Annotated in this window: 197 protein-coding genes, 3 tRNA genes and 1 other RNA gene (1 of these 201 cut by a window edge); 83 read left to right on the top strand and 118 right to left on the bottom strand. The window is 61.0% G+C overall.

The genetic code is table 11. The annotated features are described in order from the left end of the window. Window positions 1–42: 42 nt before the first annotated feature. The 3 genes from ACTZWY_RS01240 to ACTZWY_RS01230 are packed head-to-tail and all read right to left on the bottom strand — an operon-like array spanning window position 43 to window position 2,801. Window positions 43–933, bottom strand: coding sequence for an NAD-dependent epimerase/dehydratase family protein (locus tag ACTZWY_RS01240; RefSeq protein ID WP_444788842.1), 891 nt, complete (start codon window positions 931–933; stop codon window positions 43–45). A gap of 24 nt (window positions 934–957) precedes the next feature. Next, window positions 958–2,052 carry a Gfo/Idh/MocA family protein gene (locus ACTZWY_RS01235; protein ID WP_444788854.1) on the bottom strand — a complete coding sequence of 365 codons (1,095 nt, stop codon included), beginning with the start codon at window positions 2,050–2,052 and terminating at the stop codon, window positions 958–960. A gap of 47 nt (window positions 2,053–2,099) precedes the next feature. Further along, window positions 2,100–2,801: a GntR family transcriptional regulator gene (locus ACTZWY_RS01230; protein ID WP_444788841.1), complete on the bottom strand. Its 702-nt coding sequence runs from the start codon at window positions 2,799–2,801 to the stop codon at window positions 2,100–2,102. Window positions 2,802–2,899: 98 nt separating this feature from the next. Between ACTZWY_RS01230 and ACTZWY_RS01225 the strand changes: the two genes are divergently transcribed. The 7 genes from ACTZWY_RS01225 (at window position 2,900) to ACTZWY_RS01195 (ending at window position 9,634) form a co-directional block, all read left to right on the top strand. After that, on the top strand, window positions 2,900–4,057 hold the full coding sequence (locus ACTZWY_RS01225; RefSeq protein ID WP_444788840.1) for an LLM class flavin-dependent oxidoreductase: 1,158 nt from the start codon (window positions 2,900–2,902) through the stop codon (window positions 4,055–4,057). Further along, complete coding sequence (locus tag ACTZWY_RS01220; protein ID WP_444788839.1) at window positions 4,057–4,950, top strand: aldo/keto reductase; 894 nt, start codon at window positions 4,057–4,059, stop codon at window positions 4,948–4,950. The genes ACTZWY_RS01225 and ACTZWY_RS01220 overlap by 1 nt, the downstream gene beginning before the upstream one ends. Further along, window positions 4,950–5,468 (top strand): flavin reductase family protein, encoded by a 519-nt coding sequence (locus ACTZWY_RS01215; RefSeq protein WP_444788838.1) that lies wholly within the window; start codon window positions 4,950–4,952, stop codon window positions 5,466–5,468. Before ACTZWY_RS01220 ends, ACTZWY_RS01215 begins: the two co-directional genes overlap by 1 nt. Before the next feature lie 53 nt (window positions 5,469–5,521). After that, on the top strand, window positions 5,522–6,112 hold the full coding sequence (locus ACTZWY_RS01210) for a TRAP transporter small permease (RefSeq protein WP_444788837.1): 591 nt from the start codon (window positions 5,522–5,524) through the stop codon (window positions 6,110–6,112). Window position 6,113: 1 nt separating this feature from the next. Then, window positions 6,114–7,403, top strand: a complete 1,290-nt coding sequence (locus ACTZWY_RS01205; protein ID WP_444788836.1) for a TRAP transporter large permease — start codon at window positions 6,114–6,116, stop codon at window positions 7,401–7,403. A gap of 29 nt (window positions 7,404–7,432) precedes the next feature. Then, on the top strand, window positions 7,433–8,491 hold the full coding sequence (locus ACTZWY_RS01200; RefSeq protein WP_444788835.1) for a TRAP transporter substrate-binding protein: 1,059 nt from the start codon (window positions 7,433–7,435) through the stop codon (window positions 8,489–8,491). A gap of 120 nt (window positions 8,492–8,611) precedes the next feature. Then, window positions 8,612–9,634, top strand: coding sequence for a YeiH family protein (locus ACTZWY_RS01195; protein ID WP_444788834.1), 1,023 nt, complete (start codon window positions 8,612–8,614; stop codon window positions 9,632–9,634). Window positions 9,635–9,809: 175 nt separating this feature from the next. On the opposite strand, the gene ACTZWY_RS01190 is transcribed toward ACTZWY_RS01195, so the two are convergent. Both ACTZWY_RS01190 and ACTZWY_RS01185 read right to left on the bottom strand, forming a co-directional pair. Continuing rightward, entirely contained in the window at window positions 9,810–10,562 is a 753-nt protein-coding gene (locus ACTZWY_RS01190) for an SDR family NAD(P)-dependent oxidoreductase (RefSeq protein ID WP_444788833.1), read from the bottom strand. After that, complete coding sequence (locus tag ACTZWY_RS01185) at window positions 10,559–11,272, bottom strand: SDR family NAD(P)-dependent oxidoreductase (RefSeq protein ID WP_444788832.1); 714 nt, start codon at window positions 11,270–11,272, stop codon at window positions 10,559–10,561. Before ACTZWY_RS01185 ends, ACTZWY_RS01190 begins: the two co-directional genes overlap by 4 nt. A 193-nt stretch (window positions 11,273–11,465) precedes the next feature. Here ACTZWY_RS01185 and ACTZWY_RS01180 point away from each other — a divergent pair, with 193 nt between their 5' ends. Together ACTZWY_RS01180 and ACTZWY_RS01175 are read left to right on the top strand one after the other, a co-directional pair. Further along, on the top strand, window positions 11,466–12,137 hold the full coding sequence (locus ACTZWY_RS01180) for a DUF3047 domain-containing protein (protein WP_444788831.1): 672 nt from the start codon (window positions 11,466–11,468) through the stop codon (window positions 12,135–12,137). A gap of 139 nt (window positions 12,138–12,276) precedes the next feature. Then, on the top strand, window positions 12,277–14,277 hold the full coding sequence (locus ACTZWY_RS01175; protein WP_444788830.1) for a TonB-dependent receptor domain-containing protein: 2,001 nt from the start codon (window positions 12,277–12,279) through the stop codon (window positions 14,275–14,277). Window positions 14,278–14,397: 120 nt separating this feature from the next. On the opposite strand, the gene rpmG is transcribed toward ACTZWY_RS01175, so the two are convergent. Beyond that, on the bottom strand, window positions 14,398–14,565 hold the full coding sequence (gene rpmG / locus ACTZWY_RS01170) for a 50S ribosomal protein L33 (RefSeq protein ID WP_274350835.1): 168 nt from the start codon (window positions 14,563–14,565) through the stop codon (window positions 14,398–14,400). A gap of 153 nt (window positions 14,566–14,718) precedes the next feature. Continuing rightward, window positions 14,719–15,116, bottom strand: an RNA gene (rnpB, locus tag ACTZWY_RS01165) — RNase P RNA component class A. A gap of 135 nt (window positions 15,117–15,251) precedes the next feature. Here rnpB and surE point away from each other — a divergent pair. The 3 genes from surE to ACTZWY_RS01150 all read left to right on the top strand — a co-directional run bounded on the left by surE (window position 15,252) and on the right by ACTZWY_RS01150 (window position 17,941). After that, the gene (gene surE / locus ACTZWY_RS01160; RefSeq protein ID WP_444788829.1) at window positions 15,252–16,037 is read left to right on the top strand and encodes a 5'/3'-nucleotidase SurE; all 786 of its coding nucleotides are present in this window, start codon (window positions 15,252–15,254) and stop codon (window positions 16,035–16,037) included. Next, on the top strand, window positions 16,034–16,681 hold the full coding sequence (locus tag ACTZWY_RS01155; protein WP_444788828.1) for a protein-L-isoaspartate(D-aspartate) O-methyltransferase: 648 nt from the start codon (window positions 16,034–16,036) through the stop codon (window positions 16,679–16,681). The genes surE and ACTZWY_RS01155 overlap by 4 nt, the downstream gene beginning before the upstream one ends. A gap of 75 nt (window positions 16,682–16,756) precedes the next feature. Beyond that, the gene (locus tag ACTZWY_RS01150) at window positions 16,757–17,941 is read left to right on the top strand and encodes a peptidoglycan DD-metalloendopeptidase family protein (RefSeq protein ID WP_444788827.1); all 1,185 of its coding nucleotides are present in this window, start codon (window positions 16,757–16,759) and stop codon (window positions 17,939–17,941) included. A 58-nt stretch (window positions 17,942–17,999) separates the two neighbouring features. Here the strand turns inward: ACTZWY_RS01150 and ACTZWY_RS01145 are convergent, their stop codons facing one another. Continuing rightward, window positions 18,000–19,124, bottom strand: a complete 1,125-nt coding sequence (locus ACTZWY_RS01145) for an FAD-dependent oxidoreductase (protein ID WP_444788826.1) — start codon at window positions 19,122–19,124, stop codon at window positions 18,000–18,002. Window positions 19,125–19,423: 299 nt separating this feature from the next. Between ACTZWY_RS01145 and ACTZWY_RS01140 the strand changes: the two genes are divergently transcribed. Then, window positions 19,424–19,831 carry a recombinase zinc beta ribbon domain-containing protein gene (locus ACTZWY_RS01140; protein ID WP_444788825.1) on the top strand — a complete coding sequence of 136 codons (408 nt, stop codon included), beginning with the start codon at window positions 19,424–19,426 and terminating at the stop codon, window positions 19,829–19,831. Window positions 19,832–19,906: 75 nt separating this feature from the next. Continuing rightward, on the top strand, window positions 19,907–20,311 hold the full coding sequence (locus ACTZWY_RS01135; RefSeq protein ID WP_444788824.1) for a hypothetical protein: 405 nt from the start codon (window positions 19,907–19,909) through the stop codon (window positions 20,309–20,311). Here the strand turns inward: ACTZWY_RS01135 and ACTZWY_RS01130 are convergent. Then, a tRNA-Met gene (locus ACTZWY_RS01130) sits at window positions 20,290–20,366 on the bottom strand. The two genes, ACTZWY_RS01135 and ACTZWY_RS01130, sit on opposite strands and share 22 nt — an antisense overlap. Before the next feature lie 895 nt (window positions 20,367–21,261). On the opposite strand from ACTZWY_RS01130, the gene urtA reads away from it, so the two are divergent. The 6 genes from urtA to ACTZWY_RS01100 all read left to right on the top strand — a co-directional run bounded on the left by urtA (window position 21,262) and on the right by ACTZWY_RS01100 (window position 27,871). Then, a complete protein-coding gene (urtA, locus tag ACTZWY_RS01125; RefSeq protein WP_444788823.1) occupies window positions 21,262–22,545 on the top strand; it encodes an urea ABC transporter substrate-binding protein in 1,284 nt (427 codons plus the stop codon). Between the two features lie 82 nt (window positions 22,546–22,627). Continuing rightward, window positions 22,628–24,607 (top strand): urea ABC transporter permease subunit UrtB, encoded by a 1,980-nt coding sequence (urtB, locus tag ACTZWY_RS01120; RefSeq protein ID WP_444788822.1) that lies wholly within the window; start codon window positions 22,628–22,630, stop codon window positions 24,605–24,607. A gap of 4 nt (window positions 24,608–24,611) precedes the next feature. Next, window positions 24,612–25,814 carry an urea ABC transporter permease subunit UrtC gene (gene urtC / locus ACTZWY_RS01115; protein ID WP_444788821.1) on the top strand — a complete coding sequence of 401 codons (1,203 nt, stop codon included), beginning with the start codon at window positions 24,612–24,614 and terminating at the stop codon, window positions 25,812–25,814. After that, a complete protein-coding gene (urtD, locus tag ACTZWY_RS01110; protein WP_444788820.1) occupies window positions 25,811–26,551 on the top strand; it encodes an urea ABC transporter ATP-binding protein UrtD in 741 nt (246 codons plus the stop codon). Before urtC ends, urtD begins: the two co-directional genes overlap by 4 nt. Before the next feature lie 3 nt (window positions 26,552–26,554). Further along, complete coding sequence (gene urtE / locus ACTZWY_RS01105) at window positions 26,555–27,250, top strand: urea ABC transporter ATP-binding subunit UrtE (protein WP_444788819.1); 696 nt, start codon at window positions 26,555–26,557, stop codon at window positions 27,248–27,250. Between the two features lie 186 nt (window positions 27,251–27,436). After that, complete coding sequence (locus ACTZWY_RS01100; RefSeq protein ID WP_444788818.1) at window positions 27,437–27,871, top strand: c-type cytochrome; 435 nt, start codon at window positions 27,437–27,439, stop codon at window positions 27,869–27,871. Window positions 27,872–27,930: 59 nt separating this feature from the next. Here the strand turns inward: ACTZWY_RS01100 and ACTZWY_RS01095 are convergent, their stop codons facing one another. From ACTZWY_RS01095 to ACTZWY_RS01085, 3 genes are read right to left on the bottom strand one after another with little or no spacing between them, the layout of a single operon-like run. Next, window positions 27,931–29,202 (bottom strand): bifunctional folylpolyglutamate synthase/dihydrofolate synthase, encoded by a 1,272-nt coding sequence (locus ACTZWY_RS01095; protein ID WP_444788817.1) that lies wholly within the window; start codon window positions 29,200–29,202, stop codon window positions 27,931–27,933. A gap of 3 nt (window positions 29,203–29,205) precedes the next feature. Then, window positions 29,206–30,132 (bottom strand): acetyl-CoA carboxylase, carboxyltransferase subunit beta, encoded by a 927-nt coding sequence (accD, locus tag ACTZWY_RS01090; protein ID WP_444788816.1) that lies wholly within the window; start codon window positions 30,130–30,132, stop codon window positions 29,206–29,208. A 56-nt stretch (window positions 30,133–30,188) separates the two neighbouring features. After that, on the bottom strand, window positions 30,189–31,079 hold the full coding sequence (locus ACTZWY_RS01085) for a lysostaphin resistance A-like protein (protein WP_444788815.1): 891 nt from the start codon (window positions 31,077–31,079) through the stop codon (window positions 30,189–30,191). Window positions 31,080–31,336: 257 nt separating this feature from the next. On the opposite strand from ACTZWY_RS01085, the gene cls reads away from it, so the two are divergent. The 9 genes from cls to ACTZWY_RS01040 all read left to right on the top strand — a co-directional run bounded on the left by cls (window position 31,337) and on the right by ACTZWY_RS01040 (window position 43,526). Then, window positions 31,337–32,764: a cardiolipin synthase gene (gene cls, locus ACTZWY_RS01080; protein ID WP_444788814.1), complete on the top strand. Its 1,428-nt coding sequence runs from the start codon at window positions 31,337–31,339 to the stop codon at window positions 32,762–32,764. A gap of 144 nt (window positions 32,765–32,908) precedes the next feature. Beyond that, window positions 32,909–33,709 carry a S49 family peptidase gene (locus ACTZWY_RS01075; protein ID WP_444788813.1) on the top strand — a complete coding sequence of 267 codons (801 nt, stop codon included), beginning with the start codon at window positions 32,909–32,911 and terminating at the stop codon, window positions 33,707–33,709. Between the two features lie 6 nt (window positions 33,710–33,715). Further along, the gene (locus ACTZWY_RS01070; RefSeq protein ID WP_444788812.1) at window positions 33,716–33,904 is read left to right on the top strand and encodes a hypothetical protein; all 189 of its coding nucleotides are present in this window, start codon (window positions 33,716–33,718) and stop codon (window positions 33,902–33,904) included. A gap of 19 nt (window positions 33,905–33,923) precedes the next feature. Beyond that, entirely contained in the window at window positions 33,924–34,865 is a 942-nt protein-coding gene (locus ACTZWY_RS01065; RefSeq protein ID WP_444788811.1) for a calcium/sodium antiporter, read from the top strand. Between the two features lie 3 nt (window positions 34,866–34,868). Next, window positions 34,869–35,648 carry an SDR family oxidoreductase gene (locus ACTZWY_RS01060; RefSeq protein WP_444788810.1) on the top strand — a complete coding sequence of 260 codons (780 nt, stop codon included), beginning with the start codon at window positions 34,869–34,871 and terminating at the stop codon, window positions 35,646–35,648. Window positions 35,649–35,951: 303 nt separating this feature from the next. Beyond that, window positions 35,952–37,832 carry an excinuclease ABC subunit UvrC gene (gene uvrC, locus ACTZWY_RS01055; protein ID WP_444788809.1) on the top strand — a complete coding sequence of 627 codons (1,881 nt, stop codon included), beginning with the start codon at window positions 35,952–35,954 and terminating at the stop codon, window positions 37,830–37,832. Window positions 37,833–37,838: 6 nt separating this feature from the next. Continuing rightward, window positions 37,839–38,552: an NAD-dependent deacylase gene (locus ACTZWY_RS01050; RefSeq protein WP_444788808.1), complete on the top strand. Its 714-nt coding sequence runs from the start codon at window positions 37,839–37,841 to the stop codon at window positions 38,550–38,552. A gap of 313 nt (window positions 38,553–38,865) precedes the next feature. Next, complete coding sequence (locus ACTZWY_RS01045; protein ID WP_444788807.1) at window positions 38,866–40,086, top strand: metallophosphoesterase family protein; 1,221 nt, start codon at window positions 38,866–38,868, stop codon at window positions 40,084–40,086. Next, window positions 40,086–43,526 carry an AAA family ATPase gene (locus ACTZWY_RS01040; RefSeq protein WP_444788806.1) on the top strand — a complete coding sequence of 1,147 codons (3,441 nt, stop codon included), beginning with the start codon at window positions 40,086–40,088 and terminating at the stop codon, window positions 43,524–43,526. Before ACTZWY_RS01045 ends, ACTZWY_RS01040 begins: the two co-directional genes overlap by 1 nt. Here ACTZWY_RS01040 and ACTZWY_RS01035 read toward each other — a convergent pair. Next, on the bottom strand, window positions 43,521–44,699 hold the full coding sequence (locus tag ACTZWY_RS01035) for a DUF1501 domain-containing protein (protein WP_444788805.1): 1,179 nt from the start codon (window positions 44,697–44,699) through the stop codon (window positions 43,521–43,523). The genes ACTZWY_RS01040 and ACTZWY_RS01035 overlap by 6 nt on opposite strands. A 16-nt stretch (window positions 44,700–44,715) precedes the next feature. Next, complete coding sequence (locus ACTZWY_RS01030) at window positions 44,716–46,077, bottom strand: DUF1800 domain-containing protein (RefSeq protein ID WP_444788804.1); 1,362 nt, start codon at window positions 46,075–46,077, stop codon at window positions 44,716–44,718. Between the two features lie 210 nt (window positions 46,078–46,287). Here ACTZWY_RS01030 and ACTZWY_RS01025 point away from each other — a divergent pair, with 210 nt between their 5' ends. Beyond that, window positions 46,288–47,280, top strand: a complete 993-nt coding sequence (locus tag ACTZWY_RS01025; protein ID WP_444788803.1) for an MDR family oxidoreductase — start codon at window positions 46,288–46,290, stop codon at window positions 47,278–47,280. A 29-nt stretch (window positions 47,281–47,309) separates the two neighbouring features. Here the strand turns inward: ACTZWY_RS01025 and ACTZWY_RS01020 are convergent, their stop codons facing one another. From ACTZWY_RS01020 to ACTZWY_RS01005, 4 genes are all read right to left on the bottom strand, one after another. After that, window positions 47,310–48,269 (bottom strand): acetyl-CoA carboxylase carboxyltransferase subunit alpha, encoded by a 960-nt coding sequence (locus ACTZWY_RS01020; RefSeq protein WP_444788802.1) that lies wholly within the window; start codon window positions 48,267–48,269, stop codon window positions 47,310–47,312. Between the two features lie 98 nt (window positions 48,270–48,367). Continuing rightward, window positions 48,368–50,155 (bottom strand): ABC transporter ATP-binding protein, encoded by a 1,788-nt coding sequence (locus tag ACTZWY_RS01015; RefSeq protein ID WP_444788801.1) that lies wholly within the window; start codon window positions 50,153–50,155, stop codon window positions 48,368–48,370. A gap of 128 nt (window positions 50,156–50,283) precedes the next feature. Then, window positions 50,284–51,003 (bottom strand): response regulator, encoded by a 720-nt coding sequence (locus ACTZWY_RS01010; protein WP_444788800.1) that lies wholly within the window; start codon window positions 51,001–51,003, stop codon window positions 50,284–50,286. Continuing rightward, window positions 51,000–51,509, bottom strand: a complete 510-nt coding sequence (locus tag ACTZWY_RS01005; protein WP_444788799.1) for a MarR family winged helix-turn-helix transcriptional regulator — start codon at window positions 51,507–51,509, stop codon at window positions 51,000–51,002. Before ACTZWY_RS01005 ends, ACTZWY_RS01010 begins: the two co-directional genes overlap by 4 nt. 171 nt (window positions 51,510–51,680) lie before the next feature. Between ACTZWY_RS01005 and ACTZWY_RS01000 the strand changes: the two genes are divergently transcribed. Together ACTZWY_RS01000 and ACTZWY_RS00995 are read left to right on the top strand one after the other, a co-directional pair. Further along, window positions 51,681–52,550 (top strand): branched-chain amino acid aminotransferase, encoded by an 870-nt coding sequence (locus tag ACTZWY_RS01000; protein WP_444788798.1) that lies wholly within the window; start codon window positions 51,681–51,683, stop codon window positions 52,548–52,550. 294 nt (window positions 52,551–52,844) lie between these two features. After that, window positions 52,845–54,476, top strand: a complete 1,632-nt coding sequence (locus tag ACTZWY_RS00995) for an alpha-D-glucose phosphate-specific phosphoglucomutase (protein WP_444788797.1) — start codon at window positions 52,845–52,847, stop codon at window positions 54,474–54,476. A 168-nt stretch (window positions 54,477–54,644) separates the two neighbouring features. Here ACTZWY_RS00995 and ACTZWY_RS00990 read toward each other — a convergent pair whose 3' ends face one another. Together ACTZWY_RS00990 and ACTZWY_RS00985 are read right to left on the bottom strand one after the other, a co-directional pair. Then, complete coding sequence (locus tag ACTZWY_RS00990) at window positions 54,645–55,118, bottom strand: CoA-binding protein (protein ID WP_444788796.1); 474 nt, start codon at window positions 55,116–55,118, stop codon at window positions 54,645–54,647. 197 nt (window positions 55,119–55,315) lie between these two features. Then, the gene (locus ACTZWY_RS00985) at window positions 55,316–56,539 is read right to left on the bottom strand and encodes an MFS transporter (RefSeq protein ID WP_444788795.1); all 1,224 of its coding nucleotides are present in this window, start codon (window positions 56,537–56,539) and stop codon (window positions 55,316–55,318) included. A 231-nt stretch (window positions 56,540–56,770) separates the two neighbouring features. Here ACTZWY_RS00985 and ACTZWY_RS00980 point away from each other — a divergent pair, with 231 nt between their 5' ends. The 5 genes from ACTZWY_RS00980 to ACTZWY_RS00960 all read left to right on the top strand — a co-directional run bounded on the left by ACTZWY_RS00980 (window position 56,771) and on the right by ACTZWY_RS00960 (window position 63,925). Further along, window positions 56,771–59,035: an adenosylcobalamin-dependent ribonucleoside-diphosphate reductase gene (locus ACTZWY_RS00980; RefSeq protein ID WP_444788794.1), complete on the top strand. Its 2,265-nt coding sequence runs from the start codon at window positions 56,771–56,773 to the stop codon at window positions 59,033–59,035. Window positions 59,036–59,183: 148 nt separating this feature from the next. Beyond that, window positions 59,184–60,713, top strand: coding sequence for an IS21 family transposase (gene istA / locus ACTZWY_RS00975; RefSeq protein ID WP_444788793.1), 1,530 nt, complete (start codon window positions 59,184–59,186; stop codon window positions 60,711–60,713). Further along, the gene (istB, locus tag ACTZWY_RS00970) at window positions 60,703–61,494 is read left to right on the top strand and encodes an IS21-like element helper ATPase IstB (RefSeq protein WP_444788792.1); all 792 of its coding nucleotides are present in this window, start codon (window positions 60,703–60,705) and stop codon (window positions 61,492–61,494) included. Before istA ends, istB begins: the two co-directional genes overlap by 11 nt. Before the next feature lie 316 nt (window positions 61,495–61,810). Next, a complete protein-coding gene (locus ACTZWY_RS00965; RefSeq protein WP_444788791.1) occupies window positions 61,811–62,362 on the top strand; it encodes a hypothetical protein in 552 nt (183 codons plus the stop codon). 216 nt (window positions 62,363–62,578) lie between these two features. Beyond that, on the top strand, window positions 62,579–63,925 hold the full coding sequence (locus tag ACTZWY_RS00960) for a DUF4041 domain-containing protein (RefSeq protein WP_444788790.1): 1,347 nt from the start codon (window positions 62,579–62,581) through the stop codon (window positions 63,923–63,925). Between the two features lie 234 nt (window positions 63,926–64,159). Here the strand turns inward: ACTZWY_RS00960 and ACTZWY_RS00955 are convergent. The 3 genes from ACTZWY_RS00955 to meaB form a co-directional block, all read right to left on the bottom strand. After that, window positions 64,160–64,236 (bottom strand) — tRNA-Arg (locus ACTZWY_RS00955). Between the two features lie 109 nt (window positions 64,237–64,345). Beyond that, entirely contained in the window at window positions 64,346–64,633 is a 288-nt protein-coding gene (gene rpmB, locus ACTZWY_RS00950) for a 50S ribosomal protein L28 (RefSeq protein ID WP_277805650.1), read from the bottom strand. Window positions 64,634–64,733: 100 nt separating this feature from the next. Continuing rightward, window positions 64,734–65,762: a methylmalonyl Co-A mutase-associated GTPase MeaB gene (meaB, locus tag ACTZWY_RS00945; RefSeq protein ID WP_444788789.1), complete on the bottom strand. Its 1,029-nt coding sequence runs from the start codon at window positions 65,760–65,762 to the stop codon at window positions 64,734–64,736. A 127-nt stretch (window positions 65,763–65,889) separates the two neighbouring features. On the opposite strand from meaB, the gene hrpB reads away from it, so the two are divergent. Both hrpB and ACTZWY_RS00935 read left to right on the top strand, forming a co-directional pair. Next, the gene (gene hrpB, locus ACTZWY_RS00940; RefSeq protein ID WP_444788788.1) at window positions 65,890–68,331 is read left to right on the top strand and encodes an ATP-dependent helicase HrpB; all 2,442 of its coding nucleotides are present in this window, start codon (window positions 65,890–65,892) and stop codon (window positions 68,329–68,331) included. Between the two features lie 133 nt (window positions 68,332–68,464). Next, window positions 68,465–68,629 (top strand): hypothetical protein, encoded by a 165-nt coding sequence (locus ACTZWY_RS00935; protein WP_444788787.1) that lies wholly within the window; start codon window positions 68,465–68,467, stop codon window positions 68,627–68,629. A 110-nt stretch (window positions 68,630–68,739) separates the two neighbouring features. On the opposite strand, the gene coaD is transcribed toward ACTZWY_RS00935, so the two are convergent. The 3 genes from coaD to ACTZWY_RS00920 form a co-directional block, all read right to left on the bottom strand. Continuing rightward, a complete protein-coding gene (gene coaD / locus ACTZWY_RS00930; protein WP_444788786.1) occupies window positions 68,740–69,234 on the bottom strand; it encodes a pantetheine-phosphate adenylyltransferase in 495 nt (164 codons plus the stop codon). An 80-nt stretch (window positions 69,235–69,314) separates the two neighbouring features. After that, window positions 69,315–69,749, bottom strand: a complete 435-nt coding sequence (locus ACTZWY_RS00925) for a CBS domain-containing protein (protein ID WP_444788785.1) — start codon at window positions 69,747–69,749, stop codon at window positions 69,315–69,317. A 224-nt stretch (window positions 69,750–69,973) separates the two neighbouring features. Next, a complete protein-coding gene (locus tag ACTZWY_RS00920; RefSeq protein ID WP_444788784.1) occupies window positions 69,974–71,167 on the bottom strand; it encodes a deoxyguanosinetriphosphate triphosphohydrolase in 1,194 nt (397 codons plus the stop codon). Between the two features lie 94 nt (window positions 71,168–71,261). On the opposite strand from ACTZWY_RS00920, the gene ACTZWY_RS00915 reads away from it, so the two are divergent. From ACTZWY_RS00915 to ACTZWY_RS00905, 3 genes are all read left to right on the top strand, one after another. Next, a complete protein-coding gene (locus ACTZWY_RS00915) occupies window positions 71,262–71,588 on the top strand; it encodes a HesB/IscA family protein (RefSeq protein ID WP_444788853.1) in 327 nt (108 codons plus the stop codon). Window positions 71,589–71,727: 139 nt separating this feature from the next. Then, a complete protein-coding gene (locus ACTZWY_RS00910; RefSeq protein WP_444788783.1) occupies window positions 71,728–72,345 on the top strand; it encodes a class I SAM-dependent methyltransferase in 618 nt (205 codons plus the stop codon). A gap of 161 nt (window positions 72,346–72,506) precedes the next feature. Further along, window positions 72,507–74,294 (top strand): ABC transporter transmembrane domain-containing protein, encoded by a 1,788-nt coding sequence (locus ACTZWY_RS00905; RefSeq protein WP_444788782.1) that lies wholly within the window; start codon window positions 72,507–72,509, stop codon window positions 74,292–74,294. Window positions 74,295–74,484: 190 nt separating this feature from the next. Here the strand turns inward: ACTZWY_RS00905 and ACTZWY_RS00900 are convergent, their stop codons facing one another. The 4 genes from ACTZWY_RS00900 to ACTZWY_RS00885 all read right to left on the bottom strand — a co-directional run bounded on the left by ACTZWY_RS00900 (window position 74,485) and on the right by ACTZWY_RS00885 (window position 79,846). Beyond that, window positions 74,485–75,768, bottom strand: a complete 1,284-nt coding sequence (locus tag ACTZWY_RS00900) for a DUF3422 family protein (RefSeq protein ID WP_444788781.1) — start codon at window positions 75,766–75,768, stop codon at window positions 74,485–74,487. 190 nt (window positions 75,769–75,958) lie between these two features. Continuing rightward, the gene (locus tag ACTZWY_RS00895; protein WP_444788780.1) at window positions 75,959–76,408 is read right to left on the bottom strand and encodes a GNAT family N-acetyltransferase; all 450 of its coding nucleotides are present in this window, start codon (window positions 76,406–76,408) and stop codon (window positions 75,959–75,961) included. A gap of 347 nt (window positions 76,409–76,755) precedes the next feature. Beyond that, the gene (locus ACTZWY_RS00890) at window positions 76,756–78,258 is read right to left on the bottom strand and encodes an NAD(P)(+) transhydrogenase (Re/Si-specific) subunit beta (RefSeq protein WP_444788779.1); all 1,503 of its coding nucleotides are present in this window, start codon (window positions 78,256–78,258) and stop codon (window positions 76,756–76,758) included. Between the two features lie 19 nt (window positions 78,259–78,277). Next, the gene (locus ACTZWY_RS00885; protein WP_444788778.1) at window positions 78,278–79,846 is read right to left on the bottom strand and encodes a Re/Si-specific NAD(P)(+) transhydrogenase subunit alpha; all 1,569 of its coding nucleotides are present in this window, start codon (window positions 79,844–79,846) and stop codon (window positions 78,278–78,280) included. Between the two features lie 452 nt (window positions 79,847–80,298). On the opposite strand from ACTZWY_RS00885, the gene kynU reads away from it, so the two are divergent. The 7 genes from kynU to ACTZWY_RS00850 all read left to right on the top strand — a co-directional run bounded on the left by kynU (window position 80,299) and on the right by ACTZWY_RS00850 (window position 88,092). After that, window positions 80,299–81,492 (top strand): kynureninase, encoded by a 1,194-nt coding sequence (gene kynU, locus ACTZWY_RS00880; protein ID WP_444788777.1) that lies wholly within the window; start codon window positions 80,299–80,301, stop codon window positions 81,490–81,492. Between the two features lie 108 nt (window positions 81,493–81,600). Beyond that, window positions 81,601–82,935: an oligosaccharide flippase family protein gene (locus ACTZWY_RS00875; protein WP_444788776.1), complete on the top strand. Its 1,335-nt coding sequence runs from the start codon at window positions 81,601–81,603 to the stop codon at window positions 82,933–82,935. A gap of 106 nt (window positions 82,936–83,041) precedes the next feature. Then, entirely contained in the window at window positions 83,042–83,788 is a 747-nt protein-coding gene (locus ACTZWY_RS00870; protein ID WP_444788775.1) for a transglycosylase SLT domain-containing protein, read from the top strand. Next, window positions 83,785–85,872, top strand: a complete 2,088-nt coding sequence (gene flhA, locus ACTZWY_RS00865; protein ID WP_444788774.1) for a flagellar biosynthesis protein FlhA — start codon at window positions 83,785–83,787, stop codon at window positions 85,870–85,872. Before ACTZWY_RS00870 ends, flhA begins: the two co-directional genes overlap by 4 nt. Continuing rightward, window positions 85,869–86,660, top strand: coding sequence for a flagellar biosynthetic protein FliR (locus ACTZWY_RS00860; protein WP_444788773.1), 792 nt, complete (start codon window positions 85,869–85,871; stop codon window positions 86,658–86,660). Before flhA ends, ACTZWY_RS00860 begins: the two co-directional genes overlap by 4 nt. Further along, window positions 86,657–87,745 carry an EscU/YscU/HrcU family type III secretion system export apparatus switch protein gene (locus ACTZWY_RS00855; protein WP_444788772.1) on the top strand — a complete coding sequence of 363 codons (1,089 nt, stop codon included), beginning with the start codon at window positions 86,657–86,659 and terminating at the stop codon, window positions 87,743–87,745. Before ACTZWY_RS00860 ends, ACTZWY_RS00855 begins: the two co-directional genes overlap by 4 nt. Beyond that, the gene (locus ACTZWY_RS00850; protein ID WP_444788771.1) at window positions 87,742–88,092 is read left to right on the top strand and encodes a hypothetical protein; all 351 of its coding nucleotides are present in this window, start codon (window positions 87,742–87,744) and stop codon (window positions 88,090–88,092) included. Before ACTZWY_RS00855 ends, ACTZWY_RS00850 begins: the two co-directional genes overlap by 4 nt. A 20-nt stretch (window positions 88,093–88,112) precedes the next feature. On the opposite strand, the gene ACTZWY_RS00845 is transcribed toward ACTZWY_RS00850, so the two are convergent. The 10 genes from ACTZWY_RS00845 to ACTZWY_RS00800 form a co-directional block, all read right to left on the bottom strand. Next, complete coding sequence (locus ACTZWY_RS00845) at window positions 88,113–89,393, bottom strand: aminopeptidase (RefSeq protein ID WP_444788770.1); 1,281 nt, start codon at window positions 89,391–89,393, stop codon at window positions 88,113–88,115. Window positions 89,394–89,471: 78 nt separating this feature from the next. Next, on the bottom strand, window positions 89,472–89,936 hold the full coding sequence (locus tag ACTZWY_RS00840) for a flagellar basal body-associated FliL family protein (protein ID WP_444788769.1): 465 nt from the start codon (window positions 89,934–89,936) through the stop codon (window positions 89,472–89,474). Between the two features lie 23 nt (window positions 89,937–89,959). Then, the gene (gene flgH / locus ACTZWY_RS00835) at window positions 89,960–90,703 is read right to left on the bottom strand and encodes a flagellar basal body L-ring protein FlgH (RefSeq protein WP_444788768.1); all 744 of its coding nucleotides are present in this window, start codon (window positions 90,701–90,703) and stop codon (window positions 89,960–89,962) included. Between the two features lie 24 nt (window positions 90,704–90,727). Then, entirely contained in the window at window positions 90,728–91,162 is a 435-nt protein-coding gene (gene flgA, locus ACTZWY_RS00830) for a flagellar basal body P-ring formation chaperone FlgA (RefSeq protein ID WP_444788767.1), read from the bottom strand. Further along, window positions 91,162–91,947 (bottom strand): flagellar basal-body rod protein FlgG, encoded by a 786-nt coding sequence (flgG, locus tag ACTZWY_RS00825; protein WP_444788766.1) that lies wholly within the window; start codon window positions 91,945–91,947, stop codon window positions 91,162–91,164. Before flgG ends, flgA begins: the two co-directional genes overlap by 1 nt. 19 nt (window positions 91,948–91,966) lie before the next feature. Then, on the bottom strand, window positions 91,967–92,683 hold the full coding sequence (locus tag ACTZWY_RS00820) for a flagellar hook-basal body complex protein (RefSeq protein ID WP_444788765.1): 717 nt from the start codon (window positions 92,681–92,683) through the stop codon (window positions 91,967–91,969). Then, entirely contained in the window at window positions 92,683–92,952 is a 270-nt protein-coding gene (locus tag ACTZWY_RS00815; RefSeq protein ID WP_444788764.1) for a flagellar biosynthetic protein FliQ, read from the bottom strand. Before ACTZWY_RS00815 ends, ACTZWY_RS00820 begins: the two co-directional genes overlap by 1 nt. A gap of 3 nt (window positions 92,953–92,955) precedes the next feature. Then, entirely contained in the window at window positions 92,956–93,255 is a 300-nt protein-coding gene (gene fliE / locus ACTZWY_RS00810; protein WP_444788763.1) for a flagellar hook-basal body complex protein FliE, read from the bottom strand. Window positions 93,256–93,270: 15 nt separating this feature from the next. After that, window positions 93,271–93,663 (bottom strand): flagellar basal body rod protein FlgC, encoded by a 393-nt coding sequence (gene flgC / locus ACTZWY_RS00805; protein WP_444788762.1) that lies wholly within the window; start codon window positions 93,661–93,663, stop codon window positions 93,271–93,273. Between the two features lie 11 nt (window positions 93,664–93,674). Next, the gene (locus ACTZWY_RS00800; protein WP_444788761.1) at window positions 93,675–94,055 is read right to left on the bottom strand and encodes a FlgB family protein; all 381 of its coding nucleotides are present in this window, start codon (window positions 94,053–94,055) and stop codon (window positions 93,675–93,677) included. 104 nt (window positions 94,056–94,159) lie between these two features. On the opposite strand from ACTZWY_RS00800, the gene ACTZWY_RS00795 reads away from it, so the two are divergent. The 5 genes from ACTZWY_RS00795 to ACTZWY_RS00775 all read left to right on the top strand — a co-directional run bounded on the left by ACTZWY_RS00795 (window position 94,160) and on the right by ACTZWY_RS00775 (window position 100,408). Continuing rightward, window positions 94,160–95,509 carry a FliI/YscN family ATPase gene (locus tag ACTZWY_RS00795; RefSeq protein WP_444788760.1) on the top strand — a complete coding sequence of 450 codons (1,350 nt, stop codon included), beginning with the start codon at window positions 94,160–94,162 and terminating at the stop codon, window positions 95,507–95,509. Window positions 95,510–95,574: 65 nt separating this feature from the next. After that, complete coding sequence (gene metG, locus ACTZWY_RS00790; RefSeq protein WP_444788759.1) at window positions 95,575–97,290, top strand: methionine--tRNA ligase; 1,716 nt, start codon at window positions 95,575–95,577, stop codon at window positions 97,288–97,290. Between the two features lie 49 nt (window positions 97,291–97,339). Beyond that, window positions 97,340–97,594: a hypothetical protein gene (locus tag ACTZWY_RS00785; RefSeq protein ID WP_444788758.1), complete on the top strand. Its 255-nt coding sequence runs from the start codon at window positions 97,340–97,342 to the stop codon at window positions 97,592–97,594. Between the two features lie 178 nt (window positions 97,595–97,772). Then, window positions 97,773–99,149 (top strand): aminotransferase, encoded by a 1,377-nt coding sequence (locus ACTZWY_RS00780; RefSeq protein WP_444788757.1) that lies wholly within the window; start codon window positions 97,773–97,775, stop codon window positions 99,147–99,149. A 77-nt stretch (window positions 99,150–99,226) separates the two neighbouring features. Then, window positions 99,227–100,408 (top strand): M24 family metallopeptidase, encoded by a 1,182-nt coding sequence (locus ACTZWY_RS00775; protein WP_444788756.1) that lies wholly within the window; start codon window positions 99,227–99,229, stop codon window positions 100,406–100,408. A gap of 111 nt (window positions 100,409–100,519) precedes the next feature. On the opposite strand, the gene ACTZWY_RS00770 is transcribed toward ACTZWY_RS00775, so the two are convergent. The 28 genes from ACTZWY_RS00770 to thrS form a co-directional block, all read right to left on the bottom strand. Next, window positions 100,520–102,193: a ribonuclease J gene (locus ACTZWY_RS00770; RefSeq protein WP_444788755.1), complete on the bottom strand. Its 1,674-nt coding sequence runs from the start codon at window positions 102,191–102,193 to the stop codon at window positions 100,520–100,522. After that, window positions 102,190–102,981, bottom strand: a complete 792-nt coding sequence (locus ACTZWY_RS00765) for a type III pantothenate kinase (RefSeq protein ID WP_444788754.1) — start codon at window positions 102,979–102,981, stop codon at window positions 102,190–102,192. The genes ACTZWY_RS00770 and ACTZWY_RS00765 overlap by 4 nt, the downstream gene beginning before the upstream one ends. An 18-nt stretch (window positions 102,982–102,999) precedes the next feature. Continuing rightward, entirely contained in the window at window positions 103,000–103,743 is a 744-nt protein-coding gene (locus ACTZWY_RS00760; RefSeq protein ID WP_444788753.1) for a biotin--[acetyl-CoA-carboxylase] ligase, read from the bottom strand. Further along, window positions 103,733–105,172 carry an NADH-quinone oxidoreductase subunit NuoN gene (gene nuoN / locus ACTZWY_RS00755; protein ID WP_444788752.1) on the bottom strand — a complete coding sequence of 480 codons (1,440 nt, stop codon included), beginning with the start codon at window positions 105,170–105,172 and terminating at the stop codon, window positions 103,733–103,735. Before nuoN ends, ACTZWY_RS00760 begins: the two co-directional genes overlap by 11 nt. A gap of 11 nt (window positions 105,173–105,183) precedes the next feature. After that, window positions 105,184–106,725, bottom strand: a complete 1,542-nt coding sequence (locus tag ACTZWY_RS00750; protein WP_444788751.1) for an NADH-quinone oxidoreductase subunit M — start codon at window positions 106,723–106,725, stop codon at window positions 105,184–105,186. Continuing rightward, window positions 106,725–108,689, bottom strand: a complete 1,965-nt coding sequence (gene nuoL / locus ACTZWY_RS00745) for an NADH-quinone oxidoreductase subunit L (protein ID WP_444788750.1) — start codon at window positions 108,687–108,689, stop codon at window positions 106,725–106,727. The genes ACTZWY_RS00750 and nuoL overlap by 1 nt, the downstream gene beginning before the upstream one ends. Window positions 108,690–108,693: 4 nt before the next feature. After that, window positions 108,694–108,999: an NADH-quinone oxidoreductase subunit NuoK gene (gene nuoK / locus ACTZWY_RS00740; protein WP_277804705.1), complete on the bottom strand. Its 306-nt coding sequence runs from the start codon at window positions 108,997–108,999 to the stop codon at window positions 108,694–108,696. Window positions 109,000–109,068: 69 nt separating this feature from the next. Beyond that, entirely contained in the window at window positions 109,069–109,686 is a 618-nt protein-coding gene (locus ACTZWY_RS00735; protein WP_444788749.1) for an NADH-quinone oxidoreductase subunit J, read from the bottom strand. Window positions 109,687–109,782: 96 nt separating this feature from the next. Then, the gene (gene nuoI, locus ACTZWY_RS00730) at window positions 109,783–110,274 is read right to left on the bottom strand and encodes an NADH-quinone oxidoreductase subunit NuoI (RefSeq protein ID WP_444788748.1); all 492 of its coding nucleotides are present in this window, start codon (window positions 110,272–110,274) and stop codon (window positions 109,783–109,785) included. Between the two features lie 2 nt (window positions 110,275–110,276). Beyond that, window positions 110,277–111,314, bottom strand: coding sequence for an NADH-quinone oxidoreductase subunit NuoH (nuoH, locus tag ACTZWY_RS00725; protein ID WP_444788747.1), 1,038 nt, complete (start codon window positions 111,312–111,314; stop codon window positions 110,277–110,279). Between the two features lie 15 nt (window positions 111,315–111,329). Continuing rightward, window positions 111,330–111,725, bottom strand: a complete 396-nt coding sequence (locus ACTZWY_RS00720; protein ID WP_444788852.1) for a hypothetical protein — start codon at window positions 111,723–111,725, stop codon at window positions 111,330–111,332. A 23-nt stretch (window positions 111,726–111,748) separates the two neighbouring features. Continuing rightward, a complete protein-coding gene (gene nuoG / locus ACTZWY_RS00715; RefSeq protein ID WP_444788746.1) occupies window positions 111,749–113,761 on the bottom strand; it encodes an NADH-quinone oxidoreductase subunit NuoG in 2,013 nt (670 codons plus the stop codon). Between the two features lie 3 nt (window positions 113,762–113,764). Next, a complete protein-coding gene (locus ACTZWY_RS00710; protein WP_444788745.1) occupies window positions 113,765–114,223 on the bottom strand; it encodes a DUF5333 family protein in 459 nt (152 codons plus the stop codon). Between the two features lie 4 nt (window positions 114,224–114,227). Further along, complete coding sequence (gene nuoF / locus ACTZWY_RS00705; protein WP_444788744.1) at window positions 114,228–115,526, bottom strand: NADH-quinone oxidoreductase subunit NuoF; 1,299 nt, start codon at window positions 115,524–115,526, stop codon at window positions 114,228–114,230. 22 nt (window positions 115,527–115,548) lie between these two features. Beyond that, window positions 115,549–115,776, bottom strand: a complete 228-nt coding sequence (locus ACTZWY_RS00700; protein WP_444788743.1) for a DUF5337 domain-containing protein — start codon at window positions 115,774–115,776, stop codon at window positions 115,549–115,551. A gap of 19 nt (window positions 115,777–115,795) precedes the next feature. Continuing rightward, window positions 115,796–116,923 carry an NADH-quinone oxidoreductase subunit E gene (locus tag ACTZWY_RS00695; protein WP_444788742.1) on the bottom strand — a complete coding sequence of 376 codons (1,128 nt, stop codon included), beginning with the start codon at window positions 116,921–116,923 and terminating at the stop codon, window positions 115,796–115,798. Further along, window positions 116,923–118,140, bottom strand: coding sequence for an NADH-quinone oxidoreductase subunit D (locus ACTZWY_RS00690; protein WP_444788851.1), 1,218 nt, complete (start codon window positions 118,138–118,140; stop codon window positions 116,923–116,925). Before ACTZWY_RS00690 ends, ACTZWY_RS00695 begins: the two co-directional genes overlap by 1 nt. Then, window positions 118,140–118,748 carry an NADH-quinone oxidoreductase subunit C gene (locus tag ACTZWY_RS00685; RefSeq protein WP_444788741.1) on the bottom strand — a complete coding sequence of 203 codons (609 nt, stop codon included), beginning with the start codon at window positions 118,746–118,748 and terminating at the stop codon, window positions 118,140–118,142. Before ACTZWY_RS00685 ends, ACTZWY_RS00690 begins: the two co-directional genes overlap by 1 nt. Before the next feature lie 11 nt (window positions 118,749–118,759). Beyond that, window positions 118,760–119,293 (bottom strand): NuoB/complex I 20 kDa subunit family protein, encoded by a 534-nt coding sequence (locus ACTZWY_RS00680; protein WP_444788740.1) that lies wholly within the window; start codon window positions 119,291–119,293, stop codon window positions 118,760–118,762. Continuing rightward, window positions 119,284–119,685: an NADH-quinone oxidoreductase subunit A gene (locus ACTZWY_RS00675; RefSeq protein WP_444788739.1), complete on the bottom strand. Its 402-nt coding sequence runs from the start codon at window positions 119,683–119,685 to the stop codon at window positions 119,284–119,286. Before ACTZWY_RS00675 ends, ACTZWY_RS00680 begins: the two co-directional genes overlap by 10 nt. Window positions 119,686–119,921: 236 nt before the next feature. Continuing rightward, complete coding sequence (locus ACTZWY_RS00670) at window positions 119,922–120,704, bottom strand: crotonase/enoyl-CoA hydratase family protein (RefSeq protein ID WP_444788850.1); 783 nt, start codon at window positions 120,702–120,704, stop codon at window positions 119,922–119,924. Beyond that, window positions 120,704–121,561, bottom strand: coding sequence for a hydroxymethylglutaryl-CoA lyase (locus tag ACTZWY_RS00665; RefSeq protein ID WP_444788738.1), 858 nt, complete (start codon window positions 121,559–121,561; stop codon window positions 120,704–120,706). Before ACTZWY_RS00665 ends, ACTZWY_RS00670 begins: the two co-directional genes overlap by 1 nt. Before the next feature lie 2 nt (window positions 121,562–121,563). Then, window positions 121,564–122,196: a glutathione S-transferase family protein gene (locus tag ACTZWY_RS00660; protein WP_444788737.1), complete on the bottom strand. Its 633-nt coding sequence runs from the start codon at window positions 122,194–122,196 to the stop codon at window positions 121,564–121,566. Then, complete coding sequence (locus tag ACTZWY_RS00655) at window positions 122,193–124,127, bottom strand: ATP-binding protein (RefSeq protein WP_444788736.1); 1,935 nt, start codon at window positions 124,125–124,127, stop codon at window positions 122,193–122,195. The genes ACTZWY_RS00660 and ACTZWY_RS00655 overlap by 4 nt, the downstream gene beginning before the upstream one ends. 138 nt (window positions 124,128–124,265) lie before the next feature. Next, a complete protein-coding gene (locus ACTZWY_RS00650) occupies window positions 124,266–125,870 on the bottom strand; it encodes a carboxyl transferase domain-containing protein (RefSeq protein WP_444788735.1) in 1,605 nt (534 codons plus the stop codon). Between the two features lie 88 nt (window positions 125,871–125,958). Beyond that, a complete protein-coding gene (locus ACTZWY_RS00645) occupies window positions 125,959–126,447 on the bottom strand; it encodes a lysozyme inhibitor LprI family protein (RefSeq protein ID WP_444788734.1) in 489 nt (162 codons plus the stop codon). Between the two features lie 34 nt (window positions 126,448–126,481). Then, window positions 126,482–127,645, bottom strand: a complete 1,164-nt coding sequence (locus tag ACTZWY_RS00640) for an isovaleryl-CoA dehydrogenase (protein ID WP_444788733.1) — start codon at window positions 127,643–127,645, stop codon at window positions 126,482–126,484. Between the two features lie 143 nt (window positions 127,646–127,788). Beyond that, the gene (gene thrS, locus ACTZWY_RS00635; RefSeq protein ID WP_444788732.1) at window positions 127,789–129,735 is read right to left on the bottom strand and encodes a threonine--tRNA ligase; all 1,947 of its coding nucleotides are present in this window, start codon (window positions 129,733–129,735) and stop codon (window positions 127,789–127,791) included. 179 nt (window positions 129,736–129,914) lie between these two features. Between thrS and ACTZWY_RS00630 the strand changes: the two genes are divergently transcribed. Further along, entirely contained in the window at window positions 129,915–131,180 is a 1,266-nt protein-coding gene (locus ACTZWY_RS00630; protein ID WP_444788731.1) for an MFS transporter, read from the top strand. 5 nt (window positions 131,181–131,185) lie between these two features. On the opposite strand, the gene ACTZWY_RS00625 is transcribed toward ACTZWY_RS00630, so the two are convergent. Then, on the bottom strand, window positions 131,186–133,189 hold the full coding sequence (locus tag ACTZWY_RS00625) for an AsmA family protein (RefSeq protein WP_444788730.1): 2,004 nt from the start codon (window positions 133,187–133,189) through the stop codon (window positions 131,186–131,188). A gap of 117 nt (window positions 133,190–133,306) precedes the next feature. Continuing rightward, window positions 133,307–134,635 (bottom strand): glutamate--tRNA ligase, encoded by a 1,329-nt coding sequence (gene gltX, locus ACTZWY_RS00620; protein WP_444788729.1) that lies wholly within the window; start codon window positions 134,633–134,635, stop codon window positions 133,307–133,309. A 93-nt stretch (window positions 134,636–134,728) separates the two neighbouring features. Between gltX and ACTZWY_RS00615 the strand changes: the two genes are divergently transcribed. Continuing rightward, window positions 134,729–135,148 carry a metallopeptidase family protein gene (locus tag ACTZWY_RS00615; protein WP_444788728.1) on the top strand — a complete coding sequence of 140 codons (420 nt, stop codon included), beginning with the start codon at window positions 134,729–134,731 and terminating at the stop codon, window positions 135,146–135,148. A gap of 329 nt (window positions 135,149–135,477) precedes the next feature. Here the strand turns inward: ACTZWY_RS00615 and aroB are convergent, their stop codons facing one another. Together aroB and ACTZWY_RS00605 are read right to left on the bottom strand one after the other, a co-directional pair. Then, entirely contained in the window at window positions 135,478–136,596 is a 1,119-nt protein-coding gene (gene aroB / locus ACTZWY_RS00610) for a 3-dehydroquinate synthase (protein WP_444788727.1), read from the bottom strand. After that, entirely contained in the window at window positions 136,586–137,206 is a 621-nt protein-coding gene (locus tag ACTZWY_RS00605; protein WP_444788849.1) for a shikimate kinase, read from the bottom strand. The genes aroB and ACTZWY_RS00605 overlap by 11 nt, the downstream gene beginning before the upstream one ends. A 77-nt stretch (window positions 137,207–137,283) precedes the next feature. Between ACTZWY_RS00605 and ACTZWY_RS00600 the strand changes: the two genes are divergently transcribed. Genes ACTZWY_RS00600 through ACTZWY_RS00590 form a run of 3 tightly spaced genes read left to right on the top strand, consistent with a single transcriptional unit; the run spans window position 137,284 to window position 139,967 of the window. Next, window positions 137,284–137,418 (top strand): hypothetical protein, encoded by a 135-nt coding sequence (locus ACTZWY_RS00600; protein ID WP_444788726.1) that lies wholly within the window; start codon window positions 137,284–137,286, stop codon window positions 137,416–137,418. Continuing rightward, window positions 137,415–139,028 carry a hypothetical protein gene (locus tag ACTZWY_RS00595; protein WP_444788725.1) on the top strand — a complete coding sequence of 538 codons (1,614 nt, stop codon included), beginning with the start codon at window positions 137,415–137,417 and terminating at the stop codon, window positions 139,026–139,028. The genes ACTZWY_RS00600 and ACTZWY_RS00595 overlap by 4 nt, the downstream gene beginning before the upstream one ends. Before the next feature lie 3 nt (window positions 139,029–139,031). Next, entirely contained in the window at window positions 139,032–139,967 is a 936-nt protein-coding gene (locus ACTZWY_RS00590; RefSeq protein WP_444788724.1) for a site-specific tyrosine recombinase XerD, read from the top strand. On the opposite strand, the gene lpxB is transcribed toward ACTZWY_RS00590, so the two are convergent. From lpxB to pyrH, 13 genes are all read right to left on the bottom strand, one after another. Further along, window positions 139,924–141,084 (bottom strand): lipid-A-disaccharide synthase, encoded by a 1,161-nt coding sequence (gene lpxB, locus ACTZWY_RS00585; RefSeq protein ID WP_444788723.1) that lies wholly within the window; start codon window positions 141,082–141,084, stop codon window positions 139,924–139,926. The two genes, ACTZWY_RS00590 and lpxB, sit on opposite strands and share 44 nt — an antisense overlap. After that, the gene (locus ACTZWY_RS00580; RefSeq protein WP_444788722.1) at window positions 141,081–141,908 is read right to left on the bottom strand and encodes an LpxI family protein; all 828 of its coding nucleotides are present in this window, start codon (window positions 141,906–141,908) and stop codon (window positions 141,081–141,083) included. Before ACTZWY_RS00580 ends, lpxB begins: the two co-directional genes overlap by 4 nt. Next, window positions 141,905–142,699, bottom strand: coding sequence for an acyl-ACP--UDP-N-acetylglucosamine O-acyltransferase (lpxA, locus tag ACTZWY_RS00575; RefSeq protein WP_444788721.1), 795 nt, complete (start codon window positions 142,697–142,699; stop codon window positions 141,905–141,907). Before lpxA ends, ACTZWY_RS00580 begins: the two co-directional genes overlap by 4 nt. An 8-nt stretch (window positions 142,700–142,707) precedes the next feature. Next, window positions 142,708–143,199 carry a 3-hydroxyacyl-ACP dehydratase FabZ gene (gene fabZ / locus ACTZWY_RS00570; protein ID WP_444788720.1) on the bottom strand — a complete coding sequence of 164 codons (492 nt, stop codon included), beginning with the start codon at window positions 143,197–143,199 and terminating at the stop codon, window positions 142,708–142,710. 122 nt (window positions 143,200–143,321) lie between these two features. Then, window positions 143,322–143,924, bottom strand: a complete 603-nt coding sequence (locus ACTZWY_RS00565) for an OmpH family outer membrane protein (protein WP_444788719.1) — start codon at window positions 143,922–143,924, stop codon at window positions 143,322–143,324. Continuing rightward, on the bottom strand, window positions 143,924–146,212 hold the full coding sequence (gene bamA, locus ACTZWY_RS00560) for an outer membrane protein assembly factor BamA (RefSeq protein ID WP_444788718.1): 2,289 nt from the start codon (window positions 146,210–146,212) through the stop codon (window positions 143,924–143,926). The genes ACTZWY_RS00565 and bamA overlap by 1 nt, the downstream gene beginning before the upstream one ends. Window positions 146,213–146,497: 285 nt before the next feature. Then, entirely contained in the window at window positions 146,498–146,659 is a 162-nt protein-coding gene (locus tag ACTZWY_RS00555; protein WP_444788717.1) for a hypothetical protein, read from the bottom strand. 109 nt (window positions 146,660–146,768) lie between these two features. After that, on the bottom strand, window positions 146,769–148,103 hold the full coding sequence (gene rseP / locus ACTZWY_RS00550) for an RIP metalloprotease RseP (protein WP_444788716.1): 1,335 nt from the start codon (window positions 148,101–148,103) through the stop codon (window positions 146,769–146,771). A gap of 44 nt (window positions 148,104–148,147) precedes the next feature. Next, entirely contained in the window at window positions 148,148–149,317 is a 1,170-nt protein-coding gene (gene dxr, locus ACTZWY_RS00545) for a 1-deoxy-D-xylulose-5-phosphate reductoisomerase (protein WP_444788715.1), read from the bottom strand. Between the two features lies 1 nt (window position 149,318). Continuing rightward, window positions 149,319–150,128, bottom strand: a complete 810-nt coding sequence (locus tag ACTZWY_RS00540) for a phosphatidate cytidylyltransferase (protein WP_444788714.1) — start codon at window positions 150,126–150,128, stop codon at window positions 149,319–149,321. After that, complete coding sequence (gene uppS, locus ACTZWY_RS00535) at window positions 150,125–150,871, bottom strand: polyprenyl diphosphate synthase (protein WP_444788848.1); 747 nt, start codon at window positions 150,869–150,871, stop codon at window positions 150,125–150,127. The genes ACTZWY_RS00540 and uppS overlap by 4 nt, the downstream gene beginning before the upstream one ends. A 49-nt stretch (window positions 150,872–150,920) precedes the next feature. Continuing rightward, window positions 150,921–151,484, bottom strand: coding sequence for a ribosome recycling factor (gene frr, locus ACTZWY_RS00530; protein WP_444788713.1), 564 nt, complete (start codon window positions 151,482–151,484; stop codon window positions 150,921–150,923). 101 nt (window positions 151,485–151,585) lie between these two features. Then, on the bottom strand, window positions 151,586–152,317 hold the full coding sequence (gene pyrH, locus ACTZWY_RS00525; RefSeq protein ID WP_444788712.1) for a UMP kinase: 732 nt from the start codon (window positions 152,315–152,317) through the stop codon (window positions 151,586–151,588). Between the two features lie 118 nt (window positions 152,318–152,435). On the opposite strand from pyrH, the gene miaA reads away from it, so the two are divergent. Both miaA and ACTZWY_RS00515 read left to right on the top strand, forming a co-directional pair. After that, window positions 152,436–153,335 carry a tRNA (adenosine(37)-N6)-dimethylallyltransferase MiaA gene (gene miaA, locus ACTZWY_RS00520; RefSeq protein ID WP_444788711.1) on the top strand — a complete coding sequence of 300 codons (900 nt, stop codon included), beginning with the start codon at window positions 152,436–152,438 and terminating at the stop codon, window positions 153,333–153,335. 150 nt (window positions 153,336–153,485) lie between these two features. Next, window positions 153,486–154,310 carry a helix-turn-helix domain-containing protein gene (locus ACTZWY_RS00515; RefSeq protein ID WP_444788710.1) on the top strand — a complete coding sequence of 275 codons (825 nt, stop codon included), beginning with the start codon at window positions 153,486–153,488 and terminating at the stop codon, window positions 154,308–154,310. Here the strand turns inward: ACTZWY_RS00515 and ACTZWY_RS00510 are convergent. Both ACTZWY_RS00510 and ACTZWY_RS00505 read right to left on the bottom strand, forming a co-directional pair. Further along, window positions 154,304–154,459 carry a DUF2256 domain-containing protein gene (locus tag ACTZWY_RS00510; RefSeq protein ID WP_444788847.1) on the bottom strand — a complete coding sequence of 52 codons (156 nt, stop codon included), beginning with the start codon at window positions 154,457–154,459 and terminating at the stop codon, window positions 154,304–154,306. The two genes, ACTZWY_RS00515 and ACTZWY_RS00510, sit on opposite strands and share 7 nt — an antisense overlap. 10 nt (window positions 154,460–154,469) lie before the next feature. Next, complete coding sequence (locus tag ACTZWY_RS00505; RefSeq protein WP_444788709.1) at window positions 154,470–156,008, bottom strand: FAD-binding domain-containing protein; 1,539 nt, start codon at window positions 156,006–156,008, stop codon at window positions 154,470–154,472. A gap of 223 nt (window positions 156,009–156,231) precedes the next feature. Between ACTZWY_RS00505 and ACTZWY_RS00500 the strand changes: the two genes are divergently transcribed. Next, complete coding sequence (locus tag ACTZWY_RS00500; protein WP_444788708.1) at window positions 156,232–156,579, top strand: CAP domain-containing protein; 348 nt, start codon at window positions 156,232–156,234, stop codon at window positions 156,577–156,579. 96 nt (window positions 156,580–156,675) lie between these two features. Next, window positions 156,676–159,243: an aminopeptidase N gene (gene pepN / locus ACTZWY_RS00495; protein WP_444788707.1), complete on the top strand. Its 2,568-nt coding sequence runs from the start codon at window positions 156,676–156,678 to the stop codon at window positions 159,241–159,243. A 27-nt stretch (window positions 159,244–159,270) separates the two neighbouring features. Here pepN and ACTZWY_RS00490 read toward each other — a convergent pair whose 3' ends face one another. The 4 genes from ACTZWY_RS00490 to ACTZWY_RS00475 all read right to left on the bottom strand — a co-directional run bounded on the left by ACTZWY_RS00490 (window position 159,271) and on the right by ACTZWY_RS00475 (window position 164,207). Then, on the bottom strand, window positions 159,271–161,994 hold the full coding sequence (locus tag ACTZWY_RS00490; protein ID WP_444788706.1) for an ATP-binding protein: 2,724 nt from the start codon (window positions 161,992–161,994) through the stop codon (window positions 159,271–159,273). A 2-nt stretch (window positions 161,995–161,996) separates the two neighbouring features. After that, window positions 161,997–162,323, bottom strand: coding sequence for a hypothetical protein (locus ACTZWY_RS00485; protein WP_444788705.1), 327 nt, complete (start codon window positions 162,321–162,323; stop codon window positions 161,997–161,999). Continuing rightward, window positions 162,320–162,688, bottom strand: coding sequence for a response regulator transcription factor (locus ACTZWY_RS00480; RefSeq protein WP_444788704.1), 369 nt, complete (start codon window positions 162,686–162,688; stop codon window positions 162,320–162,322). Before ACTZWY_RS00480 ends, ACTZWY_RS00485 begins: the two co-directional genes overlap by 4 nt. Window positions 162,689–162,881: 193 nt before the next feature. Next, window positions 162,882–164,207, bottom strand: coding sequence for a helix-turn-helix domain-containing protein (locus tag ACTZWY_RS00475; protein WP_444788703.1), 1,326 nt, complete (start codon window positions 164,205–164,207; stop codon window positions 162,882–162,884). Window positions 164,208–164,408: 201 nt separating this feature from the next. On the opposite strand from ACTZWY_RS00475, the gene accB reads away from it, so the two are divergent. Together accB and accC are read left to right on the top strand one after the other, a co-directional pair. Then, complete coding sequence (gene accB, locus ACTZWY_RS00470; RefSeq protein WP_444788702.1) at window positions 164,409–164,906, top strand: acetyl-CoA carboxylase biotin carboxyl carrier protein; 498 nt, start codon at window positions 164,409–164,411, stop codon at window positions 164,904–164,906. A 10-nt stretch (window positions 164,907–164,916) separates the two neighbouring features. After that, window positions 164,917–166,269 (top strand): acetyl-CoA carboxylase biotin carboxylase subunit, encoded by a 1,353-nt coding sequence (gene accC / locus ACTZWY_RS00465; protein WP_444788701.1) that lies wholly within the window; start codon window positions 164,917–164,919, stop codon window positions 166,267–166,269. 28 nt (window positions 166,270–166,297) lie between these two features. On the opposite strand, the gene dacB is transcribed toward accC, so the two are convergent. The 3 genes from dacB to ACTZWY_RS00450 form a co-directional block, all read right to left on the bottom strand. Further along, complete coding sequence (gene dacB / locus ACTZWY_RS00460; protein ID WP_444788700.1) at window positions 166,298–167,788, bottom strand: D-alanyl-D-alanine carboxypeptidase/D-alanyl-D-alanine endopeptidase; 1,491 nt, start codon at window positions 167,786–167,788, stop codon at window positions 166,298–166,300. Window positions 167,789–167,949: 161 nt separating this feature from the next. Beyond that, on the bottom strand, window positions 167,950–168,582 hold the full coding sequence (locus ACTZWY_RS00455; protein WP_444788699.1) for a nicotinate-nucleotide adenylyltransferase: 633 nt from the start codon (window positions 168,580–168,582) through the stop codon (window positions 167,950–167,952). A gap of 96 nt (window positions 168,583–168,678) precedes the next feature. Then, a tRNA-His gene (locus ACTZWY_RS00450) sits at window positions 168,679–168,755 on the bottom strand. A 202-nt stretch (window positions 168,756–168,957) separates the two neighbouring features. Here ACTZWY_RS00450 and ACTZWY_RS00445 point away from each other — a divergent pair. Then, entirely contained in the window at window positions 168,958–169,167 is a 210-nt protein-coding gene (locus tag ACTZWY_RS00445) for a DUF6324 family protein (protein ID WP_277804762.1), read from the top strand. A gap of 84 nt (window positions 169,168–169,251) precedes the next feature. On the opposite strand, the gene ACTZWY_RS00440 is transcribed toward ACTZWY_RS00445, so the two are convergent. From ACTZWY_RS00440 to dapB, 11 genes are all read right to left on the bottom strand, one after another. Beyond that, the gene (locus tag ACTZWY_RS00440) at window positions 169,252–169,614 is read right to left on the bottom strand and encodes a hypothetical protein (RefSeq protein ID WP_444788698.1); all 363 of its coding nucleotides are present in this window, start codon (window positions 169,612–169,614) and stop codon (window positions 169,252–169,254) included. A gap of 19 nt (window positions 169,615–169,633) precedes the next feature. After that, complete coding sequence (gene recN / locus ACTZWY_RS00435; RefSeq protein WP_444788697.1) at window positions 169,634–171,289, bottom strand: DNA repair protein RecN; 1,656 nt, start codon at window positions 171,287–171,289, stop codon at window positions 169,634–169,636. 136 nt (window positions 171,290–171,425) lie between these two features. Continuing rightward, window positions 171,426–172,289, bottom strand: a complete 864-nt coding sequence (locus ACTZWY_RS00430; RefSeq protein ID WP_444788696.1) for an outer membrane protein assembly factor BamD — start codon at window positions 172,287–172,289, stop codon at window positions 171,426–171,428. A gap of 88 nt (window positions 172,290–172,377) precedes the next feature. Further along, window positions 172,378–173,298 carry a UDP-3-O-acyl-N-acetylglucosamine deacetylase gene (lpxC, locus tag ACTZWY_RS00425; RefSeq protein ID WP_444788695.1) on the bottom strand — a complete coding sequence of 307 codons (921 nt, stop codon included), beginning with the start codon at window positions 173,296–173,298 and terminating at the stop codon, window positions 172,378–172,380. 234 nt (window positions 173,299–173,532) lie between these two features. Then, the gene (gene ftsZ, locus ACTZWY_RS00420) at window positions 173,533–175,278 is read right to left on the bottom strand and encodes a cell division protein FtsZ (protein ID WP_444788694.1); all 1,746 of its coding nucleotides are present in this window, start codon (window positions 175,276–175,278) and stop codon (window positions 173,533–173,535) included. A 182-nt stretch (window positions 175,279–175,460) separates the two neighbouring features. Continuing rightward, the gene (gene ftsA / locus ACTZWY_RS00415; RefSeq protein ID WP_444788693.1) at window positions 175,461–176,795 is read right to left on the bottom strand and encodes a cell division protein FtsA; all 1,335 of its coding nucleotides are present in this window, start codon (window positions 176,793–176,795) and stop codon (window positions 175,461–175,463) included. Then, entirely contained in the window at window positions 176,795–178,117 is a 1,323-nt protein-coding gene (locus tag ACTZWY_RS00410) for a cell division protein FtsQ/DivIB (RefSeq protein WP_444788692.1), read from the bottom strand. Before ACTZWY_RS00410 ends, ftsA begins: the two co-directional genes overlap by 1 nt. Beyond that, window positions 178,105–179,025 carry a D-alanine--D-alanine ligase gene (locus ACTZWY_RS00405; RefSeq protein ID WP_444788691.1) on the bottom strand — a complete coding sequence of 307 codons (921 nt, stop codon included), beginning with the start codon at window positions 179,023–179,025 and terminating at the stop codon, window positions 178,105–178,107. The genes ACTZWY_RS00410 and ACTZWY_RS00405 overlap by 13 nt, the downstream gene beginning before the upstream one ends. 51 nt (window positions 179,026–179,076) lie before the next feature. Beyond that, entirely contained in the window at window positions 179,077–180,039 is a 963-nt protein-coding gene (murB, locus tag ACTZWY_RS00400; RefSeq protein ID WP_444788690.1) for a UDP-N-acetylmuramate dehydrogenase, read from the bottom strand. 344 nt (window positions 180,040–180,383) lie between these two features. Further along, window positions 180,384–180,740 carry a dihydrodipicolinate reductase gene (locus ACTZWY_RS00395; protein ID WP_444788689.1) on the bottom strand — a complete coding sequence of 119 codons (357 nt, stop codon included), beginning with the start codon at window positions 180,738–180,740 and terminating at the stop codon, window positions 180,384–180,386. 126 nt (window positions 180,741–180,866) lie between these two features. After that, window positions 180,867–181,667, bottom strand: a complete 801-nt coding sequence (dapB, locus tag ACTZWY_RS00390) for a 4-hydroxy-tetrahydrodipicolinate reductase (protein ID WP_444788688.1) — start codon at window positions 181,665–181,667, stop codon at window positions 180,867–180,869. Between the two features lie 106 nt (window positions 181,668–181,773). Here dapB and rbfA point away from each other — a divergent pair, with 106 nt between their 5' ends. The 4 genes from rbfA to ACTZWY_RS00370 are packed head-to-tail and all read left to right on the top strand — an operon-like array spanning window position 181,774 to window position 184,427. After that, a complete protein-coding gene (gene rbfA, locus ACTZWY_RS00385) occupies window positions 181,774–182,199 on the top strand; it encodes a 30S ribosome-binding factor RbfA (protein ID WP_444788846.1) in 426 nt (141 codons plus the stop codon). Further along, a complete protein-coding gene (locus ACTZWY_RS00380) occupies window positions 182,177–182,941 on the top strand; it encodes a phosphodiester glycosidase family protein (protein WP_444788845.1) in 765 nt (254 codons plus the stop codon). The genes rbfA and ACTZWY_RS00380 overlap by 23 nt, the downstream gene beginning before the upstream one ends. A 30-nt stretch (window positions 182,942–182,971) precedes the next feature. Next, window positions 182,972–183,880, top strand: a complete 909-nt coding sequence (gene truB / locus ACTZWY_RS00375) for a tRNA pseudouridine(55) synthase TruB (protein ID WP_444788687.1) — start codon at window positions 182,972–182,974, stop codon at window positions 183,878–183,880. Between the two features lie 13 nt (window positions 183,881–183,893). Further along, a complete protein-coding gene (locus ACTZWY_RS00370; RefSeq protein WP_444788686.1) occupies window positions 183,894–184,427 on the top strand; it encodes a DUF1643 domain-containing protein in 534 nt (177 codons plus the stop codon). Window positions 184,428–184,502: 75 nt separating this feature from the next. On the opposite strand, the gene ACTZWY_RS00365 is transcribed toward ACTZWY_RS00370, so the two are convergent. Both ACTZWY_RS00365 and irr read right to left on the bottom strand, forming a co-directional pair. Further along, complete coding sequence (locus tag ACTZWY_RS00365; protein ID WP_444788685.1) at window positions 184,503–184,973, bottom strand: hypothetical protein; 471 nt, start codon at window positions 184,971–184,973, stop codon at window positions 184,503–184,505. Window positions 184,974–185,055: 82 nt separating this feature from the next. Then, window positions 185,056–185,493 carry a Fur family transcriptional regulator Irr gene (irr, locus tag ACTZWY_RS00360; RefSeq protein WP_444788684.1) on the bottom strand — a complete coding sequence of 146 codons (438 nt, stop codon included), beginning with the start codon at window positions 185,491–185,493 and terminating at the stop codon, window positions 185,056–185,058. A 136-nt stretch (window positions 185,494–185,629) separates the two neighbouring features. On the opposite strand from irr, the gene fabA reads away from it, so the two are divergent. Genes fabA through ACTZWY_RS00345 form a run of 3 tightly spaced genes read left to right on the top strand, consistent with a single transcriptional unit; the run spans window position 185,630 to window position 188,201 of the window. Continuing rightward, window positions 185,630–186,139, top strand: a complete 510-nt coding sequence (fabA, locus tag ACTZWY_RS00355; protein ID WP_444788683.1) for a bifunctional 3-hydroxydecanoyl-ACP dehydratase/trans-2-decenoyl-ACP isomerase — start codon at window positions 185,630–185,632, stop codon at window positions 186,137–186,139. Between the two features lie 33 nt (window positions 186,140–186,172). Further along, window positions 186,173–187,402 carry a beta-ketoacyl-ACP synthase I gene (gene fabB / locus ACTZWY_RS00350; RefSeq protein WP_444788682.1) on the top strand — a complete coding sequence of 410 codons (1,230 nt, stop codon included), beginning with the start codon at window positions 186,173–186,175 and terminating at the stop codon, window positions 187,400–187,402. 10 nt (window positions 187,403–187,412) lie between these two features. Next, the gene (locus ACTZWY_RS00345; protein ID WP_444788681.1) at window positions 187,413–188,201 is read left to right on the top strand and encodes an enoyl-ACP reductase FabI; all 789 of its coding nucleotides are present in this window, start codon (window positions 187,413–187,415) and stop codon (window positions 188,199–188,201) included. Between the two features lie 51 nt (window positions 188,202–188,252). Here ACTZWY_RS00345 and ACTZWY_RS00340 read toward each other — a convergent pair whose 3' ends face one another. Genes ACTZWY_RS00340 through ACTZWY_RS00325 form a run of 4 tightly spaced genes read right to left on the bottom strand, consistent with a single transcriptional unit; the run spans window position 188,253 to window position 192,323 of the window. Then, window positions 188,253–188,621: a fluoride efflux transporter FluC gene (locus tag ACTZWY_RS00340; RefSeq protein WP_444788680.1), complete on the bottom strand. Its 369-nt coding sequence runs from the start codon at window positions 188,619–188,621 to the stop codon at window positions 188,253–188,255. A gap of 2 nt (window positions 188,622–188,623) precedes the next feature. Further along, window positions 188,624–189,037 carry a fluoride efflux transporter FluC gene (locus ACTZWY_RS00335; protein WP_444788679.1) on the bottom strand — a complete coding sequence of 138 codons (414 nt, stop codon included), beginning with the start codon at window positions 189,035–189,037 and terminating at the stop codon, window positions 188,624–188,626. A 56-nt stretch (window positions 189,038–189,093) separates the two neighbouring features. Continuing rightward, the gene (locus ACTZWY_RS00330) at window positions 189,094–191,622 is read right to left on the bottom strand and encodes an ABC transporter permease (protein WP_444788844.1); all 2,529 of its coding nucleotides are present in this window, start codon (window positions 191,620–191,622) and stop codon (window positions 189,094–189,096) included. Then, window positions 191,622–192,323, bottom strand: coding sequence for an ABC transporter ATP-binding protein (locus ACTZWY_RS00325; RefSeq protein ID WP_444788678.1), 702 nt, complete (start codon window positions 192,321–192,323; stop codon window positions 191,622–191,624). Before ACTZWY_RS00325 ends, ACTZWY_RS00330 begins: the two co-directional genes overlap by 1 nt. Between ACTZWY_RS00325 and ACTZWY_RS00320 the strand changes: the two genes are divergently transcribed. Both ACTZWY_RS00320 and metK read left to right on the top strand, forming a co-directional pair. Beyond that, window positions 192,313–193,041: an arylesterase gene (locus ACTZWY_RS00320; protein ID WP_444788677.1), complete on the top strand. Its 729-nt coding sequence runs from the start codon at window positions 192,313–192,315 to the stop codon at window positions 193,039–193,041. The genes ACTZWY_RS00325 and ACTZWY_RS00320 overlap by 11 nt on opposite strands. A gap of 124 nt (window positions 193,042–193,165) precedes the next feature. After that, the gene (gene metK, locus ACTZWY_RS00315; RefSeq protein WP_444788676.1) at window positions 193,166–194,332 is read left to right on the top strand and encodes a methionine adenosyltransferase; all 1,167 of its coding nucleotides are present in this window, start codon (window positions 193,166–193,168) and stop codon (window positions 194,330–194,332) included. Between the two features lie 625 nt (window positions 194,333–194,957). Here the strand turns inward: metK and ACTZWY_RS00310 are convergent. Beyond that, the gene (locus tag ACTZWY_RS00310) at window positions 194,958–195,983 is read right to left on the bottom strand and encodes an NAD(P)/FAD-dependent oxidoreductase (protein WP_444788675.1); all 1,026 of its coding nucleotides are present in this window, start codon (window positions 195,981–195,983) and stop codon (window positions 194,958–194,960) included. 56 nt (window positions 195,984–196,039) lie between these two features. Between ACTZWY_RS00310 and mnmD the strand changes: the two genes are divergently transcribed. Beyond that, window positions 196,040–196,699, top strand: coding sequence for a tRNA (5-methylaminomethyl-2-thiouridine)(34)-methyltransferase MnmD (gene mnmD, locus ACTZWY_RS00305; protein WP_444788674.1), 660 nt, complete (start codon window positions 196,040–196,042; stop codon window positions 196,697–196,699). Continuing rightward, window positions 196,696–197,568, top strand: a complete 873-nt coding sequence (locus ACTZWY_RS00300; protein WP_444788673.1) for a DMT family transporter — start codon at window positions 196,696–196,698, stop codon at window positions 197,566–197,568. The genes mnmD and ACTZWY_RS00300 overlap by 4 nt, the downstream gene beginning before the upstream one ends. A 100-nt stretch (window positions 197,569–197,668) precedes the next feature. On the opposite strand, the gene argF is transcribed toward ACTZWY_RS00300, so the two are convergent. After that, window positions 197,669–198,595: an ornithine carbamoyltransferase gene (gene argF / locus ACTZWY_RS00295; RefSeq protein ID WP_444788672.1), complete on the bottom strand. Its 927-nt coding sequence runs from the start codon at window positions 198,593–198,595 to the stop codon at window positions 197,669–197,671. 77 nt (window positions 198,596–198,672) lie between these two features. Beyond that, entirely contained in the window at window positions 198,673–199,848 is a 1,176-nt protein-coding gene (locus tag ACTZWY_RS00290; protein WP_444788671.1) for an aspartate aminotransferase family protein, read from the bottom strand. On the opposite strand from ACTZWY_RS00290, the gene ACTZWY_RS00285 reads away from it, so the two are divergent. After that, on the top strand, window positions 199,847–200,026 hold the full coding sequence (locus ACTZWY_RS00285; RefSeq protein ID WP_444788670.1) for a hypothetical protein: 180 nt from the start codon (window positions 199,847–199,849) through the stop codon (window positions 200,024–200,026). The two genes, ACTZWY_RS00290 and ACTZWY_RS00285, sit on opposite strands and share 2 nt — an antisense overlap. A 36-nt stretch (window positions 200,027–200,062) precedes the next feature. Here the strand turns inward: ACTZWY_RS00285 and ACTZWY_RS00280 are convergent, their stop codons facing one another. Further along, window positions 200,063–200,398, bottom strand: a complete 336-nt coding sequence (locus tag ACTZWY_RS00280; RefSeq protein ID WP_444788669.1) for a DUF2794 domain-containing protein — start codon at window positions 200,396–200,398, stop codon at window positions 200,063–200,065. A 148-nt stretch (window positions 200,399–200,546) separates the two neighbouring features. Here ACTZWY_RS00280 and ACTZWY_RS00275 point away from each other — a divergent pair, with 148 nt between their 5' ends. The 4 genes from ACTZWY_RS00275 to smpB all read left to right on the top strand — a co-directional run bounded on the left by ACTZWY_RS00275 (window position 200,547) and on the right by smpB (window position 203,458). Then, a complete protein-coding gene (locus ACTZWY_RS00275; RefSeq protein ID WP_444788668.1) occupies window positions 200,547–201,674 on the top strand; it encodes an S-(hydroxymethyl)glutathione dehydrogenase/class III alcohol dehydrogenase in 1,128 nt (375 codons plus the stop codon). Continuing rightward, a complete protein-coding gene (locus ACTZWY_RS00270; RefSeq protein ID WP_444788667.1) occupies window positions 201,671–202,177 on the top strand; it encodes a GNAT family N-acetyltransferase in 507 nt (168 codons plus the stop codon). Before ACTZWY_RS00275 ends, ACTZWY_RS00270 begins: the two co-directional genes overlap by 4 nt. Window positions 202,178–202,246: 69 nt before the next feature. After that, the gene (locus ACTZWY_RS00265) at window positions 202,247–202,951 is read left to right on the top strand and encodes an NYN domain-containing protein (RefSeq protein ID WP_444788666.1); all 705 of its coding nucleotides are present in this window, start codon (window positions 202,247–202,249) and stop codon (window positions 202,949–202,951) included. A 33-nt stretch (window positions 202,952–202,984) separates the two neighbouring features. Then, a complete protein-coding gene (gene smpB / locus ACTZWY_RS00260; RefSeq protein WP_444788665.1) occupies window positions 202,985–203,458 on the top strand; it encodes an SsrA-binding protein SmpB in 474 nt (157 codons plus the stop codon). Between the two features lie 2 nt (window positions 203,459–203,460). Here the strand turns inward: smpB and ACTZWY_RS00255 are convergent, their stop codons facing one another. From ACTZWY_RS00255 to ACTZWY_RS00245, 3 genes are all read right to left on the bottom strand, one after another. Beyond that, window positions 203,461–204,177, bottom strand: a complete 717-nt coding sequence (locus ACTZWY_RS00255; protein WP_444788664.1) for an LrgB family protein — start codon at window positions 204,175–204,177, stop codon at window positions 203,461–203,463. Beyond that, the gene (locus ACTZWY_RS00250; RefSeq protein WP_444788663.1) at window positions 204,170–204,532 is read right to left on the bottom strand and encodes a CidA/LrgA family protein; all 363 of its coding nucleotides are present in this window, start codon (window positions 204,530–204,532) and stop codon (window positions 204,170–204,172) included. The genes ACTZWY_RS00255 and ACTZWY_RS00250 overlap by 8 nt, the downstream gene beginning before the upstream one ends. Window positions 204,533–204,629: 97 nt before the next feature. Then, window positions 204,630–205,841: a TsoY family (seleno)protein gene (locus ACTZWY_RS00245; RefSeq protein WP_444788662.1), complete on the bottom strand. Its 1,212-nt coding sequence runs from the start codon at window positions 205,839–205,841 to the stop codon at window positions 204,630–204,632. A 200-nt stretch (window positions 205,842–206,041) separates the two neighbouring features. Between ACTZWY_RS00245 and ACTZWY_RS00240 the strand changes: the two genes are divergently transcribed. Further along, window positions 206,042–208,938, top strand: the 5' portion of a protein-coding gene (locus ACTZWY_RS00240; RefSeq protein WP_444788661.1) for a chromosome segregation SMC family protein. It continues 553 nt past the right edge of the window; 2,897 of the gene's 3,450 nt are visible here — the first part of the coding sequence; its start codon is at window positions 206,042–206,044; its stop codon lies off the right edge, out of view.

Below are 208,938 nucleotides of genomic sequence, written 5' to 3'. Positions count from 1 at the left end.
CCCATACCCCCCTCAAAAGCTTCACCCCAGCCGGATCAGGCCCTAGCGCCCCAGAATATCGCGCCAGTCATGCTGCGGATTGAACCCCAAAAGCGCCTTCGCCTTGGCGTTGGAATAGAATGTCTCCTGCTGGCCCATGTCGCGCGTCAGGGGCACGTCTGCATAATATTCGGCAATCAGGTCCGATGTGCTGGTGGCCACAGAATGGGTGTCATTTGACACGTTGAACACCTGATATCCCAGCCCGTCAACCTGCAGGCACCGCGCCACCATATGCCCCAGATCGCGCGCATCGATATAGGCGAAGAAATTGCGCCGCCGCAGCGACGGGTTTTGCAGGTATTCAGGAAATTGCGCAGCGTAATCCTGCGGTTCGATCACGTTGTTGATGCGCAGCCCGTAAATATCTGCGCCGCTTCTGCGCTGGAAACATTGCGCTGTCGCCTCGTTGACCACCTTGGACATGGCATAGCTGTCTTCAGGCACTGTGGGATGATCTTCGTCAAGCGGCAAGTAGTCGGGCTTGCGTTCGCCATCCGCGAAGCACACGCCATAGGTCGTTTCCGAGGATGCGAAGACAATCTTGCGCACGCCAAATTTCAACGCGGCATCAAGGACGTTATAGGTGCCCAGCGTGTTGACGCGGAAACACTCATTATCGCTTTTCAGCAAAATACGCGGGACAGCCGCGAAATGCACGACAGCATCAAAACGGGGAACACCAGTGCCCGCGTCCAGTTCGTCAAACCCCGCATAGCTGGACATGACATCGAACATCTGCCCTGCATCGGCAATGTCGGCCACGCGGTTCTCCACCCCCGGCAGTTCCAGCGGCGCCAGGTCTACATTCAGCACGCGGTGGCCCTGCTGCAGCAAATGGGCTATGGCATGGCGCCCCGCCTTGCCAGCCCCCCCGGTGAACAGAATACGCATGGCTGTTTCCTTCTTGCAAGAATGTCACGCAGTGTCATTTGCAGGGGCGCAAGTGTCAATGCGTCCGTCAGCATTCAGGCGCACCGCCTGCCCCGTCCGTGCGGAATGCTGCGCAGCCAGCCCCATCTGAACCGCCCACAGACCATCCGACAAGGACACATCGACCTTGCCGCGCCCGCGCACCACATCAGCGAAGCGGGCATGCTGGTAGAAGGTTGAGCCGTTATGGTCCCCCGCATCCAGCAGCGCGGGATCAACAGGCACCTCCATCTGGCGCGGCCCTTTGGGGTTGCGTGGGCTGACAATCAATTGTGGGATCGGCGGCGCCCCCAGATGGGCAGGCCAGAACCGCCCCGGACCGGGCACAAGGCATTCGATGCGCGCATCAGGACCGACGGCGGTAATCTCCTCCTGATACCGCGCCCCTTCGGCGAACATGCACAATTCCAACATTGCCCGCGCGCCGCGGGCGAAATCCACAATCACATAGGCATTGTCCCAGATATCTGGCTGCGCCCCGTCATAGCGTTCGTCCAGATGGTTGGCGTCCTGCCCGCCCGACGCCATGATACGAACAGGATTATCTTTCATAATCAGGCGCATAAGGTCAAAAAAATGGCAGCATTTTTCAACCAGTGTGCCGCCCGTATTGCGGTTGAAGCGGTTCCAGTCGCCAATTTTCGGCAAGAAGGGGAAGCGGTGTTCGCGGATGCTGAGCATCTTGATCCCGCCGGTCACCTGTTGGGCTTGTTGCACAAATGCGGCAACAGGGGGCATGTAGCGGTATTCCATCGCCACCCAAAGCGGCGCGCCATAGTCCAGCGCACGCAGGGTGTCAAAATGCGCAGGATCGGTGAAAACAGGCTTTTCCACCAGCAGCGGCAGCGGGCGGCTTGCCGCGATACGGGCAATCTGGTCGACATGCAAATAGTTGGGGCTGGCGATCAGCAGCGCGTCCAGCTTGTCCGTGGCAAGCAAGCTGTCGAGTGTGTCGTGAAACTGCGCCATGGGGGCCAGCGCCTGCGCCTGGGCCCGCATGCCCGCGTCAGGTTCAAAAATCGCGGCAACCTGTGCCCCCTCGATCAGGGCGATATTGCGCAAATGTTCCTGCCCCATCATGCCACAGCCGATGATGCCGTATCGTATTTGTTCCAAGCGAGATGTCCTTATTTCAGTCTGACAGTGTAGCGCACGCGCAAGGGATCATACCATGTCCATGACGCTTCCACCGGCGCGCCTTCGTGGCTGTGGCTGATGCGGGTGATCATAGGCAGGGCCGCGCCCGGCGGGTGGGGGAATTCTGCAGGCGCCCAGTCCGGAACCGGCCCCTGCCCCACGCTGTCCACCGCGCGGGCAATACGCAGGTTCAACCGCGTGCGGTAGAAGTAATACAGCGATTCCGACAATTCCGGCGCCGACAGCGTGGCGGCCTGAGATGCATCAAGCCAGATTTCCTCAACCGCGGCGACGACACCGGACAGGAAGCGCAACCGCCGGATGCGGTGGCCATGGCTGTGGGGGCCGAAATCGGGCAATGCGGGGTCCTTGGGCAAGCGGTCAACAGACAGCACGCGCGCTTTGGGCAAGCCGCCCCCATTGGCCAGCTCCAGCCGCAAGAACGCATAGACCGACTCCGTCTCGGCCCGCGCGCGAATGTAATTGCCGGACCCTTGCACGCGTTCCAGCAAGTGTTTTTCCTGCAGGGCCGCAAGCGCCTTGCGCAATGTCCCCACCGAAATACCATGTGCGGCGGCCATCTGGCGTTCAGGGGGCAGACGCTCGCCATCGACCAGACGGCCCGCCGCAATATCGCGGATCAGCAGTTCTGCTATCTGCATGTGAAGCGGTAGTGATCCGGTGTCTGACATAACCCCCTATGGCCCCTGAAAATAAAATTGATACTCTATTGATTTACTATTTTCGACCTGCTAGCAAGTGAAAAGATACATGAGGGATGGAGATTTTCATGAGCATCGTGCCCGTCACATCGGCCGATCTGGAGGGTGCCGAAGTCAGCTGGTTTGCGGCGCTGTGTTCGGATGATTACGAATTTCTGGGCGTGCCGGACGGGCGCTTGCGGTCCAGCTGGGCGCATTGCTCCAGCATTGTCAAAACGGCCGAGGCGAACGGGTTTCGCAACATTCTGTGCCCGTCCAGTTTTCAGGTCGGACAGGACACGCTGTCTTTCGTGGCGGGCTGCGCACCCATTACGGAGCGCATCAATTTTCTGGCCGCAATCCGCTGCGGGGAAATGCAGCCTGTCATGCTGGCACGCACAGTTGCGACACTGGATCATATGCTGCAGGGGCGTTTGACGCTGAATGTCATTTCATCAGACTTCCCCGGCGAGGTTGCCGCAAGCGCCTATCGCTACAAGCGCAGCCATGAAGTTGTCGAAATCCTGCGGCAGGCCTGGACCCGCGACGAGATTGAATATTCCGGCGAGATTTACCAGATCAGCAAGCTCAACGCCGATCCCGCGCGCCCCTATCAGCAAAATGGCGGCCCGCTTTTGTATTTCGGCGGCTATTCCCCCGATGCGCTGGAATTATGCGGGGCGCAATGCGATGTCTACCTGATGTGGCCCGAACCCAGAGAGGTGCTGGCCCAGCGCATGCGCGATGTGCATGCCCGCGCACAGGCCCATGGCAGAACGCTGGATTACGGGCTGCGCGTGCATGTCATCGTGCGCGACACCGAGGCAGAGGCGCGCGAGTATGCCGACCATATCGCCAGCAAGCTGGATGACGAATACGGCAAACTGATCCGCGAGCGCGCGCATGACAGCATCAGTCTGGGGGTCGCACATCAGGCCCGCGCGCGCGAACTGGCCGACAAATTCGGCTATGCTGAACCCAACCTGTGGACAGGTGTTGGACGCGCGCGCTCGGGCTGCGGGGCGGCGCTGGTGGGGTCGGTGGATCAGGTCCTGAGCAAGCTGGAAGACTACCGCGCCATGGGCATTCGCGCCTTTATCCTGTCGGGCTATCCCCATCATGACGAAGCCGATATTTTCGGCCAGAAGGTCATGCCGCATCTGCAAACCGTATCGCTGCCGCATGAATATGGCCGCGTGCCCGCCCAGACCCCTGCAACCCCCCTTGGAACCGGAGAGCGCCGCTGATGGAAAAAATTGCGCTGACCCCCGATCTGGCCCTGTCGCGGCTGGTCTATGGAATGTGGCGTCTGGGTGACGACGCCGACACCAGCCCCGCCCATGTGCAGGCCAAGGTTGAAGCCTGCCTGCAGCAGGGTATCACCACGATGGATCAGGCCGATATTTACGGCGGCTACACCGCTGAAGCGATTTTTGGTGCCGCGCTGCGCCAGGCCCCACATTTGCGCGACCAGATCCAGATTGTCACCAAATGCGACATCATCGCCCCTGCGGGCCGGCATTCCGGCGCACGGGTAAAACATTATGACACCAGTGCCGCGCATATTTCCGCATCACTCGAGGCCAGCTTGCGCGACATGGCCACGGACCATATCGATGTGCTGTTGATCCATCGTCCTGATCCGCTGATCAACCCTGACGAAACTGGCGCCGAACTGGACCGGCTGGTGGCCAGTGGCAAGGTCCGCGCCGTCGGTGTGTCGAATTTCCGGCCCTTCGACATGGATTTGCTGCAATCGCGCATGTCCACCCGATTGGTCACCAACCAGATTGAAATCAGCCTGATGGCCCATGACGCGCTGACAAACGGGGATCTGGCCTATCTGCACCAGCACCGGATCGCGCCCATGGCCTGGAGTCCCCTTGCAGGGGGGGCGCTGGCGAATGCGGCACCGCAGGGGCTGCGCGCGCGGCTGGATGAATTGGGCGCAGCGGCAAACGCCGATTGGAGCGCGGCGGCCATTGCATGGCTGCTGCACCACCCGGCAGGCATTTTGCCGGTTCTGGGAACCAACAGTCTGGCGCGTATTGCGCGAATTTCGGACGCGCTGCGCGTTCCGATGGACCGTCAGACATGGTTCGAACTGTATACGCTGGCGCGCGGGCAAGAGGTGGCGTGATGGCGGATGGCGCAATGATGCCCCCTGACGAATTCGTTCCCGGACGCGATGAAACGCGCCGTTTCCGCGATGCATTGGGGTGTTTTGCCACCGGCGTTACACTTGTCACCATTGCAGGCAAGGACGGCCCCATGGGATTTGCGGCCAACAGTTTTGCCGCCCTGTCACTGGACCCGCCACTGGTGCTGTGGTCGCCCGCGAAATCATCGCGCCGCTTCGCGCATTATGTGGGCGCGCGCCATTACGCAATTCACGTCCTGCCCCATGACGCGCAGGATTTGCTGGCGCGGTTTGCCCGCGACGGCGCGGGGTTTGACGGGCTGGCACACAGGCACAATGCCGAGGATGTGCCAGTGCTGGACACAGCATTGGCGCGGTTCGACTGCGTTCAATACGCCACCCATGACGGCGGGGACCATGTCATCATCGTGGGCCGGGTGCTGCGCGCGGCGCGTCGGGGGGGCGCGCCGCTTGTCTTCAGTCAGGGGGGCTACGGAACTGTCAGCCCGTTAGACTGATATCGTTAAAGATGGCCTGATTTGGACAGGCCAGACAAGGGAGGGGGGCTAAAATGCGCATGCTAATCGCGCTGTCAGAACTGCTGGCAGTGGTAAATTCGGCTACCCTGACCGTGGGGCGCTGGTTGGGGGCCGCGTGCATCCTGCTGATGGTGTGTTTCATCCTGACACAGGTGTTTTGCCGCTATGTGCTGGGCAGCGCCCTTCCATGGCCGGAAGAAGCGTCGCGGTTCCTGATGCTGTGGTCTGCAGGGCTGATGATCGGCACGGCCTATCGGCGCGGCGGGTTCGTGGCCATTGAACTTCTGACAGTGCTGTTGCCGCGCCTGCTGCGCCATGTGCTGACGCTGGCGTTGTTATCCTTGGCAATGATCATTCTGTGGAAAGCGTGGCAGATTGGCCTGCGAGAGGTCACGGGGCTGGCGGGCCGGTTTGGCACCGACAGCCTGAATGTGCCCACAAGCCTTGATCTGTCCACATGGCGCAAGGTGCCCAAGGGCTGGCAGATGATGTCCATGCTGGTGGGAATTGGCGCGCTGATGGCCGTGTCCGTAGAACTGATGCTGCGCGAATTCGTAGCCCTTCTGGGGCGCGCTGACGATTTGCCGGAAATCACAGATCAAGTCACTTTGGGGGCAGAATGACATGCTAAGCTTTTTTCTGCCGGTATTCCTTGTTTTCCTGTTCTTGGGCCTGCCTGTGTTCTTCGCGCTTCTGGCCGCGCCGGGGCTGCTGTTATGGGCAGCGGGAATGGAACGCGACATCACGCTGCTGTATCGCAATGTTTATACGGGCATCGACAGTTTCCCGCTGATGGCGATTCCGTTTTTCATGCTGGCGGGGGAATTGATGAACCGTTCCGGCATCACGCTTCGGCTGGTGGAATTTTCACAGGCGCTGGTGGGGCATCTGCGCGGCGGGCTGGCACATGTGAATGTGCTGTCCTCCATGCTGTTTGCCGGGCTGTCAGGGTCTGCGGTGGCGGATGTGTCGGCGCTGGGGTCCATGCTGATACCCGCCATGGAAAAGAACGGCTACAAGAAGCGTTTTGCAGCGGCCATCACAGCGGCCAGTTCCATCATCGGGCCGATCATCCCGCCATCGGGGATCATGATCATCTATGCCTATGTCATGGGCGAAAGCGTGGCGGCACTGTTTCTGGCGGGGATTGTGCCGGGTATCCTGATGGCAGGCGGGTTGATGGTGGCGGTCTGGCTGATGGCCGACAAATACGAATTGCCTGCCGCCACCAAACGCGCCAGCTGGGGCGAACGCGGCACGGCCTCGCTCAGGGCGTTCTGGCCGCTGATGACGCCCGTAATCATTCTGGGCGGTATCCTTGGCGGTGTCATGACCCCGACCGAGGCCGCGGCGGTCGCTGTCGGATATGCCTTCGTGGTGGCATTGTTCATCATGCGGACCCTGAAACTGCGCGATATCCCCGATATCCTGACGCGCGCGGGCATTACATCGGCGGTGGTGCTGCTGCTGGTGGGGGCTGCAATGGCCTTCAAGACCGTGGCGGCACTGGCGCGCACGCCCGAACAGATGGCGGGCATTCTGCTGGCGCTGTCTGACAACCCGCTGGTGTTGCTGTTCCTGATCAACCTGCTTTTGTTCCTTGTTGGCATGTTTCTGGATGCCGGTCCCGCGATCATCATTCTGGGGCCGATCCTTGGGCCGATCTTCGTGGAGCTGGGCGTTGATCCGGTGCATTTCGCCATCATCATGGCCGTGAACCTGACTGTGGGGTTGCTGACCCCGCCCATGGGGCTGGTGTTGTTTGTCACCTCCTCTGTGTCGGGGTTGCGGGTGGAAACCCTGTCAAAAGCCATCCTGCCGTTTCTGGCGGTTCAGGTCACGGTGATATTCCTACTGACCTATATTCCCGCGCTGACGCTGACAGTGCCGCGTCTGTTCGGGTTTGTTCAATGATCTTCAAACATCCAAGGGAGGATACCATTATGTTGAAGACGACACTGAAATCCCTGTTGCTGGCCACCCTGCTGACGGCCCCCGTCGGCGCGGCCTTTGCGCAGGACATCACCTTGCGGGCCACCGCCACCTCGAACGAAGATGATGAGGATTATGACGGTCTGGTGGTGTTCAAAAACTTCGTGGAAACCGCGTCAAACGGGGAAATCGCCGTTGATCTGTTCATCGGCACCCAGTTGTGCACGCGCGGGGATGAATGCCTTGCCGGGGTGGCGGAAGGGTCGATTGACATTTTCGTATCCACATCAGGCGGGGCGGCAGGGCTGTTTCCCTATATTCAGGTGCTGGACCTGCCCTATCTGATGAGTGATGACCGCGTGGCCGAACATGTGCTGTCAGGCGATTTCGTGCGCGAATTGCGCGATCTGGCGCTGGCCGACAGTGACGGGCTGATCCGCCTTATGTCTGTGGGCAACACCGGCGGCTGGCGCAGCTATGCCAACACCCAAAAGCGCATTGAAACCCCGGCTGATCTGGCGGGAATGAAAATGCGCACTGTGCCCGCCGACCTGCCGCAGACATTGGCAACTGCGCTTGGCGCGTCCCCCACACCCATTGCATGGCCGGAACTGTTCACCTCGTTGCAGACAGGGGTTGTGGAAGGCACGGCCAACGGGATTACCGACATCATGAACATGCGCTTCACCGATGCTGGTCTGAAATACCTGACGCTGGACAATCACAGCTATATGGGCGCGTTCTGGTGGATGACGAATGACCGCTTCATGTCCATGTCGGATGAACACAAGCGCATCGTGCTGGACGGGTTTGCAGCCCTGCAACAAGCAACATTCGCCAGCCCCAAACGCAAGGAAATCGCCGCATACGAGGCATTCCGCGCAGCTGGCGGGGAAATCTACGTTCCCACCGACGACCAGCGCGCCGCCTTCCGCGAAGCGGCCGACCCCGCATTTGACTGGTTCCGTGCCAATGTGCCACATGGGCCAGAAGTGCTGGACAGCTTCATGGCGCATGCCGCCGCTGCAGAAGAGGCCATTGAAACCGCGCGTCAGGCAGATATGAACTGACCAGCGGGCAACGTCGCACGAAACAAGATGCCCGGCACCCTGCCGGGCATTTTTCTGGGGATATGATCGCGCGCGCGCCTGTGCGACATCGCCCCCCCCAAAGCCGGGCCAAGAGGGACCATGACCAAATTTTTCACTACATGTGGCCATGCTGGCACTCTGGCGCCGGGCGTGCTGCTTAGCGCGACAATTGCAGCGGCTGCGGCATTTCTTGGCGCGCATTACGCGGCACCCGTCATGTTGTTTGCGCTGCTTTTGGGGATGGCGTTCAATTTCCTTCACGAACAGGGACCCTGCCGCGCAGGGGTGGACTTCGCGGCAAAGGGGCTGCTGCGGTTGGGCGTGGGGCTGCTGGGCATTCGTATCGTGCTGGAGGATCTGGCCCAGATCGGGCTGGTGGGCGCGGGGCTTCTGGTCGGGTTGATTGTCACCACCATCGGGGTGGGGTTCGTGGCCGCGCCCCTGCTGCGCTGCCGGTGGCGGTTTGCGCTGCTGACAGGGGGGGCTGTGGCCATTTGCGGGGCCTCTGCGGCGCTGGCCATTGCGGCAGTTCTGCCCGCTGATGACAGGATGGAACGCGACACGCTGTTCACAGTCATGGCGGTTACGGCGCTGTCGACATTTGCAATGGTGGCCTATCCGGTGCTGTTCGGATATCTGGGGTTTTCAGACATTCAACAAGGGTTCCTGATCGGGGCCACCATTCATGACGTGGCGCAAGTTGTCGGCGCAGGGTTTTCCGTGTCGGATGCAGCGGGCAACACGGCCACGATTGTCAAACTGTTTCGCGTGGCCATGCTGCCGGTTGTCCTGATTGCCATCGTCCTTGCCCTGCGTTTGGCGCGGGGCGGGCAACCGGGGGGGCATGGGGGCGGGAAAATCCCGCTTTTGCCGTGGTTCATGCTGCTGTTTCTGGCGCTGGTGTTGCTGGGGTCGGTGGTTGAGTTGCCGCCCATTCTGGTGGCGAAGGTCGATCTGATATCGCGCATCTGCCTGATCACGGCGATTGCCGCGCTTGGCATCAAGACATCGCTGCGGGCCTTGTCGGCTGTGGGGGGCGGGCATATGGCGATTGTCGTGCTGGAAACCATGGCGCTTCTGGGCCTTGCGACAGTCGCGCTTTATCTCCTGCAGCCTGTCTAGAGTGTGTTGCGGTCATTAGCATTCACGCAATCCACTCTAACTCTTTGTGGTCGCGTGATTTTTCACGCAAAACCGGTTCCCACTTTTGCGCAACACGCTATAGGGTGCCTGACGGGTATCCGGCATTCCGGCACATGCTTGTCAGGTGGCCGCCCGCACCCCGCCGGGGGCGCGCCTATTTCAGGCGGGCGAACAGCACCTTGCCCATGATGCGCGTCATCATATGCGGGAAAAGCGTCCCTGCCACAGCGGCCAGTTTTGCGCCAAGGCCGGGCAACAGCACAAACCGCCCCTGCGGCAGCTCAAGGATCTGGCGGGCCACACGGGCGGGGTCACTGCGCCGGTCGGCACGCGCGCCTTCGGGCGCATGGCGCGCGGCATGGGGGGTGTCCATTGGGCCGGGGCAGACCAGCTGCACGCTTATGTTGCCAGCCTTGCGCAAGGGTTTGCGCAAGGCGCGCGCAAGGCTGGCCAACCCGTCCTTGCTGGCGGCGTAGCTGGCCGCCCCCGGATACCCCGTATAAACCGACAACGAGGAGATGAACACCACCCGCCCCCCCTGTGCCAGAAGCCCTGCATGCAACAGCATATGCACCAACCGCATTGGACCAAGCAGATTGACGCGCGCCACAGCCAGATGCGTGGCAAGGGGAATCCCCTCAAAGCGGCCGGTCGCGCTGATCCCGGCATTCAGGATAACAAGGTCAAACGGCCCTTGTTCCTGCAGCGTTTCGGCCAATGCCGACCAGCTTTGCGCCCGCGTGTCCGCCATGTCGTGCAAAACCCAGTCCAGTTTTCCCCCCGCAGCGTCAGGTGCGGGGGCAACATCCAGCACAGACACCGGCCCAAGGCCGCGGTCATGGCAAGCTGCAACCAAGGCCTTGCCCAGCCCGCTGCTGCCCCCCGTTATCAGAACGCGCCCCATCATGTGCCCCCCCTGCGCAGCAACCGGGCCGGATGGAACAACACCCGACCATAGGAAATAACCTGCCTGTCAGCGCCCTTGCGGGCCAGCGCCGCATCCAGAACGCAATGCGCCATGGCGCGCGGTGACAGAAACACCCTGTCGGCAAAATCGGGCTTGCGCCCTGCGCGCGCGGACATGCCGGTGGCTGTCGGGCCGGGGTGCAGGACACGCACGCGCACGCGCCCGCGCCATTCTTCGGCCAAGGCCCTGCCAAACCCGTCCAGTGCACCCTTGCTTGAGGCATAGACCGGCATCCCCGCCGCCCCTTTGCGCGCAACCGATCCGATCAGCGCAAGCGTGCCACCGTCAAGGGCAGGCGCAAGCCGGTGCGTCAGAATCATGTTCGCTTCCAGATTCAACGCCATAACATCCGTGATCGACGCGGCAGTTTCAGCCACCAGCGGGCGGAAATACCCCGCAGCGGCATTCAACAAAGCGCAATCAATGCGCCCCCCCGATTGCGCCAGCGCCCAGTCTGCGGCCTGCTGCGCCCCGTGTTGCGATGACATGTCGCAACAAAGATAGGGGATATCAGGGAAATCGTCGGGCAGGTCCTGCGCGCCCCGGCGGCCCGTGCAGATGACACGATACCCCCTGCCCCACGCCAGCCGCACCAGTTCCAGCCCCAGACCGGACCCGCCGCCCGTCACGAATATCAGCTTGTCCTTCAAGACCCTCGCCCCTGTTATGTAGTGTTGTGATGCTGATATAGCGTATTGCCCCGACACCAAAAGGAAAGCTACCGCCCCACAGGGCTTTTGCCAAACCCCGCGTTGAGCTCGCAATACTGTGAACATGGCTGTGTCACTTCTGCCCTGTATCCTGCGTAAGACATGTATGTTGGTCCAGATACGGAGGAACCCCATGACCCTTTCCCGCCGAGGCTTTCTTGTCGCCGCAACTGCAGGTGTTGCACTGCATGGGGCCCACCGGGCTGTTGCACAAAGCTCAACCGTCAGTTTCGATGGCGACTGGGACCACCTGACCTTCCGGCGGCTTCGCCCCAACCGCTTTGAATTGCGCCCCGAGCGTTTGACCGTCATATCTGATGGCACTTCGTCCATCCTGTATCGCATTCTGCCCCCGGATATGCGCGATGCCACGCAGGCGCGCTGGACATGGCAGGTTGACGCGTCCGCGCCCGCGTCGGACCTGTCGCAAATTGGCAATGATGACCGCAACCTGGGCGTGTTCTTTGCCAGCATGCCCGCCGATCAGGCCGCGCGCCTGCGCGCGGGCACCAGCATTGCCAGCTTGCTGCGCAACCGTTCGGTTTATGTTGTCATGTATACCTGGGGCGGCGACCAGCCCCCTGGCACGGTGGTTCCAAGCCCGCATGCGCCAGACCGGCTGCGCAATCTGATCACACGCAGGCCCGCGACGGGCCAGTTCACGGAAAACGTCGATCTTGCGCGCGATTTTCCGCGCGTGTTCAACCGCCCGCTGGAACAGGTGGTTGCGGTGGCTGTCTCCTCCAACAGTGAAAACACGCCCACGCGCGTTGTCGCACATGTCAGCGATTTCACCCTGAGCTAGCGCGCCCGCACCATGCGGGCGGGGTGCGCACTGGACAGCCAACCCAAAACATGCACTTGCATGTTATTATCATCTTTCATAAAACCCGCCACAAGCCAGGTCCAAGCCCCAGCCATCCCCCACACAGTTGGAGCTTGCTATGACCCCCTTGCCACAAACCGGCCATAACCGGCCAAAACCCTGTCTTGCCGTTTTCTTGTGCACCTCGGCGCTGGCCATTGCTTGCGCGCACACCGCCCATGCGCAGCAATCGGGCGAATTGCATCTGGGCCAGCTTGTGCTGGACCCTGCCTTTATGCGCGCGCAGGACCCTGACGGCAACGCCGCCGACCGCACGAACAGCCACTATGTGGCAGATGCCGAACTGGACCGCGCGCGCATGGGCACCCTGCGTGACCTGTTTTCGGGAATTGCGTCTGTGTCGGTGGGCGGCGGTATTCCCGTGGCGCAAAAGATATTTGTAAACGGGGTGGATATGCTGAACCTTGGCGTAACGCTGGACGGCGTGTCGCAAAACAACCGCATCTTTCACCACACATCGGCGAATGCCTTTGATCCCGGTCTGATGAAATCCGTGCGCGTAGATGCTGGTGCCGCCGCTGCGGATGCCGGACCCCATGCGATGGCGGGCGCGGTTGTGATGGAAACCGTCGATGCGGCGGATGTGCTGCTTGCGGGCCGCGCTGTCGGCGGCAATGCGCGCCTGTCCTATGCCAGCAATGGCCGCACGCCCAGCGGTTCGGTCACACTGGCGGCACGCCACGGCGGGTTTGAAGGGTTGGGCTATCTGAAACGCGCCAAGGGCCGCGATTACCGCACAGGCGCGGGGGACACAGTGGCAGGCAGCGCAGCGGACCTGACATCGGGCCTGCTGAAAGTCGCGTATCAAACCCCTGATGGGCACCGGTTTGAACTGTCCGGCCTGCGCATGATGGATGACGCGCTGCGCCCGTTTCGCGCCAATATGATCGGCGCAGGCGCCCCGAGAGAGCCGCGCCGTTATAACACAACCCGCGACACATTCTCGCTGTCTTATGAAAACACTGCAGCAGACGGGTTCTGGGACCCGCGCATTGTGCTGGGCCGTTCGCGCGTGCGTGTCGGCGTCGATCAACCGCTGTCGCCGGCCTTGGGCACCAGTTGGGGGGACAGTTCCACCCTGTCGGCCAAGGTCGAGAATCGCTTCAATCTGGGGGAACTGGGGACAGTTACAGCAGGTGTGGATTATTATGACCGCGCCAGCACTTACCATGATAACGCCACCGCGCGGCTGCGCGAATCCGCGCGCAATACCGGTGCCTATGCCCAAGCGCGCCTGGACCCGACTGCGGCCCTGTCGCTGTCCTTTGGGCTGCGCTTCGATCATCAGGACTTCACCGGCGTGAACGGATGGCACAGCAGTTTCAGCGGGTTCAGCGGCAACCTGTCGGCGGCCTATGCCGTAAGCGACGCATTCAGCTTGCGGGCCGGGGTATCGTCGGTATTTGGGGGCCTGTCACTGGAGGACAACTTCATCTTCAACCCCGCCTGGGATTACAGCGCCATGCGCGCGGCACGGTCCACCAGTTACACCATCGGTTTTGACTATGAGGCCGACCAGTTCCGCCTTGATGGCGAAGTGTTCCTGACGCGCATAGATAACGCCCGAGTCAGTGTTTATGCGCGAAATGCGGTGGGGGACGCGGAAAGTCGCGGGTTCAATCTGGGTCTGGGCTATGGCTGGGACGGGGGGTATTTGCGCGCCAGCTATTCCCAAAGCAAGCTGAAAGTTGATGGTCAGGTTTCCGACAGCTATTCCGCGCTTGATCTGGGCGCGCCGCTTGGGGGTGTCATGGCCCTGGAGGCACAGCACCAGCCGCGCAACAGCGATTTTGCCTTCGGGGGCAGTGTGCAGGCCGCGAAAGCCTACCAGACCGTTGCAGCAGGATCGGACCGCGCCATCCCCGGCTATGCCGTGGCCAACCTGTTTGCCGAATATCATGCCCCCAACATCAAGGGGCTTGTCATTCGTGCCGAGGTGAACAATCTGTTTGACAAGCTGTATGCCGATCGCGCGACCTATGGTGCGGATTTCAACAGCGTGACGCCGTTTTATGAACCGGGGCGCAGTTTTTCGCTGACCACCGCGTTGCGGTTCTGACCCGCCCCCCCCTTGGAGCAGGTGACAGGGGGGGGCAGGCCATGCGCGGGTGCCAGTTCGGCGCCTAAACAAAAACCGCGCCCAAGGGCGCGGTTTTTAGTCGACGTAAAGCGGGCAGGATTATTTGATCTTGCCTTCTTTGTATTCAACATGCTTGCGCACAACGGGGTCGTATTTGCGCGTTGTCATCTTCTCGGTCATGGTGCGGGCGTTTTTCTTGGTCACATAGAAATGCCCGGTCCCCGCGGTCGAGTTCAGACGGATCTTGATGGTGGTCGGCTTCGCCATTTTATACTCTCCTGAACCGGGACACGCGCCATAACGGCCCATCGCCCGTGAATTCTGAACCTGCCTTCTACAAGGCTTGCGCCCCGTGTCAACCGGATTCCCGCAATATTCCGGCACATGCCCCACCGTTTTCAAGGGCTGGTTGGAAAATTATTGTGCGGATGGTCTGTAAGCCGGGTTCTGTTCAGGGGGCATATGCCCCCCTTGATGACCATTCATCTGCCCCTGCCCTTGCGGACAGGATCTAGCTGCCAACCCGGACTTCAGGCTGAAGCGGCCCTGCGGAGATATCCTGTCGGATCATACCCGCGCGAAGTCCCTATTCGGCATTGCTCCCGGTGGGGCTTGCCGTGCCGGTCCGGTTGCCCGTCCCGCGGTGGGCTTTTACCCCACCGTTTCACCCGTGCCATGCATGCATGGCGGTCTGTTCTCTGTGGCGCTTTCCCTCGGGTTACCCCGGCCGGGCGTTACCCGGCACCGTTGCTTCATGGAGCCCGGACTTTCCTCGAACAGCGATTTGCACCCCTGCACGCGGCCATCCGACCATCCGCACATCTGCCACATAAGGAATATGGAACTGCGCCGCAACTGCTACAATCACGAAGGTATATAAATGGTTCAAGCTTCGCCCCTTGTCGCCTGCGCTGCCCTGTTCTAAGCAAGACAAATGCAAGCAAGGGGATCTTATGCGCATTCTGGTAACCAATGATGACGGGATCAATGCACCGGGATTGCAGGTTCTGGAACGGATCGCGCAAAACATCGCGGGCCCTGATGGCGAAGTCTGGGTTGTGGCGCCTGCGTTCGAGCAATCCGGCGTGGGCCATTGCATCAGCTACACCCACCCGATGATGATCGCAAAACTGGACAAGCGCCGCTACGCTGCCGAGGGGTCACCTGCGGATTGCGTGCTGGCGGGCCTGTATGACGTGCTGCAGGGGGCGCGCCCTGATCTGGTGCTGTCGGGCATCAACCGTGGCAATAATGCCGCTGAAAATGTCATGTATTCCGGCACTGTGGGCGGCGCAATGGAAGCCGCGCTTCAGGGCCTGCCCGCGATTGCGCTTTCGCAATATATGGGGCCGCTGTCCGAAGACCTGCCAAGCTTGTTCGACAGCGCTGTGGGGCATGGACAGGCCGTCATTGAACGCCTGATCAAGGACGCGCCCTGGGATCAGGGGGATTACCGGCTGTTTTACAACGTAAACTTCCCCCCTGTGGCAAGTGCTGATGTAAAGGGCCTGCGCGTCACGCCCCAAGGCTATCGTCGTGACACGTTTTTCGGCGTGAAGCCGCATATTTCCCCCTCGGGGCGGAAATTCCTGTGGGTGACCGGCGGGCCACAGCACCAGCCCACAGCGCCCGGCACAGATGCGGCTGTCAACCTTGAAGGGTATATTTCCGTAACCCCGATGCGCGCCGACCTGACAGCGCATGACGCCCTGAGTGATGTGAAAAAGGCACTTGAATGACGCAAGGTGACGATCTGGCCGAACAGCGCATGCGCTTCATCTATACCATCCGCTCACGCGGGGTGACGGATGCGCGCGTGCTGTCGGCCATGGAACGCATTGACCGGCGCGCGTTCGTCACTGGCATTTTCAGCGACCGCGCCTATGAAGATATGCCCTTGCCCATTGCCTGCGGTCAAACCATCAGCCAACCGTCAGTGGTGGCGCTGATGACCGAAGCCTTGCAGGTCAGCCCCCGCGACAAGGTGCTGGAAGTGGGCACCGGATCGGGCTATCAAGCGGCGATCTTGTCACAACTGGCGCGGCGGGTGTATACAGTCGAACGCCACCGCACCCTTGCCAAGGCGGCACAGAACGTGTTCGACCAGCTGGGATTGCCCAATATTACCAGCATGGTGTCTGACGGGTCTTATGGTTTGCCCGAACAGGCCCCGTTTGATCGCATCATCGTGACCGCGGCAGCAGAAGACCCGCCCGGCCCGCTCTTGGCGCAGTTGAAGATCGGGGGTATCATGGTTGTGCCAGTGGGCCAGTCGGACACCGTGCAAAGCCTGATACGGGTGGTCCGGCATGAAGACGGCCTTGAATATGAAGAAATGCGCGCAGTGCGTTTTGTACCCCTTCTGGAAGGTTTGGGTCACTAGTTGGAAACAGGACAGCGGCAGCCGTGGCGCAGAACCACGCACGCCATTGCGCGACATAACAGAGGTGACAGGAAAATGCATCTGAAACGCCAGATGACACTACTGAGCAGTGCAGCCCTTCTGGCACTTGCCGCATGCGAAAGTTTTGACGCGGACCTGCGCAGCCCCACAAGCGGGTTCACCACATCTGATGCGGCGCGGCAGGCAACCCCGCAGCGCCCGCGACCGGATGCGCGCGGTGTCATCTCCTATCCTGACTATCAGGTGGCCGTCGCGCGCAGTGGCGACACAGTTGCCACAGTCGCAAACCGTATCGGCATGTCCGACAGCGAACTTGCGCGGTTCAATGCGCTGACGCCTGAAACCCGACTGCGCGCGGGCGAAGTTCTGGCCCTGCCACGGGGGGCCGCCACGTCAGGAAGCGCCCCGCGCGCGGGTGACATAGAAATATCCACATTGGCCGACACCGCCATCAGCCGTGCGGAAACCGGCACGGCCCAACCCGCGCCCGCCGCCCCGCGCCCTGCCGCCACCACCCAACCTGCCGAGGCGCAGCCCACCCGCCATGTGGTGCAGCGCGGCGAAACCGCCTTCACCATTGCGCGGCTGTATAATGTCACCCCGCGCGCGCTGGCGGACTGGAACGGCCTTGACCCCGAAATGCGCGTGCGCGAAGGCCAGACATTGCTGGTTCCGGTGGGGCAACAGGCGCAGCAGGCTGCGGCCACGCCAACGCCCGCGCCTGTCACCACAACAACCCCACCGGGCAGCGCCAGCCCCGCGCCGCCACCGCCGAGCGCATCCACGCCCTTGCCCGCCGCCGTCCCTTCGGCCGAGCAGGCACAGGCCGCCGCCACAGCCGCAACCCCGCCCGCGCCCGACCTGTCGCAGGAACGCACCGAAGCATCGCGCACAACCTTTGTGATGCCGGTTGACGGGCGCATCATCCGGGCCTATGCGCCCGGCCGCAATGAAGGTATCGGCATTGCCGCAAGCGCGGGAACCAATGTTCGTGCTGCTGCTGCCGGAACAGTCGCAGCGATCACGCGCACCACGGGCAATGTCAATATCATGGTGCTTCGCCATAATGACGGGTTGCTGACGGTCTATGCAAATATTGACAACCTGAGTGTTGCAAAGGACGCGCGCGTGTCCCAAGGCCAGACCATCGGCAAAGTGGCAGCAGGCGATCCCAGCTTCTTGCATTTTGAGGTGCGACGCGGTCAGGAAAGCGTGGATCCGATGCGTTTCTTGCAGTAACCGGGGACATGCCCGAAGCGGTGCGGGAAAATACTGTGCCCCGTTGCGCACTATGCGCTTACGCCAGTCCCTTGAATTGCTGCATGAATTTTGCATCTATGCCGTCCTTCAGGCGCCACAGCCACCGCCCTTCAAGGGGAAGCCCCCATTTATCCGCCAGCGCGGTCTTGTCACCAAGCGATACCAGCTTCAGGTAATCGCGCTGCGGCTGATAGGCGCGCCACGCCCCCCCGCCTGTTGCGGCATGCAGATTGGCCAACAGGAAAGGCGCCTGACGCACAGCGAAAACACCCGCTTTCGGCCGCGGCGCATGGGTCATATGGGCACAATCCCCCACTGCGAATACCCGCGGATCGGACAGGGCGCGCAAATGAGCATCCACCTTGATGAACCCGCGCTCAAGCTCAAGGCCGGTCCCCTGCAGCCAGTCCTGCGGGCGCGTTCCCGCAACCCCCACCACGAAGGACGCGGGTATGGTGCGCCCGTCCGCGCAATGCAAGTGATCTGCATCTAGGGCTGTCACTTGGGTATGTTCCAAAATCTCGACCCCGAAACGCGCAAGATGCGACAGCAGGCGTCTGCGGGCAAAGCGCCCGATATTTGGCAAGGCCCGCCCGCGATCGATAAGGCGCAACACCGGCGCATGCGCCCGCAGCCTGAAAGCCATCGCCAAGGCCAGCTCCACCCCCGCGACCCCAGCCCCCAGCACCGCCACTTCAGGGCGCAACGCGCCGCCCTCAACCTTGGTCAGCCAATCCTGCCAGCGCCGGGCATAGGCCCCCAACGGTTTGGCCGATACCGCATGTTCGGCATAGCCCGGCAACGCGGGCAGGTCCGAGGTGATGCCGATATCCACCGAAACGAAATCAAAGCGCAGGTCCTCAAATCCCGCCCCCCCCACAATGCCCGCGCCCCGCGCCAGCCTGTCCGCCTTGCCCAGCACCAGCCGCCCGCCGGCCCGCGCGATCAGGCGTTCCAGATCAATATCCAGATCCTCGCGCGTATAATGACCCGCAATAAAGCCCGGCAGCATTCCGGTATAGGGCGCCTTGGGTGAGGGTGTGATCAAGGTGACAGCGGTGTTCCGCAGGGGCCGTTGCGCCAGGTGATGCAACAGCAGCGCATGGGTATGTCCACCGCCAATCAAGACAAGCTCTTTGGGTTTGGGGTCAGTGTTGGTCATCACGCTCCGCCTGTCCAAGGTGTCGGACCACCAATATTCCCCCTGTCCACCAGACTCGAGGCCAAAGAGAACGATTTGCACACCGCCCCGATCACGTTTCGTCCAACACCTGCCTGTGGAACAGGCTTTGGTATGACGGCGAAGCATAAGGTGATCAAGAAGCGCGGCGGTCATTTTCGCGTCACCAAAGACGGTTGCCCATTCGCTGACGCTCTGATCGGTGGACCTGATGACGCTGGTGCCCGGATGGGGCTTCCTGAGAAAATGAACCTGAACCGTCCCCCGTCAAACCGGGTGAGATGCGGATTCTGGATCACGAATCGGACGTCATCTGTCGAATCTTCAAGGCACATCTCGCAGGAAGGACCGCTCGGGAAATTGCCAACGGCTTGAATGAGGACGGAGTCATTGCACCACGCGGTGGCTCTTGGGACGCCTCAACGATCAACGGGAACAAGGCACACAGCCACGGAAGGCGCGGCCGCACCCCAAAACGCCCGTTTTCCGGTCTGCTTCGTTGCGGCAAGTGTGGCGGTGGCATGTCTATCCATGACCGTTCGGGGTCCGCGATCCGGATCAGGTGCTCCACTGCCCGCGAAAGCGGGTCATGCGACAATGACAAGCGGTATCGGTTGGACAAGATCGAGCATGCCGTCCTGGCAAAGCTGAAGGCGGAACTGGCTGATCCGATCTATGTGAAGGAATAGCTCAAAGCCTATTATGACGAGCGCAGCGCCCTGATCCGAGCAACACAGCGCAATCGATCCAGCATCGAGAAGGAGTTGACCGAGACACAGGGGCGCCTCGCACGGCTTGTTGACCTTTACACACGTGGGGTGATCGACGGCCCTTCCGCAAAAAAGGACATCGCGGAGGCAACTGCCAAAAGAAAAGCTCTCGAAGCCCGACTCGCGGCACAGGAAGAGCCCGAAGTGGTCGAACTTCACCCCGCCACTTTGGAGCGGTATTTCGAGACGATCGACACCCTTATTTGGAAGCTAACCGACTTGAACCCCCAATTTGACCGCGAGCTGGTCGAAACGCTTCACAAGATCATCGCGAGGATCACTGTTTTTCCTGCGACAGATCATGGGGTTACCATCGAGGTGACAGGGTGGCTACAGTCCCTGATCGGGGTCGTGCCGGGCCATGCGGGGGGGAGTGATGGTAGCGGAGGAGGGACTTGAACCCCCGACACGCGGATTATGATTCCGCTGCTCTAACCAACTGAGCTACTCCGCCAAACTGCGCTTGCGTTTAGAACAGTGCGGAATCAGCGTCAAGGGCTTGATGACATCCTCGGGATGGATATTTCACTAATCTTGCCTGTTTCAAAACCATGGGCGCATTTTCATGTCCACGCAAGACGATCTGCGGCGCGTCGAGGGCGCGCGATCAGCGCTCATAAAGTGGCCCTGCCGGTGAATTCCTTCGCATCTTGGCCAGAACATGTCGCGTTCATTCGCATTTGCGCCATACAATCTAACCTATTGATTTCGCGTGTTCTAGAAGCTCAAAACCGACTTCCAGTTTTGTGCGACATGCTTTAAATCTCCCTGCTGCGCGCAGCACAGCAAAGGCACACTCAACGGCCCTTTTGCTGCCCGACACGCATCAGAAAAATCGCGCGCCAATCCTTTGCCAACCCGGACATAGGGGCAGCGGGTGGCGCTTGCTGTGGCGTGCTTGCGGCACTGTGGCTTCATCTTGCAAAAAATACTCAAAAATACATCGATCACGGCCTGACAAGCGCGGGCGCGCCGAATCCTGAACATGTTGCCTATTTTACGGGCGCCGGGGCCTTGGCTTTCGACCCGGTTTTGACAGCGTTGCGCTGCAATGCAGCATAATTTTTAACCACTACCGCCCAAAGCTGCCCATTTTCAAGGCACATATACAGACCAAGGGCAGATGCGCCCCTAACCAGGTGCCCCGAAATTGCATCAGGCCCATGTGCGTTCCAGAACATACAGGCTGGTTTGCCAATCAGCGTCAAACATGTCCAACGGCCTGATCCTGGCAGACCTTACCGTTGGACATGGCAACAAGAATGCTGCTCTGACGGATATGGGATCTTGATGAAAATATACAAGCCAATCCGCCAGTCGCATAAGATCATCAAAGGAGAATGTGTCTTATGACAACCAAAACCCTGCTCGCTTCTGCTGCCGCATCCGCGCTGATTGTCGCGTCCGGTCCGGCACTGGCCGACTGCCCGATCAAGGTCGGTGTGCTGCATTCATTGTCTGGCAGCATGGCGATTTCAGAAACCACGCTGCGCGATGTCATGCTGATGCTGGTTGAACAGCAAAACGCCGCCGGCGGCCTGCTGGGCTGCGAAATTGAAGCCATCGTGGTTGACCCCGCATCGGATTGGCCGCTTTTTGCGGAACGCGCCCGCGAATTGCTTACTGTCAACGAAGTTGACGTGATGTTCGGCGCATGGACATCTGTTAGCCGCAAGGCCGTGTTGCCGGTTCTGGAAGAACTCAATGGGCTGATGTTCTATCCCGTCCAGTATGAAGGGCAGGAAAGTTCGCGCAACGTGTTCTACACAGGTGCGGCCCCCAACCAGCAAGCTATTCCGGCAGTTGATTATTTCCTTGAAGAACTTGGTGTTGAAAGCTTCGCGCTGCTGGGCACCGATTATGTCTATCCCCGCACCACCAACGCCATTCTTGAATCCTATCTGTTGTCCAAGGGTATTGCCGCAGAAGATATCTTTGTGAACTACACGCCCTTTGGTCATTCTGACTGGTCCACAATCGTGTCCGATGTCGTGGCCCTTGGTGCAGGTGGCAAACAGGTCGGCGTGATTTCCACCATCAACGGCGATGCGAATATCGGCTTTTACACCGAACTGGCCGCGCAGGGCGTCAGCGCTGATGACATTCCCGTGGTTGCCTTTTCCGTAGGCGAGGAAGAGCTTTCCGGCCTGGACACATCGCGCCTTGTGGGCCATCTGGCCGCGTGGAACTACTTCATGTCCGCAGACACGCCCGAAAATGAAGCCTTCATTGCCGCCTGGCATGAGTTTATCGGCGACACCAACCGCGTGACCAATGACCCGATGGAAGCGCATTACATCGGCTTCAACATGTGGGTGAACGCGGTCGAGGCGGCTGGCACCACGGATGTGGACGCTGTGCGCGAAGCCATGTGGGGGCAGGAATTTCCAAACCTGACCGGCGGCACGGCCGTCATGCTGCCCAACCACCATCTGGCCAAGCCCGTGCTGATCGGCGAAATTCGTGCCGACGGGCAGTTTGACATCATCAGCCAGACAGGCGAAGTCGAGGGCGCTGCCTGGACCCCCTATCTGGACGAAAGCGCAACCCTTGTCAGTGACTGGCAGGAATTGGGCTGCGGTATGTTCGATACGGCCACAGAAACCTGTGTTCAGTTGACCTCGAACTACTAAGACGATGGCGGGATGCAGGCTTGCGCGCCTGCATCCCGTTCCCCTGTTTCACGCCCTGCCCGAAGATATGAAAGCCCCTGCCATGTTGCGACGTCTTCGCCGCGTGCCTTTATGCGCGTGTCTGATCGCCCTTTGCCTGTTCATTCCCCAAATGGCCGCCCAAGCCCAAACCGCCACCGCAACGCCCTTGCAGGATGTGCTGCAAACGGTTCAGTCGCAGGTGGCCAACCCATCGCGTGGGACTGTGCCGGATGTGCTGTCAGCGCTGCTGGCGCGCGATGCGCCGGGCACGGTGGAATTTCTGCTGGCATGGCAGGATCGCGGCGTGGTGGAACGCCCCGAAGACGGGTTGTTCTTCTTCGCCAATGACACTGACGGCATGGTGGAACTGGTCGATATTGATACAGGCGCGGTCATCGCGCAGGTGGGCACCCGCGATGTGAACCAGATCCGGCCCAATGCGGGCGTGCGGCGTGAAATCAACGCAGCCCTAGTGCAGTTCGAATTGATGAACCCCGATCCCGCCCGGCGTATCGCGGCACTGGAATCGGCCACCAGAAGCCCCGATCCTGAACAGATACCGGCGCTGGAACTGGCGCTTGCGTCGGAAACCGACGCGGGCATTGCCGCGCGTATGGAACGCCTGCTGGACCTGCTGAATGCGCGTTTTGCCACGGACACCGCGACCCGCGTTGATGCCATTGACGGGCTGCGCGGCGACATCAGCACCGAAGCGCGGCGCGTCCTGAACCAGCTTTTGCAAACCCGCAGCGATTTCGCCCCATCCCTGCCCGAGGACGCCAATATCGCGCGCATCCGCACGCCGGGCGAAGATATGGACCTGCATGCCGCCTATGCCACGCTGTCTGATGCGGGGTTATTCCCGCCACGACCGGGGCGCAACGCCATCCGCGATGCGCTGCGCGCCAATGTGGTGAATGGCAGCGTGGGCGGCGTGCCGGTTCACCAACTTGACACGGATGAGGCCCGCCGCATCGCCTACCGCGCCTTGCAGGATGCGGGCACTGTGCCGCCCTTGGTCACACAGGCCGATATGGAAGCGGCTGTGGCGCAATATGTCTTTTTTGACGCCTATCTGGAACCGGATGCCGCAGTGACAGATGCCGCGCGCGCAGCGCTGGACAGCACACGCACACGCATCGGGGCGTTTCAGGCGCTTAGCCTGTCGCTGGATGCGCTGTCGCTGGCGTCAATCTTCTTTCTGGCGGCCATCGGGCTGGCCATCACCTTCGGGGTGATGCGCGTCATCAACATGGCGCATGGCGAGTTTATCATGATGGGGGCCTATACCGGCTATGTGGTGCAAACCCTGATCCCTGACTACACTGTGTCGCTGGTGGTGGCCTTGCCGCTGGCATTTGGCGTGACATTCGCGGCAGGGGTGGCGATGGAACGTCTGGTCATTCGCCATCTGTATACCCGCCCGCTGGAAACGCTGCTGGCCACATTCGGCATTTCCATCGCGCTGCAACAACTGGCCAAGAACATCTTTGGCACCCAAGCCCGCCCCCTGACCGCGCCCGACTGGCTGGCGGGCTCGCTGGCGCTGAATGACCTTGTCAGCATCAGCACGCTTCGGGTGGGCATATTCTTCATGGCGCTGGCGTTTTTGCTGCTGTTGCTGTTCATCCTGAACCGCACAAGGCTGGGTCTGGAAGTGCGCGCCGTGACACAAAACCCCGGCATGGCGGCCAGCATGGGCATCAACCCTGACCGCATCAATATGCTGACCTTCGGCCTTGGGTCGGGGATTGCCGGTGTCGCGGGCGTGGCAATCGGCATGTATGCGCAGGTCACATCGGAGATGGGCGCAAATTACATCGTGCAAAGCTTCATGACCGTGGTTGTGGGCGGTGTGGGGTCAGTGTTTGGCACCCTGGCGGGCGCGGGCCTGATTGGCGCACTGCAAAAGGGGATTGAATGGTTCAACCCCACCAACACGCTGGCCGCACAGACCTATATGGTGCTGTTCATCATCTTGTTTATTCAATTCCGGCCAAAGGGCATTGTCGCCCTGAAGGGCCGCGCGGCAGGGGATTAAGGCCATGGTTTCCACCACTCAACCCGATACCGCCCGCCCGGCCCGCCGCGGCCTGCTGCGCGACAACCCCTCTGTGCTGTGGTTCATGGGGCTTTTGGGGCTGTTCACCCTTGGCGTCAGCATCCTGTCCGAGGGGATGGGAATTGGCCTGCTGTCCACATCCATGGTCAAGATTTTGGGCATGACGCTGTGCCTGTGCCTGATTGCCATCTGCATGGATGTGGTCTGGGGCTATTGCGGGATTCTAAGCCTTGGGCATTTCGCCTTTTTCGGGCTTGGGGGCTATGCCATCGGCATGTGGCTGATGTATGCGCGCACTGAAATCGTCATTCGTGACAGTCTGGCAGGCGGCACCATCCCGCCCACAGAACTGGAGGTGACAGACGCCGTGACCGCCCAGATTTTCGGGGTGGTCGGCAGTTCCGAATTGCCCCTGATCTGGACATTCGCCGGATCGCTGCCCATTCAGCTGGCCATGGTGGTTCTGGTGCCGGGGATGCTGGCGCTGGTGTTTGGCTGGCTGGCGTTTCGCAGCCGTGTGACGGGGGTTTACCTGTCGATCCTGACCCAGGCCATGACACTGGCGCTGTCACTGTATCTGTTTCAGAATGACACGGGCCTGCGCGGCAATAACGGGCTGTCGGGGCTGCAAAACATTCCCGGTGCGCTGGATGTGCCGCAATCGGTGCTGTCGGTGTGGTTTTTCTGGGCGTCGGCCTTTGCGCTGGGGGCGGGATATGTGCTGTTTGCCTGGGTCGTGTCGGGCAAGTTCGGGTCTGTAATCAAGGCCATCCGCGACAATGAAACCCGCGTGCGCTTTCTTGGCTATAATGTCGAAGGGTATAAGCTGTTCGTCTTTACCCTGACCGCCGTGGTGTCGGGAATTGCGGGGGCGCTGTATTACCCGCAGGCGGGCATCATCAACCCCGCTGAAATCGCGCCCATTGCGTCCATCTATCTGGCGGTGTGGGTGGCGATTGGCGGGCGGGGGCGGCTTTATGGGGCCGTGATCGGGGCGGCCACTGTGTCGCTGATGTCAAGCTGGCTGACAGGGGGCGGCGCGCCCAACATCAATTTTGGCAGTTACAGGTTCTTGTGGACGGATTGGTGGCTTGTGGTTCTGGGCCTGGGGTTTGTGGCGGTCACGCTGTTCTTTCCCAAAGGTATCGGCGGGTTGTTCGACTATCTGGTAAGGAAAAAGCCATGACAACGCTTCTGGAAGTGTCGGGCGTGTCGGTCACATTTGACGGGTTCCGCGCCATCAACAACCTGTCCATCGCTATTGGAGAGCCGGAATTGCGCGCCGTGATCGGCCCCAATGGCGCCGGTAAAACCACCTTCATGGATATTGTCACTGGCAAGACCCGCCCCGATAGCGGGTCAGTGCGCTGGGGTGAACGGCAGGTCGATTTACTGAAACTGTCCGAAAGCCAGATTGCAAAAGCCGGGATCGGGCGCAAGTTTCAGAAACCCACCGTGTTTGAAGAACAAAGCGTGCGCGACAATCTGGCCATGGCGCTGGCCAACAAGCGCGGGCCGTTTTCTGTGCTGGTGTGGCAGGTCACCGCACCGGACGCCGCGCGCATTCTGGAACTGGCAACGGAAATCGGCCTGCAAGACCGGCTGGACGACCGCGCCGGTGACCTGAGCCATGGGCAGAAGCAATGGCTGGAAATCGGCATGTTGCTGGCACAGGACCCGCGCCTGTTGCTGGTAGATGAACCTGCCGCTGGCATGACGCCTGCGGAACGCGAACACACAACCGACCTGTTGAAACGCGCGGCAACAACGCGCGCAGTGATGGTTATTGAACATGATATGGAGTTCATCCGCAGGCTGGAATGCCGTGTCACCGTCCTGCACGAAGGGTCGGTTCTGGCCGAAGGCAGTCTGGACCATGTAACCAAGAACCAGCAGGTGATCGATGTCTATCTGGGGCGCTAGAGCATGTTGAACGTTGACAATCTGACCCTGCATTACGGGGCGTCGCAAATCCTGTGGGGGGTGTCGCTGGCCGCGCGTGTGGGGGCTGTCACTGCCGTGATGGGCACCAATGGCGTGGGCAAAACCAGCCTGTTGCGCGCGATTGCAGGGCGTCACCCCTATTCGGGGGGCACCCTTACGCTGGACGGGCAGGACCTGCAGCACCCGACAGCAGCGCAGGCGGCGCAGGCGGGCATCGCCTATGTGCCCCAGGGAAGGGAGATTTTCCCCCTGCTTAGTGTGACGGAAAACCTGCAAACCGGGTTCGCCTGTCTGCCGAAATCCCAGCACCGTATCCCGGACCGGATTTATGAGCTGTTTCCCGTATTGCAGCAGATGAAGGACCGCCGCGGCGGCGACCTGTCAGGGGGCCAGCAACAACAACTGGCCATCGCGCGCGCCCTGATTGCGCAGCCCAAGGTATTGTTGCTGGACGAACCCACCGAAGGCATCCAGCCCAATATCATCAAGCAGATCGGCAAGGTCATCGAATTGCTGCGCGATGAGGGGGAAATTGCCATTGTGCTGGTCGAACAGTATTTCGATTTCGCCTATGGTCTGGCAGATGAATTCTGCGTTCTGAACCGTGGCGAAGTGGTCCTGTCGCGCCCGGCAAATCAGGTCACGAAGGACGAAATTCTTGAACGCGTCTCCATATAGGCCCGACGCAGCCCTGCCCCAACGGGGGTAGGTAAAATCGTCGCAGGGGCCAGAATGGCGCGCAACCTGTCTGTAAGTTGACTTGCGCCAGCGGTTTGTGCCGCTACACTGCACCTATTCCCGCGAGTCAGCGGGGTTTAAGTATGCTGTCAGGCAGCGGGTCCCCCGCACCCAAAGGAGAGAAACATGTTGAAGCTGAAAATTGCCGCCTTCGCGGCGCTGTTCGCCCTACCAGTCGCCGCGCAGGCCGAACCCACAGGGGACGCCGCCGCAGGCGAGCAGAACTTCCGCCAATGCGCAAGCTGCCACGGGATCGCGTCGCCGGATGGCGAAGTTATCCAGCGCCTTGCGCCGACTGGCCCCAACCTGTGGGGTGTGGCAGGGCGTCAGGCCGGCTCTTATGAAGGGTATGAACGGTTTTCCAGCGCCATGCAGGCGGCAGGGTCGGAACATGGCGTCGTCTGGGACGAGGCAAGCTTCGTGGCCTATGTCAATGATCCCATCGGCTATTTGCGCGGAGTCACAGGTGATGCGCGCGCGCGCGGCAACATGAACCACCGCCTGCGCGGGTCTGCCGAAGATATCTATGCCTATCTGGCGCAATTTGGCGCGGACGAATAAATCTGACTGGTTTTCAGGTATCGGGGGCCAGCGATGGCCCCCGTTTTCATTTGTGCCGGTCAGCCATTCTCGCGCAGAATATGCCCCGCCAGATACAGTGACCCGCAGATCAGCACCTGCGCCTGTGGGTCCTGTGCTGCGATATCGGCCAGCGCAGCCGCCACGCTTGGGGCCTGTTGCGCCTCAATACCGGCCTGTTGCGCGGCATTGGCGGTGTCTTGTGCGGACAGGGTCGCGGCCTCTCCGGGGATGGACACCGCATACAGGCGCTGTGTCACCCCCGCCAGCGGCTGCATGAACCCGCCCACATCCTTGGTGTTCAGCATGCCGCAAATCATCCACAGCTTGCCCAGTTTCATTTGCGCCAGTGTGGCCGCAATCGCGTGACCTGCGGCCGGATTATGCCCGCCATCCAGCCATAGCCGCCCCTGCGGCAGCGCATCCACCAACGGACCATGGCGCAGGCGCTGCATGCGCGCGGGCCATTGCGCGCGGGTGACTGCCGCTTCGGCCCCTGCCCCATGCCCCAGCGCGCGCAGCGCGGCCAGCGCCACGCCCGCATTCTGCACCTGATGCGGCCCGGCCAGATTGGGCAAGGGCAGGTCCAGCAGGCCCGTATCATCCTGATAGACCAGACGCCCGCCTTCGGTGGTGACATGCCAGTGCTGGCCCTGCACCAGCAAGGGCGCGCCAAGGCGCACGGCGCGCGCTTCAATCACGTCCAGCGCAGCATCTTCCTGCGCGGCCACCACGCACGGCACACCGCGCTTGATGATGCCCGCCTTCTCGCCTGCGATTTCGGCCAGCGTTTCGCCCAGGTATTGCTGATGATCCAGACTGACAGGGGTAATCACTGTCAGGGCGGGGCGGTCCACAACATTGGTCGCATCCAACCGCCCGCCAAGCCCCACTTCCAGCAGCGTATAATCCGCAGGCGCACGCGCGAAGGCCAGAAGCGCGGCACAGGTGGTAATTTCAAAGTAAGTGATTGCATCCGTGCCATTGGCGCGCAGGCATTCATCCAGCAGGTCTGACAGCGCGGGTTCGGAAATCAATTCCCCCGACAGCCGGATACGTTCATGAAACCGCGCCAGATGCGGGCTGGTATAGGCATGTACGCGGCACCCTGCCCCTTCCAGTCCGGCGCGGATCATGGCTTGGGTGCTGCCCTTGCCATTGGTGCCCGCAATATGGATAACGGGCGGCAAGCGGCTTTCAGGATGGTCCAGCGCCGCCAGCAGACGCCAGACACGGTCCAGCGTCAGATCAATGATTTTTGGGTGAAACGCCATCATGCGCGCCAAAAGCACGTCAGACCCTGCGCCTGCCATGGATCAGCGCCCCTGGTCTTCGGGCAAGGCGGGGGCACCCGCTACAGGGTCAGGCGCGGGCAGATCGCCATATACAACAGGGGTTTGCCCTGTCAGCATACGCAGCACTGTCGCAATCTCGGATCGCAAGTCCTTGCGCGGGGTCACGCGGTCCAGCATGCCATGGTCGCGCAAATACTCCGCGCGCTGGAACCCTTCGGGCAGGGTTTCGCGGATGGTCTGTTCAATCACCCGCGGCCCGGCAAAGCAGATCAGCGCATTGGGTTCGGCAAACTGCACATCCCCCAACATGGCATAACTGGCCGTCACGCCCCCTGTGGTGGGATGGGTCAGCACCACGATATAAGGCAGGCCCGCTTCGCGCAGCATATCCACCGCCACTGTCGTGCGGGGCATTTGCATCAGCGACAGGATACCTTCTTGCATTCGCGCGCCACCTGCGGCCGAAAACAGCACCAGCGGCAATTTATGCGCAATCGCATGTTCCGCGCCTGCAATGATGGAATTGCCCACATACATGCCCATGGACCCGCCCATGAAGCCGAAATCCTGCGCCACAGCCACCAGACGGGTGCGCAGCACCTGCCCTTCGGCCACCAGCATGGCTTCTTTTTCGCCAGTGGTTTTCTGCGCAGCCTTCATGCGGTCGGGGTATTTTTTCTGGTCGCGGAAATGCAGCGGGTCCGCAATGGGCTGGGGCACGGCAATTTCGCTAAACAACCCGCCATCGAAAAAATTGCTGAACCGTTCGCGCGGCGAAATCGGCATATGATGGTCGCAAGCAGTGCAAACCTGTTGGTTCAGCGTCAGTTCCCGATGAAACAGCATGGTGCCGCATTCGGGGCATTTGACCCATAAGTTTTCCGGCATCTCTCGGCGTGAGAACAGCGAGTTGATGGTGGGGCGAACGTAATTTGTAATCCAGTTCATCGAAGCATCCTGCAGGGCGTCTGGCCTGAGATAATCGCCACGCGCGGGAATTGCAATCAGCGAGCGCGCAGCCACCAGCGGCACACAGCCCAGACCAGCACCATACCCGCCACATCCAGCCCCACCATATACGCAATGACATCGCTATCCTTCAGGCCAAAGGGCAAACGATACAGCGCCAGCCCGTCCAATGCCTCGCCGGTGGTGAACACGAACATTGCCAGCAGGTTATTGGCGAAATGCAATCCCCACGCCAGACCAATGCTCCCGCTGCGCGCCGTCAGGTCCGCCAGCAACAGCCCGAAAAACCCGGTGGCAAAGACAATCATCCACACGGCGCCACCCATCTCATCGGGGGCGTAGTGCATAAGGCCAAACAGCACCGAAGGCAGCACCATCCACGCCCAACGCGACACAAACCGCGCCGCAAGCTGTTGCTGCAGATACCCGCGAAACACCACTTCTTCGGCACCTGTCTGAATCAGCAGGCCCACCAGTGCCACCGGCAACCACGCCAACCAGACTGTCCACGCCACACCGCGCCCCAGATCGACAGACAGCACGACATACACCACCCCCGGCACCGAAAGCGCCAGAAAGATGCCCAAGCCGACACCGAAATCCCGCCAGACTACCTGCCAGGGGCCAAACAGGCTGGCGATACTGCGATGATGCACCAGCCGGGCCGCAGCAAAAGCGCCCAGCGCCAAGCCGGTGAAGGTGAACAATATTGCAACCAGCGATGCCGGGGTGGACCCAAGGCCCATGACATCCAGACGGGACGCGCCCTGTAGCCATATCGAAGCGCCCATGACCGCTGCGCCCATCAATGCCATCCAGCCCAGATACACTGCGGTCAGGACCACCAGACCAAGACATAAACGCCAGATTTGCGGGCGCAAACGCGCGGGGGCAACAAAGCGGTCAAAACTCAATGCATGCAACATGGCAGATCATATCCCCGAAAATCAAATCACCTGATGGCAAACTGGCGCATCTGTGTATCGCTTCAAGCAGATCAGGCGCAGGGTGACAATGACGCGACGACATGACACTGTGACACCTTATCGTATGGAAGGGGTGCTGCGCGGAACCATATCAGCAAAGCACCGTTTTAGTATGTTTTGTCAAATGTTCTGTGCGAAGTTGCGGGTCCCGCTTTTTCGCAAGATCGTCCGGGAACAAGATCGTCAGGAAACAGGCCATGGCTGGCGCAACAGTTGTTCTTGTTGTGATATTGCAAGTGGGTTTCATCATCCGCGCGTTGCTGCGCGCGGGGCTGTCCCCGTCGGCGCGGCTGGCATGGGTGACGGTCATTTCGGCACTGCCGGGGGCGGGAATCGCGGCCTATTTCCTGTTTGGCGAAATCCGGCTGGCGCGCGCGGGGCGCGAACGCATGCGCGAGGTGCGCAACAAACTGCGCGCGGCGCAACTGGCGGCGCCCGAAAACATGATCTTGCGCACAGGTGCGGCGCGCCCCGCTTTTGCGGCGGGCCATGCCACAAGCCAGTTCCCCCCCCTATGGGGCAATCACATGACCCTTCTGGCCGAGGGCGACGCCATGATGCACGATATTTTTGACGCAATTGCGCAGGCGCGCGAGCATGTGCATGTGCTGTTCTATATCTGGCTGCCCGATGACACCGGAACCCGCATGGCACAGGCATTGATGGATGCCGCGCGCCGGGGCGTCACCTGCAGGGTGCTGGTCGATGATCACGGCGCGCGCCGTCTGATCCGGTCCAACCTGTGGCAGTTGATGGGCGCGGCGGGTGTGTCGCTGGAACGCGCGGCCCCTGTCGGCAATCCGTTCATCAGCTTGTTGTTCCAGCGCATTGATCTGCGCAACCACCGCAAGATCATCGTTGTGGACAACACCCTCAGTTGGGTGGGCAGCCGCAACTGCGCCGATGCGGCTTTTGCGATAAAGCGCCGCTTCGCCCCGTGGGTGGATATTCTGGTTCGGCTGGAAGGGCCGGTGGTGCAGCAACAGCAGGCCGTGTTCTTGCATGACTGGATGACACATCACGCCGAAGACCTTAGCCATATGCTGCGCACCCCCGCGCGGCCCGCGCCGCATGGCAAGGTCACAGCGCAGGTCATCGCTTCCGGCCCGGACGACATTTATACCACCCCGTCAGACGCGCTGCGCGCCATGATCTATGCGGCCACCGAACAGCTTATGCTGACAACGCCCTATTATGTGCCCGACCCCGCCTTGCACACGGCCATCTGTTCGGCAGCCGAACGCGGGGTGCAGACCGACCTTATTTTGCCAGCCCGCAATGACAGCGTGATCGTGGGGGCGGCCAGCGAAAGCCTGTATCCGGACCTGTTGCGCGCAGGGGTGCGCATCCACCTGTTTGGCCCCGGCCTGATCCATTCCAAGATTGTCACGGTGGACGGCCAATTCGGCATGATCGGAACCGCAAATCTGGATCATCGCAGTTTTGACCTGAATTATGAAAATTCGCTACTGTTTCAATGCGCGGATTTTACGGCCTGCCTTGATGCGCGCCAGCGCAGCTATATTGCGCGCGCCCGCCGGATTGACCGCGCCGATGTGGCCAACTGGTCCTTCATCCGCCAGTTGCGCAACAACACGCTGGCACTGGCCAGTCCGTTATTGTGACCCCCCACGCGCGGCGGGGTTTCATGCCACGCGATGTCCCCATGGCGTGGCGGGCACAGTCGCACAGAAGAAATCGCAGGCAATGCCATAATCTTGGGGGCAGTAGTCTTGTTGCCCCCCCCGCCGCACCTTACATGCAGGCTTATGTTCATGAATTTACCCTTCCTTCCCAAAAAACCGTCCGTGGCCATTATCCGGCTGCAGGGCATGATTGCGGCCAGCACCAGTCCGGGGCGGTTGAATGATGCCAGCCTTGCCCCCCTGATAGAAGCGGCATTCCGGCGCGGCAAACCCGCCGCAGTGGCGCTGGTCATCAATTCGCCCGGCGGCAGCCCGGTCCAAAGCGCGCTGATTGCCGCGCGCATCCGCCGTTTGGCGCAGGAGGTGAAGATACCCGTTCATGCCTTTGTCGAGGATCTGGCGGCGTCGGGCGGGTATTGGCTGGCAACAGCGGGCGATGATATCCATGTGGACGCGAATTCAATTGTCGGGTCCATCGGTGTCATCTCGGCGGGGTTTGGCCTGCACGACTTGATGGCCCGTCATGGTATTGAACGGCGCGTCTACACGTCGGGCACATCCAAGTCACAGCTTGACCCCTTCCAACCCGAAAACCCCCAGGACGTGGCCCGCCTGCGCCAGTTGCAAGATCAGGTGCATCAGAATTTCATTGCGCAGGTCAAGGACCGGCGCGGCACAAAACTGGTGCAGGATGACAGCCTGTTCACCGGCGAATTCTGGGTGGGCACGCGCGCGGTTGATCTGGGTCTGGCGGACGGGCTGGGCCACATGGTGCCCATGATGCAGGCCCGCTATGGCCGGAAGGTTCGTTTCCGCCATTACGGCATTCGCCGCCCGCTTCTGTCGCGGCTGGGTCTGGGCCTGATGTCAGACGCGCTGGAATTGTCGCAAGAACGCAGCCTTTATGCGCAATACGGGATGTAGCCGCCCATGCTGATTAAAATTGTGGCGGGTTTTCTGGTGTTTATCATCATTATGGGCGCGGTTCAGAAATTCCTGAACCCCGCGCACAAGACCCCGCTGGACCGCTTGCGGCAGGCAAAATTGCCGCGCCCGCGCAAATGCAAGACCTGTGGCAAGTTCCTGCTGAACGGCGATTCCTGCCAGTGCAAGGGCTGATAATCTTGAAAGGTGTTGAATGCTGATTGACCTTGCGCAAATTGCGGCGGGGCTTGTCGTGCTGCTGGTGGCAGGGGATTTTCTGGTTCGGGGCGCGGTCAATCTGGCGCTGCGGCTGGGGATTCCCGCGCTGATGGTCGGCATGACCATCGTGGCCTTTGGCACGTCTGCACCTGAATTGCTGGTTTCGGTCCGCGCGGTGCTGCAAGATGCGGGCGGGTTGGCGCTGGGCAATGTCGTGGGGTCCAACATTGCCAATATCTTGCTGGTTCTGGGCGCACCGGCCCTGATTTCGGCGCTGGCGATCACCCGCGAAGTGCAGCGCGATTACCTGATGATGCTGGCGGTGACGCTTTTGTTCACCGGGCTGGCGTTGACCGGCGTCATTGGTCGCTGGCAAGCGCTGGTGCTGCTGGGCGCGTTTGCGCTGTTTATGGCCGACAGCATACGCCGCGGCCGCAAGGCGCGCACCACCCCTGAGGAGTTGGAAGGCGCCGACCTGTCGATGAGTGGCGCAAAGATTGCACTGTTCACGGTGCTGGGCGTTGCGGGCCTGCCGCTGGGGGCAAGCCTGCTGGTCGATGGTGCCGTGGATATTGCCCAGGTGCTGGGCGTATCCGACCTGATGATCGGGCTGACGATTGTTGCCATTGGAACATCCCTGCCGGAACTGGCCACCACGCTGATGGCCGCCATCCGGCGTGAAGGGGGCGTGGCGCTGGGCAATATCATCGGGTCAAACCTGTTCAATCTGGCGCTTATTCTGGGGGTTGCAGGGTTGTTCGGGGCCATGCCCATACCCGCGCAGATGGTGCAGCTTGATCTTTGGGTCATGCTGGCCGCAACGCTGGTTCTGGTGCCGTTCATATGGGCAGAAAAACCCATATCGCGCATGTGGGGCGTGGCCTTGCTTCTGGGATATGCGGGCTACATCTGGGCACTGACACAATTCGGAGTGTGACCCATGCCCAACGCCCTTGTCACCGGAGCAGCCCGCCGCCTTGGGCGCGAAATGGCGCTGTATCTTGCGCGGCGCGGCTATGATGTGGCGATCCATTATGCCAGTTCGCACAACGCCGCGCGCAGTGTTGCGGACGATATTCGGGCGATGGGCCGCAAGGCCGTCTGTGTGCAAGCCGATTTGCTGGATGAGGACGCCTTGCACAGGATCGTCCCGGACGCTGTGCAGGCGCTTGGAACCGGCGCGCTGAGCGTGCTGGTCAACAATGCCTCGATTTTCGAAGAAGACAGCATTGCCAATGCCACGCGCGCCAGCTGGGACAGGCACATGATGTCAAACCTGCGTGCGCCTTTTGTGCTGACACAGGCCTTTGCCGCGCAATGCCCCCCCGCCCTGCCCGATGCGCAGGGCGAACCCGTGGCGCAAGGACTGGTCGTCAATATGATTGACCAGAAAGTGCGCAGGCTGACACCGCAACACATGACCTATTCCATCGCCAAAATGGGGCTTTGGGCCTTCACGCGCATGGCCGCACAAGAACTGGGGCCACATATCCGGGTGAATGCCATAGGCCCCGGCCCGACATTGCAAGCGGCAGATCAGCCCGAAGACGCCTATCTGCACAGCCGCCGCAGCACGGTTCTGGAACGCGGCGCGAACCTGTCGGACATTACTGCGGCGCTGGGTTTTTTCGTGGATGCACCGGCAGTTACAGGCCAGCTTTTATGTGTTGATGGCGGCCAGCATCTGGGCTGGAAAACCGCTGATATGCTGGACATCTAGCCCTTTGGCATGCGGCACTTAACCAAGTTGTGCACTGTTCACCGCGCAGTCACAAAACCGTAACCATTTATTAAGAAGATTCAGTAGCTTGCCCGATATTAATATAATTTACATTTAAAAACAAAGGGTTAATTTTTTGCCTATTTTTTAGGCAACGCTTGAAACTGGCAGAGATTCAAGGGAAAATCGTTCAGTTACAGTTTTCGCCCACAGACTTATCCACAGATTCAGTGGACAGGATTCCGGTTGCAGGATCGCCCCGGACATTGCAGACAAAGGCAGAATCACCAAGGACGACGCGCAATGCCTGACAGCCCCCCGCCAACGGAATTTTCCGACACCTCGCCGCGCGGTCATGCCTGCATTCAGTCTTATCTGAAATCGCTGGACAATTCCCCCGGCGTCTACCGCATGTTGAACGAAAAATCCGAAGTGCTGTATGTCGGCAAGGCCAGAAGCCTGCGCCAGCGCGTATCGAACTATGCCCGCCCCTCCGGGCATTCGGCGCGCATTGCGCGGATGATCTCGGAAACTGCCAGCATGATGTTTCTGACCACGCGCACGGAAACCGAAGCGCTGTTGCTGGAACAGAACCTGATCAAGCAGTTGAAGCCGCGCTATAACGTGCTGCTGCGCGACGACAAAAGCTTTCCCTATATCCTGCTGCCCAAGGACCACGCATTCCCGCAATTGCGCAAGCATCGCGGGCGCCGCTCGGTCAAAGGCAGCTATTTCGGCCCCTTTGCCAGTGCAGGGGCGGTCAACCGCACGCTGAACCAGTTGCAGCGCGTGTTCCTGCTGCGCAACTGCACCGATTCCGTGTTTCACAGCCGCACGCGGCCCTGTCTGTTGTATCAGATCAAGCGCTGCAGCGCGCCTTGTGTGGGCTATGTCACCGAAGATGACTATGCCGGGCTGGTGGCCGATGCAGAACGCTTTTTGTCGGGCAAAAGCACGCGCATTCAGGCGCAACTGGCGCAGGATATGCAAGCCGCATCTGACAATATGGAATTTGAACGCGCCGCAGCCCTGCGCGACCGCATTCGCGCGCTGACCAATGTGCAGCAATCCCAGGGCGTAAACCCGCGCGGCGTGACCGAAGCCGATGTCATCGCCCTGCATCTGGAAAAGGGGCAAGCCTGTGTGCAGGTGTTTTTCATTCGCGCCAATCAAAGCTGGGGCAACCGCGATTTCTACCCCGCCACCGGTGCCGGCGCAGAAGAGCCCGAAATTCTGGAAGCCTTCCTGACGCAGTTTTATGATGGCAAGGAACCCCCGCGATTGCTGCTTTTGTCGCATGAGTTGGAAAACGCCGATCTGGTGGCCGCCGCCCTTGGCGAACGCGCGGGCCGCAAGGTGGAACTGGCCGTGCCCCAGCGTGGCGAGAAGGCGGAACTGGTGGAAAACGCGCTGCGCAACGCGCGCGAAAGTCTGGCCATGCGCATGGCATCTACTGCCGCGCAGGGCCGCTTGCTGGACGGGCTGGCGGAAGCCTTCGGGCTGGATGGCCCGCCCGACCGGGTCGAGGTGTATGACAACAGCCATATTCAGGGCACTGACGCCGTGGGCGCCATGATTGTGGCCGGGCGTGACGGGTTCATCAAAAGCCAGTATCGCAAGTTCAATATTCGCGGCGACAGCCTGACACCGGGCGATGATTTCGGCATGATGAAGGAAGTTCTGACCCGCCGCTTCCAGCGCCTGCTGAAGGAAGACCCTGACCGCCAGGGCGACACATGGCCTGATCTGCTGCTGATCGACGGCGGCGCAGGTCAGGTCAGCGTGGTGGCTGAAATCATGGCCGATCTGGGGGTAGATGACATTCCGGTGGTCGGTGTGGCCAAGGGCATTGACCGCGACGCAGGAAAGGAAGAATTCCACCGCCCCGGCACCCGCCCCTTCGCGCTGCGCCATAATGACCCGGTGCTGTATTTCGTCCAGCGCCTGCGCGATGAAGCGCACCGTTTCGCCATTGGCACGCACCGCGCGAAACGCGCAAAAGCCGTCAGCGCATCACCGCTGGATGATATTCCGGGCGTGGGCGCGGGGCGCAAGCGCGCGCTGCTGGCGCATTTCGGGTCGGCCAAGGCAGTGGCGCGGGCGGGCCTGTCGGATTTGCAGGCAGTGGGCGGCATTTCGGAAACACTGGCGCAGGTCATCCATGACCATCTGAACGCAAGGTAGGCCGCCATGCAGAATATCGTCATTTTAACCGGCGCGGGCCTGTCTGCCGAAAGCGGGCTGGGCACATTCCGCGACAAGGACGGGTTATGGACCAAATATGACCTGAATGATGTGGCCACCCCCGAAGGGTTCGCGCGCAACCCCGCGCTGGTGCACGACTTCTATAATGCGCGGCGCGCGAATTGTCTGGCGGCCAGTCCCAACGCGGCGCATTCTGCGCTGGCTCGCCTGCAACGCGCCGCGCCCGAGTGCGTGTGTCTGGTCACACAGAATGTCGATGACCTGCTGGAACGCGCGGGCGCGCGGGATGTGGTGCATATGCACGGGCAGTTGAACCGCGCGCTATGTGCCGGTTGCGGCCACAGATGGGACGCGCCGCAGGTGATGGCCCCGTCCGCCCCCTGCCCCGCCTGTGCGCAGGCTGCCACGCGCCCGGACATCGTGTGGTTCGGGGAATACCCCTATCATATGGACCGGATCGACCGCGCCCTGATGCGCGCGGACCTGTTTGTGGCGATCGGCACATCGGGCAATGTCTATCCGGCGGCGGGGTTTGTGCAGCAAGCTGCGGCTGCGGGGGCCGCCACGCTGGAGCTGAACCTTGACCCCTCGGCCACGGCGGGGCTGTTCGGAGAGGCGCGTCTTGGCCCCGCAAGCCGGATCGTGCCCGCTTGGGTGGATGAGGTGCTGGCGGACCATTCAGGGCAGGAACGCGCGTAATCCCCATGCGTTTGGCCTTAAGGGGACATTGGAGAGTATTCCAAAGCGCGGAATCAAGGGCGCAGCCCGCCGCGCACTCGGCGGGCCGTCCCGCGGCCTGCCGATGACCTGAAGGCACGCCAAGCGATTGAAGTCAGGAATATGCCGCCTGCATTAAGTGCTACCAATGTCGGATCGGCAGACCCCGGCCCACCGAGTGCGCGGGCTTCATCCAAGTGCGAATGCCCCTTTCGGACCAGCTTCCCGCTGCCCAGCCCCCCTACGCAATCTTCCCGCCCTTGCGAACTTGCACGAACCAAGGCACTGTCACAGCATGGCGTTTCGTTTCATTCATACCGCTGACCTGCATCTGGACAGCCCGCTGCGGTCGCTGGCCCTGCGCGATCCTGACCTTGCCAGTCTGGTCGGCGGGGCCACGCGCATGGCGCTGCGCAATATCATTGATCTGTGCCTGTCCGAGCGCGTGGACGCCCTGCTGATATCGGGTGATCTGTATGACGGGTCGCAAACCAGCATGAAAACCGCACGGTTTCTGGCATCCGAACTGGCGCGGCTGAATGAGGCGGGCATTCGCGCCTTCCTTATCCGGGGCAATCATGACGCCGAAAGCCGCATTACCCGCGAACTGACCCTGCCGCCCTGTGTGCATCTGTTTGACGGGCGCGCGGGCTTGGAACTGCTGGAGCATGGACCACAGCGCATTGCCGTTCATGGCCTGAGTTTTCGTGAACCCAAAGCGCCTGAAAGCCTGCTGCCCAAATACCGCCCCCCGGTTGGCGATGCGGTCAACATTGGGCTGATGCACACGTCGTTGAACGGGGCGGCAGGGCATGACCCCTATGCCCCCTGCGCGCTGTCCGACCTGCAGGCAAGCGGGTTTGATTACTGGGCCTTGGGGCATATCCACAAACGCGCCGTGTATCCCGGCGCGGCCTGTGTGGTCATGCCCGGCATCCCCCAAGGGCGCGACATTGGCGAAGTTGACGGCGGGTCTGTCACGCTGGTGACCGTCGATGATGGCGGCGCGCTGAATCTGGAAGAACGCAGCGTCGCGCTGGCGGCCTTTTGCATTGTGCCTGTGGATGTCACGGGGATGAATGACTGGAACGACCTGCTGGCCAGCATGCGCACCGCGCTGGAACGCGCCGACCGCCGCGCCCCCCATCTGGTGGCCCGCCTGCGCCTGACGGGGGCTACACCGCTTGCCCAGCGCCTGTTGCGCGATCAGGATCTTGCCCTTGCGGAAGCGCAGGAACTGGCGCGCGGCATGGGCCAGACATGGGTGGAAAAACTGGTGCTGGATCTGGGCAACACACCATCTGTTACAGGCGAACTTGCACAGCTTGCCGCCCTGATTAACGATGATTTTCGCCATTCCGACAGCTTCACCGCCACACTGGAGGAGATGCGCGCCACACTGCAAGCCGCACTGCCCCCCGACCCCGCCCTGCGCGCGCAGTTCGACCAGCTGGACCCTGCCATCATCGATGACGGGCTGGCGCAGGTTCTGGCCCGTCTGGGGGGCACGCGCTGATGCGGCTGGACGCACTGGGCCTGACGGCATATGGCCATTTCACCAATGCAACCCTGTCGCTGCCAGAAGCGGCGCAGGGCGCGCCCGATCTGCATATCATCTTTGGCCCGAACGAGGCGGGAAAGTCCACCCTGCTGGCGGCTTGGCTGGACCTGCTGTTCGGGTTTCCCAACCAGACACCGTTTGATTTCCTGCATGAAAAGCGCGCCCTGCGCGTGCAGGCCAGTTTGCGCGACCCGTCAGGAACGCCCCATGCGCTGGCGCGCATCAAGGGCAATGTGAACACATTGCTGAATGCGAGCACTGACCAGCCAGTTGCAGAATCCGTTCTTGCAGCGCTTCTGGGGGGGCTGGACCGCGCCAGTTACACAACCATGTTTTCACTGGACGATACTACACTGGTCAAAGGGGGCGACAGCATTCTGGCCAGCGAAGGGGATCTGGGACAGTTGCTGTTTCAGGCCACAGCAGGGCTGGCCGAGTTGGGCGCGCGGTTGCGCGACTTGCGCGCGCAAAATGACAGTTGGTTCCGCCCCCGTGCCCGCACAACCCAGCTTCACGCCCATAAGGACCGCCTGAAACACCTTACCGAGGCGCGCAAGGCCGTCGATCTGCAGGTCGGCGCGTGGCGCAAGTTATGTGATGATGTGCAGACTGCCGAACTGGCCTATCAACGCGCCCTGACCGCGCGGGCGCAGACACAAACGCGGCACGATGCGCTAGACCACGACCTGAACGCGCTGCCCATTCTGGCGCGACTGCAGCGCGAGGAACAGATACTGGCCCAACTGCCGCCCCCCGCGCCCCTGCCTGCGGATTGGGCAGCCAACCTGCCGCACTGGCAGCACGAACGCACCAGTCTTGCGGCCCTGACACCGCAAGCGCAGGCCGTGGCGGAAGAGGCGCACCAAAAGCTTGAAGCGCTTGCCCCTGATTTGGCCGCCCTGCGCCATGTCCCTGATCTGGACAATCTGCAGGCCCGTTTCGGCGCGATTGTGAAACAACAAGATGATCTGCCCAAACGCATCGCGCAGTATGACACCCTGCAGGCCCGGATTGCGCAGATCATTGCTGATCTGGGGCTGGATATCCAGCCACAGGACGCAACGCCCCTTTCTGTGCCCGCTCTGGACACGCTGGACACGCTTATCGAACAGGATGCCGACCTGACCCGCCGCGCGCGCAACGCCGCGCAGGAACTGGCGCAGGCCCGCGACACCCTTGCCGAGCTTGCAGGCGATGACGAAGCGGCCCCGCCCGCGGCGGACCTGGCGCAGGCACAGGCGCATTTGCACGCATTTTTGCCCGACCTGCGCGCAACCGCACCGCAGCGTGCCCATGCCGATGCGCAAAGCGCATGGCATAGCGCGCGCGTGGCCTGTGAACAGGCCATATGCGCCTTGTTACCATGGCAAGGCACAATCGATGCGCTGCGCAGCCTTGAGCTGCCATCCGCGGGGCACCTGCGCGCCCTGGACGCACAGATTGCCCAAGCCGAAAGCACAGCACGCCTGGCTGATGCGGAAACCAACCGCCTGCGCAGCCTTGTGGCACGCGCACAAGGGGGCTTGGGCGATGACCGCGCACCAACGGCCAGCGCGTTGGCAGATGCACGCGCCGCGCGCGACCGGCTGTGGGCCGCGCATCGTGGCCGGATGGACGACACCTCTGCCGCTGAATTCGCGGACGCGATGGCCGCGCATGACGCGCTCTGCGCCCAGATGATTGACGCCGCGCGCATGGCGGAACGTCTGGAACAGCTGCGCAGCGCGCAGGCCGAACTGGTGCAGGCGCAAAACCATAAGGCCAGTGCCGACGGGGTGTTGGCGGACCTGAAGGAACAGATTGCGACGCTCTGGGGCCGCGTTCTGCCTTCGGGCATTGCCGCGGGGCGGTCCCTTGCGGACCTGCTGGCATGGCTGGACCTGCGCCAGACAGCATTGCAAGCCGGCGCTGCGCAAGCGCAGGCCCGCGCACTGCTGGATGAACACACAGCCCGACGCGCGCATGCCTGCGACCTGTTGGCCGGGGCCCTGCGCGCCTTGGGCCAGACACCGGTCAGCGACAGCGATTACACAGCGCTGTTCGCACAGGCCGAGGCCCTGAACGCCGATGCCGCACGTCTGGCAGAACGGCGCGCGACACTGGCACGCGCAAGGGCAGATGTGACGCGCCGACACAGCGCGCTGGAACAGGTGCACCAGGCCCGCGCCGACTGGAAAACGCGCTGGACAGCCGCACTGGCGCAAACATGGATCACGCCCACCCTGCCAGTTGGGCAGGTGCGCGCCATTTTGAAAACGCTGGAAACACTGGCCCCCTTGCGCAGCGAAATACGCGACCTGTCCCACCGCATTGACGCCATCCGCAAGGACGAACGCGCCTTTTGCGACCAGTTGGCATTGCTCGCACGCGATCTGGACATGCCCGCCGAAGCAGACCCGCGCGTGCTATGGCCCCGGTTGCGTGACAGGTTGCGCAGCGCACAGGACATGGCCGCCCAGCGCGCGCACCTGATGGCAACCCGCGACAAGGCCCAAAGCGAACTGGAGGCGCTGATGCGGCGCAGTCAGGCCCTTGATCAGGCAACCGAGCCGCTGCGCGCGCAGTTCGCGCCCCTGTCGCTGGATGATATAGCCGCCGAGATCGCCAGAATTACCCGCGCGAATGACGCAAGCGCCCGACTGGCCGACACCCGCGATGAGTTGACGCGCCATCTGCACAGCGACGATCTGGCGGCGGAAACCACGCGCCTGAGCACCCTTGACGTGCAGGCGGCCACAGTCGAACGCGACACCCTTGCGGCAACGCTGAAGGCACAAGATCAGGTGTTGCGCGAAACCTATGCCCAACTGGCCAGCGCCCAAAAGGACCTGGACAGCGTAGGGCTGGATGATGCCGCCGCCCGGTTGGAAGAAGAACGCCAGACCCTGATTTTGCAAATTCAGGACGAAGCGCGCGCCTATCTGGGCCGGCAGGCCGGTATTGTGGCCGTGGAACAGGCGCTGCGCCACTACCGCGACACGCACCGTTCCAGCATGATGGACCGCGCGGGCCATGCTTTCACGACGCTGACATGCGGCGCCTATACGGGCCTGAGCACCCGCCCGGACGGGGCACGCGAACTGCTGATTGCCCAGGATGCGCGCGGCGCGTCCAAACCTGTGGACACCTTGTCCAAGGGCACCAGTTTCCAGCTATATCTGGCGCTGCGGATTGCAGGCTATCTGGAACTTGCCGACCAACGCCCGATGGTGCCGTTCATCGCCGATGACATCATGGAAAGCTTCGATGACGACCGGTCCCACGCCACCTTCGGGCTGTTGGGCCAGATGGCGCGCAAAGGGCAGGTCATCTACCTGACCCATCATGCACATTTATGCGACATCGCGCGGCGCGCCTGCCCGGACGCGCAGATACATGACCTGCGCAGCCTATAGAAACAGGCGCGGGCTGTCACCCATGTCCAGACGTGCGAACACATGCCGCTCGATGCTGGACACCGGCAGGCCGAACAGGTCATGCATGGCCCATGCAGGATAGGCGCGGATATCTGACAGCGGCATCAGGTCGCGCCCTGCATACAGGTCTTGATCCGACAGCCCCGGCCACCCCCCGATGGCGCGCCCCCCCCGCAAGGCACCGCCGGCCAGCAGCAATGCGCCCCCTGTCCCGTGGTCCGTGCCGCGCGCGCCGTTTTCGCGCGCTGTGCGCCCGAATTCGGTCATCGCCATGACAATGGTCTCCCCCCATGCGCGGCCCAAGCCATCGCGCAGCGCCACAATGGCGTCCTGCAACCGCCCCAGGGCGGGCAGAAGCGCGCGGTGCTGGTCGCGGTGGGTGTCCCAGCCTGTCAGCGAAAAGCTGGCGATGCGCGCATCGTCCAGCAACTGGCGCGCAACATATGCGCCCAGCCCCGTGGCGTCACCTGCTGCGGGCATGTCGTCGTCATCGTCCAGACCAGAGGCGGTCATGTCCAGCGCAATCTGGCCCGCTTCGGCAAATAGCGGGTCATTCTGGAACAGATAGGACAGAAGCAACCGGTTTTGCGGGCCAAGGTCCAGATCGGTGCCCGGTGACCATTGGGTGATGGCCGCCTGCCCTTCCAGAATCAGCATGCGTTCACGCCCCAGCGCGAAAGCCGTGCGCGCCTGCGCACCGGGCAGTTGCGCGACCAGCCGGTTCAGCCAGCCATCGCGCTGCAGCGTGGGGGGCAATATGCCTGCGGTCCCGGCTTCCAGATGGTCCTGTCCGTCAAAATGGCTGCGCTGGTCACGATACAGGGTGGAGGTTGCAGGCACGAAGGCCATTTCGCCCGCCTGCCACAGCGGCATAAGCCCCGACAGCGCCGGATGCAGCGCAAAGAAATTGTCCAGCGCCAGCGGCGGGTTTTCCTGCGCCAGATACGGGCGCAGCCTGGCCAGATGGCGGTCCCCCACGGGGCGGAACACGTCCAGCCCGTCCATGGCGCCGCGCAAAACGATAACCACCAACCGCCGGTCACCGGGCAATGCGGCAAAACTCATCGGTGTGACCAACGGGCTTGCCGCCGCAGAGCAGCCCAGCGCCAATGCGCGGGTCAGAAGCTGGCGGCGGTTCATGCGATAGGCCATGGCGTGTCCCTTGCTGTCATCTGCGGTTGAACGCAGGCGAGGCCAGAATGACCGCAAGCCCCTGTGCGCGGGTTTCGGCCCCTTGGGCGGCACGGCGCAGCGCGTCTGACGCCGCATCCCCCAGCGCCACATCCACAAATGCGCGCGGGTCCGGCCCGTCCGGCCAGCGCTGCACCAGCGCCATGGCCCAGCCAATGCGCGCCGCAAGCGCCTGCGGGGTTACCCAATAAGCGGCGCTGTCGTCATAGCCCGCCGGGCTGGGCACAGTTTCGAACGCTTCGCCCATATTCTGCAGCGGATCTGCCAGGTCTAGCCGTGTGCGCCGTGATGGCAGCGCCAGAAACCCGTCGCGCGGGACATTCAGCGCGCGCAAGGCGGCTGCCATGAATTCCACGGGCGCGCGGGTCTTGGCCAAGGGGCTTGCCCATGCGGCGGGGTGTTCCAGCAGCGCGCGGTAGCACACCATCAGATCGCCCCCACTTTGGCTGAACGCCGCCGCAATATGGGCGACCAGTTGCGCGTCAGGGTCATCGGCTATGAAATGGCGGGCCAGTTTGCGCGCGATATGAAGGGCCGTTTCGGGGCGGCGGGCCAGATCGTCCAGCGCATGGGTAATATGCTCCAGCCCGGCGCGGCGCGCGCCGTAGCCTGTGCCCAAAACCCTCAGGATGCCCGGTTCGGCAATGCGCGGGTCAAACAGGAAGTCATGTTGCGGGGTGACGGTAAGCCCCGTCAACAACAGGGCGAACTGGCTGACATCCCCTTGGGTGAAATGGCGCGTATCGCCCAGCGTGTGCAGTTCAAGAATTTCGCGTGCAAGGTTTTCATTCACCCCCCGCCCTTGCCGCCGGCCCACGGGACTGTTCGGCCCGACGGACCGGAACTGGTCCAGATACACCAGCATCACCGGATGCAGCACCGCCGCGCGCAGCATATCGGAAAAACGGGCTGTGACATGGGGCCTGATGGCGGCATCAATATAGGCGCTGCGCGTGCGCGCCAGCGCCCCGCCCAGCCCCATGGCCGCGAAGTGATTGGCCCAGAACCGCGTCAGGCGTTCATGAAAGCCGGTGCGCGCATAGGCCAATTCCGCAATGCTGGCGCGCAGATCGGCGAAACTGGCGTCGCGCAGGGCCTGATGCGCGCGCTCGAATTCGGCGCGGCGGGCGGGCGTTGTGTCCGCAGCGCGGCTGGCCTGCAACAAGGTGGTGCGCGTTTGCAGGCGCGTCAGGCGGTCGGCGAAGGGTTCGGGCGGAAATTGCGCGCGCGCTTCGGCCATCAGGCTGTCATACAAGATGCCCGCATGGCCGGGCGCAGGCAAATGCTGCGCCAGACCCGCGCCAAACCGGATTGCCGCTATGGTGGGAACCGATACCATTCCTGCCCAATCTGCCGGGCTGCCCCCGGCGGTGTGTCCTGCGCGCACCATCAAGATATGCCACGCCTGCGCATCAAACGCCCCTGCACAAACGGTATTCCCGATATTGAAGGTTTGTCACAGATACGCCAGTTTGCTATGCCAAGCATAGAAGATGCGGGGCCGCTGTCCAAGGCGGAAGGCGCAGCGCGGAACCTGAAAGGACCAATCATGAGCTTCAAGGCACTTGTCGTCGATAAGAATGCGGATGGAAAACCCCATGCCAGCATCCAGACCCTGACAGAAGACGCGCTGCCCGCAGGGGATGTAACTGTCGCGGTGGAATATTCGACGCTGAACTACAAGGACGGGCTGTGTGTTGGTCCCGGTGGCGGCTTGGTGCGCAGCTATCCGCATGTGCCGGGCATTGATTTCGCGGGCACTGTCGCTGCCAGTGACGACCCGCGCTATGCCCCCGGCGACAAGGTGGTTCTGACCGGCTGGCGTGTGGGGGAAACCCATTGGGGCGGCTATGCACAAAAGGCGCGTGTGCGCGCGGACTGGCTGGTGCCGCTGCCTGCGGGCCTGACCACCCGTCAGGCAATGGCCATTGGCACTGCGGGGTTTACCGCCATGCTGGCGGTCATGGCGCTGGAAGATCACGGCCTGACCACGGCCAAGGCCCCTGTTCTGGTGACGGGCGCGGCGGGCGGTGTTGGGTCTGTTGCCATAGCCTTGCTGGCCGCGCTGGGCCATGAGGTTGCCGCCGTGACCGGCAGGCCAGACGCGGAACCCTATTTGCGCGATCTTGGGGCCAGCCAGATCGTTGCGCGCGAAACGCTGAACGAAACCGTGAAACGCCCGCTGGAATCGGAAAACTGGGCGGGCTGTGTGGACACGGTCGGCGGCGCGATGCTGGCGCGCGTGCTGGGGCAAATACACTATGGCGGTTCTGTCGCAGCGGTCGGGCTGGCGGGCGGCGCAAACCTGCCTGCAACAGTCATTCCCTTCTTGCTGCGCGGGGTCAATCTGTTGGGCATTGATTCCGTGATGCAGCCCTATGACAACCGCCTGCGGGCGTGGGAACGGCTTGCCCGCGACCTGCCCATAAACAAGCTGGACATGATGATCCAGCCTGCAACATTGTCCGACCTGCCAGCGCTGGCCGCCGATATTCTGAAAGGGGGCGTCAGGGGGCGTGTTGTGGTGGATGTGAACGCCTGATCATCATCGGCAGATGGAAAAGGGGGGTGTCAGGCTGACAGCCCCTTTGCGCCCATGTTCAGGAATTTCTTGCGCCGGTCCTGTTTCAGCGCCGCCGCATCCTTGCCGTCCAACTCGCCCAGCATGGCGTCCAATGCAGCCCCCACGCCCTTGATCATGGCGTCCCGGTCGCGCTGTGCACCGCCCAGCGGTTCGGGGATAATCCGGTCAATGACATCCAGCTTCTTCAGGTCCTGCGCTGTCAATCGCAGCGCTTCGGCCGCTTCGCGCATTTTGTCGGAATCCTTCCAAAGGATGGACGCGCAGCCTTCGGGGCTGATCACCGAATAGACGGAATGTTCCAGCATGGCGATGCGGTTTGCAGTGGCAAAGGCCACAGCCCCGCCAGACCCGCCTTCGCCGATGATGACAGACACCAGCGGCACACCAAGGCTTAGGCATTTCTGGGTGCAGCGCGCAATCGCTTCGGCCTGACCGCGTTCTTCCGCCCCCTTGCCCGGATAGGCACCGGGCGTGTCCACAAGGGTAATGACCGGCAGGCCAAAACGCTGGGCGATGTCCATCAGGCGTATGGCCTTGCGGTAGCCTTCGGGGCGGGCCATGCCGAAATTGCGCCGCAAGCGGCTTTGGGTATCATGGCCTTTTTCCTGACCGATCACCACGACTGCACGCCCCTTCAGGCGTGCAAGTCCCCCGATGACTGCTTCATCTTCGGCGAAGCCGCGATCCCCGGCAAGGGATGTGAATTCATCAAACAAGGCATCGACATAATCCTTGCAATGCGGCCTGTCAGGATGGCGGGCAACCTGACATTTCCGCCATGGCGTCAGGTTCTTATACAGGTCCACCAGCAGCTTTTGCGCCTTCTGGTCCAGCGCGGCCGCTTCTTTGGCAAGATCAGTTTCGGGGTTGGCCGCAGCCATGGCCCGCAATTCGGTTGCCTTGCCTTCAATCTCGGCCAGCGGTTTTTCGAATTCCAGATAATTCATCAAACATTCCACTCGCAGTTTGGGGGGTTATGCGTCAGCAGGGCGCGATTTGCAATCTGGAAGCGCAGCACTCCGGGCGCAGGGACCGCGACACTGGCTTATTCGGGCTGATCCCCGAACTGGATTGCATATAGCCGCGCATAGGCCCCGCCAAGGGCCAGCAATTCGGCATGGCTGCCCTGCTCGACCACGCGGCCACGGTCCATGACCACAATCTTGTCGGCATTGCGCACAGTGGACAGCCTGTGGGCAATCACGATTGTCGTGCGCCCTGCCGCAAGCTTGTTCAGCGCTTCCTGCACGAACGCTTCGGATTTCGCGTCCAGTGCGCTTGTCGCTTCGTCCAGCAGCAACACCGGCGCATCGCGCAGCAGCGCGCGCGCAATCGCCACCCGCTGGCGCTGCCCACCCGACAGCGACGACCCGCGCGGACCAGCGGAGGTATCGACACCTTGCGGCATAAGCGACAGAAAATCATCAACATGGGCGGCGCGCAAGGCCGCCTTCAATGCCGCATCGGACACATTTTCGGCGCCCATGGTCACATTGTCACGGATTGATTCGTCAAACAGCGCCGTATCCTGACTGACCACCGCGAAGCACTGGCGCAATTGCACCAGATCCATGGTCCGGATGTCCTGACCGCCCAGCAACACCTGGCCGGATGTGACATCTGCAAGGCGCGTCAGCAAGGAAAACACAGTGGATTTCCCGGCCCCTGACGGCCCCACAATAGCCGTCGTCTTGCCTGCCGCCGCCGCGAAGGACAGCCCGCGCAAGACGGGTTCGGCATCATACGAAAATTCCACATCCTGAAACGTGACATCGGCCTGCGCGCGGGGCGGCACAGCGGCGCGCGGCGCGGGTGGGTTCGTGACCTTGGCCTGAACCTGCAACAAGCCATGCGTGCGTTCCAGTGACGCAAGCAAGGTCTGCCATTCTGCACTTAGCGCGGAAAAGCGGCGCATCGGGTCAAACAGCAACCCAAGCGCAGTGAAGAATGACATGAACTGCCCGACAGTGCGCGTGCCGTCAATAATCTGCATCCCGCCATAGATCAGCACCATGGCAAAACCGATGGCCGCGCCGAAATCCATGACCGTGGGCACCGCCGCATGGCCAATTGCGGCGCGCACGGCCTTGCGCACATATTCGCGCATGACCGACTGAAACCGCGACAATTCGCGGGTTTCGGTTCCGGTCAGCTGGATGGTGGAAATCCCGTGAAACGCCTCATCCAGACGGTTGGAGCAATTGGCGGCGGCCACGCGCGATTCCTTGCTGCGCCGGCGGATAAGGCGCTGCAGCCATAGCAACGGCAGCACAAGAAGCGGAATGGCCACAAGCGCAACCAGTGTCCATTGCCAGTCTGTCCACAGCGCGACCCCAAACAGCACAATCACGGCCGCCCCGTCGCGGCCAAACCCGGTGATCAGCCCCTGAAACAGCCCCCCCACGGCATAGGAATCCCCGCGCACACGTTCAATCAGGATGCCCGGCGCATGCAGCTTGAAGAAACTTTGGTCCAGCCGCATCAGATGGCCCAGAAGCATGGTCTGCAATTCGGCAACGGCGCCTTCGGCCTGAATGACCATCACGGATTTATGCGCCAGCCGCGCCAGACCGCGCCCGAAAAACACCGCCGCCATCCCCATGGCGACCCAATACAGGCTGCCCCGGTCGCCCGCGATCATCACATCATCGAACATGGGCTGGATAAGATAGCTCAGCGCGCCCAGCATCAGCGCCTCGATGACCATGAACGCAACAGCCACCCCGATGAATTTCAGGCGGTGACGCACGAAGTTGCGCCATAACCAATGGGCAATGACCCAATCATTGCGGCGTTGGGTTTCACGTCTGCTGGGGTTGGACAGGCTGGACACGGTTCTGGGCTTCCGTCTGATTTTGGGCAGCTTTACCTGCTTTCAACGGGCTTAGAAACCCCGCTTTTGCCCTGCCCTGCCGCTGGGGGGCTGCGCAAAGCGCCCCATGGGCGGCGCGATTGCGGCGTTCAATCCGCGACCAGCATATACCCTGCGCCCCGGACAGTTTGCAGGTGTCGGGGGGTTTTGGGGTCATGTTCAATCTTGCGGCGCAGGCGTGTAATCTGCACATCCACCGCGCGATCCTGCCCGACTACCGCGCTGTGCCCGGCCCGGTCGCGGCCCAGATGGTCGACCAAGGCCTCGCGGCGGATCACCTCGCCGGGACGTTCGCAGAAAAAGCGCATGATGGTGGCTTCGGTCTGGGTCAGCCGGATAACAGTGTCCCCGCGTTTCAATTCACCGCGTTCCAGATCATAGCGCAGCGGTCCCATGATCAGCACCTGGGGCAGCACCTCGGTTGCGGCGGGTTGCGGGCGGCGGCGCAGAATGGCGTTGATGCGCAGCAACAATTCACGCGGTTCAAACGGTTTGGGCAAATAGTCATCGGCCCCCGCTTCGAACCCTGAAATCCTGTCCTCGGCCTCGCCCTTGGCGGTCAGCAGTAAAACCGGCATCGCGGTATCGGTGCATATATGGCGTGTCAGGCTTATGCCATCTTCGCCCGGCATCATCACATCCAGCACCACAAGGTCGAAACTAAGCCCGGCAAGAAGCCTGCGGGCATGTGCCGCGTCGCGCGCGGCGGTCACCATGAATCCGTTGCGGATAAGGTATTTCTGCAACAAGCTGCGGATGCGCGCGTCATCATCCACAATCAACAGATGCGCGGCGGTTTCTGCGCTCATGTGCGACGCTCCTTCAGGGCGATATATTGACGAAAAATCTCGTCATCCATCATGGCCTCCAGTACCTGGCGGAACCCTGCCACAGCTTGCGGCCCGGCAGCGCGATAGGCGGCACGCATGCGGTCACGCTGCGCTTCGGATAACTTGCGTTCAAGGGTCCTGCCGCTTTCGGTCAGATACAGATTGCGTTCGCGCCGGTCGGTGCGGCCGATGCGGCTGTCCACAAGCCCGTCTTCGATCAGGGTGCGCAACACGCGGTTCAACGATTGCTTGGTCACGCCCAGCACAGTCAGCAGGTTGTTTACCGTGGTGCCATGGGTGCGGTTGATGAAATGCAACGCGCGATGATGTGCCCGGCCATAGCCATGCTCGGCCAGAATGCGGTCAGGGTCCGCCGTGAAGCCACGATAGGCAAAGAACATCGCTTCAATGCCTTTGCGCAACTGTTCATCCGTCAGGAAAAGCAGATTTTCGCCGCCAAGTGTTCCAGATCCACCTTGTCCCATGCTTTCCCCGCCCTGAATGCCCGTCTGATTAATCTTTGCGCCATTTTATGTCAGCCTTGTTGACATTCCAAGATCGAATTGCTAGCGATTCATCAGTTTTCGCGCAACATTATGACCGATGTGGACCTAAATTGCGTAACTATTGAAAATCTGCCAAATGAGGAGGCATGCATGGCCGGGGCATATGACGACAGAGAAGGCTTGATCTGGATGGATGGAACCATGGTGCCCTGGCGGGATGCCAATGTGCATATCCTGACGCATGCCATGCATTATGCCTCGTCGGTATTTGAAGGGGAGCGGTGCTATAACGGCAAGATTTTCAAAAGCCGCGAACATTCCGAACGCCTGCTGGAATCGGGGCGGTTGCTGGACATGCAGATCCCCTACAGCGTGGACCAATTGGAAGAAGCCAAGGCCGAAGTGCTGCGCGCAAACAACCTGACAAATGCCTATGTGCGTGCGCTGGCCTGGCGCGGTGTGGGCGAGGATATGGGCGTAGCCGCACGGCGCAACCCGGTGCGCGTGGCCATCGCGGCATGGGAATGGGGGGCGTATTATGGGGACGCCAAAATGCAGGGCGCGAAGCTGGACATCGCCAAATGGCGCCGCCCCTCGCCCGAAACCATCCCGACAGCGGCCAAGGCCGCAGGGCTGTATATGATCTGCACAATGTCGAAACACGCAGCCGAGGAAAAGGGCTGTTCGGACGCGCTGTTTTATGACTATCGCGGCTATGTGGCCGAAGCGACAGGCGCGAACGTGTTTTTCGTCAAGGATGGCGAAGTGCACACACCAATTCCCGATGCCATTCTGAACGGCATTACCCGCCAGACGGTTATTGCCATGCTGCGCGACATGGGAATCACAGTGCATGAACGCCATATCATGCCCGAAGAACTGGCCGATTTTTCCGAATGCTGGTTGACCGGCACCGCCGCCGAAATCACCCCTGTGGGCCAGATTGGCCCGCATGATTTTCAGGTGGGCCAGATGACGCGCAAGGTTGCCGAAACCTATGAGGCGCTGGTGCGCGCCTGACAGGGCGAATATGTTGCGACAGCTTGACACGCGGCAGGGTCCGGCCCTGCCGCGTGTTTGCGTTTGGCCCTTTTGCCACGCCATTTTCCGCGCCATTTGAATGCCGGTTTCATGCCATTATTTTGGCATTCCGTCATGAAATTGAAGCCGAATTAACCATATTCGACACCCAGACTGAAATTGCCCATGGCCCTGCCCTTGACCTTCAAGCTTGCCGAAGCCTACCAATCGCATGGCACGAATGGCATTTTCAGGACCGGCAGGCCAAGAATACCACAAAAGGACCGCGCTATCATGACCGTCAAGACCATCGCCACCACCCCTATTGAGGGGCAGAAACCCGGCACATCGGGCCTGCGCAAGAAAACCCCGGTTTTCATGGCCAGCCCCTATCTGGAAAACTATGTTCAGGCCATTTTTGACGGGGTTGGCGGGGTTGCGGGCCAGACGCTGGTTGTGGGCGGGGACGGGCGGTATTTCAATGACCGTGCGATTGATGTGATCTTGCGCATGGCGGCGGCAAACGGGGCGGCGGCGTGCATTGTGGGGCAAGGGGGTCTGCTGTCCACGCCCGCCGCGTCGCATATCATCCGCAAATACAAGGCCGATGGCGGCTTGATCCTGTCGGCCAGCCACAACCCCGGTGGCCCTGATGCGGATTTTGGCCTGAAATACAACGGTCCCAATGGCGGCCCCGCAACCGAATCTGTCACCGAGAAGATTTTTAGCTGCACCCGGACCCTTCAGGAATACCGCATCCTTGAAGGGGACGGCGTGCCGATCGATGTGCAGGGACGCCATGATCTGGCAGGTATGCGCGTGGATGTCATTGACCCGATCCGCGACTATGCCGACCTGATGGAAACGTTGTTCGACTTTGACGCCATCCGCGCGCTGTTTGGCCGTGGGTTTGCCGTGCGGTTTGACGCGATGCATGCGGTGACTGGCCCCTATGCGCGCGAAATCCTTGAACACCGTCTGGGTGCGCGTGCGGGCAGTGTGGTCAACGGCACACCATCGCCGGATTTCGGCGGCGGCCACCCAGACCCCAACCCCATCTGGGCCAAGGACCTGATGACCGCCATGTATGGGCCAGATGCACCCGATTTCGGTGCCGCGTCAGACGGGGACGGGGACCGCAACATGATTGTGGGGCGCGGGTGCTATGTCAGCCCGTCCGACTCGCTTGCGGTGCTGGCTGATCTGGCGCATCTGGCGCCGGGCTATGCTGGCGGGCTGGCGGGGGTTGCGCGGTCCATGCCGACCTCCTGCGCAGTGGACCGTGTGGCCAAGGCCAAGGGCATCGCGTGTTTTGAAACGCCCACGGGCTGGAAATTCTTTGGTAACCTGCTGGATGCAGGCAAAGTCACCCTGTGCGGCGAGGAATCGGCGGGCACCGGATCAAGCCATGTGCGCGAAAAGGACGGGCTGTGGGCGGTGCTGCTATGGCTGAACATTCTGGCACAAACCGGCAAATCCGTGGCCGCGCTGATGGCTGATCATTGGGCGCGCTACGGGCGGAATTACTATTCCCGACATGATTATGAAGAAGTGGACGCAGACGCCGCACAGGCCCTGATGGACCAGCTGCGCGCGGCCCTGCCCGCCCTGCCGGGGCAGGATTTCGCGGGTCTGACTGTGGAACGCGCCGACGAATTTTCCTATGATGACCCGGTGGACGGCAGTTGCGCCACGCAGCAGGGCCTGCGCATTTTCCTGACCAATGGCGCGCGGATTGTCCTGCGCCTGTCGGGCACCGGCACGGCAGGGGCCACATTGCGCGTCTATCTGGAACGGCTGGAAACCGCACCCGATGCGCTGGCACAGGATGCACAAACCGCGCTGTCAGACGTGATTGCCGCCGCAGACCAGATTGCGGGCATTCGCGCCCATACCGGACGCGACGCACCTGATGTGATCACCTAAAGCATGTCGCGCAAAAGTGGGAACCGGTTTTGCGCAAAACGACACGCGACAACATAAAGTTAGGGCGGGCCGCGTGAATGCGCATGAACGCGACCCCCTCTGACGGCTGGGATCATATGGCCCAACGAAACAATGGGGGGAAGCACCCAAGGCGCGCCCCCCGTAGCGCTAGGTCAGCCGCGATGAAATTACGCCGGTATTGATACCACCCATGCGCAATTCCCCGAACAGGCGCTGATATTCCATCTTCGGGCACAGGTTTTGCACCACATCCACACCGCGCGCCTGCGCCTTGGCGGCAGCGCCTTCGTGCTGGACACCAATCTGCATCCAGATCGTGCGCAGGTTCGGCAAGTTTTTCAGCGCGTCATCAACAATTTCGGGCACATGTTCGGACCGGCGGAAAATATCAACCATATCCACCTGTGGCGGGCAGTCCGCCACCGTGCCAAGGATGGTTTCCCCAAACAGCATTTGCCCCGCCAGCCCCGGATTGACCGGAATGATGCGGTAACCCTTCAGCTTCAGATAACGCGCCACAAAATAGCTGGGACGCACCGGATTGGCGGAAACCCCCACAACGGCAATAACCTTCGTGCGGTGCAAAATGTGCTTCAACCGGGCGCTGTCAGGCTGTGTCATGGCGCAAGTTTGGGGCGTTGCCACCTGATATGCAAGCAGAAAAAGGCCCGACCAACAGGCCGGGCCAAGTGCGGAACGAGGGACAGTAACAGATACAGACGCGGAGTTCCGATCCATCGTCATGCCATACAGATATGAGGGGGGGCGGGGATTTCCAGTGCCAATCTCAGATTTGTGAGGACACGCGCAAGGCCGCGCTAAACCGCGTCCCACCTGCGCTGTGCGCGCAGTCCCGCGCGCAACCAGATCAACGCGGCCACCCCCGCTACGCCCAGCGCAATGGACACCCATAATGTTGCCTGTGGCCCCAGCCGCACAAAGGCAACCGAAAACAGGAACGGGGCTGCCGCCGCCATCACGCTGCGCAGCCCCGCCAGACGGCCCAGCCGCGCCCCGATGCCCACCGCCCCGAACAACACCAGCGGCACCGATCCGCGCACAATACTGGCCAGCCCCTGCCCTGCGCCAAACAACAGCGCAAACACCACGGCCAGCCCAACCCCCTGCCCCGCCAGCAACAACACAAAAAACGACAGCGGCACTGCCGCGCTGGAAATGATGGCCACATTCAACGGGTGGAAATTGCGCCAGAACCCGGCCTCGACCAGTCGGACCAACACTTGCGCAGGCCCCATCAGCATGGCCACCAGAAATGCGGCCTGCCCCAACCCCTGTTCCATCAGCACCGGCACCATATGCACCCCCATCGCGGCGATCACCATGCCCGTAATCGCAAACCCAAGCGCCACCAGCACAAAAGCGCGGCGCAACTGGTCGGGTGCGACAACCGGAAAGACCGGGCGCGCGGCACGGGCGGGCGCGACGTCGGGCGTGCGCGCCACCGCTGCCTTGCGCGCGATCCAGAAGTGCAGCGGCATGGCCACGCCCAGATGCAACACGGCGAATACCCCACAGGTGCCGCGCCAGCCCAGCATTTCAACCCCGAACCCCGTCAGCGGCCAGAACACAGTTGACGCAAACCCGCCAATCAATGTCAGCCGCGTAATAGCGCTGCGCGTGTCCGCCGGTTCCTTTAACGACAGGGTTGCGAATGCGGCATCATACAGCACTGCAAAGCTGATGGCTTGCAACAAGATGACCAGCACCGCGAAGCTTGCGAAATTGGGCGCGACGGCGATCAGCGCGGTCAGGATAGCCGCAAGGGCGCTGCCAATGCCCATAACCTGCGGCGCGCCCAACTGGTCCAGCAACCGCCCCAAGCGCGGCGACACCAGCCCACCCAGCAACAACCCCACCGAAAACACCCCAAACAGCACCGGACCAGACACCCCCAATTCGGCGGCGATGGCGGGAACCATGATTGGATAGGCATAAAAAATTGTCCCATAGCCGATGGTCTGTGTCACGCCCAAGGCCAGCACAAACGGCCCCCAATCGGCCAGCGGGGTCTTGATTGCCATGTCGGATAGTCCGCCTTTATTGCTCTGACTGACAGCTACGATGCCAACAGGCCACAGCATGTGCAACCAGACATCGCGCCCCTGGGCCCTTCGGGCTGTGTGATACACAAGACTTCATGCAGGTTTCATGACAACGCCCGTGGGGCCGGCGGGGTATGTGCGTTGACCGCCACCGCGCCCGCGCCTATCTTGTCGGACCACGCTGCCCCCCCAACCAAAGGAATCCCCGCCATGAGCCGCTTTACCGCCCCGATTGCAGAACAGATCTGGGACATGAAATACCGGCTGAAACAGGCGGATGGCACCCCCCTTGACCAAAGCGTTGACGACACATGGCGCCGCATTGCCCGCGCGCTGGCGGCGGTGGAAAACGACCCTGCCCTGTGGGAAGACCGTTTTTTTACCGCATTGGAGGATTTCAGGTTCCTGCCCGCCGGGCGCATTACCGCAGGCGCAGGCACGGCGCGCAGCGTCACTTTGTTCAATTGTTTTGTCATGGGCACGATTCCCGACAGCATGGGCGGCATTTTCGACATGCTGCGCGAAGCGGCGCTGACCATGCAACAAGGCGGCGGCATAGGCTATGATTTCAGCACCATCCGCCCCAAGGGCGCGCCCGTAAAAGGGGTGGCCGCTGATGCGTCAGGCCCGCTGTCGTTTATGGATGTGTGGGACGCGATGTGCCGCACCATCATGTCGGCGGGGTCGCGCCGCGGGGCAATGATGGCCACCATGCGCTGTGACCACCCCGATATCGAGGATTTCATCACCGCAAAACAAGATGCCGCCCGCCTGCGCATGTTCAACCTGTCGGTTCTGGTGACCGATGCCTTCATGGATGCCGTCAAGGCTGACGGGGCATGGGAGTTGCAGTTTGACGGGCGTATTTACCACACGGTGCAGGCGCGTGATCTTTGGAACCGGATCATGCAGGCAACCTATGACTATGCCGAACCGGGTGTCATTTTCATTGACCGCATCAATGCCGCCAATAACCTGTCATATTGCGAAACGATTGCGGCCACGAACCCATGCGGCGAACAACCCCTGCCGCCCTATGGGGCGTGCCTGCTGGGGTCTGTCAATCTGGCGCGGCTGGTGGCCGACCCGTTCACCCCGCAGGCCCGTCTGGATGAGGCGCAACTTGATGAACTGGTGCGGCTGGCGGTGCGGATGATGGATAATGTCGTTGATGCCAGCCGCTTTCCGCTGGATGCGCAGGCACAAGAAGCGCGCGCCAAACGCCGTATTGGGCTGGGTGTTACGGGGCTGGCCGATGCGCTTATCCTGACGGGTCTGCGCTACGGGTCCGATGCCGCAGTGGCGCAGACAGAAGCATGGATGCGCGCCATTGCGCGCGCGGCCTATCTGGCCAGTGTGGACCTGGCCCGCGAGAAAGGCGCGTTCCCGCTGTTTGATGCAGATGCCTATCTGGCGTCGGGCAATATGCAGGCCATGGATGACGACGTGCGCGAGGCCGTGCGCACGCATGGCATTCGCAACGCGCTGCTGACCTCCATCGCGCCCACGGGCACCATCAGCCTGTATGCTGGCAATGTCAGTTCCGGGATTGAGCCTGTTTTCGCGCATAGCTACACCCGCAAGGTGCTGCAAAAAGACGGGTCCAAAACCGATGAAAAGGTCGAGGATTACGCCGTTCAGATGTGGCGCAGCCTGCATGGCGACGCGCCCATGCCCGAATATTTCGTCGATGCACAGGTGCTGGCCCCCATGGACCATGTGCGCATGCAGGCGGCGGCCCAGAAATGGGTGGACAGCTCAATCTCCAAAACCATCAACTGCCCCAAGGATATCAGCTTTGACGCATTCAAGGATGTCTATATGGCCGCGTGGGATATGGGCTGCAAGGGCTGCACCACTTACCGCCCCAATGATGTGACAGGCTCGGTCCTGTCGGTTGCCGAAGATACGGACACGGCACCACAAGCCGATCAGGGCGCCGATGTCGTGTATCTGTCCACGCCCTTCGACCGCCCCGATGCCCTTGAAGGGCATACTTATAAGCTGAAATGGCCCGGATCGGAACACGCCATCTACGTCACCATCAATGACACGGTCATCAATGGCCATCGCCGCCCGTTTGAAATTTTCATCAATTCCAAGAACATGGAGCATTTCGCCTGGACCGTGGCGCTGACACGGATGATTTCGGCAGTGTTCCGGCGCGGCGGCAACGTATCTTTCGTCGTCGAGGAATTGAAAGCCGTGTTCGATCCGCGCGGCGGGGCATGGGTGCAAGGCAAATACATCCCGTCCATTCTGGCAGCCATCGGCGGGGTCATTGAAGAACACCTGATCCGGATAGGGTTCATCGCGGGCGAAGGTCTGGGTTTGAAATATGATCCTGAAATGAAAACCCAGCCCAATCGCACCCCCCCACCCAACCGCGCCTGCCCCGCCTGCGGGTCATTCGAAATGATCATGATAGAGGGGTGTATGACCTGCCGCGCCTGCGGCCACAGCAAATGCGGCTGACGGGGCGAGAGTATGAAAACCCAGATGTAAAGACATGTTGATTGTCACTGAGAACTGACCCGGCAACAGTGGAAATTGTCATTGAGAATTGACCCATGTGCAACCTTGCCCCTGCGCAAAGCAGTCGGGGGCGTTAGGAGTGATAGACATGGGATTTTTGAGGATTATTCGGAAATGGGCATTGCGGGACAAGATGCCCATTCGCGAGATCGCACGGCGGACGGGCGTATCGCGAAACACGATCAAGAGGTATCTGCGGGAGGGGATCGTCGAGCCCCAGTTTCAGACACCTGATCGCCCGAGCAAGATCGATCCATACGCGGCGCGGCTGACAAACTGGCTTGTGGCCAACCAGCGCAAGGCGCGTAAGGACCGCCGCACTGCGAAGGACATGTTTGAGGAGCTCGTCAAGGCAGGATATGATGGCTCCTACGAGCGCGTCGCGGCCTTTGTGCGCCAATGGAAAGGTGAACGTCAGCGGGCGCAAAACACAACGGACCGGGGCACCTTCGTGCCGCTGGTGTTTGCGCCAGGTGAGGCGTTCCAGTTCGACTGGAGCGAAGACTGGGCCTTTGTGGGAGGCGAGCGCATCAAACTGCAGGTGGCGCACATCAAGCTGTCGCACAGCCGCGCATTTCTGGTTCGGGCGTATCTGCTGCAGACACATGAGATGCTGTTTGACGCCCATTGGCACGCCTTCCGCGTTTTTGAAGGCATCCCGAGCCGCGGCATCTACGACAATATGAAGACCGCTGTTGACCGGGTGGGCGTCGGCAAACAGCGTGATGTAAATGCGCGGTTCACGGCGATGACCAGCCACTATGTTTTTGATCCTGAGTTCTGCAACCCGGCTGCAGGATGGGAGAAAGGTCAGGTTGAGAAGAACGTGCGCGATGCCCGTCATCGCCTATGGCAAGTTGCTCCAGTCTTCCCGGACCTTGCTGCGCTGAATGACTGGCTGGAAGAGCGCTGCAAGCAACTTTGGGCTGAGACGGCCCATGGCATGTTGCTCGGCAGCATTGCGGATGTCTGGGAAGCCGAGAAGCCTTCGCTGATGCAACTCCCAACGATGTTTGACGGCTTTGTCGAAGCGCGAAAGCGTGTCTCCCCCACCTGCCTGATCACCTTTGATCGCAACCGCTATTCCGTGCCCGCCAGCTTTGCGAACAGGCCGGTGAGCCTGCGCATCTACCCCGAACGGTTGGTCGTTGTAGCAGAGGGCCATGTGGTTTGCACCCATGAGCGTATTATCGACCGATCACACCGTAAACCTGGGCGCTTCATCTACGACTGGCGCCATTATCTCGCAGTGGTTCAGCGCAAGCCCGGGGCGCTGCGCAACGGTGCCCCCTTCCTCGAGATGCCGGAACCTTTCCGAAAGCTTCAGGCGCAAATGTTGCGTAAACCGGGGGGAGATCGTGAGATGGTCGATATCCTGTCCTTGGTGCTGCACCATGATGAACAGGCGGTGCTCCGTGCCGTGGAACTAGCCCTACAAGCGGGCCTGCCAACCAAAACCCATGTGCTGAACCTGCTCCACAGGCTGCTGGATGGCACGCCGACTGAACAGCCGGATGTAACGCCGCCTGCAGCACTTTCGCTGAGCAAAGAGCCCGAGGCCAACGTCGCACGTTATGATGGGCTGCGCCCCCAGAAGGGAACACGCCATGCGTCATGACCCCGCTGGAGCCGCCATCGTCATCATGTTGCGCAGCCTGAAGATGCCGGGCATGGCGCAGGCCGTGCAGGACCTACATGAGCAAGGGTCACCAGCATTTGAGGCCGCCATGCCAATGCTGTCACAGCTGCTAAAAGCTGAAATGGCCGAGCGAGAGGTGCGATCGACCGCGTATCATATGAAAGCTGCCCGCTTTCCGGCTTACAAGGACCTCTCGGGATTCGATTTTACCGCCAGCGAAATCCGTGAATCCTTGGTCCGCCAGCTCCATCGCTGCGAGTTTCTGGATGGGGCTGAGAATGTGGTGTTGATCGGGGGGCCGGGAACAGGGAAATCCCATGTTGCCACGGCCCTCGGCATCCAGGCAATCGAGCATCACCGCAAGCGCGTGCGCTTCTTCTCGACGGTCGAACTGGTCAACGCGCTGGAGCAGGAAAAAGCTCAGGGTAAGGCTGGGAAGATCGCCGAAGCGCTGGTGAAAACTGATCTCGTGATCTTGGACGAGCTGGGATACTTGCCATTCAGTGCCTCCGGCGGCGCCTTGCTCTTCCACCTGCTCAGCAAGTTATACGAACGCACCAGCGTCATCATCACCACGAACCTGAGCTTCAGCGAATGGGCAACCGTCTTCGGCGACGCCAAAATGACCACCGCGCTGCTCGATCGCCTCACCCACCGCTGCCACATTCTGGAGACCGGCAATGACAGCTATCGCTTCAAGGCCAGCTCCGAAACGGCGAAAAAGAAGAGGAAGGAAACACCAGCATTGACCCCAACATGACACGCAGAACATAACAACCGGGTGGGTCAGTTCTCGGTGACAATGCCGGGTCAGTTCTCAGTGACAATCAACAAACGGGGCTTTCGCAATGCCGACATAGAACTCTTGATAGGATTGGGCGAACCCTTTGGCTCTGATGGTTTCCGGATTTCACGCAAATCCGCACTCTATGAAATAAGCCTGCTGAAAGATCGGATTCAGCGGCTTGAACGTCTGGCTGGTAGCATTGCAGTCGTATCTGACGGATACTTGGTCACAGTCCATCATGGGGAAAATGCCAAATCAAATCGCCGCCGCAAGAGTGGGAGGAGACGTCATGAGCACTGAAAAGGACGTCGTTTGTGTCACCGTCGAACTGCCGCTGCCATTTGTTCACGGCCTGCTTGCGATCACGCATCTCATGGATAATGGTGTCGTCGGCGCCTTGCAGGCTGCCATCGATGAAAATGATAAGGCCTACCGAATTCAAAAAATCAAGCCGCTTTTTCCGGCGGATTCAATGCGAGCGCAGCCACTTCCTCAGCATGACAGTCTTAAATCGGAGATTCTTGGTCAGCAGGTTCAGGGAGTCACCCTAGCGGACCTATTCGCTCGGTGTGTGGATATGATACACGACCTCGATCCTTCTGCTATTGAGCGGCTCTCGGAGAAGAAAACCCATGCAAGGCGGTATGTGGCCCGTCGATCTGTCGACATTCATCTTAAAAGTCCGCATCTCGACACAATACAAACAAGGTCAGGATGGTGGATCAGCGCCAATGTCAGCGAACAGCAGGTAACGACTGCCATGCGCCTACTGGCAGAAGCTTCGGACTTGGCGTTTGGTAAAGACGTTTTGTTCCCGATAAATGCGCCACGCCGCTCCTGAAAAATGCAAGATCAACGGTCTGGCCCGCGGCAACAAAACACTGGCTGCGACAGAAAAAGTTGCCGATTGAGTGCCGAATTACAGTTCGGGCAATTTATGTACTTGCATTGCCCGATCAGCGGCAGTGGTACCGCGAAGGCTACCCGCTACAGTTGAAATCCTAAGTCAACCAGAGCATGGTTTGCCCATGAATTTCAACATTCAAACAGGTGTTTAATGGATCCTATCACGATTGTTCTGATACTTTGGCTGCTGCTTCCTTTCGTCTTCCTTTTTCTTTGGCTCCGCGAACGGTCAAAAGGGAAAAAGGTCGAGGCGGCGAAAACCGAAGCCGTTTCTGCACAGCAGGCCCTGGAAACACGTTATGCACAGATCATTTCGGTCGAGGATGAGGTGGCAAAACTGCGCACCAAAGCAACCGATGTGCAAGCCGACCTTGCTGAACTGCGCCAGACCTATACCGCAAAGCGAGCAATCCTTCAGAAATTGGAGGCACAGGTCGCAATCTATGACGAGCGCCTGTCATTTGCTGAACTCGGCGTCTATGAGCCCCATTTCGATTTCTCCGACAGCGAGGCCTACAAGGCCGCAATTACGGCGGTGCGGGAACGTCAGAAGGATATGGTCAGTTCGAAGACAGCCACAATCTGCCCTGCTGATTGGACCGTTGACGGCAGCAAGTCGAAAGGACAGGCCATGGTCAACCGCCAAACCCGTTTGACCATGAGAGCCTTCAACAATGAATGCGAGGCGGCCATTGCGAATACCCGTTGGAACAATGTGAACGCCATGGAAAAGCGGATCCAGACCGCGGCGAAGCAGATCAACAGCGCCAATGAATCCATGCGCCTGACCATAAACGACACTTATGTCGCCCTCAAACTGGAGGAGCTTTATCTGACCCACGAATACCGGGAACGCCTGAAAGCCGAGAAGGAAGAACGTGCCGAATTGGCCCGGGCGGAACGGGATGAGAAAAAACTTCTTGCCGAAGCCGAGGCCGCTGAGCGTGAGGAGCTTCGCTTTCAACAGCTTTTGGAAAAAGCCCGTTCTGAAGCCGGTGTCGACGAGGCAAAGATCGCAGAACTTCAGGCAGCCTTGGATGAGGCCCATGCAAAAACAGAGCGGGCTCGGGCGATGGCCGAAATGACCAAGTCGGGGTATGTCTATGTGATTTCGAACATCGGGTCATTCGGGGAAGACGTGGTCAAGATCGGGCTTACCCGTCGCCTTGATCCTGACGACAGGGTGCGAGAGCTGGGAGATGCAAGTGTGCCGTTCAGCTTTGATACGCATGCAATGATCTATTCCGAAGAAGCTCCGGCCCTAGAGGCTGCATTGCATCGTGAGTTCGCAGATCGTCGGGTGAATGACGCGAACTTGAGAAAGGAATTCTTCCGGGTCAGTCTCGATGAAGTTGAGGCCGCGGTGGAGCGGCTCGCCCCGGATGCATCGTTCTTCAAAGATCGACAGGCACAGGAATGGCATGAAACACTGGCCCGTCGGAATCAGGTTCTTACCGATATGATCAAGGCCTCTGACGAGTTTCCCGCCGAACTCTAGCGAGAAGATCCTCCGAACAGTCTCGTCGGGGATGCTTGAATCGACGGAAATTGATTTGGAAGCGAAAAGCCGGCTTCACGAGTTGGAGGCGGCAGTCTTCCGGAAATATTGTTTGATATCAGAAATTTATTGAAAAGTTCGTCAGATTTCAAAAATAACGCTTGACACGGTGCGCAGCAAAAACCGCCCTGTTGCGCATTCATATGCCTCCTTTACAAAGGCATAAGGAAGCCTTGGCGATCCCGGGAGGACTCGAACCCCCAACATCCTGATTAGAAGTCAGGTGCTCTATCCAGTTGAGCTACGGGACCGCAGGCTTGATACGGACGCATCGGGCAGCAAGACGCAACATGTCAGCCCTATGCGCCATACAACAAGGCCCCCAGCAGCGCCGGAGGCCTTGTTGAAACTACATCAGCTTTAGGCTGCTGTCTGCGCCTTCGCAACGTCGCGCTTGATTTTCTGTGCGTTTGACGACAGTTCTTCATCCTTGGCGCGGGCAAGATAGGCGTCAAGGCCACCGCGGTGGTCCACTGAGCGCAACGCAGCAGAGGACACGCGCAGTTTGAAGCTGCGGCCCAGTACTTCTGACTGAAGCGACACATCCTGCAGGTTCGGCAGGAAGCGGCGGCGCGTTTTGTTGTTGGCGTGGCTTACATTGTTGCCCGACATCGGGCCTTTTCCAGTGAGTTCGCAGCGGCGCGACATGGCTTATCCTCGTCTGTTTATAAGGGCAGGACATGAATGCCCGGGTGCCACATAACAAAGGGCACTGCTGCGCAGCGCCGTGAATTTCGTTCCCGCGCTATTAGGGTGTATCGGGGACGGCGTCAAGCGATTCCGGCGGTTTCGTGCTGTCCATTTCCGGCCAGATGCGGGAAAAGAATTCATCAGCGGCCCGGCTGGCGGTGATCTGGCCCTCGGAAACCTGCGCGGAAAGCGCCTGCATCAGGGTGCGCGCGCGGGGCTCGGTCAGGCGCGCCAGAAGTGTCTGGCGCACTTCTTCTTCGAACCAGTGGCGGGCCTGGGCGGCGCGACTGGCCTGCCAATGACCCTGCGCGCGGCGCCACTCGACCAGATGGCATATCTCGGCCCAGGCCGTGTCAAGGCCCGACACGTCCAGCGCGGACACTGTCATTGCCTTCGGGAATCCTTCGGGGTCCTGTGGGCGGCGGCGCAGCAAGCGCAGGGCGCCTGCGTAATCGGCGCAGGTGCGCTGTGCTGCGGGCTTCAGATCGCCATCTGCCTTGTTGACCAGAATGATGTCCGCCGCTTCCATGATGCCGCGCTTGACCCCTTGCAACTCATCCCCGCCCGCAGGGGCCAGCAGCAGCAAAAACACATCCGACAGGTCCGCAACCACAGTTTCGGATTGGCCGACGCCCACAGTTTCGATCAAGATGACATCAAATGCCGCCGCTTCGCATAGGGCCACGGCGTCGCGCGTGCGCCGCGCGACCCCCCCCAGATGGGTCCGGCTGGGGCTAGGGCGAATAAACGCCAGGGGGCTGCGCGACAGCTGCTCCATGCGTGTCTTGTCCCCCAGAATGGACCCGCCTGTGCGCTTGCTGGACGGGTCAACCGCCAGCACCGCCACTTTCAGGCCCTGCGCGACCAGCATCAGGCCAAAACTTTCGATTAAGGTCGATTTGCCCACCCCGGGCGTGCCCGACAACCCGATGCGGATTGATTCCCGGCCCGCGCGGGCCAGCCTGTCCAACAACTCGGCCGCCTGCGCGCGGTGTTCAGGGCGCGTGCTTTCCACCAGTGTGATTGCGCGCGCCAGCGCCCTGCGTTCGCCCCGCTGCACTGCATCGGCCAAGATTGCGACATCCATCTGCGCCCCCCGTTTCCTTGTTGCCGCCCCAGATGGCCCGCATGCACCCTGTTTGTCCAGCCCTGCCGCCAGCGCCCGCGCGCGTGGGGCGTTGCATGAGGGGCATGAATGACGGCATAACGCCCCTATGCGACTGCCGATAGATGACATCCTGCCCACGCTGACCACGACCCTTGCCAAAGCGGGGCGCGTCGTGCTGCAAGCCCCGCCCGGCGCGGGAAAGACAACGCGTGTCCCCCTTGCGCTGCGCGATCAGGTCAAGGGGCGCATTGTCATGCTGGAACCGCGCAGGCTGGCGGCGCGTGCGGCCGCCGAACATATGGCCCAACTGCTGGGGGAACCTGTGGGCCAACAGGTGGGGTACCGCATTCGCGGCGAGTCGGTTGTCACCCGCGACACCCGCATAGAAGTGGTGACCGAAGGCATCCTGACGCGCATGTTGCAAAACGACCCTGAACTCGCGGGCGTCGGTGCGGTTATTTTTGACGAATTCCATGAACGCTCCGTCAATGCCGATCTGGGGTTGGCGCTGACATGGGAAATGCGCGACGCGCTGCGCCCTGACCTGAATGTGGTTGTCATGTCCGCCACGCTGGATGCCGCACCTGTGGCGGCAATGCTGGATGATGCGCCGGTGCTGACCGCGCAGGGGCGCGCCTATCCCGTTGAAACCCGCTGGCTGGACAGGCCCCTTGCCAAAGGCGTGCGGTTTGAACGTGCCGCCGCCGACCTGATTGCCCATGCCCTGCACACTGAAACCGGATCAGTGCTGGTATTCTTGCCGGGTGAAGGGGAAATCCGGCGCGTGGCCACAGCCCTTGCCCCCGATCTGCCCGCTGATACCAGCCTGCACCCGCTCTACGGGGCATTGCCGTTTTCGCAACAGCGCGCTGCGCTATTGCCCGCCAGAACAGGGCGCAAACTGGTATTGGCCACGGCAATTGCCGAAACATCGCTGACCATCGAAGGGGTGCGCGTGGTGGTCGATTGCGGCTTGGCACGGCGCGCGCGGTTTGATCCCGGCAGCGGCATGTCGCGGCTGGTGACCGAACGCGTCACCCGCGCCGAAGCCGACCAGCGGCGCGGGCGCGCGGGGCGCATGGAAGCAGGCGTGTGCTTTCGCATGTGGGCGCGCGCCGAAGAAGGGGCGCTGCACGCCTTCGCCCCGCCTGAAATCGAACGCGCGGATCTGGCGGCGCTGGCGCTTGATCTGGCCCTTTGGGGCAGTGATGCGGGCTTGCGGTTCCTGACCCCGCCGCCAGCGGGCGCATTGGCCGAAGCGCGCGCGCTGCTGGCGGGGCTTGGCGCACTGGACACGGCGCAACGCATTACGGCCCATGGGCGCGACATGGCCGCCCTGCCCCTGCACCCCCGTCTGGCGCATATGCTGCTGCGCGCGGGCCGCGATGCCGCGCCCATGGCTGCGCTGATGTCGGAACGCGATATTCTGCACTCCGCCCCCGCAGATCTGGCCCTGCGGCTGGAGGCACTTCAGAACCCGCGCCGCTTTGCAGATACACGGCCCTATGCCATCCACCACGCCACCCTTGCGCGCGTCAAGGAAGAAGCCCGGCGACTGGCGCGGCTGGTCCCCGACAGTGCGGGGGGGTATTCCAGCGCGGATATGGCCGCGCTTGCCTATCCCGACCGTATCGGGTTGCGGCGCAAGGGCAGTGATCCGCGCTATGTGCTGGCCGGGGGCAAGGGCGCTGTGCTGGACGCCAGCGACGGGCTGGCGCAATCGCGGCTTCTGGTCGTCACCGACACCGACGGCAACCCCCGCGAAGCCCGGATCAGGCAGGCCATTCCATGGACGCAAAGCGCGCTGCGCCAGCTTTTTGCGGACAGCATGTCTTGGCGACAGGTTTGCGAATGGTCCCGGCGCCATCAGCGCATTGAAGCGCGCGAACAGGAATGCTTCGGGGCGCTGGTGCTGGCGGACCGCCACTGGCACACTGTGCCCCCTGAAGCTGTGGTATCTGCCGCTTGCACGGGGCTGCGCGATATCGGCTTGGCGCTGTCAGACGGCGCAAGGCGGTTCATCGCGCGTGTCGAATTGCTGCGCGCACAGGGGCTGGACCTGCCCGACATGTCGGACGCGGCGCTGCTGATGGGCTTGGAGCACTGGCTTGGCCCCTACCTGACACAGTGCCGCACAGCCGATGACCTGCGCAGTCTGGACCCCCTGCCCGCGCTGCGCGCCATGCTGGACTGGGGCCAGATGCAACAGCTTGACACCTTGGCGCCCGCGCATTTCACAACACCTTTGGGCAACAAGGTCGCCATTGATTACAGCGGCGATGCGCCGGAAATTCAGGTCCGGTTGCAGGAAATGTTCGGCCTTGCCGACCATCCCGCGATTGGCCCCAAACGCGCGCCGCTGCGTGTGGTGTTGCTGTCGCCTGCCCGCAGGCCCGTGCAAGTGACCATGGACCTGCCCGGCTTCTGGGCCAACAGCTACGGGGATGTGCGCAAGGACATGCGCGGCCAGTATCCCAGACACCCCTGGCCAGAAGACCCGCTGGCCGCCAGCCCCACCTTGCGCGCCAGCCCCCGCCGCCAAGGGTGACCGGCAGGACCGCCCCACCAACATATGCACCTTGCGCAAGCCGGGCTTGCATGCAGACGGCTTGTTCTGCGCTGCAGCATGCCCCATCTTCGTATCAAGACACCCGTATGACCCGCCAAAAAAGGAGCATATCATGCAAACGCTGCTTACCCGTATCCAGACCCGCTTGCGCAAACGCGCGGCCTATGCCCGCACAGTCAGCGAAATTCGCAATATGCCGCTGAATGTCGCAATCGATCTGGACATCTACAAACCCGATGCGCGCAAGATTGCCGCGCAGGCGGTCTACGGCCAATAAGCCCCCTTGGCGCATGTCGCGTTCATTCGCTATCGCGCTACATACCCCAACTTATTGATGTCGCAGGTTCGAGAAGCACAAAACCGGTTCCCACTTTTGCACAACCTGCTTTAGCGCGGGTATTTGGCCGCCAGCGCAGCCGTAATGGCAGGGGACACGAAATTCGACACATCCCCCCCCAAACGCGCGATTTCCTTGACCAGCTTGGACGCAATGGCCTGATGGCGGGCCTCTGCCATCAGAAACACTGTTTCAATGCTGGCATCCATCGCGCGGTTCATGCCAACCATCTGGAATTCGTATTCAAAATCCGTGACGGCGCGCAAACCGCGAATGATGATCTGCGCGCCCACATCGCGGGCGCAGTCAATCAGCAGGTTTTCAAACGGATGGGCCACAATCTCGACGCCGCTTTGGGCGCTAAGGGTCCGAACCTCCGCCTCGATCATGGCGACGCGCTCATCCAGTGTGAATAACGGGCCTTTGTCCCGGTTTATCGCAACACCGATCACCAGCCTGTCAACAAGCTGCGTCGCGCGCGTGATAATGTCGATATGTCCCTTGGTCAAAGGATCGAAAGTGCCAGGATAAAGACCGATCCGCATTGCGCGCCCCCTTCACATCTTCAAGGGAACGCAACAATATTGCGCAGGAATATGCAACCCTTGGCGGCCCGAAAAAGGCGCTAGTATCCCATGATCATGCCAGTCAGGGCGTCTTTTTCCAGTTCCAGCTCCGACATGCGCGCAGCAACCACATCGCCAATGGAAATCAGGCCCAGCATCTGATCGCCGTCCATCACCGGAATGTGGCGAAAACGCTTCGCGGTCATGGTCTGCAACACCAGATCGGCGCTGTCCTCGGCCTTGCACCCATAGACATTGCGGGTCATCACATCATCAACCTTGTCCGACAGGCACCCTGCCCCGCGTTTGCCCAACTCGCGCACGATGTCGCGTTCCGACACAATGCCCGCAACCGTCTTGCCATCGGGCGACACGACAAGCGCACCAATGCGGTTTTCACTCAGGACGCGGGCAACCTCGGACAGGGACGCCCCCAAGCCTATTGTCATAACCGATTGGCTTTCCTTGTTTCTCAGAATTTGACTTACCAGCATGCGCACACCCTCCCCTTGGCTGAAGCAGGGGTGCCAGAACAACTTTCAGCCCCCTGTTGAAGGGTCCGACATTGCAGGGCCATCTGTCAAGTCGCCTGATCACTGCGGCGCGGCAAAAACGCAGGCGCACCCCGCGCTGCCATCCGCGGCGCTGTCCGGGCAGCCGACAGGCCTGCCCCGCCATGAGTGCCCCCTCGATGGGGGCCGAATGGCGCCCCCCCCCCTCACAGATACCGCACGGGACCGGCATCCTCGCCACGCACCAGCCGCGCGTGTTCCTGAATCGCGAAACGGTCGGTCATGCCAGACACATAATCGGCAACGATGCGCGCAAGCTCCGTTTCGGACTGCGCCGCATCCACATCGCGGCGCCACTCCGTGGGCAGGTGGCGGGGCTGTTCCATGAACAGCGGAAACAGGTCGCGCACAACGCCTGTAACCTGCATGCGCATCGCCACGACGGACGGCGCGCGATACATGCGCGTGAACAGAAACTGCCGGATCACCTTCAATTCCCGAAACAGCCGGTCCGAAAACCGGATGATCGTCAGGTTCAGGTCGCGTATGTCCTGTGCGGACTGCAAATCTGCCGGTCCCAGCCGCGTGCCCGCCACCAGCAGCACATCTTCCACCATCACCCCGAACACACGGCGCAAGGCTTCATGTCTGCGCCGCATCGGTTCCAGTCCGGGATACAACCTGTCCACGTCCCTGAAGGCCGGGCCGGTTATGGGCAATTCCATCAGATCGTTTTCCGTAAACAGCCCCGAGCGCAACCCGTCATGCAAATCATGGTGGTTATAGGCAATATCATCGGCAATCGCGGCCACCTGCGCTTCGGCACTGGCATAGCCGTGTAGCTCCAGATCGAACAGGGCGTTACATTCCACCAACGCATAGGGCAGCGCATCGCCCTTCAGGGGGGCGCCGCGCGCGTCAGCTACAGGGCCGTTATGCTTGGCAATGCCTTCCAGTGTTTCCCATGTCAGGTTCAGCCCGTCGAAATCTGCGTAATGCCGCTCCAGCCGGGTGACAATGCGCAGGGCTTGGGCATTGTGGTCGAACCCGCCATAGGGCGCCATCAGATCGCACAGCGCATCTTCGCCGGTATGGCCAAAGGGCGGATGGCCCAGATCATGGGCCAGGGCAATCGCCTCGGCCAGTTCGGTATTCAGCCCCAACGCCCCGGCAAGGGTGCGCGCGACTTGCGCCACCTCAATGGAATGGGTCAGGCGGGTGCGGTAGTAATCGCCCTCATGCTCGATGAACACTTGCGTCTTGTGTTTCAGCCGCCGGAACGCGCTGGAATGGATAATCCTGTCGCGGTCGCGCTGGAACGGGGACCGGAAGGTGCTCATCGCCTCGCAGAAGCGCCGCCCGCGCGACTGGTCGGGTTGTGTCGCATATGGTTTCAGCATCTGTTATCCTCGCCACCTTGTCGGGACTGCTGGCAATGGCTATATCTAACCAAAGTCATCGGAATTATGACATCACCAAAGGACGCCCATGACCCTGACCCTGCCCCCCCGCGTAAGTGACCGCGCCTTTGCCCGTCTGGCCGAAATCGCGCAAGACACAGGCGAGGTCAAGGCCCTGCGTGTCGCCGTCGACGGTGGCGGCTGTTCGGGCTTTCAATATGACATCCGCTTTGATGACCCCGCCGAAGATGACCTTGTGCTGGAAAAAAGCGGTCACAAAGTTCTGATTGACCCGGTGTCGCTGCCCTTTCTGGAAAACGCCGTCATCGACTTCTCCGAGGAATTGATCGGGGCGCGGTTTGTTATCAACAACCCCAATGCCTCGTCCAGCTGCGGCTGCGGGATCAGCTTTTCCATGTAACAGGGCGCAACACGGGCGCGTGCCGCCTTGCGCAACAGCATAACACGAAGTTTAACGCCCCAAATGTCGGCCAATGGTTGACCATACCCCCCCACTGCCCCAAAGCTTGCACCAAGAAGTTAATGCGTGGGAGGCATTTTTGAAACCTGAAGCCATAACAGCCAGCTATCGTCGCTGGGCACCGATCTATGATATGACGTTCGGGCGCATCACCAACACTGGGCGCAGACATGCCACCAAGGTTGCCAACAAAACCGGCGGCAAGGTTCTGGAGGTGGGCGTAGGCACCGGACTTGCCCTTCCGTTCTATGATCCATCGCTGGATGTCACCGGCATTGATTTTTCCGAAGACATGCTGACCCGCGCCCGCGCCAAGGTTGCAGAAGAAAACCTGAACCATGTCCGCGAACTGCGCCAGATGGACGCACGCAAACTGGATTTCCCAGATGCCAGCTTCGATATCATTGTTGCGATGCACCTGATTTCAGTTGTGCCAGACCCCGAGAAGGTGATGGCCGAAATGGCCCGCGTGTGCAAACCCGGCGGCCAAATCCTGCTGGTCAACCATTTCGCCCGCGACGATGGCTGGCTGGCATGGCTGGAACGCAAATTCGCCCCGTTTGCGGACTATATGGGCTGGCATTCAAACTTCCCCAAGGATCGCGTGATGGGTGAACAAGCCCTGAATCTGGTCGAAGAAACACCTCTCACACGGTTGGGCGTCTTCACCTTCCTGCGTATGGAAAAAACCGCCTGAGCACAGGCGCGACAGCCCGCATCGCCCCGCGCAGCGCCTCCCGCGCCTTGGGCGCGCGCCGCCCGACAAGGCGCGCCAATGGTCGCGCGGGCAGCTTGCGGGCTTGCCCCGCCCCCCTGTTCTGACCTAAACCCATGCCCAACACAAAGGGCCGGATCAGAATGAGCGATATAACACAATCCAGCGACACCCGCGCGAAGTCCAGAAACATTGGGGCATTGCACGGCCTGTGGCCTTTCATGCGCCCCTATCGCGGCTTGCTTGCGGCGGCGCTGCTGGCGCTGGTTGCAACCGCAACAATCATGCTGATGCTGCCACTGGCCGTGCGGCGCGTGGTGGACGGGTTCGAAGCGCGCGAAATGGAATTGCTGAACCAGTATTTCGGCGCCGCGCTGGGGCTGGCGGTGCTGCTCGCCATCGGAACGGGCCTGCGCTACTATCTGGTCACCCGGTTGGGCGAACGCATTGTGGCGGATATCCGCAAGGCGCTGTTTGCCCGCGTCATTGACCGCAGCCCGGCATTTTACGAACGCATCATGACCGGCGAGGTGCTCTCTCGGCTGACCACGGACACCACGCTTATTCAGTCGGTCATTGGCTCCTCCGTGTCGATCGCGCTGCGCAATGCCCTGATGTTGCTGGGCGGGTTGGTCCTGCTGGGGCTGACATCTGCCAAACTGACGGGGTTCGTGCTGCTGATGGTGCCCGCCATCATTGTGCCCATTGTCGTCATGGGGCGCAAACTGCGCAGCCTCAGCCGCGAGAATCAGGACTGGATTGCCGCCAGTTCCGGCAATGCCTCGGAAGCGTTGCTGTCCGTGCAGACAGTTCAGGCCAACACCCATGAAGCGGCCAGCCGTGCCGCCTTCGACCGCGTGACCGAAATCAGCTTCGATGTGGCGCGCAAACGCATCCTGACCCGTGCCGTGCTGACAGTCATCGTTATCTTTCTGGTCTTCGCTGGCATTCTGGGCACGCTTTGGGTCGGCGCGCGTGATGTATCGGCAGGCGTCATGACGCCGGGTGAACTGGCGCAATTCGTAATCTACGCGGTCATCGTCGCGGGGTCTGTTGGGGCATTGTCGGAAATCTGGTCGGAATTGCAGCGCGCCGCAGGGGCCACAGAACGCCTTGTCGAACTGCTCACGGCCATCGACACCATTCAGGACCCTGCCACCCCTGTGCCCCTGCCCCGCCCCACCCGTGGCGAGGTGCGCTTTGAAAACGTCACGTTCCACTACCCCACGCGTCCGGGCCAACAGGCGCTGCAAAATGTCTCTCTGACCATCGCCGCCGGTGAAACTGTGGCACTGGTCGGCCCGTCTGGTGCGGGAAAAACCACCATCTTGCAGCTGCTTTTGCGCTTCTATGATCCCGCCAGCGGGAAAATCCGCATCGATGGCCAGAACCTGCGCGACATGGCCCGCGCGGATTTCCGCCGCGCGCTGGCATTGGTGCCTCAGGACCCGGTCATTTTCGCCACCTCCGCGATGGACAATATCCGCTTCGGTCGTCCCGGTGCGTCCGACAGCGAAGTGATTGCTGCCGCCAAAGCCGCGAATGCCGATGACTTCCTCAACCGCCTGCCCGACGGCTACCTGACCGAACTTGGCGAACGCGGCGTCATGCTGTCGGGGGGGCAAAAACAGCGCATCGCCATCGCCCGCGCCATCCTGCGCGACGCCCCCATCTTGCTGCTGGACGAAGCCACCAGCGCCCTTGACGCCGAATCCGAAGCCGCAGTGCAACGCGCGGTAGATCACCTGTCACGCGACCGCACCACCATCGTCATTGCCCACCGGCTGGCCACAGTCAAACAGGCCAACCGCATCATCGTCTTTGACGAAGGGCGCATCGCAGCAACCGGCACGCATGATGAACTGGTGGCTGAAGGCGGGCTGTATGCACGTCTGGCGCGGCTGCAATTCACCGCCGAACGCGCCGCCTAAGCAGCGCGCGGCCCGCACCCCGCCCTGCCCGCCCAAAGCGTGTTGCGCAAAGGTGGAACCCGGTTTTGCGCAAAAATACATGCGCCAACATAAGGTTCAAGCGTGTCGCGTGCCGCCTGCGCACCCACCACACCCCCGCTTTTCATTCTGGCAAAAATATCCAAAAAACCTGTGTGTCAGGCGCAAAGCCCTATTCAAACTTGCGCCGTATCGCACGCACCATCGCCCATACACCCAGCACGACAACCGGCACCAGCGCGGCCATTGTCCAGGGCTTTGACAGGCCCAAAGGCTCTGTCACCGGCAAGGCCAGATACGCCACCAGATTGACCGCGTAATAGCTTATCGCCACCACCGACAACCCCTCCACTGTGTGTTGCAGGCGCAATTGCATATCGGCGCGCCGGTCCATGCTTTCCAGCAAGCGCTGGTTCTGGGCGGACCTCTCCACATCCACGCGTGAGCGCAGCAATTGCCCCGCGCGCATGGCCCGCTCGGCCAGCCGTGTCAGCCGCGCTTCCGTCGATTTGACAGTGCGCATGGCGGGGTCATAACGGCGGGTCATGAATTCGCGCAGCGACTGGCGCCCCTCAAAACGCTCTTCGCGCAGCACCTCGATGCGCTGGTGCACCAGCGCCTCATAGGCCCCTGTCGCGGCAAAGCGAAACGCGCTTTCCACCATCATATTTTCCAATTCGCTGGAAATACGCAACAGCGCCTCCAGCGTTTCATCCGATCCGGTGCCGGGCGTGTTCATCGCGCGTGACAACTGCGTCAACTGGTCATCCAGCCCCCCCATTTGCGACGACAGCGACCGCGCCCGCAGCAGGCCCAGCATGGATATGGTCTTATAGGTCTCGATCTCGCACAGGCGTTGCAAAATGCGCCCTACACGCCGCCCGCCGGTGCCGGGTTTGACAAACACCGCCATGCGGATATGGCCTGCGCGGTCAATGCGGAAATCACTGGCAATCACGGCGGTTCCATCCAGCACACAGGCCGCAGCAAGGCTTTCTGGCACGAACCAGTCCTGCAGCTTTGCCGTCATTTCGGCGCGGTCTTCGGGCATGGTTTCAATCTGGAACAGGATTGATGTCAGCCGCGCCCCCGGGGCCTGTTCCAGCCAGTCCTCGGCGAAAACATCAAAACTGGCGGGGTCGAAGGGGCGTTTGGGCAGGCCCTGCTCGAACGCGGTATAGGTTACGAATTCCGTATGGCTTTCCCATTTCAGATGGTGGCGGCCAATATCGGCGGAATGATGCGTGGCTTCGGGCGCAGGATGGCCCGCGCCGTGCCGGTCCAGCAGCGCCAGCAAATGCGCGCGGTCCTTGTCGCGGTCGCGCTTGGCCGCGCCGGTATCGGGCTTGACGGCCAGAAACACCGCGACACCGGGCGGCACAACCTTGGTTGCAGGGCGCGCATGCAGTTCATTGACAAGCGCATAGCGGTGCAGGTGGTCGGCAATGGGGGGCATAGGGACCTCGGGAAGCGCGCGCGGGTTGGGGTGGATGAGAGGTCAGGATAAGCCACTGGCGCAAAATGAAAACGCCCCAATTCAGCACACCATTGCACACTTGTATTTTCGCCACAAAGGGGGGGCAGGTCAGAAACAATGCTTGAGGCGCGCAAGGCAGAGGAGTCCGCTTTGCGGACAAAACTGCCTGTCACCCGATAAGAGTTTTCTCGAAATAAACGCGGTTGAAGCCACCTTCAGCTCGGCGATCCACCTCGACATATCCGAGTTTTAGGTAGATCATCAGGTTCTCTGTCATTTTCTCGTTTGTATAAAGGTGAACGGCACGCTTGCCGCTTGCCAGTGCCTTGTTCTCGCAAAAATCAATAAGCGACTTACCCACCCCGCAGCCTGCTGCGCTTGGCAGCACGGCAACGTTCTCCAGAAGAATATGTTCGTTCTCGGCATAAAACACTATGAATCCCTGAAAATCGCCTTCGCTATTCGTGGACACGTAAACCTGACCGGCTCTGATCTGAATTGCGAAATCAGCGATCATAGGCGCGGGTTTGCGCCCAATCAAAGGCACATAGCGGGCGTATGCTAGTTCGGCGCATTCTTGGATTTCTTGTTCATCGCTGGCGATGGCTTGGCGGATCATGGCACACCCCTTGCGTCGACGTGGTGTTATTATGCGCCGAAACATCCGCTGTCGCAATGACCGCAAAGGGCTCTTTCTCCCCGTCCCTCCCTCCCCCACGCGCAGCGCCCGTCCGCAGGGGGGGCGCTCCGGACGGTTTGGCTTGGCAGTTTATGCTGCGGCCTACTCCGACAGTTCCAAAATGTGCAGCGGGGAATAGCGCCCGCCCTTGGGGGCGGACGGGCGCTGCGCGGCGGCCTGCGGCCTTGGTTCCGCGCGAAGGGGGCGGGGGCAACCCTCCGCCCCTACGCCCATGAAAAAACCCCGGCCTTGCAGCCGGGGTTTTCCATGCCTCAGCACGCCATAGATCAGTCAATCATCGGCAGCAGGCTGTCCACCGACGCTTTCGCATCGCCATAGAACATCCGTGTATTGTCCTTGTAGAATAACGGGTTTTCAATGCCCGAATAGCCGGTCCCCTGCCCGCGTTTGGACACGAAGACCTGTTTGGCCTTCCAGACTTCCAGAACCGGCATGCCGGCAATGGGGCTGTTGGGGTCTTCCTGGGCGGCGGGGTTCACAATGTCATTGGACCCGATAACAATCACCACATCCGTGGATGGGAAGTCGTCATTGATCTCATCCATCTCCAGCACGATGTCATAGGGCACCTTGGCTTCTGCCAGCAGCACGTTCATATGCCCCGGCAAACGCCCCGCAACAGGGTGAATGGCGAAGCGGACATTCTTGCCCTTGGCGCGCAGTTTGCGGGTCAGTTCCGACACGCTTTGCTGGGCCTGCGCCACGGCCATGCCGTAACCCGGAACAATCACCACGCTGTCGGCTTCATTCAGGGCTGCTGCCACGCCGCCTGCGTCAATGGCCACCTGCTCGCCCTCAACCTCCATCTGCGGGCCGGACACGCCGCCGAAGCCGCCAAGGATAACGCTCACGAAGCTGCGGTTCATGGCCTTGCACATGATGTAGGACAGGATTGCCCCCGAGGAGCCCACAAGCGCGCCCACCACGATCAGCAATTCATTGCCAAGGCTGAAGCCAATAGCCGCCGCCGCCCAGCCCGAATAGCTGTTAAGCATGGACACCACCACTGGCATATCGGCCCCGCCAATGCCCATGATCAGATGATAGCCAATGAACAGCGCCAGCGCTGTCAACACCATCAGCATCAGGATCGACGCGCCCGCACTGTCGGCAAAGGCCAGATACAGCCCTGCAAACACAACCGACAGAATGGCCGCGCCCGCATTCAGCATATGACCGCCGGGCAATTGCTTGGCTGCCGTGTCCACTTTGCCCGCCAGCTTGCCATAGGCGATGATCGACCCGGTAAAGGTGACCGCACCAATCCAGATGCCCAGCATCACTTCAACCCGCAGAATGGTGATCTCGACTGCGGTTTTCTTGCCGATGATGGCCGCAAAATTGCTCAGGCCCTTCCACAGATCATAGGCGGCAACCGACATCAGCCCCTCGGGCTGCGGGAAGGGCAGATTTGCCGTGGCAAACACTTCGGCCACCCGCCCGATTTCCAGATGCGCGTTCAATCCCACCAGAACCGCCGCCAGACCGACCAGCGAATGCATGAAGGCCACAAGTTCGGGCATTTGGGTCATTTGAACGCGCGTGGCCAGCTGCCAGCCAACCAGACCACCGATTGCGATCAGAACGACTGTAAGCCCCCACATGCCCGAACCGGGACCAACCAGCATGGCCAGCACGGCCACGGTCATACCTGCGATGCCATACCAGATGGCGCGTTTCGCGCTTTCCTGCCCTGACAAACCGCCCAGCGACAAGACAAAGAGAACTGTCGCAACCGCATAGGCCGCAACTGTAAATCCGAAATCCATCTCTTATTTCCTCCTGCCGTCAGGACTTCTGGAACATGGCAAGCATGCGCCGTGTTACCATGAACCCACCAAAGATATTCACCGCCGCCATCAAAAGCGCCAGCGCCGCCAGAACCGTAATCAACCCCGAGGATGACCCGATCTGCAACAATGCCCCCACGATGATGATACTGGAAATCGCATTGGTCACCGCCATCAGGGGCGTGTGCAGCGAATGCGACACTTTCCAGATAACCTGAAAGCCCACGAAAACGGCCAGCACGAAAATGATGAAATTGCGCATGAAGGATTCGGGCGCGACCAACCCTACCGCCAGCACAAATGCAGCGCCGCCTGCCAGAAGCGCGACCTGCGTTTTGGTCTGCGATTTGAACGCCGCGATTTCATTCGCGCGCTTTTCCTCAGGCGTCAGTTCCTTGACCTTTTCCTTGGGTTTGGCGGCAATCGCCTTCACCTTGGGGGGCGGCGGCGGGAAGGTGATTTCCCCTGCATGGGTGACTGTGGCCCCGCGAATGACATCATCTTCCATGTTGTGGTTGATGACGCCGTCCTTGGCCGGTGTCAGGTCATGCAGCATGTGGCGAATATTCGTCGCATAAAGGGTCGATGATTGCGTGGCCATGCGCGACGGGAAATCCGTATACCCCACAATGATGACGCCATTTTCGGTCACAAGGCGTTCATCCGGCACTGTCAGGTCGCAATTGCCGCCCTTTTCGGCCGCAAGGTCGATGATGACGGAACCGGGCTTCATCATCTGGACCATATCTTCGGTCCACAATTTCGGCGCAGGGCGGCCCGGAATCAGCGCTGTGGTGATAACAATGTCCACATCGGGGGCCAGTTCGCGGAATTTTTCCAGCTGCTTTTCGCGGAATTCGGGGCTGGACGGGGCTGCATAGCCGCCTGTCGCCGCGCCATCCTGTGTTTCCTCGAAGTCAAGGAATACGAATTCCGCACCCATGGACTCGATCTGCTCGGCAACTTCGGGGCGCACGTCAAACGCCATGGTGATGGCCCCAAGGCTGGTCGATGTGCCAATGGCCGCAAGGCCCGCAACCCCCGCGCCCACGATCAGCACGCGCGCGGGCGGCACCTTGCCTGCCGCTGTCACCTGACCGGTGAAGAAACGGCCGAAATTGTTGCCCGCTTCAATAACCGCGCGGTAGCCTGCGATATTGGCCATGGAGGACAGCGCGTCCATTTTCTGCGCGCGTGAAATCCTGGGCACCATGTCCATGGCAATGGCTGTTGCGCCCTGATCCTTGGCTGCGGCCAGCAATTCCGCATTCTGGGCGGGCCAGAAGAAGGAAATCAGGGTCTGGCCCTGTTTCAGCCGCGTGATTTCATCCAGTTCAGGTTCGCGCACCTTGATGACGATGTCCACAGCATCTGTCAGGGCGGCAGCGTCCTTGACGACTGTCACACCGGCCTTTTCATAGACATCATCATTAAAGCCCGCCGCCACACCGGCACCGGATTGAACGAAGCATTCATGCCCCAGTTTCTGGATCTGCGCTGCGCTGTCTGGTGTCAGCGCGACACGCGCTTCACCTGATTTGATTTCCTTTAAGGCCCCGACTTTCACGCGCCGTCCCCCTTTCTTCAGGTTAACCGAATTATATGACCGCAAAATGCGTTCTTTTTGGCATCGCGCTTGCATACCCTGCGCAAGATTGTTTCACAAGCGGGCAATAATATTTGCCTAGTGCATACAAAAGCATACCAAACGAAAACACCCAAACGATCGCGCGCTTTTAAATTTTCATAAGATATTTCAATTTGTTAAGTCTATACCTTCAGGAACTTCGATCAGGCGCGACCAGTTGCCGCGACCGGCCTGCAGCGCCAATGGCGCCGGTTCGCGGGCATATATGCCGCGTCGCGGGACCTTTTGCCGCCCCGGACGAGGCTGCGCAGATGCTTGCGAAATGAATCGCAGGGATTGGCAACACCGCATCAAAGCAGGGTGTCAGGGGCAAAACTGCCTTGACCTTGGGGGGCGCAAACGGCACCCATACCCCACAACCGGAGGGACAGATGACAGATTTCACCGCGACCCGCGCCATGTTCGACCTGCCCGAAGGGGTGATCTATCTTGATGGCAATTCGCTTGGCCCCCTGCCGCGCGCCGTGTCCGAACGCGTGGCGCGCGCCATCACGGATGAATGGGGCCAGATGGTCATTACCGGCTGGAACCGCGCGGGCTGGATGGACCTGCCTGCGCGCGTGGGCGACCGCGTGGGCCGGTTGATCGGGGCACCTGCGGGCAGTGTCATCATGGGCGACACGCTATCGATCAAGGTGTATCAGGCGCTGGCCTCGGGGCTGGAATTGCGCGCTGATCGCCGCGTCATCCTGTCTGATACGGGAAATTTCCCGTCCGACCTGTATATGGCCGACGGGCTGTGCCGCACACTTGGGCCTGACTATCAGCTTAAAACCGTGGCACCGGAACTGGTCGAAAGCGCCATAGATGACACTGTTGCGGTGCTGATGGTCACCGAAGTGGATTACCGCACAGGGCGCAAGCATGACATGGCCCGCCTGATTGCGAAAGCGCATGCGCATGGCGCGCTGGTGGTCTGGGATCTGGCCCATTCGGCGGGCGCGATTCCCGTAGATGTGACTGCAGCAGATGCCGATTTCGCCGTGGGGTGCAGCTACAAATACCTGAATTCCGGTCCCGGCGGCCCTGCCTTCATCTATGTCGCGCCGCGTCTGACAGACAAGGTGCGCCCGGCCCTGTCGGGCTGGCTGGGCCATGAAGCGCCCTTTGCCTTCGATCTGGACTATCGCCCCGGCGCGGGCATTGAACGCATGCGGGTGGGCACGCCGCCCATTTTGCAACTGGTCGCCCTTGATGCGGCGCTGGACGTTTGGGACAGCGTCGATATGCAAGACCTGCGCGCACGGTCGCTGGAGTTGCAGCAGATATTCATTGACCATGTGGCGCATGGCTGTCCTGACCTGCCCTTGGCCTCGCCGGTGGACGGGGCGGCGCGCGGCTCTCAGGTCAGTTTTCACCATGCCGAAGGCTATGCCATTATTCAGGCCCTGATTGCCGAAGGCGTTATCGGGGATTTCCGCGCCCCTGATATTTTGCGCTTCGGGTTCACGCCGCTGTATCTGACCCCCGAAGATGTGGCCCGCGCTGCAGATATCCTGTGTACCATCATGCAAAACCGGACATGGGACAGGCCGGAATTCAAGACCCGCGCAAAAGTGACCTAAGCGGCAATACCCCGCGCGGGTTCCCATTGTTCTGCCGCATTTTGACAGTAAGGTGCCCCAAGCCGAACCCCAGACCACCACGACAGCCTTTCGCAAATGGACAGCAAAGTGCACGCGCCCCCTTCCCTTGTTTCCAGACTGATGCGCGGTGCGGCCCTGACAGGGGGCAGCTTCGTTCTGGCGCAGGGCATGCGCTTTGCCTCGAACCTGATCCTTGCGCGGCTGTTGTTTCCCGACGCGTTCGGGCTGATGGCGCTGGTCACCATGATCCTGTTTGGCCTGACCATGCTGTCAGATGCGGGGGTCCAGCAATCCATCATGCAAAACGCGCGCGGCGATGACCGGGACTTTCTGGACACAGCCTTCACGCTGAATGCGGCACGCGGGGGTATCTTGTGGGGGCTGACCTTCGTTTTGGCATGGCCGGTGGCGCTGGTCTATGATGCGCCGGAACTGGCCTATGTGCTGCCAGTGTGCGGGGTTTCACTGCTATTGGCAGGGCTGGCACCCACGCGCGTCTTCACGGCCGAACGACATATAAGGCTGGGCCGCGTCATGGTGGTGCAGCTCGCCTCTCAGGCGGCGGGTATTCTGGTGATGGTCGCGTTTGCGTGGGCGACCGGCAGCTACTGGGCCATGGTCTGGGGCACAGTCAGCGCGGCGGTGGTGAAACTGACGCTGGAATGGAGCGTCATCCCCGGCCCGCCCAACCGCCTGCGTTGGGAAAGGGGCGCCGCAAGCGACTTGTTGCGGTTTGGCGGCTGGATCATGATGTCCTCGGGCTTCGGGTTTTTGCTGGCGCAGGGGGACCGCGCCATTCTGGGCTATTTCTTTTCGCTGGCGGAACTGGGGTTATACAACATCGCGTGGTTTCTGGCGGCATTCCCAGTGCTGTTGATGCAGGCCCTGACCGAGAAGATGATAATTCCCGCCTATCGTGAAAGCTTCGCGGCAGGCAATGACCAAAACAGCGCGAAATTGCGGCGCATCCGCTACATGCTGACCGCTGGTGTGATGTCGATGCTGGCCGTGATGGCGCTGTTGGGACCAAAGCTGATAGGCCTGCTGTATGATGACCGCTATCAGATGGCTGGCGCGATGATTGTGCTGATAAGTTGCGCCCAACTGCTGCCGCTGATTAGCGCAACCTACCAGCACGCGGCCCTTGCGCGGGGTGAATCGCGGCGGTTTTTCATGCTGACCGCCTTTCGGGCCGTGACACAAAGTGCGCTGTTTCTGACGGGTTTTTTGTATTTCGGCCTGCCCGGTGCCTTGGCCGGTCAGGCGCTTTCGGCGGTTCTGGTCTATCCTGCGGTGGTGCGACTGGCCAGACATACCGGCGTCTGGGACCGGACCCATGACCTGGTCTTCATGGGTGTGGCGCTGTGCCTGATCACGCTGTCACTGTGGGTGCATCAGGACATTGTGATCACGCTGCATTAACCCGCCACCGCGGCGCTGATCTGCCGGGCAGGTTACGGAAAATAAACCTTCTTCATGCTTTGGTGTCCCGTAGATCAGCAAGAAGCGGTCGATTCGGAGCAGCGAAATGCGCAACCCCAGCAAGAATAAAGTGGCCCGGTGGCTGCAACGGCTGTCTGTGGGGCTGGCCCTTGGCATTTTTGGCAGCCTCCAGCCCACACAAACCATGGCGCGCGGCACTGCGCCGGCAGACCCGTCGCAACTGTGCATTGCTGCGGCACTTCAGGCCGCGCGAAACCATGATGTTCCTTTCGATGTGCTGCACAAAATCAGCCTTGTGGAAACCGGACGCCAGACCGCTGCAGGCATGACCCCGTGGCCATGGGCCGTGCATGCGACCGGGCGCGGCCATTGGCCCGCCACGCGCGACGGGGCGCGCGCGCTCATTCGCGCAGCGCTGGACGCCGGGCACAGCAATATCGACATCGGGTGTTTTCAGATCAATTACCATTGGCATGGCCAGAACTTCGCCGCGCTGGATATGATGCTGGACCCCACCCAGAACGCAAATTACGCAGCACAACTGTTGCAAGGCCACTTCCAGCGGCTTGGTTCCTGGACGGATGCGGTCGGCGCCTATCATTCCACCACGCCAGAACTTGCACAGCGCTATATCGCGCGGTTCAACAGCTTCGCCCCCGACAGCGCGGCCATTGCCAGCGCGTCCGGAACGCCCCAAAGGCCGCAAAGCCAGCAAACCACATATGCGCTTTTGCAATCGGGCGATGGCGGCGGGGCGATGGGGTCGCTTGTCTCCGGGTCCTTGCTACAAAGCACCCGCCCCTTCGTGGAAACAGGAAGACAACGTCCATGATCAACCTTGATGCGAAGGCCCTGTTCAGCCCGACAGTGTTGCTGGCCCTGGCGCTGATGGCGGTTATCGTCATGATGATCCTGCCTGTGCCCGCCTGGCTGCTGGACCTTGGGCTGGCAACATCATTTGCGCTGGCAATCCTGATGTTCACAGTCACGCTGTTCATCCAGCGCCCGCTTGATTTTTCAATCTTTCCAACAGTTCTTCTGGCCTCGCTCATGTTGCGGCTATCGCTGAACGTGTCCTCTACCAAACTTATCATCGGCGAGGGGCATACGGGCACCGGGGCTGCGGGCGGGGTCATTCAGGGCTTTGCCAGCTTCGTGATGGGCGGGTCTGTGTTCCTTGGGGTTGTCATCTTCCTGGTGCTGCTGATCGTGAACTTCATCGTCATCACCAAGGGCGCGGGCCGCATGGCCGAGGTGGGCGCGCGGTTCGCACTGGACGGGATGCCGGGCAAACAGCTGGCCATCGACAGCGACATGTCCGCAGGTGCCATCGACCACCAGGAAGCGAAACGCAGGCGCGAAACCGAACAGGCCGAAACAAACTTCTACGGGTCGCTGGACGGGGCGTCAAAATTCGTCAAAGGGGATGCTGTCGCGGGCTTGTTGATCACGCTTTTGAATATCGTCATGGGGCTGATCAACGGAACCATGATGCATGGCATGAGCCTGGGGTCCGCCTTTGAAACCTATGCCATCCTGACCGTGGGCGACGGGCTGGTGTCGCAAATCCCTGCTGTCATTATCTCGATCGCGGCCGCCCTTTTGCTGGCGCGTGGCGGGGCGAACGGGGCCACCGATAGTGCACTTTTCGAACAATTGGGCCGCTACCCTTCGGCTTTGGCGACAGTGGGCATGCTGATGGCACTGTTCGCCTTTGTTCCCGGCCTGCCCTTTGTGCCCTTTGTCCTTGGAGCAACAGCGCTGCTTGGGCTTGCATGGATGGCCCAACAGGCGCAGGCGCGCGCGCGCGAAGACGCGGCCCGCCCCGCCACCCTGTCCGAACCCACGCCCGAACGCATGCTGGGCGATGATCTGGATGTGGACGAAATTCATGTCCAGTTCGCCCCCGATCTGGTGCCCATGGTGCTGGACCCCGGCATTGGTCTGGATGCGCGCATTTCGTCCATCCGGTCGCATATTGCCCGCAATTTCGGGCTGATCCTGCCTGAAATCCGCCTGACCGATGACGCCACCCTGCCCGCTGGCAGCTATGCAATCTTGATCCACGGTGTCGAACAGGCCCGCGACCGGTTGCGCCCGGGCAAAGTGCTGGCCCTCGTGCAGGACGGAACCACGTTCGAGTTGCAGGGCGAGGATGTGCGCGAACCCGTCTACAAGGCCCCTGCCCGCTGGATCGATGCCAGCCATCAGGAAGATGCGGCCCTTGGCGGCACCACTGTCGTCAACCCGACCGAGGTTCTGGCCACCCATTTGCTGGAAGTCCTGAAGGCCAATTTTGGCCGTTTGCTGAATTTCAAAAGCCTGAATCGTATTCTGGATGAAATGACGCGCCTGTCAGATGCATCGCGCGCAGAAGCCAACAAGCGCCTGCTCAATGACCTGATCCCGGACAAGGTGCCTGTGGAATTGCTGCTGGCGGTGCTGCGGCTGCTGCTGGAAGAGCGCGTCTCCATCCGCAACCTGCCCCTGATTCTGGAAGCCATAGCCGAAGTGCGCGGCGCGCTTCACGGGCCGGAATCGGTGTGCGAACATGTCCGCCAACGCCTTGGGTTCCAGCTTGTCGCCCCACTTAAACGCGGGGATGGCACGCTGCCCCTGATCCAGCTTGCCCCGGATTGGGAAGACATCTTCACCACCTATCAACTGATCGGCGATCATGGCGCATCCGATGTCGCCCTCCCCCCCGAGGATTTTGCACGCCTGACCGACCGCGTGGCCGAAAAACTGGGCATTCTGGCACAAAACGGCGAAAGCCCCGCGCTTGTCACATCTGCGCACCGGCGGCGTTTCCTGCGCACTGTCCTGACTGCAAAAGGGCTGGTCACGCCCGTTCTGTCCTATGAGGAAATCGGACTGGAAGCGCGCCCTGCCCTTCTGGGGACAATCACCGCATGACGCCTGACATCTTCGACACGCTTTCCGCCACATTTGAAACGCTGATGCCGCAGTTCCTGATCGGGTTTGGCGTTTTTTTGCGGGTGGGGGCAATGATGGCGCTGATGCCAGCTTTTGGCGAAACGGTCATTCCCATGCGCGTGCGGCTGGTGGCGGCCATGGCCTTTACGCTGATCATCACGCCTGCTGTGGGTACCGACCTGCCGCAACTGCGTGGCGGCCCTGTTCCCTTGGTCACCCTTATCGCGGCAGAGGGGCTGGCGGGGCTCGCGCTTGGTGTCGGGCTGCGCATGTTTGTCATCGCATTGCAAACCGCTGGCACCATCGCAGGGCAGGCCACATCCCTGTCGCAATTTTTCGGCGGCGCGGGCGTGGACCCCCAGCCTGCCATGTCGCAAATCCTTGTCATGGCGGGGCTGACGCTGGCAGTCATCAACGGGTTGCATGTGCGGCTGGCGGAATTTCTGATCCTGTCCTACAGCTTCTTTCCGCCGGGCCGGTTTCCGGATGCGGGCAGTCTAGGCGAGTGGGGCACAACGCAAGTCGCGCGCGCCTTCACGCTGGCCTTCACATTGTCGATGCCCTTTGTCATTTTGTCAGTGCTGTATAATGTGGCGCTTGGGGCCATCAACAAGGCGATGCCGCAATTGATGGTCGCCTTTGTGGGTGCGCCGGCAATCACCTTTGCGGGCCTTGCGCTGCTGTTTTTATCGGCGCCCATGTTGCTTCCGGTCTGGCAGGCGGGGTTTGAAAGCTACCTTCGTGACCCCACAGGCCCCCCCCCATGAGCGAAGAAGACGAAAGCGGCGAAAAGGAATTCGAGGCCACCGAACAGAAGCTGGCCGAACAACGCCGCAAGGGCGAAGTGCCCCGTTCGACCGATCTGAACACCGCTGCGGCGTTTTTTGGCCTGCTGCTGGGCGCCTTGGCGTTTGGTCAGGTGTCAATGACGCGCTTTGGTGAAATTGGCGTGGTCCTGCTGGAACAGTCCGACCGGATGTCAGGACTGTTGGTGCAGCAGTCGCGCGCTTTGGTGGGCGGGCTGATTGGCCATGTGGCCCTTGCGGCGCTGCCCTTGCTGGCGGTCCCGTTCCTTATTGTCTGGGCCATGCTGTTTGCCCAGCGCGTCGTCATCTTCGCCCCTGAAAAGCTGACACCCAAAGCATCGCGCATATCCCTGATCGCAAATGCGAAAAACAAGTTCGGCCGCAGCGGGCTGTTCGAATTCGCCAAAAGCGCTGTGAAACTGGCCGTGATTTCAACTGTCTTGTGGTTTTTCCTGATGCATAACCTGCCGCTTATTCTGGGCAGCATCTACCTGACACCAGCCTTGGCGACAGTCGAACTTCTGGGGTTGGTCGTGCGGTTCCTGACGCTGGTTTTCGTGGTCAAACTTTTGATCGGTGGGGTCGACTTCTTCTGGCAGCGCGCCGAACATCTGCGCCGCAACCGGATGTCGCACAAGGAAATGTTTGATGAGATGAAACAATCCGAAGGGGACCCCTACGCCAAGGGCGAACGGCGCAGGCGCGGGCGCGAAATTGCCAGCAGCCATATGCTCGATGCCGTCCCCGACGCCAGTGTGGTGATTGTCAACCCCACGCATTACGCAGTTGCACTGAAATGGTCGCCACAATCACCGGGGGCGCCGGTTTGCGTGGCAAAAGGGGTGGATGAAATCGCGCTGCGCATTCGTGAACGCGCGACTGAAGCGGGTGTTCCCATCCATTCGGACCCTGTAACCGCACGCGCCCTGTTCGCCAGCATCGAGATTGACCAAGAAGTGCAGGCCGAACATTATGCAGCCGTCGCCGCCGCCATCCGGTTTGCCGACACCATGCGCGCGAAAGCACGCAAAGGGCGCTGGTCATGACCCGCGACACCCGTTTGACACGCCTTCAGGCCCTTGCGCAAATGATCCGCGACAGGGATCTGGCGCGCTTGCAAAAGTTGGCAATGGCGCGAAACGACACCCGCGACCGGGTGCAGGCCCTGTCAAAACCCGTTCCCGTTGTGGAAGATCCCGCGCTTTTCACGGCCCGCCAGTTGCACGCGAAATGGGCCGTGGAGCAGCGCATGCAACTGAACCGCACCTTGGCCCACCAAACCGCGCGCCTGATCGAACAGCGCGACAAAGCTGCCCGAAGCCTTGGGCGGGCAGATGCCCTTGCGCAATTGTGCAAGGGCAAAACAGGCAGTGGCACAGCGCGCAAACCCTGAGTGCAGATCTGCATCCCGTGTCAGGGCGTAACCCATTCGCCAGCGCGCATCAGCGCGACAGCGCTGCCATCAGTATGCAGCCCGTCAACATCCATCTGGCCAGACCCGATCATCCAGTCCACATGGATCAGGCTTTCATTGCCGCCACGTGCTGAAATTTCGTCCTTGCTCAGCCCGTCCCCCCCCTCAAAACAAGAGGCGTAGCATTGTCCCATCGCAATATGCGATGCCGCATTCTCATCAAACAAGGTGTTGAAAAACAAATGCCCGCTTTGGGACACGGGCGAGCTGTGGGGAACCAGCGCCACCTCCCCCAACCTCGCGGCGCCGTCATCCGTGCCCAGCATGTCGCGCAGCACATCACCCCCACGCGCGGCGCGGGCTTCAACTGCGCGCCCTGCCTCAAATCGCATTTCAATCCCGTCGATCAGGCTGCCGTGATGCGACAAGGGTTTTGTGGCGCGCACATATCCGTCCACGCGCGCGGCATGGGGGGTTGTGAACACTTCTTCGGTGGGAATATTGGGGTTGCAGCGCACCCCGTTGCGCGCCAGGGACGCCCCGCCCTGCCAGAAATGCCCCTGCGCCAACCCCACGCGCAGGTCGGTTCCTGGCGCCGTGAAATGCAGGCTGTCGAACCGGGCGGAATTCAGCATCTGGCACCGCCGCGCCAGATTTTCGTTATGGGCAGCCCAGGCCGCCACCGGGTCAGGCTGGTCAAGCCGCGCGGTCAAGCGGATTGCCTGCGCCAGCAGGTCGAACGCTGCTTCAGGCGCGTGGTCAGGAAACATGCGCTGTGCCCAATCCAGCGTTGGGCAGGGGATAATTGACCAGTTAATGTGAAACCCCGCAATCGGGGCCAGCGCGGGACGGTATGCAGCGGCATTCGCGCGGTTTGCGCGCCCCACTTTTGACGCATCTTCCTGCGCCAGCAAAAACGGGTCCTCGCCCACCAGTGCCAGACGTGCCGCCCCGTTTTCATAGGCCGTGGCCATGCCCTTATACAACCACTCCGGCGCGGCGTCGAAACTGGCATCATGACCGTGCTGAAACCGCGCCAGTGTCATGTCACGGTCACTTATCAGCGCCGTCACCAGCCCCGCCCCCGCACGATAGGCTTCTGCGGTGATGGCGCGCGCCAGTGGAAGCGCGGATGTGGGGGTCGTCATCACCAGGTCTTGTCCGGGCTGCAGGTTCAACCCCACATGCACCGCCAGTCGGGCTAGGCCGTCCAGCAAGGCCGGATCGGCCCCCATATGGGGGTGGGTCGATGAATGGAGGGATGGGGCGTCATGCATCATGATCTGGACCTTCGCGTGATAGCAGTTCGCCACCAAGCTGGGCCAGCCCCCCGCCAAGGTCAAGGGCGCAAGGGGAAATCACGCACCGCTGCGTAAAATATCAGTAATCAACACGCCGGTAACAGCTTCCCTGCCAAGCAGGTTTTGCGCAGTTTCCAGCAACGCCTGCCGCAACAGTGTCATATTGTTGTTGGACGTGAACATTCCGTCAAACCCGCCGCTATTGGCGTGATCGAACATGACTTGCAAAAAACGGTCGCGCAGCCTGGGTTCATTGCGCGCAACCGCATCCTGTTCCGCGCTGGCCACTTCCAGTGTCAGCGACATGACAATCACCGACACAATCCTGTCCCCTTCCAGCAGGGGCACCATGAACTGGTTTTGCATGTCATGCAGCGTGATATCCAGATGGGACAGTTCGGGCATCGGCAAATCTTCAGTTGCGATATCCTCTGGCTCGGGCACAGGGCGCAACCATAGCCCGGCACCAATGCCGCCCCCAAGCCCCAGCAGGATAAGTAGAATCGGTATCAGCTTTGCCATGGTGCCCCCTTGCGCCCGAACCTTCAGAACGGTGCCAGAATATCGATGATCTGTTCGCCATAGCGCGGTTGTTGCATTGTAGAAATCACACCGCGCCCCCCATAGGAAATGCGCGCACCCGCAATTTTGTCATAGGTGATTTCATTCTGGCGCGAAATATCAGTAGGCCGGACATACCCGGTCACCAGCAATTCGCGCAATTCGTGATTCACCCGCACTTCCTGACGCCCTTCGATGCGCAAGACACCGTTGGGCAGCACCTCCACAACTGTTGAGGCCACACGCAGGGTCAGCTTTTCGTTGCGCCGCACGGACCCGTTGCCGGAAAAACTGCTGCCGCTGTTGGTTTCGATCCCTGCGCCAATGCTTAACCCGCCTTCATTCTTGCGGTCAAACGCCTGTGGCAACCCAAAGAGCTGTGGAATGGCCATGCTGCTGGACCCTGTGCGCCCGCGCGAGGTGTTGTTCGAAATTTCGGCACTGTCATTTATCTCGATCACAACAGTCATGATGTCGCCCTGCCGACCAGCCCGCCGGTCCCCCAGAAGCGAGCGTTGACTGACCGACCAAAGCGAGGACTGTGCCGCAGCGGGGCGCGGTTCATTGGTTTCAGGCAGGGGCACGCGGTACAGCGCGGCATGTTCAATGCTTTGATCAGGGGCACTGAAGGCCGGCGCGCGGCCCACCTCGTTCAGCGGCTGACAGGCGGCCAGCGCGACCCCGCACAACAACAGCGCAAGCCTGCGTCGGGAAGATGTGTTGTTCATGATACCCTCATGGTAATGTGTCTTCTAACGCAGGGACACGCGCTGCGCGCCAACTTCTACAACGCCGTCATACAGGACCGTTCCCTGCACAGACTGGCGCGACGACAGGTTCATCACACTGACCTGATCCCCGATGGCCCCGCGCGCCAGCGCGCGCCCTTCGGTCAGAATGGTCAGTGGCCCGCGCCGATAGACAATTTGCACCACGTCGTTGCGTTCCACCACAGCGGCAGGGCCAAGTTCGGACAGGCGCACCGGACGGCCCGGATAGATGGCAACCCGCGTTTCCAGCCCGATCACCTGATCTGCCGTGGTCGCCGCGCCCACGATTGTGCCATCTTGCAAAATGACATCGCCCACGCCAATAACTTCGGCTGCGCGGATCAGACGGGTGGCAACCAATGTCTGGCCCAGCGCCATGTCGGGAAGGAAAAACAGAAGGATCAGGACAAACCGCATCAGCGCACCTGCGTCGTTGCGCCCATCATCTGGTCAACAGCCGTGATCACCTTGGAATTCAACTCATAGCCGCGCTGCGCCTTGATAAGTTCGGTCATCTCGCGCACCGGATCAACGGAGCTTTCTTCCAGATAGCCCTGGCGCACTGTGCCCAGCCCGTCTGTGCCGGGCGCGGCCTCGAACCCGGGGCCAGACGCTTCAGTTTCCAGAAACAGGTTCGACCCCATCGCTTCCAGTCCCTTTTCATTGGCAAAACCCGTCAATGTCAGTTGGCCCAGAAGCTGGGGCTGCACCTGCCCGATGAAATAGGCATACACCTCACCATCGGCATTGATGGAAATCGACCGCGCATCGTTGGGAATGACAATGCCGGGGGCCACTTCGAACCCTTCGGAATTGACGATCAGCCCGTCGCCAGTGCGTTTGAGCGCACCATCGCGCGTATAGGCCGCCTGACCGTCGGGCAAGGTCACCGAAATAAAGCCCTTCCCCTCAATGGCGATGTCCAGATCGCCGTTGGTCTGGGCCAGCGCGCCTTGTTGTATATGCATGCTGACAGCAGCCGGGCGCACCCCAAGCCCAAGCTGAATACCTGTGGGCAGCACTGTTCCATCTGCCGCATTGATGGACCCCGCGCGCGCAAATTGCTGATAATGCAGATCCGCAAATTCAGCGCGGCGCGCATTATAGCCAGATGTGCTCATATTGGCGAGGTTGTTGGAAATCGTATCAACGCGCATCTGTTGCGCGCTCATTCCCGTGGCGGCGATATGAAGCGCTTTCATCACTTGTTCCTTTTCATAACTATCGGCCCAGTGTCTGGATTACATTCTTGATGCGTTCATCTTCGCGTTCCAGCAGGCGCTGGCCCTGTTCATAGGCGCGCTGAACCTCGATCATCCGGGCCATTTCAGGCATCGGGTCCACATTCGACCCTTCCAGAAAGCCCTGGCGCACGCGCGCATCCAGCACAGGTTCCACATCGCCATCCACCTCGAACACAGTTCCGGCGCCGCGCGTCATGGCGTTGGGGTCCACCGGGCGCACCAGACCAACCTGTGCAAAGGGCTGGCCATCGGCGGAAAACGTGCCGTCATCGGACATGGCAATGGTGCGCGCATCAGGGGGCACGAAAATCGGCGCGCCGCCCGCATCCAGCAGAAAATGCCCATCCATATTGACCAATTCCCCCGCTTCATTCGGGGTAAACATGCCCGCGCGCGTCAGGCGTGGGCCTTGTGGGGTTTCCAGTTGAAAGAACCCCTCGCCTTGGATGGCAAGGTCGAAATTGCCATTGGTCTGCACCAGTTCGCCCTGGGTCTGGAAGGTCTGGCGCGTATTGCCCAGCGCCATGGACATGGACGTATCCTGCCCCTGCCCACCCACGACAAATTCAGAAAACACCATGCCTTCGCGGCGATATCCGGTTGTGGCGGCGTTGGCGATGTTATGCGCGATGACCTGCATTTCACGCTTCAGCCCCGCAAGGCGCGTCAGCGTCACATAGGCAGCATTATCCATTATATGCCCCCTGCAATTAGCGGGATGATCTCTTCGTGGAAAAAATTGACCAGAGTTGCGGTCATGAAGCTCATCGATACCCAGAAGATCACGACAATTGCCGCCAGTTTCGGCACAAAAGTCAGCGTCATTTCCTGAATGGATGTCAGCGCCTGAAACAACCCGACAGTAATGCCCGCGACAAGCGCAGCACTCAGAATAGGAATTGAAATCAGCGTGGCGACCCACAGGCCGTGACGCAAGGTATCGAAGAAGACCGCTTCATTCATGGCTTAGACCGGCATCCGCAGGATTTCGAGATACGCCTCGACAACCTTGTTGCGCACGGCAACTGCGGTTTCCACCGCCAGTTCGGTGGCGGCCACAGCCTCGACCAGGGCGTGGGGGTTTGCGCCCGACACCATGGAACTGGTAGCCGCCGTGTCCGCCTGACGCAAAGTTTCGGTAAAGCTGGCCATCTGGGCGCCGAACACGGCCTCGGCGCGCGGTGTGGTCGCTTCCTTGGGGGCTGGCGCGGCGGCGTTGCGCGCCAGATCGTAGCTTTGCATCGCAATACTTGCTGGAATGGTCATATCCTGAATCCTTCTTTAACGGCGCAGCAGGTCAAGCAGGCTTTGCGACATCTGCCGCGCCTGATCGAACATGCGTAAATTGGCCTCATAGCTGCGCCCCGCTTCGCGCGCGTCGGCAGTTTCAATCATCCGGTCGACAGATGACCCTTCATAATATCCCGCCTCATCCGCAAGGGCATGGTCGGGGTCATAAATCTTTGGCAAATCGCCACGGTGAAGTTCCACAGGACCCACAGAAACACGCGAAAGCCCTGTCGCGCGGTCCAGTGTGGCGTGGAAATCAATTGTTTTGCGCCGGTAGCCGGGGGTATCGGCATTGGCAATATTTTCCGACACATGCCGGATGCGGCGCGACTGCGCCTCCATCCCCGATGCCGCGACAGAAAAAATTCCGAACAGATCAGCCATTTTGCGCCCCCCTAATTTCCAAGTGCCTTGCGCAGGATATTGCGCGCCGAAGCATAGACCGACAGCGCCATGTCATGGCTTTGCCGGGTTTCAGCAGCGCGCATCATCTGCTGTTCAAGGGACACAGTGTTGCCGTTGGGGGAACGCGATGTGGCGGTGGTGTCAACGCGTGCCGACACTTCCGGACCGGCCGCACCAAACCCGAAATGGCCCGCCCGCGTTGAACGCATGGACAGGCCATTGCCGATAACATCACCAAAGCTGGGCAAATCGCGCGCCTGATAGCCGGGCGTGTCGGCATGGGCGACATTTTCGGATATCACCACCTGCCGTGCGGCAGCGTGGCGTGCCATTTGCTGCGCCATGCGCATGACATCAGGTAATTCGAACATGAGGGCTTCTCCCGTCATTTGGATACACTCATCCTTAAGACTGATTCGCTTAAGGATCGGTAACCAGACCACGCAAAAGCGGCAGAAGCCGCGAAAGGAATGTAATGAATCACCTGGATTCACTTCGTGCAGAAGTCATGAACCTGCGTATTGTCCGCATTTCCGGCCGGATCACGCGGATTGACGGGCAGTCCCTTGGCATAGCAGGTTTGGTTGGCGAGGCGCGAATCGGGGATTGGCTGAAAGTCACCACCCAAGCAGGGACGCAGGTTTACGCGGAAATCCTGCGGATGACGGAAACCGACGTGATTGCCCTGCCCGACGGGCCGTGCGACGGGCTGGCCATCGGGGACCGGGCGGAACTGATTGGCCCGCGCGGGCTGGCCCCCGATGACAGCTGGCTGGGCCGCATCATTGACCCCTATGGCCAACCGCTGGACGGCCGCCCCCTGTTGCAAGGCCCCGCCGCGCGCGCACTGCGCCAGACCCCGCCGGACCCTGCCAGACGTGGCCGGCTGGGGGCGCGGCTGGACACCGGAATGGCAGTTTTCAACACCCTTCTGCCACTGGTCGAGGGGCAGCGCATCGGCCTTTTTGCGGGCTCGGGCGTTGGCAAATCCATGTTGCTGGGCAATTTCGCGCGCAACATGCAAGCGGATGTCGTGGTTATCGCGCTGATCGGGGAACGCGGGCGCGAATTGCGCGACTTCATCGAAGATGTGCTTGGCCCCGAAGGGTTGGCGCGTTCGGTCGTCGTCACCGCAACATCGGACCAGCCGCCGCTGACGCGCAGGCGCTGCGCCGCCGCGGCCATGTGCGTGGCCGAACATTTCCGCGATCAAGGCAAACAGGTGTTGTATCTGGCCGACAGTATTACACGCCTGGCCGAAGCCCACCGCGAGGTCGCCCTGTCGGGTGGCGAAGATGCCAGCCTGCGCGGGTTTCCCCCGTCAACAGCACATCAGATCATGTCCTTGGCCGAACGCGCAGGCCCCGGTCTGGACGGGGTGGGCGCAATTACCGGAATCTTTACGGTTCTGGTGGCAGGGTCCGATATGGAAGAACCCGTGGCCGACATTCTGCGCGGCGTGCTGGACGGGCATGTAATCATGGACCGCGCCATTGCCGAACGCGGGCGTTTTCCGGCCATTGACGTGCTGCGGTCGGTCAGCCGCGCCTTGCCAAAGGCCGCGACACCAGAAGAAAACGCCCGCATTTCCGAAGCGCGGCGTATTCTGGGCGCCTATGACCGCGCGGAAATGATGATTCAGGCGGGCCTCTATGAAGCGGGGTCTGACCCGCTGGTGGACCGCGCCATCAAGGTCTGGCCGGGACTGGATGCGTTTGTCGGCGAAGCCGCACCCGGCGGAATACGCCAGGCCTTTGCCAAACTGGCGGCATGTCTGGATCAACCCGCACAATCCCAGCCCGCTGCGAAGAAAGGTAAAAAATAAAACCCGTTTCCCCTTGGCGCGGAATTGCACTAAACGGGGGCAAATTTGCATGAACGGGGACCATCATGGCGCGAATTCTGATCACCTCGGCCCTGCCATATATCAATGGCATCAAACATCTGGGCAATCTTGTCGGCAGCCAGCTTCCGGCGGACCTGTATGCGCGCTATTGCCGCGCGCGCGGGCATGAAGTGATGTTCATTTGCGCCACCGACGAACACGGCACCCCCGCGGAACTGGCCGCCGCCAAGGTGGGCAAACCCGTCGCAGAGTATTGCGCCGAAATGCATGATGTGCAGGCCGAACTGGCGCGCGGGTTCCGCCTGTCCTTTGACCATTACGGGCGGTCCTCCAGTCAGCGCAACCACATGCTGACGCAGCATCTGGCAGGCAAACTGGCCGATGCGGGCCTGATTTCGGAAGTATCGGAAAAACAGGTTTATTCCAATGCCGATGGCCGCTTCCTGCCCGACCGCTATATTGAGGGCACCTGCCCCAATTGCGGCTATGACCGCGCGCGCGGTGATCAATGCGAAAACTGCACCAAACAACTGGACCCGACCGACCTGATTGCCCCGCGTTCCGCCATTTCCGGCTCCACCGATCTGGAAGTGCGCGAAACCAAGCATCTGTTCCTGCGGCAATCGAACATGCGTGACCAGCTGGACACCTGGATCGACAGCCAGCGCGGCTGGCCGGTGCTGACCACCTCGATTGCGAAAAAATGGCTGCATGACGGAAACGGCTTGCAAGACCGTGGCATAACCCGCGATCTGGATTGGGGAATTCCCGTCAAGCGCGGCACGCAGGACTGGCCGGGCATGGAAGGCAAGGTGTTCTATGTGTGGTTTGACGCCCCCATTGAATATATTGCCGCCACGGCAGAATGGGCCGATGCGCAGGGCCTTGATGATGCCGCGTGGCAGCGCTGGTGGCGCACGGACCTTGGCGCGGATGATGTTCGATATGTGCAATTCATGGGCAAGGACAATGTGCCGTTCCACACCCTTAGCTTCCCTGCAACGCTGATGGGTTCGGGCGAGCCGTGGAAACTGGTAAATTACATCAAGTCCTTCAATTATCTGAATTATGATGGTGGGCAATTTTCCACATCGCAAGGGCGCGGCGTGTTCATGGATCAGGCGTTGGGCATTCTGCCCGCTGATTACTGGCGCTGGTGGCTGTTGTCCCATGCCCCCGAAAGTTCGGATTCTGAATTCACATGGGAAAATTTCCAAGCGAGCGTCAACAAGGATCTGGCAGATGTGCTGGGCAATCTGGTCAGCCGCGTGACAAAATTCTGCCGGTCCAAATTTGGCGAAACCGTGCCTGCGGGCGGCAGTTTCGGCACGCGCGAAACCGCGCTTATGGATGCGCTGACAACGCGCCTGCGCGCCTATGAAACGCATATGGAAGCGATGGAAATTCGCAAATCCGCCGCAGAGTTGCGCGCGCTTTGGGTTTTGGGAAATGAATATCTGCAGGATGCAGCGCCGTGGTCAACCTTCAAATCCGACCCTGAACAGGCAGCTGCGCAAATCCGGTTGGCGCTGAACCTGATCCGGTTCTACGCCATCATTTCGCGCCCCTTCATCCCTGATGCGGCCGCCAGCATGATGACCGGTATGCACTGTAATGACTGGTCCTGGCCCGACAGCCTGGCCGATGCACTGGCCCATCTTGACGCGGGCCATGCCTTCAGCGTGCCCGAAGTCTTGTTTACCAAAATCACCGATGAAAACCGCGCGGATTGGGAAGAACGGTTTTCAGGCCAGCGCTAGGCGCGGTTTTCATCTTTTCATGCGCCAAACCCTGCATTAGGCTTGGCGCATGTTTACGATTGAACACGATTTTGACGCCACAATAGTCACCCTTGTGGACGAAGGCGCCCCGCGCGAGGAAGAATTGCGCGAGGATATCATTATAACAGCCTTTGAAGATTGCGTGACCTTGCGCCAGTTTGACCCGCAGCGCGATGATGATGTGGTGATCACGCTGTCCATCACGCAATTGCGGGATCTGGGCGCGGCGCTGGACCTGCCCGAAGGCAGCTACCGCCTGACGCCTAAGGGGCAGAAACGCTAGCGCAAGCCGCCCAAGGCTGCATCGGCGTGGCGCGGTTCTGCGCTGCGGCGTCAACATTGTTTGACAATACCCCGCCCCCTCCGGCAGGTTGGGGTCAAGACGGGGACGAATCACCTTCCCGCACCCCCGACAGCGACACAGGAATGCGCCCCATGCGGGGCAGAGGAAAGGAAGTGCCATGCTTACCAATGATCAACTCAGCCAGTGGGACCGCGAGAATTTTCTGCACCCTTCAACGGCGTTTGGCCAGCATGCGCGCGGGGAAAGCGCGAACCGCATTGTCAAAACCGGCAGCGGCGTCTTCATTGAGGACCGCGACGGAAACCGCCTGCTGGACGCTTTCGCAGGGCTGTATTGCGTCAATGTAGGGTATGGGCGCACGGAAATTGCCGAAGCGATTTCCAAACAGGCGCATGAGCTGTCCTATTACCACGCCTATGTGGGCCACGGCACCGAAGCGTCCATCACGCTGGCCAAAATGGTGGCAGACCGCGCGCCCGCGCATATGAACAAGGTCTATTTCGGCCTTGGCGGGTCGGATGCCAATGAAACCAACGTGAAACTTGTCTGGTATATCCAGAACGTGCTGGGCCGCCCCGAAAAGCGCAAGATCATCTCGCGCTGGCGCGGCTATCACGGGTCGGGCCTGATTACGGGGTCGCTGACGGGGCTGACGCCGTTTCACAACAAATTCGGCCTGCCCCTGTCCGAGGTCGTCCATACCGAAGCGCCCTATTACTTCCGCCGCCCGCGCAAGGACATGTCCGAAGCAGACTTCACCGCCCATTGCGCTGCCGAACTGGAAGCGCTGATAGACCGCGAAGGCGCGGACACAATCGGGGCCTTTATCGGGGAACCGATCCTGGGCACAGGCGGCATTGTCCCCCCGCCCGCCGGGTATTGGGACGCCATCCAGACCATCCTGAAAAAGCATGACATCTTGCTCATCGCGGATGAGGTCGTCACGGGATTTGGCCGGTTGGGCACCATGATGGGGTCCACACATTACGGCATCACGCCTGACATCATTACCATCGCCAAGGGGCTGACATCCGCCTATGCGCCCTTGTCAGGGTCCATCGTCAGTGATGATCTGTTCAAGGTGCTGGAAGAGGGCACAGACAAATTCGGGCCATTCGGGCATGGCTGGACCTATTCGGCGCATCCCATCGGCGCGGCTGCGGGGGTTGCCAACCTGAAACTGGTGGATGATCTGGGGCTGGTGCAAAATGCCCGCGACACGGGCGCGTATGTCCAGCAGGCGCTGAAAACCGCGCTTGCGTCCCACCGTTTCGTGGGCGATGTGCGCGGTGAAGGGTTGATGGCCGCTGTCGAATTGCAGCATGACCCCGCAACCGGCACCGATTTTGACGCCACCGACAAGGTGACCGCGCGCGTCGTGGGTGAAATGGCCAAGCGCAATGTCATCGCCCGCGCCATGCCCCAAGGCGAAATTATCGGCTTCGCCCCGCCACTATGCATCACCCGCGCTGAAATTGATCAGGTGGTGGATGTCACGGTTGACGCCCTTAACGCTGTCACCGGGCCATTGTAACACGTTCTCCCCCTTTTTCCGTCGGGTAAACCCCCGGAAAAGGGGCGTTTTCCGCCCTGTCCAAGGTTCGCGCGCCCATGACCACCACCAACCCCAATTTCACCGATGCCGAATACGAAGCCCGCGTTGCCCAGACACGCGCCGACATGTCCAAACGCGGGATTGACCTGCTTATCATCTCGGACCCGTCCAACATGAACTGGATATCGGGCTATGACGGCTGGTCTTTCTATGTGCATCAGGCTGTGCTTTTGCCGATGGAGGGCGAACCTGTCTGGTGGGGGCGCGGCATTGATGAACCCGGCGCCCGCCGCACTGTGTTCATGAAAGATAGCGCAAATATCGTTCCCTATGATGACAGCTATGTTCAGAACCCCCAAAAACATACAATGGAAGCGCTGTCCGCGCTGATCATCGATCGGGGCTGGAATACCGGCTGGATCGGGGTCGAGATGGACAATTACTATTATTCCGCCGCCGCGCACCAAACCCTCGTCAACCATCTGGGCGACGCGCGGTTTGTCGATGCCACAGGGCTGGTCAACTGGCAAAGGCTTATCAAATCAGAGTCGGAATTGCTGTATATGCGCCGTGCGGCGCGCATCGTGGAACGCATGCATCAGGTTATTCTGGACGTGGCCGAACCGGGCATGCCCAAGAATATGCTGGTGGCCGAAATCACCCGCGCGGGCATTCAGGGCGCAGACGGGCAATGGGGGGATTATCCCGCGATTGTGCCCATGGCCCCGTCAGGGCTGGATGCCACAGCGGCACATCTGACATGGGATGACCGGCCCATGCGCGCGGGCGAAGCGACATTCTTCGAAATCGCCGGGGTGCACCGGCGCTACCATTGCCCGCAATCGCGCACCTTGTTTTTCGGCACAGTGCCAGACATGTATCGCCGCGCCGAAGACGCCGTTCTTGAAGCCACCGAAGCGGGGCTTGCCTATTGCCGGGCCGGTGCGCGCGCCGAAGATGTGGCCATCGCCTTCAATGTCACACTGAACAAAAAGGGCTTTGCCAAGGACAACCGCTGCGGATATTCTATTGGGCTCAGCTATCCGCCCGATTGGGGCGAACGCACCTTGTCCTTGCGCAGCGGGGCCATGACGGAACTGAAACCGGGCATGGTGCTTCATTTCATGCCCGCACTTTGGCTGGACGATGGGGGGCTGGAAATTACCGAACCTGTCCTTATCACTGAAAACGGGCCAGAATTGCTGTGCAACACCCCAAGAGAGATCTTTGTGAAATAATGTTGTGCGATCATACGCATCCCGCACAACCTGTTTTTCATTCTGGTTCAAATATCCAAAAAAATCTGGCACCGCGCGGTGGGGGGCTTTGCCCCCCATCCGCCCTGCGCATCAGTCGTTCATCAGGCGGCTGACAACAATGGTGACTTCGGGTTTCTTGCCGATTTCTTCCATCGTGACCTGACGCACCACGCGGCGCAACCCGTCATTGAGTTTGTCATCATCGGCCATCGTCTTGGCCCCCGCGCGTTCCAGATACTGCGCCAGTTCTTCTTCAATGATTTCATTCAACGGCGCACCGCCCTTGCCCGTCGGGCGAAGCCCGACAATCTCGGCCCATGGGTCGCCCAGAAGATCGTCTTCTTCATCCAGGATCAGCGTCACAAACACATGCCCGCCAATCGCCATGCGGATACGGTCGCGCACAACCCCGTCCATCGCCCCGATCATGCGGCTGCCATCCAGATAGACACGGCCGGTTTCCACCTCATCCACCAGAACCGGCGCGTCGCCGCTCAGGTCCACAACGGACCCGTTCGGCACCACCATGGATTGCATGCCCCGCGCGATGGCCAGTTTCGCGTGTTCATGCAACATGCGGTGTTCGCCATGGATGGGGATCAGAATCTGCGGTTGGATCAGGTCATGCATCGCTTCCAGATCGGGGCGGTTGGCATGGCCTGACACATGATACAGGCGTTCGGAATTATCCAGCACATCAACGCCCATCTGCGACAGCGCATTGACCACACGCCCCACTTCGCGTTCATTGCCCGGAATTGTCATGGACGAAAACAGAAACGTATCGCCTTCTTTCATGTTCAGGCCCATATAAGTGCCGCGCGCCAGTTGCGCCGATGCCGCACGCCGTTCGCCCTGACTGCCCGTGACAATCAGCAACAGGTTTTCGCGCGGCACATCTTTGGCAGCTTCGGGGCTTATGGTGGGTGGAAAATCCTTCAGGATACCGGCTTCCGTCGCCACTTGCGTCATGCGCAACATGGCCCGCCCCATCAGACACACAGACCGCCCCGCTTCATGCGCGGCAACAGCCAGCGTTTTCAACCGCGCCACATTTGATGCAAATGTCGTGGCCACAACCATGCCGCGCGCGTCGCGCATCAGTTGGGCAATGGGGTCTGTCAAGCTGGCCTCGGACCGGCCCGCGTGCTTGTTCATGACATTCGTACTGTCACATAGCAGCGCCTTGACGCCGCTGCGCCCGATCTGCGCAAGCAATTCGGGGTCATGCGGCTCGCCCACGCCGGGGGTGCGGTCGGCCTTGAAATCGCCGGAATGCACGACGCGCCCCGCAGGCGTGTCAATCACCACCCCAGATGCCTCGGGCAGGGAATGCGCCACCGGGAACAGTTGCACCCGGAAGGGGCCAAGCTCCAGGGCTTCGGGGGCCTTGCCTACGGTAATCACTTGTTCGGGGTCCTGGCCTGCATCCTGCATTTTCAGCCGTGCAATCCGCGCGGTAAAATCGCGGGCATAGACCGGCACTTTCAGCTTATGCCACAATTGCCCGACTGCGCCGACATGGTCTTCATGCGCATGGGTAATGATGATCCCTTCCAGACGGTCGCGCCGGTCTTCCAGCCAGCGCAGGTCGGGCATGATAAGGTCTACGCCGGGGCTGGACGCCATATCCGCAAAGGTTACACCCAGATCAACAAGGATCAGGCGTTCGCGCCCCTTTGGCCCATAGCCGAAGACATAGGCATTCATGCCCACCTCGCCTGCGCCACCAAGGGGAAGATAGATCAGCCTGTCTTTGCTCATGCCCGCTCCTGTATACTGCTATTGGCCTTGTTATAGTCGTAAATGACGCAAAGGCCATGTAATGTCAGATCATCCTCGACCGTGTCAAACAGCGTTTGCGCCTGCGCGAACAGCGGCGCAAGCCCACCTGTGCCGATAATTTTCATCGGTCGGCCATATTCCGCGCGGATGCGCGCCGTTATCCCCTCGATCAGGCCGATATAGCCCCAGAACACGCCCGACTGAATGCAGGTCACCGTGTCGGTGCCAATCACCTTGTCGGGGCGTGAAATATCAACATGCGGCAGCGCCGCCGCGCCCTGATGCAACGCTTCCAGCGACAGGTTCACCCCCGGAGAGATGACCCCCCCCACATAGGCCCCGTCATGGGCGACCACATCAAAATTCGTGGCCGTGCCAAAATCCACCACGACCACATCGCCGCCATGGCGGTGAAACGCGCCAGCGGCATTGGCCAGCCGGTCAGGGCCGGGGCGCACGCCTTCGTCCACGCGGGGCGGCACCGGCAACAGGCAGTCGGGCTTGCCCACCACCAGCGGGCGGCACCCGAAATAGCGGTCACATAACACGCGCAGGTTGAAAACCACCCGCGGCACAGTTGATGAAATGATCACATCCGTGATATCAAGCTCCACCCCCTTGATATTCATCAAGGTGGACAGCCAGACATAATACTGGTCTGCGGTGCGCGTGACTTCGGTGGCGGTGCGCCATGTCGCAAGAAACTGCGTCCCATCGCACACTGCGAACACAGTATTTGTATTGCCGCAATCAATGGTCAGAAGCATTCTGCCGCCCTTTCATGTTCAGAAAAACACATCTGCGGCGGGAATGATACGCCGGCCCTGCGCGGTGCGCAGCAAAAGCGCGCCTGTGGCGTCGATCCCCTCGAATGTGCCTTCGTGACTATCGTGCACAGTGCGCGCAACAATGCGTTCCCCCAGTCGGGCGGCCTTGTTCAGCCATGCCTGACGTATGGGCGCAAAACCAAAGGTGACAAGCTGATTTTCCCATTTGGCAAAGGCAGGGGCAAGCGCGTCCAGAAATTCATCTGGTGTCACGGAAATACCAGTTTCCGACAGCAGGCTGACGGGGCGAAGCGCGCCACCCTCGCCTTCGGGGGCATGCAGCAGGTTCACGCCAATCCCCACCGCCAAATGGCCGACCTGCGCGCCCTGTCCAATGCTTTCCAGCAAGATACCGACAAGCTTTCCGCCGTTCAGCAACACGTCATTGGGCCATTTCAACGCGAAACTTCCGGGGCGCGCAGTGACGTCGACAAGCGCGTCATGCACGGCAAGCGCCGCCACGAAGGACCGTTGCGCCACCTGTTCAACCGCCCCGCCGGGGCGACTGACATAGGTGGCGGCAAAATTTCCTTGGGGGTCGTGCCAGTCACGCCCGCGCCGCCCGCGCCCCTTGGTTTGACGCAAGGCCATAATCCAGTACGGCCCCGAAAGGTCCTGCGCCATGCGGGCAGCCTGCGCATTTGTGCTGTCAACTTCGGGCAGGACAAGGCGCCCTACCCCGCTTGGCCAGCTATTTGACAAGGGCTTCTGCCGCAAGTGCCGCCATGCCTTCGATTCCGAACAGGTTGATAACCCCCAGAACCATCAGCGCAGCAGACACGACCAGCAACGTGGCCTGAACCGGCGCACGCACGCTGTCCAGCGGTTCGGTGGTTTCACCGAAATACATGAAATACACGATGCGCAAATAATAGAATGCCCCGATCACCGACGCAACGACACCGGCAACCGCCAGCCATGTCAGACCGGCCTGCACGGCGGCCCACAGCACATAGAACTTGCCAAAGAACCCCACCAGCGGCGGCACACCCGCAAGGCTGAACATCAGCACCAGCAAGGCCAATGCGCGCAGCGGCTCAGATTTGGAGTACTGGCGCAGGCTGTCAATATCCGTCACCGGCCTGCCATCGCGCGACATGGTCAGGATAAACGAAAAAACACCTATGTTCATGGTCACATAAATCGCCATGTAGACCAGCATGCCCTGCACACCTTGCGCTGTGCCCGCCGCCAGCCCGACCAGCGCGAACCCCATATGCGTGATGGACGAATAGGCCATCAGGCGCTTGATGTCGCGCTGCCCGATCGCGGCAATGGACCCCACGAACATGGACGCAACCGCCAGAAACGCAATGATCTGCGACCAGTCACCGGGCACCACCCCGAAGGCTTCGTGCACAACCCGCGCAACCAGCGCCATGGCCGCCACTTTGGGCGCTGTGGCGAAGAAGGCTGTCACCGGTGTAGGTGCCCCTTCATAGACATCAGGCGTCCACATATGGAACGGCACCGCCGACACTTTGAACGCCAGCCCCGCCAGCATGAACGCCATGCCCATCATCAGGCCCACGGACATGCCGTCGGTCGAAATGGTGCTGATGATGCCCGCAAACAGCGTGGTTCCCGCATAGCCATAGGTCAACGACGCGCCATACAGCAACAAGCCCGACGCCAGCGACCCAAGGATGAAGTATTTCAACCCCGCTTCGGTCGAGCGCGTGGAATCCCGGTTCATTGTGGCCACAACATATAGTGCCAAAGATTGCAGCTCCAGCCCCATATACAGCGCGATCAGGTCGCCCGCCGACACCATCAACATCATGCCGACAACCGACAGCGCAATCAGGATCGGGTATTCAAACCGCAACAACCCGCGCGCCAGCATGTAGGATTGGCCCATAACCAGCACAACCGCCGCCGACAGCAGAACCACCATCTTGGAAAATTGCGCGAACGGGTCGGAAATATACATGCCGTTGAACGCGGTTTTCACATCCAGCCCCTGCGCGCCGGAATACAGCGCCAGCAACACCATCAACGCCGCCGTGGCCCATAAAATGGGTTCGGCCAGCTTGTCCTTGCCGCCATAGACCCCCACCATCAACGCCGCCATTGCAAACAGCGCAAGGACGATTTCGGGCAGGGCTGTGTAAAGATCAGCTCCGATCATTGCGGGACCTTTCAGTTCTGTGCCAGCTGGGATGCAGCTTCATAAGCCTGCAACGCCAGCGAATGCCCTTCGACCAATGCCGAAACCGAAGGGCCAATAATATCAGTGATCAGCGGGGGATAGATGCCAAGGATCAGCGTCATAGCGATCAACGGAACAATCAGCGCCTTCTCGCGGCGGTCCATATCCTTGATACCCTTCAACGACTCCTTGATCAGTTCGCCCATCACAACGCGGCGGAACAGCCACAGCGCATAGCCCGCAGACAGGATAACCCCCGTCGCCGCGACAAACGCAACCCAGGTGTTGACCTGAAACACCGCCATGAATGTCAGAAATTCGCCCACAAAGCCCGATGTGCCCGGCAGGCCGACATTCGCCATGGTGAACAGCAAAAACACCGCAGCATAAACCGGCATTCGATTGATAAGCCCGCCATAGGCGGCAATGTCGCGTGTGTGCATCCGGTCATAGATCACGCCCACCGCCAGAAACAACGCGCCGGAAATAAACCCGTGGCTGATCATCTGGAAGATGGCACCATCAACGCCCTGTTGATTGGCCGCGAAAATACCCATTGTCACAAAGCCCATATGCGCAACTGACGAATAGGCGATCAGCTTCTTCATATCGGTCTGCATCAGCGCAACAAGGCTGGTATAGACAATCGCAATCGCGGACAGCCACAGCACCAGCGGCGCGAAAATGTCGCTGGCCACAGGAAACATGGGCAGCGAAAACCGCAAGAACCCGTATCCCCCCATTTTCAGCAGCACCGCCGCCAGCACAACCGACCCCGCCGTAGGGGCCTGCACATGGGCGTCAGGCAACCATGTATGCACCGGCCACATCGGCATTTTCACAGTAAAAGACGCGAAAAACGCCAGCCACAGCAGTGTTTGCATGCCGCCAACAACCTGCCAGCCCATCAGGCTGAAGGTTTCTGTGCTGAACTGGTGGCCCAGAAGCGTGGGAATGTCCGTTGTGCCCGCATCCACATACATTGCGATCATCGCAACCAGCATCAGCACCGACCCAAGGAAGGTATAGAGGAAAAACTTGAACGCCGCGTAAATGCGTTCCTTGCCGCCCCATATGCCGATGATCAGGAACATCGGGATAAGTCCCGCCTCGAAGAACAGGTAGAACAGCACCAGATCCAGCGCCGTGAACACGCCGATCATCAGCGTTTCCAGCAACAGGAACGCGATCATGTATTCTTTGACCCGGTGCGACACATTCCAGCACGCCCCAATTGTTATGGGCATCAGGAACGTGGTCAGCATCACGAACAGGATTGAGATACCGTCCACCCCCATCTTGTAGGTGAAGCCCATGATCCAGTCATGTTCTTCCACAAACTGGAAGCCGGTATCTTGCGGATCAAACCCCACCAGCAGGATCAGCGACGCCGCGAATGTGGCCAATGTGGCAACCAGCGCCACCCATTTGGCATTGGTCTGGGACGCCTCATCCTCGCCACGAAGGAAAATTGCCAGAATGGCGGCAGCAATGGCCGGAGTGAAGGTGATAATCGACAGCAGGTTCAGCATTACTGCGCCCCCCCGGCCAGTGTGACATAGGTAACGATCACGACAATCCCCAGAACCATTGCGAAAGCATAGTGATAAACATATCCCGATTGCGCGCGGCCAGCGATGCGTGTGATGAACGGGATAATGCCCATGGCCAACCCGTTGATCCCGCCATCGATGACCTTGCCATCACCTTTTTTCCACAGAAACTGTCCAAGCGCCTTGGCAGGTCGCACGAACAGGAAGTCATAGACTTCGTCGAAATACCATTTGTTCAGCAAAAACTGATAGGCACCGGGGAAGGTGTCCGCCAGACGTTTGGGCAGCGACGTGTCGCGGATATAGAACATCCACGCCAGCCCCAGCCCCAGTACCATGGCAATGAAGGGCGATACCTTGACCCAGCCGGGGACATTATGCGCCTCGGAAACCAGGTTATTCCCTTCCGACATAAAGATGGCTGCACCGAAATACTCGCGCACCTGCCCTGTGGACCCAAAGAAAGGACCATAGAACACCATGCCAGCCAGAACTGAACCGATGGCCAGAACCAGCAGCGGCACCAGCATCACCAGTGGGCTTTCATGCGCGTGCTCATGCGTGTGCTTGTCGCCGCGCGGGGTGCCCCAGAAGGTCAGGAACATAAGCCGCCAGCTATAGAAACTGGTCATGAAGGCCGCGAACACCAAGACCCAGAAGGCGTATGTGGTCCCCGACGCGAACACGGATTCAATGATCGCATCCTTGGACACGAAGCCCGCAAAGCCGATGGTGGTCAGCGGGATGCCCACGCCGGTAATGGCCAAAGTGCCAATGAGCATCGCCCAGAAGGTCATGGGCAGCTTGTCTTTCAGCCCGCCATAATTGCGCATGTCCTGTTCGTGGTGCATGCCATGAATGACCGACCCGGCGCCCAGAAACAGCATCGCCTTGAAAAAGGCGTGTGTCAGCAGGTGGAACATGGCCACCGAATAGACGCCCACACCAGCGGCCACAAACATGAAGCCCAGTTGCGAGCATGTGGAATAGGCGATGACGCGCTTGATGTCATTCTGCACCAGACCGACAGTGGCCGCAAACAGCGCCGTCATGGCCCCGATCAGCACGACAAACGCCATGACCTGCGGGGTGTATTCCATCAGCGGTGACATACGCGCCACAAGGAATACACCGGCAGTCACCATGGTTGCGGCGTGAATAAGCGCGGATACGGGCGTCGGCCCTTCCATCGCGTCGGGCAACCATGTGTGCAGGAACAATTGTGCCGATTTGCCCATCGCGCCCACAAACAGCAGGAACGCAATCAGGTTGGCGGCATTCCAGTCTGTCCACAAGAAGCTGACAGTGGTTTCGGCCAGCATGGGCGCTGCGGCGAACAGGTCATCATACTGAATGGAATCGACCAGAAGGTAGATCGCCATCAAGGCAAGGATCAGCCCCATATCGCCCACACGGTTGACGATAAACGCCTTCATCGCGGCAGCGCCTGCGCTTTGCTTGCGGAAATAGAACCCGATCAGCAGATAAGACGCAAGGCCCACCCCTTCCCAGCCGAAGAACAGCTGCACAAGGTTGTCCGCCGTCACCAGCATCAGCATGGCGAAAGTGAACAGCGACAGATACGCGAAAAAGCGCGGGCGGTAGCTTTCATTATCCTTGAAATTGTCGTCATGCGCCATGTAGCCGAAGCTGTACAGATGCACGAGTGCGGACACCGTGGTGATCACAATCAACATCACCGCCGTCAGCCGGTCCAGCCGGATGGCCCAGTCGCCCACCAGCGACCCGCTGTCAATCCAGCGCATCAGCGTTATTTGCTGCACACCGCCATCATGGCCCAGAAAGATAACCCATGACAAAAACGCCGACAGGAACAAAAGCGCTGTTGAGATGATCTGCGCAGGGCGTTCCCCGATGGCGCGCCAGAACAGCCCCGCGATGATGGCCCCCAGAAGTGGCGCAAAAAGAACCGTTACTGCCATGGGATCAGCCTTTCATCACATTGACGTCTTCGACGTCGATCGTGCCACGGGTGCGGAAGAAGCACACCAGAATGGCAAGCCCGATCGCGGCCTCGGCGGCGGCAACGGTCAGCACGAACAGCGTGAACACCTGACCCACCAGATCATTGAGGAAGCTGGAAAAGGCGACCAGATTGATATTCACCGACAACAGCATCAATTCGATCGACATCAGAATGATGATGATATTCTTGCGGTTCAGAAATATCCCGAAAATACCGATGACGAACAGCGCCGCCGCCACGGTCAGGTAATGTTCAAGTCCAACCATTCGGTTCCCTCGTTCCGTATGTGTCGGGGCCGCTTGCTGGCCCTCGTTATCGGTTGTCCCTTGCGGGCCTTACCCCAGCCCCTGGCCAGGTTTCACGTCTTTCAATTCCAGCGCCTTGGCAGGATCGCGGTGCATCTGCGCCATGACATTCTGGCGCTTCACATCCTTGCGGTGGCGCAGTGTCAGAACGATCGCGCCAATCATGGCGACCAGCAATATCAACGCCGCCGTCTGGAACAGCAGGAAATACTGATCATACACAATCATCCCCAAGGCCTTGGTGTTGTGCATTTCCGCAATGTCGGGGGTTGGCGCCTGCCGCAGGTCGCGCGCGGTTTCCGCTTCCTGCCATGATCCAAACAGCAACGCCATTTGCATCAGCAACACAATTCCCACGATGCTGGCAATGGGAAAATACCGCGCCATTTCCCCCTTCAGGGCGGCGAAATCAATGTCCAGCATCATCACGACGAACAAAAACAGCACCGCGACCGCGCCGACATAGACAATGATCAGCAACATCGCCAGAAACTCCGCGCCCAGCAGAACGAACATGCCCGCTGCCGAAAGGAATGTCAGAATAAGCCACAACACCGAGTGCACAGGATTGCGCGCAATGGTGACCAGAAACCCGGCCCCCAGCAGGGTGACCGCGAATGCATAGAATGTGATATCGGCAATACCCATGTCCCTCGGGTTCCCTTTTTCCTTGTCGCGCGCAGCCTTGCGCACACATCATCTTTTCCGTCGCGCAATGCCGGACAACTTCCGGCCCCCGGACCGCTAGCGGTAAGGCGCGTCAATTTCCAGATTGCGGGCAATCTGCGCTTCCCAGCGCGCGCCGTTTTCCAGCAGCTTGTCCTTGTCGTAGAACAGTTCTTCGCGCGTTTCGGTGGCAAACTCGAAATTCGGCCCCTCAACAATCGCATCCACAGGGCAGGCTTCCTGACAGAACCCGCAATAGATGCATTTGGTCATGTCAATGTCATAGCGCGTTGTCCGGCGCGAGCCGTCCTCGCGCGGCTCGGCATCAATTGTGATGGCCTGCGCAGGACAGATCGCTTCGCACAATTTGCAGGCAATGCAGCGTTCCTCGCCATTCGGGTAGCGGCGCAGCGCATGTTCCCCGCGAAAACGCGGGCTAAGCGGCCCCTTTTCATGCGGGTAATTGATCGTTGGCTTGGGCGACACGAAATAACGCATGCCCAGCCCGAAGCCTTTGATGAAATCGGTCATCAGCGTGTATTTTATTGCACGCCCCCAATCCATACCCATGATCAGCCTCCAATCGTCCAGCGGGCCCAGAACGCGCCCATGACTTCGAATTTCGCAAGGAATGACACGATGACAACCCATGCCAGTGACATTGGCAGAAACACCTTCCAGCCAATGCGCATCAGCTGGTCATAGCGGTAGCGCGGCACGATGGCCTTCACCATGGCGAACATGAAGAAGAAGAACGCCATCTTGATGAACATCCAGTGGAACCCGTCGGGCAACCCCGGAATTGGCGACAGCCAGCCACCGAAAAACAACAGGGAAATCAACGCGCACATCAGGAAGATGGCAATATATTCGCCTGCCATGAACAACAGATAAGGGGTCGATCCGTATTCCACCATGAACCCCGCCACAAGTTCGGACTCCGCTTCGGGCAGGTCGAACGGGGGGCGGTTGGTTTCCGCAAGGCAGGAGATGAAAAACAGCACCACCATCGGCAAATGCGGCAACCAATACCACCCCAGCGCGCCCCAGCCCGTGTCCTGCGCGGCGACAATAGTGCCGAAATTCATGCTGCCCGTGGAAATGATGATCCCGATAATGATCAGGCCAAGCGACACTTCATAGGAAATCATCTGCGCCGCAGACCGCAACGACCCAAGGAAGGCATATTTGCTGTTTGACGCCCAGCCGCCCATGATCACGCCGTAAACTTCCAGCCCGGCAATCGCCAACACGAACAGGATCGCCACGTTGATATCTGCCAGAACCCAACCGTCATTGAACGGAATGACCGCCCAAGCCAGCAGCGCCAGAATGAAGCTGAGAAGCGGGGCCAGAAAATACACCGGACGGTCCACGCCCGCCGGAATAACCACTTCCTTGACCACGAATTTAAGCGCATCCGCGAAGGTTTGCATCAACCCCCAGGGACCAACCACGTTGGGGCCGCGCCGCAATTGCACCGCCGCCCAGACCTTGCGGTCCGCATAGACCAGAAAGACAAGGCTGATCATCACGAATGCAACCACCAGAAGCGATTGCGCCACGATCAACACGGTGATCCCTAGCCCGGTTTCCAGAAATTCAGCCATTCGTCCCTCTATTCCTCAGACTGTGGGAATGCCCTGTTCGTGGCAATCCTCGACGATCACCTCTGCATCCATATTTCGCAACCCAAGCGGCAGGTCCGGCGAAATGGTGTAAACCCCATCCGCCTGCCAGATGCCAGCGGTTTGCGTCGCATTTGTCCTGACATGGCGCGCAAAGCTGTAGCCACGGATCAGCGTGTATTGCGCGGCGGCACACCGGGTATAGGCGATGACATCCTCGCGCCCGCGCGCGCCGTCCATGCGCACCACAAAACTGACCAGATCGCCTTCCAGCAGGCGGGTTTGCACGCCCAGATATTGCGCATCCGGCGGCGGTGACATGGGCGCGCGTGCCCGTTCGGTTGTGCCACACGCCATCAGCCCGCCCGACAGGGCAAGCAGGACACCCGGCATGTGAAGGGCGCGCCACACTCATATCACTCCGCTGCGATCTTGGACTGGCCGCGCGCTTTTGCCATGGCAGACAGTTCGGCCATCAGGCTGGACGCGCGGGCAATCGGGTTGGTCAGGTAGAAATCATCAACCGCATAGCGGAAATCGGCCTTGCCCAGTGGCTTGGGGCCAAGGGGCTGCCACGCATTCCCGGGCACGATGTCAATATCCCCCAGATGGGGCACGGCGCCCGACATATGCTTGCGCAGGGCGCTGATGGTGTCGAACGGCAGCACGGCACCCAGTTCAGTCGAAAGCGCGCGCAAAATGGCCCAGTTTTCCTTGGCCTGCCCCGGCGCGAAACCCGCCCGCAGCGCCAGTTGCGGCCGCCCTTCGGTATTGACGAAAATTCCGGGTTCTTCGGTATAGGCGGCGGCAGGCAAAATCAGGTCCGCACGGTGGGCGCCACGGTCCCCATGGCTGCCCTGATAGATGACAAACGCCCCTGGTGCGATGTCGATTTCATCGGCACCAAGGTTATAAATCACTTCTGCGTCCCGGGTCGCGGCGTCAAGTCCGCCATCGGTCACGCAGCCAAGGTCCAGCGCACCCACGCGCGCGGCGGCAGTGTGCAACACCAGCAAGCGCCCGCCGGTTTGTTCGGCCAGCGCCATGGCCTGGGCCAGGACCGCTTCGCCGTCAGCTTCACGCAGCGCGCCCTGCCCCACAATCACCAGCGTTTCCTGATCATCGGCGTTTGCAGACGCCACCAGTTTTTCCAGCGCAGCGCGGTCGGTGCCCCCCTCGATCACGTCATAGGTCAGGTCAATCGCTGCCCCAATACGCGTCACATCCGCGCCCGCCAACCACGCCTTGCGAATGCGCGCATTCAGCACAGGGGCTTCGGCGCGGGGGTTGGTGCCGATCAGGTAAATCCGGCGCGCATGGTCAATATCTTCAATGGTGGCCGTCCCAACATAGCCAGAACGGTTGCCCGCCGGCAGTTTCGCACCATCCACGCGGCATTCCAACGTGCCGCCCTGCCCCTGCACCAGCAGTTTCAACGCATATGCCGCTTCCACCGAGGCCAGATCCCCGACAAGGCCCGTCACCTTTTTGCCCTTCATGGCCTTCGCCGCAGCGTCAAGCGCTTCGGGCCATGTTGCGGGGCGCAACTTGCCATTCTCGCGGATATAGGGGCGGTCAAGGCGCTGGCGGCGCAACCCGTCCCAGACGTAGCGCGACTTGTCCGACAGCCATTCTTCATTCACACCGTCATGGTTGCGCGGCAGAATGCGCATGACTTCGCGGCCCTTGGTGTCCACGCGAATGTTGGACCCCAGCGCATCCATCACGTCAATGGTTTCGGTTTTCGTCAATTCCCAAGGGCGCGCGGTAAAACTGTAGGGCTTGGACACCAGCGCGCCCACAGGGCACAGGTCCACAATGTTGCCCACCAGTTCCGAATCGATCAAGGCGCCCAGATAGGTGGTGATTTCCGCATCTTCACCGCGACCTGTCTGGCCCATCACGGTTTGACCGGCCACTTCGGTGGTGAAGCGCACACAGCGCGTGCAGGAAATGCAGCGTGTCATATGGGTTTCAACCAGCGGGCCAAGCTGCATATCCTCGCTGGCGCGTTTGGGTTCGCGGTAGCGCGAAAAATCCACGCCATAGCCCATGGCCTGATCCTGCAGGTCACATTCACCACCCTGATCGCAGATCGGGCAATCCAGCGGGTGGTTGATCAACAGAAACTCCATCACCCCTTCGCGGGCCTTCTTGACCATGGGGCTGTTGGTCTTGATGACCGGCGGCTGCCCTTCGGGGCCGGGGCGCAGGTCGCGCACCTGCATGGCGCAGCTTGCCGCGGGTTTGGGCGGGCCGCCCACCACCTCGACCAGACACATGCGGCAATTACCCGCAATCGACAGCCGTTCGTGATAGCAAAAGCGCGGCACTTCCACGCCAGCCTGTTCACAGGCCTGAATCAGGGTCATGGAAATGGGGACTTCGACTTCTTTTCCGTCGATGATGATCTTGCGAAGGTCTGACATGTGTTATCTCTCCCGCAATCTGCGGCCAAGTGCGGAACGGTCGGCCATTTCGGCACGCGCATAGGTGCAGACCGCCTGCGTATCCGACGGGTCAACCCCCGTCTGCGTTAAGTAGCCATCAACCACGCCCTGCAGGCGCTGCTGTTCGGTCTTGTCGTCCACGAAAGCTTCAATCTGGGCGCGGGAAAATCCCATGCCACGCGCCTGATTATACAAGCCCATAAAGAAGGTCACGCGCTGCAGGCGGTTTGGCCCCTGCAAATCCGCGCAAATGTCGACAATATGCTTGATCAACGCGGCTGTGAACAAACCGTTGTAAATATCGGCATTGCCACGCAGGGCGGCGTTCACATCGGCCTGCTGCATGGCGTCGGCGCGAATGGGGCCTGCCAGCACAAGGGCAACACCCAGACAGGCCAAGGCCGATCTGGCTGCATACCCTATGGAAACAGAAGGCTTCATCGCATCACTCCGCCGCCACTTGAACCGATGCACCGCGTTTCTGCGCCTTGATCCTGTCGACGATTTCATCGCGGAAATTGCGGATCAACCCTTGAATGGGCCACGCCGCCGCATCGCCAAGCGCGCAGATGGTGTGCCCCTCAACCTGTTTGGTGACATCCCACAGCATGTCGATTTCCTCGACCTCGGCCTCGCCGCGCACAAGGCGGTCCATGACGCGCATCATCCAGCCGGTGCCTTCGCGGCAAGGGGTGCACTGGCCGCAGCTTTCGTGCTTGTAGAATTTCGACAGCCGCCAGATGGCCTTGATGATGTCGGTCTGCTTGTCCATGACAATGACCGCCGCCGTCCCAAGACCCGACCCCAGTTCACCGCGCAGATAGTCGAAATCCATGATCGCATCGCGCATCTTCTCGCCGCGCACACAGGGCACGGAGGACCCGCCGGGAATGACCGCCTGCAGATTGTCCCAGCCGCCGCGAATGCCGCCACAATGTTTCTCGATCAATTCCTCGAACGTAATCGACATCGCTTCTTCGACCACGCAGGGGCGGTTTACATGGCCGGAAATGGCAAACAGCTTGGTTCCCGCATTGTTTGCACGCCCGAACCCTGCAAACCACGCGCCGCCACGGCGCAGGATGGTGGGCACCACGGCAATGGATTCCACATTGTTGACCGTTGTGGGGCAGCCATACAGGCCCGCGCCCGCAGGGAAGGGCGGCTTCATGCGGGGCATGCCTTTCTTGCCTTCAAGGCTTTCCAGAAGGGCCGTTTCCTCGCCGCAGATATAGGCCCCGGCCCCGTGATGCAGGAACAGATCGAAATCCCAGCCCGACCCGCTGGCATTCTTGCCGATCAATCCGGCCTCGTAAGCTTCGTCAATGGCGTTTTGCAGCGCTTCACGTTCACGGATATATTCGCCGCGAATATAAATATAGCAGGTATGCGCGTTCATCGCAAAACTGGCGATCAGGCACCCCTCAATCAGGGTATGCGGATCATGGCGCATAATCTCGCGGTCTTTGCAGGTGCCGGGTTCGGATTCATCGGCATTCACGACGAGATAGGCGGGCCGTCCGTCGCTTTCCTTGGGCATGAAGGACCATTTCAGCCCGGTCGGAAACCCCGCCCCGCCACGCCCGCGCAAGCCCGATTGTTTCATTTCGTCAATGATCCAGTCGCGGCCTTTTTGCAAAATATTCTTCGTGCCGTCCCAATGGCCGCGCGCGATCGCCCCCTTGAGCGAGCGGTCATGCATGCCATAAATATTGGTGAAGATGCGATCCTGATCGTCAAGCATGATCTTTACCCTTGTCTGCGCGTCATTTGTCGCGCTTGCCGTGCCGCCATATGCGGAATGTTACGATCAACGCCCAGGCGAACCCTGCCAGCGCGGCGAAATCTATCAGAAAGGAATAGCGCGGGTCCCACCCCAGCCGCCCGCCCAACCATTGCGCGGCCATCCACAGCACAATGGTTGCGGCCATGACCGCGCCGGCAAGTCGGGCTTGCCGGGCCAAGGCCATGTCGCGGGAAGAAGGTTTGGCCATTCACACGCATCCTGTTACACTACTTGGCACGTTTCGAAAATTCAGTCTCGCCACCATTGGCAAGAATTCTGGCCTGTTCAATCCAGCCATCACGCTCAATCCGGCCCTTGAACTTCAACCTGTCATCCACCCATGCCACATCATCAGGGGTCCATACCGCAACCTGCCAGAAATGGAACACGCCAAGGTCGTTCAGCACGCCTTCCAGCTTTGGCCCCACCCCTTTTAGCAATTTCAAATCATCTGCGGTGCCTTGTGGCGCCGTCAGCATTTGCGGGGCGGGTTGGGCAGTTTCAGCGGCTTTGGGGTCTGCACCGGGTTTGGCCTTGGGGGTTGCCTGCGCTTCTTGCTTGGATACGCCGGTTTTATCCACGGGGGTGGAGATGGCCGGTTTGGGTTCATGTTCCTTGATGGTGCCGGGCGTCACCGCATTGGCCGCTGCCGGCTTGTCCTGCCAGGGTGTCAGCAACGGCACTTCGGTTCCATCAATGCGCTTGATGGTATCACCAATGCGCGTGGCCAGCGCGACCGATCCATTCTGCGCCTCGCCAGTATAATCCTGCAGCGATGTGGCCCCGCCCAGCGGTTCGGACGAAAAGCGCCCGTTTTGCGGGCCTGCCGTGGGAACCTTGCCTGCGGCCAGATCATCGATCAGTTGCGCAAACCCTTCGGCGGTCAGGTCTTCGTAGTAATCCTTGCCGATCTGGACCATGGGCGCGTTGGAACATGCGCCCAGACATTCAACCTCTTCCCAGCTGAATTTCCCGTCTGCCGACAGCATATGCGCGCGCGGCGCAATTTTCTGCTTGCACACCTCAATCAGTTTTTCGGCACCGCAAATCATGCATGACAGCGTGCCACAAACTTGAAAATGCGCAACGGACCCAACAGGTTGCAACTGGAACATGAAGTAGAAGGTCGCCACTTCCAGCGCCCGGATATACGCCATGCCCAGCATTTCTGCGATATGTTCGATCGCAGGCCGTGTCAGCCAGCCTTCCTGTTCCTGCGCGCGCCACAAAAGCGGGATAATCGCACTGGCCTGACGGCCTTCGGGGTATTTGGTGATCTGCGCTTGCGCCCATGCCTGATTGGCGGGCGTGAACGCGAAAGAAGCGGGTTGATCTGGGTGCAGGCGGCGCAGCATTAGCGGTCAATCTCTCCGAACACGACATCCATGGTGCCGATGATTGCGGCCACATCGGCCAGTTGGTGCCCTTTGGCAATATGATCCATGCTTTGCAGATGCAGATAACCCGGCGCACGCAGCTTGGCGCGGTAGGGTTTGTTGGTGCCATCTGCCACCAGATAGACGCCGAACTCGCCCTTGGGCGCCTCAACAGCGGCATACACCTCGCCTGCGGGGACGTGGAACCCTTCGGTATACAGTTTGAAATGGTGGATCAGCGATTCCATGGAGGTTTTCATCTCGGCGCGTTTGGGCGGCGTAATCTTGCCGCGCGCCAGAATGTCCCCCTGCCCTTCGGGGGCGCGCAGTTTTTCAATGGCTTGCAAAATGATCTTGGTGCTTTCGCGCATCTCGGCCACGCGCACAAGATAGCGGTCATAACAATCGCCATTCTTGCCCACAGCAACCTTGAAATCGAATTCATCATAGCATTCATAGGGCTGCGCGCGCCGCAAGTCCCAAGCCAGCCCGGACCCGCGCACCATGACACCGGAATAGCCCCAATCCAGCGCTTCTTGTTCGGAAACAACGCCAATATCGCAATTGCGTTGCTTGAATATACGGTTTTCTGTCAGCAAGCCTTCGATGTCATCCAGAAGCTTGGGGAAGGCATGCGCCCAGGTTTCGATGTCATCCAGAAGCGCAGGCGGCAGGTCCTGATGCACGCCGCCGGGCCGGAAATAGGCCGCATGCAACCGCGCCCCGCAGGCGCGTTCATAGAAGATCATCAGCTTCTCACGCTCTTCGAACCCCCAAAGCGGCGGGGTCAGCGCGCCGACATCCATAGCCTGCGTGGTGACGTTCAGAAGATGGCTGAGGATGCGGCCAATTTCACTATACAACACACGAATCAGCGATGCGCGGCGCGGCACCTGCACGCCGGTCAGCCGTTCAATGGCCAGACACCACGCATGTTCCTGATTCATCGGCGCAACATAATCCAGCCGGTCAAAATACGGCAGGTTTTGCAAATAGGTGCGGCTTTCCATCAACTTTTCGGTGCCGCGATGCAACAAGCCGATATGCGGGTCGCAGCGTTCCACAATCTCGCCGTCCAGTTCCAGAACCAGACGCAAAACGCCATGCGCCGCAGGGTGCTGGGGGCCGAAATTGATGTTGAAATTGCGGATACGCTGTTCATCGGTCAGCGTATCGGGGGTATAGCTGCCATCCATCATGTCGCGGCCTCTTTCTTCTCGTCTCCGGGCAGGATGTATTCCGCGCCTTCCCATGGGGACATGAAATCGAACTGGCGATATTCCTGCACCAGTTGCACAGGCTCATAAACCACACGTTTCAGCGATTCGTCATAGCGCACTTCAGTGTAGCCCGTTGTCGGGAAGTCCTTGCGCAGCGGGTGCCCGCGAAAGCCATAATCGGTCAGAATGCGGCGCAAGTCCGGATGGCCGGAAAACAGGATGCCGAACATGTCGAACACTTCGCGTTCAAACCAGTTCGCGCTGGGGTGAATGCCCGTCAGCGATGGAACGATGTCATGCTCACCCGCGTCCAGCTTCAGCCGGATGCGGTGATTGCGATACATCGACAGGAAATGATAGACCATATCGAACCGCTTGCGCCGGCCGGGCCAGTCCACCGCGGTAATGTCAATCAGCGTTGAAAACCGCATGTTTTCATCGCTTTGCAAAAAGCGCACCAGTTTGGTCAGTTGCGCCAGCGTGGTGGTGACCGTCAGTTCCCCGAATGCGATGTCATGACCGACAACCGCATCAGGCATGCGCAGTTCGATCTGACCGGCCAGTTCCTTCAATGCATCCGACATATGCAGACCCCTTACCTGACCAATGTGCCCGTGCGGCGAATTTTGCGCTGCAATTGCAAGATGCCATATAGCAGCGCTTCTGCTGTGGGTGGACAACCGGGCACATAAACATCCACCGGAACAATGCGGTCGCACCCGCGCACAACCGAGTAACTGTAATGGTAGTATCCGCCCCCGTTGGCGCAAGACCCCATTGAAATGACGTAGCGCGGTTCTGGCATCTGGTCATAGACCTTGCGCAGGGCAGGTGCCATCTTGTTGGTCAGCGTTCCTGCAACGATCATCAGGTCGGACTGGCGCGGCGTTGCGCGCGGGGCGGTGCCGAAGCGTTCCACGTCATAGCGCGGCATGGCAACGTGGATCATTTCAACCGCACAGCACGCAAGGCCGAATGTCATCCAGTGCAGCGACCCGTTGCGCGCCCAGTTGATCACATCCTCGGTGGAGGTCAGCAAAAACCCCTTGTCCTGCAATTCGCGGTTCAACGCCTGCGTGGCAACTTCGCGGTCCGCGCCTGCGGTATTCGCCCCGGTCATCACTCCCATTCCAGCGCCCCCTTCTTCCATTCATAGGCAAAGCCAACTGTCAGCACGCCCAGAAACACCATCATCGACCAGAATGCCGTCATGGACATTTCAGAAAAGGCAACGCCCCACGGGAATAGAAACGCGATTTCCAGATCGAAAATGATGAACAGGATCGCCACCAGGTAGAATCGGACATCGAATTTCATGCGGGCGTCGTCAAATGCGTTGAAACCGCATTCATAAATCGACACTTTTTCAGGATCGGGGTTGCGCACTGCGATGATGATTGCTGACAAAAGCAGCACCAATCCAAGCACAACAGCGATTCCAAGGAAAATCAGAATGGGCAGGTAGGATGCAAGTAGATCTTCCACCTTTGGCTCCTTTTTCGCGCGGGAACAGAGGCACATTGTGGACCGCTGGCCCCCTGAACCGCAACTTGGCTGCCCTTCCTCTACTCCTGTAGGGCGATGGGGTCAACCAAAGCCGCACAGCGATTGCAGGAAAAAACCGCGCATTGAATACTATTGCATACCGCACAGACACACGGCGCAGTGCGAAGGATAAACCCTACAGGTTAACATCGCCCGAAGCCTGCGTTGCAACAACGCGCGCGGCGCTTGAAAAGCCGCGCGCAGGCGGCAGCTTATGCCTGCCATCGCGGTTTGCGGCGGTCAAAAAATGCGGCAATGCCTTCTTGTGCTTCAGCAGTTTGCCAGACGGACACCAGTTCATTGATGGAATGGTCGACAGAATCGGGGGGCATGCCCGCGCCCAGATACTGCACAAGGGCTTTGGCGCGGGCAACCGCACCGGGCGCGCAGGCCAGATAGGGGGTCACCTGGGCCTGTATGGCAGCGTCCATATCCTGCGGGGGCACCGCGCGCGCCAGCAGGCCCAGCGCTACCGCTTCATCAGCGTCAAAAACACGCCCCGACATGAACACCCGCCGCGCCATGGCCTGCCCCATACGGGCCACAACATAGGGGCCAATGGTGGCCGGAATCAGCCCCAGCCGGGTTTCTGTCAGCCCGAATTTGGCGCCCTGAACACCGATGGCCACATCACACACCGCCATCAAGCCAACGCCGCCGCCAAAAGCCTGCCCCTGAACCCGCCCGATCAGGGGTTTTGGCAGGCGGTTCAAGGCCCCCAGCATGTCGGCCAGTTTTCGGGCCTCGGTCGCGCGGGTGGCGGTGTCGGCGCGCATCTGGTCCTGCATCCAGCCCAGATCGCCGCCCGCGCAGAAGCTTTTGCCAGTGCCCGTCAGCACCACAACGCGCACCGCGTCATCTGCGCCCAGTTGCGCGGCGGCGGCCGTCAGTTCCGCAATCATCTGCGCCGAAAGGGCATTGTGTTTTTCAGGGCGCGCCAGCGCCAGCGTGGCCACCCCGCGCGCGTCTGTGTCAATGGTCAATGTGTCAAACATCATGCAGGCCCCTTTTGCATGGCGCGCGCCAACTGGGCGGCTTTTGCCACCACATCGCGGTCAAGTCCGGTGTCCCACCCCCGCGCCACCAGCCAGTCATGCACCAATTCTGTGGCCACATTCCCCGACGCGCCCGGTGCATATGGGCACCCGCCAAGCCCGCCCACCGCCGCATCAAACACGCGCAGCCCGAATTCAAGCGAGGCCTCAATATTGTGCAGCGCGCACCCGCCAGTATCATGATAATGCCCCGCCAGCTTGTCGGCAGGCATTTCCTGCACCACAGCGCGCAGCATGGCGGCAATACGGTCCGGTGTGGCGCGCCCCAGCGTGTCGCCAAGGCTGATTTCATAACACCCCATGTCACGCAACGCGCCCACCACATGCGCCACATCGTCGGGTGCAACAGGACCGTCAAACGGGCAGTCAGTGACACAAGACACATAGCCGCGCACCGGAATTCCAACCGCGCGGGCCGCGTCCATCACGGGGACAAACCGCGCCAGACTTTCAGAAATCGAACAATTCAGATTCGCACGGCTGAACCCTTCAGAGGCAGACGCGAAAACCGCCACCTCGTCCGCATGGGCCTTCACGGCCGCTTCAAACCCGCGCATATTGGGAACAAGCGCGGCATAGCGCACCCTTTGCGCGCGGGTAATTCGCGCCAGAACATCTGCGGAATCAGCCATTTGCGGCACCCATTTGGGGCTGACGAAACTTGCAGCCTCTATCCGGCGGAAGCCCGCACCGCTGAGGCAATCCACCAAGGCCACCTTATCCGCTGTCGGAATCAGGCGCTGTTCATTCTGCAACCCGTCGCGCGGGCCAACTTCGAAGATTTCAACATTGGTCATGTTTACCCCTGCGGTGGCGGATAAAAATCACGCGTGTATATCTGCGCCGGCCCATCCTTGACCAAAGCGCGCTGGAATGCCGGGCGGGCATGAACCAAATCGGCATAAACAGCCGCATCCGCTGGCAGCACCACAAAACGCCGCGCCATCCACACCGAATAGCCCAGCGCGATATCCGCCACGCTGAATTCCCCTGCCACCCACCCCGGCCCAATGGCGCGCAGGGCATTTTCCAGGCGCATGGCTTCCAGCCGCATGACCGTGGGCGAGCGCATGGCATCCTCGCGCAAGACAATGTGATGTTGCGTCAGATTGGCCAGATGCGCCCCCAGCGTTTCGGCATAATGCACCCCCTGCAGGAACGCCGCACGCCCCGCCGCCCCTTCGGGCACCCGCAAATGCGGCGCGCGGCATTCCGCCAGATACAACAAGATCGCACCGCTTTCGCACATCACCTGCCCATCCACCTCCAGTGCCGGCACCCGACCGGCGGGGGACCGTGCCAGATGATCAGCCCCGCGCAAGGAGCGGTCAAAGAAACTGCACGCGATCAGGTCATATTGCGCGCCCATCTCCTCCAGCATCCACACCACCCGCAGGGACCGCGATTGCGCGACATGCCAAAGGCGGATCATGGCGCGTCCTCCAGCCGGATCAGCGCATCCCCCGCTGCAACCTGTGCACCCGCTTGCGCCAGAACCTCTGCCACGCAGCCGGAACGGGGGGCGGTCAACGTGTGTTCCATTTTCATGGCCTCCAGCACCAACAGCCGCGCGCCTTCGTCCACCTTGTCCCCCTCGCTGACGAACACGGCCTTGACCAGCCCCGGCATGGGCGCAACCACGCCATCCGCGCCCGCCCCCTGCCCTGTCTGGCGCGATAACGGATCAGACAGGGCAAACACACGGGGGGTTGCCCCGAACAGATACACCTGCCCCCCAAGACAGGCCGCAGCCACGCGCAGCCCTTGCACCTGATACCCCCCGTCACAGGCCCTGACCGCAACCTGCCCCCCCGACACCGCAACAAGGGCCTGCGCGGGGCCGGTCACAGCAAGCCGCAGGTGATGCACATCCTCGCCATACGTCAGCGCAAGATCACGCCAGACCGGCCCCGAAGGGCAAAACCCCGCAAGCGGGTCTCGCAACTGCGCCAACCCCGTGGCACAGGCCGCAGCAGCCGCCAATTCGGCAGGCGTCACAGCAACCTGTGCGGTCAGACCCGCGATATCACGCCCGATCAACCCTGTATCAACATCACCCGCGCTAAAACCCTCATGCCGGGTCAGCGCACCCAAAAACGCAAGATTGGTGACGGAACCGGCAACTTCCGTGTCCGCCAGTGCAGCGCGCAACCGCGCAAGGGCAATCGCGCGGCTTGGCCCATGGGCAATGATCTTGGCAATCATCGGGTCATACCACGGGCTTATGTCATCGCCCGCGCGCACGCCGGTATCAGTGCGGGCCATGTCGCTGAACCGCAAATGCTGCAGCCGCCCCGTTGCAGGCAGAAACCCGGCAGGCACATCTTCAGCATACAGCCGCGCCTCAAGGGCGTGGCCAGTGATCGACAACTGGTCTTGGGTGCATGGCAGCGCTTCCCCCCCCGCGACACGCAATTGCCACTCCACCAGATCCACGCCGGTAATCGCTTCGGTCACGGGGTGTTCTACTTGCAGGCGCGTGTTCATTTCCATGAACCAGAACCGGTCGGCGCGCAGCCCGTCACTGCCATCGACAATGAATTCCACCGTGCCCGCGCCACAATAGCCAATGGCACGCGCCGCGCGCACCGCCGCTTGTCCCATGGCCGAACGCATCTCGTCGGTCATCCCCGGGGCCGGGGCTTCTTCAATAACCTTCTGATGGCGGCGCTGAAGCGAGCAGTCGCGCTCAAACAAATGCACCGCATCCCGCCCATCCCCGAACACCTGAACTTCGATGTGCCGCGGCTTGGTGACGTATTTCTCAATCAATACAGCATCATTGCCAAAGGCAGTTGCCGCCTCGCCCTTGGCACTTTCCAACGCCTCCATGAAGCTTGACGGCGCCTCAACCAACCGCATGCCCTTGCCGCCGCCGCCTGCCACCGCCTTGATCAGCACCGGATAGCCAATGGCATCCGCAGCATGTGCCAGATGGTCAGGGTCCTGATTGGTGCCATGATAACCGGGCACCACCGGCACACCGGCATCCTGCATCAGCACCTTGGCCGCGTCTTTCAACCCCATGGCGCGGATCGCGCTGGCCGAAGGACCGATAAACACCAGCCCTGCAGCAGCGACCGCATCAACGAATTCGGGGTTTTCCGACAGAAAACCATAACCAGGATGAATGGCCTGCGCCCCTGTCTGCAGCGCAGCGCGAATGATGACATCGCCGCGCAAATAACTGTCACGCGAGGCAGGTCCACCAATGTGAACAGCCTGATCAGCCAGTTCCACATGCAACGCGCCTGCATCCGCGTCGGAATACACTGCCACACAACGCACGCCCATGGAACGCGCTGTCTGGATGATGCGGCAGGCAATTTCACCGCGATTGGCTACAAGGATCTTGTCAAACATCTCTCCGCAGTCCTTTGCTGTGGCTGGGGGGCGCTGCCCCCCATCGCCTTGCGGCGATTCCCCCCCGGAGTATTTGACGCAAGATGAAGGGATACAGGTTTCATCTTGCCCCAAATACTCCCGCCGGAGGCGTCTTTTTTACATTCTGAACACCCCGAAGCGTGTTTCCTCTATGGGTGCATTCAGCGCTGTGCGCAGGGACAGGGCCAGCACCTTCCGCGATTGGCGGGGGTCGATGATCCCATCATCCCAAAGCCGCGCACTGGCATAGAGCGGGTGGGACTGGCGGTCGAACATCTCTATCGTGGGGCGCTTGAATGCGGTTTCATCTTCCATGCTCCAGCTTTGGCCGGCGCGTTCCAATGCATCGCGTTTCACACTGGCCAGAACCCCTGCCGCCTGTGCGCCGCCCATTACGGAAATGCGGCTGTTGGGCCATGTCCACAAGAATCGCGGGCCATAGGCACGGCCTGCCATGCCATAATTGCCCGCGCCGAAAGACCCGCCCACCAGCATGGTGATTTTGGGAACTGCTGTGGTGGCCACTGCCGTGACCATTTTGGCCCCATGGCGCGCGATTCCTTCGTTTTCATATTTGCGCCCGACCATGAAACCCGTGATGTTTTGCAAGAACACCAGTGGAATGCGGCGCTGGCTGCACAGTTCCACGAAATGCGCGCCTTTGACCGCGGCTTCGGAGAACAGCACGCCGTTATTGGCCACGACCCCCACAGGGCAGCCCATGACATGGGCAAAGCCGGTTACCAGCGTGTCGCCGAAGCGAGGTTTGAATTCGTCAAAGCGCGACCCGTCGACTACACGCGCAATCACTTCGCGGATGTCATAGGGGGTGCGCAGGTCAGCGGGCACCACGCCGAAAATTTCATCCGGGTCATAGGCAGGGTCTTCGGGCGTCTGCCACTGAACCGTCGCGGGCTTTGCGCGGTTCAGATAACTGACAGCGCGGCGCGCCAGCGCCAGCGCATGGGCATCATCTTCGGCCAGATAATCCGCGACACCCGACAGGCGGGTATGCACGTCACCGCCGCCCAGATCTTCGGCGCTGACCACTTCGCCGGTTGCCGCCTTGACCAGTGGCGGACCGGCCAGAAAGATGGTGCCCTGCCCCTTTACGATGATGGTGACGTCCGACATGGCGGGCACATAGGCCCCGCCCGCAGTGCAGGACCCCATCACAACAGCGATCTGCGCAAGGCCCCTGGCCGACATCTGCGCCTGATTGTAGAAGATGCGCCCGAAATGGTCGCGGTCGGGGAACACCTCGTCCTGATTGGGCAGGTTCGCGCCGCCGCTATCGACCAGATAGATGCAAGGCAGGTGGTTTTCGGCGGCGATTTCCTGCGCGCGCAGGTGTTTCTTGACTGTCATGGGGTAGTAGGTGCCCCCCTTCACAGTGGCATCATTGCAGATGATCATACACTCCTGCCCCGACACTTGCCCAATACCCGCGATTACCCCTGCACAAGGCGCGGCCCCGTCATACAGTCCATGCGCGGCGGTGCTGGCAATTTCCAGAAACGGGCTGCCTGCATCCAGCAGATTGGCAACACGGTCGCGGGGCAGCATCTTTCCACGCGAGATGTGGCGCGCGCGCGCCTTCTCGCCGCCGCCCGCTTGGGCAAGGGTCTGGGCGGCCCTGATTTCGGCCAACGCGGCAAGATGGGCAGCCTGATTGGCGCGAAACGCCTCCGACCCAGTCAAGACAGATGAGCTCAGCTTCATGCCCTTCCCCCGATATGGAATTGCCTGTGACGGCGCGCCCGGTCGGGGCACCTGTGCAGGCGCGCTTTGGTGTATGCAACCGCCATTGCTAGCGCGCACCGTGCAACAGGGACCACAAATAGAGTGTTTGTTCGGCCGTCATGGTCATGGCACAGCCCAAAAAGGCGGGGCTGGCCCCGGTGCCGCCATGCCATTGGGCGGCTTCAAAACTGCATCGCGCATCCCGAAACCCGATCCATGCGCGCTGCATGTCGCGCGCACTTTCAGACAGGGAAATGGCCGCATCGCCGCGCCCTGCATCCTGTGCTGTCAAATCCGCGCGCAGCGCTTGATATGCCCCGTTCAGTTTACCGTCCCAGAGGTTCAGTTCCGCATCCAGACAAAAGCCCATGCCAACCGTCGTTTCGCCGCCGGGCTGTTTCATGCAGTCCGTGGCGGCGCGCCCGATGCATTCATAGCTTTGCGCGCCATCTGACACGTCGGCAAGGCATATCTCGGTCGGGGTAGCATCAAAGCGCAGGCCTGTGGCGGCTGCGGGCGCGGCCATAAGGGTGATCAAACAGCCGATCAGTCGCATGGGGTTTTCCTTTTTGACAAGCACTGGACCAATCCTAACCCATTGCCCCCATCAAGTCCCGCCCCACAAGCATACGCCGGATTTCAGACGTCCCTGCGCCAATTTCCATAAGCTTCGCATCGCGGAACAGGCGACTGACAGCGCTGTCATTCATGAAGCCCGCGCCACCCATGGCCTGCACGGCCTGATGGGCCTGCACCATGGCCTGTTCGGACGCGTAAAGCACGCACGCCGCCGCATCCGCGCGCGTGACCGCGCCCCGGTCACATGCCCTGGCCACTTCATAGACATAGGCGCGCGCAGAATTCATGGCCGTATACATATCGGCGATCTTGCCCTGCATCAGCTGGAAATTGCCAATGGGTTGGCCAAATTGGTGGCGGTCGCGCAGGTATGGCATGATTTCATCAAGGCACGCCGCCATGATGCCCGTGCCAATGCCCGACAGCACAACACGCTCATAATCCAGCCCCGACATAAGGACACGCACGCCGCGCCCTTCATCACCAAGCACATTGTCAAAGGGCACTTCCACATCCTGAAACACCAGTTCAGCGGTGTTTGACCCGCGCATGCCCAGCTTGTCAAAATGCGCGCTGGTGGAAAACCCGGTCATGGATTTTTCGATCAGGAAGGCGGTGATCCCCTTGCTGCCCGCCGACGCATCAGTTTTGGCATAGACGACCAGAACATCGGCGTCCGGGCCATTGGTGATCCAGTATTTGGTGCCGTTCAGGATATAGCGGTCGTTTTTCTTGTCGGCGCGCAGGGTCATGCTGACCACATCTGACCCTGCGCCCGCTTCGGACATGGCCAGCGCGCCGACATGTTCGCCGCTGACCAGTTTGGGCAGGTAGCGGTCACGCTGTGCATCTGTTCCGTTCAGTTTGATCTGGTTGACGCACAGGTTGGAATGCGCGCCATAAGACAGCGACACAGACGCCGAGGCGCGCGCGATTTCTTCCACCGCGATGACATGCGCCAGATAGCCCATATTGGCACCGCCATAGGTTTCGCAGACGGTAATTCCCAACAACCCCAGATCCCCCATTTCGCGCCACAGGGCAGCGGGGAAAGTGTTGGTGCGGTCAATTTCCGCCGCCATGGGTTTGACGCGGTCCTGTGCCCAGCGGTGAACCATGTCGCGCAGGGCGTTCACCTCCTCGCCAAGGTCAAAATTCATTGAGGCTGTGAACATGCGCCAATCCCCCGTTAACTGAACGAATGTTCAATTCATAAGCCGAAGGAGGCGCAGGCGTCAAACAAATTCTTGCATAGAAAAAGACAGGGGGCGCGAGCGCCCCCTGTGATGAGTATTTTTGGCAAGATGAAAATGCCAGGTCAGCGCAGGTCCGGTGGGGTGGCTTGCACGCGCAGCGTCTCAACCAGAGCGTCGAGGGTTTCGGTGGAGGTGCGGTTTTCCCCCAAGCGGCGCACGGACACTGTGCGTTCGGCCACTTCGCGCGCACCAATGGCCAGAATGACCGGCACCTTGCCCACGGAATGCTCGCGCACCTTATAGTTGATTTTTTCGTTGCGCAGATCCAGTTCGGCGCGGATGCCTGCGGCTTGCAGCGTTTCCAGCACCTCGCGGCAATAGTCATCCGCATCGGAGATGATGGAGGCGACAACCACCTGACGCGGGGCCAGCCAGAAGGGCAGTTTACCCGCAAAGTTTTCTATGAGGATGCCGATGAAGCGTTCAAAGCTGCCCAGCACCGCGCGGTGCAGCATAACGGGGCGGTGTTTGCCACCATCGGCACCGATATAGGTGGCGTCCAGCCGTTCGGGCAGAACGAAATCCACCTGCAGGGTGCCGCATTGCCAGTCGCGGCCGATTGCATCGGTCAGCACGAATTCCAGCTTGGGGCCGTAAAACGCACCTTCGCCGGGGTTTTCCTCATAGGTGTAGCCGGCCGCTTCGGTGGCGGCGCGTAAGGCGTTTTCGGATTTGTCCCACACCTCGTCCGAGCCGGAGCGCGTTTCGGGCCGGTCCGAGAATTTGATGCGGAAGTTCTCAAACCCCAGATCCCGATAGATCGCGGAGAGGAAATCGATGAATTTGCGTGTTTCCGCTTCTATCTGGTCTTCGCGGCAGAAGATATGCGCGTCATCTTGTGTGAAGCCGCGCACCCGCATGATGCCATGCAGCGCGCCGGAGGGTTCATAGCGGTTGCAAGACCCGAATTCTGCCATGCGCAACGGTAAATCCCGGTAGGATTTCAGACCCACATTGAAGATTTGCACATGGCAGGGACAGTTCATGGGTTTCAGGGCATTCACGGCCTTTTCGCGGGCATGGTCTTCATCCACTTCGACGATGAACATATTTTCCTGATACTTTTCCCAATGACCTGAGGCCTCCCACAGTTTGCGGTCCACCACTTGGGGGGTGTTCACTTCCACATAGCCGCCCTTACGCTGCTGGCGGCGCATGTAATCTTGCAAGTTGGTATAGATGGACCAGCCATTGGGGTGCCAGAACACCTGACCGGGGGCTTCTTCCTGCATGTGGAACAGGTTCATTTCGCGCCCCAGCTTGCGGTGGTCGCGTTTGGCGGCTTCCTCCAGCATGGTGAGATGGGCCTTCAGGTCATTGCGGTTCTTGAAGGCCACACCGTAGATGCGCTGCAGCATGGGGCGCGTGTTGTCGCCCAGCCAGTAGGCACCCGCGATATTCATCAGCTTGAAGGCATCTGCGGGCACCTGCCCGGTATTTTGCAGATGCGGGCCGCGGCACAGATCCTGCCAGGGACCATGCCAATACATGCGCAGCGGCTCGCCCTCGGGGATGCGGTCGATCAGTTCAATCTTGAACGGCTCACCCGCGTCCTTGTAGTGCTGGATGGCACGCGCGCGGTCCCAGATTTCGGTGCGCACAGGGTCGCGGGCATTGATGATATCGCGCATCTTCGCTTCGATCTGCGCAAGGTCTTCGGGGACGAAGGGTTCGGCGCGGTCAAAATCATAAAACCAGCCCTTGTCGCGCACGGGACCGATGGTCACCTTCACATCAGGCCAGATTTCCTGCACCGCGCGCGCCATGATATGCGCCAGATCATGGCGGATCAATTCCAGCGCCTGCGTGTCATCTTGCAGGGTGTGAATGGCGATACTGGCATCTTGCATGATGGGCCATTGCAGATCGAAATGCGCGCCGTCCACAGTGGCCGAAATGGCCTTCTTGGCCAGGGATGTGGAAATCGACGCGGCCACTTCGGCAGCGGTTATGCCTGCTGCGAAGTCGCGCGTATTGCCATCGGGGAATTTAAGGGAAATCTGGGCCATTGGCCGTGCTCCTCGTCGTTCTGGCGCCCACGGAACGCCCGGTTGCGGGTTATGTCGGGGGCTTGATTTCGCTTTCGGGGGAACGAAAGTCAAGCTGACATCGTTTATCCAGGTTACACTGTGGCAAATTGGACCGGAGGGACCGGATGCGGCCTGCTGTAAGAAACGCCTTGGAGAGCTTGACATCACATGATGACGGGCGGGTGTGTCAGGACATCAGCGATGCGGCCTGCAAGGAACAACCGGCCAATTTCCTGCGCCATGCCAGCGCGCTGGGCCTGAGCAAGGCCGCTGACGGGTTGGCAGACCCGAAACTGGTTCTGGCATGGTTGATGACCCATCTTGGTGCGCCTGCCGGATTGGTGGGGCTGCTGGTTCCCCTGCGCGAGGCGGGCGCATTGTTGCCGCAACTGTTCACCGCCGCATCCATTCGTGCCATGGCGCGGCGCAAATGGGCATGGGTGGGGGCGGCACTGGGCCAGGGTGCGGGCGCGGCAATCATGGTGCTGGCGGGGGTGATGATGTCGGGCACCATGGCGGGCGTGACCATATTGGCCGGTCTGGCGCTGGTGGCGCTGTCACGGTCGGTGGCATCGGTGGCCTATAAGGATGTGCTGGGCAAAACGATCGCAAAAACACGGCGCGGCACAGTTACCGGGCTGGCGGGCAGCGGGGCTGCGGCGGTGACGCTTGGATTTGCCGTGGTGCTGATGGTGTTTTCAGACGCCCGCGCGGGCATTGTTCTGGGGGCCTTGGCCTTGGCGGCACTGGCATGGATGGCGGCAGCGGGCATTTTCGCGGGGCTGGCAGAAGAGGACGGCGCCACCGACGGGGGCGCAAACGGGTGGCAAGCGGCGCTGGCGAACCTGCACTACTTGCGCGAAGACAGGCAACTGGCACGCTTTATCATGGCGCGCGGGTTGCTGACATCCACTGCGCTGGCCCCGCCCTATCTGGTGGTGATGGCATCGGGGGCGGCGGGGGCGGCGCTTGAAGGGTTGGGGGCCTTGGTCGCGGCATCGGCGCTGGCGGGGCTGGTCTCAAGCTATTTCTGGGGCAGGCTGGCCGATATTTCTGCGCGCAAGGTGCTGATGCTGACCGGCGCGACAGGCGCGGGGGCCATGCTGATGGCGCTGGGGTTCAGCGCGGCAGGTCTGGCGCAGACCATCTGGGCGCTGCCGCTTGCGCTGTTCGCGCTTGCGCTGGCCCATCACGGCGTGCGGCTGGGGCGGTCCACCTATCTGGTGGATATGGTGGGCCCGGACAGGCGGGCGATATACACAGCCATAGCGAACACCGTCATCGGGGGGGTGCTGTTGGCAAGCGGCATTTTTGGCGCGCTGGCCGCATCGGCCGGGGCACATGTCACGCTGGCGCTGTTTACGCTGATGGCTTTGGCGGGGGCATGGGTGGCCTATGGCCTGAAGGAGTTGGGCGGCGCGTAACCGCGTCAGTTCCCGCCCAGCAACCCGCGAAGGCGATTGCCCAGTTCCTGCTCGACGCCCCGGCGCAACGTATCTTCCAGACGTTCGCCGTCCTGACGTTGCACACCCAGTTCACGTTCAATGCGCTCTGCGGCCTGTTCGCGCGCGCGGTCTTCCAGACGGCGGGCTTCTTCGCGGGCGATATCCTCCAGCCGTTCCTGTTCCACGCGCAGCTGTTCGCGCGCCAGCGCTTCAAGGTCCAGCCGGAAACGGGGCGCGTCCCACGGGCCGGTGATCATCAGCGGCACGCGCAAGACCTCCTCGCCTTCGCTGCGCAGGGCGGCGGGGACGATCCGGTAATCCAGCGTGCGCGCCCCCACGGCCACCGTTCCGCGCCCTGCCACCGAAAACCGCGGCGCGGACAGCGCAAGGTCATCGTTGCGCAAAACCCCCTCGGCCAGCGTGAAGGTGCCGGTAATACTGTCATAGACTGTGCGGTTGCCCTCGCCCATATAAGACATGTCCAGATTGCGCAGCATGCCCGCCAGATCAAAGCCAATGATTTCGCCCTGATCAAACCGGATTGCGCCGCTGCCGTTCAGGCTGTTCATGATGGCATGAACCGAATTGCCCACCCCAAGGACATTGATATCCAAATTGGCCTGCCCCTGAAGACGCCGATACTCCGCCAGTTCCGTCAGCATGGGCAAAAGCGATATGTCGCGCGCAGCCAGATCCGCACGCACCGACAGGCCGGACCTGTTATTGGCCACGAACTGCCCCGAAAGCCGGCCCCCGAAAACTGTGGTTTCGCGCAGGTCAAGAACCGCGCGCGCATTGTCCAGACTGACCCCGATACGCGACCGCCCGAATGTAACCATGTCTGTCTGAACACTGTTGAACGCCAGCGACAGGTCGGCATCCAGCAACCCCAGCGCGCTTGCATCGATCGCATCACGCGACCAGCCCTGCCCCGCAGCGCCCCCTGCCGCACTGGCGGGCGCGCGCGCCGCGCCCGGGCTGCGCAAATCCAGCACATCAGCCGAAAGCTGCCCTGTCAGTTTCGGGCGCGCGCCCGCCAGCGCCAGATCAACGCCCCCATCAAGGCGCAATGCACCCGCTGCCAGACGCGCATCGCGGGCGTAAATCGTGCCATCAGCGGTGCGCGTCACCTGCCCCGAAAACCCCAGCGGCAGATAGGCGGGCGGCACATCCCCGCCCGTTTGGCCAAGGGCTTGCATGACAGGGCGCAAGGCAGGAATATCGGCATCCAGCCGCCCCTCGACACTCAGGTCGGCCAGACCCGCGCGACCGGCAAACTGCGCGCGCGCCCCGGCCAGCCCCAGATCAAGGGTCACGCCCACGACAGCCCCACTCATCAGGCGGGCAACATTGTCTGTCGCAAGGTCAATCTGCAAGGGCTGGTTGTTGAGCTGTGCGCCAAGGGTTATTTGGGCAGGCCCGTCCAGCGCAGGCAAGGCGAAGCTGGCCGCCAGCGCGGACAGCGACATATCGGTGCCTGATACAGCATCGCGGAACCGCACCTGTCCGTCCTGAATGCGGGCTTGCCCCAGTGAAAAGGCGCGCGGGCGGGTGGTGGCGGCACTGTCTGCGGACATGTCTGCAGGTGGGGGCGCGCTGGCGCGCAGGGCTATTTCCCAATTCCCGCGCCCATCGCTGTTGCGCCGCAGGTCAATGACCGGCGCTTGCAGGACGATCCGGTCTATCTGGATGTCACCGCGCATCAGCGCCGCCACATCAAGCCCGATTTCCATTTGCTCGGCCCGCAGCAATGGCACATCATCGGCCCAATCGGCATTGCCAATGGAAATCCCATTCGCCGTAGCCCCGATGACGGGATAAAAACTGGGCCGCACCGCGCCATCAATGGTCAGGCTGCGCCCTGTCGCTGTCTGGAATTGCTGGGCGGCAATTTGCGCAATGCGCTCCGAGGGCAACAAAAACAGCGCCGCCACGACCAGCACCACAAGCCCGACTATGACAGCCAAAAACGCCTTCAGAACACGCATGACACCCCCACCGGCACAAAAGCTTCACCACGATGGGCAAACACTAACGCCAAGCGGCGGGGATGTCTTTTCAAAAAACGAATTGCATGAAAACTGCCTGTCAGACTGGGCTGATTGTCAGGTTTTCGCGCGGACATGTTGCAAAAGTGGCATCAGCGCCGCCATGTCAGGGCCATGCGCCTGCCCGGTCAGCGCCTTGCGCAAGGGCATGAACAGCGACCGCCCCTTGCGACCTGTCTGCGCCTTCACTGCGTCGGTCCAGTCTTTCCACGCGGTCGGTCCATAAGGCGGGGGCGGCAGCAATGCCAGCGCTTCGGCTACGAAATCCGCATCCTCGGGGTCGATCACGGGGTCGGCGCCCTGCTGGCACAATGTCCACCACGGCCCGACATCCTCCAGCCGGGTAATATTCTCGCGCGCCACCTGCCAGAATTGCGGCGCCACATCCGCAGGCACACCCAAGCCCGCCAAGTGATCGGCAACCGCGTCATAGGGGCGCGATTGCATGTCAGCGCGCGTCAGCGGCCACAGGTCCTCGGCGTCGAACTTGGTGGGCGCAGACCCGAATTGCGACAGGTCGAACCCTTCGGATATTTCGTCCAGCGAGGCGCGCAATTCCACCGGCTGGCTGGACCCAAGCCGCGCCATCAGCGACAACAACGCCATGGGCGTTACGCCCTGCGCGCGCAAATCACGCAAGGACAGGGTGCCCAGACGTTTGGACAGCGCTTCCCCCTGCGCACCGGTCAACAGCGAATGATGCGCGAAGGACGGGGCCGCGCCGCCAAGCGCCTGAATGATCTGGATTTGCGTTGCCGTATTGGTCACATGGTCGGACCCGCGCACAATATGCGTGACCCCCATATCCATATCATCGACCACCGAGGCCAGTGTATACAGAACCTGCCCGTCTGCGCGGATCAGCACAGGGTCGGACACAGACGCCGCGTCAATCGACAGCGGCCCCAGAATGCCATCATCCCACTCAATCCGGGTCTGGTCCAGCAAGAAGCGCCAATAGCCGTCGCGTTCGGCGCGCAGCCGCAGGCGCGCTGCATCTTCCATGTCCAGTGCAGCACGGTCATAAACCGGCGGGCGGCCCATATTCAGCTGTTTCTTGCGTTTCAGGTCCAATTCGCCCGGCGTTTCAAAACACTCGTAAAAACGGCCATCTGTGCGCAATTTGTCGGCAGCGTCCTTATAGCGGTCCAGTCGGGTTGATTGCTGTTCAATGCGGTCCCAGCCAATGCCCAGCCAGTCCAGATCTTGCTGGATGCCGTCGATATATTCCTGTTTGGAGCGTTCCTGATCTGTATCATCCAGCCGAAGGATGAACTCCCCCCCCGACTTGCGGGCAATCAGATAGTTGAACAACGCAGTGCGCAAATTCCCGATATGCAGATATCCTGTTGGCGAAGGCGCGAAGCGGGTGACGATCTTGGACATGGAAAAGACCTCCTGATTGGGTCATGCTTTTTCACAAGCCTTGCCCTAGTGCAAGCCCCGTGCTTTGAAACAAGTCTGAACGAAGGCGCCACCATGACTGATGAAACAGCCCTATGGGCCGCAAGCCTGCCGCCCGATGCCACTGTGTTTGAGGGGGTTGTGGCGCGAACCCTTGCCACCCTGCCCGCGCCTTTTGGGCAGGCGGCAGCGCATATCGCGGTGCAGATTGACGATTTCGCGCCTGATGCGATGCTGGCGGAACTGGGCATTGAAAATCCGTTCGAGCTGACGGGCCTGTATAGCGGTATTCCGCTGACGGAGAAATCCGTGATGGAGCAACCGATGGAGCCAGACACAATCTGGCTGTTCCGGCGTCCCATTCTGGATGAGTGGGTTGCACGGGGGGATATCGAACTGGGGGCGTTGATTGCCCATGTGTTCATCCATGAACTGGCGCATCATTTTGGCTGGTCCGACGGGGATATTGCGACTATCGCGCCATGGCAGGACTGACAACGCCAAGGCCAACACCCAAAGCGCGTCAGGGGGCCTGATTGGGAATGGGCGGGGCATCTGTTCGTGGCCTGAAGCAGTCCTTCGCACATGGATAAAGCCCGCGCTATCGGCGGGCCGGGGTCTGCCGATCCAGCGTTATAGGGATGCAGTTTATCCACGCGGCATATTCCTGACTTCAAGCGCCTGGCACGCCTTCAGGTCATCGGCAGGCCGCGGGACGGCCCGCCGATAGTGCGGCGGCCTGCGGCCTTGATTCCGCACTGGGTCATTCCCGCCAACGTCCCCTTCGGCCAGGACCGCCCTTGCGCAGCCCCCTGACCTGATCGTTAACCGCGCGCGGCCAGCGCGTCTGCCAGCACCGCATGCAGCAACTCGGCAGGGACATCATCACAGACGAAGGCCGCGCCGATGTCGCGCGCCAGAATGAAGCGCAAACGCCCGTCCTGCACCTTCTTGTCCTGCGCCATCAGGGCAATCAGCCCTTCTGGGGGGGGCAGGTCACCTGCGATATCAGCCAGATCGGTGGCCATGCCCATCTGGCGCAGATGCGCGCGCACGCGTCCGGGCGTTTCCTGCGCGCACAGCCCCATGCGCGCGGACAATTCAAACGCCAGCGCGCACCCGATGGCCACCCCTTCGCCATGCAGCAGCCGCGCACCATAGCCGGTGGCCGCTTCCAGCGCGTGGCAGAACGTGTGCCCAAGGTTCAAAAGCGCGCGGTCGCCCTGTTCGGTTTCGTCGCGCGCCACAATTTCGGCCTTCATCTGCACTGACCGATGCACCGCATAGTGGCGCAGGGCCTTGTCGCCGTCTGCCATCGCAGGCCCGTTGCGTTCCAGCCAGTCAAAGAATGCTGCATCCCCCAGCAAACCGTATTTGACCACCTCGCCATAGCCCGCCAGAAAGTCGCGGCGCGGCAGACTGTCCAGAACGTCAATATCCGCAAGCACCAGCGCAGGCTGGTGAAACGCGCCCACAAGGTTTTTGCCGTGGCGGGTGTTGATGCCTGTTTTGCCGCCCACGGAACTGTCGACCTGCGCCAGCAGGGACGTTGGAATTTGCACAAAGCGCACGCCCCGCCGCAACACCGCCGCAGCAAAGCCGCCCAGATCCCCGATGACACCGCCACCCAGCGCGACAACCACATCGCGGCGTTCCACCTTTTCATCCAGCAGCCATTCCACCGCCTGTTGCAACCCGCCCCAGCCCTTCGTCCCCTCACCGGGGTTCAGCGCAAGGGCAGTGCTGTCAATGCCCGCTGTCGCCAGTCCGGCTGTCAGCGCGTCCAGATGGGCGGCGGCAACGCGGGTTTCTGTCAGGACGGGAACACGGCGACGGTGCAACAAGGGCGCAATCATCTGGCCCGATTGTGCGATCAACCCCTGCCCGATCACTACATCATAGGCGCGTGCGCCAAGCGGCACATGAACACGGTCAATTTTCATCGGCAAATCCTTCCAGCACATCAGGACGTGTTGACAGCGCGCCCAACACTGCGCGCGCCGTGTCGGCTATGGCATAGCCCGGTTGGGTTTGAACGGCCAGATCCGCCTTGGCATAATACGGCTCGCGCGTGGTCAGAAGCGTTGCCAGCGTTTCGCGCGGATTGGCCGTGCGCAGCAGCGGGCGCGTTGTTTTCTGGCGCACACGCGACCACAGCAGGTCAATATCGGCCCGGATCCAGACCGACACGCCCAGGTCCGAAATCAGCCCGCGCGTGCCCGCATTCAGGAACGCGCCCCCACCCACCGACAAAATGCCCGGCCGCCCACGCATCAGGCGGGCAATCACTTCTGCTTCGCGGGCGCGGAAGAATGCCTCTCCGTCGCGTTCGAAAATTTCGGCAATGCTCATTTGGGCGGCTTCGACGATTTCTTCATCCGAATCGCGAAAGGCCACGCCAAGACATTGCGCCAGTTCCCGCCCCACTGCCGTCTTGCCTGCCCCCATCATTCCCACAAGCACTACGGTTTTATGCAATTTCATGCTTACGCTCCGCCCCTTCGCCCGCCCCTCAACAAGTTTTCGTGGCCTGCATTGTCCTTGTCGTGATATTGCGGCACTGTCAAAAGGGAAACCCCCCGAAGCGTTCTTCGTGAAAAGAGGGGGCAGCGCAACGAAAGGCAGGCGAAATGCGACATCTGGTGCGGCTTATCGTGGTTCTGGTGGTGTTGGCGGGGCTGGCTGTCGTGGCTTACGCCTATTTCGGGGACATGTCCGCCGAACAGCGCGGCGTGCAAACCCCTGTCACGCTGGATGTGAATTGACGCGGGCAGGCGCATATTCGCCGCCAGGTCGTCAGGGCGCGCTTGTCGGGGTGGTGCTGGCCGCCATGATACTGCCTGCGCAACCCACAGCCGCGCAGGCACTGCACCCGGAGCGGCCCTTGAACGCGATTGACTGGCTGGAAGACGCCATGTCCAACCCGATCCCGCCAGAATTGCCGGACACAGCACCTGACGGATACCTGCCGCCCATCCCCCCAAGGGGGCAGGCCGATAATATCGCGGTCACCCCCCTGTCCCCGCCTGCACTGGACCAGGTGGGGCTGTTTGTCCCTGAACGCGCGGGTCTGCCGCGCGACCTGTGGGGGCAGGCCCCTGTGGCAGAAGTGCTGGCGGGAATTTCCGCGCTGCCCGTGGACACTGTGCCAAGCGCGCTGCAGCTTGGCTATCGCTTGCTGCTGGCCGAATTTGCCCCGCCCGCCCGGTTACAGCCCGAAACGCAAGGCACAGTGCTGAACGCGCGTGTGGACAAGCTGATGGCGATGGGCGCTTTGGAACAGGCCACCCAACTGATTGATGCAGCCCCGGTGCGCACCGCCGCGCTGAACACCCGTGCCTTCGATATTGCGCTGCTGCTGGGCGAGGAAGACCGCGCCTGCGCCAGCATGAGCGGCCAGATCACGACGGATTTCGGCCATGGCGCGCAAATTTTCTGTCTGGCGCGGCGGGGCGACTGGCAAGGTGCCTATATGACACTGAACGCCACAACGTCGCTGGGGTTGCTGGACACAAGCGAAGCCGCGCTTCTGCTGCGGTTTCTGGAAGAAGAAGACGTCATCCTGACCCCGCCGCCGCCTGCGGAATTGTCACCGCTGGGCTGGCGCATTCTGGAAGCGCTGGGTGATCCGGTGCCGACCTCGAGCCTGCCGGTGGCCTTTGCCTATGCCGATTTGCGCGGCACCAGTGGCTGGCGCGCACAGCTGGATGCTGCCGAACGCCTGACCCGCGCGGGCGTGATGCAACCCAACCGGCTGCTGGGGCTGTATGCGCAACGCCGCCCCGCGGCATCAGGCGGGGTGTGGGAACGTGTGCGCGCCGTTCAAGCGCTGGATCAGGCGCTGGCGGGCACTGATGCTGCCGCCCTGTCACGGGCCTTGGTGACCGCATGGCCCCAATTTGCCAGCGTGGAACTGGAAGTTGCCTTCGCCCAGATGTTTGCACCCGCCCTGACCGACGGGGACACAGACCTGATGGCACTGGACGCGCCGGCGCGCGCCATTGTATGGCAGTTGTTGCTATTGGCGCAAACCCGGCTGGACATGGCCGTGCATCTGGCCCCTGACACCCCCACGGCGCGGCTGGCAACGGCCCTTGCCCAGCAAGACCCAGCCCTGCCCGACATGGATAACACGTCCATGGCTGCCGCCATAGCGCAGGCGTTTTCATCGCAGCCCCGCGCGCAAGATGACACGACCGCGCCCGCCAGTTCAGGGGGAATTGTCCTGCTGGATGCGCTCAACAGCATTGCCCATGCCGCGATTGGCGACCCGCGCGCCGCACGCATCGGGCTGGAGGGGCTGTTGTCGCTGGGGCTGGACGGTCCCGCGCGCCAGATCGCGGTTGAATTGCTGCTGCTTGAACGGCGGGGCTAGGGCATGGCACCGCAGCGGGATTATCAGTGGATTTCCACGTTTCTGGATGCCACCACCGCCGAATCCGGGACCGCACGCAACACGCAACTGGCCTATGGCCGTGATCTGCGCGATTTCGCGGATTGGGCGCAGGCGGGCGCGCTGGACTTCCAGACGCTGACGCGGGCGGATATTGAAACCTATCTGGTGCATTGCGACGCACAGGGGCTGGCGCGCACCACGCGCGCCCGGCGGCTGGCGTCGATCCGTGCGATGTATCGCTTCGCCTATGCCGAAGGGTGGCGCAAGGATGACCCTGCCAGCCGCATCCGCGGACCGGGAAAGTCCAAGAAACTGCCCGACACCTTGTCGCAAGATGATGTGACCGCCCTGCTGGACGCGGCACGCACTACGGGCCGGACCCCTGCCGACAGGTTGCGCAACACATGCCTGATGGAACTGCTTTACGCCACGGGGCTGCGCGTGACGGAACTGGTGGGCCTGCCGGTTGCTGCGGTGCGCGGGGACCCGCGCATGATTCTGGTGCGCGGCAAGGGGGGGCGCGAACGCATGGTGCCCCTGTCCCAACCCGCGCGCAAGGCGCTGCGCGACTGGCTGGCGCATTGGGACAGGCAGGCGGCGGAGTTGCGCGCCAAACGCCAGCCCGAACCACGCTTCCTGTTTCCGTCCAGCGGGCGCGAGGGGCATTTCAGCCGCGTCGGTTTTTTCCTTGTGCTGAAAGAAATTGCGCTGAACGCCGGGCTTGACCCCACGCGCGTCAGTCCGCATGTGCTGCGCCATGCCTTTGCCACGCATCTGTTGGCAGGCGGGGCGGATTTGCGCGCGATCCAGACCCTTCTGGGCCATGCGGACGTGTCGACAACCGAAATCTATACCCATGTGCTGGAAGAACGCCTTAAGGCGTTGGTGCTGGACCATCACCCGCTTTCGAAGCCATGAAATGCAGAACGGAATGCGCCGCGCGCAGGCCCGGCGGCATACCCCCCTGCCCCAACCGCGCCATCGACAGCGCCATGGCCGCATGTTGCGCGGCGCGTGCATCGGGGCTGTCCAGAAGCTGACGCAGGGCTGCGGCCATACGTTCGGGTTGGCAGTCATGGCCCAGAAATTCAGGAATCGCGCGGGTGTCCGACACCAGATTAACCAATGTCACAGTGTCCAGTTTGACCAAGCGCTGCGCCAGAAACCGCGTCAGCGGGGCCATGTCATAGGCAATGACCATGGGCGTCTGGTTGGCCGCAAGTTCCAGCGACACCGTGCCCGACGCGGCCAGCGCCACATCTGCCGCCGCAAAGGCCGCGCGCTTGGTGGCACTGTCGACCACGACTTCGGCGTGAAGCGGCCATTGGGCGACCTGCGCGCACATGAAATCCGCCTGCGCGCGCACTGTGGGCACCACCACGCGGGCGGTTTGCGGCAGCGCAAGCGCCAATGCCTGCCCGAAACGGGGCGCAAGGCGCGCGATTTCCCCCCGCCGTGAACCGGGCAGGGCCAGCACCAGCGCACCGTCATGGCCAGCGCGGAATTGCGCGACATCCGCCGCTGTGGCGCGCGGTTCGGCCACCACCGGATGACCCACGAAATCGCAACTCATGCCCGCGGCATGCATCAGGGGCGGTTCAAACGGCAACAGCGCCAGCACATGATCCACCAGCGGGGCCATGCGCGCCGCGCGCTTTGGCCGCCACGCCCAGACCGACGGGGCCACATAATGCACCACCCGCAGCGCTGGCTGCGCCGCGCGCGCCAGTTTCAACACACGCAGGCAAAAATCGGGGCTGTCGATGGTTATGACCACATCAGGCGCAGCGCGCGCAATGGCGCCAGCCGTTTCGCGGATACGGGCGCGCAACAGGCGAATGCGCGGCAACACCTCGGCCAACCCCATGACGGACAAATCCGACATGGGAAATAACGATTCCAGCCCCTGCGCGGCCATGTCGTCCCCGCCCACGCCAAGAAACGTCACATCCGGGGCCAGTTCGCGCAACCCCGCCATCAGCGCGCCGCCCAGCTTGTCGCCCGACGGTTCGCCCGCAATCACAAACACCTTCAAGGCGCGTCCATGGCCCACAAAAACACCCCAAGCGCATTGGCCTGTGCCAGCATCTGGTCACGGTCAATCAGCAACACCCCGCCTGCGTCAAAGGCAATGCCACGCAGCCCGGCGCGGTGAACCGCACTTACCGTATCGGGCCCCAGTGCGGGCAAATCAATCCTGCGGTCCTGACCGTGTTTCGGGGCCTTGCAAAACACCCCGCCTGCGGGCAATTCCACGCCTTGCGCGCGCAAATCCGCCAGATGGGCCAGCATCACATCAGTGCCAGGCAGGGCCTCCAGCGCCAGACATTGGCCGCGCGCGACAACACAGCCTTGCCCCACATCGGCGGCGCCCATGACCTGCAAGATGCCAAACCCGCGCGTGGCGTCCTGCTTGTCCTGCGCTTTGGGCTGCGCGTCGGTCAGAACACCGGGTTCGGCCAGCAATTCGGGGCAGATCTCCTGCGCCGCCACCACCTCGATGCCCCATTCCCCCATCAGCGCGATGACTTCGCGCAGCGTGCCATCATCGCCCTGTTGCATCGCGGCCATGATGCGCGGCAAAAGCTGCACAGTCGCAGGGTCAATCAGCGACGGGTCCAACCGCGGACGATGGACCGCACCGGCAAACACTGCGCGCGTCACGCCCTGATCCTGCAGAAGGTCCAGAAAGGGCACCAAGCGTTCCAGACGAAACCGCTCCACCGGGCCATGGGCGGCGGCAAGGGTTTCAAACCCCTCCATCTCGGCCAGCAGCGGGGTTTGCCCGGTGGCCTGCAGACGCGCGGCCAACACCTGCGGCAAGCGGCCCTTGCCTGCTATCAACGCAATGCGGGTCATTTCGGGCGCAAGAAGCTGCGGTTGCTGTTTTCGGTGAAGAACCGCGCCACCTGCTGCACAGCTTCGGAACTGCTGTCCAAAAGCAGCGCCTGCGCCATATCGGCCAGCGAGCCGTCTTCTGTGGCCAGCCGTGCATAGGCCGCGCGCAATGCCGAAATGTCATCGCGGGCCATGCCACGCCGCCGCAGCCCCACCAGATTCAACCCCTGAAGCGTGCCATCCGGGCCAGCCACCAACCCGAACGGCATGACGTCATGGGTAATGCGCGTCAAGCCACCGATCATTGCACCTTCGCCAATGCGCACAAACTGGTGAATCCCCGCCAATGCCCCAATGATGGCGTTGGTTTCGATGGTTGTATGACCGGCCACACCCGCGAAATTGGCCAAAATCACATTATCGCCAATCTGTGCATCATGGCCCACATGCGCGCCTGCCATGATCAGGCAATTATCGCCAAGGCGCGTCACCCCGCCGCCGCCATCGGTGCCCGTGTGCAAGGTCGCGTTTTCACGAATGCGGCATTTCTTGCCCACGATCAGTCGCGTGCGTTCGCCTGCATATTTCAAATCCTGCGGAATCTCGCCCACCGAGGCGAAGGAGAAGATGATGCTCTCGTCCCCAATCTGGGTCCAGCCGGTGACCAGCGCATGGGGCTTGACCGTCACCCCGCGCCCAAGGGTCACTTCCGGGCCGATAATCGCAAAAGGGCCAATCGTGCAGTCGGGGCCAATGGTGGCGCCATCCTCCACAATCGCCATGGGATGGATTGTTGCGCTGGGATCAATCATCGTCGCACTCATTGCGCAATCTTTGCGCTTGCGTCGATCATGGCCGCGAATTCGGCTTCAGCGGCGATCTGGCCGTCTACTTTCGCAACACCTTCGAATTTCCATATCTTGGTTGACCCGCGCTTGACCTGCACATGCAGCTCCAGCACATCGCCGGGAACCACCTTGCGCCGGAATTTTGCCTTGTCGATGGACATGAAATACACCAGCGGTGCCTTTTCGCCAAACCCGACAGACAGGCCCACCAGAACAGCGGCGGTCTGGGCCATGGCTTCTACAATCGTGACACCGGGCATGATGGGCGCGCCGGGGAAATGGCCCTGAAAATGGGGTTCGTTGAAGGTGACATTCTTGATGCCCACAGCCGACTGACGCGCCACGACATCGCGCACCTTGTCCACCAGCAGAAACGGATAGCGATGCGGGATGATCTGCATGATTGTCGTAAGGTCGGCTTCTGACGGGACAATATGGTCCTGCGGCTGGGCGGTATCATTCATCAAAAAGCTTCCTTCGCTGTTGGTCCCTGCCGGCATGTATGGTGACAACGCGCTGGCACTTAAATTTCGGGCTGATTTACCAAGCTGGCGCGCGCGTGACAAGCGGCCTGTCACAGCGGCCCTCAGGGCACGCGCAAGGGGTTGGGGGACGGTGCGCCATCCCCTATTGCGTCATCCAGCGCGGCAATGGCGGGGTCGGTCATGTCCATGCCACTCACCCCGATGATAACGGCGCGGGAATCAATCAGAACCTGCGCGCCCTCATTGGCCAGAACCTGTTGCAACACCGGGGCGGCAAGCTGGAAAAACCGGCGCTGCTCGGCCTCTTCATACATGCTCAGGCGCTGGCGCTTTTCGGCCTGTGCGCGCCGGATGGTTTCCGCCTCTTGGTCGAAAGCTTCGGCTTCGGCGCGAAACTGGGCGGGCGGCATAGTGGCGCGCGCTTCGGTCAGTTCCAGTTCGCGCGTGGTCAGCTGTTCCAGCAAATCTTCGTTTTCAGCTTCCAGGGCGCGCGACGCGGCATCGATTTCCGCAGCCACACGCTGGCCGAAACCTGACGCCCGAAACAGGCGTTCTTCATCAAGTGTGCGCAATTGCAGGACCGGGGCGGTCATATCAACAGATTGGCCCAGCGATAAATCCTGCATGCCCTGCGCAATGGCCGGGGCGGCAAGCTGTATGCCTGCCGCCCCGATACATGCCAGAACCCAGTCAGGCCGCATCATCAGAAGTTCGAAACAATCGTGAAGTCGAAATTCTGCGCGCGGTCATAGGGGCGTTTGCGAATTGGCCGCGAGAAATCGAACCGCAGCACGCCCAGCGGGCTGTCCCAGAACAGCGAGACACCCAAGGTTGCGCGAAGATGCATCTTGTTGGAATCCTCGCCCGCGCCTGAGATCGTGTTCATCGTCAGGGGATTGATGTTGTCCACGCCCCAGACCGACCCGACATCCGCGAATACACCACCGCTTAGGCCGTATTCTTCCGGCGTGCCCAGCGGAAAGCGCGCTTCGGCAGACAGCGCGAAGTAGCGGTTTCCACCAAGAACGTCACGGTTGGACTCGGTCTGGCCGGGCTGGATGGCGAAATCGCGCGGTCCAGACTCACCGGGGCGGAAGCCGCGCATCACGTTGGCCAGCTGGAAGCGTTCGCGGTAGCGGGAATTGCCATTGATCATATGCAGCAACCCTGCGCGCGCATCCCCTGTCAGCGTCACGTCTTCGTTGAATATGGCCATTTCATAGCCTGCACGCGCTTCGGTGCGCAGGTAGCGGCGGCTTTGGTTGCCAACACCCACATCCTGCGAAAAGCTAAGGATCATGCCCCGTGTGGGGTCAATCCCAACTTTGCGCGTGTCGTAACTATAGGTATAACCAAACGAGCCTGTGACCGCAGTTCCAGAAGTTTCGTCCAGACGAATGCGCGCGGACGAGGCCGCATCAAGCCCTTTCAGCCGGTCCAGCACCAAGCCCTGACGCAGTTGCAGGCGCCCGAATTCGCTGACCGGAAAACTGATGGAATTGTTCAGAAACGCTTCGCGCGTGTCAAACCGCGAATTCAGCGATGTGGTTTCCTGATACCCGATCCCCAGTGTGTAGGACAGGTCGCGGTCAAACAGCGCCGGTTCCGTGAAGAACAGCGAAATATCACGCGAGCCTTTGATCACGTTGAACGCGACGGCCACTTCCTGCCCGCGACCAAGGAAGTTCAATTCCGAGAAGCTGATGCCAAACCCAATGCCATCGCTTGCCGCATAGCTGACCGAGAACCCCAGCGACCCCGTGGTGGTTTCTTCTACCTCGACATCCAGAATGGCCTGATCGGGGGCACTGCCCGCGCGCGGTTCAACTGACACATCCGAGAAATAGTCAAGCGCACGAATGCGTTCCGCCGCTTCACGAATTTCGCGCGGGTTCAGCGGATCACCTTCGGCGGACCGGAACTGACGGCGGATAACGCGGTCCTGGGTGGTTGTGTTGCCCTGAATATCAATGCGTTCCACCAATATCCGGTCACCACGCACAAGCGCGAATTCAACGTCAATCGTCTGGGTGCGGTTGTTGCGCGTGAAGCGTGGTTCTGCACGAATGAAACGCAGGCCCTGCCGTTCGGCGCGCTGTTCCAGCCGCGCGATATTCAGGTCCAGCGTATTGGGGGTAAACAGCGTGCCCGCAGGAATTTGCACATCGCTTTGGTAATCGGCGGCATTGACCCCCTCTACCTCGCTGATGACAGTGACATTGCCAAAGCGGTATTGCTGCCCCTCGCGCATGTTGAAGGTCAAAAAGAAACTGTCACGTTCCCGCGCAATTTCCGGGGTGACCGACAGGATTTCAAAATCCACATAGCCGCGCGACAGGTAGAAATCCGTCAGAAGCTGGCGGTCCAGCGCAATACGTTCGGCAATGAATGTATCGCTTTGGATGATCAGGCGCAAAATGCCAGCCTGCTTTGTGCTAAGCACCTGACGCAGGCGATAGTTCGAGAAGGCGTTGTTGCCCACGAAGGAAATGCGCTCAATCTCGACAACATTGCCTTCTCGTATCACGAAGGCCAGATCGACACGGTTATTGCCGCGCGGCAGCACTTCGGGCGTCACCTCGGCGGCAATGCGGCCGCGGCGGTTATACAATTCGGCAATGGCGCGGGCATCCGCTTCGACTTGCGACGGCGACAGAACGCGCCCAGCGGTTGTTTGCACCACTTCGGCCACCACGTCATCATCCAGACGGCGGTTGCCTTCGAAATTCACGACGCCGATAATGGGATATTCCCGCACCGCAATGGCGAGTGTGTTGCCGCGCGGTTCGACAGAAACATCCTCAAACAGGCCAGACCCGGAAAGTTGCGACACAGCCGCATTTATCTGCGCGGCGCTGACGGTCTGGCCGGGCCTGATTCCCGCCAACCCGATGATGGTCGAGTCGTCAACCCTGACATTCCCGTCAATCGAGATGCTAGAGAACTGGAAATTTTGCGCCTGTGCAGGTGCAACAAACGCAATATTTACCAATGAAACAAAACAAATGACTACCGCAGCAAAGAAGTGCGCATGCGCGCCCTTACCCCTTGCGCGCGACGGCAGCATCCCATGAATTCCGCGCATATCCGGCCCCGTATTTCCGCTTTATTGTTACTTCACTGCCTAGCGGCTAAAGATAAAAGAGTCAAAGCAATCGCGGGCGGAATCCATCTTGGTTTCGGGGTGTTGCCCCTCTATCAGCAGCGCATGGCAAAAAGCGCGCGAGGATCGCACGCTTCGGGCCGCTTCAAAACCCAAGTGTCAGGCGCGCAAATCTCAGCGCGTTGGGGTTATTTCCTGTGGCATATGGCCCAGATACCCGGCCAGCATTGCGGCGACAGACATGCCCGCCATGATCAGCGCAAGCACCAGAACCCTGTCTGACACTGCCAGCCAAATGATGCGCGCGTTGCGCAGTTCGTTATCAAGATAAGCCATTCGCACCTCCTGCTCAGGGGTGGGATACCCGCAAATTTAGGCGCGATTGGGGCAAAGGCATGGCAGTTCGGCGTCATTGCCCCCGGCTGCCATGCCCGCCAGTTTCAGGTCAACATGTCAGGTCGGTAAACAGCGCAAAGGCAAACAGCGACAACACCAGCGTCAACCCGATTGCCATAAGAATACGCACTGCCGCGTCCCCTGCGGGCCGTCGCATCACGGCTTCATAGGCATAAAACACCAGATGCCCGCCATCCAGCGGGGGGATGGGAAACAGGTTCAAAAACCCGATCGCCACAGACAGGACCGCGATGAACCAGACCAGTTCGAACAGGCCGTCACTGGCCATCGCGGCAGAGGCTTCGGCAATGCCTATGGGACTGGACAGGTTGCAGGTGCTGATCTGGCCCAGCACCATGTAATAAAGCCCCTCGACAGACGTGCGCAAAACGCGCCATATCTGGGTTGCGGCCATGCCCGCAGCTTCGGCCACGCCGGGCGTGCGGGTTGCATAATCAAACACCACCCCCGATGTCAGGCCAATCAGATACCGGGTTTCAAACCCGCCATCGGGCAAGGGCAGGTCCGTCCTGCGCGGCACCAGTGTCAGATTCAGCATGGTGCCATCGCGCCATACCGTCAGGTCCAGCGCCGCCCCGCCCGACAGCGCGACCAGTTCGCGCAATTCGCGGAAGGTGGCGATGGGTGTGTCATTGATGGCCATGATCACATCGCCAGTTTGCATGCGAGCTTCGCGCGCGGCAGATTGCATGGCCACGGACCCCGCCAGCGGGGGTTGCGGGTGCGGGCCCGTCACCTGCATAACGCGCCCGTCACGGTCCACACGGTAAGTCAGCAGCGGTTCGGCAGGCAATGTTTCCGCAGCTGACAGAAAATCGCCCAAAGTGGCGGTTTCAATGTCTTCCACCGCAAGGATGCGGTCGCCTTGTGCCAACTCGAACGGTTGCGATGGCAGGGGCGTAATCTCGCCCACCACGGGTTCATCAATGGCCACGCCTTGAACCATCATCAGGGCAGCGAAAACAAAAAACGAAAAGATGAAATTGAACAACGGCCCCGCCGCCACCGTGGCTGAACGCGCCCACAAGGGCGCGCCATGCATGGTGCGCCGCCGCGCCTGCGCATCCAAGCCCGCCATTGCCCGCGCATCCTTGCCCGAGGCCGCATCGGCATCGCCTGCGAATTTCACATAGCCCCCCAGCGGGATGGCCGCGACCTGCCAGACAGTGCCGCGCCGGTCCTTGCGACTGGCCAGAACCGGCCCGAACCCTATTGAGAACACATCCGCATGAATACCCGACCAGCGCCCGACAATGTAATGCCCATATTCATGCACCGCCACAATGACCGAAAGCACCACAACAAACGCCGCGATCGTGTAGAAAAAATTGCCAAAACTGGGCAGAAACCCGATCAGATCCAAGTGTTTTCCCCTTTGTCGCGCCCCCCGGCGGGTGGCACATTGTTTTATACGATGGGGCGCGACGCCAGATCACACGCCACCCTTCTGGCCATTTGGTCCATCGCCTGCACGGTTTCAAGCGCCTGCACCGGCGCCGAGAGCGCGCTGTCAGACATCAGCCGATCCAGCGTGCGCTCCACCAGCCGCGCCATATCCATAAACCCGATGCGCCCTGCGATAAATTCATCAAGCGCCACTTCCTTGGCGGCGTTGAAAGCTGTGCCCGCATGGCCGCGCAATTCCATGACATGACGCGCAAGGCGCAGGGCAGGAAAGCGGTCGGGATCAGGCGCTTCAAACTGAAGCTGGCCCAGCGCCGCCAGATCCAGCCGCGGAACGGGCAAGTCTGCGCGCGCAGGCCAGTTCAGCGCATAGCCAATGGCATGGCGCATGTCCGGCATGCCCATATGCGCCATCATCGCGCCATCGCGAAACCCCACCAGCGCATGCACAATGGATTGCGGGTGGACAACAGTTTCAATCTGCGCGGGATCAAGGCCAAAGAATTCGCGCGTTTCGATCAATTCCAGCGCCTTGTTGAACATGCTGGCGGAATCGATGGTGATACGCTGGCCCATGGACCAGCTTGGATGAACCTGCGCCTGCGCCAATGTCGCCGTTTCCAGTTGCGCCTTGGTCCAGGCGCGAAACGGCCCGCCGGATGCCGTGATAACCACGCGGTCCACCGCAGCAATATCTTCGCCCACCAGCGCCTGAAACACAGCCGAATGTTCACTGTCCACAGGCAAGATGCGCCCGCCATGGCGGGCCGCACAGGCCAGCATCAAGGGGCCAGCGGTGACCAGTGATTCCTTGTTGGCCAGCGCCAGCGTCGCGCCCTGTGACAAGGCGCGCAGCCCCGGCACCAGCCCCGCTGCCCCCACGATGGCGGACATGACCCAATCTGCGGGGCGGTCGGCGGCATCAATCAGGGCCTGTGTGCCAGCCGCAACCTGAATGCCGCTGCCCGCCAGCGCATCGCGCAGAGCATCATAGCAGTCGTCATGTGCCGTGACCGCGATTTCAGCGCGCAGCGCGCGGGCCTGATGCGCAAGCCGTGCGATATTGCGCCCCCCGGTCAGCGCGACAACCTGAATATCGGCGCGGCGCGACAACAGGTCAAACGTGTTTTCCCCAACCGAGCCCGTGGCCCCGAACACCGAAACCCGCCGCATCTCAGGCGCCTGCCGGTTGGGCGAATGCAAGCGCCATCAGGCCGGTTTCGGTCAGCAACAGCACCATCAGCGCCGCTGCGATCATCGCATCAAAGCGATCCATCACCCCGCCATGTCCGGGAATAAGATTTGAACTGTCCTTCGCGCCGGCGTGACGCTTGATTGCGCTTTCGGCCATATCGCCCGCCTGCCCGGCCATCGCCACCAGGACCGACACCCCCACCAGCCCCGCGCCAGCCCCCAGAATATCCATAAACACCCACCCTGTAATCACGGCCACAGCCCAGCCCGCAACAGTGCCCGACCAGGTTTTCTTGGGGCTGACACGCGGCCACAGCTTTGGCCCCCCGAAAATGCGTCCGGCGAAATACCCCGCCACATCGGACCCGATGACCAGCAACACCAGCCACAGCACCCAGTCCCACCCATAGACATTGCGCAACAAGATCAACCCCAGCCCCGCAAACAGGATCAGCGCCAGATAGGCCGCAACCATGCCCCTGTCTTTCGGAAAACGCCATGCCAGCAACACAACCGACAGCGCAACTGCGCCCAACAGCCAGCCCCCCGCCAGTTTCGCACTGAACACCCAAAGCGCGACCGCCGCCGTCAGGCCCGCCCCTTCGGCCTTACCAAAAGGGGCAGCAGGGTCCAGCATGCGGGTCAATTCCCACACCATCGCGCCCGTCAGGGCAAAGACAAGCGCTTCAAACACAAACCCGCCTGCCCACACGGCCCCAATGCCGATAATGGCCATCGCAAGGCCCGACAGGGCGCGGGCCTGCAAATCATTGAAACTTGCCCCGCTCATGCGCTGACGCCACCGAAACGGCGTTCTCGCGTTGCGTAATCTTTCAGGATGTCTTGCATTGTGACTGGCGTAAAATCCGGCCAAAGGGTCGGGGTGAACACATATTCGGCATAGGCCGCCTGCCACAGCAGAAAATTCGACACGCGGGTTTCCCCGGATGTGCGCACCACCAGATCAGGGTCGGGCAGGTCCCGTGTGTCCAGATACCGCGCCAAGACCGCATCGCTAATGTCATCGGCATTCAGCGTGCCTGAAGCGGCATCCTGGGCCATGGCACGGGTGGCGCGGGTAATTTCATCGCGCCCCCCGTAATTCAGGGCAACCGACAAATGCACCCTGTCATTCCCGGCGGTTTCGGTTTCAATCCACTGAATCAGGGCCTGCAATTTGCTGTCCAGCCGCGTTCTGTCGCCGATGAACCGCAAGCGCACGCCTTCGCGCTTCATCCGGTCTGCTTCGCGCTGGATATAACGCGCGAAAATCGACATCAGGCCAAGCACTTCTTCCGTGGACCGTTTCCAGTTTTCCGTGGAGAAGGCGTAAACCGTCAGGTAGCGGATGCCCAGCCCCGGACAGGCCGCGACCAGTTTGCGCACCCGTTCAGCCCCTTTGCGGTGTCCGACAAGGCGCGGCCAGCCCCGGTTGCTGGCCCAGCGCCCATTGCCATCCATGATAACTGCGACGTGCAAATCATTGCGCGACCCGGGGAAGTCACGGCCAGATTGCGCTGACTTGTCAAACATCATTCATCACACCCTTCGCAACAGGCACCGGACCGTGCGCGTTTGTAATTCAAACCTGCATTATCTCTTCCTGCTTGCCGTCCAGCGCCTTGTCGACATGGACGATATAGGAATCCGTCAATTCCTGAATTTCTTCTGACCAAAGTTTTTGTTCGTCTTCAGACATGCCTGCGGCCTTGGCCTTCTTGATCTGGTCCATACCGTCGCGGCGGATGTTGCGAATGGACACGCGCGCATGTTCGGCATATTGCGCGGCCACGCGCGTCAATTCGCGGCGGCGTTCTTCGTTCAGTTCGGGAATGGGCAACATGATGATGGTGCCGTTCAGTTGCGGGTTGATCCCCAGCCCCGAATCGCGGATGGCGCGTTCCACCTTACCCACAAGGCCCTTGTCCCACACATTGATGGTGACCATGCGCGGTTCGGGCACGTTGACACTGCCAACCTGATTGATGGGGGTCATCTGCCCGTAAGCTTCCACCATGATGGGTTCCAACATGCTGGCGGAACCGCGACCTGTCCGAAGCGAGGCGAATTCCGTTTTCAAGGCATTCATGGCCCCGTCCATGCGGCGTTTCAGATCATCCAGATCAATTTCAATCTCTTCTGACATGTTTCGTATTCCTGTCACTGGTCCGGCATCGCATGATGCTGCATCTCAACCGTCTTCTAGCGCCAACTGCGATACTTTGTAAGCCCGTCTTGACCGCGCGCTTAGTCCGAAACGCGGGTATATGTTCCCTCGCCGCGCAAAATTCCGCTGAACCCGCCCGGTTCGTCCAGCGAAAACACAATGATCGGCAAATGGTTGTCCCGCGCCAGCGCGATAGCGGATGCATCCATCACCTGCAGGTGTTTGACCAGCACATCATCAAAGCTGATTGTGTCAAACCGCGTTGCATCACTGTGCTTTTTGGGGTCCTTGTCATAGACACCATCCACCTTGGTGCCCTTGAAGATGGCTTCGCAGGCCATTTCATTGGCGCGCAAGGTCGCGGCCGTGTCGGTGGTGAAATAGGGGTTGCCAGTGCCAGCGGCAAAAATGCACACGCGCTTTTTTTCCAGATGGCGCACCGCGCGGCGGCGAATATAGGGTTCGCAGACCTGATCCATGGGAATGGCGCTGATCACACGCGTAAACACGCCCAAATCTTCCAACGCGGCCTGCATGGCCAGCGCATTCATGACCGTGGCCAGCATGCCCATATAATCGGCAGTGGTGCGCTCCATGCCCTGCGCGGACCCCTGCAACCCGCGAAAGATGTTGCCGCCCCCGATAACCATGCAAATCTCAACACCCATGTCATGCACGGATTTGACCTCTTGCGCGATGCGCGCGACCGTGGGCGGGTGCAACCCATAGCCCTGATCGCCCATCAGCGCCTCGCCCGAAATTTTCAGCATCACGCGCTTATAGGTGGTGCGTGGGTCAGCGACTTCACTCATGGGGCAATCCTTTTTTGTGGCTGGCGCGGCAGAACTTCTGGCAGGGCGCTTTCATCAGGCCGCAAAATGTCGGAAAACGGCCACAGGTTCAACGTGAAAGCGGGGTGAGATGCAGGAAATGACGGATCCTTCGCTGTTGGCGCTGCACCATATGCAGGCATCGCCCCCCGATGCGGGCCGTCCGGTCCTGCTGGCGGGGCCAACGGCCAGCGGAAAATCGGCGCTGGCGCTGTGGCTGGCGCGCGCGCAGGGGCGCGTTGTGGTCAATGCCGATGCGCTGCAGGTCTATGACATGTGGCACATCCTTAGCGCCCGCCCCGCCCTGCAGGACACCGCGCAGGCCCCGCATTTCCTGTATGGATGTGTCGGGCGGCATCAGGATTGGTCTGTCGGGCATTGGCTTCGTGCGCTGGGGCCGGTGCTGGCACAGCACCCGAACCCGGTGATTGTAGGGGGCACAGGCCTTTATTTTCGCGCGCTGACCGAAGGACTGGTCGAAATTCCGCCAACGCCTGCCAGCATTCGCGCCTTGGCCGACCAGCGCATGGCCGACCATGGCGCGGCCGCGCTGCTGGAGGAGTTGGATGACGCGACAGCCGCAAGAATTGACTGTGCCAATCCCGCCCGCATTCAGCGCGCGTGGGAAGTGTTGCGCACCACAGGGCGCGGGCTGGCAAGCTGGCAGGACCAGACGCCCCCGCCACTGCTGGCGCTGAATGACACCACGCCGTATGTGCTGCACCCCCCCAAGGACTGGCTGAATGCGCGAATCGATTCGCGATTTGACACCATGATTGACACAGGCGCGCTGGAAGAAGCGCGCGCGGCGCTGCCACACTGGACACCCGGCGCGCCTTGGACAAAAGCCATCGGTGCCCCGGAGCTGGTTGCCCACCTGCAGGGGCACATATCGTTGCCCGATGCGGTGGGTGCCGCTAAACTTGCCACGCGCCAATATGCCAAGCGCCAGCGGACATGGTTCAGAAACCGCATGCAAGGCTGGATTTCATTGCCATGACGCCCCGTTTCCCCACAAATCCGGAGTCACCCAATTGCCACGCCATGCAGAAATCTGCGCCGTCTGACCCCGGGGCGACAGGGATTTTCCTTTTCCGGCATCACATCAGTCTTAGTGTCGGTGAATATCTTTGGGGGAAGATGACCGATCATGCGAATTCCGGAAACGCCATCGCGCCTGCGCATGCAGCCACTTGCAAAACTGGCCAACAGCCCGAAATGGCAACTGGAAACACTACGCGCACTAACCGAGCCGTGTTTTTTGTGGTTTACCCATGGGCAAGGGCGCATCACCATCGCAGGCAGTGCGCGCGGGTTTCATCCGCATAATGCAATTTTCATTCCCGCAGGTGTGATGTTCAGCTTTCAGGCCATGACGCGGGTGCAGGGCATGGCGGTGTATTTCGGGCATAATCACGGGCTGAAGCTGCCAGACACGCCCCTGCATCTGCGTTTGCGCGAGGGTGGGCACCAATCCGAGGTGGGACATATCATTGACGCCATCCACCGCGAACTTGACGGCGGACGCCCCTTGGCGGAACGCGCCGCGCTGTGCCAGTTGGGGCTGCTTTCGGTCTGGCTGGACCGGCATCGCGCCGAACACCAGCAAGACGCGACACAGGCTGGGCCGCGCAATGCCAATGAACGGCTGACGGCGCGCTATACCGCGCTTCTGGAACGCGAATTCGGCTCAAGCCTGAACGTTTCGGATTACGCCACCGCGCTGGGTGTGTCCCCCACGCACCTGACACGCGCGTGCCGCGCAAGTTGCGGGCGCACGGCCATGGCCCTGCTGCAGGACAGGCGTTTATACGAAGCGCGCCGCATGCTGTCGGAAACCGCAGTGCCCGTGCAGCAGATTGCGCGCGATCTGGGGTTTTCCACGCCCGGGTACTTCGCGCGCGCCTTCGCCCTGCAAACTGGCCAACCGCCGACCGCATGGCGCAAGTCCTTCGCCAACGCAACACGTCACTGACCGGGCGGATCCGCCTTGGGCCTGTTTGCCCGGCATTTGTCCGAACAATAGCGCACCTCCTGCCAGGTTTTCGCCCATTTCTTGCGCCATGCAAAAGGCCGCGCGCAGGTTGCGCAAATTTTCTGTGGCAATTCACATTTCCGCCGCATGCGCCCCATGTCACAAATCCAGCCGCAATTGCGCCGTGTCGTGACGGCGCCGCCCCGCCGCCGCCTGACGCAGGCTGGCCGCACTGCTGCGGTCCGTGCCCCCCGCGCGAGAGGCATGCTTGCGTGCCACCGCCTGCGCCACATCCCCAAACCCCGCCTGTTTGCGCAGCCCCCACAGGGTATCGCGCGCAAGCTTTCCCGCCTGTGCAATATCGACCAAAGGCGCGGGGTAGCGCTGCGCCAATGCCCGCCGACCGTCGGGCCATGTCCATGGCGTGTGAATGTGCTGTTGTGGAACATGTGCCAATTCCGGCACCCACGCGCGTATGAAGCGCCCGTCGGGGTCGTGGTCCAGCCCTTGTTTCAGCGGGTTGTAAACCCGTATCGTGTTTATGCCCGTGGTGCCTGATTGCATCTGGCATTGCGACCAGTGAATGCCCGGTTCGTAATCCGTGAACATACGCGCCAGATGCGGGCCGCTATCGCGCCAGTCCAGCCAAAGATGATAGCTGGCAAAGGACATCAGCATCGCGCGCATGCGAAAATTCAGCCAGCCCGTGGATATCAGGTAGCGCATGCACGCATCCACGAAGGGAACGCCGGTTTCCCCCTGTGCCCATGCCCGCAACACCTGCTGCCTGTCGGCGCGCGGGCGCAACGCCTCATGCGCGGGGTGCAGGCAGCGGGTTTCCAGCTGCGGTTCATCTTCCAGCTTCTGGATGAAATGATCGCGCCATGCAAGCCGCTTGGCAAAACTGCCCAACGCCGCGTTCCAGCCCCCCTGCCCCGCGTGATCGGCGCGGGCCTGCCTGCGGGCGTGGTCCACCTCCCGGACAGACAGGACCCCCAGCGCCAGATAGGGCGACAAGCGCGAACACGCACGTTCCGCAGTTAGCGGTGACGACATCTGCACCCGATAGCCCTGCCCCCGTGTGTCAAGAAATGACTGCAGGGTATGCAGGGCCGCATCACGCCCCCCGCGCTGGCGATGCGGACAGGGATCAGGCCGCAAGCGCAGGGCCTTCGCATCGGGCAAATGCTGCAGGCCGGGTGTTTCGGGCATGACAGGGGCCAGCGCCACGGGCGCATCGGCCAGCGGTTTGCCAACAAACCTGTCGCGCTGCCTCTGCCAGCCATCGCGCGAATGTAGCCGCCGCACCACACCCGATTGCGGCAGTTCCACCCAGTCAATACCGGCATCGCGCGCCCAAGCGCCCACCCGCCTGTCGCGCGCATAGGTCCAGCCATTGCCGGTTTCTTCATGGCTTATCATGCGCGTCACATTATGGCGCTGGCACAATCGCGCCAGTTCCTGCACCGCGTCCCCCATGCGAATGACCAGTGGCTGGCCCAGCCGCGCCAGTTCGTCGCGCAGGTCGTGCAGGCATTGTGCCGTAAACCCCCATTGCCGCGCCGATGTGTCGGGCAGCGCCCAATAGTCGGGTTCAATGATATACACCGGCAACACACAGGCCCCCGCCGCCGCCAGCGCAGGATGATCTTGCACACGCAAATCGCGTTTGAACCAGACAAGGACAGGGTTGTTCATGGCGCCAAGACATATCGCAGAAAGATGGCGGGTCAAGTCGTTTTGTTCACACAATGTTCATGTATTTCAGGCAGGGTTCGTGATAGGGTAGAGTGACGGCAAATCAGGGGGAAAATTGCACATATGCACACGACTGTTTGTTCTATGCTTGGGGTTGCTCGCGGCCCCTGCCCATTCGTGCAGCGTTCCGGTAGCGGATGAACTTGCAATCCATCTGAATGCGGTGAACCGCGAACGCGCGCGCGCAGGGCTGGCGCAGCTTGCGCTGTCACCCGAATTGACGCGCATTGCCCAGATGCATGCCTGCGACATGTCCGCACGCGGGTATTTCAGCCATACCAGCCCCGATGGCACTGGACTGATGGACCGGCTGGCCAGCGCACGCATGCAAGGGATCTGCCGTGCTGCCGAAAACATCGCCAAGGGTGTGCGCGATGTGCCGCAGGCCATGCGCAGTTGGACGGGGTCTGCCGGGCATTTGCGCAACATTCTTGACGCGCGCATGACCTTGGTCGGGTTCGGGCGGGCGCCCGGTGCCTATTGGGTGCAAATGTTTGCTGCCGCTTGCTGACATCAGGCTGCCGCGCTGCAGCTTTGCCAATGCGGGGTTTGCTGTCCGGTGCGGACTGGTCTAAACCCTGTGGCACACCCTGCCAAAGGAAAGCGCATGCCCGACACCCCGAACCAGCCCGTTTTTCTGGCCGATTACCAGCCCCCGCCCTTTTTGGTGGAAAGCGTCGCGCTGACCTTCCGGTTGCACCCGACCGCAACGCGGGTGCTGTCAGAAATACGCTTTCGCAGGAACCCTGCCGCCAGTGCGGGCCATGATCTGCGGCTGGACGGCGAAGGGCTGAACCTGATATCTGCGCAAATCGACGGCACAGCACTGGCCACGCGCCCCGATGCAACCGGGCTGACCGTCGCTGCGGCGGACCTGCCCGACGGCCCGTTCCTGTGGCAGTCCGAAGTCCAGATTGCCCCCGAAGGCAACACCGCACTGGAGGGGCTTTATATGTCAAACGGCATGTATTGCACCCAATGCGAGGCGGAGGGGTTTCGCAAAATCACCTATTATCCCGACCGCCCCGATGTGATGGCCCCCTTTCGGGTTCGGATCGAAAGCGATTTGCCAGTCCTGTTGTCCAATGGCAACCCGGTGGCGTCAGGGACCGGCTGGGCCGAATGGGACGACCCACACCCCAAACCGTCCTATCTGTTCGCATTGGTCGCGGGCAATCTGGTGTCCACAGCTGACAGTTTCACAACAATTGAGGGGCGCAATGTCGCGCTGAATATATGGGTGCGGCCCGGGGATGAAGGCAGCACCGCCTATGCGATGGACGCGCTTAAACGCGCCATGCGTTGGGATGAACAGGTTTACGGGCGCGCCTATGATCTGGACATTTTCAACATTGTGGCAGTGGATGATTTCAACATGGGGGCGATGGAAAACAAGGGCCTTAACATCTTCAATTCCAGATATGTCCTTGCCACGCCGGAAACCGCCACTGATGCGGATTTCGCCAGCATAGAACGCATTATCGCGCATGAATATTTCCACAACTGGACGGGCAACCGCATCACCTGCCGCGACTGGTTCCAGCTTTCCCTGAAAGAGGGGCTGACCGTATTCCGCGACCAGCAGTTCATGGGGGACATGCGCAGCCACGCGGTCAAACGCATCGAGGATGTGCTGACACTGCGCGCGCGCCAGTTCCGCGAAGATGCAGGGCCGCTTGCCCACCCTGTGCGCCCCGAAAGCTATGTGGAGATCAACAATTTCTACACTGCCACTGTATATGAAAAAGGCGCCGAACTGATCCGAATGTTGCGCCTGCTGGTCGGCGAGGACCGCTATAGTGCCGCGCTGGACCTGTATTTCAGCCGCCATGACGGGCAGGCCTGCACGATTGAAGACTGGATTGCAGTGTTCGAGGAAGCGGGCGGGCGCGATTTGTCGCAGTTCAAACGCTGGTATGGGCAGGCGGGCACCCCACGCGTTGACGTCACCGAAGACTGGCAGGACGGGCAATATACCCTGACGCTGCGCCAGCACACGGCACCCACCCCCGGACAGCCGTTGAAAGAACCGTTGCTTATTCCTGTGGCCATGGGGTTGATCGGGCAGGACGGGCGCGAAATTGTGCCCACGCAGGTTCTGGAACTGGACGGACCGACGCTAAGCGTGACGTTTGACGACCTGCCCACGCGGCCTGTGCTGTCACTGCTGCGCGGTTTTTCAGCGCCAGTGGTGCTGCATCACGCCCAATCCGCCAAAGACCGGGCCATCTTGCTGGCCCATGACACCGACCCGTTCAACAGGTTCGAAGCAGGGCGCAGTCTGGCCCGTGACATGTTGCAGGCCATGATCGTGGAAACCACCACGCGCCCTGACGCCGAATTCATCGACGCGCTGCGCATTGTGCTGTGCGACGCAACGCTTGACCCGGCGTTTCGCGCGCTGGCCTTGCGGCTGCCCGGACAGGACGAACTGGCCGCAGCGCTTCACGAAGCGGGGCACCGCCCTGACCCGGTTGCGATATTTGAGATGCGCCAATCCGCATTGAAAACCTTAGCCGAAGCACTGAAACCTGACCTGTTGCAGGTCGCGCAGATGATGGAAACGCCCGGCCCCTTCAGCGCATCCGCCAATGATGCCGGACGCCGCGCGCTGCGGGTGCAGGCCGTAGCCTTGCTGGCGCAGGTGGATGGCGGGGCGGCCGCGCGCGCAAGTTTCGCGCGCGCCAACACCATGACCGAACAACTGGGCGCATGGACGGCCCTTCTGGACATTGGCGCAGGGGCGCAGGAAGGCGCGGAATTCTATCGTCGCTGGGAAGGTGACAGGCTGGTGCTGGACAAGTGGTTTGCCGCACAAATCATGCATGCATTGCCGCAAAACGCTGTTGCGCTAACCCGGACATTGACCTGCCATCCAAGGTTTGACTGGAAAAACCCCAACAGGTTCCGCGCTGTTATTGGCGCACTTGGCGCGAATGCGGCCGGCTTCCACAGCCCGGACGGCGCGGGGTATCATCTGGTCGCGGACTGGCTGCTGCGGCTGGACGGGGCAAACCCGCAAGCGGCCGCGCGCAATTCCACCGTGTTTGAAACATGGCGCCGCTATGACGGCGACCGCCAGACCCTGCTACAGGCCGAATTGCAGCGTATGGCCAGCCACCCTGGTCTAAGCCGCGACATGGGGGAAATGGTCGGGCGGATGCTGGGGGAATAGGCTTGCTTTGCGGCACGCGCGGGCCAGTCAATCACCACCCGCAGCATGGCCGCGCGATACGGTTTCAAGGGGGCGCTCCAGCACCCAAGGCAGGCTGACCCGAAACGCGGCACCCCCCTGACCGGGCACATAGTCAATATCACCGCCAAGGTTGTTCATGATCTCTCGGCAGATGGCCAGACCCAGCCCCGCCCCGCCCGCCTGAAGGGAATCTGTCAACCGCGAGAATTTTTCAAAGATCAGCGCCTGCTTGTCGCGCGCAATCCCGGACCCGTTATCAATGAAATCCACCTCGATCATGGTTTTGCGCTGACGCACGATGATTTTCATCTGCGGATCAGGGGCATCGCAGTATTTGCGCGCGTTTGACAGGATATTGATGAAAACCTGCGTCAGGCGGCCGGGGTCGGTGACGATGTTCACATCTTCGGGGTCGCGGGTGCGCAGAATGCGGAAATTGCGTTGGGCTTGGACCGATTTGGACGCCGTAAGGGACTTGTCAATCAGATCGCGCAGATTGACTGGGCGGATATCAAGCGACACCTGCCCGTGTTCCAGCACGCTCAGGTCCAGCAAATCATCCAGAAGCCGCGTCAGGCGAATGGATTCGTCGTGAATGATCCGCGCGAAATGCGTTTGCTCCTGCGCGCTAAGGCCTTCAGACTCCATCATGATTTCAGAAAACGCACGAATGGATGTCATGGGCGTGCGCAATTCATGGCTGATCTGGCTAAGAAACGCATCTTTCTGGTCCGACAAGGTGCGCAGTTTTTCATTGGCGTCGCGCAATTTGCGCGCCGTCAGCGTCAGTTCTTCGGACTTCGCTTCCAACTGGCTGGAATATTCGATGATCTGCGCGGTTTCGGACGCCACGGCCATAAGGTCCTCGACCGAGACGACCGCGGTTCCCACGGTTTGCGAAATCATCGCATGCGCTGTGGCCGCCCCGACGGAGCCTGACATTTTCAACTCCAGCCCTTGCAGGAATTCGGGTGTTATGTCGGGCAGAAAGCCGTTCTTGCCCTGCGCTTGTGCTTGCGCGCGAAAAAATGCCTGCCCTTCACTGGCGCCCAGAATGCGTTGCGCCATGGGCAACAGATCCTCGGCTTGGGCGACGGGGTTTGTCCAGCTGCGCGCCGGGCCGGGCCGGTCAAAGATGTTGACGAACAGCGCGCCCTGCACACGTTCAATCGGGCTGGGAAAACTTAGAAGCGACCCAAGACAGAAGGCAAGCGTGTTCAGCGAAAGCGACCAGAACAGCGCGTGCAAAAGCGGGTCCAGCGTTGTCAGCCCGAACAGGCTGTAGGGGCGCAACCATGACTGGCCAAACAGCCCCTGTTCCATAACCTGCGCCGACAGCAGCACATCCGGCCCGAAACTGGGCAGGAACAGCGTGTAGAACCACAAAAACGTCCCGATACTTAGCCCCAGCGCAGCCCCGTTGCGGCTGGCACCGCGCCAGAACAACGCCCCCATCAATGCCGGAAGCGCCTGCGCAACGCCCACAAACGCAACCAGACCAATGGCCGCCAGCGCTTCGGACCCGCCCGAGATGATGTAGTAAATATACCCAAGCCCCAGAACCAGACTGATGGACAGGCGGCGCACACTCAGCACCAGCAACCGCATATTGCCCGTGTCCAGATTGCGCGCCGCGCGCAGTTTCAGCCATAGCGGCACCACAATATGGTTCGACACCATCGTTGCCAGCGCCAGCGAGGCCACAATCACCATGGAAGTTGCCGCCGAAAACCCGCCCAGAAATGACAACAGCGCCAGCCCGTCCTGCCCCAGATGCAAGGGCAGTGTCAGAACGAACATATCCGGGTTGGCCCCTTCGGGCATCAATTCCATACCGACAACCGCAATCGGCAGCACAAATAGCGAAATCAGGAACAAATACAGCGGAAAGGCCCAGCTGGCCGTGGCCAAGTGCTTGTCATCGATATTTTCAACAACCGTGACCTGAAACATGCGCGGCAAACAGATGATCGCAATCGCGGACAGCAAAATAAGGCCTGTCCAGCGCCCCGGCTGGATGGTCCATTCCGGCAGGGCCTGCGCATCAATGCGCGCCAGAATATCGCTGGGGCCAGTGGCCACGAACCACACCACGAATATGCCCACCGCAATCAGGGCCAGCAGTTTGACCACCGCTTCCACGGCAATGGCTGTCACCACGCCGTGATGCTGTTCATTCGCGTCCAGATTGCGCGTCCCGAAAGCGATGGTAAAAAACGTCAGGCCCGCCGCGACCCAGAACGCAATCAGGTTACGATCCACCGCAAGCGGGGCGCGCCCCTGATCAGACACAAACACAGTAAATGACAGCGCAATGGATTGCAGTTGCAGCGCAATATAGGGGGTTCCGGCTGCCACGCATAAAAGCGTCACAATCACCCCCAACAGGTTTGATTTCCCGTAACGCGCGGAAATCATATCCGCGATCGAGGTGACACGGTTTTCCCGCCCGATACGCACAAGCTTGCGCAACAAGACCCACCAGCCCGCAAAAACCAGCGTTGGCCCCAGATAGATGGTCATGAATTCCAACCCGGACCGCGCCGCATAGCCGACTGCGCCATAGAATGTCCACGCCGTGCAATAGACCGACAGCGACAATGTGTAGACAAGCGGCGACCGCAGCCATTTCGCCCGCCCCCGCTGTGCGCTGCGTTCCGCCGCAGAGGCCACGAAGAACAGGAAAATCACATATGTAACGCATGTCAGAACAAGCAGGTTGAACGACATGCCTATTGGTCCGGCGGTGAAACAGTCGGCCGCGCGCTGCCGCCCTGATGGGACGGCAGCGGCCCCACAGGGGGGCGCGGCGGCCCCAATGTGCGCCGCAGTCCCAGCGACATGACAAACGCGGTCACAACAAGGCCGATCCACACGACGAACAGATACACCGCCTCCGAGGCGGTGGGCGGGCTGTCCGTGCCCGCCCCCTGCCGCATCAGCGGAAGCAACAGCAGCACAAACCCGATCACCGGCAATATGCGCGCAGCATCCATAAGTCGGCGCATCCTGTAGCCGTCGCGGGCCAGAAACTGTATATTGCGCGAGGGCAGCTTCATGACCCTGCCATTTCACGCACCGCCGCCACCACATCGGCATTGGCAAAAGGTTTGGTCATGAAACGGGTCACGCCCAGCCGCACGGCTTCTTCGCGGTCTGCGCTTTGGCCCTTGGCGGTCAGCATAAGAACCGGCATGGTCTGCGTAACGGGGTCGGCACGCAGCGCTTTTAGAATATCAAAGCCACTGACCCCCGGCAGCATAAGATCAAGGATCAGCACATCAGGCGGGTTTGTCTGCAAATCCCCGATGGCCGCGATACCGTCGGCCGTCACATCCACATGCCAGCCATTGCGCATCAGGATGAAACGTATCGCTTCCGATATGTTGGGTTCATCTTCAACCACAAGAACGCGCTTCTCCATCTTGGTCCCCCTGCGTCATCGGCGACACGCCTGCCCTTGCGCCGCCTGATCCCCCCTTGCGCACGCGCATCAGGCGCTGTGGCCCGTTCCCGATTGCGCGCATATTCAGCCCTGCCCCATTCTCCCCTTTTGGGACTGGCTGAAAGTTTTATCCTGCATTCCTTCCCTTGTGTCAAAGTCCGATGTCGCGCCGCTATGCGAAAGCCACCAGTATTGACGGTTCCCTGCGGGCGGGGCAATCGATTTGCGCGCAGGTCCGGCAACTGCCCCCCACCACCAGCGCCCGCGCCCCCTGCGGCAGGGCCTGCGCCATTTCAGGGACGACCAGCATTGTGGATTGCATGATGGGCGCGTCATCAAAACTTGGCGGGCCATCGGGCGCGCAGATTGCATAGGCCACAAACTGCCGCCCCATGCGCCCATCCGTGCGCAGCAACACGCGCAGCGGGCGGCCGGGGCTGTGCAGCGCCTGGTATAACGGCCAAAGCGGGCACCCGCCCCCAAAGCGCGGCATCGGAAACCCGTCAACAGCGCGGCGCAACACCAACGTGCCCGATCCGTCGCACACTACCAGCCCGGCGGCCGGAAAGGCGCGGGCGCGCGCGTCATCGGCAGGCAACATTGCCAGACGGCGCAGCACTTGTTGCAGCGGCACATTGAACCGGACCGCCAGCAGGTCCGGCGCCATGCCCAATTCTGCCAGCGCATCCAGAAACGGATCAAGCGGCAGCGCGCGCGCGTCTTCTTGCAGCCGCACCAGCCATTGCAACGCCAGCACGCGCGACGCATCGGATGACAATTCGACCTGCGCGCGCAACAATTGGGGCAAATCCCCGCTGTCTGCGGCTTCCAGCACCGGCAGATGAAACCCTTTGCGCGCCAGCCATGCTTCGACTTCTTCCTGTGGCGCGGCAAGCCCGCTTTCGGTGTCGTCAGCGGCATCAAGATAATTCACAAGCGCCACCGCACCTTCTGCCAGACGCTTGGAATCATTCAGAATATTTTCATGAAAGCGCGCCTGCCATTCCGGCGCAATATCGCCCCCGTCATTCAAAATAGCCGCAGTGGACTGAACTGACGTGACCGCCGAAATGATTTCATGCAACGCAGCCCCCAGATAGGGGTCATGCGTCATGCGGTCATTGAGTTGGTCGACCACCCGTTCCAGCGTTTCAACACGCGCCTGCGTTTCGGCAAGCACCTTCGCCCAACCCGGAAACCGCCCGGTGAATTCGTCCACGCGCTCCAGATCCACAATATTGGTATCCGTGCGCAACGCCGCTGCGCGCGCCCCTTCGACAAAGCGGATATCGCTGTCTTCCACCAGCGCATCCTCGGACACGTCAAGGGCCTGCGCAATGGCTTGCAACAAGGGCGGGCTGACCCGGCGGCGGTTATGTTCAATAAGGTTCATATAGGACGGGGACACCCCGACCATGTGCGCCAGATCAGACTGGCGCAACCCGCGCAGGTTGCGCCGGGCACGAATACGGGTTCCCGTCAGGCTGGATTTCGACAATTTACACCCCCAGACCCGCAGTTTACAAAACTTTACACCAATAGGAAGGCAAATCCCCGCCTTAACAGCATCGTAAGCGCCGGTTTCACATGGCAATCAGGAAAACCGCGCTTCACACGGGGGCCGCACTGCCGTATAAGCTGGCCACAAACAGGGCGCCTGTCGCGCCCCACACAGTTTCGCCAGCATATCGAGGACCATATGGATCAGACCCGCAACGACGCCGATGTAGCCTTTATCAAAGCCCTTGCGGAACTTCTGAACGACAATGACTTGTCCGAACTCAGCGTCAAGCGCGAATATGGCGACAATGACAGTCTGAATGTCCGTGTCTCCAAAATGACGGCGCAACAGATCATTGCGGCCCCCGTGCAACAGCCGCATGCCATGGGGACGCCAGCCGCCGCCGCGCCGCAAGCTGCCGCGGTTGCGGACGCGCCTGCCAGCGCCGACCCCGCCCAGCACCCCGGCGCAGTGACAAGCCCCATGGTCGGCACTGCCTATCTGGCACCCGAACCCGGCAGCGCAAATTTCGTGGCGATCGGGGATCAGGTCAGCGAAGGCGATACGCTGCTGATCATCGAAGCAATGAAAACCATGAACCACATTCCCGCCCCGCGCGCCGGCGTGGTCAAGCGCATTCTGGTCGCAGATGGCAGCCCCATCGAATATGGCGCGCCCCTGATGATTATTGAATAAGGCGCATGTGATGTTTCAGAAGATCCTGATTGCCAATCGCGGGGAAATCGCGCTGCGCGTCATTCGCGCCTGTCGTGAAATGGGAATTGCGTCTGTTGCGGTGCATTCCACTGCGGATGCCGATGCGATGCATGTGCGCATGGCCGATGAAGCCATCTGCATAGGTCCGGCCCCGTCCGGCCAAAGCTATCTGTCCGTTCCAGCCATCATTTCCGCCTGTGAAATATCGGGCGCGGATGCCATTCATCCGGGCTATGGGTTCCTGTCGGAAAACGCGGCTTTTGTGCAGGTGGTCGAAGATCACGACATCACCTTCATTGGCCCCTCGGCGGAACATATCCGCATGATGGGGGACAAGATTACCGCCAAGGAAACCATGAAAGCGCTTGGCGTGCCCTGTGTGCCGGGGTCTGATGGCGGTGTCGCAGATTTCGAGACGGCCAAAACCGTGGCCGACAACATCGGCTATCCGGTCATCATCAAGGCAACGGCAGGCGGCGGCGGTCGGGGCATGAAACAGGCCATGAACGCATCCGAACTGGAAAGCGCATTCCGCACGGCCCGCACCGAGGCAAAGGCCGCCTTTGGCAATGATGAAGTCTATATCGAGAAATACCTGAGCACCCCGCGCCATATCGAAGTGCAGGTCTTCGGGGATGGCAAGGGAAATGCCGTGCATCTGGGGGAACGCGACTGTTCGCTGCAGCGCCGCCACCAGAAGGTGCTGGAAGAAGCGCCCAGCCCCGCCATTGACGCAGCCACCCGCGCGCGCATTGGCCAGACCTGCGCCGAAGCGGTGGCCCGCATCGGTTATCGCGGGGCGGGAACAATCGAATTCCTGTATGAAAACGATGAATTCTATTTCATCGAAATGAACACCCGTTTGCAGGTTGAACACCCCGTCACCGAAGCGATTTTCGGTGTCGATCTGGTGCGCGAACAGATCCGCGTTGCGGCAGGGGCGGATCTGTCCTTCTCGCAGGACCAGCTTCAGGTTCTGGGGCATGCGATCGAAGTGCGCATCAATGCGGAAAAGCTGCCGAATTTCACGCCCTGTCCGGGCCGGGTGAACACCTATCATGCGCCCGGCGGTTTGGGTGTGCGTATGGATTCAGCGCTATATTCGGGCTATTCCATCCCGCCCTATTATGACAGCCTGATTGCGAAACTGATCGTGCATGGCCGTGACCGGCCCGAAGCGCTGGCGCGGTTGAACCGGGCCTTGGGCGAACTTATCATCGATGGCGTGGACAGTTCCGTGCCGCTGTTCCGCGCGCTTCTGGCACAGGATGACGTGCTGACCGGCGCCTATAACATCCACTGGCTGGAGAAGTTTCTGGCGCAGGCGCTGGACCCGCAATAACCCGCCCGCGCCCCTGCAGGCCATTCCATCAGGAATGCGCCTGCGCCCAACGAAACAGCAAATCCTGCTGCATGACCCGCGCAGTGCGCGCCCAGGCGGCGGTCCCATCGGGGCGGTCCAAATCCCCACCCGCCACTTGCGCGCGGCGCGACAAGTCCGCCGAACACATGGCAAAGGCCAGATTCCGCCCGCCGGGTGCCGCAACATAGCCCCCCAGCGCAGACACGAAATACAGCGTCCCGGTCTTCGCGCGGACGTCAATTCCGGGGTTTGACATGATATTCCCGTTCGCATCGCGCAACGGGTGTTCCCGCAGCAGGCCGCGCAAAATACCATCCTGCCCCGCACGGCGGAACATGTTGCACAGGTCCACCATCGACACGCGCGATGCCGCCCCAAGGCCGGAATGGTCCACCAGACGCGCGCTGGACATGCCGTAGCGCGCGCGCGCCCAGTCCGACATCTGGGCCGCTGACGCCACCAGACTGCGCGGTGCCGCCCCCCCCGCCAGCACAGTGCTGGCCATCAGGCCAAGCGCTTCGGCGGTGATATTCGTTGAAAAGCGCAATGTGTCGCGCACCACTTCAGTCAGCACCTTGGAACGATGTTCTACCAGAACCTGCCCGCCGGGTTGGGATTGTGTGACCTGCGGGGCGGGCAATGTCACGCCCTGTGTGGCGGCTAGGGCGCGCAGCACCTCGCCTGCATAAAGTTCGGGGTGGCGCACCGGCAGCCAGCGTGACCCGCTATTGCCCAACGCCCCGCGCGCGACAGTCCATACATCCTGTGCCTGCGCGCGGGTATGGGTGTAGAGCGGGCTGCCACGGTTCACGACCTGCATACGCGCCATTTGCACAGCGGGGCGGTGCCTGTCAGACCGCCCGTCCATGGTGACTGTGTAATCACTGCCCGCACGCGTCCAGCCGAAATGCACGCGGTTGAAATTCAGGTTCAACCCCGACACAGTGGCGTTATAGCCCGCTTGAGGGGCCTGATCATTGGCAATCTGTTCCACGAAAGGCAGCGCGCCCCCCCAGACCAGAAACCGCCCCTCCACACGCTGGACACCTGCGGCACGCAGATCAGCCGCCATGCGCGCCAGATCATCAGTGCCCAGCACCGGATCACCCCCGCCGGCCAGAACCAGATCGCCACGCAACACCCCATCAGAAACTGGTGCGCTTGTCATCAGGCGCGTGCGGAACTGATACGCCCCGCCCAGCACGTCCAGCGCGTAAAGTCCGGTCAGGGTTTTGACCACACTTGCGGGTGGCAACGGGGTGTTTCCGCCGCGGCCTTCCAGCAGGTTACCACTGGCCATATCCATGACCGCATAAGACAGATCCCCGCCCAGACCCGCGCGCGACACAATCCTGTCGGCGGGTTGCGCAGGGCGTTGCTGCGGGCGGCGTGACCGCTCTGGCGCTTCGGCACAGGCGGGAACAGCGCATAACGCGCCCCCCCCGACCAGCAAGCGCAACATACTGCGCCGGTCCCCTTCTGGCCCCCGGATTGTCATTCCATCTTCCCTGTTACACCACTGCAACCAGTCACCATCACGCGCCTCCGCTTTGGATTGGCCCGCATATCTGGTAGGTTAACCAATATCAGCAGATAAAATAAAGATAATCATTGGCGTTTTCGGCGTGAAACAGAGTGTTTCCAAAATGGAAACACCAATCACCCCCAGAACCCTGCCGCACGCAACTGCGTAGACGAAATATCGCGCATGGGAATTGTCACATAGCACCATGCCGGGGCATTCTGGCTGGCAAGCTGCAGGGCGCGCGCTGGCAAAACGCGACCGTCCGCATAAGCCCGCGCCGCCACCGAGGACAGCGCCGCGCGTTGCTGGCCGGGCCGGGCAATCACTGCCACAGGCACAGTTTCCATGATCCAGCGCCAGTTTTCCCAATGGTGAAACCCCGCCAGATTGTCCGCCCCCATGATCCAGACAAAACGGCGGCCGGGATAAAGCCGCATCAAGGCGCGCAGGGTATCGGCTGTGTAGCGCGTGCCCAGTCGCGCCTCGATGGTGGTGATGGTCACATGCGGGTGCGACATTAGCGCGGTGGCGCGCTGCACCCGCTGGGCCATGGGGGCAGGTCCGTTGGCCTTCAGGGGGTTGCCCGGCGACACCAGCCACCACACGCGGTCCAGCCCGAAGGCCCGCAGGGCGTGGCGTGTCACATGCGCATGCCCGTCGTGTGCGGGATCAAACGACCCGCCAAACAGGCCGATTGTGGCCCCTTTGGGCGCAGATGGCAAAAGATGGCGGGCAAGGGCAGACAGGGCGCAAACCTTATTGTTCACAAACAACAGCTTTGCGACATACGCGCGCCAAAGGACAAAGGCAAGCATCGCCATGCGACGCGGCATGGTGCGGGGCGCGTATCGGCAGGGAAAATATGGTACCGCCTCCCCGGCTTGAACGGGGGACCTCTGGATCCACAATCCAGCGCTCTAACCAACTGAGCTAAGGCGGCACTGCGGGCGATTTAGCGCTGCTGGCGGGTGAATGCAATAGGGCATGTGCTTGAAAATTCCATCCGCTGCGCGTATCGCCCTGTTACACCGCTTTGTCTGACCATACCAAAGGGTTTGCACATGACGGAACAAGGCACATCATGTGTCTTTATTGCAGCCAGTCTGACGTTGGGATCAGGCATAAACCAAAGGATGTGCACAATGGGAATCAATTCCGAAAGCGATATTTCCGCCAATCTTCAGATTGGTCCGACCACTATGGGGATGGTTCGCATCTATGTTGCGGGTGATGGAATTGACCTGCCGCTGGATTTCGACCCGGAAGAGGCCGAGGAAATCGCGCAGGAACTGCGCACCGCCGCAGCCGGTGCGCGTAAAATGGCGGAAGCCGCGAAATCGAAGAAAAAGTGACCGCGCGAAAAATCGCACATATACTTGAAACACAGGCAGGACAGGCGTCTTTGGGCCTGTCCTGCCAAGAACAGTCACACAAGGTCAGATCAGCATGATCCGCGCCATCCCGGTGGCAGGCTGATAATTGCAGCGCACTTCGATTTGTGTGCCACTGCGACTGACACGCAGCATGACGTCACGCGCTTCTTGTCCGTCCGGGCCAGTGACACTACGCGAGCCGGCCACGCCCTGCACATCCAAACCACGGTCCTGCCCGGCGGCGATACACGCCTGTTCCGCGCCAGCGCTGCCCATGGGTGGCACAGTGGTTTGCGGTGTGGCGGAAGGGGCCACACCACCGCGTGGGCCAGTGGCCATGGGCGCACCCATGCAGCCCGCAAGGCCCAAAACAAGGACAATGCCCCCGGTGATGCGTCCAATACGCTGAAACCGTGCTTTTGCCATTCTACTGCTCCAAATCCTGTCAGGTGCCCGCGTGCAACAGGTCTTCGGCTGCGGCGCGGGCGGCTTCAGTAATGGTATCACCCGACAGCATTCTTGCAATCTCTTGCACGCGGTCATCGGCGGAAAGCGGCACAACACGCGACAACGTGATATTGTCGTGAACCTGCTTTTCAACGCGCCAATGATGGGCCCCAAGGGCCGCAACCTGCGGGGAATGGGTAACAACCAGCACTTGCGCCCCTTGCGCCAGCGCGCGCAGCCTGCGCCCCACCGCATCGGCGGTGGCCCCGCCCACCCCGCGATCGATTTCATCAAAAATCATGGTCACACCGGACACGCCGCGCGCAAGGCACACTTTCAAGGCCAGCAAAAACCGCGACAATTCCCCGCCGGACGCGATTTTGGACAATGGGCCTGCGGGCGCGCCGGGGTTGGTCGCCACTTCGAATGTCACATTGTCCACGCCGTCGGGGCCGGGGTCATCACTGCTTAGGACAGTTGTGAACACGGCGCGGTCCAGCTTCAGCGGGGCCAGTTCGCGCGCCATATCGGCATCAAGGCGCTGCGCCGCAGCTTTGCGCGCGGCGCTTAGCGCAAGGGCCGCCGCATCATAGGCCGCGCGCGCATCCTGCTGGGCGCGCGCCAGTTCGGCCATGTTGCGCGCGCCGTTATCCAGCGCATCCAGCCGCTGGCGCAACCCGGCGGCAAAATCCCCCAGATCGTCGGGCAAAACCGAATGTTTGCGCGCCAGACCGCGCAGCGTGAACAGCCGATCTTCCACTGCTTCCAATTCCATGGGGTTGATGTCCAGCGCGTCAAGGCAGGCTTCAACACCGCTTTGCGCCTCGCCCAAGGCATCCATGGCGCGCGCCAGCGCTTCAAGTGGCGCGTCAAGGCGGCCTTCAACCTCGTCTGCGGCGCCTTCCAGCCAGCGCGTGGCGTCGACCAGCAGGCGTTCCGCCCCGTCCCCCGACAGTGCCGCAAGGGCGCGTGCCACATCGCCCTTCAGCTTTTGTGCGGCCTGCATCAGGCGGCGGCGGGAATCCAGCGCTGCTTCTTCGCCCGGTTCGGGGCCAAGCGCGTCAAGCTCGGCAACTGCATGGCGCAGAAAATCCTCCTCGGCACTGACTTCGGCCAAGCGGGCGGTTTCGGCTTCATAGGCTTTGCGGGCCTTGCGCAACGTGGTCCAGGCCGCACGCGTGGCGGCAATCTGGCTGGCAACACCGGCATAAGTGTCCAACAACTCGCGGTGCCCGCGCGGGTTCAGAAGGCCCCGGTCATCTTGCTGACCATGCAATTCAACCAGTGTTTCCGACAAGGCACGCAGCACCTCGCCCGACGCGCGGCGGTCATTGACCCATGCCGTCTTGCGCCCGTCGCGCGAATTCACACGCCGCAGCAACACAGTATCGGATTGCGCAAATCCCGCTTCGGACAGCACTGCTTGGGCAGGGTGGTCAGGGCCAAGCGCGAATTCAGCGACCACTTCGCCCTGATCAGCCCCTTGGCGAACCAGATCCGCGCGCCCGCGCCAGCCAAGCACAAAACCCAAACTGTCCAGCAAGATGGACTTGCCCGCGCCGGTTTCGCCAGTCAGCACATTCAGACCCGGCTGAAACGCAAGTTCCAGCCGGTCAATGATCAACATATCCCGAATATCAAGCGACAGCAGCATGAATGCCCCTAGAGTATGTCACGCAAATGCAGGACCCGATTTTGCGCAAAAAGACACGCAACATCAACAAGGCAGCGCATCTGGCGCAACCTGTGTGACCACAGCACGCGCCAGCCCGATGCCAATATGGGCAGTGTCAGATCCATTCCCCGCGCACCGCCTGACGATAGATGCGGCTTAACCAGCCTTCGCCACTATCCGCAGGCTGCAACCCCTGCCCTGTCAGCAGTGTGAAACTGTCCTGATAGAAGGGGTTCGCTTCAAAATTATAGCCCAGAATTGCCGCTGCAGTCTGCGCTTCGCCACGCAGGCCAAGGGACAGATACGCCTCTACCAGACGGTGCAGTGCTTCGGGCGTATGGGTGGATGTCTGGAAATCCTCAACCACAACACGGAAACGGTTAATGGCGGCATTAAAATTACCGCGCTTCAGGTAATAGCGCCCGATTTCCATTTCCTTGGCGGCCAGATGGTCAAAGGCCAGCTCGAATTTCAGCACTGCGGAACGGGCGTAATCCGTATCGGGGTAATCCTCGATCACGCGGCGCAAATGCTGCAAGGCCTGAAAGGTGATGCCCTGATCGCGGCCCACTTCATCGACCTGATCATAGAAGGACAGCGCCAGCAAATATGCCGCATAGGGCGCTTCTTCGTCATTGGGATACATATCAAGGAAGCGCTGCGCGGCGGCGCGGCTTTCTTCATATTCCCGCGCGCGATGGTGACCATAGGCTTGCATGATCAACGCACGGCGCGCCCATTCCGTGTAGGGATAAAGCCGTTCTATTTCCTGAAAATACCGCAAGGAGCCGGACACCCGGCGCGATGTTTCCAGTTCGTATTCACCGCGTTGAAAGATTTCTTCAGCAGTGAAGCCGGACAATGATTCGTCAGGGCCAGTATTGCGGTTGCAAGCCCCTAGCGCCGCCAGAAGTGCAATTGCTGTTGCGAAACCCCGAAAGCCTGCCCGCGAAATCATCTTGGCACTACCCCATCCCATCAAAGAGTGCCTTTGTCCTAGCACATAAAAAACCGGGGCGCAAAACGCCTTTTTGACCCTGCTTGCACCTGCACACACCCCAAGGGGATCATGCAGATAGCGGCAAATCCTTCCGGCTGATATTTGCACCGGGCAAACGCGCTGAACACTGCGCATCACAAGTGACAATTTCATAATTCCGGGCATCGGCAAACAGCGCCTGAAGCAACAGGCCCGTCAAGGCGTGACCAGCCTTGACGCCTTCATAGCGGCCAATAATCGGGTGGCCGGCAACATATAAATCCCCCATCGCGTCCAGCATTTTGTGGCGGACAGGTTCATCCGCGCGGCGCAACCCACCGGGCGTCAGGACAGTGCCACTGTCGAACACAACCGCATTGTCCAGCGTGCCCCCCAGCGCCAGACCATTGGCCTGCATCACCTCAACATCAGCGCGCATGCAAAATGTGCGGCAATCGCTAAGTTCCCGCAGGAACGCGCCGTTATACATTTGCAAGGACCGGCTTTGATGCCCGATGGCCTGATCCGCGAAATCAATCTCAAATGACAATTCAAACCCGTCAGACGGCGTCAGACTGGCGCGCGCGCCGCCACGTTCCACCGCGATCGGGCGCAGCACCCGCAAAACCCGCACAGGTGCATCGCATTCGGCCAGCCCCGCCGCCAGAATACGCGCCACAAACGGGGCAGCGCTGCCATCCAGAATAGGCACTTCCGGCCCGTCAATTTCAATCCGCAGATTATGAATTCCGCAGCCATGCAGGGCCGCCAGCAAATGTTCAATCGTGCTGACGCTGGCGCCATCTGTATTGCGCAGCACAGTGCACAAGCTGGCTTCCACCCAGTTTTCGGGGTGAACGGCTATGACATTGTCGCCCTGCGCAATGTCCACGCGAACGAAAGTCACGCCATGATCTGCCGCAGCCGGGCACAATACCAACCGCACAGGTGCGCCACTATGAAGCCCTGTGCCTGCTATGCTGACGGGTTTCGCTATCGTTTGTTGCATTCCATACCGCCGGATTGTTCGTATTTCACTACATCTTGCTGATGCTTGCCTGCACCTAACCATCAGGGGGCAGAAGGTGCAATTCACAGATTGTGACCCTTTGTAACAAACCATCGCGCTTTCGGCGGGTTCCCGCACACCCCGCGAGCACCCCTACAACACATTGTTTTTGCGTTAAAAAAAGACCGGCAAAAGCCGGTCTTTCCCGAAATATGTGCAAGATAAGTTACCGGATCAATTCGCCTGACGGCGCAGGAATGCCGGGATTTCTATTCTTTCATCCGATGCCGCAGGGGCGTGTTCTTCGTCATACTGGTGCATGGGCGGCGAAACACGGCGTTGGGCACTGGTGGCGGGGCCATCATTTCCGTGACCGGCCATGCGGCTGATCAAAGACCCGATCCCGAAACGCGACCCGCTGCGGTCTGCCTCGGGGGTGGGGGCAGGCATGGGCGCGGCGGGGCGGGCGCGCGGCGCCGCTTGCTCGGGCGCTTTTTGAACAGCGCGCTGCAACCGCGCCAGCGTTTCCGGTGAGGGCGTGCCCGCAGCGGGGCGGCGCGGTGCGGTAAACTGCGCAGACGGGTTCATGCTGTGGCCGTTGTCGATGACCGCATCAATATCGAACCCATCATCATGGCCGCGCTGGTCATAAGCGGGCGCATCATAGCGGTCATGCGCCACCGGGCGGGCATGTTGCGCGGGGTTTTCCCGCGGGAACGGGCTTGGGTGCTGCTCATAACGCTGCGTGGGGGCCTGCTGTTCAGGGTGGGCAGGGCGCATGGCTTCGCGTGTGAACAGGTTTTGCTGTTCGGGTTCGGCATAGGCGACCGGCTGTTCCATTTGCTGCGGCTGGTGTTGCGGTTGGTAATGCGGCTGCTGGGCCGGGGCCTGCGCGGCCACAGGGGCCGGCTGTTGTTCGGCCTGTTGCGGCGCGGGGCGCGCGGCGCGTTCCGGTGCGGGAACCGGGGTCGACAGGCTGCGGCGCGGCAGTTCCTCGGCCTGGGTGTTTTGCACAGCATCAATGCCCGTTGCCACAACCGACACACGAATTGCGCCCTCCATGGATGGGTCCAGTGTGGAGCCGACGATGATATTCGCCTCGGGGTCGACTTTCTCGCGGATACGGTTTGCCGCTTCGTCCAGTTCGAACAAGGTCAGGTCATAGCCACCTGTAATGTTGATCAGAACACCACGCGCGCCATGCAGGCTGATTTCGTCCAACAGCGGGTTGGCAATCGCTTTTTCGGCAGCCTGCACTGCGCGGTCTTCGCCCGTTGCCTCGCCCGTGCCCATCATGGCCTTGCCCATTTCGTCCATCACGGCGCGAACATCGGCAAAATCAAGGTTGATCAGGCCGGGGCGCACCATCAGGTCGGTCACGCCCTTGACGCCCTGATACAGCACATCATCCGCCATGGCGAAGGCTTCGGTGAAGGTGGTTTTTTCATTTGCCAGACGAAACAGGTTCTGGTTGGGAATGATGATCAGCGTATCAACGACCTTTTGCAGCGCTTCCACGCCTTCTTCGGCCTGACGCATGCGCTTGGCGCCTTCAAACTGGAAAGGCTTGGTCACCACGCCGACGGTCAGAACGCCCAGTTCGCGGGCGGCTTGCGCAATGATCGGGGCAGCGCCGGTTCCGGTGCCGCCGCCCATGCCCGCCGTGATGAAGCACATGTGCGACCCGGCCAGATGGTCGATGATTTCCTCAATGGTTTCTTCGGCAGCAGCGCAACCGACAGACGGGCGGGCACCAGCACCCAGACCTTCGGTGATTTTCACACCCATCTGAATGCGGCCGGGGGCCTTGTTTTGCTGCAGGGCTTGCGCGTCGGTATTGGCGACGACGAAATCAACCCCCTCCAACTGCTTGTCGATCATGTTATTGACCGCATTGCCCCCAGCGCCGCCCACGCCGAAAACCGTAATTCTGGGCGCCAATTCCTGATGAGTATCAGTTTCTACGAAATTCAATGCCATGATCACTCCGCCTCGTTTTTGCCGAACCCTACCGCCAATTTCCCGCGTCAGGGTGCTGGTTTTGCTTGAATCCTACAGTGCTTCGTTCCTGAGGTCATTAAAAAAGTCACTTTTCCACACCAAATATGGCAATTTTTTCATTCTGATTCGCTGGATTTCCACAAATGTGACACATCTGGCGCTTACCAATTGTCCCGGAACCATTTTACCGCGCGGCGCAGCGACCGCGCCGGGTAGTTTTGGGTCGGCAATTCGAAATCCCACCATTCATCTTGCGGGCTTGTGGCCAGCAGGCTTAACCCGACAGACCCCGAAAATGCAGGCCCTGATGCGGCTTGCGGCAGGCCACGCACGCGCACAGGACGCCCCAGCCGGACCTGTTGGCCGAAAATCCGCGCCGCCAGCCCGTCAATGCCCGGCACCTGCGCCCCGCCCCCTGTCAGAACCACCTGCTGGCTTGGCAGGCAGCCAAAGCCCGCAGCATCCAGCCGCGCGCGCACATCTTCAAGGATTTCTTCGATCCGGGGGCGCATGATGCCAATCAGTTCAGCACGGCTGACCGTGCGGCGGTCTTTTTCCCAATCGCCGGAATTGCCGCCAATTTCTATCATCTCGCGGTCATCCATGGACGTGGCCTGCACCCCGCCATGCACAGTTTTGATGCGTTCGGCGGTGGTCATATCCACCTGCAACCCCTTGGCAATGTCCAGCGTGACATGCGCGCCGCCCAGACGCACGGTATCGGTGAAAATCATGTGTTTTTTGATGAAGATGGACACCCCCGATGTGCCCGCGCCCAGATCGACACAGGCCGCGCCCAGTTCCTTCTCATCCTCGACCAGCGCGGCCATGCCGCTTGCATAGCTGCTGCCCGCAATCCCGGCCAGTTCCACATCGCAGCGTTTCAGGCAGTTGCAGATATTCTGCACAAGCGATGTGTCCACCGTGACCATATGCATATCGCAGGCCAGCCGCTGGCCGATCTGGCCGCGCGGGTCCGACAGGCCGGTGCGATGGTCCAGCGCAAAGTTGATGGGCTGCGCGTGCAACACATCACGCCCGACCCCGAAATCGGGCACGTCACACGCGGCCATGACACGCGATATGTCGTTTTCAACGACAGTGCTGCCTTCCACTTCGACTTCGCCGGCCAGACCATAGGACCGGGTTGCGCCACCCGATACGCAGACGATCACATGATCCACCCGCGTTTGTGCCATTTTCTGGGCGGCCTGCAGCGCTGTGCGCAACGCCGTCTCGGTTTCGGACATGGCGGCAATTTCGCCCAGACGCACACCGCGCGACCGCGTGGTGCCCGCCCCGATCACGCGAAACCCCGCCTGCCCGCCCAGATTGCCAATGCCTGCGGCCTTGGGTTCGGGGCCGGACGGGTCCACCTTCAACACAAGGGCCGCCACCTTGTAGGTGCCGATATCCAGAACCGCGATAACACCGCGCTGCATTGCTGCGCGGCGCATCTGCCGCATGGCCCGTTGAGAGGAGTAGGGATCAATCATTACTGCAATGCCTCCGTATTCTGAGATCGGATGTCGCGGATCGTTTCCATCGCACCCTCGCTTATTTGCAAGACCGGACGCGCAGGGTTGCGCATGTCAGCCGCGAGTATGTCGCGCGCCAGCACATCTTGCGCCTGTTCCAGCGCGATAACGTGTTCAAGCGCGGCAACAGCGCCCGCTTCGGGCAGTTTGATACGTTGGTCACGGTCCAGAACGACATCCCAGCGCCGTTCTCCCACCCGCACAAGCCCGCGCATACGGTCCCCCAGCGGGGTTGCCGCATCAAACAGCTCCAGCGCCTCGGGCACCTGTGCGCCGCCCCCTTCGCCCGCGATCACTGGCAGGTCAGGCAGCGCCCCGCGATCAGGCGCGAAGCCGATGCGCATGCCGTCAATGTCCAGCACTTCCAGACCATCGGCAGAGCGCCACAATATGGCAGGCACACGTTCGGTTATCGACACGGCCAGCACGCCATCAGACAACAGGCGCAGATCGGCCATCAGAATGGCATCCAGCAATTCAATCCGGCTGCGCAATTCATCAAGGTCCAGCCGCCACGACGATTTCGGCAATTCGGGGGTGATAACGCCCCGAATGGCCTGCTCAAGTTCCGGGGCCATATCTGGCAAGCGAAGCTCGGTCACCATGAAATCTGGCCGGTCAACGAAGGCGGAATAAATACCCTCTAGCTGTGCCGAAAGTGCCATGCGGCGCTCTGCGCTGGCCAACGTGACGCCAAGCGCCATAATGCAGGCGGCAGCGGGCAGGCCAATCGTGATGGCGCGGCGATAAAGCGGCGTCAACCAGACCCGCTGGATGCGATAGGAAAGCCGGCTGGGCAGATGCGTGGTGCGGCGTGGTTTACGGGCCAAGCCGGGGGCGCGCCCCTCGGGGGTGGGGGGCACGTCCCGCGCAGATGGAAACCGCGCAAGGTGACGCGCCTGACCGCGCCGCAACACATCGGGCCTGCCCCCGTCGACGGGTGCGTGGTCCGGGGGCATATGCGAGGCCGGTTCAACAGCCGCTTCACGGGCGCGCAGCGTGTCATCTAGCCGCGTGAAGCCATGTTGCGGCATGGACCGGGGGGGCGCCATATCAACCATGGACAACGGCACCGTTGGCCTGACCGGCACATCCGGCAAGGGAATTCCCGTCAGAATATCATCCTGGGCGTATTCATCTGCGCGCGTCGCCCCCAGATGGTCCCAGAAATTCATTTCCGGGGACAGCGCTGACAGGGGGGCATCGCCCTCGTGCCCATCGCTGTGATGGCTGGTCGCGCCATCCTCGTGGTGGGGGTCAAACGGCTCTAGCGGTCGCATGACGCATCCTCGACCATCCAGTGGCACAGGTCAGCGAAGCTCGTGCCGCAATGCGCCGCCTGTTCGGGCACAAGCGAAGTCGGCGTCATGCCCGGCTGGGTGTTCAGTTCCAGCACGATCAACCCGTCAAGGCCGCGCGTTTCATCCCAGCGAAAATCTGTCCGCGTCAGCCCACGGCACCCCAGAACCTGATGGGCGCGCAGCGCATAATCCAGACAGGCGGCGTGTATGTCGTCAGGGATGTCAGCGGGCAGAACATGATGCGACCCGCCAGGGCGATATTTCGCGTCATAATCATACCAGCCATCTGTGACAATATCCGTCACCGTCAGCGCGCGGTCCCCCATGACGGTGGTGGTCAGTTCACGCCCCGGCGCATAGGCTTCGACCATCACCTGCGCGGGCATATCAGCGGCCAGTTGCGGGGGCGCGTTCGCCCCTTCGGTGACCAGATACACACCGACGCTGGACCCTTCGTTATTGGGCTTGACCACATAGGGCGGGTCCATCAGATGGCGCGCCATCACATCTGCCTTGGGCGCGATCAGGCTGGGCAGAACCGGAAGACCGGCTGCCGCAAAGGCCGCTTTCGCGCGGTCCTTGTCCATCGCCAACGCAGAGGCCAGCACACCGGAATGCGTATAGGGAATGCGCAGCCATTCCAGAAGGCCCTGGACACAGCCATCTTCGCCAAACCGGCCATGCAAGGCATTGAACACGACATCAGGTGCAATATCTACCAGATGCTGCGCCACATCGCTGCGCGCATCCAGTTCGACCACTTCGTATCCCGCCACCCGCAGCGCCTGCGCGCATTCATGCCCTGACGACAGCGACACCTCGCGCTCAGCCGAGAGTCCGCCTTTCAGAACACATATTCGGGGGGCTGCCCTGCTCGACATGCCCATTCCCACTGCCTCTGGGCCGTTATGGCCCTTTTTGCCCCATTTTCGGGGTGTTTATTGTGTTTTCACTGCGCCTGATGCTAGTTCAACCTGCGGCAGTTTCATGTCAGGCAAGCTGTCACCGACCCGCATGATTTCCCAGTGTAGCGAAATACCGCGCGCTTGCAAAACCCTTTTTCGCACTTCTTCGCCCAATCCTTCCAATTCGGCGGCCGACGCGGTGCCTGTATTGATCAGGAAGTTGGGATGTTTGGGCGACATTTGCGCGCCGCCCATGCGCGCGCCGCGCAATCCCGCGTCTTCGATCACCTTCCAGGCCTTCAACTCATGGGTGTCATCTGCGCTGCCTGTGGAACTGAACCCGGCGGGGTTGCGGAAGGTGGACCCTGCGCTGCGGTCCTTGGTGGGTTGGGTTGCATCGCGGCGTGCCAGCTGGTCGCGCATGCGTGCATGAAGCATGTCAGGATCGCCCTGTGGCGCGTGAAACCGGGCTTGCGTGATGACCATGCCTTCGGGAAGACTGGATTGCCGGTAGCGAAGATCAAGGGCATTGGCAGGCAAAACGTGGCGCTGCCCTGTGCGGTCAATGACTGTGACATCAATCAGGTGGTCGGCAATATATGTGCCGTAACACCCCGCATTCATCCGCACCGCGCCGCCGATACTGCCGGGGATGGTGCGCAAAAACGTCAGATCGCGCCCCGCATCAGCGGCTTTGCGCGCAACATGGGCGTCCAGCGCGGCGGCCCCTGCGGTGATGGTGGCGCCCGGTTCAATAGCATTGAACCCGCGCCCCAACCGAATGACCACCGCGCGAATGCCCCCATCGCGCACAATCAGGTTGGACCCCACCCCCATGGGGAAAACGGCAATGTCAGGGGCCAACTGGCGCAGGAAAGCGCAAAGGTCATCTTCATCAGCGGGTTGGAACAACCAGTCGGCCGGCCCGCCGACACGCAACCATGTCAGCGTGTCCAGCGGTTTTTGCGGGGTCAACGTGCCACGCACGGGGATCATGTCAGGTGTCATGGCGTTGAATTAGGCACGAATGCGCGCTTTGTCCAGATGCAGGGCATGTATGGCTGACGGCGCGCGGTGCCGTTATGTCGGTGCCTCCGGCGGGAGTATTTGGGGCAAGATGAAGGTGTCGGGCGGGTCTGGGCGGAACTGGCGATCAACTCAGAAGGTGACGTTTCCATCCGTTGCTCAAGCCACGCCTGCAAGCTGTCGCGGACCGTGATCCAGGTCACATCCATGATTGCGGTCCTGCCAAGGCGCGGAGGGTGTCGCGGGATAGATGAAATTGAGCAGGGCGCATGGGCCGAAAGATAGCCTGCGCCCGCGCACCCTGTCCAGTGCCGCTAACGCAGCCGCAGATCCGCGTAATCGCCCTGCCCCTGATCCGAGATGAAGCGCAGGGTGTTTCCATCGCGCAGCACCAGCTGACAATTATAGGGATCGCCCGAACTGCCGAATTCCAGTGTGCGGCAGAAATAGCCATCGCGCCATTCCCACATGCCGCCCACGCGCATGCCAAACCCGCGCCCGGTGATCTGGCCCTGGGGCAGCACTTCCAGTCGGACGCCGAAGCGCGCCAGCTCGCGCCCCTCGACCAGCGCGCGAAAAGTGGCTTCATCGCGCACGGGCTGGAATTCGGCCATGGCCTGGAGCGGGGCACTGGCCAGAACTGCGACAAGCGAGATGATCAGGGTTTTCATGGCGATCCTCCGGTATCATTATGGGTATGATACGCAAGGATACGGCAACCGGATCACGCCAGTTTCGCCTTGGCGGTGGTCGGGCGCGGGGGTCGGCGGAAAACCGCCCGCAGATGAAACCGCAGGCTACAGGCCCAGAACGTCAAGCATGCAATACTCCCCTGCCGGTTGGGTCTGCAGCCAGATGGCAGCGCGAATGGCCCCGCGCGCGAACAAGGCCCTGTCAGACGCTACATGACGCAGCACGATCCGTTCACCTGGGCCGGCAAAGATGATGTCATGTTCGCCAATGTAATCCCCGCCGCGAATGGCGTGAAACCCGATGGCGCCCGCATCGCGCGGGCCTGTCATGCCATCGCGGCCACGGTCGGCCACTTCGGGCAGCATGACACCGCGCCCGCGCGCGGCCGCTTCGCCCAGCATCAGCGCTGTGCCAGATGGTGCGTCCACCTTGTGGCGATGGTGGGCCTCGATGATTTCAATATCGTAGTCAGTGTCCAGCGCTTGGGCGACCTGTTGCGTCAGCTTGACCAGAAGATTGACCCCAAGGCTCATGTTGCCCGCGCGCACGATGCGGCCTGTTTGCCCAGCACGCGCAATGGCGGCAAGATCGTCATCATCAAACCCTGTGGTGCCGATGACATGGGCAACCCCTGCTGCCGCAGCCTGCTGTGCCAATGCAACGGACACGTCCGGCGCGGTGAAATCCACAATAGCATCGGAGCATGCCAGCGCCTGTGCCAGATCATCGGTGACAATTACGCCGCGTTGCACCCCGCCCTGCACTGTGCCCAGATACTGCCCGATCCAGTCATGCCCCTGACGTTCCACCGCTGCCGCCAGAACGGCCAGATCGCTGTCTTCCACCAGTCGCAGCAACATTTGCCCCATGCGCCCGGACACGCCCATTATTGCTATGCGGACCATTTGCCCCACTCCTGACTTGATCACCATTTGGCGTCTTCCTAGCGCGTGATGCAGAAATTGGCAAAGCCTCGTTGCGCAAGCGCGCGGATTGACCTAAATGAAGCGCATGAGTGTAAAACGCCAGCATCAGGGCACAGGCCCGTCGCAACGCCAGCTTCGAGTGGCAGAACTGATCCGGCGCACGCTGTCAGAGGTGCTGGCGCGTGGGGATGTGCATGACCCCGACCTGTCGCGCATGCCCATCACCGTCAGCGAAGTGCGCACATCGACTGACCTGAAAATCGCCACGGCCTATGTCATGCCGCTTGGCGGCAAGGATCAGCACACTGCACTAAAGGCGCTTGCGCGCAACAAGGCGGAACTGCGCCATCTGGTGGGGCGGGAACTGACGCTGAAATACGCGCCGGACCTGCGCTTCAAGCTGGATGAAACATTTGACCGCATGGATGATACGCGTCGCCTGCTGGGACAGGACCGCGTTCAGCGCGATGTAAATGCCGCCGGGCATGATGACGATGCGGACCGCGATTAGGACAGGGCTTGGGGCCTTCGCGCTTTGGGCCTCGTTGCCCTTGGCCGCCGAGGCAGACTGCACCCGGACCGAATTTCAGGGCGCCAGCTTCACAACCTGCCTGGCACAGGCGCAGGATGATGTCCGCATGTTCCTGTATTCGGGTTCAGAACGGGTGTTTGGAACCTTCGCCACGGTGGATGACGCGTTGTCGCGCGACGGCAAGAAGCTGGCCTTTGCTATGAATGGCGGCATGTATCATACGGACCGCCGCCCTGTTGGCCTGTATATCGAAGATGGCGCGGAACTGGCGCGGCTTGTCACATCGGCGGGGCCGGGCAATTTCGGGTTGCTGCCCAATGGTGTGTTTTGCATTGAAGATGCGCGTTTCACTGTGATCGAAAGCCGCGCCTTCGCGCAAGCCCCCCTGCCCTGTCGCCATGCAACCCAGTCCGGCCCCATGCTGGTGATTGACGGCCAATACCACCCGCGCTTCCTTGAAGACAGCGACTCCCGCCTTATCCGCAATGGGGTGGGCGTGTCGCCGGATGGGGGGCGCGCGGCATTCGTTATTTCAAACACCCCCGTCAACCTGTTTGAATTCGCGCGGTTTTTCCGCGACTATCTGAATATGCCGCAAGCGCTGTATATCGACGGCAATGTGTCACGGCTGCATGCGCCCGAATTGCGGCGCTCGGATTGGGGTGCGATGCTGGGCCCGATTGTGGGCAAGGTTGTTGACGCGGGCAGGCCCGCCCAGTAGCAGGCGCGAAAGCAAACAAAAGGGCACATAATGGGACGCAAGCGCAAGGGGCGGGCAATATCGGGCTGGTTGGTGGTGGACAAGCCTGCAGGCATCACCTCCACAGCGGTGGTCAACAAGGTGCGCTGGGCGTTGCAGGCGCAAAAGGCGGGCCATGCGGGCACGCTGGACCCTGCTGCAACCGGTGTTCTGGCCATCGCACTGGGCGAAGCCACGAAAACCGTGCCCTATATTACCGACGCGCTGAAATGCTACCGCTTCATGGTGCGGCTGGGCCAGTCCACCACCACCGATGACGCCGAGGGCGCAGTGATCGCCACCAACGACCAACGTCCCGATGATGCCATGATAGACGCCGCGCTTGGTGCCTTTCGCGGGCAGATCGAACAGGTGCCGCCCCAGTTTTCCGCCGTCAAGGTCGAGGGTGAGCGCGCCTATGACATTGCGCGCGCGGGCGAGGAAATGGACCTTGCGGCGCGGCCCCTTTGGGTGGAACGGCTGGAACGTGTTGCCCGCCCGGATGCCGACCATGTGGAATTGGAAATGGTCTGCGGCAAGGGGGGCTATGTGCGGTCCATTGCGCGCGATCTTGGCGCGGCGCTGGGGTGTCTGGGGCATGTCGCATGGCTGCGGCGCACATGGTCGGGGCCGTTTGACGCCACGGACGGGCTGACGATGGACCAGATCGAGGCGATGGCCCAAAGCCCCGAACTGGACAGCCATCTGCGCCCGCTGGAAGAAGGGCTGGCCGATCTGCCCGAATTGCCTGCCACACCCGAAGGGGCCGCAAGGTTGCGCAATGGCAACCCCGGAATGGTGCTAACTGCCTCGGTCGGGTATGGGGACGAGGCCTGGGCCAGCTATCAGGGGCGCGCGGTCGCGGTTGGCATATACAAGGCGGGCGAATTGCACCCCAGTCGCGTGTTCAATCAGGACTGAAGGCGGGGCAGGAATGACAGAGCTGGGCGATGTTATCACCCGCAGCCATGTAAAAGGCGACGCCCCGTCTGTGGCCGTCTATTCCCGGTGCGAAGCGTTTCGCTATGTGCTGACACGCGAATGGGACGCCAGCGCAGGGCGTGTGCTGTTTGTCATGCTCAACCCGTCTACCGCAACCGAGGTCCAGAATGACCCCACGGTTGAACGCTGCGAACGCCGCGCGCGCGCGCTGGGGTTCGGTGCCTTCCGGGTGTGCAATATCTTTGCCTTTCGCGCAACTGATCCACGCGTCATGCGCGCCGCACCCGATCCGGTCGGGCCACTGAACAATGCAGCCATCGCACAAAGCGCCCCATGGGCCGACCAGATCATCTGCGCATGGGGCACACATGGCGCGCATATGGACCGCGGCGCGCAGGTTGAAACGCTGCTGCGTGCCACGGGGCGGGATTTATGGCATCTGGGGCTTAGCAAAGCGGGGCACCCGAAACACCCGCTATACATCGGGTATACTGTGCAACCAACGCTGTGGGACTCTGCAAGCTGAAATCTCTCGCAGTCGCGCGACACTCAACACCCTTATGATTGCGCCTGTCGCGTGAATGTGAAGACGCTACATTGCCTAGGGGAAAGCTTCGATATGCAAGGTGCTCATGCAGATATCAGAACTGAATGTTCCTGCCCATATATCATAGCGCCCCGTTTCTGCTGAACGCACGCGAATAACGGGGTCAATGCCATCGTCATCATCATTGAACAACCAGCTTCCACTGGGCGTATTGATCAGCAAAACCGTATCGCACCCTTCATCGCCGGTAATCTTGAAACGGATCATGCGATCCTTGTTGTTGCGTGTCAGGAACATGTTGAAATCCGGCTGGCGGGCAACATAGCCAGACCCGTCAAAACGCGAACAGTTCCACAATTCGACTGACCCGCCCGCCGCGACAGAATGCGTGCGTTCAGACCACAGGTCATCTTCGCTATAGCTTAGGTCGTATCGCGCTTCGATGGTGAAATCCGGGCAATCCTTGGCTGCTGCACCAGAAGATGACACTGCCAGCGCAACGCAGGCGGAAAGGATAAAACGCATAGTTCCCCCGAAAAAGCGATAATTACGCCCTATAAGCCCATAAGACCCGAGTGCACGCAAGTTCAAAAAAAGACAAATTCGACTATTTTCTACGCAAACGTATAACGACATCCACGCGCGAAATCTCGGCGCCATGGGGCGCGGATGGCAAGCGGGAAAAGGCCACTTCGCCTGACGGGGCGTCAGTCAGTTCTTGGCTGTCTTCCCAGAAATAATGCGGATGCTCTTCCACGCAGGTATCGAAATAGGACCGCGTCGCATCAACGGTGATTTCGTTCATCAGCCCCGCGTCACAAAAGGCACGCAAGGTGTTGTAGACAGTGGCCAGCGACACCGACTCTCCGCTGTCCTTGACAGCAAGAAACAGGCTTTCGGCGGTCACATGCCGGTCATGCCCGTCGCCCACCAGCAAACCCGCCAATGACAAGCGTTGCCGGGTGGGCCGCACACCTGCACGCGCCAGCCAGTCAGACCCTTTTTTCAGGGCTTCATCGTTCAATTGCGAAAAATCAGTATCCATAACCTGTATATAGGGCCTACCGGGCAGGAATTTCAAATGAAATTCACTTGCAACGGTTGCAATCTGTCATGATGCGCGGGCTTGCATGACTTTGCAGCACGATGCTAGAGGAAGAAAACCCATGCAGGAGAGTTTCATGTCCCAATTCCCGACATCCTTCGACAAAGAGGGCCTGCTGGCCTGTGCGCGCGGCGAATTGTTCGGACCGGGCAATGCGCAACTGCCAGCCCCCCCGATGCTGATGATGGACCGGATCACCGAAATCTCGGGCGATGGTGGTGCGCATGGCAAGGGCCATGTGGTGGCGGAATTCGATATTACGCCGGATCTGTGGTTCTTTGACTGCCACTTTCCGGGAAACCCGATCATGCCGGGCTGTCTGGGGTTGGACGGGTTGTGGCAGTTGACAGGGTTCAATCTGGGCTGGCGGGGCTGGCAGGGGCGCGGCTACGCGCTGGGGGTTGGCGAGGTCAAACTGACAGGCATGGTCCGCCCCGACCGCAAAATGTTGACCTACAAGGTGGATTTCACCAAGGCACTGCAAACACGCCGCCTGACCATGGGCGTTGCCGATGGCATTGTCGAAGCGGATGGCGAAGTCATCTATATCGTCAAGGATATGAAAGTCGCGCTGTCAGAAAGCTGAAGCGCAGATCCAACAACAGGGAGGGAGACGCCCATGCGTCGCGTTGTCATTACCGGGCTGGGGATCATCTCGCCCATCGGGAATTCTGCGGATGAAGTCACCGCCAGCCTGCGCGCGGGGCGGTCCGGCATTGTGTTTGCACCCGACTATGCCGAACACGGGTTTCGCAGCCAGATTCACGGCATGCCGCAAATCACGCTGGAAGATCATATCGACAAGCGTAACCTGCGCTTCATGGGGCCGGGTGCGGCCTATAACTTCTTGTCGATGGAACAGGCCATTGCCGATGCGGGCCTGGATGACAGCGATGTGTCGAATGAACGCACCGGCCTGATCATGGGGTCGGGGGGGCCGTCCACCTCGAACTTCTTTCAGGCGCATAAGATCGTCATCGAAAAAGGCAGCCCCAAGCGCATGGGGCCCTTCATGGTGACACGCTGCATGTCGTCGACAAACTCTGCCTGCCTTGCGACCCCGTTCAAGATCAAGGGTGTGAATTATTCCATCACTTCGGCATGTTCGACATCGGCGCATTGTATCGGAAATGGCACGGAACTGATTCAGATGGGCAAGCAGGACATCGTTTTCGCGGGGGGCGGGGAAGAACTGGACTGGACATTGTCGTGCCTGTTTGACGCAATGGGCGCCATGTCATCGAAATACAACGACGCGCCCGAAACAGCCGCGCGCGCCTTCGATGCCACGCGCGACGGGTTCGTGATTGGCGGCGGTGGCGGCGTTGTCGTGCTGGAAGAACTGGAACACGCCAGGGCGCGCGGCGCGAAAATCTATGCCGAAGTCACCGGCTATGGCGCCACGTCTGACGGGCATGATATGGTTGCCCCTTCTGGCGAAGGCGGGGAACGGTCCATGCGGCTGGCGCTGTCCACCCTGCCGCAGGGGCGCAAGGTCAGCTATATCAACGCACATGGCACATCCACCCCTGCAGGCGACGTCACCGAAGTGGAAGCGATCCGGCGCATTTTCGGTGAAGGGAAGGTGCCGCCCATTTCCTCTACCAAATCGCTGACTGGCCACAGCCTTGGGGCCACCGGCGTGCAGGAAGCGATTTATTCGCTGCTGATGATGCAGGGGCGTTTCATCACCGCATCGGCCAATGTCACGCAACTGGACCCCGCCATCCGCGAAGGCGAAATCGCAACCAGTCTGGTCGAGGATGTGGAACTGGATTCCGTGCTGTCCAACAGCTTCGGGTTCGGCGGCACCAACGCAACCCTTATCATGAGTGCGCTGCGTGACTGAGGGGCATGCCATGGCCGGCTTGATGGCCGGAAAACGCGGGTTGGTGATGGGCGTTGCCAATGAACGTTCCATCGCGTGGGGCATTGCCAAAGCAATGGCCGATCAGGGCGCGGAGCTTGCCTTCTCCTATCAGGGGGAGGCATTTGGCAAGCGGGTGGAACCACTTGCCACATCCGTGGGGTCCGACATTTTGCTGGATGTCGATGTCACGAATGAAGCGTCGCTTGATGCGTGCTTTGATGCGCTGAAAACGCGCTGGGGGACCATGGATTTTCTGGTCCATGCCATCGCGTTTTCCGACAAGGCGGAACTGACAGGTCGTTTCCGCGACACCAGCCGCGCCAATTTCAAGCATTCGCTGGAAATAAGCTGCTTCAGCTTCATCGATCTGGGGCGGCGCGCGGCGGAAATGATGCCCAATGGCGGCACCCTTCTGACGCTGACATTTCAGGGGTCCAACAAGGTGACGCCGTTTTACAACGTCATGGGCGTGGCCAAGGCGGCGCTGGAAAGTTCGGTGCGCTATCTGGCCAATGATCTGGGGCCAGAGGGGATTCGCGTCAACGCCATTAGCCCCGGCCCCATGAAAACCCTTGCCGGTGCCGCCATCGGGGGGGCGCGCAAGACCTATCGCCACACGGAAACCAACGCCCCCTTGCGCAGCAATGCGACATTGGACAGCGTGGGCGGCACAGCCGTTTATCTGGCGTCGGAGTACGGGGCGTTCACCACGGGCGAGATCATCCATGTCGATGGCGGGTTCCACGTCATGGGCATGCCGCAGGTCGACAATATCTGACGGCCATGGCAGATACGGCAGACAGGGGGCATTCGGCCCCCTGCTTTCATTTCAGCGCATAGCCGCCCGCCCGCCCAGCCAATACCCCAGCGCGACACCCCCAATCCACACCACAAGCGACACTGCGCCATATCCCAAACCCGCGACGATACTGTGTTCCAGCAACATCAGCACCTCTAGCGAGAATAGCGAGAAGGTGGTGAACCCGCCGCAAAACCCGGTCATCAACAACGCTGTGACAATGGGGGACAACGCGCGCGTGGCCAGATAGCCGATAAGCGCCGCGCCAAGCGCATTCGCGGCCAGCGTGGCCAGAAAGACCGCATCCGGCAGCATATGCAGGGCCGTCAGGCTGCAACCAATGCGCGCGCCGGTGCCCACCGCCCCACCAAGGCCCACCGCAAGAAGCGTGCCCCGCACCCCTAGCCCCCCCAAACCGCCAACAGCCACCCCCCCAGACCCACGCCCAGCCCCGCCACAACCGGACCGGATACCGCAGACCCCAGCGCAGTCGCGCAAGCCGCGCGCCGATCCCCGGCCCGCCACAGTGTCAGCGTTTGTAGCGCAAGCGTTGAAACGGTGGTGTAGCCCCCCAGCACACCAAGCGTGAACACCGCAAGCACCGGCGGGGCATCTGCCGCAACAGCCGATAACGTGGCACTGCCCGCCCCCGCCAGAAGCGCCCCGAAGGCCAGTCCCAGTGCAGCGCTGCCCGTCAGGTTCACCACCAGCGTGGCCCATGCCACATGCACACGTCGCCCCAGCCATGATGACAGCGCCGCGCGCGCAATCGCGCCCAGCCCGCCACCAAGGGCCACAATACCTAGAAGGGTCATATCCGCCTGCATGGGCAAGCTATACCCTGCTTGCCCATGCAGGGGAATGCGTCCGGTCAGTCCTGCGCACGCAAAATGCGCGCCGGGCGCACCGCAAGCGGGCGCAGTGCGAATGCCAGCCCTGCAAGCAGTGTTGCCAGCACACCACCAGCTATGATCGCAATCGCCGGCACCCATTCGAATTGATAGCTGGCCTCCATCACAAACCGCATCACGGCCCAGCTGGCCAGCGCGCCTGCGCCCAGCGCGACACTGCCCGCCGCAGCGCCCATCAGCGCAGACCGCAGCGCGAAACTGGCCAGAATGCCACGCCGCGACGCGCCAAGGGTTTTCATCACAGCCGCTTCAAACACGCGCGCGCGTTCGCCCGCCGCCGCCGCCCCGATCAGCACGACAAACCCCGTCAACAATGTGGCAAGGGCGGCAAAACTGGTGGCGGTGGCCATGCTGGACAAGGCTTCAGTCACCCGTTCCGCCGCTTCGCGCACGCGGATCGCGGTAATATTGGGGAATGCGTTCGACAAATCGCGCAAAATGGCCCCTTCGGCGGCTTCTGCGGCATAGACGGTGGCAATATGCGTATGCGGGGCGGAACTTATGGGCTGGGGGGACATGACCATCACAAACCCGATTCCGCCAGTCGAAAAATCGACTGTGCGGAAACTGGCGATTGTGGCAGTAATGTCGCGGCCAAGGATGTTGACAGTTACCGTATCGCCCAGCGACAGCCCCAGTTCCTGCGCTTCCTCAAGGGCGAAACTGACCAACGGCGGGCCGCTGTAATCGTCAGCCCACCATTCGCCCGCAACCAGTTCCGCGCCCTGTGGCAATGCCGCGGAATAACTGACGCCGCGATCCCCGCGCAGAACCCAATGCCCCGCCGCCGGATGGTCGCGCGACGGAATGCCGTTCAGCGCCGTGACCACACCGCGCAACATGGGGGCAGTCTGCACATCGGTGACATTGTTATCCTGCGCCAGCCGCTCCAGAAACCCGTCAAGCTGGGTGTTCTGGATATCAAGGAAAAAGTAGCTGGGCGCGCGGTCGGGCAGATCAGTGGTAATGGCGCGGCGCAGGTTGTTGTCAATCTGCCCCACAGCGGCCAGCACTGTCAGCCCCAGCCCCAGCGACACAATGACTGCCCCTGCCCCTTCGCGCGGGTTGCCGATCGCGCCCATCGCCATGCGCAAGGCGGTGTGCCCGCGCAGGCTACGCGCGCGGGCCGCGCGGCGCGCTACCGCGCGCACGCCCCACGCCGCCAGTGCCAGCACAGCCAACGCCCCGATCACCCCCCCTGCCGTTGCAAGGGCCAGCATCGGCACCGCCGCAAAACCTGCCGCCACCGCCACAAGCACCGCGACAAGGGCCAATGTGACCAGCATATAGGGCCAGCGCGGCCTGCCTTGGGCAGCAATGTCAAGGCCACGGAAAATGACCGCTGCACGCACATTTTCGGTACGCGCCAAGGGCCACAGGGTGAAAATCAGCGCGGTCAGCGCGCCATAGATCGCGGCCTCCAGCAATGCGGGGGGGTGCAGGCCGATCTGCAGGTCAATGGGCAACTGGTCCGCCACCAGCGGCGCCACAGCAAACGGCGCAGCCGCCCCCAACGCCAGCCCCAGCACCAACCCCAGCGCCGTGAGAACCCCGATTTGCATCAGGTAGACCGCAAGGATGGTGCGGCTTTCGGCCCCAAGGGTTTTCAGCGTGGCAATCACATTCGTCTTGCCATCCAGATAGGTGCGTACTGCCGCAGACACGCCCACCCCGCCTACGGCCAGACCGGCCAGGCCCACCAGCACAAGGAAGGACGACACCCGTTCGATGACACGCTGCACCTGTGGTGCGGCATTGCGGCTGTCACGCCAGCGCATGCCCGCGCCGTCAAACTGGCGGTTGACCACTGCGCGCGCCTGATCCAGATCACGCCCGTCCAGAAGCATGCGGTAATTCACCTCATACAACGTGCCGGGGCCAAGCAGGCCCGCATCTTGCAGCGCGTCTGACCTGACAATCGTGCGCGGCCCAAACCCGAAATTCGCGCCCATCCCGTCAGGTTCGCGGGTCACATGCGCCGTCAGGCGAAATTCCTGCACGCCAAGGCGGAACACATCGCCAATTTGCAAATCCAGCCGTTCGGCCAGGATGCGTTCCATCACGCCGCCGGGCAGGCCATCCTGCACGGCCAATGCCTGTTCCAGCGGGATTTCAGGGTCAAGCCCGACACTGCCCACCAGCGGATAGGCCCCGTCCACCCCCTTGACCTGCGTGACCGAGCGTTCGGCGCTGTCCCCCTGCCCGGCCACGGCCATGGAGCGGAAATCCACCACCTCGGACACATCGCCCGCGAACCCGTCAATCCAATCGCGTTCATCCTGTGTGGCAAAACGGTAGGTCATGCGCAGTTCCGCATCGCCGCCCAGAAGCGTGGCCCCTTCGCGCGCCAGCGCAGTATCGATGGCACCGCGCACGGACCCCACAGCCGCAATCGCACCGACACCCAGCGCCAGACAGGCCAGAAATACCCAGAACCCGCGCAACCCGCCGCGCAATTCGCGCCGCGCAATCGCCCATGCCACGCGCATCATTCGGCGGCCCGTGCGGTTGCGCGGTCTTCGCCTTCAATGCGGCCATCGGCCAGCCGGATAACACGGTCACAGCGCGCTGCCAGTTCCGGCGCATGGGTCACAAGAATAAGCGTGGCCCCGTGCCTGTCGCGCAGCTCGAACAGCATTTCCATAATGGCTTGCCCGTTGACCCCGTCCAGATTGCCGGTCGGTTCATCGGCCAGCAATATTTCGGGGCGCGGGGCGGCCGCACGCGCAAGTGCGACACGCTGCTGCTCGCCGCCTGACATTTGCGCGGGGTAATGGTCCATCCGGTGGCCAAGCCCCACAGCGCGCAATTCCTCCGCCGCGCGGTCAAACGCATCACGCTTGCCCGCCAGTTCCAGCGGCGTTGCCACATTTTCCAGCGCAGTCATTGTCGGGATCAGGTGGAAAGACTGGAACACAACCCCCATATGTGACCTGCGAAACCGGGCAAGGGCATCTTCGTTCAGCGCGGTCAGATCATGGCCAAGCGCCGAAACCTGACCAGACGTGGCACGTTCCAGCCCGCCCATAAGCATCAGGAGCGACGATTTGCCAGACCCCGAAGGCCCGACCAGACCCACGGTTTCCCCGCGCGTGACATCCAGTGTGATGGCGCGCAAAATCTCGACCGGCCCGGCATTGCCTTGCAGGGTCAATCCCGTATCCTTGAGCGAGAGTATAATGTCAGTCATCAAATCCGTCCTTTGCGTGCCCCTGAGGTATTCATATGGGGTTCCTGCCCTGTTCGGCAAGCGCTGCGGTGCAGCGGTTGCCAGCCTAACGCTGGCGCTGGGCCTTTCCGTCGCGCCCGCCGTTGCAGAACCGCTGCGCCTTGTGGCACTTGGCGATTCCCTGACCCAAGGCTATGGCTTGCCCGCCGATGAAGGGTTCGTGCCGCAATTGCAGGACTGGCTGAATGCACAAGGGCATGACGTGATCGTGATCAATGCGGGGGTGTCGGGGGACACAACCGCGGGTGGCTTGGCGCGACTGGACTGGACATTGGCCGAACCTGTGGACGCAATGCTGGTTACATTGGGCGGCAATGACCTGTTGCGCGGCATTGACCCCGCCGCCAGCCGGGCCAATCTGGATGCTATCCTTGCGCGATTGCAGCAAGAAGATATTCCCGCCATGCTGGCCGGTATGCCCGCGCCGGGCAATTACGGCCCGGAATTCCGCGACGCGTTCAATCGCATGTATCCCGAACTGGCCGACGCATACGACGTGGCACTGGTGCCCAATTTCATGCAACCCATGACCGACAAGGCCGATGCGGGGGCCAGCTTCACTGACCTGATGCAAGGGGACCATATCCACCCCAATGCAGACGGGGTTGCGTTGATTGTCGAAAGCATCGGACCCAGTGTCGCGGCGTTTCTGGAAACTGTTGCGCCCGCAACACCATAAGCGGCGCGCATAGCGAACAGTTGTGCAGCTTGAAACTTGTTGATAAGCGCTAGAACCAATCTGAACTAAACGTCACGGGGCAGTCTGGCAGGGCTGCCCCTAAACAGGAACGGGTGGCCCACATATGGCAAGAAACAATTTCATCTTCACATCGGAATCCGTTTCGGAAGGACACCCCGACAAGGTTTGTGACCGTATTTCGGATGCAGTGCTTGACGCGCTTCTGGCAGAAGAAGAAACCGCGCGTGTCGCGTGCGAAACATTCGCCACCTCCTCGCTGGTGGTGATTGGTGGCGAAGTGGGGCTAAGCGATCCTGAACGCCTGAAGGATTACATGGGCCGCATTCCCCAGATCGCGCGCGACTGCATCCGCGATATTGGCTATGAACAGGACAAGTTCCACTGGAACACCTGCCATGTCCTGAATTTCCTGCACGAACAATCCGCCCATATTGCCCAAGGGGTGGACCGTGACGGCGCAGGCGATCAGGGGATCATGTTCGGCTATGCGGTTGATGACACCCCCGAACTGATGCCCGCCCCCATCCAGTATGCCCACAAGGTTTTGAAACGTCTGGCCGAAGTGCGCAAATCCGGGCAGGAACCAACGCTGCGCCCTGATGCCAAAAGCCAGCTTTCGGTGCGCTATGAAAATGGCAAACCTGTTGAAGTGACGTCCATTGTGCTGTCCACGCAACACGCCGACGAAACCCAGACATCAGACGACATTCGCGCCATTGTGGAACCCTATATCCGTGAAGTGCTGCCCACCGACTGGATTACCCCCAAAACCGAATGGTGGGTCAACCCCACCGGCACCTTTGTTATCGGCGGCCCTGACGGGGATGCCGGACTGACCGGGCGCAAGATCATTGTTGACACCTATGGCGGGGCGGCCCCCCATGGGGGTGGCGCATTTTCCGGCAAGGACCCGACCAAGGTGGACCGTTCTGCCGCCTATGCTGCGCGCTACCTTGCAAAGAATATCGTGGCTGCAGGCATGGCGCAGCGCTGCACCTTGCAACTGTCCTATGCCATCGGGGTGGCGAAGCCGTTGTCAATTTATGTCGATACCCACGGCACCGGACAGGTTGACGACGAAGCCATCGAACGCGCCATCGGGCAGGTTATGGACCTGACACCGCGTGGCATTCGGGAACATTTGGGGCTGAACCGGCCCATCTATGCCCGTACGGCAGCCTATGGCCATTTTGGCCGCGCGCCGGACTCTGACGGGGGGTTCAGCTGGGAACGCACCGACCTGATCGATGCGCTGAAAAAATCAGTGTGACGCGGGCGCGGCGTCGACTGTGCTGTTGGGGTGCATCATTGCGGACGGGTCAAGGCCCGTCCTTTTTTTGTGCATATGGTTCATTCATATGGTTCAATGCCGGAAGATATGGATCTGCGGCGCAACGTTGTCAAAGTCCCGTTTCATCGCGGTAAGCCGTGTGCGAACAGGATCAATCGTTATCCCGTCATAGACAGCCAGAAGCGCATGCGGAACCGCACGCGAGGGAAATCGTCTGGGAAGGATCACAGTATCATGGGTCATTTTGCCAACCTGCTTTAAATCCCGAAGCGGTCTGCATTCGGTTAATAAAGGTTAACAGCGCAGTTGTGGCACAAATCAGGCGGAATGCGACTATTTTTGCGATTTGCAAACAAACCGGGTTAAAAAATGGTTAATTACATGTGTAGGTGGAAACAGTACTGCATCACACAAGATGGCCCCTAAGGGCAAAAGAAACTATGCTCTGGCGTGTTTGCGCAAAACGCAATCAACCAACAGCCTGTCGCGCCCCGGTTTTGCGCAACCCACGTCACCCTTTCGCCGACATGTGTTTTTGCGCGCAACACCGCATAAAGCAGGTTGCTCAGAAGTGGGAACCGGTTTTGGGCTTCTCGAACCTGCGCTAAAGGCGAAACTCCGCCGGTATATTGTCCACACCGTCCAGAACCAGATCGGCCATCACCTCGGCCAGGACCGGGGCCATTGCGAACCCTATCTTGAAGCCCCCGTTGAACACGAACTGCCCGGGTTTGCCGGGCCAGCCCCCCATCAGCGGCGCGCGGGTGCTGGCGCGCGGGCGCACCCCTGCCCAGCGGTCCACCACCGGCGCATCGGCCAGCACGGGGCACACGGCCCTTGCGCGCGCCACAAGCATGTCACATTGCGCATCAACTGTGTCTGGCGCATCAAATTCGCGTTCGCTTGTGGACCCGACAGCCACAGTGCCATCGCCATGTGGGACAATATGCAACCCGTCCGCGAATATCTGCGGGGCATTGGGGGCATGATGCGCCAGCAAGGCCGCCTGCCCCTTGACGCCACTGCCAACCGCGCGGCCCAGATCGCGCGACAGATCGGCCAAGCCTTCATGGCCGGTTGCCCATACCACCGGCCCATTTGCCTGCGGCTGCGCGCCAAGGGTAAATTGCCCGCCCAGCGCCTGAAACGCCCCCATAAGCGCCCGGCAGGCCAGTCTGGGCTGCAGTCTGGCGGTCAATGTGTCATGCACAACCCATCCTGATGGGGCCGCCACTGCCAGCCCGGGTGCCGCGTCACAGCGCAGAACGCGCCACTGTGCCGCCCCTTGCCACAGCGCGGCGGCACCCGCTTCGCGCGCATGCGCAAGGTCCAGCTTTCCATCCGGCACAGGTTGCACGCGCCCCAGCCGGGCATAGCCGGTATCCTGTCCCGAAAGCGTGGCGACATCACGCCAGAAATCTTGCGCGCGCATCAGCGCATCAAACTGAAACGCCTTTTTGGCGTTCCAGTTTTCGGGCACATGCGGGGCAAGCGCGCCCACAATCCCGCCGCTGGACCCCGCCCCCAACCCGCGCTTGTCAACCAGATGCACCCGCGCGCCCCGCTTTGCACAGGCATAGGCCACCGCCAGCCCGAACACACCTGCCCCCATGATTGTGACATCACCCATTGTCATTTCCCCCGCGCGCCTGCATGAAGTTCACATGTGTCATAAAGCAGAGCCGCATGAACGACCAGCTTGCAAATATCACCTGGAAAGATAACCAGATCCCGGTCGCCACGCAGTTCGACGACCCCTATTTTTCCTTGCAGGACGGGCTGGCGGAAACACAGCATGTGTTTCTGGCTGGCAACCGCATCGCGCAGCGCGCGGGGCCGGGTTTTCAGATTGCGGAACTGGGGTTCGGCACGGGGCTGAACCTGCTGGCCACGGCGCAGGCCCTGGCAGGGCGCGCCGGCCCGATGCATTACACCAGTTTTGAAGCCTATCCGCTGCACCCCGACGACATGGCCCGCGCCCTTGTGGCATTTCCCACACTGGACACGGCCCCTTTGCTGGCTGCATGGGCGCAAGGCGCGCGGCAATTCACCCTTGGGCCGCTGCATGTTCAGGTCATCATGGGCGATGCGCGCGACACCTTGCCAAGCTGGACGGGGCTGGCGGATGCCTGGTATCTGGACGGATTTTCCCCGGCCAAGAACCCGGAATTATGGAACGACGCGCTGATGGCCCAAGTGGCCCGCCATACCCGCAAGGGGGGCACATTCGCCACCTATACCGCCGCAGGGGCCGTGCGGCGCGCATTGTCCAACGCCGGGTTTGACGTCAGCCGCCAGAAGGGGTTTGCCCATAAACGCCACATGACCACCGGCATACTGGCATGAGCGCGCCGCAGAACAATTCCCTTGGAATCTGGCTGATGTGTGCAACCGCATTCATTTTCGCCGTGCAAGACGCCATGTCCCAGCATCTGGCGGGGGAATATAACGTGTTCATGATCATCATGATCCGCTACTGGTTCTTTGCCAGTTTCGTCATCGTGGTGGCATCGCGGCAGGCAGGGGGCATTCGCAAGGCCGCCGCGACAACCCAACCCCTGCTGCAGATATTTCGCGGGGTGCTGCTGGCGCTGGAAGTTTGCGTGATGGTCTCGGCCTTCGTTGTGCTGGGCTTGGTCGAAAGCCACGCAGTGTTTGCTGTCTATCCGCTGCTGATTGCCGCATTGTCGGGGCCGGTGCTGGGCGAAAAAGTGGGCTGGCGGCGCTGGAGTGCCATCGCCATAGGGTTTGCAGGGGTGCTGATTATCCTGCAACCGGGTTTTGGCGTTTTCCACCCTGCCGCCCTGATTCCGCTGCTGGCGGCCTTCATGTTCGCGCTATACGGGTTGCTGACACGCTATGCGGCGCGGCGCGACAGTGCGGCCGTCAGCTTTTTCTGGACGGGCACGGCAGGGGCAGTCACCATGACGCTGATCGGTGTCTGGTTCTGGGAACCCATGGTGGCGGGCGACTGGCTGTGGATGGGGGTGTTGTGCATGACATCGGCCTTCAGCCATTTCCTGCTGATCCGCGCCTATGAAGTGGCCGAAGCCAGCGCGGTGCAGCCCTTTGCGTATTTGCAACTGCCCTTCGCCGCAGCATTTGGCCTGTTGATGTTTGGCGAAACGCTGCGCAACAATGTGGCACTGGGCACGCTGGTCGTGGTGGGTGCGGGGCTGTTTACGCTGTGGCGGGCAAGGCAAGTGAAAGCCTAGAGCGCGTCGCGTTCATTGGCATGCACGCGACCCACGCTAAGCTTATGGTGTCGCATTTTTTTTGCGCAAAGCTGCCCCTGCGACCCTGCCCCGCCGCCCGTCACGCACCAAGACAATAGCGCAGCACGGCTTTTTGGGCGTGCAGGCGGTTCTCGGCCTCGTCGAACACCACAGATTGCGGGCCGTCCATGACCGCGTTGGTCACTTCTTCTTCGCGGTGGGCGGGCAGGCAATGCATGAACAACGCATCAGGTTTCGCATGCGCCATCAGCGCGTCATTCACCTGATAGGGGCGCAACAGGTTATGGCGGCGTTCACGGTTGGACTGGCTGTCATGCATGCTGACCCAGGTATCGGTCACCACCAGATCGGCCCCGTCAACCGCGCGCACCGGGTCGCGGATAATGTCGACTTGCGCGCCCTGCGACCGGGCAAGGGCCACGAATTCAGGATCAGGGTCCAGGGCCTCGGGGCCAGTGAAAACAAGATCAAACCCGAACGCCCCTGCGGCATGCAGAAAGGACGCACAGACATTATTGCCATCGCCGGACCAGACCACCCTGCGTCCGGCAATCGGGCCGCGATGTTCTTCATAGGTCTGGATATCGGCCATGATCTGGCACGGATGAGTGCGGTTTGTCAGGCCGTTGATGACGGGCACAGAGGCAGAGTGCGCCAGTTCCTGCAGCACGGTTTCTTCAAACGTGCGGATCATGATCATGTCGACATAGCGCGACAGGACGCGCGCGGTATCGGCAATGGTTTCGCCATGCCCCAGCTGCATTTCCGACCCTGACAGCACCATGGTTTGCCCCCCCAACTGGCGCACCCCCACATCGAAGCTGACGCGCGTGCGGGTCGATGGTTTTTCAAAGATCAACGCAACCATGCGGTTTTTCAGCGGCTGGTCATCATCTGGCGCGGCCATAGGACGCCCCTTGCGGGCGGACTTCATTGCATGGGCGCTGTCGATCATGGCACGCAGATCGGAAGGGGCGGTGGTGTGGATATCCAGGAAATGCGGCATGGATCGGACCTTTTGTCTGAAAGAGGGGGGCGAGGGCGCTGCCCTCGCGCTCCCGGGATATTTTTACCAGAATGAAATCAGGACAGGGACGCGGCAGCAAGATCAAGCCGCGCCACGGCGTCGGATATTTCATCTTCGGTGATGATCAGCGGAGGCAGCAGGCGCACGACATTGTCTGCGGCAGGGACGGTCAGAAGATGCTGCGCATGTGCGGCCTTGACCAGATCAAGATTAGGGCAGCTGCATTTCAGGCCCAGCATCAGCCCGGTGCCACGCACGCCCTCAAGGATATCAGGATGCGCGGAAACCAGCGATTCGAGGCGCTGACGCAGCAGACCGGCCTTCTGACGCACATTGTCAAGAAAGCCGTCAGCGGTCATGATCTCCACCACTTTGGCCCCCACGGCGCAGGCAAGAGGATTGCCGCCATAGGTTGACCCGTGCGTGCCCGCGGTCATGCCGGATGCGGCACGGGCAGTTGCCAGCACGGCCCCAAGCGGGAAGCCCCCGCCGATGCCTTTGGCCACCATCATGATGTCCGGCGTGACACCGGCCCATTCATGGGCAAACAACCGCCCCGTGCGGCCCATTCCGCACTGCACCTCATCGAGGACCAGAAGCGCGCCGGTCTGGTCGCACAGATCGCGCAGGCCCTTCAGGCACTGGTCGGGCAGGCAGCGGATGCCGCCTTCGCCTTGGACAGGTTCGATCATGACGGCCGCGACAGTATCATCGAGGGCGGCGCGCAACGCGTCGTGATCCCCCCAAGGAAGGACCTTGAAGCCGGGCATCAGCGGGCCGAACCCTTTGGTCATTTTCTCAGACCCTGCTGCAGCAATCGCCCCGGTGGAGCGGCCGTGAAACGCGCCTTCAAAGGTCAGGATTGTCGGGCGGTCCGCGCCCTGTTCAAACCAGTATTTGCGCACCATCTTGATGGCCAGTTCCGCAGCTTCGGTGCCGGAATTGGTGAAGAATGCCGTGTCCGCGAATGTATGGTCGACCAGCGCATCGGCGAGTTTCGCCTGTGCGGGGATTTCATACAGGTTAGAGACATGCCAAAGTGCCTGCGCCTGTTCGGTCAGCGCCTGAACAAGCGCGGGGTGGGCATGGCCCAGCGCATTGACCGCGATACCGGATGTAAAATCCAGGTAGCGCGCGCCGTTTTCTTCGATCAGCCAGGCCCCTTCGCCGCGGCGGAATGCCAGCGGTGTGCGGCTGTAGGTTGGCAGGACAGCTGGAAATTGTGCGGGCATGGGCGTCATTCCGATCAATCAAAGCACTGACCTGCCAAAGCATTACGGACAAGTCAACGGCGGTTTTCATTTGGAAGGTCAAAACAGGGCGCGGGCCAATGTCGTGGCCGCGCAAGAACACAGTCACCGCTTCAGCGGCGTCGCAAAATCAGGTGTGATGCATGTGTTGTGTTCATAATCAGCGCATTAGCACCAGCGCGCCAGGGTGTAAAGCCTATTCGCCGATAACACGCAGCATGCGCCGTTCCAGCACCTTGAGCACCACGGCCAGATCATGCCCCCGCTTGAGGATTTGCCCGTCCATGCCGATGACGGCATACATCCCTTGCCGGTTGCGCAAATGAGGATGTTTTTCAATACGATACAGCGGGGTTTCCGCAGTGCGCCGGAACACGGAAAACACCGCTGAGTTGCGCAAGCACGAAATGCCGTAATCACGCCACTCCCCCGCAGCCACCATACGCCCGTAAAGTGACAGGATGACCGATAATTCGCGCCGGTCAAAGCTGACCTGCTGATCTGTGGCACGCCATGGGGTTTGCATGTTCATGACAATCACTGTGTGGTGGAAGTCAGAGAAAATCAAGCTTTTGCGCAGGCTATTGTTTTTTTTCGCCCCGACATGCCGCTTTCGCTTGCGGGCCATCCCCGTGCTGCGCCACATTGGGCGAAATTGCACAATGCAGGAGAAGACCCCAATGCGCACCCGTGCCGCTGTTGCCCTTGAAGCCGGAAAACCCCTTCAAATCATGGAAGTGAACCTGGATGGCCCGAAGGCGGGCGAGGTTCTGGTTGAGATCAAGGCCACAGGTATTTGCCACACAGATGAATTCACCCGCTCTGGTGCGGACCCGGAAGGGCTGTTTCCAAGCATTCTGGGACATGAAGGCGCAGGCGTGGTGATTGAGGTGGGTGAAGGGGTCACGACCCTGAAACCGGGCGACCATGTCATCCCCCTGTATACGCCCGAATGCCGGGAATGCTATTCCTGCCGGTCGGGGAAAACCAATCTGTGCACTGCCATTCGCGGCACGCAGGGCCAGGGGCTTATGCCTGACGGGACGACGCGGTTTTCCATGCTCGATGGCACGCCGATTTATCATTACATGGGGTGTTCCACCTTTGCCAATCACACGGTCATGCCCGAAATCGCACTGGCCAAAGTGCGCGACGATGCGCCGTTTGACAAGATTTGCTACATTGGCTGCGGGGTGACAACGGGCATTGGCGCGGTGATCAACACGGCGGGTGTGGAAATCGGATCGACCGCGGCTGTCTTTGGCTTGGGCGGCATTGGCCTGAACGTCATTCAAGGGCTGCGCATGGCGGGTGCTGACATGATCATCGGGGTGGACCTGAATGACAGCAAGGAAGAGATGGCGCGCAAATTCGGGATGACGCATTTCATCAACCCGTCCAGGGTGGACAATGTGGTGGCCGAAATCGTCAGGCTGACGCAGCGCGGGGATGACGCGATTGGTGGCGTGGATTACAGCTTCGATGCGACGGGCAATGTGAACGTGATGCGCGACGCACTGGAATGCTCGCACCGGGGCTGGGGCGTGTCTGTGATCATCGGTGTGGCCCCTGCGGGGGCGGAAATTTCCACGCGACCGTTCCAGCTGGTCACCGGGCGCGTATGGAAAGGCACGGCGTTTGGCGGGGCCAAGGGGCGTTCGGATGTGCCGAAATTCGTCGATTGGTATATGAACGGCAAGATCGAGATTGACCCGATGATCACCCACAAGCTGACACTGGACCAGATCAATGAGGGGTTCGACCTGATGCATGAAGGAAAATCCATTCGCGCAGTGGTGGAGTTTTGAGCGAGGCCGAAAAGGGGGGCGTAGAACTGCGCCCCGCGACCCAAGCCGACCACCCCGCGCTTTGGGCCATGCTGAAGCCAGTGTTCCGCGCAGGCGAGACCTACGCCATTGACCGCGCAATCAGCCGCGACGCCGCGCTGGACTGGTGGTGCGCAGGCACGCATGACGCCTTTGTGGCGGAAGCGGGCGGCGAGAGGGTTGGCAGTTATTACATTTGCCCCAACCAGCAAGGCGGGGGCGCGCATGTGGCCAATTGCGGCTTTGTCAGTGCCCCCGCCGCGCAAGGGCGGGGGGTTGCGCGCGCGATGCTGGAACATGCGCTGGACACGGCGCGCGCGCGGGGATTCAGGGCCATGCAGTTCAATTGCGTCGTGTCCACCAACGCCCGCGCCGTGGCCCTGTGGCAAGCCAACGGGTTTGAGATTGCAGGCCGCCTGCCCGGTGCGTTCCACCATCCCGAGCAGGGATTTGTCGATGCCTATGTGATGTACCGGACGCTGTAAGGGGGGCGCTGCCCCCGTCCCCTGCGGGGCCTCCCCCGGGATATTTTGACCAGACTGAAAGGAAGCATCATGGCGCGTTCAGGCATACCGTTATTGGCGGTGTTGATCGATGCGGATAATTCCTCGCCCAAATGGGTGGAGGCGATATTCGAGGAGATTGCAGGACTAGGCGAAGCCAGCGTGCGGCGGATTTACGGCGATTTTTCGCGCAGCCAGATGTCTGGCTGGCAGGAAAAGCTGCCCAGTCTGGCGTTGGTGCCCCATCATCAACCCGCAAACACAGTGGGCAAGAATTCCAGTGATATTGCCCTGGTGATTGATGCAATGGACCTGCTGCATACCGGGCGGTTTGACGGGTTTGTGCTGATCAGTTCGGACAGCGATTTCACGCGGCTGGCAAGTCGCATTCGTGAACAGGGGCTGGATGTATACGGCATTGGGCAACGAAAGACACCCGAGGCGTTCAGAAAGGCCTGCAAGCGGTTCATTTTCGTTGAGAATATCTTGCCGGAAGCCGACCCCGAACCGGCGCAAAGCAAGAAATCCCCCCCATCCGGGGCGGTGCCCCTGATCAAGGCTGCGATGCAGGCCATCGACAAGGATGAGGACTGGTTTTCGCTGGGCCAGGTCGGGCAGTTCATTGTTGCGGCCAATCCTGATTTCGACGCGCGCAATTATGGCTGCAGCAAACTGAGCGAGCTGGTTGCCAGATCGGGCGCGTTTGAATTGCGCAAATCATCGGGCAACAGCATGCAGCTGCGCCTGAAACCCTAGACATGGGCGCATGCGCCCCTTATCTGCACTGACATGGCCCAGAAATCAGACCCGAATTACCGTATCATCGCTGAAAACCGCCGCGCGCGGTATGATTACGCTATTGAAGACGACCTTGAATGCGGGATCATGCTGCACGGGTCCGAAGTTAAATCCCTGCGGGGCGGCAAGGCCAATATCGCCGAAAGCTATGCAACGGTCGATAATGGCGAATTGTGGTTGGTGAATTCCTATATCGCGCCCTACAAGCAGGCCAATATCTGGGGCCATGAGGAACGCCGCCGCCGCAAGCTGCTGGTCAGCAAGCGCGAGATGGCGCGGCTATGGGCGGCCACGGCCAAGGACGGCATGACGCTGGTGCCGCTGGTGATGTATTTTAACCATCGCGGGTTGGTGAAGATCAAGATTGCCATCGGCAAGGGCAAGAAGCTGGCCGACAAGCGCGCGAGCGAGGCCAAGCGCGACTGGGACAAGCAAAAGCGCCGCCTGATGAAGGAGTTGGGCTGACGTCACTGGAACAGGCCCAGCGCCCACGGGGCCAATAGGGCCGTCAGCATGGCGTTCAGCCCCATCCCGATGCCCGCAAACGCACCCGCCTGCGGATTGACCTGAAACGCGCGCGCCGTGCCAATGCCATGGGCCGCAACCCCCACCGCAAAGCCGCGCGCGCGCCAGTCGCGAATGCCCATTGCGTTCATCATGGGCGTGATCACAATTGCCCCCGTAATGCCGGTCAGGATGACAAGAACGGCCGTCAGCGTGGGCGAGCCGCCAAGGTTCTGGCTGATGCCCAAGGCCACTGGCGCGGTTGTCCCCTTGGGCGCGAGGGTTGCCAGCAGCTCGGGTGACAGGCCCATTGCATGGCCGATGGCCAGCGCCGACAACACGGCCATGCCAGACCCTGCCAGCAGCGCCGCTACAATCGGCAGCGCCGCGCGGCGCACAGTGGGCCAGTTCAGCCATAGCGGCACGGCCAGCGCGACAGTGGCGGGACCCAGCAGGAAATGGACGAACTGCGCCCCCTCGAAATAGGTCGCATAGCTGGTATCTGTGGCCCACAGCAGCGCGGCCAGCAGGATAACTGCCACCAGAACGGGATTGACCAGGGGCGCGCGCCCTGCGCGTTGCGCCAGATAATCCCCTGCCAGATAGGCAATCAGTGTGGCGCTTAGCCAGATCAGCGGGGTTTCGGCCAGATAGGACCATATTTCTGCAAAATCACGCATCTTCGCCCCCTTTCGCCCCCGTCAGCCGCGCCACGAAAACGAAGGTCAGCACCCCCGCCGCGATGGCCAGCACCGTAGACCCCACCAGCGCCACCCCCAAGGCCAGCCCGTTTTCCCCCAGCTGGCGCAAATGCCCCACCACACCCACCCCTGCGGGGACAAACAGAAGCGTCAGGTGGCGCAATATCCCCTCGCCCGTGGGGCGCATGAAGTTACCAAGGCGCGGCACTGCCAACATCAGCAAGAATAACAGCCCCATGCCCAGCACCGGACCGGGGGCGGGCAAGCCGAACAACCGCGACAGGGCTTCGCCCGCCAATTGGCACAGCAGGATCAGGGCAAGGGCGTGGATCATCGGAAAAAACCTTTTTGTTGCTTTTCCCATTAGCCCCGATCCGCGCAAAAATAAAAGGGCCGCGTGATGCGGCCCTTCGCGGGGTCATTGCCCCGGTTTATTCTGCCGGCACGGCTGCCGCGTTGCGGGGCGTGCCGAAATGGCGCCGGTTCAGGTGCCAGACCAGCCAGACCATGGCAAATTGCGATGCCAGCGCCACAGCCGTGATGGCCCAATAACCTGCGCTGAACTTGGTCATCAGGCCAGCATCGACCAACCCCTTGTTCAGCCAGAAGTGAATCAGCACCGCGAACCCCACACCAGGGCAAACCAGCGCATAGGCCCCCGGCGAATTTTCCGCCCCGAAGATGAAGCGCTGCGCATAGCCCTGACGCAGCAGAACCAGACCGGCAAACAACAGGAACAGGATTTGCACCGACAGGTATTTCGTCAGCATTGCCAGCGTTTCACCCGCCATTTCCGGCGTTCCGAAATGTTCGCCCAGCCCGTGGCTTTGGCGCAGGCCCAGAATGCCCAGCACCGTAAGCAGCGGCACGATGATCGACAGCGTGGGGGCCGTTTCGGGGTTTGCGCCATGTTCCATCATGGACCGCAGGCCCAGCACCATGGCAACGACCGCAATAAGGCCCGATGTCATCAGGAAAAAGGTCGACAGCACCAAGGCCAGTCCGGCGATAGCGGGCAGCGTGCTCATGGCGGCTGGGGCCGCAAGGCCAACGCCTACCATGGCGAAAGCGAACGCGGGCAGTATCTGGCCGAAGTTGTTATTGGCGGCACAGTTGAAGCCGCCTTCGGTCAGCACCCGGCCCAGAAAGCCGCCATAGAGTTTGAACCCGTAGGCCCCGATGGCCAGAAACGCCAGCAGTGCCAGCGGGAACAAATATTCCACGACCGACCACAGCCCCGGCACGAAGACCATGCCCAGAACGAACAGGACATTGACAGACATGGCAAGCGCCAGCGGCAATGCCAGAACCTGACTTTGGGCGTTGGTTTTGGCAAATTTCGCGTAAGCATCGGTTTTTGTCCATGCCGCGAAGCTGCGCAGGTTCCAGACCAGAAGTTTCAGGTTCACGAACGCAAAGAGTGCGATACCTGCCATGGCCAGAATAATCATGCCTTGGGTCAGGACCGACCCGGCAGCAAAGGCGGCGGTGATATCTTCGAACACAGGAACGGTTTTGCCCGGATGGGGCAGCCAATGCATCAGCCACATGAAAAAGCTGACCGCCAGCCCCCCTGCCCCCAACGAGGCCAGAAAGTAGAGCGGTGAATAGGTATCTGACGGGCGTGCGGGATTATGGGACATAGTGTCTCCTTCCATTCATATATACATAAATGAATATATCAATGCGTTTGCAGAATGCGCCGTGGCAGAATGACGCAGCTTTGCCGACACTCCACATCTTGTGGATAACCCCCCGCAAACCGGCGATATGCGGGGCTGGCACCTTGACTCGGGCCTTGGGTTCCGGCCAGATTGCGCAAAGACAAAGGGCATTTCCCGCCGTGCAATTCACCAGACTGCGCCTGAACGGTTTCAAAAGCTTCGTGGACCCCACTGATCTGGTGATTCAGGCGGGGCTTACAGGTGTGGTTGGGCCGAATGGCTGCGGCAAGTCCAACCTGCTGGAGGCGCTGCGCTGGGTGATGGGCGAAAACCGCCCCACCGCCATGCGCGGTGCAGGCATGGAAGATGTCATTTTCGCCGGAACCGACCAGCGCCCTGCCCGCCATTTTGCCGAAGTGACCTTGCAGGTCGACAACCGCGACCGCGTGGCCCCTGCCGCGTTCAATGACGCTGACACACTGGATATTGTGCGCCGCATCACCCGCGATGCGGGCAGCGCTTACAAGATCAACGGCAAAGAAGCGCGGGCGCGTGATGTTCAGATGCTGTTTGCAGATGCGTCAACCGGGGCGCATAGTCCGGCACTGGTGCGTCAGGGCCAGATTTCCGAACTGATCAACGCCAAGCCCAAGGCCCGCCGCCGCATTCTGGAAGAAGCTGCCGGTATTTCGGGCCTGTATCAGCGCCGCCACGAAGCAGAATTGCGCCTGCGCGCCACAGAAACCAATCTGGAACGCATCAGTGATGTGATTGACCAGATGGCCCAGCAACTGGCCCAGTTGTCGCGGCAGGCGCGTCAGGCCGAACGCTACCGCCAGATCGGCGCCAGATTGCGCCAGGTCGAAGGGTTGTTGCTGTACCGGCGCTGGCGCGAAGCCGATCAGGCACGACAGGATGCAGATACCGCCTTGCAAGCCGCGCTTGTTGCCAGCGCGCAAACCGAAACCGCCGCGCAACAGGCCAGCCGCAGCCGCGAAACTGCAGACGCGCGCCTGCCCGCGCTGCGCGAAGAAGACGCCATCGCGGGCGCTGTGCTGCAGCGCCTGCATGTCAATCGGGACACGCTGGCCACTGAGGAAGCGCGCGCGCTTGAAGCCATCCGCACGCTGCAATCGCGCGTGCAGCAGCTTGCGCAGGACATTGACCGCGAAACCGGCCTGAACCGCGATGCCGCCGAAACCATTGCGCAACTGGAATGGGAACAGGGCCAGCTTGCCAAATCCGCCGAAGGGCATGACGACAAACTGTCCGACGCCACCGATGCCGCCAGTGAAGCCGCGCAAATTCTGGCAGGTCACGAAGCAGACCTGTCCAGCGCCACCGAAGATGTGGCGCGGCTGGCCGCGCGCCACCAATCTGCAGACCGCCAGATCACGGAATTGAACGCCGCCCTTGCTAAAGCGCGAAATGCCAGCTTGCAGGCCGCCGACGCCCGGTCACAAGCGCAAATGGGCCTGCACGCGGCAAGGGACGCGCTGGAACAGGCCCAGGATGACCTGGACGCCACCCAATCCCTGACCGAGGATGCGGAAGCCACCCTGCTGGAAGCCGAAGACGCGCGCCAGCATGCCCAGACCGAGGAATCCCGCGCGCGCGGCACGCTGGCCGAGGCCGGGGGGGAGGCCAGCACCCTGCGCGCCGAAGCCGCAGCCTTGTCGCGGTTGGTGGACCGCGACCGCGGCGCAGGCACCCAAATGTTGGACTTGCTGCGCGTAAACGAAGGGCATGAACAGGCCATCGGTGCCGCATTGGCGGATGATCTGCGCGCGCCGCTATCGGCTGGCGGGTCGGGCTGGGTGGCCCTGCCGGACTATGAGGATGCAGCCCCCCTGCCCCAAGGCGCGGACCCGTTAGCCCCCCATGTGCAGGGGCCGGACGCGCTGGCGCGCAGGCTGTCCCAAACCGGGCTGGTAGATGCCGCCGATGGTCCACACCTGCAGCCGGACCTGCGGCCCGGCCAGCGGCTGGTCACATTGGCAGGCGATCTGTGGCGCTGGGACGGGTTGCACGTGGCCGCACAGGATGCCCCCAGCACCGCCGCATTGCGCCTGCAGCAAATCAACCGGCTGGACAGGCTGCGGCGGGATCTGGAACAGGCACAGTCGCGGCTGGACATGGCCCGCGACACCCACAGCACTGCCAAAGCCCGCCTTGACGCCCTGACCGGGGCTGAACGACAAGCACGCGATGCCCGCCGCGCCGCAGACCAGCGCCTGACGGATGCAGGGCGCGCGCTGTCACGCGCGCAGACCGCGCATGACAGTGCACTGGTCCGGCTGGAAACGGCCACTGCCCAGATGGGCCGTTTCAATGATGATGTAGAAGATTTATCCGAAGCCCTGGCCCATGCCGAAGACCAGCGCGCACAACTGCCTGATCTGGATCAGGCCCGCGCGGCAACCGACACCCTGCGCCTGAACGTCGAAGCCGCGCGCATCACCATGATGACGCACCGCGCACAGGCCGATGAATTGCGCCGCGATGCAAAAGCGCGGCTGGCGCGCGGGCAGGAAATCACTAAAACCCTAAGCGGCTGGCGCCACCGTCTGGAAACGGCAGAAGCCCGCATCCGCGACCTTCAGGCGCGCAAGGACGCCACTGAAGAAGACCTTGCCGACGCCAGCGCCACCCCCGAGGAACTGGCCGAACAACGCGCAGGGTTAAGCGACGAAATTACCCGCGCCGAAACCCGCCACACAGCCGCGCGCGACGCCTTGGCCGAAGCGGAAGCGCAGGCACGCAACGCCGCCGATGCCGAACGCAGCGCCGAACGCGCCGCATCCGACGCACGAGAGGCGCGCGCCCGCGCCGAAGCCCGCCGCGACGCCGCCCGCGAAAATGTTCTGCTTGCCGAAACCCGCATCACCGAGGACCTGGAAACAACGCCCAGGGCGCTTTTGCAACAGCTGGACGCCGACCCCGAAACCATGCCCGACGCCACCGCGCTGGACGAGGAACTGACCCGCCTGCGCCGTGCGCGCGATGCGTTGGGGGCCGTGAACCTGCGCGCCGAAGAAGATGCACGCGAAATCCAGACCGAACATGACGTTCTGGT

The organism is Roseinatronobacter sp. NSM, assembly GCF_052379845.1.
Taxonomy (GTDB): Bacteria; Pseudomonadota; Alphaproteobacteria; order Rhodobacterales; family Rhodobacteraceae; genus Roseinatronobacter.
Note: the sequence above shows the minus strand (reverse complement) of the source record. Positions and strands in the feature narration are given on the sequence as shown.

Excerpts from the sequence above, each read along its gene's own strand:
- ACTZWY_RS00325 (WP_444788678.1), bottom strand. The coding sequence starts at position 192,323 with ATGACTGACATTATACTCTCGCTCAAGGATACGGGATTGACCCTGCAA.
- ACTZWY_RS00335 (WP_444788679.1), bottom strand. The coding sequence starts at position 189,037 with ATGACCCTTCTAGGTATTGTGGCCCTTGGTGGCGGGCTGGGCGCGATT.
- lpxA (WP_444788721.1), bottom strand. The coding sequence starts at position 142,699 with ATGATTGATCCCAGCGCAACAATCCATCCCATGGCGATTGTGGAGGAT.
- ACTZWY_RS01180 (WP_444788831.1), top strand. The coding sequence starts at position 11,466 with ATGACCCTTTCCCGCCGAGGCTTTCTTGTCGCCGCAACTGCAGGTGTT.
- ACTZWY_RS00430 (WP_444788696.1), bottom strand. The coding sequence starts at position 172,289 with ATGGGATGGGGTAGTGCCAAGATGATTTCGCGGGCAGGCTTTCGGGGT.
- metG (WP_444788759.1), top strand. The coding sequence starts at position 95,575 with ATGGCGCGAATTCTGATCACCTCGGCCCTGCCATATATCAATGGCATC.
- gltX (WP_444788729.1), bottom strand. The coding sequence starts at position 134,635 with ATGTCCAAGATCGTCACCCGCTTCGCGCCTTCGCCAACAGGATATCTG.
- ACTZWY_RS00695 (WP_444788742.1), bottom strand. The coding sequence starts at position 116,923 with ATGCTGCGCCGCCTGCACCCAGATCAACCCGCTTCTTTCGCGTTCACG.
- uppS (WP_444788848.1), bottom strand. The coding sequence starts at position 150,871 with ATGTTTGACAAGTCAGCGCAATCTGGCCGTGACTTCCCCGGGTCGCGC.
- ACTZWY_RS00555 (WP_444788717.1), bottom strand. The coding sequence starts at position 146,659 with ATGGCTTATCTTGATAACGAACTGCGCAACGCGCGCATCATTTGGCTG.
- ACTZWY_RS00365 (WP_444788685.1), bottom strand. The coding sequence starts at position 184,973 with ATGCGTTTTATCCTTTCCGCCTGCGTTGCGCTGGCAGTGTCATCTTCT.
- ACTZWY_RS00280 (WP_444788669.1), bottom strand. The coding sequence starts at position 200,398 with ATGAACATGCAAACCCCATGGCGTGCCACAGATCAGCAGGTCAGCTTT.
- ACTZWY_RS00795 (WP_444788760.1), top strand. The coding sequence starts at position 94,160 with ATGAATCACCTGGATTCACTTCGTGCAGAAGTCATGAACCTGCGTATT.
- ACTZWY_RS00310 (WP_444788675.1), bottom strand. The coding sequence starts at position 195,983 with ATGGGTGATGTCACAATCATGGGGGCAGGTGTGTTCGGGCTGGCGGTG.
- ACTZWY_RS01200 (WP_444788835.1), top strand. The coding sequence starts at position 7,433 with ATGTTGAAGACGACACTGAAATCCCTGTTGCTGGCCACCCTGCTGACG.
- accC (WP_444788701.1), top strand. The coding sequence starts at position 164,917 with ATGTTTCAGAAGATCCTGATTGCCAATCGCGGGGAAATCGCGCTGCGC.
- ACTZWY_RS00625 (WP_444788730.1), bottom strand. The coding sequence starts at position 133,189 with ATGCGTGTTCTGAAGGCGTTTTTGGCTGTCATAGTCGGGCTTGTGGTG.
- ACTZWY_RS00995 (WP_444788797.1), top strand. The coding sequence starts at position 52,845 with ATGACCGTCAAGACCATCGCCACCACCCCTATTGAGGGGCAGAAACCC.
- ACTZWY_RS01210 (WP_444788837.1), top strand. The coding sequence starts at position 5,522 with ATGCGCATGCTAATCGCGCTGTCAGAACTGCTGGCAGTGGTAAATTCG.
- nuoN (WP_444788752.1), bottom strand. The coding sequence starts at position 105,172 with ATGATCGGAGCTGATCTTTACACAGCCCTGCCCGAAATCGTCCTTGCG.
- ACTZWY_RS00905 (WP_444788782.1), top strand. The coding sequence starts at position 72,507 with ATGAGCGATATAACACAATCCAGCGACACCCGCGCGAAGTCCAGAAAC.
- ACTZWY_RS01045 (WP_444788807.1), top strand. The coding sequence starts at position 38,866 with ATGGCGTTTCGTTTCATTCATACCGCTGACCTGCATCTGGACAGCCCG.
- ACTZWY_RS01175 (WP_444788830.1), top strand. The coding sequence starts at position 12,277 with ATGACCCCCTTGCCACAAACCGGCCATAACCGGCCAAAACCCTGTCTT.
- dacB (WP_444788700.1), bottom strand. The coding sequence starts at position 167,788 with ATGACAATCCGGGGGCCAGAAGGGGACCGGCGCAGTATGTTGCGCTTG.
- ACTZWY_RS00890 (WP_444788779.1), bottom strand. The coding sequence starts at position 78,258 with ATGGATTTCGGATTTACAGTTGCGGCCTATGCGGTTGCGACAGTTCTC.
- fabB (WP_444788682.1), top strand. The coding sequence starts at position 186,173 with ATGCGTCGCGTTGTCATTACCGGGCTGGGGATCATCTCGCCCATCGGG.
- ACTZWY_RS00395 (WP_444788689.1), bottom strand. The coding sequence starts at position 180,740 with ATGAAAACCCTGATCATCTCGCTTGTCGCAGTTCTGGCCAGTGCCCCG.
- ACTZWY_RS00750 (WP_444788751.1), bottom strand. The coding sequence starts at position 106,725 with ATGCTGAACCTGCTGTCGATTATCACCTTCACTCCGGCCATTGCTGCC.
- frr (WP_444788713.1), bottom strand. The coding sequence starts at position 151,484 with ATGTCAGAAGAGATTGAAATTGATCTGGATGATCTGAAACGCCGCATG.
- flgG (WP_444788766.1), bottom strand. The coding sequence starts at position 91,947 with ATGAAAGCGCTTCATATCGCCGCCACGGGAATGAGCGCGCAACAGATG.
- ACTZWY_RS00685 (WP_444788741.1), bottom strand. The coding sequence starts at position 118,748 with ATGTCGGATGCATTGAAGGAACTGGCCGGTCAGATCGAACTGCGCATG.
- ACTZWY_RS00985 (WP_444788795.1), bottom strand. The coding sequence starts at position 56,539 with ATGGCAATCAAGACCCCGCTGGCCGATTGGGGGCCGTTTGTGCTGGCC.
- ACTZWY_RS00330 (WP_444788844.1), bottom strand. The coding sequence starts at position 191,622 with ATGCGCGTGGCATGGGCGATTGCGCGGCGCGAATTGCGCGGCGGGTTG.
- ACTZWY_RS00785 (WP_444788758.1), top strand. The coding sequence starts at position 97,340 with ATGTTTACGATTGAACACGATTTTGACGCCACAATAGTCACCCTTGTG.
- ACTZWY_RS00410 (WP_444788692.1), bottom strand. The coding sequence starts at position 178,117 with ATGCGACCGCTAGAGCCGTTTGACCCCCACCACGAGGATGGCGCGACC.
- ACTZWY_RS00770 (WP_444788755.1), bottom strand. The coding sequence starts at position 102,193 with ATGAGCAAAGACAGGCTGATCTATCTTCCCCTTGGTGGCGCAGGCGAG.
- rpmB (WP_277805650.1), bottom strand. The coding sequence starts at position 64,633 with ATGTCGCGCCGCTGCGAACTCACTGGAAAAGGCCCGATGTCGGGCAAC.
- ACTZWY_RS01020 (WP_444788802.1), bottom strand. The coding sequence starts at position 48,269 with ATGAATTATCTGGAATTCGAAAAACCGCTGGCCGAGATTGAAGGCAAG.
- ACTZWY_RS00445 (WP_277804762.1), top strand. The coding sequence starts at position 168,958 with ATGGGAATCAATTCCGAAAGCGATATTTCCGCCAATCTTCAGATTGGT.
- ACTZWY_RS00245 (WP_444788662.1), bottom strand. The coding sequence starts at position 205,841 with ATGTCCCATAATCCCGCACGCCCGTCAGATACCTATTCACCGCTCTAC.
- nuoL (WP_444788750.1), bottom strand. The coding sequence starts at position 108,689 with ATGGCAGTAACGGTTCTTTTTGCGCCACTTCTGGGGGCCATCATCGCG.
- ACTZWY_RS00925 (WP_444788785.1), bottom strand. The coding sequence starts at position 69,749 with ATGCTGGTAAGTCAAATTCTGAGAAACAAGGAAAGCCAATCGGTTATG.
- ACTZWY_RS01050 (WP_444788808.1), top strand. The coding sequence starts at position 37,839 with ATGCAGAATATCGTCATTTTAACCGGCGCGGGCCTGTCTGCCGAAAGC.
- nuoH (WP_444788747.1), bottom strand. The coding sequence starts at position 111,314 with ATGGCTGAATTTCTGGAAACCGGGCTAGGGATCACCGTGTTGATCGTG.
- ACTZWY_RS01225 (WP_444788840.1), top strand. The coding sequence starts at position 2,900 with ATGAGCATCGTGCCCGTCACATCGGCCGATCTGGAGGGTGCCGAAGTC.
- ACTZWY_RS00900 (WP_444788781.1), bottom strand. The coding sequence starts at position 75,768 with ATGCCCCCCATTGCCGACCACCTGCACCGCTATGCGCTTGTCAATGAA.
- flhA (WP_444788774.1), top strand. The coding sequence starts at position 83,785 with ATGATCAACCTTGATGCGAAGGCCCTGTTCAGCCCGACAGTGTTGCTG.
- ACTZWY_RS01070 (WP_444788812.1), top strand. The coding sequence starts at position 33,716 with ATGCTGATTAAAATTGTGGCGGGTTTTCTGGTGTTTATCATCATTATG.
- ACTZWY_RS00370 (WP_444788686.1), top strand. The coding sequence starts at position 183,894 with ATGACAGAGCTGGGCGATGTTATCACCCGCAGCCATGTAAAAGGCGAC.
- ACTZWY_RS01085 (WP_444788815.1), bottom strand. The coding sequence starts at position 31,079 with ATGTTGCATGCATTGAGTTTTGACCGCTTTGTTGCCCCCGCGCGTTTG.
- ACTZWY_RS00855 (WP_444788772.1), top strand. The coding sequence starts at position 86,657 with ATGAGCGAAGAAGACGAAAGCGGCGAAAAGGAATTCGAGGCCACCGAA.
- ACTZWY_RS00590 (WP_444788724.1), top strand. The coding sequence starts at position 139,032 with ATGGCACCGCAGCGGGATTATCAGTGGATTTCCACGTTTCTGGATGCC.
- ACTZWY_RS00380 (WP_444788845.1), top strand. The coding sequence starts at position 182,177 with ATGACGATGCGGACCGCGATTAGGACAGGGCTTGGGGCCTTCGCGCTT.
- ACTZWY_RS00285 (WP_444788670.1), top strand. The coding sequence starts at position 199,847 with ATGGGCGTCATTCCGATCAATCAAAGCACTGACCTGCCAAAGCATTAC.
- ACTZWY_RS01095 (WP_444788817.1), bottom strand. The coding sequence starts at position 29,202 with ATGGCAGGCGCAGGGTCTGACGTGCTTTTGGCGCGCATGATGGCGTTT.
- ACTZWY_RS00300 (WP_444788673.1), top strand. The coding sequence starts at position 196,696 with ATGAGCGCGCCGCAGAACAATTCCCTTGGAATCTGGCTGATGTGTGCA.
- ACTZWY_RS00580 (WP_444788722.1), bottom strand. The coding sequence starts at position 141,908 with ATGACCCGCATTGCGTTGATAGCAGGCAAGGGCCGCTTGCCGCAGGTG.
- dxr (WP_444788715.1), bottom strand. The coding sequence starts at position 149,317 with ATGCGGCGGGTTTCGGTGTTCGGGGCCACGGGCTCGGTTGGGGAAAAC.
- ACTZWY_RS00480 (WP_444788704.1), bottom strand. The coding sequence starts at position 162,688 with ATGGAGAAGCGCGTTCTTGTGGTTGAAGATGAACCCAACATATCGGAA.
- ACTZWY_RS00895 (WP_444788780.1), bottom strand. The coding sequence starts at position 76,408 with ATGATCCGCCAAGCCATCGCCAGCGATGAACAAGAAATCCAAGAATGC.
- meaB (WP_444788789.1), bottom strand. The coding sequence starts at position 65,762 with ATGGATGTCGCAATCTTGGCCGATGCAGTGCAGCGGGGCGAACGCAGG.
- accB (WP_444788702.1), top strand. The coding sequence starts at position 164,409 with ATGGATCAGACCCGCAACGACGCCGATGTAGCCTTTATCAAAGCCCTT.
- ACTZWY_RS00540 (WP_444788714.1), bottom strand. The coding sequence starts at position 150,128 with ATGAGCGGGGCAAGTTTCAATGATTTGCAGGCCCGCGCCCTGTCGGGC.
- ACTZWY_RS01075 (WP_444788813.1), top strand. The coding sequence starts at position 32,909 with ATGTTCATGAATTTACCCTTCCTTCCCAAAAAACCGTCCGTGGCCATT.
- nuoG (WP_444788746.1), bottom strand. The coding sequence starts at position 113,761 with ATGTCAGACCTTCGCAAGATCATCATCGACGGAAAAGAAGTCGAAGTC.
- uvrC (WP_444788809.1), top strand. The coding sequence starts at position 35,952 with ATGCCTGACAGCCCCCCGCCAACGGAATTTTCCGACACCTCGCCGCGC.
- ACTZWY_RS00405 (WP_444788691.1), bottom strand. The coding sequence starts at position 179,025 with ATGGGCATGTCGAGCAGGGCAGCCCCCCGAATATGTGTTCTGAAAGGC.
- ACTZWY_RS00665 (WP_444788738.1), bottom strand. The coding sequence starts at position 121,561 with ATGACCAATGTTGAAATCTTCGAAGTTGGCCCGCGCGACGGGTTGCAG.
- ACTZWY_RS00860 (WP_444788773.1), top strand. The coding sequence starts at position 85,869 with ATGACGCCTGACATCTTCGACACGCTTTCCGCCACATTTGAAACGCTG.
- ACTZWY_RS00965 (WP_444788791.1), top strand. The coding sequence starts at position 61,811 with ATGAGCACTGAAAAGGACGTCGTTTGTGTCACCGTCGAACTGCCGCTG.
- flgC (WP_444788762.1), bottom strand. The coding sequence starts at position 93,663 with ATGGCTGATCTGTTCGGAATTTTTTCTGTCGCGGCATCGGGGATGGAG.
- truB (WP_444788687.1), top strand. The coding sequence starts at position 182,972 with ATGGGACGCAAGCGCAAGGGGCGGGCAATATCGGGCTGGTTGGTGGTG.
- coaD (WP_444788786.1), bottom strand. The coding sequence starts at position 69,234 with ATGCGGATCGGTCTTTATCCTGGCACTTTCGATCCTTTGACCAAGGGA.
- lpxC (WP_444788695.1), bottom strand. The coding sequence starts at position 173,298 with ATGCAACAAACGATAGCGAAACCCGTCAGCATAGCAGGCACAGGGCTT.
- ACTZWY_RS00265 (WP_444788666.1), top strand. The coding sequence starts at position 202,247 with ATGGCGCGTTCAGGCATACCGTTATTGGCGGTGTTGATCGATGCGGAT.
- urtB (WP_444788822.1), top strand. The coding sequence starts at position 22,628 with ATGTTGCGACGTCTTCGCCGCGTGCCTTTATGCGCGTGTCTGATCGCC.
- ACTZWY_RS00440 (WP_444788698.1), bottom strand. The coding sequence starts at position 169,614 with ATGGCAAAAGCACGGTTTCAGCGTATTGGACGCATCACCGGGGGCATT.
- ACTZWY_RS00660 (WP_444788737.1), bottom strand. The coding sequence starts at position 122,196 with ATGATCCGCCTTTGGCATGTCGCGCAATCGCGGTCCCTGCGGGTGGTG.
- urtE (WP_444788819.1), top strand. The coding sequence starts at position 26,555 with ATGTTGAACGTTGACAATCTGACCCTGCATTACGGGGCGTCGCAAATC.
- ACTZWY_RS00515 (WP_444788710.1), top strand. The coding sequence starts at position 153,486 with ATGCGAATTCCGGAAACGCCATCGCGCCTGCGCATGCAGCCACTTGCA.
- argF (WP_444788672.1), bottom strand. The coding sequence starts at position 198,595 with ATGCCGCATTTCCTGGATATCCACACCACCGCCCCTTCCGATCTGCGT.
- ACTZWY_RS01190 (WP_444788833.1), bottom strand. The coding sequence starts at position 10,562 with ATGATGGGGCGCGTTCTGATAACGGGGGGCAGCAGCGGGCTGGGCAAG.
- ACTZWY_RS00935 (WP_444788787.1), top strand. The coding sequence starts at position 68,465 with ATGCAAACGCTGCTTACCCGTATCCAGACCCGCTTGCGCAAACGCGCG.
- ACTZWY_RS00600 (WP_444788726.1), top strand. The coding sequence starts at position 137,284 with ATGCGACATCTGGTGCGGCTTATCGTGGTTCTGGTGGTGTTGGCGGGG.
- ACTZWY_RS00485 (WP_444788705.1), bottom strand. The coding sequence starts at position 162,323 with ATGAAGCTGCCCTCGCGCAATATACAGTTTCTGGCCCGCGACGGCTAC.
- ACTZWY_RS00960 (WP_444788790.1), top strand. The coding sequence starts at position 62,579 with ATGGATCCTATCACGATTGTTCTGATACTTTGGCTGCTGCTTCCTTTC.
- urtC (WP_444788821.1), top strand. The coding sequence starts at position 24,612 with ATGGTTTCCACCACTCAACCCGATACCGCCCGCCCGGCCCGCCGCGGC.
- ACTZWY_RS00490 (WP_444788706.1), bottom strand. The coding sequence starts at position 161,994 with ATGTCGTTCAACCTGCTTGTTCTGACATGCGTTACATATGTGATTTTC.
- ACTZWY_RS01145 (WP_444788826.1), bottom strand. The coding sequence starts at position 19,124 with ATGACCAACACTGACCCCAAACCCAAAGAGCTTGTCTTGATTGGCGGT.
- ACTZWY_RS00670 (WP_444788850.1), bottom strand. The coding sequence starts at position 120,704 with ATGTTTGACACATTGACCATTGACACAGACGCGCGCGGGGTGGCCACG.
- kynU (WP_444788777.1), top strand. The coding sequence starts at position 80,299 with ATGACAGATTTCACCGCGACCCGCGCCATGTTCGACCTGCCCGAAGGG.
- ftsA (WP_444788693.1), bottom strand. The coding sequence starts at position 176,795 with ATGATTGATCCCTACTCCTCTCAACGGGCCATGCGGCAGATGCGCCGC.
- ACTZWY_RS00290 (WP_444788671.1), bottom strand. The coding sequence starts at position 199,848 with ATGCCCGCACAATTTCCAGCTGTCCTGCCAACCTACAGCCGCACACCG.
- smpB (WP_444788665.1), top strand. The coding sequence starts at position 202,985 with ATGGCCCAGAAATCAGACCCGAATTACCGTATCATCGCTGAAAACCGC.
- ACTZWY_RS01235 (WP_444788854.1), bottom strand. The coding sequence starts at position 2,052 with ATGATGGGGCAGGAACATTTGCGCAATATCGCCCTGATCGAGGGGGCA.
- fliE (WP_444788763.1), bottom strand. The coding sequence starts at position 93,255 with ATGACCATTCCAGCAAGTATTGCGATGCAAAGCTACGATCTGGCGCGC.
- urtA (WP_444788823.1), top strand. The coding sequence starts at position 21,262 with ATGACAACCAAAACCCTGCTCGCTTCTGCTGCCGCATCCGCGCTGATT.
- ACTZWY_RS01025 (WP_444788803.1), top strand. The coding sequence starts at position 46,288 with ATGAGCTTCAAGGCACTTGTCGTCGATAAGAATGCGGATGGAAAACCC.
- ACTZWY_RS01150 (WP_444788827.1), top strand. The coding sequence starts at position 16,757 with ATGCATCTGAAACGCCAGATGACACTACTGAGCAGTGCAGCCCTTCTG.
- ACTZWY_RS00690 (WP_444788851.1), bottom strand. The coding sequence starts at position 118,140 with ATGGATGGCAGCTATACCCCCGATACGCTGACCGATGAACAGCGTATC.
- ACTZWY_RS01065 (WP_444788811.1), top strand. The coding sequence starts at position 33,924 with ATGCTGATTGACCTTGCGCAAATTGCGGCGGGGCTTGTCGTGCTGCTG.
- ACTZWY_RS00655 (WP_444788736.1), bottom strand. The coding sequence starts at position 124,127 with ATGTTTGACAAGATCCTTGTAGCCAATCGCGGTGAAATTGCCTGCCGC.
- hrpB (WP_444788788.1), top strand. The coding sequence starts at position 65,890 with ATGCGACTGCCGATAGATGACATCCTGCCCACGCTGACCACGACCCTT.
- thrS (WP_444788732.1), bottom strand. The coding sequence starts at position 129,735 with ATGGCCCAGATTTCCCTTAAATTCCCCGATGGCAATACGCGCGACTTC.
- ACTZWY_RS00815 (WP_444788764.1), bottom strand. The coding sequence starts at position 92,952 with ATGAATGAAGCGGTCTTCTTCGATACCTTGCGTCACGGCCTGTGGGTC.
- flgH (WP_444788768.1), bottom strand. The coding sequence starts at position 90,703 with ATGAACAACACATCTTCCCGACGCAGGCTTGCGCTGTTGTTGTGCGGG.
- ACTZWY_RS00650 (WP_444788735.1), bottom strand. The coding sequence starts at position 125,870 with ATGAAGCTGAGCTCATCTGTCTTGACTGGGTCGGAGGCGTTTCGCGCC.
- ACTZWY_RS00990 (WP_444788796.1), bottom strand. The coding sequence starts at position 55,118 with ATGACACAGCCTGACAGCGCCCGGTTGAAGCACATTTTGCACCGCACG.
- flgA (WP_444788767.1), bottom strand. The coding sequence starts at position 91,162 with ATGCGGTTTGTCCTGATCCTTCTGTTTTTCCTTCCCGACATGGCGCTG.
- dapB (WP_444788688.1), bottom strand. The coding sequence starts at position 181,667 with ATGGTCCGCATAGCAATAATGGGCGTGTCCGGGCGCATGGGGCAAATG.
- ACTZWY_RS00820 (WP_444788765.1), bottom strand. The coding sequence starts at position 92,683 with ATGGATAATGCTGCCTATGTGACGCTGACGCGCCTTGCGGGGCTGAAG.
- ACTZWY_RS01140 (WP_444788825.1), top strand. The coding sequence starts at position 19,424 with ATGCGGATTCTGGATCACGAATCGGACGTCATCTGTCGAATCTTCAAG.
- ACTZWY_RS00680 (WP_444788740.1), bottom strand. The coding sequence starts at position 119,293 with ATGGGAGTGATGACCGGGGCGAATACCGCAGGCGCGGACCGCGAAGTT.
- ACTZWY_RS00255 (WP_444788664.1), bottom strand. The coding sequence starts at position 204,177 with ATGCGTGATTTTGCAGAAATATGGTCCTATCTGGCCGAAACCCCGCTG.
- nuoK (WP_277804705.1), bottom strand. The coding sequence starts at position 108,999 with ATGGTTGGACTTGAACATTACCTGACCGTGGCGGCGGCGCTGTTCGTC.
- ACTZWY_RS00735 (WP_444788749.1), bottom strand. The coding sequence starts at position 109,686 with ATGGGTATTGCCGATATCACATTCTATGCATTCGCGGTCACCCTGCTG.
- mnmD (WP_444788674.1), top strand. The coding sequence starts at position 196,040 with ATGAACGACCAGCTTGCAAATATCACCTGGAAAGATAACCAGATCCCG.
- istA (WP_444788793.1), top strand. The coding sequence starts at position 59,184 with ATGGGATTTTTGAGGATTATTCGGAAATGGGCATTGCGGGACAAGATG.
- ACTZWY_RS00645 (WP_444788734.1), bottom strand. The coding sequence starts at position 126,447 with ATGCGACTGATCGGCTGTTTGATCACCCTTATGGCCGCGCCCGCAGCC.
- istB (WP_444788792.1), top strand. The coding sequence starts at position 60,703 with ATGCGTCATGACCCCGCTGGAGCCGCCATCGTCATCATGTTGCGCAGC.
- irr (WP_444788684.1), bottom strand. The coding sequence starts at position 185,493 with ATGGATACTGATTTTTCGCAATTGAACGATGAAGCCCTGAAAAAAGGG.
- ACTZWY_RS01230 (WP_444788841.1), bottom strand. The coding sequence starts at position 2,801 with ATGTCAGACACCGGATCACTACCGCTTCACATGCAGATAGCAGAACTG.
- ACTZWY_RS01040 (WP_444788806.1), top strand. The coding sequence starts at position 40,086 with ATGCGGCTGGACGCACTGGGCCTGACGGCATATGGCCATTTCACCAAT.
- ACTZWY_RS01215 (WP_444788838.1), top strand. The coding sequence starts at position 4,950 with ATGGCGGATGGCGCAATGATGCCCCCTGACGAATTCGTTCCCGGACGC.
- ACTZWY_RS00615 (WP_444788728.1), top strand. The coding sequence starts at position 134,729 with ATGACTGATGAAACAGCCCTATGGGCCGCAAGCCTGCCGCCCGATGCC.
- ACTZWY_RS01030 (WP_444788804.1), bottom strand. The coding sequence starts at position 46,077 with ATGGTATCGGTTCCCACCATAGCGGCAATCCGGTTTGGCGCGGGTCTG.
- ACTZWY_RS01205 (WP_444788836.1), top strand. The coding sequence starts at position 6,114 with ATGCTAAGCTTTTTTCTGCCGGTATTCCTTGTTTTCCTGTTCTTGGGC.
- surE (WP_444788829.1), top strand. The coding sequence starts at position 15,252 with ATGCGCATTCTGGTAACCAATGATGACGGGATCAATGCACCGGGATTG.
- miaA (WP_444788711.1), top strand. The coding sequence starts at position 152,436 with ATGACGGATCCTTCGCTGTTGGCGCTGCACCATATGCAGGCATCGCCC.
- ACTZWY_RS01195 (WP_444788834.1), top strand. The coding sequence starts at position 8,612 with ATGACCAAATTTTTCACTACATGTGGCCATGCTGGCACTCTGGCGCCG.
- ACTZWY_RS00505 (WP_444788709.1), bottom strand. The coding sequence starts at position 156,008 with ATGAACAACCCTGTCCTTGTCTGGTTCAAACGCGATTTGCGTGTGCAA.
- ACTZWY_RS01100 (WP_444788818.1), top strand. The coding sequence starts at position 27,437 with ATGTTGAAGCTGAAAATTGCCGCCTTCGCGGCGCTGTTCGCCCTACCA.
- nuoF (WP_444788744.1), bottom strand. The coding sequence starts at position 115,526 with ATGCTTGACGATCAGGATCGCATCTTCACCAATATTTATGGCATGCAT.
- ACTZWY_RS01035 (WP_444788805.1), bottom strand. The coding sequence starts at position 44,699 with ATGGCCTATCGCATGAACCGCCGCCAGCTTCTGACCCGCGCATTGGCG.
- ACTZWY_RS00565 (WP_444788719.1), bottom strand. The coding sequence starts at position 143,924 with ATGATGCGGCCTGACTGGGTTCTGGCATGTATCGGGGCGGCAGGCATA.
- ACTZWY_RS01155 (WP_444788828.1), top strand. The coding sequence starts at position 16,034 with ATGACGCAAGGTGACGATCTGGCCGAACAGCGCATGCGCTTCATCTAT.
- metK (WP_444788676.1), top strand. The coding sequence starts at position 193,166 with ATGGCAAGAAACAATTTCATCTTCACATCGGAATCCGTTTCGGAAGGA.
- ACTZWY_RS01240 (WP_444788842.1), bottom strand. The coding sequence starts at position 933 with ATGCGTATTCTGTTCACCGGGGGGGCTGGCAAGGCGGGGCGCCATGCC.
- ACTZWY_RS00920 (WP_444788784.1), bottom strand. The coding sequence starts at position 71,167 with ATGCTGAAACCATATGCGACACAACCCGACCAGTCGCGCGGGCGGCGC.
- ACTZWY_RS00775 (WP_444788756.1), top strand. The coding sequence starts at position 99,227 with ATGACCACCACCAACCCCAATTTCACCGATGCCGAATACGAAGCCCGC.
- ACTZWY_RS01000 (WP_444788798.1), top strand. The coding sequence starts at position 51,681 with ATGGCCGGGGCATATGACGACAGAGAAGGCTTGATCTGGATGGATGGA.
- rpmG (WP_274350835.1), bottom strand. The coding sequence starts at position 14,565 with ATGGCGAAGCCGACCACCATCAAGATCCGTCTGAACTCGACCGCGGGG.
- ACTZWY_RS01010 (WP_444788800.1), bottom strand. The coding sequence starts at position 51,003 with ATGAGCGCAGAAACCGCCGCGCATCTGTTGATTGTGGATGATGACGCG.
- ACTZWY_RS00345 (WP_444788681.1), top strand. The coding sequence starts at position 187,413 with ATGGCCGGCTTGATGGCCGGAAAACGCGGGTTGGTGATGGGCGTTGCC.
- ACTZWY_RS00850 (WP_444788771.1), top strand. The coding sequence starts at position 87,742 with ATGACCCGCGACACCCGTTTGACACGCCTTCAGGCCCTTGCGCAAATG.
- fabA (WP_444788683.1), top strand. The coding sequence starts at position 185,630 with ATGTCCCAATTCCCGACATCCTTCGACAAAGAGGGCCTGCTGGCCTGT.
- ACTZWY_RS00720 (WP_444788852.1), bottom strand. The coding sequence starts at position 111,725 with ATGCCGGGTGTCCTGCTTGCCCTGTCGGGCGGGCTGATGGCGTGTGGC.
- pyrH (WP_444788712.1), bottom strand. The coding sequence starts at position 152,317 with ATGAGTGAAGTCGCTGACCCACGCACCACCTATAAGCGCGTGATGCTG.
- aroB (WP_444788727.1), bottom strand. The coding sequence starts at position 136,596 with ATGAAAATTGACCGTGTTCATGTGCCGCTTGGCGCACGCGCCTATGAT.
- ACTZWY_RS00840 (WP_444788769.1), bottom strand. The coding sequence starts at position 89,936 with ATGGCAAAGCTGATACCGATTCTACTTATCCTGCTGGGGCTTGGGGGC.
- accD (WP_444788816.1), bottom strand. The coding sequence starts at position 30,132 with ATGAACTGGATTACAAATTACGTTCGCCCCACCATCAACTCGCTGTTC.
- ACTZWY_RS00675 (WP_444788739.1), bottom strand. The coding sequence starts at position 119,685 with ATGTGCCTCTGTTCCCGCGCGAAAAAGGAGCCAAAGGTGGAAGATCTA.
- ACTZWY_RS00275 (WP_444788668.1), top strand. The coding sequence starts at position 200,547 with ATGCGCACCCGTGCCGCTGTTGCCCTTGAAGCCGGAAAACCCCTTCAA.
- fabZ (WP_444788720.1), bottom strand. The coding sequence starts at position 143,199 with ATGAATGATACCGCCCAGCCGCAGGACCATATTGTCCCGTCAGAAGCC.
- ftsZ (WP_444788694.1), bottom strand. The coding sequence starts at position 175,278 with ATGGCATTGAATTTCGTAGAAACTGATACTCATCAGGAATTGGCGCCC.
- ACTZWY_RS00845 (WP_444788770.1), bottom strand. The coding sequence starts at position 89,393 with ATGATGCATGACGCCCCATCCCTCCATTCATCGACCCACCCCCATATG.
- ACTZWY_RS00710 (WP_444788745.1), bottom strand. The coding sequence starts at position 114,223 with ATGAAGCCTTCTGTTTCCATAGGGTATGCAGCCAGATCGGCCTTGGCC.
- ACTZWY_RS00510 (WP_444788847.1), bottom strand. The coding sequence starts at position 154,459 with ATGCGGCGGAAATGTGAATTGCCACAGAAAATTTGCGCAACCTGCGCG.
- ACTZWY_RS00780 (WP_444788757.1), top strand. The coding sequence starts at position 97,773 with ATGCTTACCAATGATCAACTCAGCCAGTGGGACCGCGAGAATTTTCTG.
- ACTZWY_RS01060 (WP_444788810.1), top strand. The coding sequence starts at position 34,869 with ATGCCCAACGCCCTTGTCACCGGAGCAGCCCGCCGCCTTGGGCGCGAA.
- nuoI (WP_444788748.1), bottom strand. The coding sequence starts at position 110,274 with ATGGGTATGGATTGGGGGCGTGCAATAAAATACACGCTGATGACCGAT.
- ACTZWY_RS00250 (WP_444788663.1), bottom strand. The coding sequence starts at position 204,532 with ATGATCCACGCCCTTGCCCTGATCCTGCTGTGCCAATTGGCGGGCGAA.
- ACTZWY_RS00765 (WP_444788754.1), bottom strand. The coding sequence starts at position 102,981 with ATGCTTCTGACCATTGATTGCGGCAATACAAATACTGTGTTCGCAGTG.
- ACTZWY_RS00980 (WP_444788794.1), top strand. The coding sequence starts at position 56,771 with ATGAGCCGCTTTACCGCCCCGATTGCAGAACAGATCTGGGACATGAAA.
- ACTZWY_RS00640 (WP_444788733.1), bottom strand. The coding sequence starts at position 127,645 with ATGTTCACAGCCTCAATGAATTTTGACCTTGGCGAGGAGGTGAACGCC.
- ACTZWY_RS00800 (WP_444788761.1), bottom strand. The coding sequence starts at position 94,055 with ATGTTCGAATTACCTGATGTCATGCGCATGGCGCAGCAAATGGCACGC.
- ACTZWY_RS01220 (WP_444788839.1), top strand. The coding sequence starts at position 4,057 with ATGGAAAAAATTGCGCTGACCCCCGATCTGGCCCTGTCGCGGCTGGTC.
- ACTZWY_RS00320 (WP_444788677.1), top strand. The coding sequence starts at position 192,313 with ATGTCAGTCATCAAATCCGTCCTTTGCGTGCCCCTGAGGTATTCATAT.
- rbfA (WP_444788846.1), top strand. The coding sequence starts at position 181,774 with ATGAGTGTAAAACGCCAGCATCAGGGCACAGGCCCGTCGCAACGCCAG.
- murB (WP_444788690.1), bottom strand. The coding sequence starts at position 180,039 with ATGATCCCCGTGCGTGGCACGTTGACCCCGCAAAAACCGCTGGACACG.
- cls (WP_444788814.1), top strand. The coding sequence starts at position 31,337 with ATGGCTGGCGCAACAGTTGTTCTTGTTGTGATATTGCAAGTGGGTTTC.
- ACTZWY_RS00870 (WP_444788775.1), top strand. The coding sequence starts at position 83,042 with ATGCGCAACCCCAGCAAGAATAAAGTGGCCCGGTGGCTGCAACGGCTG.
- urtD (WP_444788820.1), top strand. The coding sequence starts at position 25,811 with ATGACAACGCTTCTGGAAGTGTCGGGCGTGTCGGTCACATTTGACGGG.
- recN (WP_444788697.1), bottom strand. The coding sequence starts at position 171,289 with ATGCTGCTGTCGCTTGATATTCGGGATATGTTGATCATTGACCGGCTG.
- ACTZWY_RS01005 (WP_444788799.1), bottom strand. The coding sequence starts at position 51,509 with ATGGGACAAGGTGGATCTGGAACACTTGGCGGCGAAAATCTGCTTTTC.
- ACTZWY_RS00700 (WP_444788743.1), bottom strand. The coding sequence starts at position 115,776 with ATGGCCAAACCTTCTTCCCGCGACATGGCCTTGGCCCGGCAAGCCCGA.
- pepN (WP_444788707.1), top strand. The coding sequence starts at position 156,676 with ATGCCCGACACCCCGAACCAGCCCGTTTTTCTGGCCGATTACCAGCCC.